Raw genomic sequence first — 225,190 nt, 5'->3', positions numbered from 1 at the left:
ACTTGGGTAACGGCGCCTCGGCGACCGCCATCCGCGGGGGCGAATCCGTCGACACGTCCATGGGCCTCACGCCGCTCGAGGGCCTCGTGATGGGGACCCGTTCGGGCGACATCGACCCCTCCGTCCTCGGCGTCCTCGCCCGACGCGAGGACATGGCCCCGGGCGAGCTCGACTCGTTCCTGAACAAGAGGAGCGGGCTCCTCGGTCTCGCCGGTGCCTCGGACATGCGCGACATCGACGCGCGTCGGCAGGCGGGGGATGCCGACGCCACGCTCGCGTTCGACGTCTACATCCACCGGCTCCGCGCGTACATCGGCGCGTATCTGGCTCAGCTCGGCGGCGCCGACGTCATCTCGTTCACCGCGGGCGTGGGCGAGAACTCCGCCGTGGTGCGGGCGGCCGCTCTCGAGACGTTCGGCTTCGCCGGGGTGCGAGTGGATGCCGAGCGCAATGCCTCCCGCGAGCGCGGCATCCGTGTCATCTCGACCGACGACTCGCCCGTCACCGTCCTCGTCGTCCCGACGGACGAGGAACTCGAGATCGCCCGCCAGGCCCACACGGTCGCGACGGCGTGACGGATACGCTGGAGGCGTGACGATGGCCGAGCTCCCCGACCTCACCCGTTTCGACGGCGTCCTCTTCGACCTCGACGGCGTGCTCACGCCGACCGCCGAGGTCCACATGCACGCCTGGGAGAGCATGTTCACCGAGCTGTTCTCGGCCTGGGGCATCGAACCGGCCTACGCCGAGGGCGACTACTTCGAGCACCTCGACGGCAAGAAGCGCTACGACGGCGTCGCGAGCCTGCTGCGCTCCCGCGACGTCGAGGTCCCCTGGGGCGATCCTTCCGACGACCCGTCCGCCGACACCGTGTGCGGCATCGGCAACCGCAAGAACGTCGTCTTCGAGCGGGTCCTCCGCGCCGACGGTATCGCCGCCTACCCGGGCTCGCTCGCCCTTGTCGAGAAGCTGCAGGCAGCCGGCGTCCCGATCGCGGTGGTCTCCAGCTCGAAGAACGCCCGCGAGGTCCTCACCGCCGCCGGCATCATCGATCGCTTCCCGGTCATCATGGACGGCGTCGTCGCCGAGGCCGAGCACCTGGACTCCAAGCCCGCCCCCGACGTCTTCGCCCGCGCGGCCGAGATGCTCGGCGTCGACCCTCGGCACAGCGCCGCCGTCGAGGATGCGCACTCCGGCGTGCGCTCGGCCGCCGCGGCCGGGTACGGTCTCGTGGTGGGTGTCGACCGCGGCGCAGGGGAAGCCGCCCTGCGCGAGGCCGGCGCTCACGTCGTCGTCGACGACCTCGCCGTCTTCGTCTGATCCGCCCCGGCGCGCCCGCGCCACCGGCATCCCCCCGCTTCTCGTCCTGCCACCCGAAGAAGGACCCTCATGATCGATCGTCAGCGCTTTCCCGTGGACCCGTGGCGTCTCGTCGAGACGTCGTTCTCGCTGGACGACCCCGGCGTCACCGAGACCCTCTTCGCCGAGGGGAACGGCTACCTGGGTCTGCGCGGCAACCACCCCGAAGGCCGCCACGCCCACGAGCACGGCACCTTCCTCAACGGCTTCCACGAGGTCTTCCCGATCCGCCACGCCGAGCGCGCGTTCGGGTTCGCCGAGGTCGGTCAGACGATCATCAACGCGCCCGACAGCAAGGTCATGCGCGTCTACGTCGACGACGAGCCCCTCTCGCTCGACATCGCCGACCTCCGAGAGTACGAGCGCGCCCTCGACATGCGCCGGGGCGTCCTCACCCGCCACATCCGATGGATGACACCGAGCGGCAAGGACGTCGTGATCGACTACGAGCGGCTGGTCTCCTTCGAGGAGCGGCACGTCGCCGTCATGCGGATCTCGGTCACCGTCCTCAACGCCGACGCCCCCGTCACCGTCAGCTGTCAGCTGATCAACCGGCAGGACGGTCAGGACGTCTACGGCGGCGGAGGCCTGGGAAAGCAGGCCTCGGCCGGCTTCGACCCGCGCAAGGCCGACGGCTTCCAGGACCGCGTGCTGCAGCCCGAGGACTACTGGCAGGACGGCGACCGCGCCGCGCTGTCCTACAAGGTGAGCGAATCGGGCATGACGGTGGCCGTCGTCGCCGACCACCTCGTCGAGACCGACAACGAGTACTCGTCCCGCTCCCTCGTCGAGCCCGACATCGCCAAGAACGTCTTCCGGGTGCAGGCGCGCCAGGGGGTGCCCGTCACGATCACGAAGGCCGTGGCGTACCACACGTCCCGCGGCGTCCCCGCGCGGGAACTGGTCGAGCGAGCCCGTCGCACCCTCGACCGGGTCGAGCACGAGGGCATCCAGAACCTCTTCGATCGCCAGGAGGCCTGGATCTCGGCGTTCTGGGAGCGCTCGGACGTGGTCATCGAGGGCCACGACGACCTCCAGCAGGCGACGCGCTGGTGCCTGTACCAGCTCGCACAGGCGGCCGCCCGGGCGGACTCGCTCGGCGTGCCCGCCAAGGGCGTCACGGGATCGGGCTACAGCGGCCACTACTTCTGGGACACCGAGGTCTACGTCCTGCCCTTCCTCGCCTACACGACTCCGCTCTGGGCGCGGAACGCGCTGCGGATGCGGTACCTCATGCTCCCCGCTGCGCGGAAGCGCGCCGGCCAGCTGAACGAGGCGGGAGCGCTGTTCCCCTGGCGCACCATCAACGGCGAAGAGGCGTCCGCCTACTACGCCGCCGGGACCGCGCAGTACCACATCAACGCCGACATCGCCTTCGCCCTCGGCAAGTACGTCCGCGCCACCGGCGACACCGACTTCCTCTACCGGGAGGGCGTCGACATCCTCGTCGAGACCGCGCGCCTGTGGGCGACGCTCGGCTTCTGGCGGTTCACCGAGACCGGTGACCCCGAGAGCTTCCACATCCACGGCGTGACGGGTCCCGACGAGTACACGACCGTCGTCAACGACAACCTGTTCACGAACGTCATGGCCCGCTACAACCTCCGGTATGCGGCCAGGGTCGTCCGCGAGATGGCGATCGACCAGCCCGAGTCCTATCGGGCGATGGCGGAGCGGCTCGACCTCGACGAGGCGGAGCCGGCCGCCTGGCAGAGCGCCGGCGAGGCCATGCACATCCCGTACAGCGAAGCCCTCGGCATCCACCCGCAGGACGCGGTCTTCCTCGAGCGCGAGGTGTGGGACCTCGAGAACACCCCCGAGGAGCAGCGCCCGCTGCTGCTGCACTTCCACCCGCTCGTGATCTACCGCTACCAGGTGCTCAAGCAGGCCGACGTCGTGCTCGCGCTGTACCTGCAGGGCAACCAGTTCACCCCCGCCGAGAAGCTCGCCGACTTCGAGTACTACGACGCGCTGACGACGGGGGATTCGACGCTGTCCGCGGTCGTCCAGGCGATCCTCGCCGCCGAGGTGGGGTACCAGGACCTCGCGCTGGAGTACTTCCGCGAATCCGCCTTCGTCGACCTCGGCGACCTGCACAGCAACGCGTCCGACGGCGTGCACGTGGCCTCGGCCGGCGGCGTGTGGACGGCCCTCGTCGCCGGGTTCGGCGGGATGCGCGACCACCGCGGCGCGCTGAGCTTCGACCCGCGTCTGCCGGCGGATTGGCCGTCGCTGTCATACACGCTGCACTGGCACGGCACTCGCCTGCAGATCACCGTCCGCCGCGACGAGATGGTCGTCACGGCGGGCGACGGACCGGGGGTCTCGTTCACGGTCCGCGGCGCCGGCTACACGGTCGCGGGCGGCGAGACGGTCACGGTGCCGCTGCAGGGCCAGGGCCCCGTCATCCCGGGTCGCCCGACGCTGAAGCAGATCGGCGAGCAGCTCCGCGAGGACGGCACGCTGCTGTCGGCATCGGTGCCCGATGCGACCGCCGCCACCTCCGTCCCCGTGCACACCGGAACGATCCCCATCGTGACGGCCGACTCCGAGAACACGGATGCCGCGGGCGAACCCGACACCCGGACGCAGCAGATCCCCGCGATCGACGCGGGCGACGTGACCGCGAGGGTCTGACCTCAGACCCCCGCGGCCACCCGCTCGCGGAAGATGGCGCGGACGGCCTCGCGTCCGGCCCGATTGGCGCCGACCGTCGACTGCGACGGGCCGTAGCCGATGAGGAAGAGGCGCGGCTCGTCGATCGCGCGGGTGTCGCGCACCCGGATGCCTCCGGCGGCGGTGCGCAGCCCCAGCGGGGCGAGGTGGGCGATGTCGGCCCGGAACCCGGTGGCCCACAGGATGACCTCCGCGGGCTCGAGGGTGCCGTCCGGCATCCGCACCCCGTCCGGTTCGACAGCGGTGAACATCGGATGCCACACCAGAGCCCCGCGGTCCTTCGCCGCCTGCGCCCACGGCGACCAGTGGGCGCCGGTGACCGACACGACGCTCCCCGGCGGGAGGCCCTGCCGCACGCGCTCCTCGACACCCGCGATGGCCTGGATGCGGGCGGCCGTGTCGAAGCCCGTCGCGTCCCACTGCGGCTCGGTGCGCGAGACCCAGAAGGTGTCGGTCACCCGCGAGATCTCGTCGAGCAACTGGATCGCCGAGACCCCGGCGCCCACGACGACGACCCGTCGGCCCCGGAACTCCTCGGCGGAACGGTAGTCGTGGACGTGCAGCTGACGTCCCGCGAACGACCCCTGTCCGGGGTAGGTCGGCCAGAAGGGCTTCCGCCACGTGCCGGTCGCGTTGATGACGTACCGCGCCGACCACGAGACGGGCGCCCCGGCATCCTCCGCCTCGATCGTCAGCGGTCCGTGCGGGTCGTCGTCCGGGCGTCGGACGGCGCGGACGCGGACGGGCCGCCGCACCCGCAGGTCGTACCGGTCCTCGTAGGTGGCGAAGTAGGCGGGCAGCACCTCGCGGCTGGGGGCCTCCGGATCGGCGGGCGGCACAGCGTAGCCCGGCAGTTCGTGGATGCCGTTGACCGTCCCCATGAGGAGGGTGGGCCACCGGTGCTGCCAGGCGCCACCGGGATCGGCGTCGGCGTCGACGACGAGGAAGGTGGGGGAGCCGTCGGCGTCGGCGTCGCCGAGCGGGACGAACCCGCGGCGGCGCAGGTGGTACGCGGCGCTCAGCCCCGCCTGGCCCGCGCCGATGACGAGGACGTCGACGGGGGTGGGGGGCATGTCCGCTGCAACGCGCGCGGTGCCCGCGCTGTTCCCCCTCGCGGTCGCCCGGGCCGCCCCGACCGCGCGCCCGTTAGGCTGACCGGATGGCATGCGTGACGAGGCGGACCGGGGGAGCTCGATGAGCTCGGCGTCGGTCGGTGCCCGCGCCGCCGACGGGGTCTTCGACGGGCTCCGCGAGGACATCGTCGCCGGTCGGCTCGCGGTCGGCGACCGGCTGCCCTCCGAGGCCGCGCTCGCCGAGCGGTACGGCGTCAGCCGCCCGAGCGTGCGCGAAGCCCTCCGCTCGCTGCAGGCGCTCGGACTCACCCGCACGCGCACCGGGAGCGGAACCTACGTCGCCTCCGACCGCCCTGCATTCTCGCTCGGCTACGGCGACTTCTCGCCGCGCGATCTCAGCGAAGCACGTCCTCACATCGAGGTGCCGGCGGCGGGTCTCGCGGCGGAACGCCGGACCGACCAGCAGCGCGCCGACCTCGTCGCGCTCTGCGACCGCATGGACGCGACCACCGACCCGGGGGAGTGGGTCGAGCTGGACTCGCGCTTCCACGTGCTCGTGGCCGAGGCATCCGGCAATGCGGTCTTCGCCCGCGCCGTCGGCGACATCCGTGACGCCCTCAGCCACCAGTCGGGCGTCGTGAACCTCATCGCCCACCGCCGCGAGCCGTCCTCGCGCGAGCACCGCGCCATCGCCGAAGCCATCGGCATCGGCTCGGCGATCGAGGCGCGCGAGGCCATGCGCGCGCACCTCGGTGCCGTCGAGCGCGTCGTCAGCCCGCTGTCGGAACCAGCTTCTCGGGACTGAGCGCCGCCGCGAGCGCGGCCGGGTCGAGGAGTCCCCGTTCGAGGACGACCTCGGGAACCGAACGTCCCGAGCGCAGCGCCTCGCCGGCGACCTCGGTCGCCGCGCGGTAACCGATGAGCGGGTTCAGCGCGGTCGCGAGTCCGATCGAGTCGGTCACGCGCGCGGCCATGACGTCGGGACGGGCCTGGATGCCGCTGACGCACCGCTCGGCGAGCAGACGGCACGCGGCGGTCAGGTGCGCGATGCTCTGCGAGAGGGCCCGGACGATCACGGGCTCGAAGGCGTTGAGCTGCAGCTGGCCCGCCTCTGCGGCGAGGGTGACGGCGAGGTCGTCGGCGATCACCGTGTACGCGACCTGCGTCACCATCTCGGGGATGACGGGGTTCACCTTGCCCGGCATGATGCTCGAGCCCGCCTGGAGGGCGGGGAGGGTGATCTCGCCGAGGCCGGCGCGCGGCCCCGACGACAGCAGCCGCAGGTCGTTGCACGTCTTGGAGAGCTTGACCGCGATGCGCTTGAGCATGCCCGACAGGTGCACGAAGGCGCCGGGATCCTGGGTGGCCTCGATCAGGTCGGTCGCGGGGGTGAACGGGCGCCCGGTGAGCGCGGCGAGGTGCGAGACGGCGAGCGGTCCGTAGCCGGCCGGCGCGTTGAGTCCCGTGCCGATGGCCGTCGCGCCGAGGTTGACCTCGAGCAGCAGCCCGGCCGATTCGCGAAGGCGCAGGCGGTCCTCGTCGAGCATGACCGCGAACGCACCGAACTCCTGCCCGAGCGTCATCGGCACGGCATCCTGCAGCTGCGTGCGGCCGATCTTCACGTAGCCGCCGAACTCGGCGGCCTTGGCCGCGAACGCGTCGTGGAGGACGCCCATCGCGGCATCCAGCCCGTCGACGCCTTCGACGAGGGCGACGTCGATCGCCGTGGGGTAGGCGTCGTTGGTCGACTGGCTCAGGTTCACGTGGTCGTTCGGGTGCAGATGCGCGTACTCGCCCTTCGCGTGACCCAGGAGCTCGAGGGCGCGGTTGGCGATGACCTCGTTCGCGTTCATGTTCGTCGAGGTCCCGGCCCCGCCCTGGATCACGTCGACGACGAACTGGTCCGCGAGGGCGCCGCCCCGGATCTCGCGGCAGGCTGCCGCGATGGCGTCGGCGCGAGCGGTGTCGAGCAGGCCCAGGTCGCGGTTGGCGAGCGCGGCCGCCTCCTTGACGAAGGCGAGCCCTCGCAGCAGAAACGGGTAGGTGCCGATGGGAACGCCCGTCACGGGGAAGTTGTCGCGGGCCCGCGAAGTGTGAACCCCCCAGTACGCGTCTGCAGGGATCTCCGCAGGGCCCAGAAGGTCGTGCTCGGTGCGCGTCGTCGTCATGTCGCTCTCTTCCTCGAGGTGGCCGAACGCCGCAAACCTATCAGACAGATTAGACATTCTTCACGAGCAAAACTTGACGAATCCGCCGTCTCGGGTGTTCAGTGTTCCCAAACCTGTAAGGCAGATATCACATCCCGGACGGCAACGGTGCCGCGCGGCAACGAAAGCGAGAACCCATGACGACGGAGTCGACCTCCCCGAAGACGGATGCCGCGATGCTCCGCACGGCCTCGATCGCGCAGGCCGAGGGCGCGGGCTTCCACAAGGGCCTCCGGCCGCGTCAGATCCAGATGATCGCCATCGGCGGCGCGATCGGCACGGGCCTGTTCATGGGGGCCGGCGGCCGGCTCGCGACGGCGGGCCCCGCACTCGTCCTCGTCTACGCGGTCTGCGCCGTCTTCGCGTTCCTCGTGATGCGCGCGCTCGGCGAGCTGATCCTCCACCGCCCGTCGACGGGGTCGTTCGTCTCGTACGCCCGCGAGTTCTACGGCGAGAAGATGGCGTTCGCCGCCGGCTGGATGTACTGGCTCAACTGGGCCATGACCTCGGTAGCCGACGTCACCGCCGTCGCGCTCTACATGAACTTCTTCAAGCAGTACGTGCCAGCGTTCGCCGGCATCCCGCAGTGGGTCTTCGCCCTCGTCGCGCTGGTCCTCGTCCTCGCCATGAACCTCCTGTCGGTGAAGGTGTTCGGCGAGCTGGAGTTCTGGTTCGCGATCATCAAGGTCGCCGCGCTCGTGACTTTCCTCGTCGTCGGCATCTTCTTCGTCGTCACCGGTACGCCCGTCGCGGGGACGACCCCCGGTTTCCACCTGATCGCGGACAACGGCGGAGTCTTCCCCAACGGCATCCTGCCCGCCCTCATCGTGGTGCAGGGCGTCGTCTTCGCCTACGCGTCGATCGAACTCGTCGGCACGGCCGCCGGCGAGACCGAGAATGCGCGCACCATCATGCCGAAGGCGATCCGCGCCGTCGTGTTCCGTCTCGCGGTCTTCTACGTCGGCTCGGTGCTGCTGTTCACGCTCCTCATGCCGTTCACGAGCTACAAGTCGGGTGAGAGCCCCTTCGTGACTTTCTTCGGCTCGATCGGAGTGGAGGGCGCCGACGTCATCATGAACCTCGTCGTCCTCACCGCCGTCGTCTCGTCGCTGAACGCCGGTCTGTACTCCACCGGCCGGATCCTCCACTCGATGGCCGTGACGGGCTCGGCTCCCGCGCCCCTCATGCGCATGAACCGCGCCGGCGTCCCCTACATGGGCATCGCGGTCACCGCGGCCGTGACCCTGCTCGGGGTCGTCCTGAACGCGGTCGTGCCCTCCCAGGCGTTCGAGATCGCCCTGAACGTGTCGGCGCTCGGCATCATCAGCGCCTGGGGCGTCATCATCCTCTGCCAGATCAAGCTCCAGCGATTGGCGCGGGCCGGAGTGATGGAACGCCCCTCGTTCCGGATGCCGGGGGCGCCCTACACGGGATGGATCACGCTCGTGTTCCTCGTCTCGGTCATCGTCCTCATGGCGCTGGACTTCCCGATCGGGACGTTCACCGTGGGCTCGCTCATCGTCATCGTGCCGGCGCTCATCGGGGGATGGTTCCTGCTGCGCGACCGCATCCGGATGCTGGCGGCCGAGCAGACCGGCACCCTCGCCGCGCTGCAGCGCACCGACGAGAGCGGCGCGTGAGCGCACAGCACCTGGTCGTCATCGCGACCGGCGGCACCATCGCGAGCCGCCGGTCGCCGGACGGATCGAGCGCTCCCGTCCTCGGCGGGGGCGCTCTCCTCCACGGGTTCGCCCCCGATGACGACGTCCGGTTCGTCGACGCGCTCGCCGCGGACTCGGCGACGTTCACCCTCGCGGACATGCAGCTGATCGTCGACGCGGTGACCGACGCCGTCGCCGACGACGCGGTGCGTGGCGTCCTGGTCCTGCACGGGACGGACTCCCTGGAGGAGACCTCGCTCCTGGCGGCGATCCAGGTCGGCGCCCCGCGCATCCCCGTCGTCTTCACCGGCGCCCAGTTCACCGCCGACGACCCCGCGTCCGACGGCCCCGACAACATCCGGGTCGCGTTGGCGGCGACCCGGGCCGCGGTCCCCGGCGTGTGGGTGGCTTTCGGCGGCCGCATCCTCTCGACGTGGGGGCTGTCGAAGCTGACCACCGACCGCGCCGACGCCTTCGGCTACGCACGGCGGGATGCCGGGGCGCCGCCGCACGCGACGGGCGACGTCTCCGGGCTCCGGGTCGACGTCGTCGCGCTCCCGCCAGGCGCCGACGATGTGCACCTGCGGGCGAGCCTCGCCGCCGGCGCCGACGGGATCATCCTCGAGGCGCTCGGGTCGGGGAACACGACCCCCACGGTCGTGGCGGCGGTCCGCGATGCCGTGGCGGACGGCATCCCGGTCATCGTGTCGAGCCGCGTGCCGCGGGGGGTGCTCGTCCCGTCCTACGGCGGGGGAGGAGGCGGAGCCGACCTCGCCGCAGCGGGCACCGTGCACTCGCCGACCCTCCGGCCGGGTCAGGCGCGCATCCTCCTGGCCGCGATGCTGGCCGCGGGTGCCGACCGCGACGCGATCGCCGCCGCGGTCGACGGGCGGGCACCGGATCGGATGTCGGTGCCACGCCGTAGTCTGTTGTGGTGACCACCGCTCTGTACCGCCGCTATCGCCCGGAGACCTTCGGCGAGATGATCGGGCAGAGCCAGGTGACCGAGCCCCTCATGACGGCGCTCCGCAGCGACCGCGTCGGTCACGCCTACCTCTTCTCGGGTCCGCGCGGCTGCGGCAAGACGACGTCGGCGCGCATCCTCGCGCGCTGCCTCAACTGCGCGCAGGGCCCCACCGACACCCCGTGCGGCACGTGCGACTCATGCGTCGAGCTCAGCCGCGGCGGGGGCGGCTCCCTCGACGTCGTCGAGATCGACGCGGCATCCCACAACGGCGTCGACGACGCCCGCGACCTGCGCGAGCGCGCGGTGTTCGCGCCCGCCCGCGACCGCTTCAAGATCTTCATCCTCGACGAGGCCCACATGGTCACGGCGCAGGGCTTCAACGCGCTGCTCAAGCTCGTCGAGGAGCCGCCCGCCCACGTCAAGTTCATCTTCGCGACGACCGAGCCCGAGAAGGTCATCGGGACGATCCGCTCGCGCACCCACCACTACCCGTTCCGCCTCGTCGCGCCGGCCGCGATGCTCGAGTACGTCGAGCAGCTCTGCCAGACCGAGGGCGTCTCGGTCGAGCCGGGCGTCCTGCCCCTCGTCGTCCGTGCGGGCGGCGGGTCGCCGCGTGACACGCTGTCGCTGCTCGATCAGCTCATCGCCGGGTCCGAGGACGGTGCCGTCGGCTACGAGCGTGCCGTCGCGCTGCTCGGATACACGCACGCCGAGCTTCTCGACGAGGTCGTCGACGCCTTCTCGTCCCATGACGCCGCGGCCGCGTTCGGCGCCGTCGACCGTGTCGTGCAGACGGGGCAGGATCCGCGACGCTTCGTCGACGACCTGCTCGAGCGCCTGCGCGACCTCATCATCGTGGCCGCGACCGGCGAGGGCGCCCGCGCCGTGCTGCGCGGCGTGCCGGTCGACGAGCTTGAGCGCATGGCCCGCCAGGCGGCGGCCTTCGGCACCGATCGGCTCTCGCGGATCGCCGATCTCGTGGTGACGGCCCTCGACGACATGACGGGTACGACCTCGCCCCGCCTGCAATTGGAGCTCCTCGTCGCGCGCGTCCTCGCGGCGACGGATGCCGGGGCTCACGCAGCGCCCGTTCCCGCTGCACCGGTGCAGGCGGCGGCTCCGGCGCAGTCACCCCCTCCCGCCACGGCACCTCCCGTCGCGGCACCTCCCGTTGCGCAGGCACCAGCCGTCGCCCACGCGCCGGCCACGGCACCCGCTCCGGCCGTCGCGCAGGCTCCCGCGTCCTCCGCTGTCGCCGAACCCGCGTCGCCCGCGCCCGCCGCCGCTCCCGAGCCGGCGGTGCCCACCGGGCCCGTCACGTTCGAGCAGATCCGCGACTCCTGGCCCGAGATCCTCCGCCGGCTCGAGGACATCAGTCGCACCTCGTGGATGATCGCGACGGCCTCGCGCCCGGTCGCGTACGCCGAGGGCGATATCCTGACCCTCTCGTTCCAGAGCCACTCCGACGTGCAATCGTTCAAAAAGCTCTCCGCGGGCAAGGGGCCGAGCGAAGATCTTCGCACCGCGATCCTGTCGGTGCTCGGCGTGCGGGTGAAGTACCTTACCCGTCACGACACCGATCCGACCCCGCCCCCGCCCGGGGGCGTCGGTCCCGACGTGCCCCCCGAGCCCGACGCACCCGAGGGCGGGTACGGGGTCACCCCTGCCGCGGCATCCCGTCCCGCCTCGGCGCCCCGGTCCGCGCCGGCTGCGGCAGCGCCCGTCACCGAGTGGGCGGTCGCCCCGATCCCCACCGACGACGGCGCTCCGTCCGCCCAGTTCCCCGTGGACGACGAGCCCGAGGATGCCGCACCGTCGCCCGTCCGTACGCTCACCGTGGAGCGCGAGGGCGATGTCCTTCCCGCCGAGGCGCCGACCGACGACGACGAGGACGACGTGCCGCCTCCCGTGGACGCCGACGCGCCGGTCCCCGTGCGGACGCCGCCTCCCCGGCTCGCCCCGGAACCGCCCCGCGGACCCCGTCCCGGGGGGATCGAGCGGGTCGGCGAGGCCGCCGTCCGCCAGCTCCTCGGTGCGCGCTTCGTCCGTGAAGAGCCGTACACCCCTCCGACGAGGTTCAACTGACCCATGTACGACGGCATCGTCCAAGACCTGATCGACGAGTTCGGACGCCTTCCCGGCATCGGACCGAAGTCGGCGCAGCGCATCGCGTTCCACATCCTGCAGACCCCGTCCTTCGACGTGTCGCGACTGGCGCAGCTGCTGTCCGAGCTCCGCGAACGGGTGCGGTTCTGCGAGATCTGCGGCAACGTCTCCGAGCAGACCCAGTGCTCGATCTGCCGCGACCCGCGCCGCGACCGCACCTTCATCTGCGTCGTCGAGGACGCCAAGGACGTCTCGGCGATCGAGCGCACCCGTGAGTTCCACGGGCTGTATCACGTGCTCGGCGGCTCGATCAGTCCGATGGCGGGCATCGGCCCCGACGATCTGCGGATCGCGCAGCTCATGCAGCGACTCGCCGACGGCACGGTGACCGAGGTCATCCTCGCGACCAACCCCAACCTCGAAGGCGAAGCGACGGCGACGTACCTCAGTCGCCTGCTTCGGACGCTCGAGATCAGCGTCACCCGGCTTGCATCGGGTCTTCCGGTCGGCGGTGACCTCGAGTACGCCGACGAGGTCACCCTCGGTCGTGCGTTCGAGGGTCGCCGCGCGGTCTGAGCTCAGTCGGTCGGGGCGAACAGCTCCGGCTCCTGCGCGAGCGTACGCTCGACGGCGGCTGCGATGTCCTCGTCCTCGATGCGGTACTCCTCGGTGACGCGCTCCTCGGCTTCGCGCCACGCATCGTCGTCGCCGATGCCCGCGGTTTCGTCGTACTCGGCTGCGGCGCGGTCGACGGCTTCGGCGGTCGGCTCGAGACCCAGCGTGCGGTAGCCCTCGGCTACGGCGTCGAGCGGGAACTCCTCATCTGCGGAGTGCGCTTCGATCGCGTTCCAGAAGCCGCTGCCCTGGACCGCAGCGTGGAAGGTGAGGACCCGTCGGACGGCGAGGTCGCCGGGCAGGGAGATGGGCTCGTCGAGGTCGACGGCACGGTTCCAGATCTCGTCACTCGCAGAGCTCATGCGGCGAGCCTAGGGGAGGTCAGGAGCGCTCACGTGCCCGGGCACGGATCACGGTGCCGAGCGAGGCGCGCAGCGGCTGACCGACGTAGATGCCGAGCGATGCGCCGACCGCGAGGGCGATCCCCACCGTCGCTGCCGACGCGAGGGTCGTGAACCCCGACAGGAGCAGGGCGGTGCTGCTGCCCGATTCGACGACGCCGAGGAGACCGCGGAAGACGGCGGCTCCGGGGACCATGGGGAGGATCGCCGCCGTCGTGATCGCGACCGACGGCACGTGCAGCCGGTAGGCCGCGAGAATGCCGACGAGGCTCCCCGCGAAGGCGCCGACGCCGCTGGCGGCCGCCGTCTCGAAGCCGAGAGCGGATGCCGCCGTGTACCCCGCCCAGGCGACGACACTCAGACCCACGCTGACGGCCACGACCCGCAGGCCCGCGCCGTTGTAGATCGTGACCGAGACGGCGATGAGCGCCGCGCCGACGAACTGCAGCGGGAGGGGGCCGAACGGCAGCGGGTCGTTGGGGACATCCATTCCGGCGCCGACCACCCGGGCGGTCTCGAGGCCGGCGAGGATGCCGAGGACGACGCCCAGGGTCTGCGTCATGAGCTCGAGGATGCGGCCTGTCGCCGTCAGGGCGAACCCGTCGATCGCGTCCTGCGCGGCGCCCACCACGGTGAGCCCCGCGAGCATCAGCACGATTCCCGACGCGACGATCACGGTCGGTTTGATGTCCTGCGCGACCGGCCACCCCGTCGCTTCGAGGCTGGGGGCGATGGCGGCGATGAGCGTCAGGGCGAACGCGCCCGCGACCTGGCTGAAGAAGAAGGGAACGTGGACCCGGCCGAGGAGGAATTGCGTGATCGCTGCTCCTCCCGCGGCGATGAAGGAGAGGAGGATGACGAGCCAGTTTGCCCCGAACATCACCGCGACCCCGACCGCGAGGAGCGCCTGCGCGGTGACGATGACGGGCGGGTGGTAGGCGAACGGCGTGCGGCGCACGACGCGGAACTCGGCGCGGGCGGCGTCGACCGGCATCCCGCCCCTGATCTGGGTGACGAGGGCCTGCAGTCGCTGCAGGCGGGCGTGATCGGGGGCCTGGCTGCGGACGACGCGCATGAGCGTGATCGGCTTGTCGGCGCCGCTCCGGTGGTGCGCGACGGTGATCGAGTTGTAGCTGACATCGACGTGGACCGGGTCGAGTCCGTAGACGCCGGCGACCCGCACGATCGTGAGCGTGACCTCGCTCGCCGGGGCACCCGAGGAGAGCATCGACTCCCCGATGCGGATGCTGAGATCGAGGACCCCGACGGCGAAGGCGTCGTCGATCACCGGCAGCATCTCGGTGTGCGGAGCCGAGTTCTCGGGGGACCGGACGAGCGCCTGCAGCGACGTGAAGAACTGGCGTCGTCCCATGCCGTCCAGCCTAAATGAGGTGCTCGGGCGGACGTCACATGGCCGAGCGCGTACGTCGTCCTCCCTAGGATGGGAGCGGGCGTGCGTCACCGCCCGCCGGCTGCGCCCGGCATCCACCCGGGAGTATCCGACATGGCCCTGATCGTCCAGAAGTACGGCGGTTCGTCCGTCGCCGACGCCGAGAGCATCCGCCGCGTCGCGAAGCGGATCGTCGACGCCCGACGTGCCGGTCACGACGTCGTCGTCGCCGTCAGCGCGATGGGCGACACGACCGACGAGCTGCTCGACCTGGCCTCCCAGGTCTCGCCCCTGCCGGCGCCGCGCGAGCTCGACATGCTGCTCTCCAGCGGCGAGCGGATCTCGATGGCGCTGCTGGCGATGGCGATCAACTCGATGGGCTTCGAGGCGCGCTCGTTCACCGGCAGCCAGGCCGGGATGATCACCGACAGCTCCCACGGTGCCGCGCGCATCGTCGATGTCACTCCGGTTCGCGTCCGCGAGGCCCTCGACGAGGGAGCCATCGTCATCGTCGCGGGCTTCCAGGGGTTCAGTCGCGACACCCGCGACATCACGACACTCGGCCGCGGCGGGTCCGACACGACCGCCGTCGCCCTCGCCGCCGCGCTGAACGCCGACGTCTGCGAGATCTACAGCGACGTCGACGGCATCTTCACGGCTGACCCCCGCGTCGTGCCGAAGGCACGCAAGCTCGCGACCGTCACGTCCGAGGAGATGCTCGAGCTGGCCGCGAACGGGGCGAAGGTGCTCTACATCCGCGCCGTCGAATTCGCCCGCCGCCACGGCGTCATGATTCACGCCCGCTCGACCTTCAGTTCGGGCATCGGCACCTATGTTCTCGGTGCGGGGATGACCGCCCCCGACCACGAAGAGGGAGAAGAGATGGAAGAGCCCATCGTCACCGGTGTCGCCACCGACCTCAGTCAGGCCAAGATCACCGTCGTCGGCGTCCCGGACGTCCCCGGCAAGGCCGCCGACATCTTCAAGATCGTCGCCAAGTCCGGCGCGAACGTCGACATGATCGTGCAGAACGTGTCGGCTGCCGCGACCGGCCGCACCGACATCTCCTTCACGCTCCCCAAGGCCGAGGCGTCGACGGCGCTGCGCGCCCTGTCGGTCGAGCAGAGCGCGGTCGGCTTCGACAAGCTCGTCCACGACGACCAGATCGGCAAGCTCTCGGTCGTGGGCGCCGGCATGCGTACGCACTCGGGCGTCTCGGCGACGCTGTTCGAGGCCTTGTCGACGACGGGCGTCAACATCGAGATGATCTCGACCTCGGAGATCCGCATCTCGGTCGTCGTCCGAGGCGATGACCTCGCCGAGGCGGCGCGCGTCGTGCACACCGCCTACGGACTCGACGGCGACACCGAAGCCGTCGTCCACGCCGGCACCGGTCGCTGACGCGTCAGCGCTGAGAGTCGAGCCACTCGTCGAAGCTCGGCCCGGCGATGGTGGCGCCCGGTCCCGGCAGGGCGAGGCCCTCGCGCATGCCGCGCATCTGAGCGCCCGGGATGCTCACCGGGACGACGAGCCGCCGAGATCCGTCCCGGCGAATCCAGGCCCGGATCATCCGGTCCAGGCGTTCCTCGCGGGGACCGGCGAGGTCCGGTACCCGCCCCTGCGGGCCCGCGACCGCGAGGTCGACGAGCCGCGCGGCGACCGCCGCCGCGGCCACCGGTTGCGCTCGCGCCCGCGGTGCCAGCTGCACGGGCCCGAGACGGGCCTGCGAGGCGACCTGCCCTGCGAACTCGTGGAACTGCGTCGCCCGCAGGATGCTCCACGGCACCGCGCTCTGCTTGAACAAGCGCTCCTGCAGGACCTTGCCGGCGTAATACCCGTTCGGATTCCGGTCGATGCCGACGATCGACAGCAGTACCGCGTGTTCGACCCCGGTGCGCGCCGCCGCGTGGAGAAGGGCGCGGGATGCCGCGGAGAAGAACTCCGTCGCCGTTGCCGCGCTGGTCGTGCCGACGCTCGCCACGTCGATGAGCGCATCCGCCCCCGCCAGTGTGCGCTCGACGGCTGCGCGGTCCCGCAGGTCCACCCCCGCGGCACGCGAGAGGACGGCGACGTCGTGCCCCACCTCCCGTGCCCGCTCCACCACGAGTCGTCCCACTGTGCCGGTCCCGCCTGCCACTGCGATCTTCATGTCGTCCCTTCCGAAGGTGTGTCACTGTGGTGACGACGCAGCCTCCGCGAATGTGAGGCCCGGGACGGAGATCGTCATGACGGATGCCGCGACCCGCCGGATCGGCGACGTGGACGCCTACCGCCGTACGCTCGTCGCCGCCGCCTACCGCATGCTCGGGACGTTGGCCGACGCCGAGGACGCGGCGCAGGAGGCCTACGTCCGGTGGCTCCGGTTGGACGCGGGCGAGCGCGAGGCCATCGAGAACCCCGGCGGCTGGCTCATGCGCGTGACGGGGCGGATCTGTCTCGATGTCCTCGGCTCCGCGCGAGTCCGGCATGAGACGTACGTGGGGGAGTGGCTGCCCGAGACGATTCCGGTCGGCACGGCGAGCGGCGACCCCGCCGCCGTCGTCGTCGGGGCGGAGGAAGTGTCCACGGCGCTGCTGTTGGTGCTGGAGACGCTCACCCCCGCCGAGCGCGTGGCGTTCGTGCTGCACGAGGTGTTCGCGGTGCCGTTCGCCGAGATCGCCGGGGTGCTGGGGAGGTCCGCGGCCGCGTGCCGCCAGCTGGCGGCATCCGCTCGTCGTCACGTCGGACGCCGCGCGGGGGCCGGCGTCCCGCGGAGTCGTCACGACGAACTGATCGCAGCCTTCGCGGCGGCGAGTGCGAGCGGGAGTCTCGACGCCCTCGTCCGTGTGCTCGCGCCCGACGTCGTCCTGGTTTCCGACGGTGGCGGGATCGTGTCCGCCGCGCGGCGGCCGGTCCGCGGGGCAGACCACGTCGCGCGCTTCCTTCTCGGGCTCGCGGCGAAGCAGCCGACCGCGACCTACGAACCGGCCATCACCGGAGACGGGCTCGGTTATGCGATCCGGGTCGACGGCGTCATCGTCGCCGCCGTCACCTTCGCCACCGACGGTGAGCGGATCACCGATGTCTGGATGATGCGGAACCCCGAGAAGCTCAGCGCGTGGGTGTGACGTCCCGCGGCGACACATGCGGATCGCGGTACCCGGTGCGCCGGTAGAATCGCCGGAACCCGCTCTCCTGCGCCCTGCCGCGACGTCCCGTCGCGCGGCGCCGCACCCTCGAGGAACCGCACCATGACCGTCTTCTCCGAATCGGGATTCTCCGTCGCCGTCGTCGGCGCCACCGGCCAGGTCGGGACGGTGATGCGCGACATCCTCGTCGACCGCGCCTTCCCGATCCGCGAGCTGCGTCTGTTCGCGACGGCACGTTCGGCGGGCTCCACGATCGTGGTCGACGGCCGGGAGATCCTCGTCGAGGACGTCGCCACGGCGGACCCCAGCGGCATCCAGATCGCCCTCTTCTCGGCGGGGGCGACCGGATCGCGCGCCCACGCTCCCCGCTTCGCGGAGGCCGGCGCGGTCGTCATCGACAACTCGAGCGCCTGGCGCATGGACCCCGAGGTGCCGCTCGTCGTCAGCGAGGTCAACCCGCACGCGATCCACGACCTGCCCAAGGGCATCATCGCCAACCCGAACTGCACGACGATGGCGGCGATGCCCGTCCTGAAGCCGCTGCACGTCGAGGCGGGCCTCGTCCGGCTCACCGTCAGCACGTACCAGGCGGTCTCGGGCTCCGGCCTCGCCGGCGCCGAGGAGCTCCTCGGCCAGGTCGAGTCGGTCGTCGCTCAGGGCGGGGCGATCGGCCTGGTCCACGACGGTTCCGCCGTGGACTTCCCGGCACCGGAGAAGTACGTCGCCCCCATCGCGTTCAACGTCATCCCGTTCGCCGGCAACCTCGTCGAGGACGGCGACAACGAGACCGACGAGGAGAAGAAGCTCCGCAACGAGAGCCGCAAGATCCTCGAGCTCCCCGACCTCCGTGTCGCCGGCACGTGCGTGCGCGTCCCCGTGTTCACGGGCCACTCGCTCTCGATCCACGCCGAGTTCGCCGAGGACATCACGCCCGACCGTGCCCGTGAGGTCCTCGCGGATGCCGCGGGTGTCGCCCTCGCGGACGTCCCCACGCCGCTCGCGGCGGCCGGAGCCGACCCGAGCCTCGTCGGACGCATCCGCGCCGACCAGTCCGCGCCCGAGGGCAAGGGTCTCGTGCTCTTCATCAGCAACGACAACCTCCGCAAGGGCGCCGCGCTCAACGCGGTCCAGATCGCCGAGCTCGTCGCCGCCGACCTGGCCGCCCGCGTCTGAGACGGATGCCGGGTCCCGCCGCGCGCGGTCGGGCACCCGGCATCCGCCTTTCATCAGGGGAAAGAACACGCTTTCCTGCCGCCTCGACCGGCGGCGGGCGGCGACCCGGACCGTAGCGGCGACGTAGACTGGATGACCGTGACTGACAATCCCGGAGCAGACGATCACGCCGCAGAGAACGCCGCGGCGACCAGCCCCGCCGCAGTGAGTCCGACGGAGACGTACGACGCGCTGCTCATCGGCGGCGGCATCATGAGCGCCACCCTCGGCACCCTCCTGCAGCAGCTCGAGCCGGACTGGAAGATCGGCGTCTTCGAGCGCCTCTCCGAGGTCGCGCAGGAGTCCTCCAACGCGTGGAACAACGCGGGGACGGGCCACGCCGCCCTCTGCGAGCTGAACTACACCCCCGAGTCCTCCGACGGCACGATCGACCCCTCGAAGGCGATCGGCATCAACGAGCAGTTCCAGCAGTCGCGTCAGCTGTGGAGCGCGCTCATCGAGCGCGGCGTCCTCGACGAGCCGTCCACCTTCATCAACGCGACGCCGCACATGACCTTCGTCCGCGGCGGGAAGGATGTCGCGTTCCTCAAGAAGCGCTACGAGGTGCTCAAGGAGCAGCCTCTGTTCGCCGGCATCGAGTACTCCGAGGACTCCCGCGTCATCAACGAGTGGGCGCCGCTGCTCATGCAGAAGCGTCGCAAGGGCGAGCCGTTCGCGGCCACCCGCGTCCCCGCGGGCACCGACGTCGACTTCGGCTCGCTCACCCGCCAGCTCTTCGAGCACCTCGCCGCCTCCGGCGTGGATGTCGAGACCAACCGAGAGGTACGGAACCTCAAGCGCCAGAAGGACGGCACGTGGGAGGTCACCTACCGCCAGACGGTCGGCCGGACCCCCGGGAAGGTGCGGGCGCGGTTCGTCTTCGTGGGTGCGGGCGGCTGGGCCATCAAGCTCCTGCAGCGCTCCGGCATCCCCGAGATCTCGGGCTACGGCGTGTTCCCGATCGGCGGCCAGTGGCTCAAGACCTCGAAGCCCGAGCTCGTCGCGCAGCACAAGGCGAAGGTCTACTCGCAGGCCTCCGTCGGCGCGCCACCCATGTCTGTCCCGCACCTCGACACCCGCGTCGTCGACGGTGAGGCATCCCTCCTGTTCGGTCCGTTCGCCACGTTCAGCCCGAAGTTCCTGAAGAACGGCCGGATGACGGACATCGTCGCCCAGGTGCGCCCCGGCAACATCCTCCCGATGCTCAAGGTCGCCATCGACAACCCGGGCCTCATCAAGTACCTCGTCAGCGAGCTGCTGAAGGGTCACGGCAAGAAGGTCGACTCCCTCCGCGACTTCATGCCGAGCGCGCGTGACGAGGACTGGGAGCTGCTGCAGGCCGGCCAGCGCGCGCAGGTCATGAAGAAGGACCCGAAGAAAGGCGGCGTGCTGCAGTTCGGCACCGAGGTCGTCAGCTCCGCCGACGGGTCGATCGCAGGCCTCCTGGGTGCGTCCCCGGGTGCCTCCACCGGTGCGTCGATCATGCTCGGTCTTCTGAAGACCTGCTTCCCTGACCGCCTCGCCGCGTGGGAGCCGACGTTGAAGGAGCTGATTCCGACGTACGGTCAGACGCTCAACAGTGCTCCTGACACCGCTCACGAGGTGCTGCAGAAGACGGCAGCCGCGCTGCAGATCAACGTCTGAGTCGCGCCCGTGGCGAAGCTGTACTTCCGCTACGGCGCGATGAACTCGGGCAAATCGACGGCCCTGTTGCAGGCGGCGTTCAACTACGAGGAGCGCGGCCAGCACGTCCTTCTCGCCAAGCCCGAGATCGACACCAAGGGTGCCGACCAGATCTCGAGCCGTCTCGGCGTCGAGCGCACGGTCGACTTCCTCATCGGTCCGGACGACGACGCCCGCGAGCTGTTCGCCGAGCACCGCCGTCGCGTGCAGCGCGAGGCCGAGGCGGCTCTCGTGCCCGACGTCCGCACCGACGTGGCCTGCCTGCTCGTGGACGAGGCGCAGTTCCTTCAGCCCGAGCAGATCGACGACCTCCTGCGGGTCGCGGTGAGCGACGGAATCCCGGTGCTCGCCTACGGCATCCGCACGGACTTCCAGACCCGGGCCTTCCCGGGGTCGGCGCGACTCATGGAACTCGCGCACAGCCTCGAAGAGCTCAAGACGATCTGCCGCTGCGGCAGCAAGGCACTCTTCAACGCGCGCCTGGTCAGCGGGCGCTTCGTCTTCGACGGCGACCAGGTCGCGATCGACGAGCTGTCGCCCGACCGGGTCACGTACGAGTCGATGTGCGCGCGCTGCTACCTGCGCGAATCGGGCGGACGCCTGCGCTGAGGCCTAGAGGGTCGGGATCAGCTCGTCGAGGAACGCGGCGGTGTCCTCCCAGCCCTCCACGGCGTGACAGGTCACGCCCATGGCCAGGACGGGGTAGTCGTTGCCGTGCTCGTCGAGGCGGTCTCCCACGAAGAGCATGTCCTCGAGGGGGATGCCGGTCTGCTCCGCGAGCTTGCGCATGCCGTAGGCCTTGTCGATACCGCGGTGCGTGATGTCGACCGACGTCGAGCCGCCGGAACGGACTTCGAGGTCCGGGATGCGGGCGGCCACGGCGTCGCGCAGGGTGTTCTTCTTCTCGCCGGTGGGGTCCCACGCCGTCTTGGCGTCCAGGGGAGCGGACTGACCGAGCGCCGAGAAGGTGATCTGCGAGCCCCGGTCCTCGAGGATCGGACCCCAGGTCTCGCTCTCCCAGAGTCCGAGACGCGTCGCCTCCTCCTCGACCGCGGCGAGGGCGCGGGACTTCTCGTCGTCGGTCAGGGAGAGCGCGTAGACCGTCTCGATGCCGTCGGTCGTGAGGCGGTAGTACTGCGTGCCGCACGTGGGCATGAGGTGCAGACGGTCGAGGGTCGCGGCATCCGTCTCGGGGAGCCGGTCGACCACCTGAGTCTGGAACTGCTGCAGCTGACCGCCCGAGATGATCGCCACCTCGACGCGCTCTGCGAGACGCAGGAGCAGGTCGCCCATGCGCGGATCGATGGCCGTCTTCGACGGAGCGAGCGTGTCGTCGAGGTCGAACGCGACGAGGCGGGGAGAGGTCATGATGCTCCGTTTCGAGGGAGGTGAGATGGCCCCTCCGGGGAGGGATGCGAAAGGCCCCGCCGGTATCCGGCGGAGCCTCTCTGCGGTCGGGGTGACAGGATTTGAACCTGCGGCCTCGTCGTCCCGAACGACGCGCGCTACCAAGCTGCGCCACACCCCGTGGCAACCCCCCAAGCTTACCCTGCCGACCGCCCCTCGGGCGAATCGTCGGCGCGTCGGGCGCGGAGGACCAGGACGGATGCCTCTGGCCGGCACCCGAAGCGCACCGGGGCGTAGATCGAATGGCCCAGACCCGCGCTCACGTTGAGCGGCACCGTCCGTCCATCGTGCGACCACCGCGTCAGGCCGCGGGCCTGATCGAGGGGGATGTCGCAGTTCGAGACGAGGGCCTTCTTCGCGAACGGGATGCGGACCTGACCGCCGTGCGTGTGCCCGGCGAGGATCAGGTCGGCACCGGCATCCGTGAACGCGTTGAGCACCCGCTGGTAGGGCGCGTGCGTGACCCCGAGGCGGACGCTCGCGTCGTCACCGAGCGCGCGGAAGGCGGCCGATGCCGCGTCGAGGTCATCGAGCTCGCGGTGGGCGTCGTCGACACCCAGCGCATCGATCCGGACTCCGCCGACACGGATGCTGGCGGCCGTGTTGTCGATCAGTGTCTCGCCGAGTCCGGTGAGGAAGTCGTCGAGCGCGTCGGTGTCGAGCGAGGGCGTGAATTCGACGTGCGTCGATGGTCCCTCGAAGTACTTGAAGGGGTTGCGGGCGCTCGGGGCGATCTTGTCGTTCGACCCGTGGACGAAGAAGCCCGGCACGCCGCGCAGGGGAGCGAAGGCCGCACGGATGCCGCCGAGCCCGTCCTGATGACCGAGGTTGTCGCCCGTGTTGATCACCAGGTCGGGCTGCACCGTGTCGGCGATCTCTGCGATCCAGCGTTGCTTGCGGTGCTGCCACGGCGCCATATGCGCGTCGGACAGGTGGAGGACGGTCACCGACGGGCTGCCCGGCGGCAGGACGTGGAGGTCATGGCGGCGGAGCGTGAAGAGGTAGCGCTCGATGCCGACGCCCCAGACGCCGGCGGCGACGCCGATCGCCCCCACCGCGCCGAGCGCAGTGAGGGCGGTCTGTGCGGCGGGCCTCACGGACCGTTGCCGTTGCCGGGGCCGCCGTTGCCGTTGCCGTTGCCCGGGCCGTCGTTCCCGCCCCCGCCGTCGCAGGCCTTGGCCTGGTAGTTGAGGGTGATGGCGGCGTCTCGAGCGACGGTCTCGCCGGCGGCGGGATCCGTTCCGGTCACGACGCCCTGCGTCGGCGCGCCCGGGTCGTCGGTACAACTCAGCGTGACGTTCGAGAACCCGGCTGCGTTCAGCGCCGCGGTGGCGTCCTTCGGGTTGCCGCTGACGCCGGGGACGACGACGCCCTTGCCATCACTCGGGCTGATCGTGACGGTCGTTCCCGACACGACACGGCCCGCGCCGGGCGACTGCTCGACGATCGTGCCCTCCGCCTCGGGGGACGGCACCGGGTCGCCGACGCTGACGCTGAAGCCGGCGTCCTCGATCCGCTGGCGAGCGGCGTCGGTATCGAGACCGATGACGCTCGGCAAACTCGCATACGACCGCTTGGTCAGTTCGCTCGCCGGCTTCGGGAACTCGCCGCCGCCGAACTCCGAGTTGGCGGCGCGTTGCATGGCGGGCCAGATGGAGTTACGGATGCGGGACAGGCGGTAGCCGCTTTCATAGTGGTTCTCGAGACGCTCGTCTCCCGCCACGTTGCCGACCCAGACCGCTGTCGTCACCTTCGTGCTGGAGCCGATCATCCACGTGTGCAGGAACTGGTGGATGCCCGTCTTTCCGAAGATCGGTACTCCGTCGAACGTCCGCGCACCACTTCCGGTGCCGCTGGCGCTCATCACGCTTTGCAGCACGTATGCGGCCGTGGCAGCCACGTCTTCGCTGATCTTGCGCTCGCACTTCGTGTCAGGGATCGGACGCTCATCGCCGTTGGCGTCGACCACGCGATCGATGGCCTTCGCGGCGCACAGGGTGCCGTTCGAGGCGATCGCCGCATAGGCGTTCGCCATGTCGATCGGGGCGACGGCCTGCGACCCGAGGACGTCGTAGGGGTTGTTGAACTGATCCAGCGGCTTTCCGTCGCCGAGGGTGACTCCGAGGTCTCCGGCGACGCGGTTGGTGCTGCAGACGGAGATCTTCTCAGCCATCGTGAGGAAGCCGGAGTTCAGCGAGTCCTTTGTGAATCGGGCGACCGTCCCGGTGTAACCACGGTTCCCCTCGAAGTTTCCGATCGCGCCCTTGCCCTCACCGGTCTTGACTTCCTGCGTACCCCCCTCACAGCCGGTCAGCACTGTCTTCTCGCCGACGCGTCCATTGAGTACCTCGTTGACAGAGTGGCCCTGCTGCATCCAGTTGATGAGACTGAACACCTTGTAGGTCGAACCCGCCGAGTGGCTGCCGCCACCGTTCTTGACGGGGACGTTGTAGTTGACCTGGGTCGTTGTCTTGTCGTCCGCCTGGTCGCTCCACGGACGGTTCTGCACCATCGACAGGACGCGGCCGGTTCCGACCTCCACCTGCACACCTGATGCGCCGAGGTTCATGTACGAGACGCTTCCGGGAACGACGGAGATGGCCTTGTTCGCGGCCGACTGGAGAGAGGTGTCGAGCGTCGTGTAGACGCTGAGACCACCACGACGAAGCGCCGCGAGCCGGTCCTCCTTCGTCTCACCGAAGGCCGGGTCGGTCCGGATGATCGAGGTGACGTAGGCGCAGAAGAACTCCTCGCCCTTCGCCTCCGAGCAGCCCTGGGGACGTGACGTCAGCTTCGGGGTGATCGGGGCCTTGATGGCCTCGTCGTGCTCAGCCTTCGTGATCTTGTTGTCTTTCAGCAGGCGGTTGAGGACGTAGTCCTGTCGGATCTTCGTCAGGCGGTAGCCGTCGGCCTCGCCGTTGACAGGCGAGCCGTCCTTCGCAGTGAGCGTGCCGCCCGGCTTGTCGATGCGGAGCGTGTTCGGCTCCTGCACCATGCCGGCGATGACGGCCGCCTGAGCGACCGTGAGCTTGTCGGGCGTCGTGTCGAAGTAGTGGCGAGCCGCGGCGCCGATGCCGTAGACGGTGCCACCGAAGTGCGCGATGTTGAGGTACCCGATCAGGATCTCGTCCTTCGAGTACTCCTTCTCCAGCTGGATCGCGTAACGCATCTCCTGGATTTTGCGCTGGTAGCCCTGCGTGCCCTTGTTCGCCGTCGACTCCTCGTAGCACGCGCGAACCTGCTCAGCGCCCACGGCTTCCGCCTCGCACGACTGCTGGAGGACGTTCTTGACGTACTGCTGCGTGATCGAGGAGCCACCGCGGTTCGATCCCGAGCTCGCGTTGCGCGCCAGCGCGCTGAGCGTGCCCAGCAGGTCGATGCCGCCGTGCGTGTAGAAGTTCTTGTCCTCACTCGAGAGGATCGCGTCGTACATGACCGGGGCGACCTGATCGAACGTCACCGGGATGCGGTTCTGGTCGTAGAACTCGGTGAGCTTGACGTCCTTGCCGTCGTCGTTCTTGGCGTAGATCGTCGTCGGAAGCATGAGCTTCTCGATCTTGAGGTAGCTCGGCATCTTGTCGAACATCTCGATCGCGCTCGACGCCGCGTACCCGGACACCGCGATCGCCGGGGTGATCGTTGCCGTGACGAGGAGACCCGCAACGGTGCTCAAGCCGACGAGGCCCATCAGGCCTCCGAGCACACCGGTGGCCGTACGTTTCGAGTGGGGCATAGGCTGATCGTAAGGGAGATTGCTGGGCGATGCCTTGGTGACCGTCCCTGTGTCGAGCCCGTCCGGGCGCGCGAGTCACGACCTCCGGGAGACCCGAATGACCACGTGGGAGTACATGACCACGCCGCTGCTCATCCACAACACCGCGGCGATTCTCAACAACTGGGGCAAGCAGGGGTGGGAGCTCGTTCAGGTGGTGACCGGCCCCGAAGGCGGCCTCGTCGGTTACTTCAAGCGTCCCTCGGGCGGCGACGGCTCCGCCAACGCGGGACTGGATGCCGCGGCTGTGGCCGCTCGTCAGTTCGGTCAGGGCTGATGTCGGTCACCGCACGCCTCGCCGAGCTGGGCATCGAGCTGGGCTCCGTCGTCCCGCCGCTCGCCGCGTACATCCCGGCCAAGGTCCACGGCGACCTCGTCTACACGTCCGGTCAGCTTCCCATGGTCGATGGCGCGATGCCCGCAACGGGCAAGGTGGGCGACGGCGAGGGGTACGTGTCCGCGGACGAGGCCGCTTCGCTCGCGCGGCAGTGCGCGCTGAACGCGATCGCCGCCGCGGCCGCTGCGGTCGGTGGCGTCGACCGGCTGACCGGCATCGTGAAGGTGACGGGGTTCGTGGCATCCGCACCGGAGTTCACCGGTCACCCCGCCGTCATCAACGGAGCGAGCACCGTGCTCGGTGAGATCTTCGGCGACGCGGGTCGACACGCCCGCTCCGCCGTCGGTGTGGCGGCTCTGCCCATCGACAGCCCCGTCGAGGTCGAGGTCGTCTTCTCGCTTTCTTGAACCGAGTGCATCTTCCCAGCGAGCTGATACCTCGTCGGGGACCTGCACTCAGACGTCCGCGTCACGCTGTCGCCATGACCAGCTCACGTGTCTCGTCGTCCCTTCTCCTCCGCACGGCCGCCGTCTTCGCCGGCGCCGCTCTGCTGACCGGGTGCGCCGCAGGAGGACCTGCGGCCGCTGCGGGCACACCCCACGCCGGACCCTCCGCTCAGGCGGCATCCGCGACCGCAGGCGGTGCGCGGGCGGACCGCGATGACCCCGCGACCGAAGGGACCAACCTGGCCACGGTCACGCGGCTCTTCTCCGCGGCTTTCGCCGACCCCGACTCGGCGGAGGCTCAGGCCGCCGCTGCCGTGAGCGTCGCGAAGGATGCCGTGACCCACGGCGGGAACGCCGAAGCGGGGCCCGCGGGCCTGCTCGCCCAGTTCGCCGCGGCGCACAAGAGCGTCCCCGGCGCACAGGTCGTCATCAAGCACACGGCCGCGGACGGCGATCTGGTCGCGGTCCACTATCAGATCACCGCGGACCCTGACGATGAGCGCACCGGGCTCGCGGCCGCCGACGTCTTCCGTCTGGCCGGCGGCAAGATCGTCGAGCGCTGGGCCTTCGAGCAACCCGTCGCGCAGGGCAAGGCCGCCAGCGGCAACACGAACTCGATGTTCAGTGATCTCTACAAGCCCGCCACGCCGTCGCCGGCACCCACCGAGACGCAGGAGGAGAAGAATCGGGTGTCCGCTATCGACGAGTACGACACGCTGTTCAAGGACCGCGACGTCAGCATCCTCGACCGTGCGTTCGATCCGAACTACCTGCAGCACAATCCCGTCGCCCCGAACGGGACGGCCGCCCTCAAGCAGTTCTTCGGCGGGGGTGCGTCCTTCCCGCCCACGGAGTCGACCGTGTCGCTGGCGGACGGCGACCTCGTGTGGACGCTGTCGCAGGCCGTCGGAGCCACGTCCGGTGATCCCTACACCGCGCTCGACATCTTCCGCGTCGACGGAGGACTGATCCGCGAGCACTGGGATGTCGTCCCCGCCGCCACGGCGGGGTGAGCGCGGTCAGTCCTTCTTCGTCACCTGCCCCTTGATCGTGGACATCACCATGGTGTCGGCGAGGGTCGTCGTGTCGCCGACCTCGCGTCCTTCCGCGACGTCGCGCAGCAGTCGGCGCATGATCTTGCCGCTGCGGGTCTTGGGGAGCTCGGTCACGATGTAGACGTCGCGCGGACGCGCGATCGGACCGATCTGGTCGCCCACCCACGCGCGGAGCGTGTCGACGAGCCCGTCGAGGGAGTTCGCCTTCATGTACGACTCCTTGATGACGCAGAACGCGACGACCGCCTGCCCGGTCGTCTCGTCAGAGGCTCCGACGACGGCTGCCTCGGCGACGGCCTCGTTGCCGACGAGGGCGGATTCGATCTCGGTCGTCGAGAGGCGGTGGCCCGACACGTTCATGACGTCGTCCACGCGACCGAGGAACCAGACGTCGCCGTCCTCGTCGAGGCGCGCCCCGTCACCGGCGAAGTAGTAGCCCTTGTCGGCGAACTTGTCCCAGTAGGTCTCCTTGAAGCGGTCCGGGTCGCCCCAGATGCCGCGCAGCATGCTCGGCCAGGGTTCGGTCAGCACGAGCAGCCCGCCGTTGCCGTTGCCGACCTCCTGGCCCTGATCGTCGACGACGTCGAGGCCGATGCCGGGAAGCGGCACCTGCGCGCTGCCCGGCTTGGTCTCGGTCACCCCGGGCAGCGCCGACACCATGATCGCGCCCGTCTCGGTCTGCCACCAGGTGTCGACGATGGGCGTCCGATCCCCGCCGATGACGTGGCGGTACCACATCCACGCCTCGGGGTTGATGGGTTCGCCGACGCTGCCGAGCAGGCGCAACGACGACAGATCGTGTTGCCCGGGGATGCTCCTGCCGAGTTTCATGAAGGAGCGGATGGCGGTGGGCGCCGTGTAGAGGATCGTCACCCCGTACTTCGCCACGATCTCCCACCAGCGACCCGGATGCGGGGTGTCGGGGGTGCCCTCGTAGATCACCTGCGTCGCGCCGTTGGCGAGCGGACCGTACGTGACGTACGTGTGTCCCGTGATCCACCCGATGTCGGCGGTGCACCAGTAGACGTCGGTCTCGGGGTGCAGGTCGTGGACGACCTTGTTCGTGAACGCCGCCTGCGTGAGGTAGCCGCCGCTCGTGTGCAGGATGCCCTTCGGCTTCCCCGTCGTCCCCGAGGTGTAGAGGATGAAGAGGGGGTTCTCCGCCGGGAACGGCTGCGCGACATGATCAGCGGATGCCGTCGGCACCAGATCGTGCCACCACAGGTCGCGTCCGTCCTCCCAGTTCACCTCGGTGCCGGTGCGCTTGACGACGAGGACGTGCTCGACGGTCTCCTGCGGTCCGTGTCCGCGGTCGCCGAGTGCCTGGTCGACGGCCGGCTTGAGTGGGGATGCCTTGCCCTTGCGGTACCCGCCGTCGCTCGTGATGACGAGCTTCGCGCCGGCGTCGTCGATCCGGGAGCGCAGGCTGTCAGCCGAGAACCCGCCGAAGACGACGGAGTGGATGGCGCCGATGCGCGCGACGGCGAGCATGGCGGCGACGGCTTCGGGGATCATCGGCAGGTAGATGGCGACCCGGTCGCCGGCGTCGATGCCGAGGTCGGTCAGCACGTTGGCCAGACGCTTCACCTCGTCGGTGAGCTCGGCGTAGGTGACGCGACGCTCGTCGCCGGGCTCACCCTCCCACAGCAGGGCGACACGGTCGCCGAGGCCCGCCTCGACGTGGCGGTCCAGGCAGTTGTACGCCACGTTGAGTTCGCCGTCCTCGAACCAGGTCGCGAAGGGCGGGTTCGACCAGTCGAGCGTGCGCGTGAAGGGAGTGTGCCAGTGAAGGTTGCGGGCCTGCTCCGCCCAGAACGCCTCGCGGTCCGCGGCGGCGTCGTAGAGGTCCGCGTGCGCATTCGCTGCGGCAACGAAGTCCGCGGAGGGCGCGAACCGTCGGGTCTCGTTCAGGAGGTGGTCGATCTGGCTGCTCATGCGGCGCTCCTTTGCGTGCAGGCCATCGTGGCCTCGTGCGGCGATGCGGCAACTCTAGGTTCGGCTCAAGGAGCGCGACTACCGCCGATAGTGGGTGCGGCGCGCTGGGCATGTGTGCGGCACAATCCCAGCCAGGATGAGCGTAAGATCGTTATCGCCCGAACATCGATTCGGTTTCGCGATCGCGCTGATCCCCCCTGAAGCGCGGTTGCGTGGGCGGCACCCTTTCCCCCAATGGGTGCCGCCCTTCTCTTTTCCTTCACGGTCGCGGTCGTCGCTTTCTGCACACGCGTTCACACCGTCGTTCCGTCCACGCCCGGCGACGTCGAAGGTCCGGGGCCGGAGGCGTCCGCCTAGCGTTCCGGGCATGCCGCATCCGTTCATCGCCGCCCCTCGAGGCACCGGAGTCGCCGCGATACCGCGACCGGTGCCGCGGCATCCGGTGGTCGCACCGTTGCGCCGGTACCTCGCCGACCCCGGCGTCACGGACGTCTTCGTCAACGGCACCGACGGCCTCTACGTCGACCGGGGCGGCGGACCGGAGCGCATCCCGGACTGGGCGCTCGACGAAGAAGCCGTGCGTGAGCTCGCCGTCGGGCTCATCGCGCTCGGGGGCCGCCACCTCGACGACGCGACTCCCTGTGCGGACGTGCGTTGGGAGCACGGCGTGCGGGTCCACGCGGTCCTGCCGCCCATCTCGTGCACGGGGGCGACGATCTCGATCCGCCTCCCGGGTACCGGAATGCCCGATCTCGACGACCTCGGTCGCCGCGGCGCGTTCGACGCGGCGATGGGCGCCCGACTCGAACGGCTCGTCGACCAGCGTGCCAACGTCCTCGTCACGGGAGCCACCGGCGCCGGCAAGACGACGCTGCTCGCCGCACTGCTCGGACGCGTTCCCGTGTCGGAGCGGATCGTCACGATCGAGGATGTCGCGGAGCTCCGGATCGCCCACCCGCACCACGTGCGTCTCGAAGCCCGGCAGGCCAACCTCGAAGGCGTCGGGGCGATCGCGCTCGGGCGTCTGTTGCGCGAAGCCCTGCGGATGCGCCCCGACCGACTCGTGGTGGGCGAGTGTCGGGGCGAGGAGGTCCGCGAGCTCCTCACCGCCTTGAACACCGGTCACGACGGCGGCGCGGGGACGGTCCATGCGAGCGGGCTCGCCGAGGTCCCGGCCCGCCTGGAGGCGTTGGGTGCGCTCGCCGGGATGGATGATCGAGCGCTCGCGCGCCAGACGGCCAGCGCGATCGGGGCCGTCGTCCACATCGAACGCGGACGCGACGGAGTGCGCCGCGTGACGGGGATCGCGCGCCCCGTCGTGCGCGACGACCGCCTCGGCATCGAGGCCGTCGCATGAACGCGCGGAAAGCCGCCCAGGCCAGCGCTGCGTCCGACGCAGCGGGGGTCGCCGGCGTCGTCCAGCGCCTCGCCGTCCTCCTGCAGGCCGGCATCGCGCCGGCCGCCGCCTGGCGCCACCTCGCCCACGCCGGTGACGAGACGGCCGCGGCGGTGTGCGAACGACTGGATGCCGGGGGATCAGCCGCATCCGCCCTCGCCGAGCGCGGCGGCATGTGGCAGCAGATCGGCGTCGCCTGGCAGGTGGCGACGGTCGTCGGAGCCCCCCTGGCGATGAGTCTCCGAGGTCTCGCCGAGGCGCTCCGCGACGCTCATCAGGCGCGCGACGACGTCCGCACCGCTCTCGCCGAACCGCAGACGACGGCGCGGCTCATCTCGTGGCTCCCTCTCGTGGCCCTCGGCCTCGGCGCCGCCCTGGGGTTCGACCCGTTCTCAGTCCTGGCCACCCCGCCGGGCGCCGTGTGCCTCGTCGCGGGGGGACTGCTCATGTTCCTCACCCATCGGTGGACGCGTGCACTGGTCGCACGGGCGCAGCCCGGCGACGAGATCCCCGGACTCGATGCCGAGGTGATCGCGATCGCCCTGTCGGGCGGCGTCTCGATCCCGCGGGCGCTCGAGGTCGTCGCGGCGGCCTCGGGTCTCGAACCCACCGCCGGGACCGCCTCTGTCCTCGCCCTCTCCCGATCCGCGGGCGCGCCCGCCGTCGAACTGCTGCGAGCGGATGCCGCGTCCCGCCGCCAGGCGGCGCGCACCGACGGGCGGCTGCGGGCGGCATCCCTCTCTGGACGGCTCCTGCTCCCGCTCGGAGTGTGCACCCTGCCGGCGTTCCTGCTGCTCGGCGTCGGTCCGATGCTGCTCTCGGTCCTCACCTCGACCCCGCTCACGCTGTGAGCCCAGACGTGCCCATCACCCAAAACACCGGAGGAGATCATGACATCCCACGACCTGCCCACCCTGACCCGCCGCCGCGCGGCCGACCTGTTCGCCGACGAGTCCGGCGCCGCGACAGCGGAGTACGCCATCGCGACGATGGCGGCCGTCGCCTTCGCCGGGCTGCTGGTGATCATCATGCGCTCGGACGAGGTGCGCGGCATCCTCACCGACCTGGTCCGGCGCGCCCTCACCGTCTCATGAGGCGGGACGAGCGGGGATCGGTTGCGGCGGAGTTCGCCGTGACGGTCCCCGCCGTCGTCCTCGTCATCGTTCTGGCGGTCTCCGCGTTGTCGGTGGGGGCTCGGCAGGTGCGGCTGGAGCACGCCGCGGCCCAGGCTGCGCGGTACGCCGCCCGCGAGGAACCCGCCGAGCGGGTGCGGGCTGCGGCATCCGCCCTCGCCGCGGGCGCGGCCGTCACGACTCGCCGCGAGGGTGATCTCGTGTGCGCGGACCTCTCCGCCGCGCCGGGAGTGCCGCTGCCACTGCCTGACCTCCGCGCATCCTCGTGCGCGCTCGCCGCCCCGGAGATCGACTGATGGCGGGCGCTGCGACGACCGTCGGGGTCCTGGCGGTCTCGGCCACCCTGGCCGTCGGCTTCGTCGCCGCCGGAGCGGCCGCGGCATCCTCGGCGCGGGCGGCGGGAGCGGCCGACGCCGCGGCCCTCGCCGCCGCAGACACGGCGTCGGGACTCGTGCCGGGAGAACCGTGCGCGAGTGCCGCTGACGTAGCGGCGAGGAACGGCGCGTCGCTCACCGCGTGTCGGATCGACGGACTCATCGCGACCGTGGAGGTCTCGATCGACGTCGGCCCCCTGGACGCGCGGGCGCGCGCCCGCGCGGGGCCACCACCCGGGTCGCCCTGAGTGCTCGGGACGGCGGGGCTCTCAGCGCGCTCTTGACAACTCGGTGTGTATGGTGTGCAACGAAGAAAGGACGCCACGTGGCACAGGGCAAGAAGCTCGTCATCGTCGAGTCTCCGACGAAGATGCGCTCGATCCAGGGATACCTGGGTGACGGTTACGAAGTCATGAGTTCGGTCGGACACATCCGCGACCTCGCCGACAAGAAGGACATCCCCGCGGATCTGAAGAAGACCTCCGTCGGCAAGTACTCCATCGACATCGAGAACGACTTCACTCCTCTTTATGTGGAGAGCGACCGCGGCAAGAAGACGGTCACCGAGCTCAAGCGAGCCCTGAAGAACGCCGACGAACTCCTCCTCGCCACTGATGAGGACCGCGAGGGCGAAGCCATCGCGTGGCACCTCCTCGAGACCCTGAAGCCCAAGGTCCCTGTCAAGCGGATGGTCTTCCACGAGATCACGAAGGACGCCATCCAGGCCGCGGTGAAGAACACCCGCGAACTCGACCACGCCCTCGTGGACGCCCAGGAGACCCGACGCATCCTCGACCGCCTCTACGGCTGGGACGTCTCCGACGTCACCCGCCGCAAGGTCGGCCAGGGCACGAGCGCCGGCCGCGTCCAGTCCGCCGCCACCCGCATGGTCGTCGAGCGGGAACGCGAGCGCATGGCGTTCGTCTCCGCCTCGTACTGGGACGTCGACTCCACCGCCGTCAAGGGATCGGATGCCTTCGCCATCCGGCTCGCCCGTCTCGACGGCGCGCCGCTGGCCCGCGGCACCGACTTCGACGACACCGGCTCGCTGAAGAAGGCCGTCGTCGTCCTCACCGAGGACCAGGCGCGCGAGCTGGCGGCAGCGCTCGAGGCGTCGGGCGCGGCATCCGTCGTCAGCGTCGAGGCCAAGCCCGGCACGCGCAGCCCGAAGCCGCCGTTCACGACCTCGACCCTCCAGCAGGAGGCCGGTCGCAAGCTCTCGATGAGCGCCAAGCACGCCATGGGCGTCGCGCAGCGGCTCTACGAGAAGGGCTACATCACCTACATGCGCACCGACTCGACCGCTCTGTCGGCGCAGGCGGTCACCGCCGCGCGCACCCAGGCGGTCGCGCTCTACGGCGACAAGGCCGTGCCCGCGAACCCGCGCAGCTACCGCAACAACGCCAAGAACGCGCAGGAGGCACACGAGGCGATCCGTCCCTCGGGTGACACCTTCCGGACGCCCAAGGAGGTCACCTCCGGCCTCGACCGCGACGAACTCCGCCTGTACGAGCTCATCTGGAAGCGCACCGTCGCCAGCCAGATGGCCGACGCGAAGTACGAGACCACGACCGTGACGATCGACGCGGATGCCGCCGGCAAGACGGCGACGTTCACGGCATCCGGCACCGTTTACACCTTCAAGGGGTTCCTCGAGGCCTACGAAGAGGGCCGCGACGAGAAGCGCAGCGACAACGACCGCGCCGACGACCAGTCGCTGCCGTCGCTCGCCGTCGGCGATGCTCTGACGCTGACCGACGTCGAGCCGAAGGGGCACGCGACGAGCCCCAAGCCGCGCTACACCGAGGCTTCGCTCGTGAAGGCGCTCGAGGAGCACGGCATCGGTCGTCCGTCGACCTTCGCGAGCATCATCGACGTGATCCTCGACCGCGGGTACGTGTCCAAGCGCGGCCAGGCACTCGTGCCCAGCTGGCTCGCCTTCAGCATCGTGCGCCTGCTCGAAGAGCACTTCGCCGACCTCGTCGACTACGACTTCACGGCGGCGCTCGAGGACGACCTCGACTCCATCGCCCGCGGAGAACAGAACCGCGCCGCGTGGCTGCGCGAGTTCTACTTCGGTTCGAAGGACCACGTGGGCCTGCGCAACATCGTCGACAACCTCGGCGACATCGACGCACGCGAGATCAACTCGACGAAGATCGGCGACGTCGCGGTCCTGCGGTTCGGTCGTTACGGGCCGTACCTCGAGGTGCCGGGCGATGACCCCGAGACCCCGCGCCGCATCAACGTGCCCGAGGATCTCGCGCCCGATGAGCTCACCCCGGAGAAGGCGCGAGAGCTGATCGACGCGCCGGTCGGCGGCGACCGCGTCCTCGGACAGAATCCCGAGAACGGGCGCGACGTCGTCATCAAGGACGGCCGCTTCGGCCCCTACCTCGAAGAGGTCCTCCCCGAAGAGGAGGCGCCGGCCGAGGAGGTCAAGCCCAAGCGCGGTGCGAAGAAGGTCGTCGCACCCAAGCCCAAGCGCGCGTCGCTGTTCAAGAGCATGTCGCCCGAGACGATCGATCTCGAGACGGCGCTGAAGCTCCTGTCGCTTCCGCGCGAAGTCGGCACCGACCCCGAGTCGGGCACCGTCATCACGGCGCAGAACGGCCCGTACGGTCCCTACATCAAGAAGGGCACCGACTCGCGGAGCATCGCCAGCGAGGACATGATCTTCGACATCACGCTCGAGCAGGCCCTCGAGATCTACTCGCAGCCCAAATACGCGAACCGCGCCGCGACCTCCATCAAGGAGTTCGAGGCCGATCCGGTCAGCGGCAAGCCGATCCGCATCAAGGACGGCCGCTTCGGCGCCTATGTCACCGACGGGACCACCAACGTCACGATCCCGCGCGGGCAGACGGCGGACGACATCACCTTCGAGATCGCCGTGCAGATGCTGGCCGAGAAGCGCGCGAAGGGGCCGGCGCCCAAGCGCACGACCCGCAAGCCCGCCGCACGCAAGCCGGCGGCGAAGAAGAAGTGACCTCCGGGCTCTGGATCACCCTCGAGGGTGGCGACGGCTCGGGTAAGACGACGCAGGCGACCCTGCTGGAGCAGTGGCTCCGTGAGCAGGGTCGCAGCGTCGTCCGCACGCGCGAACCCGGCGGCACCGAGGTCGGCGTGCTCATCCGCGACATCGTGCTGCACCACCGCGGCGACATCGCCCCGCGCGCCGAAGCACTCCTCTACGCGGCCGACCGGGCGCACCACGTCGCGACGCTCGTGCGGCCCGCGCTCGAGCGCGGCGAGGTCGTCATCCAGGACCGCTACCTCGACAGCTCCGTCGCCTACCAGGGTGCCGGAAGGGTGCTGGACGGCGGCGAGATCCGCGACCTGTCGCTGTGGGCCGCCGAAGGTGCGCTGCCCGACGTCACCGTCCTCCTCGACGTCGACCCGGCGACCGCGCGGGAACGATTGGATGCCGCCGACAAGCCCTTCGACCGACTCGAAGCCGAGAAGAGCGCGTTCCACGAGCGGGTCCGCGCCGCCTTCCTCTCGTTGGCGGATGCCGAGCCGGAGCGCTTCCTCGTCGTCGACGCCACGCAGCCGATCGACGAGATCGCCGACGCCATCCGGACGCGGGTGTCCGAGCGGCTGTCCGCACTCTCGTCCTGAGCGTCGCCGGCACCTCGTAGGCTGAACCGCATGACCTCCACCACCGTCGACACGCTCCCGTGGGGCGAGGTCTGGGGCCAGGACGAGGCCGTCGCTCAGCTGCGGGCAGCGGCATCCGATCCGTCGCAGCTGGCCCACGCGTGGCTCATCACCGGGCCGCCCGGATCGGGCCGCTCGACCCTCGCCTATGCCTTCGCCGCGGCGCTCATCGCCGAGCCCGGCGACGAGAACGCGATGCGCCAGGTCATGGCGCGCACGCACCCCGACCTGGCGGCGCTCCGCACCGAAGGCGTCATCATCTCGATCAAGGACGCCCGCTCGCTCGTCGAGCGCTCGTACTTCTCGCCCTCCCTCGGCCGGTACCGCGTCATGGTCATGGAAGACGCCGACCGCATGGTCGAGCGCACGAGCAACGTCCTCCTCAAGGCCCTCGAAGAGCCGCCCGAGCAGACTGTCTGGATCCTCTGCGCGCCGAGCGACGCCGACCTCCTCCCCACGATCCGCTCGCGGGTGCGCATCCTGCGGCTGCGTGAGCCCGACGTGGCCGACGTCGCGCGGCTGATCGTCCAGCGCACGGGCGTCGACGAGGCGATCGCGGAGCAGTCCGCGCGGCTCGCCCAGCGACACATCGGCATGGCGCAGCGGTTGGCGACGGATGCCGCGTCCCGCGAGCGTCGCGATCGAACCCTCCGGGGGGTCCTCCGCGTGCGCGGGGTCGGCGACGCCGTCGAGGTCGCCGCGTCGATCGTGCAGTCTGCGACCGATGACGCCAAGGCGCTGACGGCGACCCGTGACGAGGGGGAGCGCGAGGCCCTCCTGCGGACGTTGGGGGTCGCGCCCGGAGGCGCCGTTCCCCCCGCCGTTCGGAGCCAGGTGAGCGCACTGGAGGACGAGCAGAAGCGGCGCGCCACGCGCAGCCTGCGCGACGGGATCGATCGGGTGCTCACCGATCTCGAATCCCTCTATCGCGACACCCTCATGCGCCAGTTCGGTCGGGACACCGACCTCATCAACCGCGAACTGACACCGGAGATCGACGCCATGGCCGCCGCCTGGACACCGCAGCACACACTGACGGTGCTCGACGCCATCGCGCTGACACGCACGAACCTGCAGGGCAACGCCGCCCCTGCACTCGCCCTCGAGAGCATGCTCATCACGGTCGCGACGGGGCGCCCGCAGTGACCCGCGGGTTCTGGCGCCGTGCGGCATCCGTTCTCCTCGCCACCGGGGCGGTCGCGGCACTGCTCGCGGCGTGCACGCCCACCGCTCCCGCTCGCCCCGGTCCCGACCGGACCCCGATCACGCAGGGGGCTCCGGCCGGCTTCGAGGAGTACTACGGGCAGAAGGTCGACTGGGAGAAGTGCCGGGGGATCGGCGAGGGTGACTATTACTGCGCCTCCGTGACGGCTCCCCGGGACTGGACGGACGCGGACGGCGGCGACATCCAGCTGTCCATCATCGTGCGCCTCGCCTCGGGCGGGACGTCGAAGGGATCGCTGTTCGTGAACCCCGGCGGCCCCGGAGCGAGCGGTGTCGACCTGGTCCAGCAGGCGGCAGAGTTCGCCGTCGGCAGCGATCTGCTGGACAGCTACGACGTCGTGGGGTTCGACCCGCGAGGCGTCGGACGGTCGACGCCCGTGCGCTGCTTCGACGCCACGGCCATGGACCACTACCTCTTCGACATCCCGGCGGCCCCCCGGGGTACGCCGGAGCGATCCGCCGAGCAGCGCGCGTCGGCCGGGTCCTTCGCCCGCGCCTGCGACGTCAACAGCGACGGCCTGCTGCCCTACGTCACGACCCAGAACGCCGCCCGGGACCTCGACCTGCTGCGCGGGGTCCTCGGCGATGAGAAGCTCGCCTACCTCGGGTACTCGTACGGGTCGTTCCTCGGCGCGACCTACGCTGAGCTGTTCCCCCGGAACGTCGGTCGCGTCGTCCTCGACGGCGGTCTGGACCCCTCCATCCCCGGCGCGGTCGTCGGGGCGCGGCAGGCCGTCGGCTTCCAGTCCGCCCTCGACGCCTTCTTGAAGAATTGCATCGAGGGATCCGACTGCCCGTTCGACGGACCGGTCGCGAACGCCCAGCAGCAGCTCTCCGACGCACTGGCCGCCGTCGACGCCGCGCCGCTGACGGCGACCGATGGACGGAAGCTCGGTTCGGACGCCCTCGTGATGGGCATCGTGTCGGCGCTCTACAGCGAGGGGAACTGGAGCACGCTCTCATCGGCACTCGCCGCGGTCCTGCAGGGTGACGCCGACGAGATGTTCGAGCTCGTCGACCGGTACTACAACCGCTACGACGGGCGGTACCTCGACAACTCCACCGAGGCCTTCTCGGCCTACAACTGCATGGACTACCCGCCGGACTCCGACGACGTCGTCGCGGCGGCGAACGCGGAGGTGGCGAAGGACGCGCCGACCTTCGCGCCGTACTGGACGTCGGACGTCGACCTCTGCGACGCCTGGCCGTACCCGCCGACCGGGACCCGGAACGAGATCCACGCCGACGGTGCCGCGCCGATCCTCGTGATCGGGACGACGAACGACCCCGCGACGCCGTACGAGTGGTCGGCTGCGCTCGCGAAGCAGCTGAGCTCCGGCATCCTGCTCACCCGTGTGGGGGAGGGGCACACCGGTTTCAACAAGGGCAACGCCTGCATCGACGACACGGTCGTCGCGTACTTCGACGAGGGCACGGTGCCCGACGGTGACGTGCGCTGCGAGGCCGGTTGATCCCTGCGTTCGCAGCATCGCTTCAGACCCTGTAGGATCGATGATCGTGCAACGCGCGAGCGAAGCGCGCCACCTTAGCTCAGACGGCAGAGCGATTCACTCGTAATGAATAGGTCAAGGGTTCGATTCCCTTAGGTGGCTCCAGAACAGAGGACACACGGGTGACACAAGCCCTCGATGCGATTCTCGAGATCTTCACCTGGGTGGGATTCGGCGCTGCCGTCGTCCTCGGAGTCGTCGCCGTGGTCGTGTGGGCCTCCGACGGGAGTTGGCTGGCGGCCGAGGCCTATCTCGACGAGGACGGACGGACGCTCCGCTGGATCGACAGCGAGGGAGACGTCAACTCGGCTCCTCTCGACGAGTCCGATCGCAGCCGCATCGGGGCCGACCACACCGCGAAGATCTGGTATCGCCACGGGTGGCACGACCGGATGCGGTTCACCCGCCGCCCGCCAGCACTGAACATGCTCACGGGTCTCGTCCTCGGCGGCGCGACCCTCGGGATCGCCGCCACCGTGGCATCCATCATCGTGTTCTTTGTTCGGTCCTGATTGCTGAAAAAGCGTATATCTAGCTAATCTAGGTATATGTCTCCTGCATCGACGCCCTCGCGATGGCTGCGCATCGCGCTTCCGCTCGTCCTCGTCGTCATCTGGCTGGCCGGAGGGTCGCTCGGCGGACCGTACTTCGGCAAGGTCGACGAGGTCTCGACGAACGACCAATCGAGCTTCCTGCCGCAGAGCGCGGAGTCGACGCAGGTGCAGCAGCGTCTGGGCGATTTCCTCGGCGGGGACGCCATCCCGGCGCTCGTCGTGTTCGATGCCGGCCGCGCTCTCGACGGGCCTCAGCTCGACGCCGTCCAGACGATCGCCGACCGGATCGCGGATCTGACGGGCGTCCAGGAGGTCTCACCGGCGATCCCGTCCGAAGACGGCGAGGCGGCGCAGGTGGTGGTCTCGATCGACTCCGGCGGCGAGGTGACCGACATCGTGGGCGAGGTCCGCGAGCTGGTCGCCGCCGATGCGCCCGACGGCGTCAGAGCGTGGGTCACCGGGCCTGCGGGCTTCACCGCCGACCTCGCCACGGGCTTCACCGGGATCGACGGGCTCCTGCTGCTGGTCGCCCTCGGTGCGGTGTTCGTCATCCTCGTCATCGTCTACCGATCGCCGCTCCTTCCGCTCCTCGTGCTGCTGACCTCGGTGTTCGCCCTCTGCGTGGCGTTGCTGAGCGTGTGGTGGCTCGCCAAGGCAGGCATCGTCGTCCTCAACGGGCAGGTGCAGGGCATCCTGTTCATCCTCGTGATCGGCGCCGCCACCGACTATGCGCTGCTCTACGTCGCCCGCTTCCGCGAGGCCATCGGGGAGGGCCGGAGGAGATGGGATGCCGCGACCGCAGCCTGGCGGGGATCGGTCGAGCCCATCCTCGCCTCGGGCGGTACCGTCATCGCGGGCCTCCTGTGCCTGCTGCTCAGCGACCTCGCGAGCAACCGCGCACTCGGGCCCATCGCTTCGATCGGCATCGCGTTCGCGATGCTCTCGGCGCTCACCTTCCTCCCCGCTCTCCTCGCCCTCGTCGGACGCGCGGCCTTCTGGCCGTTCATCCCCAAGGCGGGCATGACCGAGCTCCCGATCGACCTGACACAGCCTGCGCGCGGTCTGTGGGCACGTCTCGCGCGGTTCGTCGCGCGCCGCGCGCGGATCGTCTGGATCGTGTCGACCGTGGTGCTGCTGGCGGCATCCGTCGGCGTCACACAGTTGAAGGCGGACGGCGTTCCGGCGAGCGAGCTGGTCCTCGGGGCGTCGCAGGCGCGAGACGGTCAGGCGGTGCTCGCCGAACACTTCCCGGCGGGATCGGGCAGTCCGCTGTACGTGATCGTCCCCGAGGCGGAGGCTCCGGATGCCGCCGAACTCATCGCCGATCAGGACGGGGTCGAGTCGGTCGGTGTCGTGTCGGCCGACGCTCCCGCCGGGCAGGCGGACGCCACCATCGAGGACGGCGAGCTCGTGCTCACGGCGCAGGGCCCGCCAGGGACTCCGGCGCCGACGGCCACCGTCGACGGCGGCGACGTGATGATCGTCGCGACGCTCTCGGACGCGGCGGACTCGCTCGCGGCGGAGCAGACCGTGCGGGACCTCCGCGACGCGATCGCCGGGAGCACGCTCGACGCGGTCGTGGGAGGCACCACCGCCGTCGACCTCGACACCAACGACACGTCGATCCGCGACCGGACGGTGATCATCCCCGTGATCCTCGTGGTGGTCCTGCTGATCCTCATGCTCCTGCTGCGGTCGATCCTCGCGCCGGTCCTGCTGATCCTCAGCGTCATCGTGTCGTTCGCCGCAGCCCTCGGTGTCAGCGCGCTCGTCTTCACCGAGGTCTTCGGCTTCCCCGGCGGCGACCCGGCCGTGCCCCTCTACGGCTTCGTCTTCCTCGTGGCGCTCGGCATCGACTACAACATCTTCCTGATGTCGCGGGTGCGGGAGGAGTCGGTCCGACACGGGACGCGCCGCGGCATCCTCCGCGGTCTGGTCGCCACGGGCGGGGTCATCACCTCGGCGGGGCTCGTGCTGGCCGCGACGTTCGCCGCCCTCGGCGTCATCCAGATCCTGTTCCTCGTGCAGCTCGCCTTCATCGTCGCCTTCGGGGTGCTGCTCGACACGTTCATCGTGCGCTCCCTCCTCGTCCCCGCCCTCGCGTACGACATCGGCAGGACCATCTGGTGGCCCTCGAAGCTCGCGCGCTCGGGCGTCGACGAGACGCCGGAGCCACCCGTCACCGAGGAGATGTCGCGCGCCGAGTACCGGCGGACGCTCGAGCCCTGACGCGCGGGGTCAGCGGGCGCGTCGCCGCACGATGAGTGCGGCGACGGCGCGCCAGCCCACGAGCATCAGGAGCAGGACGGATGCCGCGACGATGACGAAGGCCACCTGCACCCCCTGACCGGTCAACACCCGCAGGAGCATGCCGCCGGCGACGGTGACGATCCACAGCGGGATGCCGGTGCGCCGCACCGCCAGCGGCGCGCGCCACGCCAGCACGCCCAGCCACCCGACGATCAGCGCGAGCAGGAAGGGCCCCGCCGTCGTCGCCAGCCCTGCGAACGCCGCCTCATCATGGCTGGCGCGACCGATCGCGGCGAAGACCGTCACGAGGACGGCGTCGATCCCGAATGCGGCGAGGATCCCGCCGGTCGTGGTGGTCTGGCGGGCGGGGGAGTCCATGCCGCCAGGGTAGTCGCGGCATCCGCCGTCCTCGTCGCGCTCAACTGGTCGTACCCTCGAGTCATGACCCGAGCGCTGTTCATCGTCGATGTGCAGAACGACTTCACCGAGGGCGGGGCCCTGGGAGTCGACGGCGGTGACGCGGTGGCCGCCGCGATCACGGCCCACCTGGCGCGACACGCCGAGGAGTACGACGTGGTCGTCGCCTCGCGCGACTGGCACGACCGTGACGGAGACAACGGCGGGCATTTCTCGACGAGTCCCGACTACATCGACTCGTGGCCGGTCCACTGCGTCGCCGGGACGCCCGGCGCGGACTACGACCCCGGCCTCGACACCTCCGCCGTCACCCACCACGTGAAGAAGGGGCAGGGGATCCCCGCCTATTCGCTCTTCGAGGGCGTGACGGATGCCGGTGAGACGGTCGCCGACATCCTGACCGCCCACGGCGTCGTCGAGGTCGATGTCGCCGGCATCGCGACCGACCATTGCGTGCGCGCGTCGGCCCTCGATGCGATCGCGCACGGCCGGCGCGTGCGGATCCTCACGGACCTGATCGCCGGCGTCGCGCCCGCGCCGAGCCAGGCGGCCCTGGCGGAGCTCGCCCACGCCGGCGCGGAGCTCGTGGCAACCGGCGACGGCGACCGCCCCGCCGCCGACGTCGGTGAGGGCGAGCGGTGAGCCGTCAGGCGCCCGCGGGCTGGTACGCCGATCCGGGGGAGCCCGGACAGCTGCGGTGGTGGGACGGCTCCGACTGGGCTGCCGACACGGTCGCGCCGACCCCCGCGCCCGATGCCGCCCCGGCCATCACGACGCCGCCGGCACCGTCGGCACAGCCGGCAGAATCAGCCGCGCCCGCCGCCCCCGCCGCGAAGCCCCGGTCAGCTCCCGCCGGTGCCGCCCGGAGCGGAACCCCGTCGAGCAGCACCGTCTGGATCTGGCTCGCCATCGCGGCATCCGCTCTGCCCCAGTACACCGGGGTGTTCCTCGACGCCCGGACGATCGTGCGGCTCGGGGGTCCGTCTGGCGGGCTCACCCCCGCGGGCTGGATCGCCGCCGCTCTCGCCCTCCTCGTCGTGATCGACGTCGTCCTCGTCGCGGCCGCCGTCCTCTTCGCGTGCCTCGACCACCGCGCTCTGCGCGGCCGCGGCATCGATGCGCCCTTCGCGTGGGGGTGGGCGGCGCTCGCGTTCGTCCTCACCCTCGGGGTCTACGTCGTCGGGCGCACCGTCGTCGTGCACCGCCGCACGGGCGGCGGTCTCGCACCGCTGTGGACGTGGGCCGCCGTCACGGTCGTCGGCCTCGTCGTGTTCGCCGTGTGGATCGCAGGGTTCTCTGAGGCGGCGTGGGTCGCGGTCACCACGTCGCGCTGAACTTCACGTGATGGACATCTGGGGTTCATCGGCTCCGCACGGCATCCCCTGAGCATGGGGGGATGAGCCGTCCTCGCGTCCTGTCGCTGTACGAAGGCCTGTTCGCCGGTGGTGCGCGGGTGCTGCACACGAACGTCATCACCGGGCTCCACCTCGACGGATCGCACGAGCACGCGGTGCTCTCGATCGCGTCGCAGGCCCGCCGCGAGGGTGCGCTGCAGCCGATGAGCGACGACCCGAGGTACCGGTGGCTGCGCGAGGCGGGCATCGAGGTGTCCGACCTCGGGCGCGAAGCGGGCGCCCTGCCGCCCGACCCCGAGAGCTTCTCGGACGCCGAGCTCGACGTCGCCGCCGCCGCTGTCGCCCGCGCCGACGTGATCCTCACGCTCAAGGAGCAGCCGCTCGGGCTCCTCCTCGCCCTCGACGCCCGCGGTCTCCTTCCCGACGTCCCGGTCGCCGCGTGCCTGCACAGGTCCGACCCGACCCACTCGGGCCCCGCCATGCGCTGGCTGGGGGAGCTGGCGGCATCCGGTCGACTCACCTCGACCATCTCGTGCGCCGAGTCGACGAGCGACGCCTACGCCCGCTTCACGCCGCCGTCCGTGGAGAGGTTCGTGATCCCGAACGGCATCGACCTGGCCCGCTACCGTCCGAAGCCCCATGAGCGGATGCCGCTGCGCACCCGTCTCGGCATCGCGCCGAACGTCCCCGTGATCCTCCTCGCCGCACGCTTCGACGCGATGAAGGATCCCGGGCTCTTCCTCCGCGCGGTCGGTGTGCACGCGGCGCGAGACAGCCGCGCTCAGTACGTCATGTGCGGCGCGGGGATGACCGCCGACAACGCCGCCCTGACGGCGGCGATCGCGGAGGCGGGGGCTCCTGCCGAGCGCGTCCACCTGCTGGGGATCCGCGACGACATGCCCCGCGTCTACCGCGCGGCCGACATCGTCGCACTGACGAGTGCGTTCGGCGAAGCGTCGCCGCTCTGCCTGATCGAAGGCGCCGCGAGCGGAGCGACCCCGGTCACGACGGCAGTGGGGGACTCCGCCCAGGTGGTGGCGGGCATCGGACTCGTCACGCCGCACGACGCGCAGGCGATCGCGTCCGCGTGGACGAGGGTCATCGCGCGCCGGCCGGACTATCGCGCGGCCGCGCTGGCGGCGCGTCCGCGCATGGGGGCGGACCGCATGCTCGACGAGTACCGCGGTGCGATCGACGGTCTCGCCGAGCGCGCCGAAGCGGCGGCCTGACGTCCCCAGCTCCCGTCACACATCGTCGACGGGGTGTCAACCGGCATCCCATCTTTCGCGGCCCCAGCGAGACTCGAGCAGTGGCATCCCTCGACGACATCGGCCCCGGCCAGGACCTGCGCAGCTACGCACCGATCGGCGACGGTCGGACGATCGCGCTGATCGGGCTCCGCGGACAGATCGACTGGATGCCGATCCCCGGCATCGACGACCTGCCCATCTTCGGGCGGCTGCTGGACGATGACGCCGGCGGCTGCATCGAGCTCGAACCCGTCGAGGAGTACGAGGTACGGCGGCGGTACCTGCCGCGCACCAATGTGCTCGTCACGACGTTCACGACCGCGTCGGGCACCGCCACCGTGACCGACGCTCTCGTGACGGGTGTCGCAGGCCGGCTGCCGTGGGCGGAGCTCGCCCGCCGCGTCGACGGCGTCACGGGCGAGATCGCTTTCCGGTGGCGCGTGCAGCCGGGGACATCGCTGAAGACCGCAGCGCCCTGGCACGACCGCGCGAACGACCGCAGCATCCTGCGCTCGGGACTCACGACGATCGGCGTGACCGGACGCGACTACGGTCCGGAGCCCGCGGCGTCGGCGGACGGCATCGCGACGGGGTTGGCGGGCGGCTTCACGACCGCCGAGGGCAGCCGCCACCTGCTGATCATCGTCGGCACGCACGACGAGCCCATCCACTTCCCCGACCCCGACAACGTCGACCGCGGGATCGACCGGACGATCGAGGCGTGGCGCGCCTGGTCGCGCGAGTTCTCGTACGAGGGGCCCTGGGCGCGCGACGTGCAGCGGAGCGCCCTCATGCTCAAGATGCTCATCCACAGTCCCACCGGCGCGATCGCGGCGGCCGCGACGACCTCCCTCCCGGAGGACCTCACCGGTGGGAAGAACTGGGACTACCGGCTCGCCTGGGTGCGCGACCTGGCGTACACCGTCGATGCCCTCATCGGCTTCGGGCTGCGGGAGGAGACCCACGCGGCGATCTCGTGGCTGCTGCGCACGATCCGCCGGCACGGGCCGGAGCTCCACGTCATGTACACCCTCGACGGCGAGCTCGACGGGCACGTCACCGAATACGACGTGCCCGGGTGGCGCGGCATCGGTCCGGTCGTGACGGGCAACCCCGCCCGCGAGCAGGTCCAGCTCGGCGTGTACGGTGACCTGTTCGCCATCTGCCGGGCGTACGTCGAGGCGGGGAACGCGCTCGACGTCGAGACCGGACGCATGCTGTCGATGTACGCCGACAAGGTGTGCGACGCGTGGCGGAACCCCGATTCCGGCATGTGGGAGCTTCCCGAGGAACGCCACTACACCTCGTCGAAGATGGGATGCTGGCAGGCTCTCAACGACGCCGTCGCCCTCGCGGAGCTCGGCCAGATCCCCGGGAGCAGCGAGCGGTGGGCGGCCGAGGCATCTCTCGTGCGCGCCTGGGTCGAGGAGCACGGGTGGTCGGAGTCCCGCGGCGCCTACGTCATGGCGCAGGGCAGCCGCGACCTCGACGCGTCCGTCCTGCTCCACTCGCTCAGCGGGTTCGACCGGGGCGAGCGGATGTCGCGCACGATCGACGCGCTGACGGGAGAACTCGGCGAAGGACCGCACCTGTTCCGCTACACCGGGATGCGCGACGAGGAGGCGACGTTCGTCGCGTGCTCGTTCTGGCGGGCGGCCGCGCTCGTCTGCGTCGGCCGGCACGACGAGGGCATCGCGGCGATGAACGAGCTCGTCGCTGCGGGGAACGACGTCGGCATGTTCGCCGAGATGATCGACCCCGACGACGGCGCGTTCCTCGGCAACCTGCCGCAGGCACTCAGCCACCTCGCGCTCATCCGCGCGGCACTCACGATCCGCGAGCTGGTCGGCGACGACGCCGACGCCCGCTGACGACCATCACGACCACTATGACCACCACGAAGAAGGAGAGCACGATGGCACGCGACCAGTACACGTTCACGAATCCGGTGGAGCTCTACTCGGAGATCGAACCTCGCAAGGGCCACCAGGAGGAGCCCGGCCTCGACGCGGATCTCGCGCCGAAGGCGGACCTCGGCGAGGAGAGCTACCGCGGCACCGGCCGCCTCACGGGTCGGAAGGCGCTCATCACGGGCGGCGACTCGGGCATCGGCGCGGCTACGGCGATCGCCTTCGCCCGCGAGGGCGCCGACGTCGCGCTGTCGTACCTGCCGGAAGAGGAGGAGGACGCGCAGCGCATCGCCGGCATCCTCCGTGAGGCCGGCGCCACCGTCCTCACCTTCCCCGGCGACCTGAAGCAGAAGGACTATTGCGTCGAGCTCGTCTCGAAGACCGTCGAGGCGCTCGGCGGACTCGACATCGTCGTCAACAATGGCGGGAAGCAGATCTACAACAAGGATCTGACCACGCTCGACGACCAGCAGTTCGACGACACGTTCTCGACGAACGTCGACGCGATGTTCTGGATCACGAAGGCGGCACTGCCGCACCTGCCTGCGGGGTCGACGATCATCAACACGACGTCGATCCAGGCGTACTCCCCGTCGGAGACGCTCGTCGACTACGCCTCGACCAAGGCGACGATCAACGCGTTCACGAAGGCCCTGGCCCAGCAGCTCGCGCCGAAGGGCATCCGCGTCAACGCCGTGGCTCCCGGTCCGATCTGGACGCCGCTGCAGGTGACCGACGGGCAGCCGCCCGAAAAGCTCGAGCAGTTCGGCGAGGACACTCCGCTCGGACGCATGGGCCAGCCCGCCGAGCTCGCCCCGGCGTATGTGTTCCTCGCGTCGGCGGAGTCGAGCTACGTGCTCGGTGAGACGCTCAACGTCAACGGCGGGATGCCGACGCCCTGACGATCGCATGACGAAGGCCCCGGCGCACACGCACCGGGGCCTTCGTCATGTTCGGATCAGGCGTCGACGAGCTCCTTCGCCGCGGCCTTGGCGCGCTTACGCGCGACGACCCTGCCGCGGATCGAGAACACCAGGACCGCGGCGAGCAGCGCGTAGAGCGTGATCGAGATGGGTCCTTGCACGAGCACCGAGAAGTCGCCGTTGGCGCTCATCGCGGCGTCCCGAAGGCTCGTCTCGGCCAGCGGCCCCAGCACCATGCCGATGATGAGCGGCGCGAGCGGGAAGTCGAGCGCCCGCATCAGGAAGCCGAGCAGCCCGATACCGAGCAGCATCACGAGGTCGAACGTCGAGCCCGACGTGGCGTAGATGCCGAGCCCGCAGAACAGCGTGATGCCGGCGTAGAGGTAGGGGCGGGGGATCAGCAGGAGCTTCGCCCAGAGCATCGCGAACGGCAGGTTCAGGATGAGAAGGACCACCATCGCGATGAAGAAACTCGCCAGCAGGGCCCAGACGAGCTCGGGAGCGCGGTCGAACAGGAGCGGACCGGGCTGCAGGCCGTACTGGCGGAAGGCCGCGAGCATGATCGCCGCGGTCGCCGAGATCGGCAGGCCGAGAGCCAGCAGGGCGCCCATCGCCATGCCGGTCGTCGAGTTGCCGGCGGCCTCGGGCGCGGCGAGCCCTCGGATCGCACCCTTGCCGAACATGGGGTTCTTGCGGCGCTTGTCGAGTCGCTTCTCGAGGCCGTAGGCCAGGAAGGTCGGGATCTCCGACCCACCGGCCGGGATGACGCCGAACGGCAGGCCGATCGCGGTGCCGCGCAGCCACGCGGGGGTCGCTTCTTTGAGCTCGCGGCGGCTCAGCCACGGGCGACCCGTCGGCCGGATGAGCGCCTTGTTCGTCATGTGGCGCTCGAGGCAGGCGACGTAGATGACCTCGCCGAGCGCGAGGATCGCAACCGTGACGGTGACGAGCGAGATGCCGTCGAACAGGTTCGGCGAGTCCATCGTGAACCGGGGCGCGCCCGAGACGCCGTCGATGCCGATCACGGCGATGCCGAGGCCGATGAACAGCGACGTCAGCCCCTTGATGGCGCTGTCGGCCACCACCGACGAGGTCGCGGCGAACGCGAAGACGGCGAGGGCGAAGAACTCCGCCGGCCCGAACCTGCTCGAGAAGTCGGCGAGGGCGGGAGCGACGAAGACGACCACGATCGAGGCGACCATGCCGCCGATGAACGCGCCGATGGCGGCGGTGGCGAGCGCCTGCGCGGCCCGACCGTTCAGCGCCATCTTGTGCCCCTCGAACGTCGAGGCGATGGCGGATGCCTGACCTGGTGTGTTCATCAGGATGCCCATCGTCGAATCGCCGAAGAGCCCACCGAAGTAGACGCCGGCGAACATGATGAACGCCGCGGTCGGGTCGAGCGAGAAGGTGATGGGGAGCAGGAGTGCGACGGCCATCGACGATCCGAGCCCCGGAAGCACGCCCACGGCGGTACCGAGGAGGCATCCGATCAGGACCCACATCAGGTTCGCGGGGGTGAGTGCGCCGGCGAAGCCTTCGCCGAGAAGTGTCAGGACGTCCATGTCAGAACCCTCCGAGGATGCCGGACGGGAGGGGCATCCCGAGGGCCATATCGAAACCGATGTAGGCGACTGAACTGAGCGTGAAGCCCACGATCAGACTGTGGATCGGCCGGGTCGCTCCGAACGCCTTCGCGACGCACCAGAAGAGCAGGCCCGCCGCGATGATCCACCCGAGGAATTCGAGCAGGAAGGCGAAGGCGAGGAACGGGAGGACCACCCAGGCGAACGAGCGGATGTCGACGCGCACCGGTGTCGCCGCGGGCTCTTCACCCGCCGCTTCGGCCCGCGCCGCTTCGATCTCGGCCGTCAGGGCGTCGGGCGTCGCTCGGATCTCGCGGACCGCTCCGACCGCGAGCACGGCGGCGAAGGCGTAGAGGCCCCCCGCGATGATGCCGGGGAAGAACTGCGGACCCGGGAAGTCGGTGCCTTCCGGCACCCGCATCGTCAGGATGCCGACGACGAGGTACGTCGCGAATGCGGCGAGGATGAGGGGCATCGTGAGCCCCTTCAGCAGGGCGGCGGCTCCGGGGCCCGAGACCAGACGCAGGCGCTGGCCGACGACGGCGGATGCCGAGGTGGGGTTGGCGGGGAAGGTCACAGGCCCATCTCCTCGTAGAGACCGCGGATGCGCGTCTCCTCGTCTTTCAGGAACGCGTCGAGCTCGTCGCCCGTGATGATGCGTTCGTTCCAGTGGTAGCGCTCCATCGCGTCGGCCCATTCGGGGGTCGCGACGCTCTCGAGGACGAGTTCGGTCAGGGCTTCGCGCTCGCTGTCCTCGAGGCCGGACGGTGCCGAGAGGGACCGCCAGTTCGTGAGCGAGACGTCGTACCCCTGCTCGATGGCCGTGGGGATGTCGATCCCCTCGACGGGCTCGTTCGCGACGAGGGCGAGGGCGCGCAGGCGCCCGGCCTCGATCTGATCGATGTTGTCGGGGTAGCCGCCGGCGGCCGCCTTCGCGGTGCCGTTCAGGAGGGCCTGGATCGCCTCGCCGCCGCCGTCGGACGAGATGTACGTGGTGTCGACGGGGTCGATACCGGCCGAGAGCGCGAGATCGGTCACGACCAGCTGGTCGAACGATCCGCCGCCGGTCCAGGGGAGGGCCTTCGGGTCCTCCTTCCAGCCCTGCACCAGGTCGTCGAGGGTCTCGTACGGGGAGTCGGCGGGGACGACGATGACGTCGTACTCCTCGACGACCACGGCGAGAGGCGTGACGTCGTCGAGCGTCGCGGATGAGTTGAACTGGATCGTCGCGGCCAGCAGGCCCGTGCCGCCCACGAGCATGTTGTTCGGCTGACCCTCGAGGACCGAGACGTTGCCGAGGGCGATCGTGCCGCCGGCGCCCGGCATGTTGACGACCTGCACGTTGTTGACCAGGCCGTTCGCCTTCTGCGCCTGCTGCAGTTCGCGGGCGACGCCGTCCCAGCCGCCGCCGGCGGCGGCGGGGGCGACGATCGTCATCGACGCGTTGATGTCGTTGCCGGTGCTCGCCGAGGCGATCGAACCGGCTGCCGCCGTGCCGATGGCCGCGGCCGCGATCACACCGCCCACGACGCGGCCGATCACGGTCCTGCGCCGGTTCGGCGGAGGCTGCGGGCTGTCTGTCTGGGTCATCATCGCTCCCTTTCGCGCGGACGTCGTCGTCTCCGCGAGATCGAAATAGGATGACAGCGCGCGGTGCGGCGGCGGCATCCTCCGGCACTTGTTCTCTTAAACGCTCACGCATCGCGCACGGACGGGAATGGTGAACGATGGTGTCTCCGCGGCGGCCCCGCGCGCTCCGGCTCGTGCTGCTCGTCCTGCCCTCGGTCGTCACCCTCGCGGCACTGTCGGCGACGCTCGCGGTCGCGATGACCGTGCAGGAACGCACGATCCGGGACGCGACCGCCGAGCGGGTCATGGGCGTCGCCGAGAGTCTCGCCGATCTCGCCGACGTCCGGACGACGCTCGCGACGGTGACGGATGCCGGGACCCCGGCCGACCTCGCCGACGCCGCCGACCTCGCCGCGGCGACGACGGCGCTGCAACCGATCGCCGAGCTCGTGGGGGAGTCCGCGGGCGTCTACTACGTCGTCATCACCGACGACGAGGGCGTCCGGATCACGCATCCGCTGGCGTCGGAGCGCGGGGTGCAGGTCGAGACGACGAACTCCTCGGTCCTCGGGGGCGAGACCTTCCTCGGCACCGAGCGCGGCGCCTCGGGACCGTCGCTGCGCGCGAAGGTACCGGTGCGCGCGAGCGACGGGACGGTCGTGGGCATGGTCGCCGTCGGTGTGCTCGAGTCGAGCATCGCCGCCGACCGTGACGCTGCCCTCGCCGCGCTGCTGCCGTGGGGGATCGGCGCGCTCATCGTGGCCTCCCTCGCCAGCTCTGCGCTGACGGCGATGGTCGAGCGCCGCTTCCGGCGAGCGGATGCCGTCGCCGCCGAGAACGCGCAGATGCGTCGCACGACGGTGGCCCTGCGCGAACAGGCGCACGAGTTCGACACGCGGCTCCACGTGATCCACGGGCTCGTCTCGCGCGGAGACGCGGCGGAGGCCCTCGGGTACATCGAGGAGGTGACGCCGGTCCGGACGTCCGGCTCGCCTGACGGCGGCGAGCCGGTCGCGGCGGCGACGATGCATGCGGTGCGCGCGGAGCTGCTCGATCTCGGGGCGCAGGCCGAGTTCGACGTCACCCTCGATCGTGACCTGGACGACGGCGCGGTCTCGGTCGTCACGAACCTGTGTCGCAACGCCGGCGAGGCGGGGGCGCGGCGGGTGCGTTGCGTGCTCCGCGATGCAGACGGGCGCCTGTTCGGCGCCGTCGAGGACGATGGCCCCGGCATCGACCCGAACGCGGCGGCGCGGATCTTCGCTCAGGGTTTCACCACGAAGGACGACGCGTCGGGCTTCGGTCGCGGCTACGGACTCGACACGGTCCGACGGACCGTGTCGTCGCGGGGCGGCACGATCGAGGTGGGTGCCTCCGCACTCGGCGGCGCGCGATTCGCCTTCGAGATGGAGCGCGTGTGAGCGAGCGACCGATCCGGGTGCTGGTCGTCGACGACGACCAGGGTGCGCGCGCCCTTCATTGCCGGTTCGTCGATGGGGTGCCGGGGTTCACCGTCGCGGGCGCCGCCGGAACCGGGCGCGACGCGCTCGCGCAGAGCACGGCCGGAATCGACCTCGTCCTGCTCGACATGCGCCTTCCCGACATCAGCGGCATCGAGGTGCTGCACCGGTTGCGCACCTTCGGTGACGCCGGTCCCGACGTGCTCGTCATCAGCTCGTCGCAGGATCAGACCACGGTGCGCCAAGCGCTCGCCGCCCGGGTGGCCGGCTACCTCGTGAAGCCGTTCACGGAGGCCGCGCTCCGCGAACGGTTGGAGCGGTATCGCGAGGAGCGGCAGGCACGCACGGATGCCGGGCGTGAGCGCCCCCTTGCGCAGAGCGACATCGATCGGTTGCTGGCGACCGGCGGCATCCGCACCGTGTCGTCGTCGTCGAGCGGGCCGCGTGCGCTCCCGAAGGGCCTGGCGGTGCCGACGTTGGAACGGGTCCTGACGGCGCTGGACCCCGGGACGGGACGTTCGGTCGTCGAGGTCGCAGCGGCGTGCGAGATGTCGCGCGCGACCGCTCACCGCTACTTGACGCACCTCGCCGAGACGGGCGCGATCGTCGTGTCGCACCGGTACGGCAAACGCGGTCGGCCCGAGGTGCTGTACCGGCTCGCGCCGGGGTGAATCGGAACGTCAGCCGGGGAAGGACGCTGCGCGGCGCTCGGCGCAGCCCCCTTTCTCAAGCGCCGTCGTCGTCGCGTGCGGGGATCTCGAGAAGCCGCAAGAAGTCCTCGAACAGGCCCGGCATGTCGACTGCCTCGGGGTCGAGCAGCCATTGCAGCTGCAGGCCGTCCATCATCGCCGTGACGAGCTGACCGATCCGTTTCGCATCAAGGTCGGCGCGAAGGTGTCCCTCGTTCTGCAGTCGCGTGAAGGATTCGTCGTCCTGGTGGCGGATCGCGCGGTACCGGTCGCGGAACGACTCGTGAGCGGGATGCTGGGGGTCGGTGGCTTCGGCCGACAACACGACGTGGAGGGCGACGAGTCCGGGGGAGCGGGTGTTGCGGGCGACCTGATCGCGCATCGTGTCGACGAAGCTGACGCCCGCGGACTCCGCCTCTTCGCGCCGCGCTCGGTCGATGTCGTCGCGCGCGGCGATCGTGGCGGCGAGCAGCCCGACCTTCGACCCGAAGTGGTGGAGGAGGCCTGCATCCGATATCCCGACGCGACGCGCGATCTCGCGGAGTGAGGTGCCTCGATAGCCCTGCTCCCCGAACACCTCGACGGCGGTCTCGAGGATCGTGGTACGACGTTTGTCGCCTCGTACACGGCGCAGATCGGGGCGCGGGGGAAGGTCGGGCGAGGTCTCTTCGGATGCGTTGCTCATGGCCTGCTCTCTTGCGAGGTGGAGTGGCGCCAGTCTAGGCTCAACAAACTAAGCGAGCAGTTGCTAAGTTACATTTCTTTCACCTGCCGCGGCGTCAAGACTCGATGAGGAGGATCCCGTGAAGATGCGGAACAGGGCACTCGCGTTCGGTGCCATCGGTGTGGTCGGAATACTCGCCCTCGCCGGGTGCGGTCGGACGGACGACGCCGGTCAACGCGGCGGCAGCGAGGCCGCGACCGTCGACGAATCACCGGCGAAGGGTGCCATCGAGGTGTGGGCGATGGGTGAAGAGGGCGAGAACCTCGCCGACTTCGCCGAGGGATTCGTGAAGGACAACCCCGACGCGAAGGTCTCCGTGACCTCGATTCCGTGGACCGACGTCATGACCAAGTACCAGACGGCTGTCGCCGCCGGTACGGTGCCCGACGCGATCATGATCGGATCATCGCTGCTGCCGGCGATGGTCGCTGCCGGAGGTCTCGCCGAGGTGCCGGCCGACCTGGTCGATGAGGACGCCTTCAACGAGACCGCTCTCGAGTCGACCGAGGTCGAAGGCACGTCCTACGCCGTGCCGTGGTACGTCGAGACGCGCGTGATGTATTACCGAGAGGACCTGGCCGAGAAGGCCGGCGCCGAGGCGCCGAAGACGTGGGATGACCTGACGGCGTTCGCGGCCTCGATGAAGGCGAACGGGGCGGATTACGGCATCCAACTCCCCATGGGCGACGCCGAGGACTCGACCCAGGTGATTCTCCCGTTCTACGCGCAGGCCGGTGGCGAGGTGTTGAACGACGCAGGCGACGCGTACGCGTGGGATGAGGCGGCGCTGACCGACGCGCTCGAGTACTACGGGTCGTTCTTCACCGACGGGCTCGCGCCGATGTCGGGGTACGGCGACGCGCAGACCGCCGCGTTCGCCGACGGCTCGAACCCGACGTTCATCTCGGGTCCGTGGATGGTGGGCGTGCTCGGCGACCAGGAGTCGGCCGAGTGGGTCGATGAGAACGTGGGCACCGCACCGGTCCCGGCGGGCACCGACAACAACGACTCGTACCTCGGTGGAGGGCACCTCGGCGTCTTCGAGGACGCGAAGAACGCCGACGGTGCCTGGAAGCTGGTCCGCTGGCTGTCCGAGCCCGAGACCCAGCAGAAGTGGTTCGAGACGGTGAACGCCCTGCCGGCGGTGAGCTCTGCGCTCGACTCCGAGCCCTTCACGTCGGACCCGCGGCTGTCCGTCCTCAACGAGCAGCTCGAGAACACCGTCGCACCGCCGTCGGTACCCAGCTGGAACGAGATGTCGGCGTTCATCGAGACCGAGGCGGAAAAGGTCGCCAACGGCAGCAGCGCGGCGGAATCGGCATCCGCCATCGTCGCCAAAGCCGAATCCCTCGGCACGGGCTGGTAAGCGTCGTGGCGCTCGTCTCCACGAGTGCGGCTGGGCGGCGCGGAGGCTTTGCCGCCCAGCGGCGCCGAACCGCGCTGGTGGCGTGGCTGTTCGCGCTTCCGTTCCTCGTCATCTTCGCGGTCTTCATGCTGGGCCCGCTGCTGGGCTCGTTCGCGATGTCGTTCACCGATCTCGGCGTGCGGGACCTCCGTTCGCCGTTCTCGGTCAACGTGATCGGGTTCGACAACTTCGTCGCGCTGTTCCAGGACGAGCTCTTCGTGAAGTCGATCGTCAACACGTTCTACTTCGTCGGCGTCGGCATCCCGCTCACGATGGCCCTCGGCCTGCTGCTCGCCGTCGCGTTGAACTCGGGAATCGAGAAGTTCCGCAGCGTCTTCCGCGTCGGCTTCTACACGCCCGTCGTGACGTCGATCGTCGCGGTCGCCGTCGTGTGGAAGTTCATCCTGCAGGACTCGGGACTGCTGAACACGGTTCTCTCGTGGGTCGGCATCAACGGACCGGATTGGCTGAACGATTCGTTCTGGGCGATGCCCTCGATCATCCTCATGGGCGCCTGGCGCAACATGGGCACCCTCATGATCATCTTCCTCGCGGGTCTCCAGGCGATCCCGCGGGACGTCTACGAAGCGGCCGAGGTCGATGGTGCGAGCGCGTGGCGCCGGTTCACGAGCATGACCCTCCCGCTGATGCGCCCGACGCTGTTGCTCGGTGCCGTGCTGCTGTCGGTGGGGTTCCTGCAGGTGTTCGAGGAACCGTTCGTCATGACGCAGGGCGGGCCGCTCAACTCGACCCTCACCATCAGCTACTACGTCTACAACCAGTTCGGATACGGCGACTATTCGCTTGCGTCGGCGGCGGCCTATGTGTTGTTCGCATTCATCGCGGCCCTGTCGGCGGTGCAGTTCCGGCTGCTGCGATCGAAGGACAACTGACATGGCACTCACGACGGTGACCGAGCCCGAGAAGGCTGCGGTGTTGACGGATGCTGCGCCTCGCCGGCGCCGGCGCTCGCCCGGGTGGTCGCGGAGTCTCACCTACCTCGCGCTCACGATCGGGTTGATCATCACGCTGGCCCCCTTCATGTGGATGCTCCTGGGGAGCTTCAAGACCCAGGGCGAGCTGCTGCAGCGTCCCATCACGTGGTGGCCCGAGCAGGCGACGCTCGACAACTACTCCCGCTGGCTGACGCAGCTGGATTACGGGCAGTTCTTCCTGAACTCGGTGGTCGTCGCGCTCGTCGTGGTCGTCGGCAACATCGTGTTCTGCTCGATGGTGGCGTACGCGCTCGCGAAGCTGGAGTTCCCGGGTAAGAAGGTGCTGTTCGCGCTCGTGCTCCTGACCTTGATGGTGCCGGGTGTCGTCACGCTCGTGCCGATGTTCGTCCTCGTGGCGAACATGGGACTCGTCAACACGTATCCGGCGCTGATCCTGCCGTTCCTGGCGGGACCTCTCGGGGTGTTCCTCATGCGGCAGTTCATCATGGGCGTCCCCGATGCCCTCATCGAGGCGGCGCGGATCGACGGTGCGGGGGAGTGGCGCATCTTCCTGCGGGTTGTGCTGCCGCAGTGCGGGCCGCCCATCGCAACGCTCGCGATCCTCACCTTCCTCGGCTCGTGGAACAACTTCCTCTGGCCGCTCGTGATCGCTCAGACCGAGCAGATGTACACGCTGCCCGTCGCCCTGTCGCTCTACTCGGTCGGTTCGAACGGCACGTACTACGGCCTCCTGATGGCGGGCTCGGTGCTCGTGGTCACGCCGATCCTGGTGCTGTTCCTGTTCCTGCAGCGCTACTTCGTGCAGGGCATCACGATGACCGGCCTCAAGTAGGTCGCTGACGCGAAGCGAGGGGCGGGTGACACCACGACACCCGCCCCTCGCTGTTCCGTCGCGTCAGCGGATCTCGAACGAGACCGCCCGCAGCACCTCGTCGCGGGACGACGGCCCGATGAGGAGTTCGAACTCCCCGGGTTCCACGATGCGGCGGCCAGCCGCATCCACGATCGTGCAGTCCGACGCCGGCAGGTCGATCTCGACCGTGGCGCTCGCACCCGCGGCGAGGTCGACGTGCCGGTAGGTCTTCAGTTCCTTGTCGGCCCAGCTCACCGAGGTCACCGTGTCGCGGACGTACACCTGGACGATCTCGTGCGCGGGGCGCTCGCCGGTGTTGCGCAGCGTGACCCGCGCCCGGACGGTGTCGCCGGCCGAGACGACGGGCGTCAGGACCTCCGCGTCGCCGTACTCGACGGTCGTGTACGACAGGCCGTCGCCGAACGCGAACGCCGGCTGCTGCGTCAGGTCGGCGTAGCGGTCGCCGTGCTGGCCGCGGATCTGGTTGTAGTACGTCGGCTGCTGGCCGGCGTGCCGTGCGAACGAGATCGGCAGGCGTCCGGCAGGTTCGATCTCGCCGAGCAGGAGCTCCGCGATCGCGCGTCCGCCCTGCATGCCGGGGTTCGCGACCCAGACGACGGATGCCTCGCGCACCGACTCCGGCAGGATCAGCGGCTTCGACGCCATCAGCACGACGACGAGCGGCGTGCCCGTCGTGGCCAGGGCGTCGAGCAGGGCGCGTTGCCCGCCGATGAGGTCGAGCGTCGCGGTGGACCGGCCCTCGCCGACGAGCTCGATGCGGTCGCCGACGACCGCGACGACGACATCGGAGCGCTCCGCGAGCGCAACGGCCTCGGCGATCTGGGCGGCATCGGGCTCCTGCGGTGCGACGATCGGCGGCCGGGGCTGCCCGTCGGGGAAGACACCTGCAGGATCGTCGGTGAGGTCCAGGATGCCGGCGCCCCGGGCGTGCTCGACGGTGCCGCCGCTGAGCTCGCGGAGCCCGTCGAGGACCGTCGTGATCTGGGCGCGCGGGTGGCCGTCCGGCATCCAATCGACCTGCCCGGATGAGCCCGCCCAGTCGCCGAGCTGCGTCTGCGCGTCGTCGGCGAGCGGGCCGACGACGGCGATCCGGCGTGTGGTGGGTGCCAGCGGGAGAGTGCCGTCGTTGCGGAGTAGGACGAGCGAGCGTCGCGCGACCTCGAGATTGAGGTCGGCGTGGGCGCCCTGCGCGATGACCGTGGCGATGCGCTCCCGGTCGGGCAGGCGCGGGTTCTCGAACAGCCCGAAGCGGAATTTGAGCGACAGGATGCGCGAGACCGCCTGGTCGATGTCGGCCTCGGCCAGCATCCCGCGCTCGACGGCCTCGAGGGCGCCGGCGAAGAACCCGGGCGTCGTCATGACCATGTCGTTGCCGGCCTTCACGGCGGCGGCCGCGGCGCTGGCGTAGTCGGGCTGCACCTTCTGCTCCCACACCATGCGGCCGACGTTGTCCCAGTCGGTGATCAGCGTGCCGGTGTATCCCCACTCGCCCCGCAGCACGTCGCTGAGGAGCCAGTCGTTGACCGTGATCGGCACCCCGTCGGTGGTCTGGTAGCCGAGCATGAAGGTGCGGCATCCCTCCCGCGCGACGCGCTCGAACGGCGGCAGGAACCAGGAGCGGAGCTTGCGCCGCGAGATGTCGGCCTCGCTCGCATCGCGGCCGCCCTGCGTCTCGGAGTATCCGGCGAAGTGCTTCGCGGTCGCGAGGATCGCGTCGGGGTCGTCGAGGCCGTCGCCCTGGTAGCCGCGCACCATCGCCGAGGCGAGCTCGCCGATGAGGAACGGGTCCTCACCGAACGTCTCGCCGATGCGCCCCCAGCGGAGGTCGCGCGCGATGCAGAGGACGGGGGAGAACGTCCAGTGGATGCCGGTGGCCGCCACTTCGGCGGCCGTCGCCTTCGCGACGCCCTCGATGAGGTCCGCATCCCACGACGCGGCCATCCCGAGCTGCGTCGGGAAGATCGTCGCGCCCTCCCAGAACGAATGGCCGTGGATGCAGTCCTCGGCGACGAGCAGCGGGATTTGCAGGCGCGTCTGCGAGGTCAGCTCCGCGGCGCGGAGCACCTTCTCGGGGGACGTGTGCAGGATCGAGCCGGCGTGACGCGCGAGCACGATGTGCTCGAGCTCCTCGCGGGCGTCGAACTGCATCATCTGCCCGACCTTCTCGGGCAGCGTCATGCGCTCGAGAAGGTCGGCGACGCGCTCCTCGACCGGCAGGGAGGCATCCAGGTACGCGGCGGAAGCAGTGTCGACGGTCGTCATTCGCGGGCCTCCCGGCGGCTTGTGGGGACCTCGACGGCGCGGACGGCGGTGACGGCGTCGTTGACGTTCAGGCCCTTCTTCTTCATCGCGCGGGCCCGCTCGCCGGCCGAGCGCAGGCGCGGGTTCACGTACTCGTCGATGCCGAAGTTGATGAGCGACAGCGCCACGCCGATGGCGGCGATGCAGAGGCCCGGGGGCAGATACCACCACCACTGGTTCTGGCGGAACGCGCCCTGCGCGCTCGCCCAGTTGAGGATGGTGCCCCAGTTGTAGGTGTTCACCGGGATGACGCCGATGTACGACAGGGTTGTGAGGCCGAGGATCGCGGCCGTCACGGTGCCGACGAAGCTCGCGGCGATGAGCGCCATGAGGTTCGGCAGCATCTCGACGGTGATGATGCGCCGCAGCGGCTCGCCGTTGGCGCGCGCGGCCTGGACGAAGTCGCGGTTGCGGAGCGACATCGTCTGCGCGCGCAGGACGCGCGCGCCCCAGGCCCAGCCGGTGATGCCGAGGACGGCGGCGATGAGGACGAGCGGCGGCTCCTCGAACATCGACGCGACGATGATGATGAGCGGCAGCCCCGGGATGACGAGGAAGACGTTCGTCAGCGCCGAGAGGCCCTCGCTCTTCCACCCCCGGACGTACCCCGAGACGACGCCCACGACGATCGCGATGACCGTCGCGAGGATGGCGGCGAGGAAGCCGACGACGATGACTCCGCGGGTGCCGTGGATGACCTGGCTGAGGACGTCCTCGCCGATGTGGGTGGTCCCGAGCCAGTGCTCGGGGGAGGGCGGCTGGAAGCGCGCGGTGTTGTCGACCTGCGTGGGCGAGAACGGTGCGAGCACGTCCGCGAAGATCGCGACGAGGACGAAGAAGCCGAGGATCACGAGTCCCGTGATGGACTTGGCGTTGCGGAACATCGCGAACGCCGATCCGAGGCGGGCCCAGAACGTGTTAGGCGTTGGGTCCTCGGTGCGGGCCATGCGGATGGTGGCGGTGGTGGTCATGGTCAGGCCTCCGTCTGGCGGGTGCGCGGGTCGAGGAACGCGTAGGCCATGTCGGCGAGGATGTTCGCCACCAGCACCGACAGCGTGATGACCAGGAAGACGCCCTGCATGAGTGCGTAGTCCTTGCCGTTGGTGGCATCCAGCAGCAGCTTCCCGACGCCGGGGTAGCTGAAGACCATCTCCATGACGATCGTTCCGCCGACGATGAAGCCGATCGACAGGGCGAAGCTCTGGATCTGGGGGAGGACCGCGTTGCGGGCGGCGTAGCGCCACAGCACGCGGGAGTTCGGCATGCCCTTGGCCTGCGCGACCGTGATGTAGTCCTCGTCGAGGACGGTGAGCATCATGTTGCGCATGCCGAGCATCCAGCCACCGAGGGAGGCGATGATGATGGTCACCGCGGGAAGTGTCCCGTGGTGGATCACCTGCCCGATGAACTCCGGAGTGAACTCGGGCGAGTAGCCGACGCCGTACGCCTTGCCGATCGGGAACCACTTGAGGTTGACCGAGAAGAGGGCGATGGCGAGCAGCCCCAGCCAGAAGTACGGGATGGTGCTGAGGAAGGTCGTGATCGGGATCATGATCTCGGAGCGGCTGCCGCGGCGCCACCCGATGACGGCGCCGCCGATCGTGCCGATGAGGAACGAGATGATCGTGGCGAAGCCGACGAGTCCCACCGTCCACGGCAGGGCCTGGCTGATGACCTCGCCGACGGGACGGAGACCGTGCAGGAGCGAGACGCCGAGGTCGCCGCGGAGCATGAGGCCCCAGTAGTCGATGTACTGCTGCCACATCGACTTGTCGGTGTCGATGCCGAGCAGGGCGCGGAGCGCGTCGGCCGCCTCGGGCGTCACGTTGCGGTTGCGGGCCAGGTACTGGTCGACCGCGTCGCCCTTCATGAGGCGGGGCAGGAAGAAGTTGATCGTGATCGCGGCCCACAACGTGAAGAGGTAGAACAGGGCGCGACTGCCGAGGAAGCGCCACGGGATGCGGGAGCGTCCCTTGACGGTCGTGGTCGCGGTCGTGCCGACCTCGAGCGCGTCGGGCGTCTCGACGGGGAGCTGGGGTTCGACGGCGGTCATCGGGTACCTCCGGAGAGTCCCGGAGCCGACGCGAAGTGGCTCTCGGGGTCGGGGGACGCAGCGCGGAGCTCCTGCGTGTACGGGTTCTGGGGACGCAGGATCACGTCGTCGGCGGTGCCGCTCTCGACGACCTTGCCCTGGTTGAGCACGAGGATCTCGTCGCTGAAGTGGCGCGCGGTCGCGAGGTCGTGGGTGATGTAGAGCACCCCGAGTCCCTCCTCGCGCTGCAGGTCGGCGAGGAGGTTGAGGACGCCCATGCGGATCGACACGTCGAGCATCGACACCGGTTCGTCGGCCACGAGCAGGCGAGGGCGGGATGCCAGGGCCCGGGCGATCGCGACGCGTTGCCGCTGCCCGCCCGAGAGCTCGTGAGGACGTCGATCGATGACGGAGTCGGGCTCGAGGCGTACACGGTCGAGGAGGCGGCGCACCTCGTCTTCGACCTCCCTCTTCGGGACGACGTCGTCCAGGCGCAGGGGTCGCTCGATGTGGTGGCGGATCGAGTGGTAAGGGTTCAGGGACGCGAACGGGTCCTGGAACACCATCCGCAGCTGCTGCCGGTAGTCGCGCAGACCCTTGCCGCGGCGGGGGATGGGCTTCCCGTCGAGGCGGATCTCGCCGCTCGTGGGCGTCTCGAGCTGGGTGAGGATCTTGGCGATCGTGGACTTGCCGCTGCCGGACTGGCCGACGAGGCCGATCGTCTGGCCGGACGAGAGGGTGAACGAGACGTCGTCGAGGGCCTTCATCTGGCCGGCTCCACGGACGTGGTACACCTTCGTGACGCTGTCGAACTCGAGTGTGGTCATCGGACGACGACCCCCCTTTCACCGGTCAGTCGCGGGAACGAGGACAACAGCGTGCGCGTGTACTCGTGCTGCGGGGCGGTCCAGATGCGCTCGGCGGTGTCGATCTCGACGATCTCGCCCTTGCGCATGATGGCGATGCGGTCGCTGATCTCCAGCAGCAGCGGCAGGTCGTGGGTGATGAAGATGACGGAGAAGCCGAACTCGTGTCGCAACTGCGAGATCTGCTTGAGGATCTCGCGCTGGACGAGGACGTCGAGCGCCGTGGTGGGCTCGTCCATGATCATCAGCTGCGGTCGCAGGGCGAGCGCCATGGCGATCATGACGCGCTGGCGCATGCCGCCGGAGAGTTCGTGCGGGTACGAACGGCTGCGGGCGGCGCCGACCTTGACGATCTCGAGCAGTTCGTTGACCGCGTCGCGTCGTGCGGCCCGGTTCATGTCGGGGCGGTGCACCTCGAAGACGTCGGCGAGCTGCGAGCCGATCGTGGCGACGGGGTTGAGGGCGTTCATCGCGCCCTGGAAGACCATCGAGATCTTGTCCCAGCGGAAGCGGCGCATCTCTTCCGGATCGAGTGAGTTGACGTCGATGTCTTCGCCGGAGACGTCGCGGAAGGTGACGGATCCGCTCGAGATGACGGCGGGCGCCTTGAGCAGGCGCTGCACACCGTAGGCGAGGGTGGTCTTTCCGCAGCCGCTCTCGCCGGCGAGGCCGAGGATCTCGCCGCGGCGCAGTTCGAGGCTGACGTGGGTGACGGCTTCGACCGGCGGGTCGACGTCGTAGACGACGGAGAAGTCGTCGACGGACAGTAACGAATCGCGCATCAGTGCGTGCTCGCTTTCGTGGAGGTGAGCAGGGGTGGGGGGGGACGGATGCCGCGGGCCATGCGGCATCCGTCCCACCGTCGGTCGGATTACTCTTTGGGCTTCAGCTTCGTCAGGATCTGAACGACGCCGACCTGGGTCGGGTCACCCGCGGCGTACTGGTCGTCCTCGGACGGCCAGCCGACGTAGTTGCGCGTGTTGAACTCGCCGAGCAGCGGGTGCGCACCCAGCGGGATGGCGGGGACGTTCTCGACGAACGCCTTCTGCAGGACCGCGCCGGCCTCGGTCCGCTCGTCGTCGGATGCCGCATTGGCGTACGTGTTCAGCGCCTCGGTGACCTTCGGGTCGTCGAAACGGCCGAAGTTGAAGGATGCCTTGCCGTCGACCACCCACTTCGGGTCCATCGTCGACGTGTACAGGCCGTACGCGTTGCCGGTGTCCTCGAGCCAGTGGATGATCGCGTCGAAGTTGCCTTCCTGCTTGCCCGCGTCCCAGCCGCCGAAGTCGGGCTGGTCGACGTTCACCTTGATGCCCAGGGCCTTGTCGAGCTCTTCGGAGATGAGCTGCTGCTCGGTGTTCCAGTCGCTCCAGCCGGCGGGGACCGACACCGAGAACTCGACGGCCTCACCGTCGGGGTCGGTCAGCTTTCCGCTGTTCCAGGTGTAACCGGCGTCGGTGAGGATCTCCTTGGCCTTGTCGACGTCGACGGAGTAGTTGTCGTCCTTGTACTCGTCGATGATCTCGTTCTCAAGCACGGAGCTGAGACCGGTCTTGTTCCAGATCGCCTCACTCGCGCCTTCGCGGGCGATGTCGACGTAGGCCTCGCGGTCGATCGTCCACGCGAGCGCTTCGCGCAGTGCGGGGTCGTTGAAGGGCTTCTTCTGCAGGTTCATGAACAGCGTGCCCGCGCCCGGGGTGGGCGAGACCAGGAACACGTTGTCGGGATCGGCGTCGAGGTAGCTCTGCTGAACCTGCGGGATGAAGGCCTGGGCCCAGTCCGCATCGCCTGTCGCGAGGGCCGTCGTGAGCGCGGCGTTGTCGCCGTAGGAGACGTAGTTCAGCTGCGGGACGGCGAGGTCGCCACCCCAGTAGTCGGGGTTCGCCTTGAGGGAGACGGACTCGGTCGACCAGTTCGACATGACGTACGGGCCGGTGCCGACGAGCTTGCCCTCGTCGGTGAGGGGGTCGGTGTTCGGGTCCTCGATGTCCTTCCAGATGTGCTCCGGGACGATCGGGGTGTGCAGGACGCGGCCCTGCGAGGTGAACTTCGAGCTCGAGAAGGTCAGGACGACCGTGTCGCCGTCGGCGGTGACGTCGGTGACGCCGAGGGCGCCGGTGTCGGTCAGCTTGCCGGTGAGGTACTGGTTGAAGGTGAAGACGACGTCGTCGGCGGTGAAGTCCTCACCGTCGCTCCACTTCACGCCGCTGCGAGGCGTGACGGTGAGCTGCGTGTAGTCGTCGTTCCATTCCACCTTCTCGGCGAGCCACGGGGTGGTGCCGAGGTCGCCCGTCGGGTTGACGAGCGCGAGGGGCTCGAAGATCACCTTCGAGTAGCCGTAGCGCGAGCCGGCCGAGTCGCCCAGGTACGGGTTGTGGGATTCGGTGGTGATCGCGCCGTCGGGCTTCGCGATCGTCAGGGCGGCCCCGGAGCCCTGGCTCCCGGAGTCGTTGTTTCCTCCGCCGGCGGCGCAGCCGGTGAGGATGAGTGCCGCGGTGAGACCGGCGGCGGCGAGGGAGGTCTTCAGCCTCATTGCTTCTCCTTCATCTGTGGTCCCGGCGCCGCGAAAAGACCTCCGAAGGAGTGCCACTCGGCGCTGAGTGTGATTGCATGGAAAACTTACAATCAAGTAAGTAAGTTCACAACCCTCCGATGATGCGGGCCGCGCGACCTGCGTAAGATCTGATCCGCATCCGGGGAAGAAGGCAGATCATGGTCGATAGTCGACACCAGACGAAGTCGCGCCCGGCGACTCTCGTCCGACGCCGGGAAATCCTCGACGCGGCGCAGGAGATCTTCGGCTCGAAGGGCTTCGCGAACGGCACCCTGCAGGACATCGCCGAGCAGGTCGGGATGACGCATGCCGGCATCCTCCATCACTTCGGGTCGAAGGATCAGCTGCTGCTGGACGTCCTCGAGCATCGTGATCAGACGGACGTCGTCGATCTGGACGGGGGGCGCATCCCGGGCGGGATGGAGCTGTTCCGCCACCTGGTGCGCACCGCGATCATGAACATGCAGCGGGCCGGGATCGTGCAGGCCTACGCCGTTCTGTCGGCGGAGTCGGTCACCGACGACCACCCCGGGCGGGCGTACTTCGAGCACCGGTACACCGTGCTCCGGAAGGACCTGCGCGAGGCTTTCGAGCGCGTCTGTCAGGAGCGCGGGATCACCGACCCCGGGTCGATCGCGCACGGCTCGGCGGCGATCCTCGCCGTGATGGACGGGCTGCAGGTGCAGTGGCTCCTCGATCCGACGGCCGTCGACCTCGGGAGGGCGTCGGAGTTCGCGATCGAGGCGATCGTGGCCGCCGTCATCGAGCCGCGTCCGTCGGTCCTGGCGGAACCCGCCTGAATTCTTCTGCATCGATGTCGATTCCCGTCGCGCCCGTTCGGCGCGATAGTGGGAGGGACGGGAAACGTCCCCCGGAACTCAGGAGATGACCATGAAGCACATGCTGATCATGCGGAGCACCCCGGCCTCGGCCGAGGCCTTCGTTGAGACCGATGTCGAGGCGGTGATCAACGCCATGGGCGCGTACAACGAGTCGATGATCACCGCCGGTGTGCTGGTGGGTGGCGACGGTCTCGCGCCCGAGCCCGGGTACGTCGTGGATTTCGACGGCGAGACGCCGGTGGTCAGCGACGGACCCTACGGCGAGGTTCACGAGCTGTTTAACGGGTTCTGGATCGTCCAGACGGCGACCGCCGAAGAGGCGCTCGAGTGGGCGAAGCGCGCACCGCTGACGCCGGGCAGCAAGCTGGAGGTGCGGCGGGTGACCGACGAGACCGACTTCGCGGACTTCGCCGACAACGAGTACATCGAAAAGGAGAAGGGCTGGCGCGCAGAGTAGAGCGCGTGAGCTGGTCACCGGTCCGCGCATGGGATCCGGGTGCGGCGGAGCGGCTCAGAAAGGGGCCGGGTCGCCGGGGTGTGTGGTGGCAGGGGTGAAGGCGACGGCCGGGGTGGGTGCGTCTTCTCTGTAGGTCCTGCCGAGGGGTGAGGTCCATTCGAGGACGCCACCCGACAGTTGTCGGACCCGCCATGCGGTGAACTGCTTCATCGAATGGTGCCTCTGACAGAGGTGGGCGAGGTTGGACAGTTCTGTCTTGCCGCCGAGGGCGTGGTCGTGCGTATGGTCGACCTCGCACCGGATCGCGGCGACCCGGCATCCCGGAAACCGGCAGTGCTGGTCGCGGGCTTGCAAGAACCGTCGCATCCCGGATGGGACACGGTACGAGTCGGTCGACACGGTGACTCCGGTGGTGGGGTCGTGGAACAGGCGCTCCCAGACCCCGGTGTCGCCGGCGAGGATCCGGGCGGTGGCCGGGTCGATGGGGGAGCGGCCGGTCAGGTCGCACGGTCCGTCGTCGGCGCCGGTGAGTGTCGCCGCGGGAACCAGCACCTGAACCCGCGCACGGATCGCGCCGAGCGGCCCGGCGGTGGTGTCGCGCGTGTCATCCAACGCCGGGGTTCCCGCTAGGAGCAGGTCGGCGAACACATCAGCCCGCACTTGATCGGTCGATCGCGCATCGGTCGCGACGGCGTCGGCGTTCTCGCCCGTGCTGCGTTCGGCCCGGGTGTCGATGATCGCCCGAGCCTGCTGGGTGAGCCGGTCCTGGATTCCCTCGGCGATCACTGTTGGGAGGGTCGCGATCAGGTCCGACATCCCGTCCCGCCCGGGCATCAACCGCACGCACCGCCCCGCGGCAGCTTCCTCGTGTCGTTCCGCGAAGGTCCGCGGGTGCATCCGGTGCGCGAGGATCTCGAGCTCGCCTCGAACCCGGTTCGGCGTCTCACCTTTGCAGCGTTCGATCGCGACCTTCTCGAACTCCGCCCACAACTCAGCCGGCAGGTTCACCCCAGCGTCGACGATCGCCCTCACGTGCCTCTGCACGATCCGCCCCGCCTCCCACGCAGCGACCGCCGCGGGGAATCCTTCGATCGTCAGCCGCGCTTCGCCGATCCGACGCTGCACCGTCCGATCGGTCGTGCGCATCGCCCCGGCGACCTCGGCCGAAATGGACCGGAGCACCATGTCGTGCAGGGTGACTTTCGCGTTCGGGGGCGCGCCCTGCGCCTCCGCCAGTCGGCCCGCGGCAGCGAGCACGCGCAACTCGCGGATCTGCGCCCGAGCGAGCTCAAGGGCAACGTCCTCGACGTCCGCAACAATCCCCGCGATGGCCGCGAGATACGCCTCGCCACCGGGGGTTTCCATCGCTTCCGTCATACCTGCACTATCGCACCAGCCTCCGACATCCAGACCCCGAAAACCACCGAGATCACACGTCGCGAACAGGCCTGCAGATGAGAAGCGTCTCACCCGCCGGGGGGGCCTAGATCCACCCGGCTCGCTCCAGCACCTCACGCGCGATCTCGGCCACCGCTCGCCCGTCCGTCGCGACCCGTACGGCATCCGGAGCTCCCTCGTCCAAGCGCCGAGCGGCCGCGACGCTTCGGGTCACGTGCTCCTCGAGCGCCGTCCCGACCTCGCGCTTCACAAGGCGCCCCGCGGCGACGGCATCCGTCGACGTCAGCAGCACCGCCATCGACCGCGCCTCGCGGCGAGGTTCCGCTCCGCGGGCGGGATGCCGCTGCGCCACGGCGGCGGATGCGCCTGGTCCAGGTTGTCGCCCTCGATCACGGCGTGCTGAACGTCAGCGAGCCCGAGCAGGTGAGAGGCCTCGGCCGCGACGGACGATTTCCCCACCCCGGAGCGCCTGCCGATGAAGATCACGTCGGTGTGCATCCCCTCATCCTCACGACCTAACCGCCTCGGCCGCATCCCGCAACCCCGAGCCATGTCGCGGCACCCCGACATACCGTGGCCGAAACGATGCGAACGGAGCGTGTGATGCGGACGTACGACTATCTGATCGTTGGTGGCGGAATGGTGGCGGATGCGGCGGCCCGCGGCATCCGGGAACTGGATCCCGACGGCACGATCGGCATCCTCAGCGCAGACGTCGACCCGCCGTACACGCGTCCGGCGCTGTCGAAGAAGCTGTGGACCGACCCGGACTTTACGTGGGATCAGGTTCCGCTGCATACCGAGGAGACGGGCGCGGAGATCCGGCTCGAGACCTTCGTGACGGGTATCGACCGCGAGGCGAAGACGGTTTCGATCGGCGAGGGCAACGACCTCGGCTACCGCCGGCTGCTGCTCGCGACCGGCTCCCGGCCGCGCGAGATCCCCGTGCCCGAGGACGACCGCATCCTGTTCTTCCGCTCGGCAGACGACTATCGGCGCCTCCGGGACCTCGCTGCCGACGGCGGTCGCGCGGTCGTCATCGGCGGGGGCTACATCGGCGCCGAGATCGCCGCGGCGCTCGTGCAGAACGGTGTCGAGACCGAGCTCGTGTTCCCGTCCGACGTCCTCGGCGACGGTACGTTCCCGCCCGAGCTCGCGACGCGCTACGAGCAGCTCTTCCGTGACGCCGGCGTCGAGTTGGTTCCGGGTGCCCGCGTGGAGGAGGTCCGGACCGCCGGCAACCGCCTGCACGTCGCCCTCGAGGGCGGCGAGGAGCGCCCCGCCGACATCGTCGTGCTCGGACTCGGCGTCGACCCTGTGACCGACCTCGCCGAACAGGCGGGGCTGGAGGTCGACGAGGGTGTCGTCGTCGACGAGCACCTCGTCACGAGCGACGACGCGATCTGGGCAGCGGGCGACATCGCGTCCTACCCCGACCCGATCCTCGGACGCACGCGCGTCGAGCACGTCGACAACGCGAACGAGCAGGGCGCGGCCGTCGGCCGGTCGATGGCGGGGGAGCGGCTGCCGTACACCCACACGCCGTACTTCTACTCGGCTGTCTTCGGCGTGCGATGGGAGGCGGTCGGTTCGCTCGATCCCGAGAAGAATCCGCTCGTCGTGGACCTCGACGAGGATCGCACCGTCGTCTACTACCGCGATGAGTCCGGCGCGACCGTCGGCGTGCTGCTGTGGAACGTCGAGGATGCCCGCGACCTCGCGCGCGCCGTCCTCGTCGACGGTGAGACGGATGCCGAGGTCCTCCGCACCCGCATCGGCTGACCCTGTGCCAGGGTGGGCGCATGACGCACCGTCGCCTCGTCGTTCCTGCGCTGCTCTTACTCGTCCTCGGTCTGTCGGCCTGCGCGGGTGGGCCGCCGCTTTCGCTGGGCGGGGGATACGAGTCCTGCGGCTCCGAAATCTATGAGCCGGTGACGTTCGGTGACGTGGCGCGGGCATCCGCAGCCGGCACGGTCGTCATGGAGTCCATCGAGCTGGAGGGCGCCGAGGGGCTCGCGTTGCGCGAGGTCTACCTCGTGCCGATTCAGAACCAGGTCAGCCTGGGTGCGGACGCCTTCCCGCCGGCGGCGGAATTCTGGGATCGGCGAGTCGCCGTCCCCGGGACCGCAATCTCGCCCGGAGAGGAGGTGACCGTGCTGTTCGTCGTCGAGGCCGTCGGTGGGGGCGACCCCCATGGCTCCGAGGGATACACCGCGCGGTATTCGATCGACGGACGGCCCTACGAGACGACGAGTTCAGCCCGGTTCCGGCTCGCCCCGGACTGTGGGGCGGAGGATAAGGACGGGCCCTAGCCTGCCAGCGGAAGCGTGATGGTGATGGTCGTCCCGACGCCTATGGCGCTGTCGATCTCGAGTGCGCCGTGGTGCTCGGCGACGGCGGCCGCGACGCTGGCGAGCCCGAGCCCGGTGCCGCCGTCCTCGGGCTCAGCGAGACGTCCGCGTTCGCCGGGCGCCGCGATGGTGTCGATGTCATCCGGGTGGATGCCGCGGCCCGCATCCCGCACCGTCACGGAGACCGTGTCGTCGCCGCGGACGACCTCGACGTGGATGTTCTCGTCGGAGTATCGGGCCGCGTTCTCGAGGACGTTCGCGAACGCGCGGCGCAGAGCGAGGACGTCGCCGCGCACTGTCGCCGTGTCCAGTCGGTCGAAGTGAATGCGCTCCTCCGCGCCGGCGCGGAGGACGACGGTCGCCGATCCACGCACCACGAGCGACACGTCGAACGTGCGCTCGTCGTCGCGCATGCCGCTTACGGCATCCGCCATCAAAGCGCCCGCCATCGCCGCAAGGTGCTCACTGGTCTCGAGGGCGAGTCGCAGGTAGCGGTTGTCCGTACCGATCTCGTCCTCGAGCAGGTCGAGGTAGCCGCGGAGCGCGGTGACAGGGGAGATGAGGTCGTGGGCGAAGGTGCGCTGCAGGGACACCTGCTCGTCCTGGGCCTGCTTCTCCGCTGTGATGTCGCGCACGATCTTCACGAACCCGCCGACGCCCGTGTCGTCGTGGATCGCGGTGATCGTCACGTGAGCCCAGAACTGCGAGCCGTCCTTGCGCACCCGCCACCCGTGATCCTCGACGCTCCCGTCCGAACGCGCCCTGTCGAGCAGCGTGTCGGGGAGCCGGTTCTCGCGGTCGACGGCGCGGTAGAACAGCGAGAAGTGCTGTCCGATGATCTCGTCGGCCGAGTAGCCCTTCAGGTCCTCGGCCCCGACGTTCCATTCCCGCACGAAGCCGCTCGAGTCCAGCTTCACGATCGCGAACAGGGCGACGTGCTGCTCCCACGCCTCGATCGCGTCTGTTCGCACCTTCATGGTCCCCCGCCGGTCGGTGTCAGTCGTATCCGTCAGCATAGAAGCATTCCCGAGGCCCGCCCGGAGCTCCGGGTCTGACGCCCGTCAGAAGGCGCGGACCTCGCCCGGGCTCGCCGGCGGCAGCGGTGCGTGGGTGTCGAGATCTTCCATGAGGTGGATCGACGCATACGGATGAGGGGTGATGCGACCCGCGTCGTCGAAGACGCGGAGCGCGCGCCGCAGGAGGCCACCGGGAACAAGCGGATGCCGGAACGTCACCTCGACACGGGTGTCGGGCCATTCCCCCACGATGTCGATGCGGGGCTCGCTCAGCCCCAGAGTCAGCGGTTGACGTTCCCCATCCGGTCCCCGCCAGTACTGGGCGAGGTCGCCGAACTCGTCGACGAGCGCGGTGATCGCGGCATCCCGTCGCTCCATCGGCAGATGGATGCGCCGCCAGGGCACGTCCGGCGTGGTGTCGACGACCTCGTCGGGCTGTCTCCAGTGGAGGATGTCCATGAACTCCTCTTCGGACAGCGGTACCGCATCGCTCATCGGTAAGAGTCGTTCCGGGAGCGGACCGGTGGGCAGCAGAGCGGTCGCGTACCGGTAGTGGTAGGAGGTCCCGCCGTGCTCCGCGCGCACATCGGGCGCGTCGGGCGAGAAGAACATGCGGGGCGCGTCGCCGGCGTCCTCGACGAGGAGCACGTGTCGATCGATCGTGTGCCCCGTGCGGGTCCCGTCAGCGATGACGACGAGCTCCGTTTCCGTCGACCACGCTGCTCGGTCGTGGGGATCCGGCTCGTGGCGCTCGCGCAGCCAGAGCCCGTGGCGCGTCGCCCCGACGGCGTACCTGCTGCCGTCCGCATATGCCTGGGTGACCGCGTCGACCCAGCGGACGTGGACGGCGGTCACCGGCCGATGCAGATCGCCCTCATCGTCCTCGCTGGGCGCGTACACGACCCACGCACCGTCCGGAGCGGCGTACACGGTCACACCGACCGCGACGTCGCCGACGTCCAGATCCGGCCAGGAGACGACCCGGTCATCCTCGCCGGCCGCCCGGATCACCGCGACCGGCTGCGTCATGCTGACGAGGATCTCAGCGTCCTGACCCACGGCGACGCGCCGGGCGCGGGAATCGGTGCTCACGTGGTGATTCTGCCCCACGGTGAATCAGTCCGCCTGAGCTCGGCGCGCCGCCCGATCCGATGCGCGGTCGGCGACGAACACCCTCCGTGACGATCACCTGGCAACCCGAATCCGCGCACGCTCGGACGCGACTGGAGACGGATGCCGCTGCCCTCGGCCTGCGTCGGGTCGAGATCCCGACGACCATCGGCACGGTCGTCGCACGCGTGGGGGTCGCCGCCAGCCCCGTGGCGACCGTCCTGCTGCACGGCGCCGCCGGATCGTGGACGAGCTGGACCCCGCTGCTGCGAGCCGCTGCTCGATGCGACGATCCGGTGCGCAACGTCGTCGCGCTCGACCTGCCCGGCTGGGGCGAGAGCCCCTTCCCGTCCGACGGGATCGACATCGGGCGTTTCAGCGAGGCGATCCGCGAGGTCGTCATGGCCCTGGGATACGAGCGATGGGATGTCGTCGGTCACTCGCTCGGCGGCGCGTTGGCCCTCGACCTGGCTGCCCGTTTTCCCGAGAGGACTGATTCCGTCTTCCTCGTCTCGCCGTCGGGACCGGCCGTGTTCGACGCCGTGCGGCGGCCGCTCCGAGGCGGGCTCGGGCTGCCCGCCTTGGCAGGGATGCTCCTGGCCATGCGTATCCTCCGCGGTCTCGGCGACGCGTCCGCTCCGCTGCTCCGCACCCTCGAGCGCGGCGGTCTCCTGCGACCCCTGAGCGCACCCCTCTTCGCGCTGTCCCGCCGGATCGACCCCTCCGTCGTGCACGCGCTCGCCGACGAGATCCGGCCGCGGGCTTTCGTCGCCGCATCCCGTGCCGCCGCAGCCTACGACGAGTCGTCGTGGCGCGGCATCCGCTGCTCGGTGAGGTCGGTCCGCGGTGCCCGCGACGTGTTCGTGGGCACGGATGACGGTGCCGGGCTCGCGGCACTGATCGAGGACTTCGACGAGGTGGTGCTGCCGGACGCCGGCCACTTTGCAGCGGTCGAGCATCCGGCCGAGGTCCTTCGGCTGATGCGCCGCGCGACGAACTAGGAGTCGATGCGGACGGCGTGGCCGGTGACGACGATGCCACCCGAGGCCGGGATGTCCACGATCAGCTCGCCGGCCCGTCCGACGTGCGCGCCCTGCTCGATGACGACCTGAGCGGGCGGTGCGACGGCAGCAAGTGACCGCAGGTAGGCGCCGAACGACGCCGCGGCCGATCCAGTGGCAGGGTCCTCGGTGATGCGTCCGACGGGGAAGAGGTTGCGTGCGGCGAAGCGGTCCGGCCCGAGACGGTGGGCGACCGTGATCGTCGCGGGCCATGCGCGGTCGTCCATGAGAGAGCGCACGCGCGCCGCATCGAACGTGAAGCCGTCGAACGCCGCACGGTCGGCGATGACGAGGACCGGATGCGGGTTGCCGGCGTGCGCGATCCGCGGTGGAAGATCCGCATCGAGGTCCGACGCTTCGAGCCCGATCTCGTCGAGGACCGCCCTGAGATCGTCTGCGGTGATCGGCGACACCGACGGTTCGACGCTCGTGAACGAGGCGCGTGTGCCCGCGGCATCCGTGCTCACCCGGATCTCGACGGCACCTACCGGCGTCGCGAACCGGATCGCGCCCGCCCCCACGCGGTCGGCATCGGCGAGAGCGACGGCGGTGGCGACGGTCGCGTGACCGCAGAACGGCACCTCGGCGATGGGGGAGAAGTAGCGGATCGTCAGGGCGCAGTCGCTGTCGGTCCCTGTGACGAACGCCGTCTCGGAGAAGTCGATGTCCGCAGCGATGCGCTGCATCGACGCCTCGTCGAGGGCGGACGCGTCGAGCACGACGCCGGCGGGGTTGCCGCCATCGGAGTGCGTGGTGAAGGCGGCGTAACGGAGGATCTCGAGGTCGGGCACCGTTCGAGGCTATGCCCGTCCGCAGGGTCAGCGGCGGACGAGGTCGGCGACGATGGGGCGGTGGTCCGTCGCGATGCCGGCGACATCGAGTGTGGCGACCCGCGCGGCATCCCACTCTGGCGTCGCGAGGACGTTGTCGATCGCGGCGCCGAACAACGGTGGAACCATCGAGGGCCATGACGGAGCGAAGGCGCCGACGGTGCGGCACGAGCCGAGTCGTCTTCCGGGCATGTTCGCGGGGACGGCGTTGAGGTCGCCCGCGACGATCGTGTCGGGGGAGCCGCAGTGCGACGAGATCCAGTCGAGGCCGAAGTCGCGTCCCGACGAATCGCCACGGAAGCTGAGGGCGACGAGGTGCGCGGCGACGATGCGCGGCGCAGCACCGTCGACCTCGGGAGCGAGGACGAAACCGGACGTGCGGCCAGATTCGTCCGCGTCCACGACCCGGTAGCGCGGCAGGTCGTCCGCGACGAGCACGGTCACCGCGATGCCGCGCACGCCATAGCTCACGTACCCCGCCGGTACATCACCGTCCCGGAGGAGGTTGCCCTGATAAAGCTCGCTGAGGACGACGATGTCGGGTTGGAGCGCGCCGATGACAGCGGCGCGGGATGCCGCATCCTCCGCGCCCTGCAGGACGTTCCAGCCCAGGACTCGCAGCTGACCGTCCTGACGAGCCGGGACGGCGTCGGGGGTGACGGTGGCGGGCATCGCGAACGCCGTCACGAGCAGGGCGACGAGCAGGCCGGTGCTCACGACACCGGTGCCGAGCAGCGCGATCTTCCTGTTTCGCCGGAGGATCAGTGCGAGGAAGGTCAGGATGAGGGATCCGGCGAGCATCCCGGCGAACACGAAGCCGGGGAAGGCGAGCGCTCCGCTGAACAACCACCATCGCGCGAGCAGGCCGAACTCCCGGCCTGCGAGATAGACGATGGCGACGACAGCGATCATCGCCGCCCCGACGAGGAGGAGCGGCGTGAACCGATCCTTACGGACACGCCGTGCGCCTGTGTTCATGTCCTACGCCCCCCGCGCGGTACCGGTCGGCGAGTTCGCCGCGGCCCACGCTACCCGTGCCGGTCAGCCGCTCGCTGTGCCATGGCCCAATCGCACCGATGGTCAAGAGGTGCTTGACCTCGCCCCTGGGGCCGGGTCGATGCTGAACTCGTGACTGCACAAGACGAAGAGTGGATGACCGCCGGCCGGTTCGGCGCGTCGACCCTGCTGTCGGCGAAGGCGCTCCGGATCTACGCGGATCGCGGACTGCTCGTACCGCGCCGGGTGGATGCCGAGACCGGGTACCGCTACTACTCGGGCGATCAGGTGCCGACGGGATGGCTCATCGCACTCCTGCGCTCGGCCGACCTCTCACTGGATCAGATCGCGTCGATCGTCGACCTGTCCGACACGGATCCGGATGCCGCTGTCGCCCTGATCGACGAGGCGACAGCAGCGATGGATCGTCGAACGCAGGCTCACCATGTCGTGCTCGCTCGAGCGCGGCTTCATCTCACGAAGGAGACGCTGATGTCCGCTGTCGAAACCGCGATCGAGGCCGATCGCCCCGTCCTGAGCGTCATGCGTCGCATGGCGCCGCAGGAGATGGACCAGATCATCCACGACGGGGTCCACCACCTGCGGCAGATCGCCGAGCGCGCGGGACTGCAGGTGACCGGGGACGCCTTCGGCGTCTTCCACGCGCCGGTCACCGATGACTCCGACGGTCCGCTCGAGATCGTCGTGCCCGTCGACGGCCTGATCGACGGTGACGACGACGTGCGCAGCTACCGGATGACCGGCGGCCAGGTCGCCCTCCGTCACGCGGAAGGGAACGAGACGGACTTCCCCGAGATCCTCGCGCTGTACGACGAGGTGCACGCCTGGATCACGGATGCCGGTCGCACCCCCATCGGCCCGCCGCGGGAGATCTGGCACAACTCGCCGCGAGACGACGAGCCGCTGCGGCTGACGGTGGCGTGGCCGTTCGCCGGGTGAGCTGACCGATCCGCCCCGGATCCGCAAGAGGGAGATTCCGCTCCCGTGATGCGTCAGAGTGGGACACGCAAGCCCGTCACGCATGACATCGCCGCAGCCTCGGTGCATCCGATTCGGTGTTCGCTACGAACAAGCTCGGAAGGGATGACATGAGCACTCACACCACAGGCAAGCGGTTCTTCTTCTGGGCGGCCGTCTCGGGCCTGGTCGGGGGCGCCGTCTTCCTCGCGATCGCCGAGCTGGCTGCCCTGCTGTTCTCGAGCACCTCGAGTCCGATCCTCGCGGTCGGGTCGTTCGTGATCGACATCGTCCCGCGTCCGCTGAAGGAATTCGCGATCAGCACGTTCGGCGAGTACGACAAGATCGCGCTCCTCGCCGGTCTCGGTCTCGCTGTCGTCATCGCGTCGGCGATCGCCGGCGTCCTCGAGTACATCCGGCCGCCCCTGGGCGTCATCGCGCTGGTGCTCGCCGGCATCCTGTCGGGTGCGGCCATCCTCACGCGCGCCGAAGCAACGGCGCTCGCGTTCCTGCCGCCGCTCCTCGGCACACTGGCCGGCGCGGCGATTCTCTTCTTCCTCGGTCGCCGGCTGCGGGCCTGGCGCGACGCGCACCTCTCAGACGCCGACGCGCGCGAGGACGGCCTCGACCGTCGACGCTTCCTGCTGATGACGGGCATCGCGGGCGTCTCCGCTCTCGTCGTGGGGGTCGCAGCGCGCACGGTCAGCGCGGCAACCGCCTCCGCCGACGCGATCCGCCGTGCACTCAAGCTGCCCGCCCCGAAGTCGAAGGTCACGATCCCGTCGGGCGCGGAGCTCGACGTGAAGGGCATCAGCCCGCTCATCACCCCGAATGCCGACTTCTACCGGGTCGACACCGCTCTCACCGTTCCGAACATCGACCCGTCGACCTGGCGCCTGGTCATCGACGGCATGGTCGACAAGCGCGTCGAACTGTCGTTCCAGGACCTCCTCGACATGGGCCTCGACGAGTACGCCATCACGCTCACCTGCGTCTCGAACGAGGTCGGCGGCAACCTCGTCGGCAATGCGATCTGGCAGGGCGTGCCGCTGCGCGAAGTCCTCAAGATGGCGGGGCCGAAGGCGGGCGCCGACATGATCCTCTCGACCAGCATCGACGGTTACACCGCGAGCACGCCCCTCTCGGCGGGCACCGACGAGAACATCGATGCGATCCTCGCTGTTGCGATGAACGGCGAGCCCCTCCCTCCCGAGCACGGCTTCCCCGTCCGCATGGTCATCCCGGGTCTCTACGGGTACGTCTCGGCGACCAAGTGGGTCACCGAGCTGAAGATCACGACGTTCGCCGACGACCAGGCCTACTGGACGCCGCGTGGCTACAGCGCCGAGGCGCCGATCAAGTTCTCGTCGCGCGTCGACACCCCCAAGAGCGGCTCACCCGTCAAGGCGGGCACCGTCCCCATCGCCGGAGTGGCGTGGGCGCAAACCGTGGGCATCGAGCGCGTCGAGGTCAGCATCGACAACGGCGAGTGGATGCCGGCGAAGCTGTCCAACCCCATCAACAAGGACACCTGGGTGCAGTGGGTCCTCGAATGGGATGCCACGCCCGGCACCCACTACGTAGCGGTCCGCGCGATCAACAAGAACGGCGACATGCAGGTCGAGGAGCGCGCCGCGATCGCCCCGAACGGCTCGTCGGGCTGGCAGCGTTCCCTCGTCACCGTTTCGTGACGCACGGCCTAGGGTGAGCACGTGACATCCCTTCGCGCCGTCGTGATCACGGTCTCCGACCGCTCCGCCTCGGGCGAGCGCGAGGACCGCGGCGGGCCGCTCGCGGTGCAGCTGCTCGAAGACGCGGGCATCGAGGTCATCGGACTCGAGGTCGTCCCCGACGGCGCGGATTCCGTTGAATCGGTGCTGCGCCGTGCCCTCGCCACCGGCGCCGGTCTCGTCGTCACGACAGGTGGCACCGGTGTCGGCCCGCGCGATCAGACGCCCGAGGGTACCGAGCGCGTCGTGACCCGGCCGCTGGCGGGCATCGCCGAGGAGCTTCGCCGCGTCGGCCTCGCCGACACCCCACTGTCGGTGATCTCCCGCGGCGTCGCAGGTGTCGCCGACCCCGCGGGAGCCCTGATCGTCAATCTGCCGGGGTCGCCGCGTGCGGTGAGCTCCGGCATCCCTGTGATCGTGTCGGTCGCCACACACGTGGTCGACCAGGTGAGAGGCGGAGACCACTCGTGAACGCTGTTCGGATCGCCCGGCTCGAAGAGACCGCCCTCGACCTCGACGCGCACCTGCGCGCGGTGGAGGACCCGAAATACGGTGCGGTGACCACCTTCGTCGGTCGGGTGCGCGACAACGATCCGGATGCCGCGACCACCGTCGTCGGCCTCGAGTACAGCGCGCACCCCGACGCCGAGTCGACCCTGCACCGGATCGCCGCCGAAGCGGGGGATGCGTCGGGCGCCGTCGTGGCCGTCAGTCACCGTGTCGGCAATCTCGCCGTCGGCGACGCCGCGGTCGTCATCGCCGTCGCGTCGGAGCACCGGGCCGAGGCGTTCGAGGTCTGCCGCGCCATCATCGAGACGATCAAGACCGACCTGCCGGTGTGGAAGCGTCAGCTCGAGGTCGACGGCACGACGGCGTGGAAGGGCATCGGCGGCTGAGGCTCAGCCTCTGATCAGCCGCCGGCGAAGGGCGGCAGCACGTCGATCATGCGTGCATCCGCGAGCGGGGCGTCGCCGTCGGTGCGCACACCGTCGACGAGCACCGCGCAGTCCGGCAGTACGAACCATAGCTGGGGGTGCTCGTCGAGGATCGCCGTACGGAGCTCGGCGAGGGTCGCCTCGGGGCGCTCCTCGCTCTCGGTCCCGGCAGCCTCGGCAGCGGCTGCGAAGTAGCGGACGAGCGTCATGAGCGGTCCTCTTCTCCGGGACGTACCCAGTCGCCCGAGCGTCCGCCCGACTTCGCGACGATGCGGACGTTCTCGATCACCACGGCCCGGTCGAGGCCCTTGATCATGTCGACGACGGCGAGTGCGGTGACCGACACCGCGGTGATCGCCTCCATCTCGACGCCGGTGCGGTCCGCGGTTCCCACGGTGGCCTCGATCTCGACGCCGTCATCGGTGATGTCGAGCTCGACGGATGCCCGGTGCACACCGATCACGTGGGCGAGCGGCAGGAGCGTCGCCGTCGACTTCGCCGCCTGGATGCCGGCGATGCGCGCGACAGCCAGCACGTCACCCTTCGGGGCGGTGCCGTCGCGGAGTGCGGCGACGACCTCGGCGCTGCACCGGACGAAGCCCCGTGCCGTGGCCGTGCGGACCGTCGGGGCCTTCGCCGTGACGTCGACCATGTGCGCCCGGCCGGCCGAGTCGAGGTGGGGGAAGCTCATCAGACCAGCATGACATCTACGACGTCGCCGACGGCCACGCTCGCGACCTCGCCCGGCACGATCGCGAACGCGGATGCCTGTGCGAGCCCGCCGGCCAGATGCGAGCCCGAGCCGCCCGCCGTCGCGGGGCGCACGGTCCCTCCGGCGAGGTCGACGACGGCCGGCAGGTACTGGCGGCGTCCGGGCGGAGTGGTCCACGCCTCCGCCGCGGTCATGGTCACGTGGGCGCGGTGGATGACCGACCGGCCCTGAAGGGCGAGAAGAGCGGGGCGCACGAACACCTCGAACGACACGGCGACGCTGACCGGGTTGCCGGGAAGGCCGAAGACGAGGCATCCGTCACCCACCGTGCCGAAGGCCTGCGGCTTGCCGGGCTGCATCGAGACCTTGGCGAACTCGACCTCGCCGTGGCCGTCGAAGGCGGCGCGCACGGGCTCGTAGGCTCCGGCGCTGACACCGCCGGTGAAGATGATGACGTCCGCCCCCGCGGCGCGCGCAGCGGCGGTGGCCTCTGCGACGCCGTCGCCGTCGTCCGCGACGCGAGCGACCATCACGACCTCGGCATCGGACGCGGGGACGAGATGCGCGAGGAGCGGTCCGTTCGAGTCTGGGATGAGTCCGCGGCGCACGGGCTCGCCCGGGCCGGTCAGCTCGCTGCCGGTCGAGACGATCGCGACGCGAGGCGCGCGGACGACCATCACCTCGTCGATGCCGGCGGCGACGGCGGCAGCGGCCTGGAACGGTCCCATGCGCTCGCCGGCGGTGATGACGACGTCACCGGCGCGCAGGTCCGCGCCGCGGCGACGGATGAACGCGCCGGCGGCGGGAGCCTCGAGCACCTCGACGATGTCGAGCGAGTCGGCGAGCCCGCCGGCGGTGTTCTCGAACGGCACGATCGCGTCCGCGTCGGTGGGCGTGGGCGATCCCGTCATGATCCGGGCCGCCTCGCCCTCCGAGAGCGCCGGGTCGTCCGCCACCCCGGCGGGAAGATCCGCGACGACCCGCAGCGAGACGGGATGCCCCGGCCCGGCCGACGCTACGTCCGCGGCGCGCACGGCGAAGCCGTCCATCGCGGAGTTGTCGAAGAGGGGGATGTCGTGCGCGGCGACGGCCGGTACCGCGAGCGTGCGGCCGGCAGATGTCCCGACGGGGACGACCTCGGCGGGAAGCGTCCGGACCGCGGCCAGGACGCGCGCGAGCTGTTCCTCGACGCTGCGGAGCCCGCTCATGCGCTCACCGTCGCAGCCGTTGCGGCCGACCGCAGCGGGATCTCGTGCTGACGGCTCGAGAGCGCGTCGAGGACGAGCATGCGACCGAGCAGCGGCGTGCCGACGCCGATCGCGAGCTTCACCACTTCGGTGGCGAGGATGCCGCCGACCTGCACGCACAGGGCACCGAGCACGCCGACCTGCGCGCAGGTGGGCGGGTCGCCCTCGGTGCCGATCGCGAAGAGATCGTTGAGAACGACCGGGTCCCCCTCGACGGGCCGCGACCAGAAGACCGTGATCTGCGCGTGCCACTCTCGGACGGCTCCCCATACGAGAGGGAGCCCCATCGCCTCGGTGGCGGCCGCGACGGCGCGACGCGTGGCGAACGAGTCGCTCGTGTCGATCACGATGTCGGCACCCGCGAAGAACTCCTGCGCGTTGTCGTCATCAAGGCGTGCCGTGACCGGGGTGACGACGGTGACGGGCGACAGCGCCGCGACGGCGCGCACGGTGCTCTCGGTCTTGTGGACGCCGATGTCCTCGATGCGGTGCGCGATCTGGCGCTGCAGGTTGTGGAGCTCGACGGTGTCGTCGTCGATCACGGTGATGGCACCGATGCCCGCGGCGGCCAGGGCGAGGATCGCGGGCGACCCGATGCCGCCGGCGCCGACGACGGCGACGCGCGTGTTTGCGAGACGCCGCTGCCCCTCGTCGCCGATGCCCTTCAGCACGGTGTGGCGCGCGGTCCGCCTGCGCTCGTCGGGGTCCAACTCGGACACGGGATCGACCAGGGGGCGCATGTCCCGAGTTTACGGGGGACCGGATGCCGCGGGACCGAATTCGCTGCAGGTCAGGAAACCGCAGATACGGCTCGTTACGCCACTGAAAACCGCGCATGCGGCATGATTGACGCATGACGACCTACCGCGTGGCGCGAGCCGCCCGCCTTCTGGGCGTGAGCGACGATTCGGTGCGGCGTTGGATCGACCAGGGGCTGCTCCCGGTGACCGACGCCGTGCCCGCCGAGATCCCGGGCGAGGCGCTCGCCGCCTTCGCCGTCTCAATGGCGAACGACCCGGGCGACGGCTACGAGCACCGCTCCAGCGCCCGCAATAGCTTCGTCGGGATCGTGACGCGCGTGCAGGTCGACGGCGTCATGGCGCAGGTCGACATCCAGTCCGGCCCGCACCGAGTCGTCTCGCTCCTGTCCGCCGAGGCGGTGCGCGAGCTGGAGCTCGAGGTCGGCACCCTCGCCCGGGCCTCGGTCAAGGCGACCAATGTCGTCGTCGAGTTGGCGGGGGAGTGACATGCGGCGTTCCCTGCTCCGGCCGCTCGCCCTCGGGGCACTCGCGCTCCTGCTGACGGGGTGCGCGGCACCGGCACCCCCCACGTCGGGCGACCAGCTCGGCGGATCGCTGACGGTCTACGCCGCGGCATCCCTCAAGGGTTCGTTCGACGAGATCGACGAGGCGTTCACGGCGGACCACCCCGGGTTGGCCATCAGTCCGGTCTACGACGGATCGTCGACGCTCGCGACCCAGATCGCCGAGGGGGCACCGGCGGACGTGTTCGCCTCGGCCGACGAGGCCACGATGGCGAAGGTGTCGGAGTTCGCGCTCGAGCCCGCGGTGTTCGCCTCGAACACGCTCGTGATCGTCGTCCCGGCGGGCAACCCGAAGAAGGTCTCGACGCTGGCCGACCTGACGGATGTCGTCACCGTGCTGTGCGCGCCCGAGGTGCCGTGCGGCGCGGCATCGGGAAAGCTGCTCACTGCGGCGGACGTGACCGTCAACGCCGCGAGCCTTGAGCAGAACGTCACGGCGGTGCTGACGAAGGTCGCGGCCGGTGAAGCCGATGCGGGTCTCGTGTACGCGACCGATGTGGTCGGGCGGAGCGACGTCGCGTCTGTGGTGCCCGACGGCGCAGACGAGGTCGTCAACAGATATCCGATCGCCGCGCTGAAGGATGCGGCGAATCCCGACGCGGCTGCGGCGTTCATCGCGTTCGTGCGGTCCGAGGCCGGGCGGAAGATCCTCGCCGGCCACGGCTTCGGGGCGCCGTGAGCTCTGCTCGCGGGTACGTTCCGCGGAGCCTCGCGTTCCCCGCGCTCGTCGGTCTCGCCTTCCTGATCCTGCCGCTGCTGGCTCTCATCGCACGGGTGGACTGGTCGACGTTCGTCGCCGATGTGACCTCGCCCGCGGCACTCGAAGCCCTGGGACTGTCGTTCGGCTCTGGGGCGGCGGCGACTGCGGCGTGCATCGTGATCGGTGTGCCGTTGGCGCTGCTGATCGCCCGCTCGGGCCCGCGCCTGGCGGCAGTGCTGCGTGCCGCGGTGACCGTTCCGCTCGTGCTTCCACCGATGGTCGGCGGGATCGCACTGCTGTACCTGTTCGGTCGTCAGGGGTGGCTGGGCGGGTGGGGGCTGTCGTTCACCACGCCGGCGGTCGTCGTCGCGCAGACATTCGTCGCGCTGCCTTTCCTCGTCCTCGCCGTCGAGGGCGCGGTGCGGTCGACCGGGGTGGACTTCGAGCGGACCGCCGCCGCGCTGGGAGCCGGTCGGTGGACGATCCTCCGGCGCATCACGCTGCCGCTCGCTGCCCCCGGCATCGTCGCGGGTGTCGTGCTGTGCTTCGCCCGGGCGATCGGCGAGTTCGGTGCGACCGCCCTGTTCGCCGGTAACCGCCCCGGTGTCACGCAGACGATGCCGCTCGCGATCTACACGGCGTTCAACGGAGCCGGCGTGACGCAGGGCACCGCGGTGGCCCTCGCACTCCTGTTGCTGGCGACCGCCGTCCTCGTCCTAATGCTGGTGCGCGGCTGGCGACCCGGGGCGGCCCGATGAGCGGGCTACAGGCACGTGTCGTCGTCGACCGGGCGCGCTTCCGGGTGGACGTCGCGCTCGACGCGGCCGCGGGGGAGACCGTCGCGATCATGGGTCCGAGCGGAGCCGGCAAGTCGACGCTGCTCGACGCGCTCGCCGGACTCGTGCCGCTGAACGGCGGCGAGGTCGTCGTGGCAGGACGGACCGTGGAGCGCGTGGCCGCACCCCGGGTGCACATGCCGCCGATGCAGCGCGGAGTCGTGCTGCTCGGTCAGGACCCGCGCCTCTTCCCGCACCTGAACGCGCGCGAGAACGTCGCCTTCGGGCCGCGTGCCGCCGGCACACCCGCCGCGCAGGCCCGTGCCGACGCCGACGCCTGGCTCGACCGGGTCGGCCTGGGCGGGCTGGGGTCACGCATGCCGCGCGAACTGTCGGGGGGAGAGCAGCAGCGCGTCGCGATCGCGCGGGCTCTGGCGGCGTCGCCGCGGGTGGTGTTGCTCGACGAGCCGCTGGTCGCGCTCGATCCCGTGACCGCCTCCGAGATCCGCGGGACGCTGCGGGAGCAGCTCGTCGGGGTGACGACGGTCGCGGTGACGCACGACGCCGGCGACGCGGTCGCCCTGGCCGAGAGGCTGTTCGTGATCGAGGCGGGCGCCCTGGTGCAGAGCGGTCCGGTGCGGCAGGTGCTGGCGGCTCCGGCATCCGCCTTCGTCGCATCGGTTGCCGACATGAATCGGATGCCAGGCGTCTCGGCGGGCGGTGGGTGGACGGATGCTGCGGGCCGCGTGCTGACGAGCGCGGATGCGGCGCCCGCCCTGGCCGACGGCGTCGCGCTGGCCGCGGTGTTCCGGCCGCGCGACGTGCGGATCGTGGACGCGCCCGGGGCCAACGCGTGGCCCGCGGAGGTGGTCCGCGTCGAGCCGACCCTCGCCGGGGTCCGGGTGTACACGACGGCCGGTGTGGTCGATGCCGCCGAGACGGGTGCGGCGTGGTCGCCGGGTGACACGGTGTGGCTGCACGTCGATCCGTCGCGGGTGCGGTTCGTACCGCTGGGCTGAGGTGCGCGGCGCGGGCGCGGGCCTGCCACGATGAGTCCATGCCCGTCATCGAATCCCGCTGCGTCGTGCCGGTCGAGGTGGAGGTCGCGTTTGCTGTCTCGCAGACCACGGGCGAGACGCGCAAGCGATGGGACCCGTTCATCCGGCGTCAGTACTTCCTCGGTGGCGCGGACGTTCCGGCGAAGGGCGTGCGAACCTACACCGTGCAGCGCTTCGGCTTCCGGATGGAAAGCGAGTACGTCTCGTTCAACCCGCCGTCCAACGTCGGCATGAAGATGACGAAGGGGTCGTGGTTCTTCGAGCGTCTCGCCGGCGGATGGAAGTTCACCCCCGTCGCGGGCGACCCCGGCAGCACCCTCGCCGTCTGGCGGTACAACTTCGCGTGTCGCCCCCGGTGGCTGGCTCCGCTCGCCGAGCGGATCGGTGCCATCGTGCTGAAGCGCGACATGGACCGGCGCATCCAGGGCTTCGCAAGAGGGTGCGAGGACCCGATCGTCCTCGCGGCAGTCAGCTGATCGGTCGTCGCGGCTCGTTCCGGCAGGATGGGGTCGTGCGCATCGTCGGGAGTGTCTCGCTCGTTCTCGCTGGCGTCGTCCTCGGCCTGTTCGGTGTTCTCATGCTCGGTGCGACGGGCATTCATTGGGAGGGTGGCCTCGTCGTCCCGCAGCTCTCGGATTCGGACGACACCGAACGGGCCATCGGCATCGGGATGGGGATTGCGGGCCTCGGGGGTTGGGCGGTGCTCGCGACAGCGGGAGGATTCGTCGGTCTGCGTGGTCCGCGACCATCTCGTGCACGATCGGTCAGCGTCTGGGTGGCGCTCGCCCTCAGCGTCGCGATCCTGGTCGGAGCGATGACGTTCGTTCTTCTTGTCAACGATCGGTAGTCATCAGGCCGGTTGCGGACGTCGGAAGGTCAGCGACGGCGACGCAACCCGCATATTGGCGCCGCTAACCAGCCCTGTCCCAGCCCCCGCCGATTAGGCTCGGAAGATGAGACGGCGATGGGGGACGCAGCGGTGACCGCCGTCCCGATTTCGCTGGGTCGAGCGCCGCAGATGCCGTCCGGATCCGCCGCCCTTCCCGATCCGGCCGTCGGCCTCGTCGACACCCACGGACGCGTCCACCGCGACCTCCGGATCTCGCTCACCGACCGTTGCTCGCTGCGCTGCACGTACTGCATGCCTGAGCAGGGCAACGAGTGGCTGGCGCGCACGAGCATCCTGACGACGGATGAGATCGTCGAGATCGCGGAGGTGGCGGCGAGCCTCGGCATCCGCACCTTCCGGCTCACCGGCGGCGAACCGCTGCTGCGCACCGACATCGTCGACGTGGTGCGACGCGTCGCCGCGATCTCTGGACCCGACGGACCGGTCGAGGTCGCGATGACGACGAACGGCATCCGGCTGGCCGAGGTGCTGCCCGACTTGATCGACGCGGGCCTCACCCGGCTGAACATCAGCATCGACACGATCGACCGCGAGCGGTTCGCTGCGCTCACCCGTCGTGACCGGCTCGACGACGTGCTCGAAGGGATCGCGGCAGCTGCGGCATCCGATCTGAAGCCCCTGAAGCTCAACGCCGTCGCGATGCGCGGCGTGAACGACGACCAGCTCGCCGACCTTGTCGCCTTCGCGATGGACGTCGGTGCGCAGCTGCGGTTCATCGAGCAGATGCCGCTGGATTCCGGACACACGTGGGACCGTAGTGCGATGGTCACCCGCGAGGAGATCCTCGAGGCGCTGTCGGAGCGGTGGACGCTCGAGCCGGTCCCCGGCCGCGGCGGCGCCCCCGCGGAGAAGTGGCGGATCGACGGCGGCCCGCACGAGGTCGGCGTCATCGCCTCGGTGACCGCACCCTTCTGCGGAGCGTGCGACCGACTGCGCCTGACCGCCGACGGTCAGTTCCGCAACTGCCTCTTTTCGCTGACCGAGTACGACGTCACGAGCGCTGTGCGCGGGATGCCGGTGGCCGCTACGCGTGAGGACCGTCAGCGCGTCATCGCCGAGACCCTGCACGCGTGCGTGCTGGGGAAGCTGCCCGGCCACGCGATCAACGACCCGTCGTTCCTGCAGCCCGCGCGCGGGATGAACGCCATCGGGGGCTGAGCTCTTACTTGACCTGCGGCAACTCGGCGCCCCACCGACCGAGCGTCGTGATCGCGTCGGCGAGCTGCAGTCCCCGGTCGGTGAGGACGTAGGCCCGGGTGTTGTGCTTGAGCGGCAGTCTCCGCAGCACTCCTGCCGCCTCCAGTTCTTTCAGCCGCGTCGCAAGCATGTTCGTCGGAACCCCGAGCTGGCGCTGCAGGTCGCCGTATCGCTGCGGCCCCTCGAGCAGCTGCTCCACGATGAGCAGAGCCCAGCGCGCCCCGACGACCTCCAGGGCTGCGGCGAGCTCGCTCACGAGGCCTGGTCGGCGTCCGGCTTCATCCAGAACGGCGAGTAGTGATAGCCATCGAGGTCGTCGAACTGCCGTTGGTACATGAAGGGGTAGTCGTCGGTGTCGCCGATCCGCGCCCCCGCGGCTTTCGCCCGCTCGAGAAGTGCGTCTACCTCCTCACGGCTGTTCATATCGAACGAGACCGTGACTTTCGAGGGGGTGTCGGGGCCGCCGATGAGTTCCTCCACGCCGCCGACGCTCGCGTACATCTCGCGACTTCCGAGCATGACGTACTGGTCGGGGGAGATGGCGAAGCACGAGACGTTGTCGTCGGACATCTCGGCGTTGAGGGTCCACCCGATGGCGGTGTAGAAGGCGGTGGCCCGGGTGACGTCCGCGACCGGGCAGGTGATGAAGAGGGTCATGTCGCGATACTTGCAAAATACAAGTGCGGCGTCAATGGGACGCGACGTTGCCGCGTGCGCCGCTCACACGGGTGCCGAGATCGGCAGGCCCACGTCAGCACCCGGGGGATCGGCGACCACAGCAGCAGCCTCCGCCCTGGTGAGGTTGTTGGGGTAGAGCTGTCGTGAGAATCTGCCGCGCGGGTCATCTTTGTCGTGGGGCAGGTCGATGGCCGAGGCGTCGATGATGCGCGCCAGCAGGTTCGTCTCGTCGTCGCTGAGCTCGAGACCGCCCTTCCGGCGGAGGACGACGCGTCCGCGATGGGGCGAGTCGCCCCCGATGCTGAGGATCAGCGTGCGCGGAGCTCCCTTCCACGGCGGGTCTGCGGACAACTCCGCTCGAGTCACCTCGGTCCATCGCAGAGTGCGCCCGCGGAAGCGGATCTGCTCTTGGGCCGGAAGGACCTCGAGCGGCCGACGCTGACGGCGGACGAACAGCAGCCAGCAGATGAGGCCGATCGCGACCACTGCTGCCCAGAAGACCCCACCCCAGGGGAACTCGTCTGCGATGCGCAGCAGCTGGAACGACGCGATCACCGCCATCACGGCGATCGGGACCGTGGCCGTGCTCGGAAACGTCCCCTTCAGTGGCCCGCCGACGACCTGCCACTCGTCGTCGCTGCGCTGCGGGCCGATCCGCGTCGGTCGTCGATCGGCGGTGCCCGACGAGCCTGCGTAGGCCGCGTCGAATCGAGAACGTCGGAGGACCCACACCCCCATCGCCGCGTAGCCGGCAGCAGGAAGGGCGAGCAGGAGCATCTCGTTCCACGTCGTCGATCCCTCGACGATCATCCACACGAGCAGGGCCACGATGATCGGGCTCGGCGTCAGAAGGATGATGCCGAGGATCCGGAAGGTTCGCCGGAGTCGGGCGTCCGACGGCAGGTCGCGGCCGGTCGGTGGCCACGTCTTGTCGTCCCAGTTCGGCCGCATCGTCCACAGCACACCGATGGCCATGGCGATCGTCGCGAGTGTGAGGAGGCCGGCCGCCAGGAGCGACCACGGCGCGCGCGCGATCAGCCAGCCCGCCCCGATTCCTCCGCCGACACCGACGACGATGAGTGCTGCACCGCTCACGCGAGGACCGGGGACGCGGAGGGATGAGGTCACGACGCCTGTCTACCGGGTCGATGTCGTGCGGCGCCAGAATCCGGACTGCGGTTACGGGGTGCTATCGAGAGATTAGGGAGATGGCAAGCCTCTGCCGGTTGGCGTGGGTCGACGGGACACTCCGGGGGTGACCGGCGTGCGGAGAGACTTATCGACAGTGTCCATCGGCGACGGGCGGTTTGATGGCGCGGCCGCCGCTTTGCTCGACGAGGCCGACCGGCTCGATGGATTCGGGGCGGACGTTGCTGCCACCCTCGCGTGGGCTGTTCGCGTCGGCGACACACGCGGCGACCAGCGATCGCTCACCGACGACTGGTCGTTCCTCGCCGCGGTCGCCTGCCGGGATGTGGGTGCCGCCCGCATCCTCGAACCCCACCTCGATGCGATCGACATCCTCGATCAGGCGGGTCGCGACGGCTACGCCCTCGACCTCGCCTCGATTCAGGCAGGCCCAGAATCCTCGTGGGGCGTGTTCGCCGCCGAAGGCGCGGGGGTGCGTCTCGAGGCCCGGGATGATGGAACGGGATGGCGGCTGACGGGAACGAAACCGTGGTGTTCGCTCGCACAGCACCTGAGTCACGCGCTCGTCACTGCGTGGGTCGGCGCCGAGCGTCGCCTGTTCGCGGTCGCTCTGCGGACCCCGGAGGTCACGCCGCACACCGGACCGTGGCACGCGCGCGGACTTCAGCAGGTCGTGAGCGCCCCGGTGGACTTCGCCGCAGCTCCAGCCGTGCCTGTTGGCGAGCCCGGCTGGTACTTGCGCCGCCCCGGGTTCGCGACGGGCGGCATCGGGGTGGCCGCGTGCTGGTGGGGTGGCGCCCGTCCGCTGAGGGATGCCCTGGTCGACGCCGCCCGACGCGACGGCGCTGACCAGCTTTCGCGCGTGCACCTCGGACGGGTGGATGCCGCGCTCTGGGCAGCCAGGCTCGCCCTCCGCTCCGCGGCACGAGAGATGAACGCGCTGCCCCAGGCATCCCACCCCGCCACCCTTGCCGCGCGCGTCCGGGCGATCGTCGCCGACGCGGTCGAGACGACGCTCGCCGAATCCGCTCGCGCTCTCGGACCGCTGCCCCTTGTAGCCGACGAGGCTCACGCCCGGCGCGTGGCCGACCTCGAGATCTATTTGCGTCAGCACCACGGGGAACGAGACCTGGCTCGGATCGGCGCCGACATCGCAGAGGGGAGAGGCGAATGGTGAGTTTCAGTCACCGCGACCCGGGAACGGACGAAGCGCTGTGGCACCGAGCGTTCGCTGACCGCGCGCTACGAACGCTGGATGAGACCTTCGGGCATCTCGTTGTCGTCGCGGCCCACCCCGATGACGAGACGCTCGGTGCTGCAGGGCTCATGGCTCGCACAGCTCGTCGCGGTGCGAGGATCACGGTTCTCATCGCGACCGACGGTGAAGGCTCGCATCCTGAGTCCCCGACGCATACCCCTGTCGAACTCGCCGCGATGCGACGGCAGGAGGTGGCCGAAGCGCTCCACCAACTCGGCCCGTCGATCGATCTTCACTTCCTCGGCCTTCCGGACGGCGGGACGGATGACCATCGCGAGGCGATCGCGACCGCGCTCGGCGCGGTTCTCGGCGGAAGCGGCACGCACCTCGTCGTCGTCCCGTGGGTGGGCGACGGGCACCGCGATCATCGTGTCGCGGCTGAGGTGACCGCCGAGGTGTGCGCTGACCTCGGCGTCTCTTGGCGCGAGTATCCGATCTGGCTGTGGCACTGGGGTTCACCGGACGAGGCGCCCTGGGGAGACCTCGAGGTCGTGCTCCTCGACGAGCCGACGGCGGATCTCAAGCGTGCCGCCATGCACCACCATCGCAGTCAGATCGCTGCGCTGTCGCCGGCGCCTGGCGACGAGGTGATGCTCCACGAAGGGATGCAGGCGCATTTCGACCGGCCGTTCGAGGTCTTCGTCCGACCGGCCGGCCCCAGCCTCGCGGAGGGGTTCTTCAACGACTTCTACCGCCGCAACGGCGATGATCCGTGGGGTTTCGAGTCGCGCTGGTACGAGCAGCGCAAGCGCAGCATCGCCCTGGCGAGCCTGCCGCGTGCCCGGTATGCGTCGGCGCTCGAACTGGGGTGCTCGACGGGCGTGTTTACCGAGCTTCTCGCCGACAGATGCGACGCGGTACGTGCGGTCGACATCGCGGACGCTCCGCTCGAGATCGCACGCCGTCGCCTCGGGGACCGAGAGGGTGTTCACCTCGACCGTCTCGAGCTGCCGGGGGAGTGGCCCGCCGGCGCGTTCGACCTCGTCGTCCTCTCCGAGGTCGGCTACTACTGGAGCCCCGCCGATTTAACCGTCGCCATCGACCGGATCCGACGTGCGATGGATGCCGGTGGCCACCTCATCGCGTGTCACTGGCGGCATCCGGTCACGGAGTACCCGCAGTCCGGAGACGACGTGCACGCGGCGCTTCGTGCAGCCGAAGGGTTCGTCCGCCTGGTTCAGCACGAGGAGGAGGACTTCGTGCTCGAGGTCTACGGGTTCGAGGGCGCCCGGTCGGTCGCCGCGGAGACGGGGCTCGTCGAATGAGGGCGGCCGGTGTTCTGGCAGTGGCGATCGTCGTTCCCGTGCACAATGAAGCCGAGCTCCTCGACGGCTGCCTCGCCGCGCTCACCGCGGCCATCGAGCACACCCGGCGGACGCACCCGGGAGTGCGGATCTCGACGGTCGTCGTCCTCGATGCCTGCACGGATGCCTCGGCCCGGATCGCGCGGTCATGGTCGGTGCGAACGATCAGCATCGACGCGCGGAACGTGGGGACGGCTCGCCGGCGTGGCGTGGCGGCAGCCGTCGCGGAGCTGGTTTCACCGTCTGCCGACGTCTGGATCAGCACGACGGATGGGGACTCTGTCGTCCCTGTCACGTGGCTCACTCACCAGCTGGCTCTGCGCACCGCGGGTGCGGATGTCGTTCTCGGCACCGTCCGCCCAGACTTCGCCGACCTCACCGCCGAGCACGCGGAGCACTGGCTCGAGACGCATCCGCGCGGCCGTCCGGTGGGCAACGTCCACGGCGCGAACCTCGGGTTGCGTGCCGACGTGTACCTCGCGGCGGGGCAGTTCGGTGACCTCGACCAGCACGAAGACGTCGAGCTCGTCCGCGCGGCGCGAGCGCTCGGGGCACGGGTGGTCGCGACGGACGAGAACGAGGTGGTCACCTCGGGCCGCTTCTGGGGGCGGACGCCAGGCGGGTACGCCGCATTCGTCCGCGCGACGCACGAGCGTATCGCCGGTGTCGGCTGACCCTATTCCCACAAGGCCGAAAGGTAGCTGGTGCCGTCCACGTCGGCAAGGGGCGCGGTGAGGCGAGGGGACAGGCGGATCGTCGGGCTCCCCAACCCCCGGAGGAACCATGTACTTCCACGTTCAAGAGTTCATCAATGAAATCGCACAGGACGAGCCGGATCCCGCAGCCGCCAACGCACTGCAGGAGGGTCTCGGCGGACAGTTCGGCGAGATGCGCACGATGATGCAGTACCTGTTCCAGAGCATCAACTTCCGCGGCCCGGCGGGCAAACCGTACAAAGACCTCATTCAGGGCATCGGCACCGAGGAGATCAGCCACGTCGAGCTCATCGGCACGACGATCTCGCGGCTGCTGGATGGGTCGCCCCGATACAACGGAAAGCCGACCGACCCGGTCGACGAACCCGGCGCGGGCGGTGCGACACCGCTCAGCATCGCCGTCGACCACGGCAACATCCATCACTATCTGGTCGGGGCGCAGGGTGCACTTCCCGTCGACGCAGCCGGCAATCCCTGGATGGGCAGCTACGTCTACAACTCCGGCAACCTCGTGCTCGACCTGCTGTACAACCTGATGCTGGAGTCGACGGGGCGGCTGCAGAAGTGCCGCCTCTACGAGATGACGGACAACAAGATGGCGCGCAGCACGATCTCGTACCTCATCGTGCGAGACCAGGCGCACGAGAACGCCTACGCGAAGGCCCTCGAGACCCTCGGAGTCAACTGGCGCACCTCGCTCCCGATCCCGAAGACGAACGCCGAACAGTTCCCCGAGGTCAAGCGTCTCGTCGACCTGGGGCTGCAGAGCAAGCAGTACTCGTTCGACCTGGGCAACCAGTCCGAAGCCGGCCGTATCTTCCAGGGGGCGTCGCCGTCGAACGACGGAACGCAGCTGGATGCCAGTGAGCAGGCGCCGGCAGGTTCACCCATGACCATCTCCCCGGAGCGTCCGGAAGAGTTCTCGCCGGGAGCCGACGAGGAGCTTCGGGCGCTGATCGAAGCGACGGCCGCCATGGAGATGGCCGACATCGACGCGACGTTCGGTCGCATGTAACGTTCCGCCGCGTGCGGTCGGTGCCTGGGCAGCGAGCCCTCTACCCGGGCCACCGATCGCACCTCAGTGCGGTGCGTGGTACTCGGCTTCGCCGGACTTCCAGTAGCCCTTCACGACGACCTGATCGGATGCCACGCCCCACCGATCGAGCAGCAGGCGCCGCCCCGTCTTGACGATCCCCTGCTCGGCCGCGACGAACCCGAGAAGGTCGCCGTCCGGCCGATCGGACGCCGAAAGGTCGTCGAGGGCGGCCGCCAGCACAGTCCCCGGGAACGCGTCGCCCCGGTGGACAAACGCGACGGTCACGCCGCCCGGAGCCGCGATCGTCAGCTCGTGTGCCGCATCGGCGACCTCGATCAGGATGCGACCGGTCGCCTCCTGATCCATGTGCGCCGTGAAGCGCCGGATCGCCGGGACGGCGGTCTCGTCGCCCGCCAGGAACCAGGAGTCGGGACGACCGGCGATCACCATCGACCCGCGAGGGCCGCCGACGCCGATGACCGAGCCCAGCGGCGCGGTCGCGGCCCACGGGGCGGCGATCCCGGCGTCGCCGTGGACGGCGAACTCGACCTCGAGCCAGCCCGCCTCGGCATCCCATGCGAGCGGGGTGTACTCCCGGCTCGGGGACTGACGCATGGCATCGAGCTCCTCGGTGGTCTCACCGGTGAAGAACAGGCGCATGTGGTCGTCGCTGCCGAGCGACGTGAAGCCCCGCAGGTCGTCACCCTCGAGCCGCACGCGCACGTACGTCGAGGTCTCCCAGGTCCGCGCGCTGAGCGTCGCTCGCCGGAATGTCAGGTCGAGCGGCTGCCGCTCGAGGCGGAAGGAGGAGGCGGATTTGACGAAGCTCACATAGGTAAGGCTAGCCTAAGTAGCACCGGCGATCGCCCGGCATCCCCTTCCGAACGGACGCGCCAGCGCGCTGATACGCGCCCGCGCCTCCGACGACAGGAGCAGTCACATGCGCAGCATCCGTCCCCTCACCGCCACCCCGCTCGTCGCGCTCGCGGCCGTCATCCTCGCCGGATGCGCGGGCACGACCGCCGACGCAGAGCCCGCCGCTGAGGGCGAGGCGACGTCCGTCACGGTGGAGGACAACCACGGTGAGCAGACCGTTACGACCCCGCCGAAGCGCGTCGTGGCGACCGACAACCGCACGATCGCGATGCTCGACGCCTGGGGCGTCGACGTCGTCGGCGCGCCGCTCGACATCTTCCCGGCCGGGCTGTCGTTCAAGGACGACCCCGACGTCGCCAACCTCGGCAACCACCGCGAGCCCGATCTCGAAGCCGTCGTCGCCGCCGACCCCGACCTCATCGTCAACGGTCAGCGCTTCTCGACGTACTACGGCGACTTCACGACACTCGTCCCGGACGCCGCGATCGTCGAGCTCGACCCGCGCGACGGCGAGCCGCTCGACGCGGAGCTGAAGCGCCAGGTCACCGCGCTCGGCGAGATCTTCGGAAAGCAGGACGAAGCGGCAGCCCTCGTCAACGACTTCGACGCCGCGATCGAGCGCGCGAAGGCCGCGTACGACAAGAGCGAGACGGTGATGGGCGTCATCACCTCGGGCGGCGAGATCAACTACGCCGCGCCGACGACCGGTCGCACCCTCGGGCCGGTGTACGACATCCTCGGGCTCACCCCGGCGCTCGACTCCGAGGGTTCGACCGACCACCAGGGCGATGACATCTCGGTCGAGGCGGTCGCATCGTCGAACCCGGACTGGATCCTCGTGATGGATCGGGATGCCGCGGTCAGCGTCAACACCGACGAGGCGTACACGCCCGCCAACGACCTGATCAGCGACTCCGAGGCGCTGCAGAACGTGACCGCCGTGAAGGAGGGCAACGTCGTCTACATGCCGCAGGGCACCTACCTGAATGAGGGTATCGAGACGTACACCCAGTTCTTCAGCGACCTGGCTGACGCCCTCGAAGGTCGATGACCGACACCCTCTCGGCGCCCGCGGTCAGCCGACGCTCCCGCGGGCGCCTGCTCACCTGGCCCCTCGTCGGCGGCATCGCCGTCGTCGGGGGGCTGGTGGTCCTGTCGCTCTTCGTCGGCGTCTACGACGTGATCGGCACGGACGACGGCGCGGAGATGTTCGCGATCACCCGGATCCCGCGGACGGTCGGACTCGTCCTCGCGGGAGCGGCGCTGGCCATGTGCGGCCTCGTCATGCAGCAGCTGACGCAGAACCGGTTCGTCGAGCCGACCACGACCGGCACTACCGAATGGGCGGGCCTGGGTCTTCTCCTCGTCATGCTCGTCTTCCCCGACGCGCCGCTGATGGTGCGGATGGTCGGCGCGGTCGGCATGGCCTTCGTCGGCACGATGCTCTTCTTCCTCTTCCTGCGTCGCGTCATGCTGACCTCATCGATCATCGTCCCGATCGTCGGCATGATGCTCGGCGCCGTCGTCGGCGCGGTGTCGACCTTCATCGCGCTGTCGACGAACCTCCTGCAGAGCATGGCGGCCTGGTTCACCGGGTCGTTCACCTCGGTGCTGCGGGGGCAGTACGAGCCGCTGTGGATCGTCCTGCTCGTCGTGGTCGCCGTGTTCATCACGGCGGACCGCTTCACGATCGCCGGGCTCGGGCGCGACGTCGCGACGAATGTCGGCGTCGACTATTCGCGGGTGGTCCTCATCGGCACGGTGCTGATCGCCCTGGCGGCCGGTGTCGTCACCGTCGTCGTGGGCAATCTGCCGTTCCTCGGGCTCATCGTCCCGAATGTCGTGTCGCTCATCCGGGGCGACGATCTGCGCTCGAACCTGCCGTGGGTGGCGCTCGGCGGCATCGCACTGGTCACCGTGTGCGACATCCTCGCCCGCATCGTGAACGCACCCTTCGAGGTGCCCGTCTCGCTCATCCTCGCCATGATCGGGGCTGTCGTCTTCATCACCCTTCTCCTCCGGCAGCGTCGTCGTGGCTGATTCCGTCGCGCTGTCGGGCGCCTTCCCGACCGCCCTGCGCGCCCGGCGGTACGCGCTCACCGTCGCGGTGCTCATCGTCCTCGCCGTCGTGGTGGCCGTCGGCATCCTCGCCTGGGACAACCCCGCACCCGCGGGCAGCGCCGGCTTCTGGCGGATTGCTCAGCTGCGGGTCACGAGCGTCGTCGTCATCGCGATCGTCGCCGTCTGCCAGGGGATCGCGACCATCACCTTCCAGACCGTGACCGGCAACCGGATCGTCACGCCCTCGATCATGGGCTTCGAGTCGCTCTACACGGCGATCTCGACCGCCGCGATCTTCTTCTTCGGTGCGGCCGGCGCGCTGCTCGTCCAGGGCGCGGGGCCATATCTCCTGCAGATCCTCGCGATGCTCGCGTTCTCGGGTGTTCTCTACGGCTGGCTGCTCTCCGGCCGCTACGCGAACGTGCAGATCATGCTGCTGGTCGGCATCATCCTGGGCGGAGCGCTGGCCGCGTTCTCGACGTTCCTTCAACGGATGCTGACGCCCACCGAGTTCGACCTGCTCACCGCGCGGCTCATCGGCAGCGTCGCAAACGCCGACGGCACGCACCTGCCGATCGCGATCCCGTTCGTCGTCGTCGCGGCGGGACTCATGGTGTGGGGAGGCGGCCGTCTCAATGTGCTCGGGCTGGGACGCGAGGTCGCCCTGAGTCTCGGGTCGTCACAGCGGCGCGACTCGATCCTGGCGCTGCTGCTCGTGTCGATCCTCATGGCGGTCTCGACGTCGCTGATCGGGCCGATGACCTTCTTCGGCTTCCTTGTCGCGATGCTCACGTACCAACTGGCCGACACGTTCGACCATCGCCGGATGTTTGCGCTCGCCGCGCTCGTCGGCTTCGTCGTGCTCGGCGGTGCCTACGTCGTGCTCAAGCACGTCTTCTACGCCGCCGGGTCGGTCGGTGTCATCGTCGAGATCGTCGGCGGCACGCTCTTCCTCATCCACCTGCTCCGAAAGGGACGCCTGTGATCTCTCTCACCGCCGTCGAGAAGCGCTACAGCACCCAGGTCGCGATCGGCCCCGTGACCCTCGACCTGCCCGCGGGCGGCATCACCGCGCTCATCGGGCCGAACGGCGCCGGCAAGTCCACGCTGTTGACGATGATCGGCCGTCTGCTGCCCGCCGACGCCGGGTCGATTTCGGTCGGGGGACACGACGTCGCGGCGGTGAAGTCGCGGGAGCTCGCGAAGGTCGTCGCGATCCTTCGGCAGGAGAACCATTTCGTCACTCGTCTGACGGTGCGGCAGCTGGTCGGTTTCGGTCGGTATCCGCATTCGCAGGGCCGCCTCACGGTCGACGACGAGCGGATCATCGACCGGTCCATCGACTTCCTCGGCCTGGACGGGCTCGAGGGTCGGTACCTCGACGAGCTGTCGGGCGGGCAGCGTCAGCGCGCCTACGTGGCGATGGTGCTCGCACAGGACACGGAGTACGTGTTGCTCGATGAGCCGCTCAACAACCTCGACATCCAGCACGCCGTGCAGATGATGAGCCACCTGCAGCGCGCCGCGCGCGAGCTGGGTCGCACGATCGTCGTCGTGCTGCACGACATCAACTTCGCCGGTCACTACGCGGATCGGGTGTGCGCCATGAAGGACGGGTGCGTTGCTGCGTTCGGGACGCCTGACGAGATCATCCGCGGGGATGTCTTGACGGGGATCTTCGATACGCCGGTCGATGTGGTCGACGGTCCGCGGGGGCGGCTGGCGGTGTACTACTGACGCGGTCGGTCTGACCGCGCGGGCGATGGGTGTGGGGGAGTTCGTTAGCCGATGTTTGTGGCGCGACGACGCACCTTGCGCTCGCCGCACGCGTCAGCGAGCCTGAGGCCATGTGGGATCGCGAGGCAGCGGCGGTAGCCGCCAACGACTGGATCGGCCGATACGTCCGTGCGTGGGGGACCAACGACCCGGACGACATCCGGTCTCTGTTCACGCCAGACGCGGAGTACCGCGACGGCCCCTCGACCGAGCCATGGATCGGCCACGACGCCATCCTCGCGGGTTGGCTCGGTCAGAAGGATGAGCCCGGCACGTGGTCATTCGAGCATGAGCTCACGGCGGTCGACGGCGACATCGCGATCATCCGCGGCCGGACCAGCTACCCGGGCGCAACGACGAAGAGTCGGCGCTACGACAACCTCATGGTCATTCGCTTGACGGATGACGGCCGCGCGAGGTCGTTCACCGATTGGTATGTGACATCGGCCGCAGCGGAGACGGAAGAGTAGGACCTCTTGTCGCCGAATTTTGGTGCGGCTAAGCCGAGGCTGCCGGCCGAGGCTCGTCCTCTTCGCGCAAGCGAGGCTCGACGCGTCGAGCAGGACGCAGCCCCGACTTGTCGGAGTAGAACGTGCGAATGGCATCCATGTCCGCGCCGACGTCGCCGGTGAGCGTGAGCGTCGGCCCCAGTCCGGTTGTCATGGTCGAGCGATCCACGTATCCGAGCGTGACGCCAAGGTCGGCCTCTCGGGCGATGCGGTAGAAGCCCGACTTCCAGTGTTCGACGCCGCCGCGCGTGCCTTCGGGCGTCACCACGAGGCCGAAGACCTCGCCGTCACGGATGCGGCGGACGAGAGCGTCGACCACCCCGGTGGGGTTCGCTCTGTCGACCGGGATGCCGCCGATCGAGCGCATCAGTGGGCCGCGCCAGCCGCGAAAGAGGCTCTCTTTGCCCAGCCAGCGGAAGCGCATCTTCAGGCGCCACGCGATCGCCAGCATGAGCACGAAGTCCCAGTTGGAGGTGTGCGGCGCCCCGAGGACGACGGTAGATCGGGTCGGCGCGGGCTCAGTTGTGAGCGTCCATCTGCTGAATGTCCAATAGACCCGGGCGACGAGGCGGAGCATTCCGCAACCGTAACGCTCCCGCGCTGTCGACGGCTCGAGGCGCCGGGTCGACTCTCAGGTTGCCGCGGTAGCGTTGGGATCGATAGGCGGACTTCTCATTCGTCTCGCCCCGGCTGTGTGGTAACAGTCGGGGCTTTTTCTTGCTCGGATGTCCCGCGGCTACGAGCGCGGGCAGCCACCCGTCATTCGCCCCAGCGCTCGTCGGACTCCTTGAGTCTCTTGAGCTTGGACTACGGTTTCCGCTTTCACTGCACCCTCGGCCGATCCTGCTTCGCAGGTAACGTGGCGCCCATGAGCCGACGCCCGATGTGGACTGCCGCTGTGATGCTCGCCGCGTCGATGGTGCTCGCGGGGTGTGTCTCCACGACCGATCTGGAAGACGACGCGACGACGCCTCCGCCGCCGGCGATGCCTTCTCCCACGGTGTCCGTCGCCAGCCCTCCCGCGACGGTCGACGGCGACTATGCCGTGCCCGGCGTCGCTGACGACGAGCTCTCGCGGATCACCTTCGTCGCCGAGGGGGCCGACGGCGTTTCCGAAGGCGAGGCGACCGTCTCGGGTGTGGTGAAGGCCGGGGAGCGGTACGTGATCGACTTCGACTGCAGTCCGTCGACTGCCCGGGTGACGCTCGAATGGACCCCGGCTCCCGCCGAAGGCGAGGAACCGGCCAATCCCGTCGGGCCGACGTCCGTCACCCAGGATTGTGGCGCGCCCGGCAGGATCGAGGGCATCGCCTACGACGCGGACACCCTCGTGCAGCTCAAGATGTTCGCGGATGAATTGAACGCGGGCTGGGCCGTCCTCCGCCCCGGCGGCTGACAACAGAGGTGGGCCCCGTGGGGCTCGAACCCACGACCCGCGGATTAAAAGTCCGATGCTCTACCGACTGAGCTAGAGGCCCTCAGTGATCCAGCCTAATAGGCGAGGGTGGAGGCATCCGTCACTTGATGCTCTTCTGCGAGCTGAAGATGATGCCGAACATGATCCCGAACGAGAGGCCGAAGGCGGCGCCGAGGCCGATGTTGTCGAGGAAGAGCATTCCGGCGATCGTGCCGCCGATCATTCCGAACGCGATCCACAGTCCGAACGACATCTCCTGCTTGTTGTTCTCCGCCATGCTTCGACGCTAGGCAGGATGCACGCCCGCGGCATCCCCCGGAAGAAGGAAACGCAAAAGGAGGCGGCGCCGCCGAAGCCCGCAGAGCTTCGACGACGCCGCCGGTCAGGAGACCGTGAATTACATCGGGGGCATCAGCACCGAGTCGATGAGGTACACGGTTGCGTTCGCGGTCTCGACGCCACCGCAGATGACCTTGGCGTCGTTGACCATGAGCTCGTCGCCCGAGCCGGTGACCTCGAGGTCCTGGCCCTCGACGGTCTTGTGGGTGCCGTCGATGTCGGCCGGAGCGATCTCGCCGGGGACCACGTGGTACGTAAGGATCTTGGTCAGCGTGGCCGAGTCGGTCTTGAGGCCGTCGATCGTGGCGGCCGGGATCTTGGCGAACGCGTCGTCAACGGGAGCGAAGACGGTGAACTTGTCGCCGTTGAGCGTGTCGACGAGGTTGACGTCGGGGTTCAGCTGGCCGCTGACAGCAGCGGTGAGCGTCTTGAGAAGCGGGTTGTTCGAGGCCGCGGTCGCAACCGGGTCCTTCGACATGCCCTCGACCGAACCGGCGCCGTCCGGAACAGCTGCGGCGTAGTCCGCGCAGCCGGGGCCGACGAGGGTCGACGCAGTGTCCATGCCGCCCTCGGTGGCCTCGGGCGATGCCGACTCCATCGGAGCCTGCGACTGCATGCCGTCATCGGTGTTTCCGGCCTCGGGCGTTGCGCTCGACGAACATCCGGCCAGGGCGAAGGCGCCGGCCAGCGTCAGAGAGAGTGCTGCGGTCATCTTCTTCTTCGTGCTGAGCATGATTTCCTCCATGTGTTGGGACCGCCCTCTGCGGCGGCGATAACAGGTCTTCGGAACCACTAGGCAAACGGATTGCACATCTGCCGAGATTTTTTCCGGAGCGGTCGACGCGGGGGTCCAGCGGGTCACGGATCCGTCTCGATCTGCACGTCTCACCAGGACTTCCCACTCGCGCCTGCGCGTCTGGGTGCGCGCGTAATGGCATGCTTGTCGGAATGGTTATCGACGGTGTTGAAGTCCCCGACGACGGGCAGACGGCAGATCATGCCGGTGAGCTCCTCGTCCGCATCGCCGGTGGCGACCAGGCGGCCTTCGCAGAGCTCTACGACATGCTGTCCTCCCGCGTCTTCGGTCTGATCCGACGGGTCCTCGTCGACCCCTCCCAGAGCGAGGAAGTCCTGCAGGAGGTGTTCCTCGAGATTTGGCAATCCGCTTCCGCCTTCGCTCCGAACAAGGGTCAAGGAAGAAGCTGGATCCTGACGATGGCACATCGTCGGGCCGTGGATCGAGTTCGCGCTTCGCAGTCCAGTTCGGACCGCGATGCGCGAGTCGGAGCTCGTGACGCGTACACACAAGAAGAGAGCATCGCCGAGCAAGTCGAGCTGAGGATCGAAGGACGCCGCGTCGTGCGCGCACTCCGGACTCTGCCTGATGCCCAGCGTGAAGCACTGACCCTCGCCTACTTCGGGGGGTACAGCCAAAGCGAGATCGCAACGCTCCTCGGAGCACCGCTCGGAACGATCAAGACGCGAATGCGCGATGGATTGAACCGCCTACGACAGGAGATGGGGGTGACACTGTGAACGAGAAGGAGTTCGCCGAACTCTCGGCAGGGCACGCGCTCGATGCTCTGTCGCTTGAGGACGAGCAGGCGTACCAGCAGGCCCTCGCCGCTCACCCCGAGTGGGAAGCCCTCGTCGACGCCGATGCACAGGTCGCGGGTTTCCTGGCCGAAGGCATGGGTGAAGAAGCCCCACCGCTCGAGGTGCGAGCACGTCTCCTCGACCAGATCAGCGCGATGCCGCAGCGGATGCCGGTGGCCGCCGCCGACGCATCCGTACCCGCTCCCGAACCGGAGCGCGAGACCGTTCCCGCCGGACCGCCCACCGAGGCCGTCCAGACCGTGGAACGACGCAACTGGACCCGTGGGCTGTTCGCCCTCGTCGCCTCTGCCGCTCTCCTCGTCGGGATCGGCTGGGGAGTGGGCTCGCTCGTCGAGCAGGCTCGTACGCCCCTCGAGGTCCAGGCTCTCGAGCAGATCGAGTCCGCTCCCGACGGGCAGACCGTCACCGGACAGTTCGCCGATGGCGGCGAGGCTGAGCTCCACTGGTCGGCTGAGCTCGGCAAGGTCGTGCTGACCACCGACGACGCCCCCAAGATCGCCGACGACCGCACGTTCGAGCTGTGGTTCGTCCGTGGTGAGGAACCGATCGCCGCCGGCACCTTCGACCCGTCCGACGACGTCACCGCACTTCTCGACGGCGACTTCAAGCCTGGCGACGTGATCGCCGTCACCGTCGAGCAGGCGGGCGGATCGCCCGATGGCAAGCCGACGACGAAGCCGATCATCGCCATCCCCACCGCCTGATCGCCCCCCGCTCACCACGAACCCCGCCTCGGCTCCGTCCGGGCGGGGTTCGTCGTTGCGGGGGTAGCCTGGAACGATGTCCGACGCGTCCCGCGACTTCCACAAGCCGGTCCGCCGCTCACCCGATTCGTTCGACCGGAACTTCGCTGCCGACGATCCCGCTGAAGCCAGCCGCGTGGCTCACGCCACGGCATCCGCTCTGCTGTCGCGGGTGCGGGAGCAGCCGCACGATGAGGTCATCGACCGGCTCGTCACCTTCACCGATGCGCACGGCATCGCGACGATCGCGGAGCTCTGGGCGCACTCGCCCGCACGGTCTCTGCCTGGCGCGCTGTGGCGGCTTTACCTGCTGCAGCTGATGATCCACGACGACCCGACGACCGCGGCACTGCTCTACGAGCGCGGGCGCACGCGGCTGTCGTCGGCGGATGTCGTCATCGCGGGGGCGCCCGCTCCGGCGAGCCCCGACGAGCTCGTCTCGCTCATCGACCTGATCCTGCGGGGAGTGTTCGCGGGCGACTTCGCGCTCGCGCTCGAGCGGGCGGCATCCTTCTCGCGCGTCGTGTCGGCGGGGGCGACCGATCTCGCCGACGACTACGACGAGAGCGAGCCCATGCGGGCGTCGACGTTCACAACGCGGGCCCTGCGCCTCGACACGTATGCGAGTGATCTGGCGGCGGCCGCGGCTCTCTGGCGCCGGGACGGCCTCACGTAGACATGAAAGTGCCGGGCCGCAGAACGCCTCTCGGCGCGTGGCCGCTCGCAGCGGCTGAAGATGGAGCCCGGGGTTACTGCGGCCCGGCTAGAAAAGTGTAACGGAGGGGCCCCCGAGGTATTCCGGTCAGCCGAGGATTTTCGTGCGGCCGGGCGTGTCGGGGTGCGGCTCAAGGCGTGCGCGGATGCAAGAGATCGGCGGCGACACGCGGCATCCCGGGTCGAGTGGGCGGCGTGTCGCGCGCGAACCATTGCATCCGCTGACACGGATGCCGCCGCGTAGGCTTCGTGGCATGGCTTGGCGCTTCGCTCTCATGATCGACCCCGCGGCATCCGACGATGCGCGCACCGATTTCGCCGACACGTTCAGCGAGATCGATCCCTCCGCTCCGGCGCTCACCGTGGGGGAGTTGAGCACGCAGCGCGGCGACGGGATCTTCGAGTCGATCGGCGTCGTCGACGGTCATGCGCAGGAGGTCGAGCCGCACCTCGCGCGGCTGGCTCATTCCGCGGAGATCTGCGAGCTGCCCGCGCCGAACCTCGGGCAGTGGCGCGAGGCGATCGTCCGCGCGCAGGCGGCGTCGGGGCAGGGCGAGGCGGTCATCAAGCTGATCCTGAGCCGCGGTGTGGAGCACGGCCCCACCCCGACTGCGTGGGTGACGGTCGCGCCGGCGGCGGACTTCACGAAGCCGCGCACCGAGGGGATCGCCGTGGCCGTCCTCGATCGCGGATACAGCATCGACCTGCCCGGGCGGGCGCCCTGGCTCCTACTCGGCGCGAAGACGCTGTCGTATGCCGTGAACATGGCGGCGATCCGCGAGGCGAAGCGTCGCGGTGCCGATGACGCGGTGTTCGTGAGTTCCGACGGCTTCGTGCTCGAGGCGCCGACCGCCTCCCTCATCATCCGGCGGGGCGACACGTTCGTCACGCCGGCGCCGAACGGCGGAATCCTTCACGGGACCACCCAGCTGAGCCTGTTCGACCACCTCGCCGAGCGCGGCTTCGAGACCGCGTACGAAACCCTGCCCGTGTCGGCGCTCCACGACGCGGATGCCGCCTGGCTCGTCTCGAGCGTCCGCCTCGCCGCGCCCATCACGGCCGTCGACGAGCGGTCCCTGCCCGTGGACGCCGAACTCACGGCATCCTTCAACCAGTACCTGCTCAGCCCGCGCGACTGACCCGTCGGCCCCGTCAGCGGGTTCGCGGATGCAATAGTCCCGCCCCGACACGCCGCGCGGCGGGCCGGGGATGCCGTGTCGCCGCCGATCCATTGCATCCGCGCACGCGGCGCAGTCGTTCACAACCCCGCGAGCGCCCCGAGGATCGCGCGCTCGACCATGTCCCAGTCGTGCACGATCAGCGCGTAGTCGAACCGCAGGGTCACGTACCCCCACATCGCCGCGTTGGCGTCGCGCACGAGGTCCTTTTGGCGCAGCGACGGCCCGTCGTGGTTGTCGCGACCGTCGACTTCGATGATCAGTCGGTCGCCGATCAGCGCGTCGACCACGCCGACGCCGGCGATGCGTACCTGGGTCTGCACGCGCAGCCCGAGCTCCCGCAGCCGCCAGCGCAGCATCGATTCGAGTCCGCTGTCGGCGTCGTCCCGGCTGAGCGCCAGCGCATCCCGCCCGTCCTGATTCACGTTCCGGCTCAGCCAGCGCATGTCGTCGCCGTCGAGCAGATCCTGCCGTCGCGCGGATTCCAGCGCGACGAAGAACGCCTCACCGCCGTGGCACGTCAGGATCTGTCGCAGGATCCTCGCCAACGACGGTTCCCGTCGGTCCTCCCCAGGGCCGGCGGCATCCCAATGCTCGGTGCAGTCGCAGGAGTCGTCGTACGTGCGCTGCCCGGGCCGCATCCAGACATGCGGCATCCGATCGTCGTCCAGCACCCAGAGCCCGCGGTGCCGCGCCGCCGTCACGCACGCCAGCGCCCCGCCGTGCTTCGCAGCCAGGCGGGCTTCCGCACACGTCTCGGGCCAGGCGTACACGCCGATCCGCACCCGCACGAGCTCGCCGGAACGCAGCGCTCGCTGCACCCGCCGTTGCGACCACCCGGCATCCAGCAGCTGCCGCAGACGGACGATCGGATGCCGGAGCTCGCACATACCCGCGAGCCTCGCCCGCGCCCGACCCACTCGTGCCTCACCCAGCGCTGGTCGGGGAGAACCGGCATCCCACCCCCGCGGGGGAGAAGTCCGCGGACGCAATAGTCCCGCCGCGACACCCCGCCGTTCAGGCTCGGGATGCCGCGTGTCGCCCGCCACATATTGCATCCGCGAACGCCACGCCGCCCACGCCACGCCACGCCCGAACGCTACGCCGCCCGCACCCCCACAAACCACAACGAGGGACACCACGCTCCCGCGCAGCATCCCTCGTCCCGAACTACGGGATCACCCGAAGCGACCCGAGACGTAGTCCTCGGTGGCCTGCACGGACGGCTTGGTGAAGATGGTGCCGGTCTCGTCGTATTCGATGAGCTTGCCGGGCTTGCCGGTGCCGGCGATGTTGAAGAACGCGGTCTTGTCCGAGACGCGCGACGCCTGCTGCATATTGTGCGTGACGATGACGATCGTGTACTCGCTCTTGAGCTCCTGAATGAGCTCCTCGATCGCGAAGGTCGAGATGGGGTCGAGGGCCGAGCAGGGCTCGTCCATCAGCAGCACGTCGGGTGACACGGCGATCGCACGTGCGATGCAGAGGCGCTGCTGCTGACCGCCCGACAGGCCCGAGCCGGGCTTCTCGAGTCGGTCCTTGACCTCGTTCCAGAGGTTCGCACCCCGCAGCGACTTTTCGACGAGGGCGTCGGCGTCGGACTTCGAGATGCGCGAGTTGTTGAGCTTCACACCGGCGAGCACGTTGTCGCGGATCGACATCGTGGGGAACGGGTTCGGACGCTGGAAGACCATGCCGATCTGACGGCGCACGAGCACGGGGTCGACGCCGGGACCGTACAGGTCCTCGCCGTCGAGCAGCACCTCGCCCTCGACGCGGGCGCCTGGGATGACCTCGTGCATGCGGTTGAGTGTCCGCAGGAACGTGGACTTGCCGCATCCGGACGGCCCGATGAAGGCGGTGACGCTACGGGGCTCGATGTCGAGGGACACGCCCTCCACGGCGAGGAACTCGCTGTAGTAGACGTTGAGGTCGTTGACTTCGATGCTCTTGGACACTTCGGGGTGCTTTCTGTCGGATGCCGCGGGTCAGCGGCCGAACTTGGGGGCGAACTTCTTCGCGACGAAGCGTGCGATGAGGTTGAGCGCCATGACGATGATGATGAGCGTGAGCGCTCCGGCCCAGGCCCGCTCGAGCGCGGCGGGAATGTTCGTGCCGGGGTTCTGGAACTGGTCGTAGACGAACACCGGGAGCGTCATCATAGGGCCGTCGAACGCGTCCATGTTCAGCGACTGGGTGAACCCGGCCGTCAGCAGCAGGGGCGCGGTCTCACCGATCACGCGCGAGATCGACAGCATGATGCCCGTCGTGATGCCGGCGATCGAGGTGGGGAGGACGACCTTCACGATCGTCAGCCACTTCGGCACACCGAGGGCGTAGCTCGCCTCGCGCAGCTCGTTCGGGACGAGGCGCAGCATCTCCTCGCTGGAGCGCACGACGACGGGGATCATCAACACCGACAGGGCGAGCGAGCCCATGAAGCCCGTGTTGAGGCCCGGCCCGAACAGCAGCGCGCAGACGGCGACGATGAACAGACCCGCGACGATCGACGGGATGCCGGTCATCACATCCACGAAGAAGGTGATGAGCTTCGCGACCCGGCCGCGCCCGTACTCGACGAGGTAGATCGAGGTCATGAGACCGATCGGCACCGAGATGACGGTGGCCCAGCCGGTCACGATGAGCGTGCCCCAGATCGCGTGCACGGCGCCGCCGCCTTCACCCACGATGTTGCGCATCGAGTTGGAGAAGAAGGTCGGGTCGAACCGGGCGATGCCGTTGACCACGACGGTGAACAGCAGTGAGATGAGCGGGAGCAGCGCGATCGTGAAGGCGATCGACACCAGCACGGTCGCGAGCCGGTCGGCTGCGCGGCGCCGCGTCTCGACGACGCTCGACAGGATGACGAGGACGATCGCGAACAGCACGACACCCACGAAGGTGGCACCCGCGATGTTGAACTCGGCCACGTCGCCGCTGCTGTTCATGATGGCGAACAGGATGCCGGAGAGCACGAGCGCGCCGGCGAGCAGCACCCACGGCATCCACTTCGGCAGCTGTCCCGCGGTGAGCGAGTTGCCCACGGGCGTGCGGGTCTCGGAGCGGGTGAGGGTGGTCATCAGTTCGCTCCAGAGAACTCGGCACGGCGGTTGACGACCCACCGGGCGATCGCGTTGACCGCGAAGGTCACGATGAAGAGGATGAGGCCCGTCGCGATGAGGACGTTGACGCCGTCGCCGTACGCCTCACCGAAGTTCAGGGCGATGTTCGCAGGGATGGGCGTCGGGTTGCTTGAGTTGAGCACCTGGAAAGTGACCGCGCCGGTGGCCGAGAGGACCATCGTGACGGCCATCGTCTCGCCGAGGGCACGGCCGAGGCCGAGCATCGCACCCGAGACCATGCCGCCGCGGGCGAAGGGGAACACGGCCATCCGGATCATCTCCCAGCGCGTCGCGCCGAGGGCGAGTGCCGCCTCTTCGTGGAGGACGGGAGTCTGCAGGAAGACCTCGCGCGTGATGGCGGTCATGATCGGGAGGATCATCACCGCGAGGACGAGGGATGCGGTCAGGATCGTGCGGCCGCCGGGAGAGACCGCGCCGGCGAAGAACGGGATCCAGCCGAAGTTCTCGTTCAGCCAGACGTAGAACGGCTGCAGGAGCTGCGAGAACACCAGCGCACCCCAGAGTCCGTACACGACGGAGGGGATGGCGGCGAGCAGGTCGATGACGTAGCCGAGCACCGAGGCGAGCCGCCGCGGTGCGTAGTGCGAGATGAAGAGGGCGATCCCGATCGCCAGCGGCGTCGCGACGACGAGCGCGATGACCGAGGCCCAGAGGGTGCCGAAGACGAACGGCCAGACGTACTGCCAGAACGGTTCCCCGTTCAGGAACTGCGTCTCATCGGGTTTCGCGGTGAAGGCCGGGATGCTCTCCACGATGAGGAAGAGCGTGACGGCGGCGAGGACGATGAGGATGATGATGCCCGCGCCCAGCGCGGTGCTCGAGAAGACGAGATCGCCGCGTCGGCGCACCGGTCGCCGGGCGGTGTCCTGGTCGGCGACCAGATCGGTGGTGGGGGGCATCGCAGTCCTCGGGTCGGAAGCGGGGCGGACGTGAGTGCTGCTGGTGGCTCCCGACGAGCGGGAGCCACCAGCAGCGAGGGTCTTACTTCTTGGCGCTGATCATGTCGATCGCGGTCTGGGCCTTCTCGGCGACCTCGGTCGACAGCGGAGCGGAACCGGCGGCCTCGTTGGCGACCTTCTGGCCCTCTTCGCTGACGATGTAGGAGAAGTACGCCTTGACGATGTCGGCGGTCTCGGGCTTCTCGTACTGCGCGCAGCCGATGAGGTAGCTCACCAGAGCGATCGGGTACGAGCCGGCGGGAGCCTTCGCGGGGTCGACCTGGAAGACGAGGTCACCGCCGTTACGGCCCTCCTCGAGGGGCGACGATGCGACGAGCTCGGCGGCGGCCTCCGAGGAGAACGGCACGAAGTCGTCGCCGACCTTGATGGCGGCGGAGCCCAGCTCGCCGACGCGCGAGGCGTCGATGTAGCCGATGGTGCCCTTGCCGCCGTTGACGGTCGCTTCGACGCCCGAGGTCTGCTGTGCGGCCTCGGAGCGCGTGGTCTTGACGGGCCAGGCGTCGTCGTCCTCGTACGGCCACTCCGTCGGGGCGACCGAGGCGAGGTACGAGGTGAAGGTGCCGGTGGTGCCCGACTCGTCACCGCGGAAGACGGGCGTGATGGCGAGGTCCGGGAGCGTGACGTCCTTGTTCAGGTCGGCGATCGCCGGGTCGTTCCACTTCTCGATCTTCTCGTTGAAGATGTCGGCGATGACCTCGGGGGTGAGGTTGAGCTTCTTCACGCCGTCCAGGTTGAAGACGACCGCGACGGGCGAGATGTACGCGGGGACCTCGATGATGTCGGGGGTCGCGCAGGCGCCGAACTTGCCGGCGGCGATCTCGTCGGCCGTGTACGCGCGGTCCGAGCCGATGAAGTTGCTGGAGCCGGCGATGAAGTTGTCGCGGCCCGTTCCCGATCCGGTCGGCTGGTAGTTGATCGTGACGTCCGGGTTCGCCTTCTGGAAGGCGGCGGTCCATGCCTGCTGGGCGGCGCCCTGCGAGGAGGCGCCGGTGGCCTTGACGGTGCCCGACAGAGCGGTTCCGCCGTCGGAGGGCTGGCTGCCGCCAGCGGGGGTGCCCTCGTTCGCCGCGCAAGCGGAGAGCGACAGAACGGCGACTGCTGCGACAGCGCCCACGCGGGCGATGCGGTTGAGCTTCACGTGTGATTTCCTTCGGGTGATCGGGACACCCCGGGTGCGGGGCTGGCTCGACGCTAAGAGCCGCCGGTGACCAGGTTCCGCTCCAGAGGTGAACGACAGGTGAACGAACCCGGTCCGAACGGATTCGTCTGGCCGATCACACCTGGGGGGCGTGCGTCTCGATCGCCACGATCCCCGATCCGGGGTTGGTGGCCGAGAGATGGACCACGGAGAACGCACCCGGCTCGAGGGCGGAGGACTCGCCCAGATAGGAGCCCTTCACCGTGCCCGTCGCGAGGGCGATCTCGTGCATCAGCTCGGGCAGGACGGGCCGGTGCGAGCACAGCACGGCGGACTTGCGCGCGCGCACCCGCTTGCCGACCAGCGTCCGCGGATCCGCATCGCCGGCATCCCAGGCGTCCTGCGAGATCGTCGAGGTGCGGTGGATGTCGCGGCGCAATGCTTCCGCCAGCGGTGCGACGGTGTCGACGCAGCGCACCGCGTCGCTCGAGTACACGCGCCGCACGCCGAAGGCGCGGAGCGGTCCGACGATCGACTTCGCCTGCTTCTTGCCGCGACCGGCGAGGGGACGCTCGGCATCCGCTCCCGACCATTCCTCCCGCGGCGTCGCCTTCGCGTGACGGAGGACGACGAGGGGGAAGGTCTCGAGCACGCCGTCGTCGACGAGGCGCAGGAAGTTCTCCAGGATCTCCACGTCGACCGGGTAGCTCATCTTCGCGAGGGCTTTTCGCGCCGGCATCCATTCGACTGCGGCGATCTCGCGATTCGGGACGAACGCCGATTCGCGGATGGCCTTCCCGGTGGCCTGCGCGCTCCAGTAGTGCACGATCTTCGTCCGCTTGCTGGGCATGCGGTACGTCGAGACGCCGACGGGGACCCCGAGGTTGACGCGGATGCCGGTCTCCTCGTGGATCTCGCGCACGGCAGTCTCGGCGAGCGTCTCGCCGGGATCGACCTTGCCCTTCGGCAACGTCACATCGCGGTACTTCGTGCGGTGGATGGCGAGGACGAGGAGCTTGCCGTCGAGCATCCGCCACACCACGCCGCCTGCGGCGTAGACCGCGGTCTCCGTCATCGCACCGCCCGCTGGCGTCGCCGACGGAGCACCGCCGCCATGGTCTTCTCCTGCAGGTCCACCAGCGGCGTGCCGTCGGCGGCCAGGTGATGACGCGTCCACTCGCCCTCGGAGCCGAGGTGCCACGAGCTGGTCGAGTCGTCCATCGCGAGGTCGAACAGCTCGATGAGCTCGTTCACGTGGGCGGGCGCGGTCACTCGTACGAGCGCCTCGACGCGGCGGTCGAGGTTGCGGTGCATCATGTCGGCGCTGCCGATGAAGACCTGCGGCTCGCCGCCGTGGCCGAACGCGAAGATCCGGGAGTGCTCGAGGTAGCGACCGAGGATCGAGCGGACCGTGATGTTATCGCTCACCCCGGGCAGATCGGTGCGCAGCGAGCAGATGCCGCGCACCCACACGTCGACCTTCACCCCCGCCTGGCTGGCGCGGTACAGGGCGTCGATGATCTGCTCGTCGACCATCGAGTTGACCTTGATGCGCACGTACGCGGGCTTGCCGTCGAGCGCATTGCGACGCTCGGCGTCGATGAGACGCAGCAGCCCCTTGCGCAGGTGGAGGGGAGCGACGAGGAGCCGCTTGAACTTCTTCTCGATCGCGTACCCGCTGAGCTCGTTGAACAGACGGGTGAGGTCGCGACCGACCTGCTCGTTCGCGGTGAACAGGCCGTAGTCCTCGTAGATGCGACTCGTCTTCGGGTTGTAGTTGCCCGTGCCGATGTGGCTGTAGCTGCGGAGCGCGCCGTCTTCTTCTCGGATGACGTGCAGCAGCTTGCAGTGGGTCTTCAGGCCCACGAGGCCGTAGACCACGTGAACGCCGGCCTTCTCGAGCGTGCGCGCCCAGCCGATGTTCGCCGCCTCGTCGAAGCGCGCCTTCACCTCGACCAGGGCCAGCACCTGCTTGCCGTTCTCGGCCGCGTTGATGAGCGCCTCGACGATGGGGCTGTCGCCCGAGGTCCGGTAGAGGGTCTGCTTGATCGCCAGCACGTGCGGATCGCGCGCGGCCTGCTGCAGGAACGAGACGACGCTCGTCGTGAACGACTCGTACGGGTGGTGGACGAGGATGTCCTCCTTGCGGATGGCCGCGAACAGATCCGCCCGGCCGTTCTGCTCCGCGGGCTGGAACGGTGTCGCCGTCTTCGGCACGTGCGCCGGGTAGCGCAGGTCGGGCCGTTCGATCTGCGACAGCGAGAACAGGCCGCGGAGGTCGAGCGGGGCGGGCAGACGGTAGACGTCGTTGTCGGTGATGTCGAGCTCGTCGAGCAGCAGCGACAGCGTCACGTCGTCCATGTCCTCGGTGATCTCGAGGCGGATCGGCGGGCCGAACCGGCGACGCAGCAGCTCGGCCTCGAGCGCCTGGATGAGGTTCTCGGTCTCATCCTCCTCGATGACGACGTCCTCGTTGCGGGTGAGGCGGAACGTGTGGTGCTCGAGGATCTCCATGCCGGGGAAGAGGTCGCCGAGGTTCTCGGAGATCAGCTCTTCGAGGGGGAGGTACCGGACGGTGTTGCCGTCCTTCCGGACCTCGACGAGTCGCGGCATCATCGGGGGCACCTTCAGACGCGCGAACTCCTGGCGGCCGGTGCGCGCGTTGCGGATGCGGATCGCGAGGTTGAGCGAGAGTCCCGAGATGTACGGGAACGGGTGCGCCGGGTCGACCGCAAGCGGCATGAGGACCGGGAACACCTGCGAGGAGAAGTAGTCGTAGAGGATCTCGCGCTCCTCGTCCGAGAGGTCGGCCCACGAGACGACCTCGATGCCGGACTCGGCGAGCGCGGGACGCACCTGCTCCGACCAGACCGCGGCGTGTCGCTCCTGGAGGGCGTGTGCGGCGGTCGCGAGGTCGGTGAGCACGTCGAGCGGTGCGCGCCCCACGTTGGTGGGGATCGCGAGTCCGGTGAGGATGCGGCGCTTCAGTCCGGCGACCCGCACCATGAAGAACTCGTCGAGGTTGCTGGCGAAGATCGCCAGGAAGTTCGCGCGCTCGAGGGTCGGCAGGTTCGGATCCTCCGCCAACTCCAGAACCCGCTGGTTGAAGGCGAGCCAGCTGAGCTCGCGGTCGAGATAGCGGTTGTCGGGGAGCTGCGAGTCGTACGCTTCGACGACGTCATCGAAGTCGTCGTCGTCCGCGTCGCCCAGTCCGGAGTCGTGAACCTGGGTGTCGATCATCCCCACATCATTGCAGGGGGACGTGTCCCGTGCGTGAACACGACGAGCGGATGCCGCTGTGTCGCGCTCAGGCGGGGGAGCCTGGCAGCTGCTCGTCCTCGTACACGTTGAAGCGGTAGCCGACGTTGCGGACCGTCCCGATGAGCTGTTCGAGGTCGCCGAGCTTGGCGCGCAGCCGCCGCACGTGGACGTCCACGGTCCGGGTGCCGCCGAAGTAGTCGTAGCCCCAGACTTCGCTCAGGAGCTGTTCGCGGGTGAAGACGCGGGACGGATGCGTCGCGAAGAAGTGCAGGAGCTGGAATTCCTTGTACGTGAGGTCGAGCGGTCGGCCGTGGACCTTCGCGGAATAGGAGGACTCGTCGATCGTGATGCCGGAGGTCTGGATGCGGGTCGAGACCTGCTCCTTGGACACGCGCCCCACGGCGAGGCGGATCCGGGCATCGACCTCAGCGGGGCCGGCGGCCACGAGGATGACGTCGTCGATGCCCCAGTCGGGCGAGACGGCGGTCAATCCGCCCTCGGTCACGACGAGGATGAGCGGTGCATCGTGCCCGGTGGTCGTGAGGATCTTGCAGAGCGACTTCGCTCCGACGAGGTCTTTCCGCGCGTCGACGAAGACGACGTCTGCGTGGGGGGCGTTGACGAGCTGCGCCGCCTCTGCAGGGATCTGCCGGACGCGGTGGCTCAGCAGTTCGAGAGCGGGCAGGACGGAGTCGCCGCCGGCGGCGGAGCTCAGAACGAGCAACTGTGCCAAGGGGGACCCTCCGGTGCGGACTCGGAACCGCGTCTCATCTTAGGGGTAGCCCCGGTGCCGCCTGCGCCGCGTCCCTGCGCACCGCCGGGACGTGCGCAACAATGGGGGGATGACCTCGCCCGAGATCCTTCCCCGCTCGCGGGCCGCCGGTGTCATCGCCGTCTGGGTGGCGGCGGCTCTCATCGCCCTGGCCATCGGGATCTTCGTCGAACCGGACTGGCGCGGGGCATGGCTGCTCGTGGGCCTCGGGCTCTCCTTCTTCCTGGCTTTCGCCGTCCAATTGGCGACGGGGCGCTCGCAGGGCTTCATCCTCCGGATCTCGGCCAGTGTGCTCGGCGCGCTGGTGGTCATGGGGCTGCTGGGCGCGGGCTTCGCGCTGGCCGAACTCCTCGCCTCGGTGTGACCGCGTCGTCCGCCGACCGTGAGGCCGCATCCGGCCGCTAAAGTGGACGGCATGGATCTCGTCGCACTCGAACTCTTCTTCGTCGGGCTGCTCGGCCTCGCATCGCTCGCGATCGCGTTCGTGTCCGGCGTCGTCGTCTGGAACCTCTACCGCGGTCAGCGCTGAGCTCGTGATCGATCTGCCGACGGACCTTCCGGCTGATCTGGTCCCGCTCTCCTGGTTGCTGGGTGTCTGGGAAGGCACCGGCGTTCTCGAGTACGACGCGCAGGGCCGGACGATGTCGGGTGAGTTCTCGCACCGCGTGAGCTTCAGCCACGACGGCGACGACGCCCTGAACTACTCGGCGACTGCCTGGTTCGAGGATGCCGACGGTAACCGCACCGACCTCGTCGCCGAGACCGGCTACTGGCGCCTCTCGCGTCCTGCGACCGAGGCGGACGCCGGTCCCGCGCTCCTTCCGGCCCTCGCCCCTCGCTCCGAGCCGCGCTCCGTCCATGACGTCGAGGAGCTTCGCACCGAGGCGGGCGGCTTCGAGATCACGGTGGCCCTCGTCCACTCCGACGGGATCAGCGAGCTCTACCTCGGTCAGGTCCGCGGACCTCGGATCGACATCGCGACGGACGCCATCGTGCGCCCCGCCGGCGCCAAGGAGTACGCGTCGGCGACCCGGATGTACGGGCTCGTCGACGGGCACCTGCTCTGGGCGTGGGACGTCGCCGCCCTCGGGTCCGCACTCTCGTCGCACGCCTCCGCTCGGCTCGCGAAGGTCCAGTGATGAGCGACGCCTTCGCGGCCGTCCCCGGCGCCGTCGTCGATGACCGGGGCCTCGCCCACCTCGGGAACCCGGTCCGCGAGCAGCGCGAGCTCGCCGCCGGTGCGGCGATCGTGCCCCTTGAGGACCGGGTCGTCCTGACCGTCGCCGGTGAGGATCGGCTCACGTGGCTGGATTCGATCACCTCGCAGGCGCTGACCTCGCTGGCCCCCGCCGTCGGCACCGAGCTGCTCGTGCTCGACCCGCAGGGGCACGTGGAGCACGCGGCATCCGTCGTCGATGACGGGGAGCGGACGTGGCTCATCGTCGACCGGGACCGCGCCCAGGGGCTGCTGACCTGGCTGACGCGCATGCGGTTCCGGCTGCGCGTGGATCCGCAGGATGCGTCGGCCGACTTCGGCGTCGTGGCGGGTACCGGTGCAGCGGTCGGCGTGCTCGGTGCCGCGGTCGTCTGGCGTGACCCATGGCCGAACGTCGGCGTCGGCGGGTGGGGGTACGCGGCGACGCAGCCGCATCCCGGGGCGGACCGAGACTGGGCCGAAGCCGTCGTCCCGCGCGCCGCCTGGGACGATCTCGCCGCGGCGGCCGTCCGCGGCGACGTCCGACTGGCCGGCTACCTTGCGGCCGACGCGCTGCGCGTCGCGGCCTGGCGCCCGAGCGCGAGCGCCGAAGCCGACGGACGCACCCTTCCGCACGAGGTCGACTGGCTGCGCACGGCCGTCCACCTCGACAAGGGCTGCTATCGCGGGCAGGAGACGGTGGCGAAGGTCCACAACCTCGGGCATCCGCCGCGTCGCATGGTCTTCCTCCAGCTCGACGGGTCGGATGCCGAGCTCCCGACCGTCGGCAGCGCCGTCCGCCTCGACGGTGCCGACGTCGGCGCGGTCACCTCGGTCGCCCGTCACCACGAAGAAGGTCCCATCGCGCTGGCGATCGTGAAGCGCTCGGTGCCCGTCGACGCCGCACTGACCGTCGAGGTCGGCGACGGCGAGGTCGCTGCCGCGCAGGAGGTCGTCGTGCCACCGGATGCGGGGCGCGCGGCATCCGTCCCTCGTCTGCCCCGACTCTCCCAGCGCCGCTGACGATGACGGGGGAACCGACCGCCACGGCTCCGGTGCCCACCGTCCGGAAGTATCCGCGGGAGGGCTGGGCGCGCCTGCGCGGGTCGGCCGTCGCGATCGTGCAGTTGGTCGTCGCCGCGAGCGCTGCGTTCTCGATCGCGCATTACGGGCTGGGGCATCCTGCCCCGCTGATCGCGGCGACCGTCACGATCTCGAGCCTCGGCCTGGTCCGCGACGCCCGGCCGTGGCGGGTGCTCGAGACCGTCATCGGGATGGTGCTCGGCGTGTTCGTCGCGGAGCTCGTCGTCGTCACCGCCGGGAGCGGCTGGTGGCAGCTGGCACTGACGCTCGCGGTGAGTCTGTCGATCGCCCGGTTCGTGTCTCCGCAGGCGGGGTTCGCGATCGCGGCGGCGATCCAGTCGATCATCGTCGTCGTCGTACCGGCGCAGGTGCCGTTCCTCCGTCTTCTCGACGCCCTCATCGGCGGGGCGATGGCCCTTCTGGTGACCGCCCTCATCCCGCGGAGCCCTGTCCGCACCGCGCTGACCGACGCGGCCCGGCTGTTCGACGCGTTCCAGGGCGCGGCGGGCACCGTCGCGCAGGGGCTGCGTCGCGGCAGTCGTGTGCGCGCGGAGCGCGGGCTCGAGAAGGCGCGGAGTCTGCAGACGCTCGTCGACGACTGGCGGACGTCCGTCGAATCCGGCATCGCCATCGCGCGCATCTCGCCGTTCCTCCGGCGGCAGCGGTTCGAACTCGCACGCTACGAGCGGATGCGGATCAGCATGGACCTCGCGGTGCGAAACCTCCGCGTCGTCGCCCGTCGTTCGGTGTACCTCGTCGACGACGGTCGCACGCGCGACGTCGCAGCGGATCTGCTCCTCGACCTCACGCGTGGCGCCGATCTCCTGCAGTCCTCCCTGACCGACATCACCTTCGAGCCCGCCGCGCGCGAGCTGCTCACCGCCGTCGCCGCCCGCCTCGACCCGGTGGCGCTCGTGCCCGACGGTTCGCTGGGCGATCAGACTCTCGTCACCGCGCTTCGCCCTCTCGCGACCGATCTCCTGTGCGCGGCCGGGCTGAGCCCGGCCGACGCGAGGGCGCTGCTCCCGCGAGTGTGACACGCACACCGCGTCACCGCGGTGCGACGGCCTCCCGCACCCCGTCACCGCGGTGCGACGGCCTCCCAGGGCACGGTGAACTCACCCAGCCGCCAGCGCGAGCGCGAGCCGATCGGCCAGCCGGCGCCGGCCAACGCCTCGAGAGTCGAGCGCCATCGCTGGACGGGACCGAACGACGAGGCCGCGACGGCGCGCGTCCACTCCCGCTCGAGCGCATCGATCACCTCGTGCACGCGCTCGCCGGGGACGTTCCGATGGATCAGCGCCTTCGGCAGACGCTCGGCGGCGATCGCGGGGGAGTCGAGCTCCGCGAGTCGCAACGAGATCGTGAGGCTGCGGGGTGCGGCATCCGGTCCCACTTCGATCCACGTCGAGATGCGCCCCAGCTCGTCGCACGTCCCCTCGACGAGCATGCCGTCGGGACGCAGTCGCGCCGCCATTCGTGCCCACGCCCCGGGGACGTCCTGCTCGTCGTACTGCCGCAGCACGTTGAACGCTCGGATGACGGCGGGCCGACGGTCTCCCGGCACCGGCACCTCGAAGCCACCGCGCGCGAACGACACCCGCGCGTCCGGGGCGAAAACCCCGTCGCCGGCTCGCACGCGCGCGAGCTGCTCCCGCGCCCGAGCGACGCGCGCCGGTTCGATCTCGAGCCCCAGCACCTCGACGTCGGGCCGAGCGTGGCGGAGCCTCGCCTCGAGCTCGAACGCGGTCACGCCGCTCGCCCCGTAGCCGAGGTCGACCACGAGCGGATCCGCCGTCCGTCGCAGGATCGGATGCCGCGCGATCCAGCGGTCCACACGGCGAAGCCGGTTGGTGTTCGTCGTCCCTCGGGTCACCTGCCCCACGACCGGCTCGGAACGCGTCATGACCCCATGATCCCATCGCCTGCGCCGGTAGGATTGCGAGCATGACAGCCCCCTACACGTTGATCCTTCTTCGGCACGGTCAGAGCGAGTGGAACAAGTCCAACCAGTTCACCGGCTGGGTGGACGTCCGCCTCACCGACCAGGGCAAAGCGGAGGCCCAGCGCGGCGGCGAGCTGCTGAAGGAGTCGGGCCTGCTCCCCGACATCCTCCACACGTCGGTGCTGTCGCGAGCCATTCAGACCGCCAACATCGCGCTCGACGCGGCCGACCGTCTCTGGGTCCCGGTCAAGCGCTCGTGGCGTCTCAACGAGCGTCACTACGGCGCGCTGCAGGGCAAGGACAAGGCCCAGACCCTCGACGAATTCGGCGAGGAGCAGTTCATGCTGTGGCGCCGGTCGTTCGACGTGCCGCCGCCGGACATCTCCGACGACGACCCCTACACGCAGGTGGGCGACGTCCGGTACGCCGGCATCGACGGCGAGGTTCCGCGCACCGAGTCGCTCAAGATCGTCATCGACCGTCTGCTTCCCTACTGGCAGAGCGAGATCGTCCCCGACCTGAAGTCCGGAAAGACCGTCATGGTCACCGCCCACGGCAACTCGCTGCGCGCACTGGTAAAGCACCTCGACGGCATCAGCGACGACGACATCGCCGAGCTGAACATCCCCACCGGCATCCCGCTGGTGTACCGCCTCGACGAGAACCTCGAGCCCCTCGGGCCGGGCGAATACCTCGACCCCGAGGCCGCCGCCGCCGGCGCCGCCGCGGTCGCCTCGCAGGGCAAGAAGTAAGCCGCACACCTCGGAAGACACGAAGAGCGGATGCCTCGCGGCATCCGCTCTTCGTCGTCCGGGCGGACCCGGAGCGAGATCAGACCTCGGCGTCGACACCTTCAGGGTCGGCCGCCCACGTGCCGGTCGCCAGGTATGAGACCTTCTTGGCGACGGAGAGGGCGTGGTCGCCGAAGCGCTCGTGGTAGCGCGAGGCCAGGGTGGCGTCGACCGTCGCGGAGGCCTCGCCCTGCCAGTTGTCGCTCAGCACCTTCTCGAAGACGGCGAGGTGCAGGGCGTCGAGCTGGTCGTCGAGTTCGTGGAGGCGGTTCACGAGCGAGAGGTCCTCGGTGCGGAGGAGATCGGCCAGTGTGCGGGCCACCTCGGTGTCGATCTCGCCCATCTTCGTGAACGTGTTCTTGAGCCCCTTGGGGACGGCGCGCTCTGGGAAGCGCATGCGCGTCAGCTGGGCGATGTGCTCCGCGATGTCGCCCATCCGCTCGAGCGACGCGCTGACGCGGAGCGCGGCGACGACGATGCGCAGGTCGCGCGCGACCGGCTGCTGGCGGGCGAGGATCTCGATGGCGAGCTCATCGAGCTCGATGGCCCGGTCGTCGATCACCTTGTCGTTGTCGATGACCTCTTCGGCCAGGGCGACGTCGCTCGTCGCGAAGGCGCGGGTCGCCTGCTCGATCGCGACGGTGACGAGGTCGGAGATCTCGACGAGACGGGTCTGCACGTCCTCGAGGGACTGGTGGAAAACTTCGCGCATGGAGCACCTTCTCTTCGTGCGGGCGGGTGAGGGGCGCGACCTGTCGCGCGGAGACCTCGGCGATCCTCCCGCGCTCAGGTTAACGGTCGGTGCCGACACGGTGAACAGTCGGCGGTGCGGGGCGCACGGCCCGATATCCGTCCGATTGCGGGGGTGCGACCACCTTACGCTGGGGGCATGGATTCGACGCAGCTCGAGCTGCTGGCGCTCGTCGTGGGGCTCCTGGTCGGCGCCGGCGCCGTGGGCCTCGTCGTCTACGCCGTACGGGCGCGAGAGCGCACCCGACTGGTGACGTCGACGGATCTGCCGGAGGGCACGGCCTCGGTCCTGCAGGGGATGGATGACGCGGCCGTCGTCGTCGATCCGTCGATGCTCGTCCTCGCCGCGTCGGCGACCGCCGAGGTCTTCTCTCTGCGCGTGAACGACAGCCTGGACTCGGATCGACTGCGCCTGCTGGTCCGGAACGCCCGTCAGACGGGTCTTCCGGCCTTCGAGAACATGACGCTCAAGCGTGGCGTCGAGCCGCGTGTCGTGGCTGCCCGCGCCAGTGTCATCACCCCGCGGCTCACCCTCATCGTCATCCGCGACATCACCGAGCGCGAACGTGTGGAGCAGATGCGGCGCGACTTCGTCTCGAACACGTCCCACGAGCTGAAGACGCCGGTCGGCGCGGTGACGCTGCTGGCCGAGGCGATCGAGTCGGCCTCGGACGACCCGGAGCAGGTGCGTCACTTCGCGCGCCGTCTCAGCGCCGAGGCGAATCGCCTCGGACAGCTCACCTCCCGCATCATGAACCTGTCCCGCCTGCAGTCCGCCGACGAGATCGCCGAGATGCGCGACGTCTCGGTCGACGAGGTGGTGCGGTCGGCCATCGAGTCGCAGGCGGTCACCGCCGAATCCGCCGGCATCACTGTCGCGCGCGGCGGCGACAAGGGCTTGTTCGTCCGCGGCGATCCGCAGATCCTCACCGAGGCCGTCAGCAATCTCCTCGCCAACGCGATCGCCTACTCGCCGGCGGGAGCGCAGGTGGGCGTCGGGGTCCGCACGGCGGACGGAGCGGTCGAGATCGCCGTGGCGGACCACGGCATCGGCATCCCCGAAAGCGATCAGCAGCGCATCTTCGAGCGGTTCTACCGCGCCGACCAGGCACGATCCCGCCGCACGGGCGGGACGGGCCTCGGTCTCTCGATCGTGAAGCACGCCGTGCAGCGACACGGCGGCTCCGTCGAACTGTGGTCCCGCCCCGGACGGGGGTCGACTTTCACCATCCGCCTGCCTCTCGTCGCCACCTCCGAGCTCACCATCCCCCGCAAGCACAAGAAACCGAAGAAGACCGGCGCGAAGGCGCCCGCCAGAAGGAACGCACCATGACCCGAGTCCTGATCGTCGAAGACGAACCCGACCTCGCCGACCCGTTGGCCTACCTCCTCCGTCGGGAGGGTTTCGAGGTGGAGATCGCCGAGGACGGCGGCCTGGCCCTCGACGCCTTCACGTCCCGGGGCGCCGACATCGTCCTCCTCGATCTGATGCTCCCCGGGATGCCGGGAACCGAGGTGTGCCGCGTCATCCGATCCACCTCGAAGGTGCCGATCATCATGCTGACGGCCAAGGACAGCGAGGTCGACATCGTCGTCGGTCTCGAGCTGGGGGCGGACGACTACATCACGAAGCCCTACTCCTCGAGGGAGCTGCTGGCGCGCATGCGGGCGGTCCTCCGCCGCAGCGAGAGCGACGACCTCGACGTCGACGACCGCGTCATCGAGGGGGGTCGGGTGACCCTCGACATCGACCGTCACACGGTCTCCGTCGCCGGCAAGGAGATCTCCATGCCGCTGAAGGAGTTCGAGCTGCTCGAGCTCCTCATGCGCAACGCCGGCCGTGTCCTCACCCGCGGGCAGCTCATCGACCGAGTGTGGGGGAGCGACTACTTCGGCGACACGAAGACGCTCGACGTGCACATCAAACGCATCCGATCGCGGATCGAGGAGAACCCGAGCGAGCCGGTCATGCTTCTGACGGTACGCGGCCTCGGATACCGATTCGAGTCCTGACCGCGCTCGACATGAAGAAGGCCCCCACCGCAGCGGTGGGGGCCTTCTTCATGTGCTCGCGCGGGTCAGCTCGCGGGCGTCGCCGTCGCGGCCGGGGTCGGCACGAACTGCGTGTAGTAGGGGAGCGTGCCGTCCAGGATCGGCACGCTGATGCGAACGCCTTCACCCTCGCCGGACTGGAAGGACACGTCGACGTTCGCGCCGGGCTTGCCCACGTCGTCGAAGAGCATGGCGGCCGAGTCGACGCCGAGCGAGACGGACGAGTTCGCACCGACCTCGAGCTTCTGCGCCTGGCCGTCGATCGAGACGTTCAGCGTCAGGTCGTCCTCGGTGCTGTTGACGACGGCGGCGACCAGGTTGCCGAGCGTGCCGTCCTCGTTCGCGATGATCAGAGCGTTGCGCACCTTGAGCGGGCCGGAGTCGGGGACGTTGACGCCGTCGGACGCGGAGTACTGGATGGTCGTCGCCTGCGGTGCCAGCATGTTGCAGCCGGTGGTGCCCAGAACGACAGCAGCGCCCAGGGCGAGGGACGCGATGAGACGCGATTTCACGGATCCTCCAGATGACACGAACGGCGACCCTCTCATCCTATGGGGTCGCGGCGAGGGCGTCGGGCAGGAGGGCGGCGAACTCTAGCGTATGTCGCCTGTGGTATTCTGGAGGTTGCCGAAAGGACACAACTGCATGCTTTTTGAGGTTGGCGAAACCGTCGTCTATCCGCACCATGGCGCTGCGACCATCATCGAGGTCAAGGATCGCGTCATCAAGGGCGAGACGAAGAAATACCTGAAGCTCAACGTCACCCAGGGAGACCTCATCATCGAGGTCCCCGCGGACAACGTGGATCTCGTGGGCGTCCGTGACGTGATCGGGAAGGACGGGCTCGAGAAGGTCTTCGACGTCCTTCGCGCTCCCTTCACCGAGGAGCCGACCAACTGGTCGCGTCGCTACAAGGCGAACCTCGAGAAGCTCGCGTCGGGTGATGTCATCAAGGTGAGCGAGGTCGTGCGCGACCTCTGGCGCCGTGATCAGGACCGCGGTCTCTCCGCGGGTGAGAAGCGGATGCTCGCGAAGGCGCGGCAGATCCTCATCTCCGAGATCGCCCTGGCTCTGAAGGCCGACGAGGAGAAGGCATCCGCCGTCCTCGACGAGGTCCTCGCCTCCTGAGACGTCGACAGAACGGCCGGCCCACCAGCCGGCCGTTCTTCGTTGTCCGGGCGCATTCCGATGCGGAGTGAGCAGGGGACCGGCATGATGAGGCGGTGACCACCCGCGCCGCGCCCGCCGCCGTCGACCTCTCACGCCGCGATCTCACGCTCGATCTCGCGCGGGTCGTGTGCGTCCTGTTCGTCATCGTCGTCCACCTCGTGCAGGTGGGGATCGGCCCCGGACCGGACGGCGGCCTCGTGGCATCCCGTCCCGCCGAGGAACAGCCCTGGTTCAACGCCGCGACCTGGGTCGGGCAGATCATGCCGCTGTTCTTCGTCGTCGGGGGTTTCGCCGCCGCGACCGGATGGCGGTCGTGGACGACGAAGGGCGGGGATGCCGCGGGCTTCATCCGCACCCGCACGCTCCGACTCGCTCAGCCGGCCCTGCCGCTGTTCCTCTTCTTCGCGATCGTCCTCGGCGTCGCGACCGCTGCCGGTCTGCCGCCGCAGTTGGTGGCCGACGCCGCGATCGGCGCGGGATCGCCCCTCTGGTTCCTCGCGGCGTATCTGCTGTGCCAGGCCGCGGTTCCGTTCCTCGCCGCGTGCCACGCGCATCGTCCCGTCCTCACCCTCGCGGTCCTCGCCGCCGGGGTCGTCCTCGTCGATGCGGCCCGTTTCTCGATCGGCATCCCCGAGATCGGTCTCCTCAACCTGCTCTTCGTGTGGCCGCTCGTCCAGCAACTCGGGTTCTGGTACGCGGACGGATGGTTCGACCGTCGGCATCCGCTCGTCCTGGTCGGCGTCGCGGCCGCGTGCTACGCGGCGCTCTGGCCGCTCACCGCGATCGGGCCGTACTCGGCGAGCATGCTCGGCAACCTGAACCCTCCCACCGTGCCGCTGGTCGTGTTGGGCGTCGCGCAGGCGTGCATCCTCCGGCTGCTGAAACCGCTCCTCACCCGCCTCATGTCGCTCCGGCCGATGCAGGGTGTCGTCTTCGTGCTGGGGTCGCGCCTCATGACGATCTACCTGTGGCACCTGCCCGTCATGCTCGCTCTGACCGGCCTCAGTCTGCTGATCCCGGGAGCGGCTCCGACTCCGGCCTCCGCGGAGTGGTGGTGGTCGCGACCGGTCCTGTTCGTCGCGGTGCTCGGGGTGCTCCTGGCGTTGTCGCTCGCGATCGCGAAGTGGGAGGCTCTCGGCACGCTCGGTCCCACCCCGCATCCGATCGTCGTCGGCCTCGCGTGGGTGTGCGCCTTCCTTCCGCCGTTCGCGGTCATGGAGTGGTTCCTCGATCTGCCGATCGCCGCGGTCGGCGCACTCCTCCTGGGCGTCGCCGTCCTGCTCCTGCGCCGCCGTCCGTCGCCCGATCGCTCGGTACGCTCGAAGGCATGAGCATCATCCCCGTTCCGCGTGTGGCCGTGATCGTCGTCGCGGCGGGATCGGGGACGCGTCTCGGAGCAGGGTCGCCGAAGGCCTTCGTCGGCATCGACGCGCACACGATCCTCCGTCACGCCCTGCGCGGCGTCTTCGACGCTCCCGAGGCGCAGGTGATCGTCGTCGCCCCGGACGACCGCGTCGGCGACGCCACGACGGAGGCCCTGGGCGCGGCCGGTGGGCGCCGTGATCTGGTGTCGGTGGTGGCAGGCGGGGCGACGCGTCAGGAATCGGTCGCGGCGGGCCTCGCCGCGGTCTGGGCGGATGTCGAGATCGTGCTGGTCCACGATGCGGCGCGGGCGCTCACCCCGCCGGACGTCTTCGCGCGCGTGATCGACGCCGTCGCGGAGGGTTCGGACGCGGTCATCCCGGTCCTCCCGGTCGTGGACACGCTCAAGCGCGTCGCGGACGATGTCGTCGTGGAGCCGGTCGACCGCTCCGTCCTCGCCGCGGCGCAGACGCCCCAAGGGTTCCGACGCGCGGTCCTCGACGGCGCGTATCGGGATGCCGCAGCCGACCACACCGACGATGCGGCCCTCCTGCAGTCCGCCGGCACGCAGGTGCGTACGGTGCCGGGAGACGAGCGAGCGTTCAAGATCACGACGACCGCCGACCTGGACCGCGCCCGCGCGCTCGTCGAGCCGGTCCCTCGCGCCGCGTCGCCGGCCTCGCCCTTGATCCCGCGCGTCGGGATGGGGACGGACGTGCACGCGTTCGGCGGTGACGACACGCTCTGGCTGGCCGGTCTGGAGTGGCCGGGCGAGCCCGGGCTCAAGGGGCACTCCGACGGGGATGCCGTGGCCCACGCCATCGTGGACGCGGTTCTCGCCGCGGCCGGGCTCGGCGACATCGGCACGCATTTCGGGACGGCTCAGCCCGAGTACGCCGGGGCGCACGCGGCGGCGTTCCTCGCGCGGACGCGCGCCCTCGCAGCCGAGGCGGGGTGGGTGGTCGGCAACGTCAGTGTCCAGGTGCAGGCCAACCGTCCGCGCTTCGCCGCCCGCCGGGTCGAAGCCGAGCGAGTGCTCTCCGAAGCCCTCGGGGCACCGGTCTCGGTGTCGGCGACCACGACTGACGGGCTCGGTTTCACCGGCACCGGCGACGGTGTCGCGGCCTTCGCGGTGGCTGTCGTCTTCCCCGCCTGAGCGGACGGATCAGAGCGCCCGCGTCATGAACGTCGACGCCGGATCGGGCAGGTAGTCGCCGAACGCAGGGCACTCGATGAACCCCTCGCTGGCGTACAGCGTGCGCGCGGCCAGGAAACCGGCATCCGATCCCGTTTCGAGCCACACCCGGGTGAGCCCGCGCGCCCGAGCATCGGTGAGGATGTGGCGGAGGATCGCGCGACCCACACCGGTGCCGAGGTGGGCGGCGGCGACGCGCATCGACTTCAGTTCGCCGTCGGTCTCGCCGAGGAGTGCGAGGGCACCGATCCCGGCGAGTTCTCCGCCGCGCCAGGCGGACCACACCGTGACGGACGGCTCCTGCAGCTGCGCGACACCGAGCGCGTGGACGCTCTCGGCGGGGCTGAGTTCGTGCATGCCCGCCAGGTGCTGCCGGACGAGTGCGACGGATGCCTCCCCGGTGAGGTCGTCCACGCGGATGTCGAGATCCTCGGGCGCGGCCACCTCAGGCCTCCACGGCGTACGGTCGAGGGTCGCGAGGGCGGCGGGACCCCCACGCGAGCGTCGCGAGTCCGACGGCGAGGACCGCGAGGCCTGCGACGGCGAGCGGTGACAGGGTCTCGCCGAGCGCGGTGACGCCCAGCACGGTCGCCGTGAGCGGTTCGGCGAGGGTCAGTGTTGCCGCGGTCGCCGCCGTCAGACCCTGCAGTCCCCAGGTGAAGAGCGCGTAGGCGACGGCGATCGTCGCGAGGCCGAGCCACAGCGCCATCGCGATGCCGGGGGGCGTGAGGGCCCACGACAGATCCACGAACGGGATGACGGCCGCGCACACGAGCGCAGAGCCGACGCCCATGGCTCCGACGACGGTGAAGGCTTCCCAGCCGGCGTCGAGCAGACGACGCTGGGCGTTCGCGATCACCGCGAAGCACGCGCCCGCGCCGACGGCGGCGGCGAGGCCGAGCGCGTCGACACCTCCCGTGCCGCCTCCGCCTCCGAGGCCGAGCAGGACCACCCCGATCGCGGCGAGGGCGGTCGCGGCCATCCACAGGGGCGACGGCACACGGCGCGAGAGGATCCATTCGAGGATGCCGGCCAGCACGGGCGCGGAGCCGAGCGCGATGACCGTGCTCACGGCGACACCGTTCGTCTGCGTCCCGAGGAAGAAGAGGGGCTGGTAGAGGCTGAGAGCCACTCCGGTGACGGCCATCAGAGTGAGCGGTCGCCAGGACGGGGCGGGCCGCGGCCCGTGTGGCGCCCGGCGGCGATGGGCGGCGGCGAGCCCGAAGGCCAGGACGGCCAGGGCCGTCCCGCCGACCACCGAGCGCGCGACGCCGACGGAGAGCGCGGACGCCCCGTCGGGGCCGAGTGCTCGGGCGGTTCCAGTCGTCCCGAACAGGAGGGCGGCGGCCAAGACGGCGAACACGTGCAGCACCCGTCCTTTCTATCGCCTCGGAGCGGGCTCGGATGCCACCCCCCGGTAGCATGGACCGGTGACGGTTCGGCTCTACGACTCCCAGGCTCAGGCGCTGCGCGACTTCGCGCCCGCCGACCCCGAGAACGTCACGATGTACGTCTGCGGGCCGACGGTGCAATCCGGCCCGCACATCGGCCACGTCCGCGCGGCGCTGAGCTTCGACATCCTCCGCCGGTGGCTCGCGCACCGGTTCGGCCGGGTCACCTTCGTGCGGAACGTGACCGACATCGATGACAAGGTCCTCGCGAACGCGAGCGACGCCGAGCCGTGGTGGGCACTGGCCTACCGGATGGAGCTCGAGTTCTCGCGCGCGTATGCCGCGGTCGGCATCCTGCCCCCGACGTACGAGCCGCGGGCGACGGCATCCATCCCGCAGATGCAGGAGCTCATCGAGCGCCTCATCCAGGCGGGGCACGCGTACGCCGCCGCCGGCGACGTGTACTTCGACGTGCGCTCCTGGCCGCAGTACGGAGCCCTCACGCACCAGTCGGTCGACGCCATGGAGTCGGCCGCCGACGCCGATCCGCGCGGCAAGCGGGACCCGCGCGACTTCGCGCTCTGGAAGGGGACGAAGGCCGACGAGCCCGCGGATGCCGCATGGGACTCTCCCTGGGGCTCAGGACGACCGGGCTGGCACATCGAGTGCTCGGCGATGAGCCGCCGTTACCTCGGCCCGGAGTTCGACATCCACGGCGGTGGCCTGGACCTCCGCTTCCCGCACCACGAGAACGAGCTCGCACAGTCGACCGCGGCCGGTGACGCTTTCGCCCGTTACTGGGTGCACAACGGTCTCGTCACCGTCGGCGACCAGAAGATGTCGAAGTCGCTCGGCAACTTCCTCCTCGCCGACGACGTCCTCCGCGACACCGACCCGCTCGTGGTCCGTTACGCGCTCATCTCGGCGCACTACCGCTCGAACCTCGACATCACCGAGTCGACGTTCGCCGAAGCGGATGCTGCGCTCGGCCGCATCCGCTCGTTCCTGCAGCGCGCCATCCGCGCCGGTGACGGATCCGTCGGGTGGTTCGCGGGAGCGGACCTTCCGGCCGAATTCGCGGCCGCGTTGGACGACGACCTCGGCGTGCCGCAGGCTCTCGCGGTCCTCCATGAGACGGTGCGCCGCGGCAACGCGGCCCTCGACGCGGGGGATTCCGTCGCCGCGGACGACGCGCTCCGTCAGGCGACGGCGATGACCCGCCTCCTCGACATCGACCCCATGGATGCGAAGTGGTCGGGGGTAACGGCGCAGTCCATGGCCACCGCCCTGCACCGCCTCGTCAGCACCATGATCCACCAGCGCGCGGACGCCCGCGCGACGAAAGACTGGGCGGCAGCCGACCGCATCCGCGACGCGATCGCGGCGGCCGGTGTCGTCCTCGAAGACGGTCCCTCGGGGACCCATTGGAGTCTGAACAATGGCTAAGCCTGGAAACCCCTCCGCGGGACGTGGCAAGAAGGGCCCCACGAAGGGGACCGGCGGCAAGAACAAGCGCTCGCTCGAGGGGCGCGGCCCGACCCCCAAGGCCGAGGACCGCGCCTGGCACCCCGCCGGCAAGCGCAAGGCCGCCAAGGAGCGCTTCGTCGCGGCGGGCGGCAAGCCGCAGATCCGCCAGACCACGGGCGGCCGCGCGCCCAAGGCGAAGTCCGGGGACGACACCGAGACCGTGACCGGGCGCAACAGCGTCCTCGAGGCCCTCCGCGCCAAGATCCCGGCGACCGCGTTCTACATCGCGCAGCGCGTCGAGATGGATGACCGCGTCAAGGAGATGCTCTCCATCGCGACGAACCGCGAGATCCCCGTCCTCGAGGTCACCCGACAGGAGCTCGACCGCATGGCCGGCTTCGACGGCGTCCACCAGGGCGTCGCGCTCAAGGTCCCGCCCTACGAGTACGCGCACCCGCAGGACCTGCTCGAGCAGGTCATCGAGCGCGGCCAGCTTCCGCTGTTCGTCGCCCTCGACGGCATCACCGACCCCCGCAACCTCGGCGCGATCATCCGCTCGACGGCCGCGTTCGGCGGACAGGCGATCATCCTGCCGCAGCGGCGTTCGGCGGGCGTCAACTCCGCCGCGTGGAAGACCAGCGCCGGTGCTGCCGCCCGCATCCCGGTGTCGATCGCCCCGAACCTGACGACGACGCTCAAGGAGTTCAAGAAGCAGGGTGTCTTCATCCTCGGTCTCGACGGCGGCGGCGACGTGTCGCTCCCCGCGCTCGAGCTGGCCGACCGTCCGGTCGTCATCGTCGTCGGCTCCGAGGGCAAGGGGCTTTCGCGCCTGGTCACCGAGACGTGCGACCAGATCGTGTCGATCCCCATCAACGCGGCGACCGAATCGCTGAACGCCGGGATCGCGGCATCCGTCGCGCTCTACCAGGTGTCCACCCTCCGGGCCGCGAGCGAGTGACGCATCTCCGCCGCCGCTGGGCGGACGGATAGCGCGACCACAGGGAGACGGGTAAGACTGGCACTCGACTGTCCGACCGCAGGAGAGGAACCATCATGACCCGTATCGCCGTCATCGGAGGCACCGGCTACGCCGGCAGCAACATCGTCGCCGAGGGTGTCCGTCGAGGGCACACCGTCGTCTCCGTCGCGCGCAAGGTCCCCGCCGATCGGATCGAGGGGGCGACCTACATCGAGGGCACGATGCTCGACGCCCCGGCCCTCGCGGCCGAGCTCGACGGAGTCGACGTCGTCGTCTTCGCGACCTCGCCCCGTGGTGACATGGTCGGCAAGATGCGCGAGGCCGTCGACGGCGTCATCGCGACCCTGCCGCTGTCCGTGCGCGTCGGTGTCATCGGCGGAGCCGGCGGCAGCCTTGTCGCCCCGGGCGGGCCGCGCGTCATCGACAGCGGCTTCCCCGAAGAGATCAAGCCCGAGGCCATGGAAGCCATCGGCATCCTCGAGGACCTCCAGGCCGACACGAGCGGCCGCGACTGGTTCTACATCCACCCGGCCGGCGGCTTCGGCGCCTGGGCACCGGGGGAGCGCACCGGCTCGTACCGCACCGGGGGCGACGTGATCGTCACCGACGACAAGGGAGAGTCCTTCATCTCCGGCGCCGACTTCGCCGTCGCCGTCCTCGACGAGATCGAGTCGCCCGCGCACGTACGGGAGCGGTTCACCGTCGGGTACTGACGCCGGTCAGACGAGATCGCGCCAGTCGACCTCGTCCTCGTCGTCGTCGCTGACGGGCACGTCGGACGTGATGACCGGGAGTGCCGTCGTCTCGGTCGGCGGGCCCATCACAGTCGCCTCGTCACGGCGGTGCCGCAGCACGCCGTCGATGTAGGAGGACAGGACCTCCGCGATCGGGATCGAGCGCCCTCGCGCCTGCGACATGTACCACCGGTGCTCGAGCACCTGATGGAACACCTCGGCAGGCTCGAGCTTGCTGCGCAGCTCCCAGGGGATCGCCTTGACGACGGGCTCGAAGACGCGGGTGAGCCATTCGTGGGCGACCATCTCCTCGTCGCTGCCGAGACGTGAGACGCGCGCCGCGAACTCGTCGAGGTCGTTCAGCAGCCGCCGGGCCTGGTTCTCTTCGACATCGAGTCCGGTGAGTCGCAGCAGCCGACGCTGGTGGTGGCCGGCATCCACGACCTTCGGCTGGATGAGGACCTTCGTGCCGTCGGCAGTCTCGTCGATCGACATCTCGCCGATGTCGAAGCCGAGGCCGTTCAGGCGCTGCACGCGTTCGGTGATGCGCCAGGTCTCGTTCGCCGCGAACGTCTCGGTCTCGGTCAGGGCACTCCACAGCGACCGATAGGACGACATGATGCCGTCGGCGATCGCGACGGCATCGACGCCGCCCTCGAGTCGGCCGCCGGCCTCGAGATCCATGATCTCGCCGGCGATGTTCGTGCGCGCGACGTCGAGGTCGTGCTCGCGCTGACCGCGAGTCAGCCCGCCCTCGTGCAGCTCACCCGTCTCGGCGTCGACGAGGTACGCCGCGAAAGCCCCGGCATCCCGTCGGAACAACGTGTTCGACAGCGACACGTCGCCCCAGAAGAAGCCGACGTTGTGAAGACGGACGAGGAGCGCTGCGAGCGCGTCGACGAGACGCGTCGCGGTGTCGGGGCGCAGCGTCTGGGTGAAGAGGGCTCGGTAGGGGAGGGAGAAGCGCAGGTGCGCTGTCACGAGGGCAGCCGGGAGCGGCTCGCCCTTGGAGGTCCGCCGACCGTCGATCACGGCGACGCGACTCACGCAGGGGACATCGAGACGCCCGAGCGACCCGAGCATCTCGTACTCGCGTCGAGCCATCTCGGCGGTGGTCTCCTTCACCGCGACGACGCGGCCCGACAGGCTCGCGAAGCGCACGAGGTGACGGGAGAGTCCCTTGGGGAGTGAGACGATCGCGTCGCTCGGCCACTCGCCGAGGGGCGTCGACCATGGCAGGGCGAGAAGCCCGGCGTCGACGCTGCTGGCGGTGATGCTCAGGGAATGGACCACGCGGGAACCTCCGACTCACGCACCGCGGCGCGGGAGGTCCGGAGACCCACCCGCGCCGCGGTCCTGCTGATGATGACGATCAGGCCGAGACGACCGGCTTGTCGTTGAGGCGTTCGCCCGACTCGATGTCGAACGCGTGCACGTGGCCCGGCTTGGCGGCCAGGGTGACCGTCTCGCCCGCGTTCGGGTGGTTGCGGCCGTCGACGCGAGCGACGATGTCGGTGCGCTTGCCGTTGATGTCGACGTGGCCGTAGAGGTAGCCGTCGGCGCCGAGCTCCTCGACGAGGTCGACCTGGACCGCGAGGCCCTTGCCGTCGGCGGGACCGACCTCGATGTCCTCGGGGCGCACACCGACCGTGACCTGGCTGCCGTTGGCGCGGCCGACCGTGTCGCGGTCGAGGGGAACGACCTCGGAACCGAAGCGGATGCCGCCCTCGGCGAGGTCCGCCGGGAACAGGTTCATGGCGGGCGAGCCGATGAAGCCGGCGACGAACACGTTGTTCGGCTTCTCGTACAGGTCACGCGGGGTGCCGACCTGCTGCAGGAGGCCGTCCTTCAGGACCGCGATGCGGTCACCCATCGTGAGGGCCTCGGTCTGGTCGTGGGTGACGTAGACCGTGGTGACGCCGAGGCGACGCTGGAGCGACGCGATCTGCGTACGGGTCTGGACTCGGAGCTTCGCGTCGAGGTTCGACAGCGGCTCGTCCATGAGGAACACCTGGGGCTGACGCACGATCGCGCGACCCATGGCGACACGCTGACGCTGACCACCCGAGAGAGCCTTCGGCTTGCGGGTCAGGTACTCCTCGAGGTCGAGGAGCTTGGCGGCCTCGAGGACACGCGATGCACGCTCCTCCTTGCCGACACCGGCGATCTTGAGCGCGAAGCCCATGTTCTCGGCGACGGTCATGTGCGGGTAGAGCGCGTAGTTCTGGAACACCATCGCGATGTCGCGGTCCTTCGGCGGGACGTCGGTGACGTCGCGGTCGCCGATCCGGATCGAGCCGGAGTTGACCTCTTCGAGGCCCGCGAGCATGCGGAGCGAGGTGGACTTACCGCAACCGGAAGGGCCGACCAGGACGAGGAACTCGCCATCGGCGACCTCGAGGTTGAGCTTGTCGACCGCCGGGCGGGTGCCACCGGGGTACAGACGGGTTGCGTTGTCGAATGTGACGGACGCCATCGTTTCTTCTCCTTCACCGGCAGGTACGTGCCGGACGATCCGTAGTGAAGCGAGCGGGGGGACTCCCCGCACACCCATCATCGGGTGCGTGTTCAGTATGCCACGGTCGCGCCCGGGGGAGGGATGCGGTCTCGTCAGCCTTTTTCCAGCGCGTCTGACTAACATCGGAGCGTGCGCCACCCCCGGGCGCCGGGCCCGTTGGCCGCACCACAGAATTTTCCCGAGGTTTCATGTCCACCGATTCCGGCGACACTCCGTCATCCGCGACCGACCGTCGCGAAGCCGTGCGCGAGAAGGCGAAGCGCGTTCACGTCCGACAGTCGCGCGCACGCCTGGCCCGCCGCATCTCGCTCGGCGTCCTCGCCACGGGTGCTGTCGCCGCCGTCGCCGCCGTGGTCGTGTGGTCGGTCACGTCGACGATGGGCGGGCGCGACCTGACGCCCGAGACGGCCAGCTCGGACGGGTTCGCCGTGAGCGACGTCACCGGAGTGGCATCCGAGCAGGGCGCCATCGACGACAGCGCCGTCGAAGCCACGCCGGGTTCGGATAAAGCGGCCACACCGGCACCGACGGCATCCGCTACGGCGCCCGTCGACATCCGGGTCTACGTCGACTACCTCTCTCCGGGCGCCCGTGAATGGCAGCTCGCGAACGTCGACCAGCTGACGACGTGGGTCGACGAGGGAGCGGCGACGCTGAGCTACCACCCCGTCTCGATGCTGACGGCCAAGTCGAACGGCACGAAGTACTCGCTGCGCGCCGCGGCCGCCGCCGCCTGCGTCGCGACCCACGACGAGAACGTGTTCTTCGCCTACAACACCGAGTTGCTCACGCGGCAGCCCGCCATGGACACCGACGGCTTCTCGGACGTCGAGCTCGCCGATCTCGCGCAGGCCGTGGGCGCGGGCGACCCCGACACTCTCCGCTCGTGCATCGAGGACGGCGACTACGTCCAGTGGGCCAAGGACGCCACCGAGCGCGCCATCGCCGGAATCCCCGACACCGACGGACTGCAGCTCACCGGGACCCCGATGATCCTCGTCAACGGCCAGCCGTACATGGGCGCGTTGAAGGATGCCGCGGAGTTCTCGCAGTTCGTGCTGACGAGCGCCAGCGACGCGTTCTACACGGACCAGACCCCGACCCCGACGCCCGCCGCTCCGGCGACCCCCGCCGCACCCGCCACGCCCGAAGGCTGACCCCGCGGCCCGGTTAGACTGGGCCCTCTGCCGGCTTGGCGCAATTGGTAGCGCACCGTACTTGTAATACGGGGGTTGCAGGTTCAAGTCCTGTAGCCGGCACCGACGACACGTCACGCGAGAGAGCCCCCGCTCCTGTTCAGGATGCGGGGGCTCTCTTCGTGCGACGGCTCAGTAGATCTGCGCGTCCGGGACATGCTCACCTCGTCGCGGGTGGCACAGCCGCTCGGTCAGTCCTGGTCGGGGTCGGCGCTTTCGCGCGTCGTGACCCGGACCTCGGCGATCCGTCGACGATCGAGCGCCGTGACCTCGATGGTCGCGCCGTCGACCTCGATCGCGTCGCCGACGACGGCGAGGCGGCCGAGCCGCTCCATGACGAATCCGGCGACCGTGTCGGACGCTCCGCGGGGAAGCACGATGCCCGTCGCCTCCGAGAAGTCCTGCAGGTTCAGACGTCCGTCGATGATCTCGCGGTCCGCGTCGGGCGCGACCGCGGTGTCGTATTCGTCGAAGATCTCGCCCACGACCTCCTCTACGAGGTCCTCGAGGGTGACGATTCCGTCCGTCCCGCCGTACTCGTCGACCACCACCGCGATCTGGTGCCCTTCGGCGCGCATCTTGGTGAGTGTCGGCAGGACGCGCGCCGTCGACGGGAAGTAGGGGATCGGTCGCACGATGCCCGACAAGGGGGCATCCCGACCCTCGGCGACCGCCTCGAAGAGGTCACGGACGTGCACGAACCCGACGATGTCGTCGATCGAGGTGTCCGCGACGGGGTAGCGCGAGAACGGCAGCTCTCGGGCGTGCGCGACCGCCTCGCCGATGGTCGCGGTGTCGTCGAGCGCGGTGACCTCGGGGCGGGGGCGCATGACCTCGCTGAGTTGACGGCCACGCAACGACAGGACGTCCTCGAGGATGCGGCGCTCGTCGTCGGGCAGCCCTTCGTGACTGGCGACGATGTCTCGGACTTCCTCGTCGGTCATCTCCTCACCCGTCTTGTGCGGGTCGCCGCCCAGCAGACGGACGAGCGCGTTCGTCGAGACGGAGAGCAGCCAGATCACCGGCCGCATGACCTTCGCGAACCCGTCGAGGACGGGCGCGACGGCGTAGGCGAACTGGGCGTTGCGCTGGATCGCGAGCCGCTTCGGCACGAGTTCGCCGAGCACGAGCGAGAGGTAGGCGATCAGCAGCGTGAGGAGAAGCGTCGCCAACGTCAGGGCGAGTCCCGGATCGGCCCCCAGCGACTCGATGAGGGGGGCGACCGATGGGGCGATCGAGGTGGCGCCGTACGCGGCGGACGCGAAGCCCGCCACGGTCACGCCGATCTGTACGGCGGAGAGGAAGGTGTTCGGGTTGCGGGCCAGACCCGCCACCTTCGCTCCTCGCTTGCCCCGTGCGGCGATCGCGTTGATCTGGCTCTCGCGGAGCGTCACGAGCGCCATCTCGGTGGCTGCGAAGACGCCCCCCACCAGGACGAACACCACGACGAGGGCGATGTTCAGGGCGAGGTCGTTCATCGGGTCTCCTCGATGTCTGCGGCCTCAGTGAGGGGCGTCCGCGTATGGTCGCTGTCCATCGGTCAGCTGTGCTCCTTCTTCTGCTCCGGGGTCGACGTGGGCGTTCCGCTCGCGAGAGCCTTCGCGTCGTCGCGACGCGTCTTGGCGAGGCTCGCGACGGTCGCCACGACGATCGTGGCCGCGATGAACAGCAGCGAGAGCCAGATCGGGATCTCGGGTACCCACAGCAGCGGCTCGCCGCCGTTGATGAAGGGAAGCTCGTTGACGTGCAGAGCGTGGAAGAGCAGCTTGACGCCGATGAAGGCGAGGATGACCGCCAGGCCCTGAGCCAGGTAAACGAGACGCTCCAGCAGACCGCCGATGAGGAAGTAGAGCTGACGCAGACCCATGAGGGCGAAGGCGTTGGCGGTGAAGACGATGTACGCCTCGTTCGTGAGGCCGTAGATGGCGGGGATCGAGTCGACCGCGAAGATCAGGTCGACGAATCCGATGGCGACGATGACGAGCAGCATCGGGGTGACGAAGCGCTTGCCGCCCTTCTTCACCGTGAGCTTGTCGCCGTTGTACTCGTCGCTGACGGGCAGGATGCGGCGGACGAACTGCATGAACTTGCCGTTGGCCGGGTCGGAGTCGCCGTGGGCGAACGCCTGACGGTAGGCCAGGAACAGCAGCAACGCCCCGAAGATGTAGAAGATCCACGAGAAGTTCTCGATGAGGGCGGCGCCCACCGCGATGAATCCACCGCGCATGATCAGGGCGATCACGATGCCGATCATCAGCACCTTCTGCTGATAGATCTTCGGCACGGCGAACCCGGCCATCACGATGAGGAAGACGAAGAGGTTGTCGATCGACAGCGCCTTCTCCGTCAGGTACCCGGCGAAGTACTCGCCGGAGTACACCCATCCCCAGCCGGGCACGAAACCGATGACGACGCCGAACAACAGAGCGAGCCCGATGTAGAAGGCCGACCAGCGGGCGGACTCACCGACCGACGGCTCGTGCGGCTTGCGCACGTGCGCGAAGAATTCATAGACGAAGAATGCGATCGTGACAGCGATCGTGATGCCCCAGACAAGGGGGGTGATTTCCACAGGAGTCTCCTCGATGGCGTGAACGAATGACGCCAGAGTCTTCTCCATCCCGAACATTCGAGACCGGTGGTCCGGGATGCGCCTTCACATCCGTAATGACGAACCGACCGTAGCGGAGTACTCCCCCTGGGGATTCCGATTTTATGGGATGCCGGACGCGGAAACTGACAATTGCCTCGACGCGGTCCATCGTGCTAGCGGCCGGCGGGCTCTTTGAGGTCGTCGCTGGCGTAGGGAGCCGGAGCGGGGGCGTGCGCGTAGGGGATGAACCAGCTCGCGAAATCCAGGGGAGGCGTGGCGGCCGCGGCATCCCGCTTCGTGGTCTCGTCTTGGTCGGCGAAGAGCGACTCCACGTCGAGGTCCTGGAAGAGGACCGTGTCGAGGTGCTCACGCCAGCCCGAGGGCAGGTCGCCGCCGAGGCGGTCGGCGTTGCGCTGTGCTTCGTCGAGCACGAGCTTGAGCGCGAGTTCGTGGGCGACGGTCGGCGGGTAGACGGGCGAGGCGCTCAAGCGGGACGTCACCTCGATCGTCGCGGCGAGGAACTTCTGAGCGAACATCCGGTCGTAGTGGGTCGCGTACTGGGGCGGCAGCTGCGAGATCACATGGGTCTCGCGCCACGCGGAGCGGTCGTCCGCGGCATCCGCCAACTGCATCACGTCGTCGAACAGGCAGTCCACCACCATGACGGACGCGTTCCAGACGAGACCCTTGATGATCGTACGCTGACGCAGCTCGGACGCCGAGGCGTCGCCGGTCGCACCACCGAAGAGCTCGTTCAGGGCCCAGTCGATGCCCTCCAGTCGCGCGCCGGCCTGCGCGACCTTCGCCGTGTCGGAGGACCCGGCCGGCACGCTGCCCGACGTCCCCTGCCACTGCGAGTCGACGATCGCGACGCTCGACGATTCGATCCGGACGAGGTCTTCGGCTCCCGGTGCGACGGAAACCCCGATCATCGACAGCAATGCGTCCTCGGCTGTCAGGGCCGACGCCGACATCCGGGATGCGTCGTCCGGGCCGTTCACCAGGTCGTCGGGATGAGCGCAGACGAGGTCGAGATCGATTCTCACCGACGCACGGTATTGAGGATCAATGGGCATGGCGGCATCGTACCCAGCGGGCCGCCGGAATCGCGACGATCAGCCGTTCTCCGCGAGTCCCATCACGTCCAGGAGCCAGGCGAGCTCGAAGGCGCGCTCGCGCCACGAGTTGTACCGGCCGCTCACTCCGCCGTGTCCGGCGACCATCTCGCACTTGAGGAGCGCGTCCGCACCGACCTCGCGCAGACGTGCCACCCACTTCGCCGGTTCGACGTATAGAACACGGGTGTCGTTGAGGGATGTCACCGCGAGGATGCGGGGATAGCGGACCCCCTCCTGCACGTTCTCGTACGGCGTGTACGACTTCATGTAGGCGTACACGTCCGCGTTGTGCAGCGGGTCGCCCCACTCGTCCCATTCGATGACGGTGAGGGGGAGGGATGGGTCGAGGATCGTCGTGAGCGCATCGACGAAGGGCACCCCGGCCAGGATGCCGGCGAAGAGGTCCGGGGCGAGGTTCGCGACGGCGCCCATGAGAAGCCCGCCGGCGGAGCCGCCCTCGGCGACCAGCCGGTCCGGCGACGTGTAGCCCTCGGCGACGAGATGGCGCCCGACGGCGACGAAGTCGGTGAAGGTGTTGCGCTTGCGGAGGAGCTTGCCCTCCTCGTACCACTGCCGGCCCATCTCCCCGCCGCCGCGGACGTGGGCGATGGCGAAGATCACGCCGCGGTCGAGCATCGACAGGCGCGCCACCGAGAATCCGGGCTCGATGGAGTGCTCGTACGACCCGTAGCCGTACAGGTGCAGTGGTCGGGGCGAGACGCCGGGCTCTCCGAACGAGCGCTTCCAGACGAGGGACACGGGGATGCGGGTGCCGTCGTCGGCGACGGCCCACACGCGTTCCTGGCCGTAATCCGCGGGGTCGTAGCCGCCCAGGACGGGCTGGGTCTTGCGCAGCAGCAGTTCGCCCGTGGCGACCTCGAGGTCGTAGACGGTGCCGGGGGTGGTGAACGAGGCGTAGCCCAGCCGGATGACCGGCGGTGCCCACTCCGACGACCCGCTCGCGCCGACCGCGTACAGCGGCTCGTCGAAGCCGATCTCACGCACCTCGTCGGTGGCGTAATCCAGAATGCCGACCCGCGCCAGGCCATCACGCCGGTACTCGACGACCGCCCAGTCCCGGTAGGCCGAGGCGTCGAGCAGGCGCCGGCCCGGCAGGTGGGGCAGGACGACGTGACGGTCGCCGGTGGGGTCGGATGCCGCGACGCGGACGAGTTCGAAGTCGAGCGCGCCGTCGTTGTGGAGGATGTAGAGGACGTCCTCGCCGTCGACGACCGCGTGGGTAAGCGAGTACTCGACGCCCTCGCGCCGCGGCCACACCGAGCGCGGCTCGGAGGTGAGGTCGTCGGCGGGAACCAGGAACTCCTCGGACGTGATCGACGAGCCGACCCCGATCACCAGGTAGCGGTCGCTTCGCGTGAAGCCCGCTCCGACCCAGTAGCGCTCATCGGGCTCGGTGAAGATCGCCTGATCGGATGCGGCATCCGTCCCCACTTCGTGCAGCCAGACCGTGTCGGGACGCCACGCGTCGTCGACCGTCGTGTAGACGACGTGACGACCGTCGGGGGAGAACACGGCGCCGGAGGAGGTGTTCTCCACGACGTCGGGGAGGTCGTCGCCGGTCGCGAGGTCGCGGATGCGGAGGGTGTAGCGCTCGTCGCCCGCGACGTCGACGCCGTAGAGCAGGCGCGTGCCGTCGTTGGAGACGTCGAGGCTGCCGAGGGAGAAGAAGTCGTGCCCGTCCGCTTCGACGTTGCCGTCGAGGAGGACCTGCTCGCCGGGGACCTCGGTCTCGGGGGAGAGGACGGGCGGGGTCCAGTCGTCCGGGTCGCTGATCGGCGCTCGGCAGTTGATCCCGTACTGCTTGCCCTCGACCGTCCGGCCGTAGTACCACCAGTGGCCGCGCCGCGAGGGCACCGAGAGATCCGTCTCGAGGGTGCGTCCCTTGATCTCGTCGAAGAGGCGGCCCCGGAGTTCCTCGAGGTGAGCGGTGCGTTCGTCGGTGTACGCGTTCTCGGCCTCGAGGTGGCCGATGACGTCCTGGTCGTCCTTCGCGCGCAGCCATTCGTAGGGATCTGAGACGGCGTCGCCGTGGTGGGTCCGGGTGAGGGGGCGGCGGTCGGCGACGGGCGGCGTCACGGCTTCGGAAGTCACCCGACCACGCTAACCGACCCTCGCGGGCGCGCGCGGGTTATGCCGTGGCGGAACCTGTGCGAGGATTTTCCAGGCCCGACTGAACTGCTGATGACGTCTGGGTGAACTTTTCGTTCGCAACGCCGATCGCCGCGGCACCCGTTCCCCCGATTCCCGACGGAAAGCGAACTGTGGAAACCGCAGCACTCATCGTCGTCCTGGTCATCGCACTGGCACTGTTCTTCGACTTCACCAACGGCTTCCACGACACCGCGAACGCGATGGCCACGCCCATCGCGACGGGTGCCCTGAAGCCCAAGGTCGCCGTCCTCCTCGCGGCTTGTCTGAACCTCGTGGGCGCCTTCTTGTCCACCGAGGTCGCCAAGACGATCTCGGGCGGCATGATCCGCGAAGATCAGCTCTCGCAGTCGATCTTCCCGGCCATCATCTTCGCCGGCCTCATCGGCGCCATCACCTGGAACATGCTGACGTGGCTCCTGGGTCTCCCCTCCAGCTCGTCGCACGCCCTGTTCGGCGGCCTCATCGGGGCGACGATCGTCGGTGCCTCGATCAGTGCGATCGACACGGGGGTCGTGCTCTCGAAGGTCGTCCTGCCGGCGCTCATCGCCCCCCTCACCGCCGGGATCATCGCCTTCGTGGCGACCAAGATCGCCTACGTCGTGACCCGCCGCTACGACAACAAGCCTGACGGACGCGACGGCTTCCGCTGGGGGCAGATCTTCACGTCCTCGCTGGTCGCGCTGGCCCACGGCACGAACGACGCGCAGAAGACGATGGGTGTCATCACCCTCGCCCTCATCACGGTCGGCTGGCAGACCCAGTCGGACCCCCAGCTCTGGGTCATCTTCGCCTGCGCGCTCACGATCGCCCTCGGCACCTACATGGGCGGCTGGCGCATCATCCGCACCCTCGGCAAGGGCCTCACCGACGTGAAGCCGGCGCAGGGCTTCTCGGCGGAGGCATCCACCGCCTCGACGATCCTCGCCTCGAGCGCCCTGGGCTTCGCACTGTCCACGACCCAGGTCGCCTCGGGCTCCGTCATCGGCTCGGGTCTCGGACGCCGCGGCGCGATCGTCCGCTGGGGGACGGTCGGGCGCATCACCGTGGGCTGGGTGCTGACCCTCCCCGCTGCCGGCATCGTCGGGGCGCTCGCCGCGTTCCTCATCGTCGGGTTCGAGAACCTGTTCGGCCAGGGCGTCGGCGAACTCATCGGCGTCATCATCGGCGCGGTCATCGCCGTCGCGATCGTCCTCGCGATCTTCCTGCGCTCGCGGCGTAACGAGATCACCGCGGCGAACGCGATGAGCGAGGTCGCCGACTCCGGTGCCGCCGTGGACCTCACCGAGGAACCGCCGCCCACCCGCCGCCAGCAGCGCGTCGCTCAGGCGGCCGCCGCATCCGATGAGGAGAACGCCCGATGAACCTCACCATCGACTGGCTCGCCTTCGTCCAGGTCTTCGTCGCCGCGCTCCTCGCGGCGTCGGTCGTCGTGTCGTTCTACGCCGTCGGGCTGCGCCTGCTCGTGCGCGCCGGACGGGTTCCGGTGGTCATCCCGGCGACCTTCACGGACGCGCTGACGGTGATGACGCCGAAGGAGCAGAAGCGCGCCGCGAAGGCCGCGAAGAAGGCGGCCAAGAAGAACCCGCTCAGCGTCGCGCAGAAGCGTGTCGCCCTGATCGGCGCCTACGCGTCCTTCGCCGTGTGCGGCCTCGTCGTGCTGGGCGGCCTCCTGCTCATCCTCTTCAACCACTGATCGCGCGCCGTCCGCGGCGGTCAATAGGCTGACGGCATGCAGTCCGTCTCCTTCGGCCGGCACGCGCCCGCCCTCCGCTCGATCGTCCATCTGAGCGACACGCACCTGTTGGCCGGCGACCGTCGGCTCGGCGGCGCGTACGACTCGACCGGAGGAGCGGCGGCCGCCCTCGCGGCGATCGAGCGCACCGGCATCCGTCCCGATGCCCTCGTCGTGACGGGTGACCTCACGGACCTCGGCGAGCCCGACGCCTACCGACGGCTGCGCGAGCTCGTGGAGCCCGTGGCGGAACGGCTCGGCACGCCCGTCGTCTGGGTCGCAGGCAACCACGACGAACGGCCGGCGATGCGAGAGGGACTCTTCGACGAACCCGGATCGCTCGAGCCGATCACCGCCGTGCACGACCTCGACGGGCTGCGGCTCATCGTCTTGGACTCGACGGTGCCCGGATGGCACCACGGCGAGATCGATGCGGCGCAGCGCGAGTGGCTCCGCGGCGTCCTCGCCGAGCCCGCCCCGCTCGGCACGCTCCTCGCGCTGCACCACCCGCCACTGCCGAGCCATATCCCGTTCTTCGACATCCTCGAGCTCCGCGATCAGGACGCCCTCGCCGAGGTCATAGAGGGAACGGACGTGCGCGGCATCCTCGCCGGCCACCTCCACTACTCGACGAACGGCACCTTCGCCGGCATCCCCGTCAGCGTGGCATCGGCGACCTGCTACACGATGAATCTGCAGCGTCCCGCGACGGAGGTCAACGGAATGGATGCCGCGCAGTCCTTCCACCTCGTTCACGTGTACGACGACACGATCACCCACACGGTCGTGCCCGTCGTCGACGCCCCGACCGGCGACTACTTCTCCGCCGAGTGGGTCGAGAGGATGGCCGCGCTCAGCCCCCAGGAGCGGCTCGAGGCGTTCTCGCGCAAACCTTCCTGAGCGCCCGCTTGACTTAGAGCGCGCTCGAAGTTCTACCGTGAAGGCATGACCCTCCTCTCCGGCTCCGCCGGCGCCTCGATCGCCGAAGCGGCCGATGCCACCGGCGTGAGCGCACACACCCTGCGCTATTACGAACGCGCCGGGTTGATGCTCCAGCCCGTCGACCGGGCCTCGTCATCCCACCGGCGCTACTCCGACGCGGATCTCGCCTGGATCCGCTTCCTGGCACGGCTGCGGTGGACCGGGATGCCGATCGCCACCATGCGCCGCTACACCGAGCTCGTGCGTGATGGGGAATCGACCGTCGCCGAGCGGCGACGACTGCTGGTGGAGCATCGCGAGGTCGTTCGCCGCCAGCTCGACGAGGTGACCCTGAGCCTCGCCGCCATCGACCACAAGATCGACATCTACGACAAGGAGATCAGCCCCTCATGAAGACCACCATTCTCGGAGCCCACGGACCGCAGGTCGGCCGCATCGGCCTCGGCCTCATGGGCATCAGCGCGTTCTACACCGGTGCCGGCCAGGATGACGCCGGGGGCGAGCGGACCATCCTCGGCGCCCTCGACCGCGGTGTGACCCTGCTCGACACCGCGGAGATGTACGGACCTCACACGAACGAGGAGCTCCTCGGGAAGACGCTCGCCCAGTCGGGCCGCCGGGATGAGGTCGTGCTCGCCACGAAGTTCGGGATCGTGCGTCACCCGGACGGCCGCTCCGGGGTCGACGGCAGCGTCGAGAACGTCCGGCGCTCGGTCGAGGGATCGCTGCAGCGTCTGCAGACCGACCGCATCGACCTGTACTACCAGCACCGCATGGACCCCGCCGTCCCCATCGAGGAGACCGTGGGCGCGCTCGCCGAGCTCGTGCAGGAGGGCAAGATCCGCGGGTACGGGCTGTCGGAGGCATCCGTCGCCACGATCCGTCGCGCGCACGCGGTCCACCCCGTGACAGCGGTGCAGACCGAGTACTCCCTGTGGACCCGCGATCCCGAGGCCGAGCTGCTGCCGGCACTGCGCGAACTCGGCATCGGCTTCGTCCCGTACTCGCCGCTCGGACGCGGCTTCCTCACCGGCGCCATCCGGTCGGCCGATCAGCTCGACGACGACGACTTCCGTCGCAGCAACCCGCGGTTCGAGGACGAGGCGCTCGCCGCCAACCTGCGCATCGTCGACGTGATCGAGGGCGTCGCCGCCGAGGTCGAGGCGACACCCGCACAGGTCGCCCTCGCGTGGCTGCTCGCCCAGGGGGAGGACATCGTCCCCATCCCCGGTACGCGCAAGCTCGAGCGGCTCGAGGAGAACATCGCCGCCGCCGATCTGACGCTGAGCGATGACCAGCTCCGTCGTCTCGGCGACGTCGCGCCCGCGGTCGGGGATCGTTATGCCGACATGTCCAGCGTGAACCGCTGAGGTCCAGGGGTGCGGGGATAGGCTCGATCCATCCCTGCACCCCTGTGACCCACGAGGACACCGCACATGGCATCTGACGCGACGACGCGCACCGAATCCGACTCCCTGGGATCGATGGAGATCCCCGCCGACGCCTACTGGGGCATCCACACGGCGAGAGCGCTGGAGAACTTCCCCATCTCGATGCGACCGATCTCGGTCTACCGCGACCTCGTCGTCGCCCTCGCGATGGTCAAGCAGGCCTCCGCGCGCGCCAACAAGGAGATCGGGGCGCTCGACGCATCCCGCGCCGATCTCATCGACCAGGCGGCCCAGCGCGTCATCGACGGCGAGTTCCACGACCAGTTCGTCGTGGGCGTCATCCAGGGCGGCGCCGGAACCTCGACCAACATGAACGCGAACGAGGTCATCACCAACATCGCGCTCGAGATGGCGGGCCGCGAGAAGGGCGATTACGCGTTCCTCTCGCCCATCGACCACACCAACCGCAGCCAATCCACCAACGACGTCTATCCGACGGCGATCAAGGTGGGGCTCGGGCTCGACCTGCAGTCGCTGCTCGAGGAGCTGGACCTGCTGCGGCAGTCCTTCCTGAAGAAGGCCGACGAGTTCCACGACGTCCTCAAGGTGGGACGCACGCAGTTGCAGGATGCCGTCCCCATGACCCTCGGGCAGGAGTTCCACGGCTTCGCCACGACGCTGGGGGAGGACCACCACCGTCTCCGCGAGAACGCGCACCTCCTCTACGAGATCAACATGGGTGCGACGGCCATCGGCACCGGGATCACGACCCACCCGGATTACTCACGTGCCGTGCTGCGGCACCTGCGCGAGATCAGCGAGCTCGACCTCGAGACGGCCGAAGACCTCGTCGAGTCCACCAGTGACACGGGCGCCTTCATGTCGTTCTCGTCGTCGCTCAAGCGCAACGCGATCAAGCTGTCGAAGATCAGCAACGACCTGCGCCTGCTCTCGAGCGGGCCGCAGGCGGGCTTCGGCGAGATCAACCTGCCGCCTCGACAGGCGGGGTCGAGCATCATGCCCGGCAAGGTGAACCCCGTCATCCCCGAGGTCGTCAACCAGGTCGCGTTCGCCGTCGCCGGTGCGGACCTCACGGTGACGATGGCCGTCGAGGGCGGACAGCTGCAGCTCAACGCGTTCGAACCGGTCATCGCGCATTCGATCTTCCAGTCGATCACATGGATGCGGCGCGGCATGCGCACCCTTCGCGTCAACTGCGTCGACGGCATCACCGCCAACCGCGAACGCCTCGGCACGATGGTCGGGTCGTCCGTGGGCGTCATCACGGCGCTGACGCCGTTCATCGGCTACACCGCCGCGGCCGCGCTCGCCAAGACCGCGCTCTTGACAAAGCGGAACGTGGGCGACCTGGTCGTGGAGGCCGGGCTCATGTCGCGTGACGAGGTCGACAAGCAGCTCTCGCCGGCACGGTTGTCGGGGCTTCAGGCGGTCACCCGAGCGATTCCGATTATCACAAAACCGGGTGCCGTGGAGGGTCCGTGATTGCGGGTTGTCTGAGAGAACGCCGGACGCTAGCGTCGGGGTCGTATCCCGGCCCATCAGCGACCTGAAGGACTTCACATGACCGACCCCAACCAGCCGAACTCGCAGAACATCCCGCCCGCGCCGCCGGCATATGAGGCGCCGGCCTACGGCAACGCACCGCAGTACAACGCCGGCGCTCCGGCTGCCGGCCCCGTCCCGGGGCGCACGATGGCGATCGTCGCCCTGATCCTCGCGATCATCCCCGGAACCCAGCTCATCGGTCTGATCCTCGGCATCGTGGCGCTGGTGCAGAGCCGCAAGGCCGGCACGAAGAACGGTCTCGCGATCGCCGCGATCATCGTGAGCATCGTCCTCATGATCATCGCGATCATCATCATCGTGGTCGTCGTCGCGAGTTTCGCGAACTCCACCGCGGATCTGTACCAGCAGTACCAGACCAACTGTGTCGCTGGTGGATCTGGTGTCGTCGAGTACCTCGGCCAGACCATCCCCTGCGACCAGCTCGACCAGTCGCAGCTCAACAACTGACCTGCGCGACAAGAAGCGGCGGCCACCCTCGGGTGACCGCCGCTTCTTGCTGACTCGCGTTGTCTCAGTCGGTGATGCGACAGAAGGTCGTCAGTTCGCCGATCCCGTCCACTCCGACGGTCACGGTGGAACGGTCGCGGAGGAAGATCTGCGGGTCGCGCGAATAGCCCGCGCCACCTGGGGAGCCGGTCGAGATCAGGGTTCCCGGCAGAAGGGTCGCGGACTGCGACAGGAACGCAACGAGCTTCGCCACGGGGTGGATCATCTGGTCGGTCGAGGCGTCCTGCACCATCTTCCCGTCGACGATCGCCCAGATGTGCAGATCCTGCGGGTCGGGGATCTCGTCCGCGGTGACGACGAACGGTCCCGTCGGGGTGAAGCCGTCGAACGACTTGCAGCGCGACCACTGCGCCTCGGAGAACTGGATGTCGCGGGCCGTGATGTCGTTGACCACGGTGTAGCCCCAGACGTGGTCGAGGGCATCCTCGAGGGCGACGTCGCGGGCAGGCGCCCCGATGATGACGCCGAGCTCCGCCTCGTAGTCGACGGACTGGCTGAGCGAGCGCGGCCAGGTCGTCGTCTGACGGTGACCCGAGAGCGAGCCCGGCCACAGGATGAAGACCGTGGGCGCCGCGTCGGCCTTGAGGCCGAGTTCGCTCGAGTGGGCCGAGTAGTTCAGCCCGATCGCGATGGTGATGGGGGTGTCGAGTACCGCCGAGGCGAAGACGGGGTCGCCGAGCGGCATCCACTCGGCGGTCGCAGCGCTCTCCCGAACGCGGTCGAGGAGGGCGTCGCCTCCTTCGATGAGCGGCTGAAGACGCGACGGTGCTCCGTCGAAGAGCTGCGACACCAGGGCGGCACGGTCCTTTTCGACCAGGACCAGCTGCGGCTCGTCTACTCCGTCAGGGACAACGTGGGCGAAGCGCATTGGTCCAGGGTATCGCCCTCGACTGCGGCGGGGCACGATCGGGGGCCGCCCCTAGGCTGAGCGCATGTCGTTCCCGTCGCCCCTCGCACAACCCGCGCGTGCGACGCCCGCCGCTCCGCCGCCGGCCCCACCGCGGCCCGACCTCCCCGTCCCCGCACCGACGGGCGGCCGCGTGATCCTCTGGATCGTGGCTGCCGTCCTCGCCGTCGCGTCGCTCGGCCTGGCGGCTTACTTCCTGGCGTTCCTCGGTGCGGCGGCCTCCATCGTCTCGGGGCTCCTCGCCCTCATCCCCTTGGTCCTCGTCCTCGTCGCCATCAGGATGATCGACCAGTGGGAGCCGGAACCCCGCGGCCTCGTCGTCCTCGCGCTCGCATGGGGAGCAGTGGCATCCGTCGTCATCGCGCTCGGGGTCGACCTCGTCATCACGCTGGTCGCGCCGGGCCTTCCCGACACCGTCTCCGCCGTCCTCCAGGCGCCGATCGTCGAAGAGGTGGCCAAGGGCGCGGGAGTCCTGCTCATCTTCGTCGCCGCGAGGCGTGCCTTCGACGGCCCTGTCGACGGTGTCGTCTACGGGGCGCTCGTCGGTGCGGGCTTCGCGTTCACGGAGAACATCCTCTACTTCGCCGACAGCCTCGTCACGGGTGGGGCCGAGAGCGCGGCCTACACGTTCTTCCTCCGTGGCATCCTCTCGCCGTTCGCGCACGTGATGTTCACGGCCGTCACGGGGTACGCGCTGGGGCGTGCCGCACGCCGGGGCGTATGGGGCGCAGCGGCGGTCGGACCATGGGCGGTGGGTCTCGGGGGAGCCATCGGACTGCACGCGCTCTGGAACGGATCGGCGGTGTTCGCCGACTTCTTCGTGCTCTACGCGACCTTCCAGATGCCTCTGTTCATCCTCTTCATCGTCGGCGTCGTGCTGCTCCGGCGCGAAGAGGCGCGGCTCACCCGCACGTGCCTCGGCGACTACGCGGTCGCGGGATGGTTCTCACCGGCGGAGGTCGACATGCTCGCGACCGGACGTGGACGCTCGCGAGCCGTCACGTGGGCGCGCTCCCTGCCCGGCGACCGGTCAGCAGCGATGCGGCGTTTCATCGTCGAGGCGACCGCGCTCGCGGCCGCCCGCCACCGGGTGATCGGCGGACGCGATCCGCGCGCCGCGGCGGACGAGAGGGTCTACCTCGAACGCGCTACCCGGGCACGGCGGGATTTGCTCGTCGGCTGAAACGGCCGCAGGGAACCAGCGGCCGGAGAAAGACTCAGCGCCCGGTGCCGCGGCGATGCCTGCGAGTCTTCCGGGCGCTGAGTTGGTGTACAGAAATGATCCCGCCGCCTCCTCGCGGTGTCAAGAGGGTCCGCGCACCGGCGAATCTTCATTCACGGGAATAGGATCGGACGCGGCGACGTTTCGCCCTCTTGACCGCCGGCGCGTGCCGGAACCCCTCCACGAAGGACGATCATGACCGACTCCACCGCCACCCTCGACATCCCCGGCTACAAGGCCGGTACCTGGATCCTCGACGCGTCGCACAGCGAGGTGGGCTTCAGCGTCCGCCACATGATGATCTCCAAGGTCCGCGGCCACTTCAACGTCAAGGAGGCGACCCTGATCGCCCCCGAGAACCCGCTCGAGGCCAAGCTCGACGCCAAGGTCGACGCGGCGTCGCTGGACACCAAGGACGAGGGCCGTGACGGTCACCTCCGCAGCGCCGACTTCTTCGATGTCGAGACCTACCCCGAGATCACCTTCGCCTCGACCGGTGTGCGCATCGAGAACGGCGACTTCCTCGTCGACGGCAACCTGACCATCAAGGACGTCACGAAGCCCGTGACGTTCGAGGTCGATTTCGGCGGCTTCGGCACCGACCCGTGGGGCAACTACAAGGCGGGCGCGACGGCCAAGACCGTCATCAACCGCGAGGACTTCGGTCTCACCTGGAACGCCGCGCTCGAGACCGGCGGCGTGCTCGTCGGCAAGGACGTCACGATCGAGCTCGACCTCCAGGGCTCGATCCAGGCCTGAGTGCGTTTGACCACCGGATGCCGCTCGGTTTGGATGGACTCATGACTGCAGACCGCACCAAGCCCGAGATCGACGCTCCTCAGGGAGCCGCACCCTCCGACCTCGTCGTCCGCGACCTGATCGAGGGCGACGGCACCGAGGCGAAGCCCGGTGACACCGTCACCGTCCACTACGTCGGCGTCGAATACGTCTCCGGCGAGGAGTTCGACTCGTCCTGGAACCGCGGCGAGAGCATCCAGTTCCCGCTCCGCGGCCTCATCCAGGGCTGGCAGGACGGCATCCCGGGCATGAAGGTCGGTGGACGTCGTGAGCTCGTCATCCCGCCGCACCTGGCCTACGGTCCCGCCGGCGGCCACTTCCTCGGCGGCAAGACGCTGATCTTCATCATCGATCTGCTCGCCGTCGGCTGAGACGCATCGCACACGAGGGCCCGGTCGCTTCGGCGGCCGGGCCCTCGGTCGTCTGCGGGGCGCCTCGTCCTGTAGACTCCTGTGGTTGCCGTTCGATCGGCCGCGGATAAAGAGAGCCCTCGCATCAGGCGTCGGGCGCCGCGCAACGAAGAGGAAGGGGATCACCTATGGCACTGGAAGCAGACGTCAAGAAGGCGATCATCGAAGAGTACGCGACGCACCCCGGTGACACCGGATCCCCCGAGGTGCAGGTCGCGATGCTGACGCAGCGCATCAAGGACCTCACCGAGCACCTCAAGGAGCACAAGCACGACCACCACTCGCGTCGTGGGCTGTTCCTGCTCGTCGGTCAGCGCCGCCGTCTCCTGGGCTACCTCCAGGACGTCGACATCAACCGTTACCGCTCGCTCATCGAGCGCCTCGGCCTCCGTCGATAAGGCATCGCTGCCAGCGTTCAATCGCGCAGAACATTCTTGAGAAGGCCGCCCCACGGTGTGGGGCGGCCTTCATCGTTCCCGGACGGTCTCTGCCGGTCAGACGCGCGCGCTGACGAGGTGGGGGTGCCAGATCTCTGCGACGTCCGGGTGCGCCCGCAGCCGCGACTTCAGGGCGTTCTCGCCGTGAAGACCGTGGATCGGGTTGCGGGGGTCGTTGGAGATCCCGCGGGCCTGCGCCGCGAGCTCGGCGGGCAGCTCGATCGCGGGGAGCTCCGCGTCGAGCGACGGGTTGAAGAAGAACGGCACCGAGATGCGATCCTCGGGGGCGCGCGGCGAGACGACCCGGTGGTTCGTCGCCGTGAGGTAGCCGCCGGTCGCATGCTCGAGGAGTTCGCCGATGTTCACGACGAACGATCCGGGCACCGCGGGAGCGTCGATCCAGTCGCCGTCCTTCTCGACCTGCAGGCCGCCCTTCCCCGGCTCGACCCACAGCAGGGTGAGGACGCCGGCATCCTTGTGCGCTCCCACGCCCTGCTGAGGCTCCGGGGCGCTGGAGCCCGGGTAGCGGACGATCTTCAGCAGGGTCTGCGCCTCGCCGAAGTGGTCGTCGAAGTACGTCTCCGGTGCGCCGAGGGCCTCTGCCCAGGCGCGGAGCAGCTTCCGCCCCACCGCCGACAGGATCGCGGTCCACTCCTCGGCGATCTCACGGAGCTCGGGCTGGGCGCTCGGCCACAGGTTGGGTCCGACGAGGGCGGTGTAGGGGGGAGCGTCGGGGTCCTCGACCGCCGGGCGCTCGGGTCCGATGTCGATCTGCTCGCGCCAGTCCACGAGCCCCTGCGTCCGCTCGCCGCCGATGCGCGTGTAGCCGCGGAAGTGCGGGCTCTTGATGTTCTCGATCTCGAGCTTCGCCTCGTCGGGGAGTTCGAAGAAGGTGCGCGCGGCGCGGTGGAGGCGATCCTCCAGCTCGGGCGAGACCCCGGTGCCGGTCAGATAGAAGAAGCCGACCTCGTGGGTCGCGCGGCGCAGATCGGCTCGGAATTCTTCCGCAGCATCCGGCCCCTCATCGAGGCGGGACAGGTCGAGGACGGGGAGGCTCTGGACAGGCATGGTCCGAGGATAAGCAGAGGTTTCAGGGGGTCGGCGCATTGTTTCAAGCGGTTACCGACTCAGTGGAACGGAGCCGCGACCCGGTTGCGGTGGTAGTCGAAGATGATGCTCGTGCGCGTGTTCGCGACGCTGCGCTGCGCGGAGAGGTGCTCGACGACGAAGGCGCGCACATCGCTGGAATCGGCGACGGCGATGTGGATGAGGAAGTCGTCGGACCCGCCGAGGAAGAACATCTGGATCACCTGGGGGAGACCGCGCACCTCGTGTGCGAACTCGGTGATGCTCTCGTGACGGGAGCCCGGGCGCAGCGTCACGTGCACCATCGCCTGCAGGCCAGCGCCCGCGACCCGCTGGTCCACGCTCGCGTGGAAGCCGGTAATCACGCCGCGCTCCACGAGCGCGCGGGTGCGCGCATGGGCGGTGGATGCCGCGACTCCGACTCGCGCGGCGACCTCGGCGTTCGTGAGCCGGGCGTCGGCCGCGAGCTCGTCGACGATGGCGAGGTCCACATCGTCCAGGTCGGCGGGAGGCCGATGATTCTTCGTCGGATCAGACGTGCTCACGGGGATTCATCCTCATTTCGGGGGTGCTGAATCATTTTCGCCGAAGGATCTTCGACTGTCACCTGCTCGTAACGAATCTTCTGCAGGATGTTTCGCACATCACTCGCTGACGAGGAGCGTGACGCCATGCGCATCGGCATCCCTACGGAAATCAAGAACAACGAGAACCGCGTGGCCATCACCCCCGCGGGGGTGGACGCGCTCGTCGCGGGAGGTCACGAGGTGCTCGTGCAGTCGGGCGCCGGCGCCGGCTCGCGGATCGCGGACGAGGCGTTCGCCGCCGCCGGTGCGGTCATCACCCCGGATGCGGCCTCGACGTGGGGGCGGGCGGAGCTCGTCGTCAAGGTGAAGGAGCCCATCGCGGCGGAGTACCCGCACCTGCGCGACGACCTCACCCTGTTCGCCTACCTCCACCTGGCCGCGGATCGGCCCCTGACCGACGCCCTCATCGCCGCGGGGACCACCGCCGTCGCCTACGAGACCGTCCAGACGGCGGACCGGGCACTCCCACTGCTCTCCCCGATGAGCGAGGTCGCGGGTCGCATCTCGATCACGGTCGGTGCGCACACCCTCATGAGCGCGGCCGGTGGCCGCGGCACCCTCCTCGGCGGTGTGGCCGGCACGCCGAAGGCGAAGGTCGTCGTGATCGGCGGCGGAGTGGCGGGCGAGCACGCGGCGGCCAACGCTCTCGGCATGGGAGCCGACGTCACCGTCCTGGACGTGTCGCTGCCGCGTCTGCGTGAACTGGAGAAGCGCTACGCGGGCCTCCACACCCGCGCCTCCACCCGCTTCGAGGTCGCCGAGCAGGTGGCATCCGCCGATCTCGTCATCGGATCGGTCCTCATCCCGGGGGCGGCGGCGCCCAAGCTCGTGACGCTCGACATGGTCGCCGGTATGAAGGCGGGCGCGGTGCTCGTCGACATCGCCATCGACCAGGGCGGGTGCTTCGAGGGCTCGCGGCCCACGACGCACGACGACCCAACGTTCGCGGTGCACGACGCGGTTTACTACTGCGTCGCCAACATGCCCGGGGCGGTGCCGGAGACGTCGACGCGCGCACTCACGAACGCGACCCTGCCCTACCTGACGGCGCTCGCGGACCGCGGCTGGGATGCCGCTGCTGCAGCCGACCCCGCTCTGGCCAAGGGCCTCAACGTCCGAGGCGGTCGCGTGACCAACGAGGGCGTCGCGGCGGCGTTCGGGCTCGACTACGAGCCGGCGGTCGTCGCGGTCTGAGGGCGGCGCGATCCTGTCGGCTCGCGCCGGCTGCCCTCGGACCCCACGAGGCCGGGATCGGCGAAGAGCCATCCCGGCCGCGGTTCGACGAGCGGCCGGAAGATGCGGCGCACCGGCGTCGAGGCGAGGGCTGCCGTGATCGCCACCGACAGGACGGCGACGAGGGGCAGCCACAGCCACGTGGGGTCGAGGCCGCGGAGGATCCCCGATTCGCGCAGCGGATACAGCGCGAAGGAGTGCAGCAGGTACACGTACATCGTGGCGTGCCCGACGGCCGTCCAGCGGTACTCCCGACGCGGCATGAGGACGAAGAACGCCACGCTCAGCACGAGTGCGGCCGCCATCAGCAGCAGGCGGATGCCGCCCGCCCACCACTGCGTGCCGCCGAGGTCGGCGTAGTCCTCCTCATAGAAGAGCCATCGGCCGAGTCCCATGGTCCGCAAATCGTCGACGAAGAGCCACGCGCAGACGCCGGCCGCCACCAGGATGGCGCCGGCGGCGAGGCGGAGCGACGTGCGCCGCCGCTCGAGGAGTCGATGCCGCTCGAGGAATCCGCGCTGGTGCAGCCACCAGCCGAGGGTGAAGAAGGGCAGCAGGCCGAGGGTCCGCGAGAGGGACAGCGTGGAATCGACGTTCGGGAGGTACCCCACCGAGATCGAGACGACGAGGGTCCAGAGCAGCGGCATCCGGAGGAGTGCGAGGTAGGGGAGCACGAGGCGGAAGATCGCGAGGGCGAGCAGGAACCAGAGCGTCCACGACGGCTGCGTGAGGTTCGGGTCGGTGCGTCCCTCGACGACGAGCTTCGTGAGGGTCCAGAGCCCGTCGAAGATGACGTAGGGGAGGACGATGTCGGTGAGGATGCGGACCATCCGACGCCGGCTCGGCGGATCGGACCGGGAGAAGTACCCAGAGATCAGCGCGAAGGCCGGCATGTGGAACGCGTAGATCAGGTAGTAGATGCTCTGTGCGATGTCGGAGTCGTAGGTCAGGCGTTGGATCGCGTGACCGAGGACGACGAGGAGGATGCAGGCGGCCCGGGCGTTGTCCCAGATGGGCACGCGGCGGGTGCGGCCGGGGGTGCTCATTCGGGCCACCGTACCGGCGGGAATAACGTGGACACTGAGACGTTGACTCCGGTACATTCACTTGCATGAATCGGGCGCGAACCGTCCGGGAATCGAGAGAGACATCGTGAGCGACACCAGCAGCGCCGCCAGCTGGCCCGGGGTGCAGTTCGGCATCTTCACCGTCACCGACATCACGCAGGACCCGACCACGGGTCACACGCCCAGCGAGCGTGAGCGCATCTCGGCGACCGTCGAGATCGCCAAGCACGCTGAAGAGGTCGGCCTCGACGTGTTCGCGATCGGCGAGCACCACAATCCGCCGTTCTGGTCGTCCTCGCCGACCACGACGCTCGCGTACATCGCCGCGCAGACCGAGCGCCTGATCCTCTCGACCTCCACGACGCTCATCACCACGAACGACCCGGTGAAGATCGCCGAGGACTACGCGATGCTGCAGCACCTCTCGGGCGGCCGCATGGACCTCATGCTGGGCCGCGGCAACACCGGCCCGGTCTACCCCTGGTTCGGCAAGGACATCCGTCAGGGCGTCCCCCTCGCGATCGAGAACTACGCTCTGCTGCACAAGCTGTGGCGCGAGGACGTCGTCGATTTCGAAGGCAAGTTCCGCACCCCCCTCCAGGGCTTCACCTCCACACCCCGTCCCCTCGACGGAGTGGCGCCGTTCGTCTGGCACGGCTCGATCCGCACGCCCGAGATCGCAGAGCAGGCGGCCTACTACGGCGACGGATTCTTCGCGAACAACATCTTCTGGCCCGCCGAGCACTATCAGCGCCTCATCGGTCTGTACCGCCAGCGCTGGGAGCACTACGGTCACGGCGCCCCCGAGACGGCGATCGTCGGCATCGGCGGACAGGCGTTCATGGCGAAGAACTCGCAGGACGCCAAGGCGCAGTTCCGCCCGTACTTCGACAACGCCCCCGTCTACGGCCACGGTCCGTCGATGGAGGACTTCTCCGAGATGACGCCGCTGACCGTCGGCTCGCCGCAGCAGGTCATCGACCGCTATGCGGGGATGCGCGACCTGTTCGGCGACTTCCAGCGGCAGCTGTTCCTCGTCGACCACGCCGGACTCCCGCTCAAGATGGTCCTCGAGCAGCTCGACTTCCTCGGCGGCGAGGTCGTCCCCGTCCTCCGGAAGGAGCTCGCGAAGGATCGCCCGGCGATCGTGCCCGACGCGCCGACGCACGCCGCGCGCGTCGCGGCCACGTACGGCGACGGTCCCGCACGCGATGCACGTCCCCGCGCCAACCGCGGCGACAACCTGTCGGGTCCGAGCCCCTACCAGGACACCCCGACGCCCGTCGGTGCCGCGTTCGGTCTGGGTGGTGCGCGATGACCGCCCGTCGCATCGCCGTCGTGTCGGCGGGGCTCTCGAACCCCTCGTCGACGCGCATGCTGGCCGACAAGCTCTCGGCCGCCGTGCTGGCGGACCTGCGCGAGCGGGGGGTGGAGGCATCCGTCGACACCTTCGAGCTGCGCGAGTACGCGCACGACATCACGAACAACCTGCTGACCGGCTTCGCGCCGCCCGCGCTCGAGACCATGATCAACACGGTGGTCTCGGCGGACGCGCTGATCGTCGTGACGCCGATCTTCTCGACGAGCTACTCGGGGCTGTTCAAGTCGTTCATCGACGTGCTCGATCCCGACGCCCTGCAGGGCAAGCCCGTGCTGATCGGCGCGAACGCCGGCACGGCCCGTCACTCGCTCGCCATCGACTATGCGATCCGGCCGCTGTTCGCCTATCTGCACGCCGAGGCCGTCTCCACCGGTGTCTTCGCCGCGTCGTCGGACTGGGGCGCGCGCGCGGACGACGTGTCGCCGCTGTCGGCGCGCATCGAGCGCGGCGCCCGGGAACTGGCGGATGCCGTGACCCGGCGCCCAGCGGAGGACGCTCTCGACCCCTTCGACCCCGAGTCCTACCTCGGCAAGGGCGGATCGTTCGGACACCTGCTGGGCGGTCTGTCCGGCGAGTGACTTCAGCGACGCGCGCGGCGGCCCGACAGGCGGGCCGCCGCGGCGTCGATGACCAGCCCGAGGGCGATCGCGACGGCGATCGAGACGATGACGGCGATCACCGGGTCTCCGGGCAGGAGCGCGCCGATCGCGGCGCCCACGACGGCCTGGTAGAGCGCCCATGCGGTGGCCGCCACCGCGACCGCCGCGAAGTAACGGCCTACCGGCACCCGGGTGGCGCCGGCCGTGAGGTTGACGGCCAGGCGCGCGAACGGGATGAACCGGGCCGTGAACACCACGGTCGCCGTGCTGCGCGCGAGACGCGACCCCGCCCAGGCGAACGCCGATCGGATGCGGGGGTGCCGCATCCACCGCCACCGTTCCACTCCCGCGACACGGCCCACGGCGTAGCACAGCGCATCCCCGCAGAAGGCGGCGAGGGCGGCGACAGCCACGACGGCGGCGAGCGGGGGAGTGCCGGTCGCCGCGGCGAGCGCTCCGGTCGCCGTGACGGCCACCTCACCGGGTATCACGACGAGAACCGCGTCTGCCAGGACGAGGGCGAACAGCGCCGGGAGGGCCCACGGGCTCGAGGCCAGACTCGTCAGGAGATCGCCGATCACAGGCTTCTGCGTACCAGCGTCCGGTGAACGCCGCGCGAACGGGGGGACGGATGGCGACGCGGCGGTGACCGTACCGGGAGGGGCGGATGAACACTCCGCGATCGGGCCCTTCGAAGCCCCGGCGGAGTCCTCCGCACCGGCACCCTGGTCGTGTGAGAGTCGCGGTCATCACCGAGTCCTTCCTCCCGCACATGAACGGGGTCACCGGATCCGTCCTGCAGATCCGGGAGCACCTCCAGCGTCGCGGGCACGACGTGTTCGTCGTCGCTCCCGGGGTCCGGCGCCACGAGCTCGGGATGCCGGGCCGCGCCGTCGCCTCCTTCCCGCTGCCCCGCTACCCGGCGGTCCGCGTCGCCGTGCCGCCCGCGGCGTCGATCGCCCGCGACCTGGCGCGGTTCGGCGCCGACGTGGTCCACCTCGCCTCGCCGTTCCTCCTCGGGTGGCAGGGCGTGCTCGCCGCAGAGTCCCGGCGGCTGCCGAGCGTCGCCGTGTACCAGACCGACGTGATCGCCTACGCCGCGAGATACGGTCTGCCCCAGGCGACCGCGCTCGCCGAGGCGCAGGTGCGACGGCTCCACCGGCGGGCGACGCTGACCCTCGCGCCCTCTGCGGCGGCGCACTCCCAGCTCCACGCGCTCGGGATCGACCGCGTCGCGCTGTGGGGCCGCGGGGTCGACGGGCAGCGCTTCACCCCGGAGCGCCGTGACGACGCATGGCGTGCGCGCATCGCCCCCGGCGAGGTGATCGTGGGGTACGTCGGCCGACTCGCTCCCGAGAAGCAGGTCGAGGATCTCGTCGCCTTGCGGGGGACTCCCGGCATCCGCCTCGTCATCGTCGGCGACGGCCCCGCTCGACCGGCGCTGGAACAGCTCCTGCCGGATGCGGTGTTCCTCGGGCATCTCGACGGGGAAGCGCTGGCGACAGCCCTCGCGTCGTTCGACGTGTTCGTCCACCCCGGTGAGAGCGAGACGTTCGGGCAGACCATCCAGGAGGCCCAGGCCAGCGGAGTCCCCGTGGTCGCGACCGGGATCGGCGGGCCGGTCGACCTGGTCCGCAGCAGCGTGGACGGCTGGCTCTACCGCCCGGGTGACGCCGACGACCTCCGTGCCCGCGTCGTGGACCTCGTCGGCGACGATGCGAAGCGGCGCGCGTTCGCGCAGGCGGCGCGGTCGGCGGTCTCGGGACGCACCTGGGACGCACTGGCCGATCGCCTGCTCGAGCACTACGACCGGGCCGCCGTCCTCAACCGACGGGATGCCGGGCGTCGAGTCGTGGCGTGGCCCCGCCCGGACGCGGCGGTTCCCGTCCCGCGACGCAGGTGGTCCCGGTACGTCGCGCTGGGCGACTCCATCACCGAGGGCCTCTGCGACACGTCGCGGATGCCGGTGGGTGCGTTCCGGGGATGGGCGGACCGGCTGGCGCACCTGCTGGCCCTCAGCGGCGGCGATGCCCGCCCGTTCCGCTACGCCAACCTCGCCGTCCGGAGCCGCTGTGTGGCGCACCTCGTCGACGAGCAGCTGCCGCGGTGCCTCGGGATGCGCCCCGACCTGGTGTCCGTCCTGATCGGCGCGAACGACCTCGTGCGGATCACCTGCGACCCGGTCGCGCTCGCCGCCCGGGTGGAGGATGCCGTGACCCGGCTGCGCGACGCCGGGTCCGACGTCCTGCTGGCCACCGTCTTCCTGCCCGACCGGGTCGCCGCACGCGTGTTCACGCGCCGCTTCGCGATGTACAACGCCCGCCTCCGTCAGGTCGCCGCGCGCACCGGCGCGATCCTCCTCGACCTCGCCGACGAGACCGAGCTCGCGCGCGTCGACCTGTGGGCCGACGACAAGGTGCACCTGCGCTCCCGTGGGCACCGCTACGTCGCGTACCGCGCGGCGGAAGCGCTCGGCGTGCCGCACGCGGACGCGCTCGCCGACCTCGACGAGGCCTTCCACGTCGACGAGGACCCGACGTCGCCGGGCTCGTGGCTGCGTCGCGACGCACTCCCGTGGATGTGGCGGCGGTTGCGGGGGCGCACGGCCGGGGACGGTCTCACCGCGAAGGTGCCGGACTACGTGCTGGTCGGTCGAGCGTCGGGGCGGGCCGGTCTGCCGAGGTCGTGACCGCTCATCGGGCCCAGCGGTACTCGGTCTCGGGACGCCCCGGCGTCCCGTAGCGCTGCGCCCGCTCGGCGCGTCCGGCGTCGGCCAGGTGCTCGAGGTAACGCCGCGCGGCGACCCGCGACATCCCGAGCCGATCAGCTGCCTCCCGTGCGGAGACGGGTCCGGTCCGCAGCATGGCGCTCACGCGGTCGAACGTGTCAGCCGAGAGCCCCTTGGGCAGGGTGGGGGCGGGCGAGGTGCGCAGAGCCCCCAGCATCGCGTCGATCTCGGCCTGCGTCGCCGCGCCGGCGGACTGCATCACCTGCTCGCGGAAGCGGAGGTACTGCCGCATCCGCTCCTGGAAGTCGCCGAAGGTGAAGGGCTTCACGAGGTACTGCGCGGCGCCGAGAGCGATCACCTGCCGTACGACGTCCGCCTCCCGCACCGAGGTGATGGCGATCACGTCGACGGTCCCCGTATGCGCGCGCAGGTGGCGGAGGACGTCGAGGCCAGACCCGTCCGGCATCGTCATGTCCAGGAGCACGAGGTCGATCTCCGGCGCCCTCGGGCTGTCGAGCAGGGCAGCGACCGCCGCGCGCGCCCCGGTGGCTTCGGCGACGACCTCGAAGCCGTCCAGCCGCTCGACGTACCGGCGGTGGAGCTCGAGGGTGAGGGCGTCGTCGTCGACGATCAGGACACCGATCATGCGTCCCGCCGAGGAAGGATCACGCGGAAGGTGGTGGGGTCGGACCGCAGGGAGATCGTCCCCTCGGCCTCGTCGACGATGGCACGGACCAGGGCGAGCCCGACGCCGCGCCCCGCGGCGCCCGCGGGTTTCGTCGAGAACCCGTGCTCGAAGATGCGGTCGACGATCTCGGCCGGGATCCCGGCTCCGCTGTCGGCGACCTCCAGGGCCAGTTCGTCCTCGGTCGTCCGCGTCATCTTCACGTCGACCCACCGAGGAGCGGGACCGGATGCCGCGGCATCCAGTGCGTTGTCGATCAGGTTGCCGACGACCGAGACGGCGTCGACGGGGGAAAGGACCGAGCGTGGGGCATCGGCGTCGATGCGGGCCCGCCATTCGACGCCGCGCTCGCCCGCCTGCGACGCCTTGCCGAGCAGGAGCGCGCCGACGGTGGGATCGCCCTCGCGGCGGGCGGCGACCTGGTCGACGAGGAGCTGACTCTGCCGTGCGTCCTCCGAGAGGATGCCGATCGCCTCGCGCGTGCGCCCGAGCTCGAGCAGCGCGATCGCGGTGTGCAGCCGGTTGCCGTGCTCGTGCGTCTGCGACCGGAGCGCCTCGCCGAGGGTCCTCATCGATTCGTACGACGAGACAGCATCGCGGACGGCCCCCGCCGGCAGGTCGCCGGCGACCCGCCGCGTCGCGCGTCGGGCGAGGAGAGCCCCCGCGAGTCCCGCCGCTGCCAGGACGACGGCGATCGCGACGGCGACGAGGACGCGGGGCCCGAGGGCCTCGGTGATCGAGCCGATCGTGACGCCGACCGATACCCGTCCGACGACCCCGCCCTCGGACAGGACGGGCACGATCGTTCGGACCGAGGGTCCGAGCGTGCCGGTGAACTCCTCGGTGAGCGATGCGGTGCCGGTCGGGATCGTCCCGATGTAGGCCTCACCGATGCGCGCCGGGTCCGGGTGGGTGATGCGGATGCCGGCCGGGTCCATGATCGTGACGAAATCGACGTCGGCATCCGCCGTGACCGCCTGGATCTCGGGCTGCAGGAGGCGCGTCGCGGCGGCGCGGTCGCCGCGCGCGAGGGCATCGGCGACCCCGGTGCTGTCGGCGATCGTCTCGGCGACGGCACGAGTGACGCGCTCCGCCTCGGCCCGGGCGGCACGCTGCCCCTCCCAGAGGAGGATGCCCGCGATCGCCAGAGACAGGACGACGACGGCCGCCGCGACGGCCAGGAACACGCGGGATGCCGCGCTCGCGGCGCCGGAACGGGCCACATCGCCTCCTCTCGCCGCTCTGCGACCAATACGACCACAACTGCCGGGGCGCGTGCACACCCGGCACGCTGATCCTCGTCGACACCGCCGTCGACTCCGACAACGACTGTCACCCAGGAGAGATCATGGCCCTCACATCCTCGTTCCGGCTTCCCGGATACAACCCGCGCAGGGGCAAGCAGGCGTGGGACAAGCACACGTGGCTCTACATCTCGGTCATCATCGCCGTGATCCTCGGCTGCGTCGTCGGCCTCATCTGGCCCGCTTTCGGGGAGTCCCTCGAGCCGGTCGGCAAGGCGTTCGTGAACCTGATCAAGATGATGATCGCGCCGATCATCTTCTGCACGATCGTCGTGGGCGTCGGATCGATCGCGAAGGCGGCGACGGTCGGTCGCATCGGCGGCCTCGCCCTGCTGTACTTCATGGCGATGTCGACGTTCGCACTCGCCATCGGTCTCATCGTGGGCAACATCATCCACCCGGGTGAGGGCCTGAACATGCAGAACGCCCAGTACGACGCGGGCGACGCGACCGAGGCGAAGACCACGACCGAGTTCATCCTCGGGATCATCCCGACGACGTTCTTCTCCGCCTTCACCGGCGAGAGCGTGCTGCAGGTGCTCTTCATCGCGCTGCTGGTCGGCTTCGCCCTGCAGAAGATGGGCGCGAAGGCCGAGCCCATCATGACCGCGGTCAAGCACCTCCAGGCCCTCGTGTTCCGCATCCTCGGCATGATCCTCTGGCTCGCCCCGATCGGCGCCTTCGGGGCCATCGCCGCCGTCGTCGGCAAGACCGGGTTCGCGGCGATCGTGAGCCTCGGCATCCTGATGATCGCGTTCTACATCACGTGCATCGTGTTCATCGTGGGCGTGCTCGGCACGATCCTGTACGCCGTCGCCCGGGTCAACATCTTCCAGGTCATGAAGTACCTCGGGCGCGAGTACCTCCTCATCGTCGGCACGTCCTCGAGCGAGTCGGCCCTGCCGCGCCTCATCGCCAAGATGGAGCACCTCGGCGTCTCCAAGCCCGTCGTCGGCATCACGGTGCCCACCGGCTACTCGTTCAACCTCGACGGCACCGCGATCTACCTGACGATGGCCTCGCTGTTCATCGCGACCGGTCTCGGCGCCCCCATGTCCATCCCCGAGCAGATCGGCCTCCTCGTCTTCATGATCATCGCCTCGAAGGGTGCGGCGGGCGTCACCGGAGCGGGTCTCGCGACCCTCGCCGGCGGCCTGCAGGCCTACCGTCCCGACCTGGTCGACGGCGTCGGCGTCATCGTCGGGATCGACCGGTTCATGTCCGAGGGTCGTGCGCTGACCAACTTCACCGGGAACGCCGTCGCCACGCTCCTCATCGGCACGTGGACGAAGCAGATCGACCGCGAGCAGGTGGCGGCGGTCCTCGCCGGTCGTCGCCCGTTCGACGAGGCGACGCTGACGGCCCACGGGGTCTCCGACGACACCGGTGCCGTCGACACCTCGGGTCTGAACGACGCGGCGCTCGCCGAGGCGGAGGCCAAGGAGGACCGGGCGCGCGCACGTCGCGCCGAGCTCGGCAGCTGATACGCGACCGTACGACGAAGGCCCGGACGCCACTCGGCATCCGGGCCTTCGTCCGTTCGGGGTCAGCCGCTCTTGCGTCGGAACTCGCGCTTGGTGACGGCGCCGTGCGTCCCGTGCACCGAGGAGTCTCCGTCGAGGTGGGCTTCACCCTGACGGCTCCGCGAGTTCTTCTTCTCGAGCGCCTCGCGGAACTTCCGCTTCATGTCATCGGATGCCGCGTCCGCGGTCTTCTCGTCGTCGCTCATCCCGCCACGATACGCACAGAAGGGGGTCCGCTGTTAGGCTGGGTCGGGTTGCCCGCGGTTCTCATCGCGGCATCCGCTCAACTTCACAGTGAGCTCATGGAGCAGGCCCGGCAGGAAGCTGGTCCCCTGTGGTGGATTCCCATCCCGTTTCCGGCGGATGGTGGTCTTCGACTGGTGGCCAGCGCAGGCGGACTTCGCGGATGTCTCCGCGCGCCCATATCTGCCTGTTCCTGTTCCTTCGCATGATCTCGTGCGCGAAACGCGCGTGCGAGTCTAAACAAAGAAGGAGAGACCTCTTGGAAGGTCCAGAAATCACCGCCGCCGAAGCCGTTCTCGACAACGGCCGTTTCGGCACCCGCACGGTCCGGTTCGAGACCGGACGACTGGCACAGCAGGCGCAGGGCGCCGTTGCCGCTTACCTCGACGAAGAAACCATGCTCCTGTCGGCCACCAGCGCCGGCAAGCACCCCCGTGAGGGCTTCGACTTCTTCCCGCTGACCGTCGACGTCGAAGAGCGTTCGTACGCAGCAGGCAAGATCCCCGGTTCGTTCTTCCGTCGCGAGGGCCGTCCCTCCACCGAGGCGATCCTCGTCTGCCGCCTCATCGACCGGCCGCTGCGCCCGTCGTTCGTCGACGGCCTCCGCAACGAGGTCCAGATCGTCGTCACGGTCCTCTCGATCGCACCCGGCGAGTACTACGACGCCCTCGCGATCAACGCAGCGTCCGCGTCGACGCAGATCTCCGGTCTGCCGTTCTCGGGCCCGATCGCCGGCGTGCGCCTCGCGCTCATCCCCGGCCACGGCGAGCACGCCGACCAGTGGGTCGCGTTCCCGAACCAGGCCCAGGTCGAGGAAGCCGTCTTCGACCTCATGGTCGCCGGTCGCGTCCTCCCCGACGGCGACGTCGCGATCATGATGGTCGAGGCCGAAGCCACCGAGAACAGCTGGAACCTCATCAAGGGCGGCGCCGTCAAGCCGAGCGAAGAGATCGTCGCCGGTGGCCTCGAGGCCGCCAAGCCGTTCCTCAAGCAGCTCGTCGAGGCGCAGGCTCAGATGGCCGCGTCCTCGTCGCGCGAGCCCGGCGTCTACCCGGTCTTCGCGCCGTACAGCTCCGAGGTCTACGACTTCGTCGCCGGCCGCGCGTACGACGACCTGGTGAACGTGTACCAGATCGCTGACAAGCAGGAGCGTCAGGCTGCCGACGACAAGGTCAAGGACCGCGTCAAGGCCGAGCTGATCGCCGCCGTCGAGGCGGAGGAGCTCCCCGCCGGTGCGCCGCTCGAGTTCTCGGCCGCATACAAGTCGGTCACCAAGATCGTCGTCCGCGGTCGCATCCTCGCCGAGGGCGTCCGCATGGACGGTCGTGGCCTCGCTGACATCCGTCCGCTCGACGCCGAGGTGCAGGTCATCCCGCGCGTCCACGGCTCGGCGGTCTTCCAGCGCGGCGAGACCCAGATCATGGGTGTCACCACGCTGAACATGCTCAAGATGGAGCAGCAGATCGACTCGCTGTCGCCCACGACGAGCAAGCGCTACATGCACCACTACAACTTCCCGCCCTACTCGACCGGTGAGACCGGCCGTGTCGGCAGCCCTAAGCGTCGCGAGATCGGGCACGGCTTCCTCGCCGAGCGCGCCCTCGTGCCGGTGCTGCCCAGCCGCGAGGAGTTCCCGTACGCGATCCGTCAGGTCTCCGAGGCGCTGAGCTCGAACGGCTCGACCTCGATGGGCTCGGTCTGCGCCTCGACCCTCTCGCTGCTGAACGCGGGTGTGCCGCTGCGCGCCCCCGTCGCCGGTATCGCGATGGGTCTCGTCTCCGACGAGGTCGACGGACAGACGCGCTACGCCGCGCTGACCGACATCCTCGGTGCCGAAGACGCGCTCGGCGACATGGACTTCAAGGTCGCCGGAACGAGCGAGTTCATCACGGCGATCCAGCTCGACACGAAGCTCGACGGCATCCCGTCGTCGGTGCTCGCCGCCGCGCTGACCCAGGCCAAGGAGGCTCGCCTCACGATCCTGAACGTCCTGAACTCGGCGATCGACGCGCCCGACGAGATGGCGCCCACCGCGCCCCGCGTCATCAGCGTCCAGATCCCCGTCGACAAGATCGGTGAGCTGATCGGCCCCAAGGGCAAGACGATCAACGCGATCCAGGACGAGACCGGCGCTCAGATCTCGATCGAGGACGACGGCACCGTGTATATCGGCGCTGTCGACGGACCCTCGGCCGAGGCCGCCCGCGCACAGGTCAACGCGATCGCCAACCCGACCAACCCCGAGGTGGGCGAGCAGTTCCTGGGCACGGTCGTCAAGATCGCGACCTTCGGTGCGTTCGTCTCGCTCCTTCCCGGCAAGGACGGCCTGCTGCACGTCAGCGAGGTCCGCAAGCTCGCCGGTGGCAAGCGCGTCGAGAACGTCGAAGACGTCCTCGGTGTCGGCCAGAAGATCCTCGTGCGCATCACGAAAATCGATGACCGCGGAAAGCTCTCGCTCGAGCCCGTCGTCGAGGAGTCGGCTCCGGCCGGCGACGCGCCGGCAGAGGCACCCGCCGAGGCCTGAGCCACGCTCTGACGAACGCCCGTCCTCTTCGGAGGGCGGGCGTTCGCCGTTCCCTGGGCATTCGTCGGCCGCACGTGCGCGAACCGTTATGGAAACGTCACCCGCCGTCGTGCCTGCAGACGCGCCGTGTCGGAGGGCTGTTCTACCCTCGGAGTGAGCGCATCCGAGGGTGCGTGGGCACGTGAAACCCCCGAGCGCTCCGCGAGGAGACGGGTATGGCAGCGTACGAGACGGCGGATCAGACGTCGCCGACGGTGACGCCCGGTACCCACCCCTCCGGTCCGCTCCCGGTCCACGGGGCACCCGTGGGGCGCGCGATCCGCGTGCCGTTGGGGGAGACGGCCTTCTCCGTGTTCCCGCTCATCCTCGGCGGAGCCGAGTTCGGCTGGCACGTCGACATCGCCGCCGCCCACGCGATCCTCGATCGCTACGTCGAGCGCGGCGGCAACGCGGTCCACACCTCCGACAGCTACGCCGCCGGTCGCAGCGAGCACGTCATCGGGCGATGGATGGCCGGGCGGCGCAACCGCGACGACGTCGTCCTCTCGGTCCGCGTCGGACGCGGCGCCGACAACCCCGGGCTCGGACCCGTCAACCTCGTGCGCGCCGTCGAGTCGTCCCTCATCCGGCTCGGGACGGATCGGATCGACGTCCTGTCGCTCGACGGCACCGCCGATCGCAAGACGCTGCTCGAGGACACCTTGGCGACGGCCGAGTGGCTCGTCGAGTCCGGCAAGGTGCGGGCCATCGGAGCGGCCGGGTACCGCGCGACCCAGCTCGTGGAGGCTCGGATCCTCTCGGCTGCGGGCTACCCCCGGTTCACCGTGCTCGACGTTCCCTACAACGTGCTACGGCGCGACGAGTTCGACGGTGACCTCCGCCTCGTCGCCGGAGCCCAGGGCATCGCGGTGACGCCCTCGCAGGCACTCGAGCACGGGTACCTCTCGGGCGTGCACCGCGAGCGCGACCGCGTCGGAGGGTCGGTGCGCGGGCGCCAACTCGCCGCCAGCATGAACCGGCGCGGCGCGCGCACGCTCCGCGCGCTGGATCGGATCGCGGGGGAGCTTACCGTCCCCCCGGCCGCCGTCGCGATCGCCTGGCTTCTCGCGCAGCGCATCGTCGCCGCCCCGATCGTGAACGCCTACGCCGTCTCGCACGTCGACGAACTCGTCCAAGGCGTCGGAGTGCACCTCAGTCGCGCACACCTCGCCGAGATCGCACGGGCGACGGATTGAGGCTGGTTTAGGGTGGAAGTGAGCCCGGGGAGCCCGCGGTGCACCCCGACGAAGCGAGCAATCACGTGACGCACTATCTGTACCTGGTGCGGCACGGCGAACACCTCGACGCCGAACACGGCCTCGCTGACGGACCGCTGTCCCCGCGAGGACGTCGTCAAGCGGAGCTCCTCGCCGACCGCCTCTCGGGGGTCCCCCTCACGGCCGTCTGGCACTCGCCGTTGCTGCGCGCCGCCGAGACCGCGCGAGCCGTCGCCGAGCGGCTACCGGCCGTCGACCCCGAGCCCACGGCCCTCCTCTTCGACTGCGTGCCGAGCGGCATGACGCCCGACACCCCGCACGTCTACGAGCCGTTCTTCGGCGGCGTCACCGAGGCCGAGGCCGACGCGGGATCCGCGCAGATGGCGGATGCCGGGGCGGAGTTCCTCGCGCACCGTCCCCACGCGCACGAGTTGCTCATCACCCACAACTTCGTGATCGCCTGGTTCGTCCGCGAGGTCCTGCAGGCGCCCGAGTGGCGCTGGCTGACGATCAACCAGGCCCACTGCGGCTTGACCGTTCTCGCGCAGCGGCCGGGGCGCCCCTGGTCGCTCGTGTCCCACAACGACCTGGCACACCTCCCCGTGGAGCTGCGGACGGGCCTTCCCGACATCCTCTCGGTGTGAGGTGCTGACCGGTCCTCTGCTCGCCGACTGGCTCCCCGTCTCCGCGAGCGCGCTGCTGTTCCTCGTGGTCGCTGCCGGAGTCGCCGGCTGGGTCGACGCCGTCGTGGGCGGCGGCGGCCTCATCCAGTTGCCGGCGCTGGTCATCGGCGTACCGAAGGACGTCGCGACCCCCTTCATCCTCGGAACGAACAAGCTGAGCTCGTTCTTCGGGACGCTGTCGGCCAGCTGGGTCTATCTGCGGCGGGTGAAGGTCCACCTCGTCCTCCTGATCCCGCTCGTCGTCGGCGCCTTCGCGGGGTCTGCCGTCGGCGCTGCGCTGTCGAGGTACGTCCCGCGCGAGGTCCTGACCCCGCTCGTCCTCGTCGCCGTCGTGGCGGTCGGCGTCTACACGCTCCTGCGTCCCCGGATGGGCCTGCATCACGAGCCTCGGCATGCCGAGCGTCGTGCAATCGTCTGGCGCTCGGGAGTCATCGGACTCGGCGTGGGGTTCTACGACGGCATCCTGGGACCCGGAACCGGCTCGTTCTTCGTGATCCTCCTCGTCGGGGTGCTCGGCTTCGGCTTCCTGCAGGCGAGTGTCAACGCGAAGATCGCGAACCTCACGACGAACCTCGCCGCGCTGATCGTCTACGGAGTCCACGGCGAGATCATCCTGGTGCTCGGTCTCGTCATGGCGTGCGCGAACATCACGGGCGGGTTCATCGGTGCGAGGATGGCGACCCGCGGCGGCAACGGATTCGTGAGGATCGTCTTCCTCGTCGTCCTGGGTCTGCTGGTCGTGAAGCTCGCGTGGGACACGGTCGCCGCCGTCCTCCCCGCCTAGGCTGGACGCATGACGACGCGCGTGGCCCTGGTGGGCGGGACCGGCAAGCTCGGCAGCATCATCGCCGGGGTCATCGCCGCGACGGAGGGTTTCGAGACGGTCGCCGTGCTCGGCTCCGCCAGTGACCTGGCCGAGTTGGACGCCGCCGACCTCGTCGTCGACGCGTCGACCCCCGCCGTGTCGATCGACGTCGTCCGCGCCGCGATCGAGCGGGGCAAGAACGTCCTCGTCGGGACCTCCGGCTGGTCGGCCGAGCGCATCGCCCTCGTCCGTCCCCTGGTGGATGCCGCGGGCACCGGCGCGGTCTTCATCCCCAACTTCTCGCTCGGTTCCGTCATCGGGTCGGCTCTCGCCGCGGCATCCGCCCCGTTCTTCCCCTCGATCGAGATCGTCGAGACCCACCGCGAGACGAAGGTGGACTCCCCGAGCGGCACCGCCGTCCGCACCGCGGAGCTGATCGCCGCCGCCCGCTCCGAGGCCGGCCCCGTCGAGGCACCGCACGTCGACCAGCGCGCCCGCGGCCAGCAGATCGCGAGCATCCCCGTGCACTCCCTGCGCCGTCCGGGGGTCGTCGCTCGGCAGGAGACGATTCTGTCGGGACCGGGGGAGTCCCTCATGATCGTCCACGACACGATCGACCCCGCCGCGGCCTATGCCCCCGGCATCCGTGTCGCCCTCGCGGCGGCGCGGGACGCGTCCGGCGTCGTCGTGGGGCTCGACTCGATGATCGACATCGGCATCCGGATGCCGCAGCCCGCCCGCACCGCGCCCGTCGCCGACGGCGACGCCTCTGACCAGGCCGCAGCGGCGACCGCCCGATGAGGACCCGGATCGGCGTCGCGATCGTCGCCGTCACCCTCGCCCTCTACATCTACCTGGTCGGTCAGCGCGCGGTGCTGCTCGTGGCCAGCGGTGATCCGGTCGGCATCGCCATGGGTGTCGCTCTCGTGCTGCTGCCCGTCGTCGCCATCTGGGCCCTGTGGCGAGAGCTGAGTTTCGGTGCCGGAGCGGAGCGCCTGGGGCGGCGACTCGAAGCCGAGGGCGCCCTGCCCGCGGAGGAGCTCACGCTCCGCCCCAGCGGCAGGCCCGTCCAGGCCGAGGTCGACGCCCTCTTCCCCGCCTACCGCGACGCCGTCGAGGCCGACCCGGCTGACTGGCGTGCCTGGTACCGGCTCGGGCTCCTCTACGACGGAGCCGGCGACCGTCGGCGCGCCCGCGGCGCGATCCGTACCGCGATCTCGCACGAGCGCGCCGAGCGCCGCCGCTGACGAAGCGCCGTGCGGCCTCAGACGGCCGCGGCCACGGCGTCCTCGACGGTCGGGTGGTGGAACTCGAACCCTGATTCGAGGAGGACCGCAGGCACGACGTGCGAGTCCGTCGCGAGCAGCGCGTCGACGGCGTCCTTGCCCAGGACGAGCCGGATCGCCCACAGGGGTGCGCGCAGCAGGTAGGGCCGGTTCAGGCGACGGGCGAGCGCGAACCCGAGGTCGTTCGCCGTGGCACGCTCGGGCCCGGTCAGGTTCACGGGTCCCGTGATGCCGTGGTCCATGACGTGACGGATGCCGCGGATCTCGTCATCGAGCGAGATCCACGGCCACACCTGGGTCCCGCGGCCGAGCGGCCCCGACAAACCGAGCTTGGTGAGCATCATGAGCGGCTTCAGCACACCCTCGCGGTGCACGACCGGAGCGGTGCGCAGGAGCGCGGTGCGCGCACCCGACGCGACGGCGGCAGCTTCCCACTCGCCGCAGAGTTCGGACAGGAACGCGTCGCCCCGCGGACCGGACTCGTCGAACGTGCGCCCATGGCCGTCGGGCGGGTAGTACCCCGACGCCGATGAGCTGACGAACAGCGGCGCGTCGTCTCCGAGCTCCCGCAGTGCGCGGGCGAGCGTCTGCGTCGGGCGCAGACGCGACCAGACCAGCTGCTTCTTGTACGAGGCCGTCCACGGGAAGCGTCCGATGGTCGCCCCGTTGAAGTTGACGACGGCCTCCGCACAGGCGAGCACGGCGGGATCGAGCGGCTTCTCGCCGGGCGCCCAGGTCACCTCATCCGGTCCCTGCGCGGGGTGCCGGACGAGCCGCGTGACGGTGTAGCCGTCGGCGACGAGGGAGTCGATGAGGGCGCGTCCGATCAGGCCGGACGCGCCCGAGACGACGACGCGGCGCTCAGGCAAGCGTCGCCTCGAGCGTGATCTCGATGCCCGACAGAGCGGCCGAGACGGGGCATCCCGTCTTCGCCTCGTTCGCGATGCGGTCGAAGTCCTCCGCCGACAGGCCGGGGACGGTGGCGCTGACGTTCAGGTGCGAGCCGGTGATGCCGGTCCCGGGGATGAAGGTCACGGATGCCGTCGTCTCGACGCTCTCGGGAGGGGTGCCGTTCTCGGCCAGGGCATTCGAGAGGGCCATGCTGAAGCACGACGAGTGGGCCGCGGCGATCAGTTCCTCGGGGGTCGTCACCGAGGTCGATCCCTCGCTGCGCGCCTTCCAGTTCACGGGAAGCGGTCCCTGGTTGGAGCTCTCCAGGGCGACTTCGCCCGACCCTTCGAACAGGGTGCCCTTCCAGCTGGTGGTGGCTTCGCTCGTGACGCTCATGGTGTCTCCTCTGTCGTGGTCGTGACCGATCGCTGCCGAGCATATGCCTCGCGGTTCAGAGCGGGATATGACTTGACGCGGAGCGAGCCGACCGTCAGGCGGTGCGGCCGACGAGACCGACGCGCTGCAGGAGGAGCCACAACTGGCATCCGAGGCACAGGCCGAACGCCGCGTTCAGGAACGCAGCCATGAAGGCGAGCGCCGCCGCGATGGGGAGGGCGAGCGGGACGCCGAGCACGTGCAGGGCGAGGCCCACGGTCGTCACGAACAGACCGACGCCCTGCGCGAAGCGGGGCGGGCGGGGATCCTCGAGGTCGGTCGGGGGAGCGAGGCGCGGCTGGATCGCCCGCCGGTAGAGCACGCCCCACGGTGCGGTGCGCGGCGAGACGACGCCCCAGAGGAACAGGAGCGCGATGACGAGGACGGCGAGGAAGCCGGGGTCTGCGACGCGGGCTCCGACCGGAGCCATCTCGATCGCCCAGGCCCTCCCCGCGACGAAGGCGAAGTCCCCGACGGGCTGGTAGGCGAACCAACCGAACGACGCGGAGCCCTGGGTAGAGATGCCCACGAGAGCCAGCAGCGTCGCGACCAGGAGCAACACTGCGGTGACGGATGCCGCGAAGCGCGGGCCTCGGGGGTCGATCCCTCGCACCTCAGCCACGATCGGCTCCCGCCGTCACGCGGTCGAGCTCCATCTCGACGACATGGCGGCCCGGGACACCGCCGAAGCGGGAGCGCACCATGCCGTCCTTGTCGAGGATCAGTGTCGTGGGCGTCTGCAGGACGCGGAAGTGCTGGGCGATGTCGACGCGGAGCGTGAGGTCGACGTTCAGGTGCAGGACGCCGTCGCGGTCGTCGGCGATCTCGCGGAGCGTGCGGTGGACGCCGGGGCACCGGCTGCACATCTCGGTGCTGAACTGCAGCAGCGTCGCCGTCTCGCCGAGTCGTTCGGCCCCGAGACGGGTCGGTTCGACGATCTCGCGCGGGTCGAAGGGACGGGGCCGGTTCTGCCGCCACCGCAGGGTCAGACCGATGCCGATGGTGACCACGAGGAGCGCGGTCAGCACGAGGATGGCGGGGAGGAGTTCCATGACCGCTCCACAGTAGTCCTGCGCGCTGTGGTGCGGTTCGCCCCGCGTCGTTCGTGACGGCCCCGGCGGGTAGTGTGTGAGCCGTGAGTGAGCGCCCCGAGAGCCCCGAGATCGAGTTCCGCAGCGATGTCACGGTCGAGCTGGTGCGCTCGTCGGCAGCGGACAGTGACGTGCTGTTCGCGGCGCGCGTGTCGACGCAGGGCGAGCAGACCCTCGCTTCGGCCGCCGACGGCTCCGAGGCGACCGCCCGCGACCGCGGCCTCATCAACTACCTGATGCGCGATCGGCACGGCTCGCCGTTCGAGCACAACTCGATGACCTTCTACGTGCAGGCGCCGATCTTCGTCTTCCGCGAGTTCATGCGGCACCGGATGGCGTCCTACAACGAGGAGTCGGGCCGCTACCGCGAGCTCCGTCCCGTGTTCTACGTCCCCGCGCCCGAGCGGAACCTCGTCCAGGTCGGCAAGCCCGGCGCGTACCAGTTCCTCCCCGGTTCCGAGGAGCAGGTCGAGCTCGTTGCCCGCGAGACGCGCGAGGCATCCATCGCCGCCTTCGACAGCTACCAGCGGATGCTGGATGCCGGCGTCGCGCGTGAAGTCGCCCGCATCGTCCTGCCGCTCAACATCATGTCGTCGATGTACGTCACGGTGAACGCCCGGTCGCTCATGAACTTCCTGTCGCTGCGCACGATGCGCGAGGGTACGCACTTCCCGTCGTTCCCGCAGCGCGAGATCGAGATGTGCGCCGAGAAGATGGAGAACGTGTGGCGCGAACTCATGCCGCTCACGTACGCCGCCTTCAACGCGAACGGTCGCGTCGCCCCCTGACCTCCGGCGCGTCCTAGGCTGACGCGCATGACCCGCACTGCACTCGTCACGGGAGCGAGCTCCGGTATCGGAGCGGAGTACGCCCGCCAGCTGGCGGCGCGCGGCGCCGACGTCGTCCTCGTCGCCCGGGACCGCGGCGCCCTGCAGGTCCTGGCCGACGAGATCGAAGGCCGCGGTGGACGTGCCGAGATCCTCGTCGCGGACCTGCTGGACCCCGCTCAGCGACGGCTCGTCGAGGAGCGACTCGAGCAGGGCGTCGACCTTCTCGTCAACAGCGCTGGGTACGGGCTCTCGCTCGGGTTCGCCTCGGGCGACATCGAAGACGAGGCCCGGCACCTCGAACTGCACGTCGAGGTCACGATGAGGCTGACGCGGGCCGCCCTGCCGGGCATGCTCGCGCGAGGACGCGGCCGCATCCTGAACATCGCCTCGGTCGCCGCCCTCGTCCCGCGTGGCACCTACGGCGCGGCGAAGGCCTGGGTCGTCAGCTTCAGCCGGTGGGCGAACGCGGTCTACGCCCCGAGGGGAGTGACCGTCACGGCGGTCTGTCCCGGCTACGTCCACACCAACTTCCACGAGCGACTCGGCCTGCCGCCGGGGGAGGAGGGGGTCGCCGGCTGGATGTGGCTGACCGCCCCGCAGGTGGTGCGCGCGTCGCTGAAGGAGGCCGCGCGCGGCCGGGCCGTCAGCATCCCGTCACTCCGGTACAAGATGCTCGTCGCCGTGTCGCGGCTGCTGCCCGATCGCCTCGTGGTCGCCGCCGCCTCCCGCGGCCGCTGACGCGGAAGACCGCTCCGCCGCGCGACTCGCCTCTGCGATACCGGTCGCCCCGCGACCGCCCCGCCACCCACCCCCAACGAACCCACGACGCGGCCGACGGACCCCGACCGGTACCCTGGGAACCATGACGCACTCCGCCAATCCGTTCGGTCAGGTGCTCGTCGCGCTCGTCACTCCGATGACGGCCGACGGCGAGGTCGATTGGCCGGCCGTAGAGAAGCACATCGACGACGTCATCACCGGCGGTGCCGACGGCATCGTCGTGACCGGCACGACCGGTGAGACCAGCACGCTGACGGATGCCGAGAAGCTCAAGCTCGTCGAGGTCGGCAAATCCGTCTCCTCCGGCCGCGCGAAGATCATCACGGGCGGCGGTTCCAACGAGACCGCGCACGCGATCGAGCTCTACAAGGCGAGCGAGAAGGCCGGCGCGGACGGCATCATGATCGTCACGCCGTACTACAACAAGCCGACCCAGGCCGGCATCCTGACCCACTTCCGACTCGTCGCGGACGCCACCGACCTGCCGGTGATCCTCTACGACATCCCCGGTCGCACCGGCGTGCCCATCAAGTACGAGACGATCCTCCGCCTCGCCAAGCACCCGAACATCCTCGCGGTGAAGGACGCCAAGGGCGACTTCAGCGAGGTCAGCCGGGTCCTCAACCAGACGGACCTGCTCTACTTCTCCGGCGACGACGCGAACGTCCTCCCGCACCTGTCGATCGGGGCCGCCGGTCTCATCGGTGTCACGGCGAACATCACGTCGGCTCCGTACCGGGCCATCGTGGATGCCGTCAACCGGGGAGACCTCACGACGGCGACCGCCGCCCACCAGAAGCTCGAACCGCTCGTCCGTGCCGTCATGACGCACGTCCCGGGGACGGTCAGCGCCAAGTACATCCTTCACGGCCTCGGCCGCATCTCGAGTCCGCGCGTGCGCTTGCCGCTCGTAGGACCCGAAGAGTGGGAGGCCGCCCTCATCGAGGACGAGCTCGACCTCGTGAAGGACATCGAGGGCGCCGACTTCTCCAACTTCCGACCTGATCGCAATGCCGCTGCCGGCGGCGCCCTTCCGAAGGTGCATGGAACCACTCGATGACAAATACCGTCTCCGCCCCCGCCAAGCTCGCTCCCGGAACGCTCCGGGTGACCCCCGTCGGCGGACTCGGTGAGATCGGTCGCAACATGACCGTCTTCGAGTTCGACGGCAAGCTGCTGATCGTCGACTGCGGCGTGCTCTTCCCCGAGGAGCACCAGCCCGGCGTCGACCTGATCCTCCCGGACTTCGAGGCGATCCGCGGACGCCTCGACGACATCGTCGGCGTCGTCCTCACGCACGGCCACGAGGACCACATCGGTGCGGTCCCGTACCTGCTCAAGCGCAAGGGCGACATCCCCCTCATCGGTTCGCAGCTGACCCTCGCGCTCGTCGAGGCGAAGCTCAAGGAACACCGGATCAAGCCCTACACGCTGACGGTGAAGGAGGGGCAGCGCGAGCAGGTCGGACCGTTCGACCTCGAGTTCGTCGCGGTGAACCACTCCATCCCCGATGCGCTCGCCGTCGGCATCCGCACCCCTGCCGGACTCGTGCTGGCAACCGGTGACTTCAAGATGGATCAGCTGCCGCTCGACGGCCGCCTCACGGACCTCCGCGCCTTCGCGCGTCTCGGCGAAGAGGGCGTCGACATGTTCCTCGTCGACTCGACGAACGCGGACGTGCCCGGGTTCACCCCGCTCGAGCGGGCGATCGGCCCGGTGCTCGACCAGGTCATCGGCAAGGCGCCGCGTCGCGTCATCGTCGCGAGCTTCTCGAGCCACATCCACCGCGTCCAGCAGGTCATCGACGCGGCCGCCGCGCACGGTCGCCGCGTCGCGTTCCTCGGCCGCTCGATGGTCCGGAACATGACGATCGCCGAGCAGCTGGGGTACCTGCACGTGCCCGACGGTGTGCTGATCGACTACAAGAAGGCCAAGGACCTGCCCGACGACCGCATCGTCTACATGTCCACCGGGTCGCAGGGAGAGCCCATGGCGGTCCTGTCCCGCATGGCCAACCTCGACCACGCGATCGAGCCGGGGGAGGGCGACACCGTCATCCTCGCGTCGAGCCTCATCCCGGGCAACGAGAACGCGGTGTACCGCGTGATCGACGGCCTGACGAAGCTCGGCGCCAACGTCGTCCATAAGGCGAATGCGAAGGTCCACGTCTCGGGCCACGCCGCCGCGGGCGAGCTGCTCTACTGCTACAACATCCTGAAGCCGAAGAACGTGCTCCCCGTCCACGGCGAGTACCGGCACCTGATGGCGAACGCGAAGCTCGCCCAGGACAGCGGCGTCCCCGCGGCCAACACGATCATCGCCGAGAACGGTACGGTCATCGACCTCAAGGACGGCGTCGCGACGGTCGTCGGTCAGCTCGACCTGGGCTTCGTCTACGTCGACGGATCATCGGTCGGCGAGATCACGGATGCCGACCTCAAGGACCGCCGCATCCTCGGTGAGGAGGGCTTCATCTCCGTCATCGTGGTGGTGGATGCCGCGACCGGCCGCATCGTCACGGGGCCTGAGATCCACGCGCGCGGAGTCGCGGAGGACGACGCCGTGTTCGATTCGGTGAAGCCGAAGATCGCCCAGGCGCTGACCGAAGCCGCCCAGTCGGGCGTCCGCGACCCGCACGCCCTGCAGCAGGTCGTCCGTCGTACGATCGGCCGCTGGGTGAACCAGTCGCTGCGTCGCCGTCCGATGATCGTCCCGATGGTGATCGAGGCCTGACCCGGGCGCTAGCATTCGGGCATGCCCGAGTCGTGGTCGCTTCGTCCTGCCACGCAGGCGGACGGCGTGTTCCTCGGCGACATGGTCGTCGAGGCCGCCAACTGGCGAGCCGGCGCCCCGCGACCGCGGCATGAGATCCTGGCCGATCCCGATCACGGTCGGTACCTCGCCGGATGGATGCGCCCGGGGGACGTCGGTTTCGTCGCCGTCGCCGGGTCGGAACTGATCGGCGCGGCCTGGTACCGCACCCTCCCTCGGACCGATCCCGGATTCGGCTACGTGGGGACCGGGGTGCCCGAGCTCATCATCGGGGTGAAGGCGCTCTGGCGCTCGCACGGCGTCGGTCGCACTCTGCTGCGCCGGCTGTGCGAGGCCGCTCGAGCCGAGGGCCGCGCGCGCATCTGCCTCTCCGTCGAGCGAGGTAATTTCGCGCAGGTCCTCTATCGCTCGGAGGGGTTCGCGGTGACCCGCAGCGGATTCGGGCGCGACACCATGATCAAGCGCCTCTCTTGAGTCCCGACGGTCGCGGGGTCGCGTCAATCCTGGGACATGTCGGTCCCGCGGCTTACCGTGGAGAGTATGCCCAGGAGTAGCAGTCCGACCAGCAAACCCCGCGCGTCCGCGTCGGGCTCCTCGGCGCGCGCGAAGAAGGCCGATCCGGCCCCCCGCCGCAAGGCCGAACCCGCACCGCGCCACTACGTCGATGACGCCGATCGGCCGCCGATCGTCGTCCGCGCGTGGCTGGGCCTCGCGCACATCGCGGGCGGCATGTTCCGGGCGTTCGGATCCGAGTCCCTCGAGAAGGATCAGCGCCGCGACGGGTTCCCGTTCCTCCTGGTGCTCATGGCCGTCGCCGGTGCCGTCGTGGAGTGGTTCCTCATCGGTACCGAGGTCGGGACGAACATCAGCGCCTACTCGGTCGGCGCGCTCATCGGCCGCGAGGCCTTCATCTTCCCCGTCATCCTGCTGATCCTGGCCGGGTGGCTGTTCCGGCATCCGCCGTCCGTCCACGACAACGGGCGCATCGGCATCGGTGCCGGGCTGTTCATCCTGGCGGTGGCCGGTTTCTGCCACGTCGTGGCCGACCGGCCGAAGCCCAGCGAGGGTCTGATGGCGTTGAGCGCCGCGGGTGGACTGTTCGGCTGGGCGATCGGTGAGCCCCTGACGGTGCTGACCGAGGTGGGCGCCGGAATCGTCATGGGCCTGCTCGCCCTGCTGAGCGTGCTCATCCTGACCAAGACGCCGCCCAACCGCATCGGGCGTCGCCTGGGCGACCTCTACGCCTGGATGTTCGACGCCGAGCGGCCCGATCCCGACGCCGCCCCGGCGAAGGGACAGACCGGCCCGACGGTCGCGTTCGACGCTCCCGAGGACGAGAGCGATTCCCTGCCGTGGTGGCGCCGCAACAAGTCCGGCCGTGAGGAGGACGCCGACGGCGGCCTCGGAGCGGACGACCTCACGGCCCTCCTCGAGGCGAGCGGTGACGGCAGCTTCGACAACCCCGTCACGACGCCGACCCCCGAGGTCATGCCCGACGCGGTCACCGAGATCATCGCGCCCGCCGCTCCCCGCACGCCCGGCCGCAAGCGCGACGCCGTGCCCGAGGCGCCGCCGGTTCCGCCGCTGCCCGATTTCGTGGCCGCGAACCTCGACTCCGTCGATCCGGATGCCGCCGACTACCGCCTGCCCTCCGCTGACGCGCTCGCGGCGGGGACGCCCCACAAGGCGCGCTCCGAGGCCAACGACGCCATGGTCCGCGCGATCATGGGTGTCTTCGAGCAGTTCTCCATCGACGCCAAGGTGACCGGGTTCTCCCGCGGCCCGACCGTGACGCAGTACGAGATCTCGCTCGGCTCGGGGGTCAAGGTCGAGCGCATCACGGCGCTCACGAACAACATCGCCTACGCCGTCGCCTCGAACGAGGTCCGCATCCTCGCGCCGATCCCCGGCAAGAGCGCCATCGGCGTCGAGATCCCGAACACCGACCGCGAGATCGTCACCCTCGGCGACGTCCTCCGCTCGCCGAACGCGCAGCAGGCGACGCATCCCATGACGATCGGCATCGGCAAGGACGTCGGCGGCGGGTACGTCGTCGCCAACCTCGCGAAGATGCCCCACCTGCTCGTCGCCGGCTCCACCGGCTCGGGTAAGTCGAGCTTCGTGAACTCCATGATCACGAGCCTTCTGATGCGGGCGAAGCCGTCGGACGTCCGCATGGTCCTCATCGACCCGAAGCGCGTCGAGCTCACGTCGTACGCCGGGGTGCCACACCTCATCACGCCGATCATCACGAACCCCAAGAAGGCGGCCGAGGCGCTGCAGTGGGTCGTGAAGGAGATGGACATGCGGTACGACGACCTCGCGTCGTTCGGCTTCCGCCACATCGACGACTTCAACAGGGCGGTCGTCGCCAACGAGATCCAGCTCCCCGCGGGCAGTGAGCGCGTCCTGAAGCCCTACCCGTACCTCCTCGTGGTCGTCGACGAGCTCGCCGACCTCATGATGGTCGCGCCCCGCGACGTCGAGGACTCGATCGTCCGCATCACGCAGCTCGCCCGTGCCTCCGGCATCCACCTCGTCCTGGCGACGCAGCGTCCCTCGGTCGACGTCGTCACCGGTCTCATCAAGGCGAACGTGCCCTCGCGTCTGGCCTTCGCGGTGACGAGTGTCACCGACTCGCGCGTCATCCTCGATCAGCCCGGAGCCGATCGCCTGATCGGTCAGGGCGACGGGCTCTTCCTGCCGATGGGTGCCTCGAAGGCGGTCCGCGTGCAGGGTGCCTGGGTGGCCGAGAAGGAGATCGAGAAGGTCGTCAACCACGTCAAGAACCAGGCGCGTCCCGAGTACCGCAAGGATGTCGAAGCGGTCATCGAGAAGAAGGAGATCGACGCCGACATCGGTGACGACCTCGAGCTCCTCCTGGCGGCTGCCGAGCAGATCATCACGACTCAGTTCGGCTCGACCTCGATGCTGCAGCGCAAGCTCCGGGTCGGCTTCGCCAAGGCCGGACGCCTCATGGACCTCCTCGAGGCGCGCGAGATCGTCGGCCCTTCCGAGGGCTCGAAGGCCCGTGACGTCCTTGTGACGCCCGACGAGCTCCCCGCCGTCCTCGCGCGCCTGCGCGGAGAGGAGCCGCCGGAGGATGCCGCGCCCGCCGCCGCCCCTGCGGCTGCGGCCGTCGCGACCGACCCTTACGGGCCGGACGCGGTGACGGAGCAGTTCGAGGGTTACGAGGTCGTCGAGTCCGAGGGCGATGAGGATGCCTGGGGTCTCACCGGCCGCGACTGACGTCGGCTGCGGGGCTCGGTAGGCTCAAGACGTGACGATTCCGAGGCAGCTGCCCAACGCCATCACGATCGTGCGCATCCTCTGCGCACCCGTGTTCGTCTGGCTTCTGCTCGCCGACGGCGGATCGGACGGCGCGCTCCGTTGGTGGGCAGGCGTCCTGTTCATCGTCGCGATCGCGACCGACGGGATCGACGGCTACCTCGCGCGTCGCTATGAGATCGTCACGGATCTGGGCAAGCTGCTCGACCCCATCGCCGACAAGGTGCTCACCGGCGCCGCGTTCGTGGTCCTCTCGATCCTCGGTGAACTCCCGCCGTGGGTGGTCGTGCTGGTGCTGGTGCGCGAACTGGGCATCACCGTCCATCGCCTCGTGGTCGCGACGGACCACGTCGTGGCGGCTGCGTGGATGGGCAAGCTCAAGACCGTCGCCCAGGCCGTCGCCCTCTCCCTCGCCCTCCTGCCCTTGTGGACGGTCGTGGGGGAGTGGATCCACGTCGTCAATACGGTGACGATGACGATCGCCGTCCTGCTGACCGTTGCGAGTGGTCTCGACTACGTCGTCACGGCCATCCGTTCCCGCACGTCGCGCCGAGCATGATGCGCCGCACCGTCAGCGAGCTGCCGGAGGAGCTCGAGGAGACCGCGGTGTCCCGCGGTCCTCGTTCGGACTCGGAGCGACTGGTCGAACGGCTCGGGGAACTGGGCTGGACGCTGGGCGTCGCCGAGTCGCTGACCGGGGGTCTGGTCGCGGCATCCGTCGTGTCCGTCCCGGGGGCGTCCTCGGTGTTCCGCGGGGCGATCGTCGCGTACGCCACGGATCTGAAGGAGCGGCTGCTCGGCGTGGACGGCACCCTCCTCGAGGCGCACGGGCCGGTCCACCCCCGTGTCGCACGTCAGATGGCGGACGGCATCCGTCGTGTCGTCGGCGAGGGCGAGCCTGCCGACGTGGGGATCGCCACGACCGGGATCGCCGGACCGGTCTCCTCGGACGGCCAGCCCGTCGGCACGGTCCACATCGCCGTGTCGACCCCGCTCGGTTCACGGGTCGAGTCCCTCGCGCTCGAGGGCGATCGGGACGAGATCCGGACGGCCGCAGCGGCCCGTGCGATCGCCCTCGCGGTGGAAGCGCTCTGAGCCGGGAATAGGCCTTGTTCCGAGCGCGTTACGACTCGGTGATTCCCACTCATTCCCCAGCACGCGGGGTCTAGGGTGACATCCAACGTGTTGTACCGTGGTTCCCCCGCAAGGGATTCGGTGGATCGCAGCTGAGGGAGGGCCCACGCATGATCCTGGTTCGTCAAGAGATCGGTGACGTCCTCCGCGACTTCCGGCTGCAGAAGGGTCACACCCTCCGACAGGTCTCCGGCAAGGCGAGCGTCGCCCTCGGGTACCTCAGCGAGGTCGAGCGCGGTCAGAAGGAAGCCTCGAGCGAGATCCTCGCCGCCGTGGCCGAGGCCCTCGACGTCCCGATCTCCGCGATCATGCGCGAGGTCGGCGAGCGGATCTCGGTGCTCGAGGGACTGCATTCCCTCTCCGACGTCGTTCCCGACGACCTCGCCTCCCTGGGCGACGAGGTCCCGGCCCCCGAGCTGTCGCTGCGCTGACCGCTCGATGCGTCACAGCGAATTCGATCGCGCCGTCGCCGACGAGTTCGGATCGGGAGGCGCGTCCCTCGTCTCGGACCTGGTGCTGACCGGTGTCGACAATCGGACTGCCCGCGAGGCCTTGGCCGCAGGTGTCGCTCCGCGTGATGTCTGGTATGCCCTGTGCGCCGAGACGGACGTGCCCGTGGACCGCCGTTACGGGGCCGGAAGGCTCGATCCACGCCGGTGAGTCGGCGTGTCGTATCGAAGATGCGTTCGATGCGGGCGTAGTCTCCTGCACAACGGGTGTCGTAGAGACGTCGTTCACGTAAGGGCCGGATCCGGCAGCGATGTCGGAGCCCCCTCCTAACGTGAATGTCGTCAGATGACACCCACGCCCTGTCGCAGCATCCGATCCGTCGGTGAGGAGCGCGACAGCCTACGGGCGACGGAATCGCGAGTATCAAGGAGTACGACATGCCCTCACCCGCAGACCGCGAGAAGGCCCTCGAATCGGCCCTCGCCCAGATCGACCGCCAGTTCGGCAAGGGGTCGATCATGCGACTCGGAAGCGACGAGCGCGCGCCGGTCGAGGTCATCCCGACCGGATCGATCGCCCTCGACGTCGCCCTCGGTATCGGCGGCATCCCTCGCGGCCGCGTCGTCGAGATCTACGGTCCCGAGTCCTCCGGTAAGACGACCCTCACGCTCCACGCCATCGCAAACACGCAGCGGGCCGGCGGTATCGCCGCCTTCATCGACGCCGAGCACGCGCTGGATCCCGGCTACGCCGAGAAGCTGGGCGTCGACATCGATGCCCTCCTCGTCTCGCAGCCCGACACCGGTGAGCAGGCGCTCGAGATCGCCGACATGCTGATCCGCTCCGGTGCCATCGACCTGGTCGTCATCGACTCCGTCGCCGCTCTCGTCCCCGAGGCCGAGATCAAGGGTGAGATGGGTGACTCCCATGTCGGTCTCCAGGCCCGCCTGATGTCGCAGGCGCTCCGCAAGATCACCGGTGGTCTGAACCAGACGAAGACCACGGCGATCTTCATCAACCAGCTCCGCGAGAAGATCGGCGTGTTCTTCGGGTCGCCCGAGACCACCGCCGGTGGTAAGGCGCTCAAGTTCTACGCCTCGGTGCGACTGGACATCCGCCGTATCGAGACCCTGAAGGACGGGTCCGAGGCGGTCGGTAACCGCACCCGCGTGAAGGTCGTCAAGAACAAGATGGCGCCGCCCTTCAAGCAGGCCGAGTTCGACATCCTCTACGGCGTCGGGATCTCGCGAGAGGGAAGCCTCATCGACTTCGGTGTCGAGCACGGCATCGTGAAGAAGTCGGGTGCCTGGTACACGTACGAGGGTGAGCAGCTCGGCCAGGGCAAAGAGAACTCGCGCAACTTCCTGCTGAAGAACACCGACGTGGCTGCCGAGATCGAGAACAAGATCAAGCAGAAGCTCGGCATCGGTCAGCCGAAGGCCGTCGCCGAGGATGCCGCGGTGTCGGACGAGCTGACGGCTCGCCGCCCGGCCTGATCATGACGGATTCGAACGGGGGCGAGCGGGACTCGCTCGCCCCCGTCATCCCGCTCTTCGGACGCCGGACGGAGGCCCCGACCGACGCGGGCGAGGTCACCGGAAACGGCGATGATCCGCAGCCGTGGCATGCGACGTGGATCGCCGAGCGTGCGGCATCCGAGAGGTCCGCGGCCCGTGCCGCTCACCCGGCGACGGGCACCGTGCCCGTCGTGGCTCCGGCGGGTCAGGATGCGCCCGCAGCCGTGGCTGAGCGGATCCTCCTGCGCAAGCTCCGGACGCGATCCCTCTCACTTCGCGAGGCGCGGTCGGTGCTCCGCGAGCACGATCTCGACGAGGCCGAGCTCGAGGGCATCATCGATCGGTTCGTCTCGCTCGGGTACCTCGACGACGCCGCCCTCGCCGAGCAGCTGATCGACAAAGCGACGTCCCGCAAGGCGCAGGGTCGCATGGCGATCGCGCAGGGCCTGGCGCAGCGCGGCATCCCTCGCGACGTGATCGACGAGGCGCTCGATCAACTTCCCGACGATGAGGCCGAGAGGGCTCTCGAGTTCGCACGGTCCAAGGCGCGGGGGCTCGAAGGGCTCGATCGCGATACGGCCCTCCGGCGCCTCGCCGGTCAGTTGGCCCGGCGCGGGTACGGCTCCGTCGCCCTGTCGGTGGCGCGTCGTGCGCTCGACGAGGCGAGCGCACCCCCGCGGCATGGGGTTCGCTTCGAACCGTGACCACGGTTGCGTCCATCTGACAGACTCGCCCTACGCGCGCCCGGCGCGGCCGGAGGAGTGTGCGCATGGCGATCGAGGTCGACGGTCTCGTGAAGTCGTACAAGACCGTCACCGCAGTCGACGGGGTCTCCTTCGCGGTGCCGGACGGCCAGCTGTTCGCCTTCCTGGGAGCGAACGGTGCCGGGAAGTCCACGACGATCGGATGCCTCACGACGCTGCTCCGAGCGGACGCCGGGACGGTCCGCGTCGCGGGGTACGACGTGTCGGCCGAGAGCGAACGGGTGCGGTCGCGGATCGGCGTCGTGTTCCAGCGGTCACTGCTCGATGACGGTCTGACCGTCCGCGAGAACCTCGCCCTGCGAGCCACGCTCTCCCACATCGACCGTCGGCGCTTCGCTGCCAGGCTCGACGAACTCTCGCTCCTCGTCGAACTCGACGAGTTCCTCGACCGTCCCTACGGCCGGCTGTCGGGCGGACAGCGTCGCCGCGCGGACATCGCCCGTGCGCTCATGCACGAGCCGTCGATCCTCTTCCTCGACGAGCCGACCGCGGGCTTGGACCCGGCGAGTCGTGTGGCGGTGTGGGCGGCGATCGATCGGCTCCGCTCCGAGCGGGGTCTCACCGTCTTCCTGACGACCCACTACATGGCCGAGACCGAGGAGGCGGATCAGGTCACCATCATCGACGCGGGCCGCGTCGTCGCGAGCGGGACGCCCACAGAACTGCGCGCACGCCACAGTCGCAGCGTCCTCACCGTCACCACACGAGATCCGGACACGCTGTCCGCTCTCGCCACCCGCGGTGGACTGAGCGCGACTCGCGACGGCGACATCCTGACGATCGAGGTGTCCGACTCGCGGGCGGCACGGACGTTGCTGGCGCAGCACGACGAGGACGTTCTGGACTTCGAGTTCCGGCACGGTCGGATGGACGACGTCTTCCTCGCCCTCACCGGCCGCGGTGAGCTCGTCGGGGACGCCGCATGAGCATCATCGCGGCCATCGTGCGCCGCAATCTGACCCTTTTCTTCCGCGATCGGATGAACGTCTTCTTCTCGTTGCTGAGCGGGCTCATCCTCTTCTTCCTCTACACGCTCTTCCTCTCCCGGCTGCAGGTCGATGGTCTCGAGCGCACCCTCCCGCGCGCATCCCGCGGCGACATCGAGGCCTTCGTCGACAGTTGGATGCTGTCGGGCATCGTCCTGCTCACGACCGTGACCTCGGGGATCGGCGCGATCTCCGTGTTCGTGGACGATCGCGCCTCGGGCCGGTTCGCCGACTTCCTCGTCGCCCCCATCCGTCGATCGCAGCTGGTGCTCGGCTACCTGCTGTCCTCGGTGTCCGTCGCGATCGTCATGTCGGGCATCATCCTCATCCTCACCGTGCTCGAACTCGGACTCGTCCGCGGCACGTGGCTCGGTCCTCTCGAGATCCTGCGGGCGATCGGTGCGATGGTGCTCTGCTGCGTCGCCTTCACCTCCCTCGGAGCCTTCGGGGCCTCCTTCCTGAAGACGACCGGTGCCTACTCCGCGTTCTCGACGGTCGTGGGTACCGTCCTCGGATTCGTCGCGGGTTCCTACATCCCGGTCGGGTCTCTCCCCGATGGCGTCGCGTCGACCATCAACGCCCTCCCGTTCGCCCAAGGAGCCATGCTCCTGCGCCTGCCGTTCACCGACGAGACGATCGCCGCTCTCGCCGGCGGGGACGCCGGCGCCATCAATGACCTCAAGGAGATCTACGGGATCGATCTCTTCGTCGGCTCGAGCGTCGTCCCCGTGTGGCTCGCCGTCACCGTTCTCGTCGCCGTCGCCGTCACCTTCAGCGCCATCTCTGCGGCCCGCATCCGCTCGCTCCTGCGCTGACACCGCCCGGGGCGTCCCGAGGCGACGCGGCTCGTAGAATGGCCTGATCATGACCAGCCCTTCCGCTGCCCCCACTCTCATCGCCCCGTCAGACGCCGCCGTCACCGCCGATGGTCGCTCCCGCACCTACGAGGTGCGGACCTTCGGGTGTCAGATGAACGTCCACGACTCCGAGCGTCTGTCCGGTTCCCTCGAGTCGGCCGGCTACGTCCGTGCTGACGCGGGAGTCGAGGCCGACGTCGTCGTCATCAACACGTGCGCCGTCCGCGACAACGCCGCGGGCAAGCTCTACGGCACCCTCGGGCACCTGAAGAGCCGCAAGGACAAGCACGACGGCATGCAGATCGCCGTCGGCGGCTGCCTGGCCCAGATGGACAAGGACGCCGTCCAGCAGAAGGCACCCTGGGTCGACGTCGTCTTCGGCACCCACAACATGGGCTCGCTCCCGAGCCTCCTGGAGCGGGCGCGGCACAACGGCGAGGCGGAGCTCGAGATCCTCGAGTCTCTCGAGGTGTTTCCGTCGACGCTCCCCACCAAGCGCGACTCGGCGCACAGCGGCTGGGTCTCGATCTCCGTCGGGTGCAACAACACCTGCACGTTCTGCATCGTCCCGAGCCTGCGCGGCAAGGAGAAGGATCGCCGCCCGGGTGACATCCTGAACGAGATCCGTCTGCTCGTCGACGACGGCGCGATCGAGGTCACCCTCCTCGGCCAGAACGTCAACAGCTACGGCGTCGAGTTCGGCGACCGCCAGGCGTTCAGCAAGCTCCTGCGCGCGGCGGGCGAGATCCCGGGTCTCGAGCGGGTGCGCTTCACGAGCCCGCACCCCGCTGCGTTCACCGATGACGTCATCGACGCGATGGCCGAGACCCCTGCCGTCATGCCGCAGCTGCACATGCCGCTGCAGTCCGGGTCGGACCGCATCCTCAAGGCGATGCGGCGGTCGTACCGCAGCGAGCGGTTCCTCGGCATCCTCGACCGCGTGCGCGAGAAGATGCCCCACGCGGCGATCTCGACCGACATCATCGTGGGTTTCCCGGGCGAGACCGATGAGGACTTCGAGGACACCATGCGCGTCGTCGAGCAAGCGAGATTCGCGGGGGCCTTCACCTTCCAGTACTCGATCCGCGAGGGGACACCCGCTGCGACGATGCCCGATCAGGTCCCGAAGGAGGTCGTCCAGGAGCGGTACAACCGCCTCGTCGCCCTGCAGGAGCGCATTTCCCTCGAGGAGAACCAGGCTCAGCTCGGGCGCACCGTCGAGGCCCTCGTCTCGACGGGTGAGGGGAAGAAGGATGCCGCGACCCGCCGCCTGACCGGCCGCGCCGAGGACAACCGCCTGGTCCACTTCGAGGTGCCCGAGGGTTCCCCGACGCCGCGTCCCGGCGACGTGGTCACGACGGTCGTCACGCACGCCGCGCCGTTCCACCTCCTCGCCGACAGTCCGGACGGCGCGCCGCTGCGCATCCGCCGCACGCGCGCCGGCGACGCGTGGGATCGTGCGCAGGCCGACTCCTGCGGTGTCCCGGCCCCGACCGGTGACGCCGGTCCGCGCGCCGTGTCGCTCGGCCTGCCGATGATCCGCACCGCGACGCCCGGACTCTGATCTCGTGGGCGCGGAGCGCCTGTGGGCGATCGTCGGAGCGACCGGGACGGGTAAGACGTCGCTGTCGCTGGACCTCGCCGAGGAGTTGATCCGTCGCGGCCGCGCGGCGGAGATCGTGAACGCCGATGCCATGCAGCTCTACCGCGGCATGGACATCGGGACCGCGAAGATCCCCCTGACAGAGCGGCGCGGCATCCCGCATCATCTGTTCGACGAGTTCGATGTGACCGAGGACGTCGCTGTCGCCGTCTACCAGGAGAGGGCGCGCGCGACGATCCGCGGCATCCTCGACCGCGGGGCCGACGCGATCCTCGTCGGGGGCTCAGGGCTCTACGTGTCGAGCGTGGTCTTCGACTTCCGCTTCCCGCCCCGCGACCCGGCGCTGCGCGCCCGGCTCGAGGCGGATCTCGACGAGCTCGGAGCCGCGGCGCTGATCGAGCGGATCCGCGACGTCGATCCGGGAGCAGCAGATCGCCTCGATCCGCGCAACAGCCGGCGCGTCGTCCGGGCCCTCGAGGTGCTCCTCCAGGGGGCGGACACCCACGGCGCTGCGCTCCCTGAGGCGCCCGTGCTGTGGCATCCCGCCACCGAACTCGTCGGTGTCCACCTGGACCGTGCAGAGCTGGTCGAGCGCCTCGATGAGCGGGTCCGGGGGATGTGGCGGGACGGTCTGCTCGCCGAGGTCGAGGGCCTCCGGGCCCGGGGTCTCGAGTCCGGTCCGACCGCGCCTCGCGCCATCGGTTACGCGCAGGCACTCGCGCAGCTCGGTGGCCGGATGGACGAAGAAGAGGCCGTCGCCGAGACCCAGGCGCTCACGCGCCGGTACGCGCGGCGTCAGGTCTCGTGGTTCAAGAGGTACCCCGGCCTTCGGTGGGTGGATGCCGGGACCCCCGGCATCCACCTCCTCGAATCCTTGACAAGCTAAAGCTAATAGCCGTAGCCTTCTCGTATCGAACACGATGCGAAGGAGACGCCGATGGTCGAGAAGATCCAGGTGCAAGGCGGGGAGATCGCGTTCGACGTGGTCGGGGACGGTCCACTCGTGGTTCTGGCACACGGGATGGGCGACTCCCGGCGCTCCTATCGCTTCGTCGTGCCGGCCCTCGTCGAGGCTGGGTTCCGCGTGGCGAACGTCGACATCCGCGGATGCGGCGAGTCGAGTGCCACGTGGGCGAGCTACAGCCGCGGCGACATAGCCGGTGATCTGCTCGCCGTCATCCGTCATCTCGGCGGTCCCGCGGTCATCGTCGGCCAGTCGATCAGCGGAGGTGCTGCGACGGTCGCGGCAGCGCGCGCCCCGCACGACGTCGTCGGGGTCGTCGAGCTCGCCCCGTTCACCCGCGCGCAGCGATTCGACCCGGTCGGCCTGATCCGGCACGCCCGTCATCGGAAGGGCATGACCCGCCTGGCGACGATGATGCTCCGCGGGAGTGTGCCCGCGTGGCTCCGCTACCTCGACCTCGCCATTCCGCAGAAGCCCGCCGACTGGGCGCAGGAGCAGGCCGGCATCGCCCGTCATCTCGCCGATCCCGCGCGCATGGCCGCGCTCCGGGCCATGGGGCAGACGAGTCCCGCGGATGCGGGGGAGCAGCTCCCGCACGTGACCGTGCCGGTCCTCGTGGTGATGGGCACGGCCGACCCGGACTGGGCGGACCCTCGGGCTGAGGGAGAAGGGGTGATCGCCGCGCTTAGGCCCGGCATCGGCCGGCTGGCGGTCATCGAGGGTGCCGGACACTACCCGCACGTCGAACGGCCGGGGGAGGTCGTCGACCTCGCCGTCCCGTTCCTGCGATCGGCTTTCTCGATCGGGACGGGGGCGGCGGATGCCTAGGGCCGGCCTCGACGTCGACGCCGTGACGCGCGCCGCAGCCGACCTCATCGACGAGCAGGGGCTCGCCGCCCTGACGATGACGGCGCTGGCGGAGCGGGTCGGCGTCCGTCCGCCGTCGCTCTACAAGCATGTGCCGGGCGGGCTCGTCGAGCTCACCCATCGGGTGGCGACCCTGGCCGCGCAGGACCTCGCGGGGGTGTTCCGTGCGACGCTGTCGGAACACCGCGGCGCCGCCCTCACCGACGTCGCTGTCGCCTTCCGGCGCTATGCACAGGCGCACCCGGGTCGGTATGCCGCGACCGCCGCCGCCGAGCCGTCCGGTGATGACGACCCGCTCGCGATCGCGCTCCGCGACAGTCTCGACGCCCTCGGGGGAGTGTTCGACAGCTACGGACTGCCGAGACAGGAGCACGTCCACGCCATCCGCATGCTCCGGAGCGTGCTCCACGGGTTCGCTGTCCTGGATGCCGCGCACGGCTTCCGGATGGACATCGATGTCGAGGACAGCGTCGCGTGGTCCCTCGATCTCATGGACGCGGGACTCCGCGCGGCGGGGTCGACTCGGCCGCGCTGACCGGCGAAGCGGCATCCACCCGCACCTAGACTGGGCGGGTGTCGACGATCGCATTCACGAAGGGCCACGGGACGGGCAACGACTTCGTCGTCGTCGCCGACCCCGACGGGTCGCTGCACCTGACCGGCGAGCAGATCGCCGCGCTGACCGACCGACGCTTCGGGATCGGAGCCGACGGGCTGTTGCGGGTCGTCCGTTCAGCCGCCATCGCTGCGGGCTCTGAGACTCCCGACGCCGAGTGGTTCATGGACTACCGCAACGCCGACGGCTCGATCGCCGAGATGTGCGGCAACGGTGTCCGCGTCTTCGTGAAGTACCTCCTGAGTGCGGGTTACGCGACGCTCGGCGCCGGCGAGACCCTGCGCATCGGCACACGCGCTGGAACCAAGACCGTCACGCTCGCCGACAACGGATTCGAAGTCGACCTCGGCCTGTGGCGTCCGACCTCCGACGAGGTCCTCGTGCGGGCGCACGGTCTCAAGATCGCGCGCCCCGGTCTCGGCATCGACGTCGGGAACCCCCATGTCGTCGTCGCCCTCTCTAGCATCGCCGAGCTCGACGGGCTCGACCTGACGGTCCAGCCGATCCTGGACCCCGTCCCGGCAGCCGGCGCGAACGTCGAGTTCGTCGTCCCCGAAGAACCCCTCATCACCGACGGCGTCGGCGCGATCCGGATGCGCGTGTTCGAGCGGGGCGTCGGGGAGACGCTCTCGTGCGGGACCGGGGTAGCGGCATCCGCTCTGGCCGTGCGTCACTGGGCGGGCGCCGGTGCCCCGGACCGGTGGACGGTGGACGTCCCCGGCGGCCGTCTCGGGGTGCGCGTCGTGCGGACGGATGCCGGTGAGCGCGTCCTGCTCTCCGGTCCCGCGTCGCTCGTCTTCTCGGGCGAGATCACGCTCGCCTGACGTCGCTCAGGGGAGGGTGATCGTCCCCGTCGCGGGCGTGCCGTGCCGGCGGACCTTCAGCACCCGGAATCCTCGCCCGGTCGCGGCACGGGTGACCGAATAGCCTCTGTGGAGGGATGCCGCGAGCCACCGCTGCAGCGAATCGGAACCGAGATTGCGTTGCACGACGAGCCAGGCATCGCTGCGCTCGGCGAGCCGGGGAATCCACGTCTCGAGCAGTCCGTGCAGGACATCCTTGCCGACACGGATCGGCGGGTTGGACCGGATGGTGCGGAAGGCGACGTCGCTCGGAACATCTTCGGGCAGCACGGCGTTGACATTATCGAGGCCGAGTTCCGCAGCGTTGCGGCGGACGAGGTCCAAGGCTCGCTCGTTGACGTCGACGGCCCACACCGTCGCGTGAGGCGCGTCGATGGCGAGCGACAGTGCGATGGGACCCCAGCCGCATCCGAGATCGAGAAGATGACCGCCCGCCGGGGGCGGAGGCGTGTTCGCCAGGAGCACCGCCGTCCCGCCGTCCACATGGTCGGGACTGAAGACCCCGCCCGCTGTCGTCACCTCGACGTCGCGACCGGCGAGGGACACACGGATGCGGCGGAGGTTCTCGGAGCTGGACGGGGACGCGCTGAAGTAATGGTCGCTCCCCATGCGACGAGCGTAGCGGAGGCGGTGGAAGCCGCGGGAAGCTAGAGTTCACGGATGGCCGCGAGGCCGCGAAAGGATCACATGACAGACACCACCACCCCTGCCGCGACGGACGAGCCGGTGGACCCGGTAGACCGCGTGCTGGCGCGAGCGGAGTCGCGTTCGGGGGTGCGCGTGTTCGGCGCCGCACAGGCGCTGCAGGACGAGAGCACCGTCGCCTACGGCGACACGGACGGCGACCAGTGGGACCGCGAGGAGCGCGCCGCGCTCCGCCGCGTCCCGGGGCTGTCCACCGAACTCGAGGACGTCACCGAGGTCGAGTACCGCCAGCTGCGGCTGGAGAACGTCGTGCTCGTGGGCGTCTACCCCCAGGGGTCGACGGAGGATGCCGAGAACTCGTTGCGCGAGCTCGCCGCACTCGCCGAGACAGCCGGGGCCGTCGTCCTCGACGGCGTGCTGCAGCGTCGTCCGCATCCCGATCCCGCGACGTACATCGGCCGCGGTAAGGCGGCGGAACTCCGCGACCTGGTCGTCGCCGTCGGTGCCGACACGGTCATCGCCGACACCGAGCTCGCGCCCAGCCAGCGACGCGCCCTCGAGGACGTCGTCAAGGTCAAGGTCATCGACCGGACCACCGTCATCCTCGACATCTTCAGCCAGCACGCGAAGAGCCGAGAGGGCAAGGCGCAGGTCGAACTCGCCCAGCTCGAATACCTCCTTCCGCGCCTGCGCGGCTGGGGTGACTCGATGAGCCGACAGGCCGGTGGCCAGGTCGGCGCCGGCGGCGCCGGTATGGGCTCGCGCGGTCCGGGTGAGACGAAGATCGAGCTCGACCGCCGACGCATCCGCACGCGCATGGCGATGCTGGCCCGTCAGATCCGCGACTTCAAGCCGGCCCGTGAGGCCAAGCGTGCCGAGCGCAAGCGCAACACGATCCCGTCGGTCGCGATCGCCGGGTACACGAACGCCGGCAAGTCGAGTCTGCTCAACAAGCTGACGAGCGCGGGCGTCCTCGTCGAGAACGCGCTGTTCGCGACCCTGGACGCGACCGTCCGTCGCGCGCAGGCGGCCGACGGTCGGGTCTACACGCTCACCGACACCGTCGGGTTCGTCCGCAACCTCCCGCACCAGCTGGTCGAGGCGTTCCGCTCGACGCTCGAGGAGGTCGGCGACGCGGACGTCATCGTGCACGTCGTCGACGGGTCGCACCCCGACCCGGCCGCACAGCTCGCGACCGTCCGCGACGTCATGGGCGATGTGGGGGCGCGCTCGACGAACGAGATCGTCGTCTTCAACAAGGCCGACCTGATCGACCCCGACACGCGCCTCGTGCTGCGCGGCCTCGAGCCGAAGGCGCACTTCGTCTCGTCGCGCACCGGCGAAGGCATCGTCGAGCTGCGCGCGACGATCGAGGACGCTCTGCCGTTGCCGGCCGTCGAGGTCCACGCGCTCGTCCCGTACGACCGCGGCGATCTCGTCAGCGCCGTCCACGAGTCCGGTCATATCCTGTCGACCCGTCACGAGGAGGGCGGCACCGCCGTCCACGCCCACGTGTCGGAGCGGCTGGCGGCCGAGCTCGCGCCGTACGCGCGCTGACCGATCGGCTCGGACTCAGCTGAGCGCGATCGCGGGGACCCCGGGGGTCTCGAAGCCGAACACCTGACCGAGGAAGGCCAGCTCGGATTCGAGCGCGTGCACGACGGTCTCCGCTCGTCGGAACCCGTGCCCCTCGCCGTCGTACAGGACGTAGGCGTGCGGCACGCCGCGTTCGGCCAGGGCGTCGCGGATGGCCTCCGCCTGCGTCGGCGGCACGACCGCGTCGTCCGATCCCTGCAGGAGCAGGACCGGCACGCGGAAGCCCTCCGTGTGGCTGAGCGGTGAGCGCTCGAGGTACAACGCCTCCGCCGCGGGGAGCGGCCCGATGAGACCGTCGAGGTAGCGGGCCTCGAAGTCGTGGGTGTCGGTGGCGAGCAGGCGCGCGTCTCCGACGCCGTAGCGGGAGATCCCCGCGGCGAAGACGTCGGTGCCGACGAGGGCCGCGAGCACGGTCCAGCCGCCGGCCGAGCTCCCCGCGATCGCGAGGCGCGCGGCATCCGCTCGTCCCTCCGCGGCGAGACCGGATGCCGCGGCTGCGACATCGTCGCGATCGACGACGCCCCATTGCCCGCGGAGCCGATCGCGATAGGCCCGCCCGTAGCCGGTCGAGCCGCCGTAGTTCACCTCGACGACGCCGATGCCCCGGCTCGTGAAGAAGGTGATCCGGCTGTCGGCCACACCGCCGACGTGGGCCGTCGGGCCGCCGTGCACGAGGGCGATGTACGGCGGAAGTTCGCCCTCGGGCGCCGTGTGGTGCGGGTTGGTGGGCGGGTGATCGAACGCGTGGACGTCGCCGTGGCGGCTGTGCACCGTGAAGGGGCGCGCCGGGGGGATCCACTCGTCGCCGAGGTCGGAGCGCGAGCCCACGACGAGCGTCACGTCGCCGTGTTGGTCGAGCTGCCAGATGCCGGTGACCCCGGGCGCCATCCCCGACACCAGCACGCGGGATCCGAGGGTATCCTCGACGACCGCGCGCGATCGGACGGGGATGCCGGTCGCGCGGGCGGTCCCCTCCGCGTCGATGCGCACCACCTCGTCGGCGCCGTGCGTCCGGACCGCGACGATCCCGCCGTCCGGCAGGAGTGCGTACCACCGGACGCCGAGCACCCACAGTCCGCCTCCGGTGTCGGCGTCCGCGGGGGCGATCGGCTCCGCCGGAAGATCGGATGCCACGTCCCGCCGCCACAGGTTCCACCGACCGGCGGTCGGACCGGCCGAGGGGTCGTCGAGCCAGATGAGCCGGCCGGAGGCATCCCACTCCGGCTGAAGTGCCGCTGTCCCGCCGGACGTGATCGAGCGCCAGGTCGTCACGGTGCCGTGGGCGAGGTCTCCGACCCGGATCTGCGTGCGGTCCCAGGGCATGTCCGGGTGGTCCCACGCCACCCAGGCGAGGTGCCTGCCGTCGTGCGACAGCGCCGGTTGCGCGAGGAAGTCGCTTCCCCCGACGATCTCGCGCGCCTCGCCGCCGTCCTGGGGGATGGACACGATCGATCGCCGTGGCACGGGGCTGCCGTCGTGCACTTCCCGGATCGCGAGCAGCACCCCGTGCTGCCACCGCAGGCCGCCGTGACGGGCCTGCGGGTCGTCGGAGGTGAGCGGCGTCGGCTCCTCTCCTCTGCGGAGCGACCAGACGCGCTGATCGGACTTCTCGACGAAGAAGAGCCGACCGTCCTCATCGGTCGTCCACGACCCGCCGCCGTACTCGTGCACGCGGGAGCGCGCGCTCCACGGGGCGGGGAGGAGATCCTCGACCTCGCCGTCGACCGAGCGCCGGATCGACGAGCGACCGCCCTGATCGGGCAGCGACTCTCCCCACCAGACCTCGTTGGCCACGAAACGTGCACCGTCGTAACGCGGCGCCGCGGCGGAGGCGTCCGCAGCGGACAGGGGCGAGATCCACGAACCGTAAGGAGCGACCGTCGTCATGCCCTCACGCTACGCGGTGGCGCCCACCTGGATCACACGGCTCGAAGGACAGCGACGACCTTCCCGAGGACGACCGCGTCGTCGCCGAGGATCGGCTCGAACGCGGAGTTGCGGGGGAGGAGCCAGGTGTGTCCGTCGCGCTGGCGGAACGTCTTGACGGTGGCTTCGTCGTCGAGCATCGCCGCGACGATCTCACCATTTGACGCATCCGCCTGCGAGCGCACGACGACCCAGTCGCCATCGCAGATGGCGGCGTCGATCATCGAGTCCCCCGACACCCTCAGCATGAACAGGTCGCCCTTGCCGACGAGCTGACGGGGAAGGGGGAAGATCTCCTCGACCTGCTGCTCGGCGGTGATCGGCACCCCCGCGGCAATGCGTCCGACCAGGGGGACCATGGCGGCGTCGCCCACGGCGGGCGCGGCATCGGCCGGGTTCTCCCCCGCGGCGCCCGGGAGGTCGATGAGGACCTCCATAGCCCGGGTCTTGCCGGGATCGCGACGGAGGTACCCGCTCAGCTCGAGCTGATTGAGCTGATGGGTGACGCTCGAGAGCGACTTCAAGCCGACCGCATCCCCGATCTCACGCATGCTCGGCGGATACCCGTAGCGAGCGATCGACCGCTGGATCACCTCGAGGATCGCGAGCTGCTTGTCGCTCAGGCTCTTGCGCCGGCGGGTCTGCGGCTTGTCGCTCATGTCGTTCCTTTCACGGCCCTGCGTCCCCGCCGGTTTTCCGGGCGTCGGACGTCGAGCCGGGGGCACTCGCCTTCGAATGTCGGAGGTTGGTGATGGGCTCTGTTCATCGAAACCGTATCCGGTGTCGATGGGATCGTCCCGTAGCCGACCGCGTGTCGTCTTCGATCGATCTGCGGATAACCGCTCTCTTGACAGTGTACGAATATCGAAGATAGATTCGGAAGAGAACTTCGCACCCGCCCGTCCCGGCCGATGGGCGGGGGCGAAGATCTCATCTGACCGGGGTTGCCCCGAGGAGGACACCATGAACTCGATCACCACCATCACCCCCGCCCGTCCGGTCCCTGTCCGCACCCGTCTGCGTCTCACGACGCGTGGGCGCCGCGTCCTCATGACCGTTGCGACTCTGCCTGCCGTCGTCGCCCTGGGTGTCGGCATCCTTTCGGGTGGCGGCGCACTCGCCAGTGGCGATGCGGGCACGCCCGCGGGTTCCTTCAGCACCGTGACCGTTCTGCCCGGCGACTCGCTGTGGACCATCGCCCAGGACATCGCACCCGACAGCGACCCGCGTGACGTCATCGACGAGATCGTCCGCCTCAACGCCCTCCCGTCCACTGCCGTCGACGCCGGCGAGTCCCTCGCGATCCCCGCCTCCTACAGTGCTCAGGCGGCCGAATAAGGCGTCGTGACGTCCTACGATGGCGGGGTGAGTGCGAGTCTCGACGACCTACCCCTCCGTGACGACCTGCGCGGTCAGATCCCATATGGAGCCCCGCAGGCCTCCCTCCCGGTGACGTTGAACGTCAACGAGAACACCCACCCTGTTCCCGAAGACGTCGCGGACGACATCCTGGATGCTGTCGCTCAGGCGCTCCGCGACATCAACCGGTACCCCGACCGCGAGTTCACGGTGTTACGAGAGGGGTTCGCCGACTACCTCGGCCACGGTCTCGAACCGGAGCAGATCTGGGCGGCGAACGGGTCGAACGAAGTCCTCCACCACCTGCTGCAGGCGTTCGCCGGCCCGGGGCGGACGGCGTTCGGGTTCTCGCCGACGTACTCGATGTATCCGCTGCTGACGGGGGCGACGGGCGCCACGTACGTCAGCGGCTCCCGCGGCGAGGACTTCACGCTCACCGCGGCCGACGCCGCCGAGCAGGTCGAGCGTGCACAGCCCGATGTCGTGTTCCTCTGCTCGCCGAACAACCCGACGGGCACGCCCCTCTCCCTCGATGTCATCGAGGCGGTCTACGACGCGTCCCAGGGCATCGTGATCGTCGACGAGGCGTATCAGGAGTTCGCGCCGCACGACGAGCCCTCGGCGCTGACTCTTCTCCACGGGCGCGAGCGTCTCGTCGTCTCCCGGACGATGAGCAAGGCCTTCGCCTTCGCCGGTGCGCGGGTGGGGTACCTCGCCGCCGACCCTGCGGTGATCGACGCACTCCGGCTGGTGCGCCTGCCGTACCACCTGAGCGCGCTCACGCAGGCGGCTGCGACCGCTGCCCTGCGGCACGCGCCCACGATGCTCCGGATGGTCGATGACATCGTCGCCCAGCGCGACCGGATCTCCGCCACCCTCAGCGCCCTCGGGTACTCGCCATACGAGAGCTGGTCGAACTTCGTCCTCTTCGGCGGCGTCGATGACCCGCAGGCCACGTGGCAGGGCTTGTACGACCGCGGCATCCTCGTCCGGGACGTCGGGCTACCGCACACCCTTCGCGTCTCCGCGGGCAGCGAAGAGGAGTCGACGGCATTCCTCGAGGCGCTCGCCTCGCTCTGAGTCGCACCGCGACATCGGGCGGCGGGACGGATGCCGCGCGTCGATAGACTCGACGCATGAGCACCCCCGCGTCCCGCACCGCCTCCGTCCGGCGTGCGACCAGCGAGTCGACGATTGAGCTCGAGCTGGATCTCGACGGCACCGGCCAGAGCACGATCGACACGACGGTGCCGTTCTTCGACCACCTGCTCACGGCTTTCGCGAAACACTCGCTCACCGATCTGACCGTCCGCGCGACGGGCGACACGCACATTGACGCTCACCACACGGTGGAGGACACGGCGATCGTCCTCGGGCAGGCCATCCGTCAGGCGCTCGGCGACAAGGCGGGCATCTCCCGCTACGGCGACGCCCTCGTTCCCCTCGATGAGGCACTCGCCCAGGCGGTCGTGGACATCAGCGGGCGTCCGTACCTGGTTCACTCCGGAGAGCCCGAGGGGTACGAGTTCCACCTCATCGGCGGCCACTTCACCGGCTCGCTCGTCCGCCACGCGTTCGAGGCGATCGCGTTCCACGCGGGTCTGACCGTCCACGTCACGCTGTTCGGCGGACGCGACCCCCACCACATCGCCGAGGCCGAGTTCAAGGCGTTCGCGCGCGCCTTCCGTCAGGCGAAGGCGCTCGATCCGCTCGTCCAGGGCATCCCGAGCACGAAGGGCGCCCTGTGACCGCAGCACCGGTCGTCGCGGTTCTCGATTACGGCTCCGGCAACGTCCACTCGGCGGTCAAAGCGCTGATCGAGGCGGGCGCCGATGCGCGACTGACCAAGGATCGCGGCCTCATCGCGGACGCGGCCGGATTGCTCGTCCCGGGAGTCGGCGCGTTCTCCGCGGTCATGTCCGCACTCCGCGCGAGTCGCGGTGACGAGCTCATCGGTCGCCGCCTGGCGGGCGGGATGCCGGTGCTCGGCATCTGCGTCGGGATGCAGGTCATGTTCGAACTCGGCGTCGAGCGCGGGGTCGACACCGAGGGGATGGGGGAGTGGCCGGGGTCGGTCACCGAACTCCAGGCGCCGGTGCTTCCGCACATGGGGTGGAACACCGTCCGCACGGGCGAGGGCTCCACGCTGTTCGCCGGTCTCGAGGACGAGCGGTTCTACTTCGTCCACTCCTACGGTGCGCAGGACTGGACGCTCGACGTCATCAAGCCGTTCCGCGAGCCGGTGCTGACCTGGTGCGACTACGGCCGGCCGTTCCTCGCGGCCGTCGAGAACGGCCCGCTCTCGGCGACGCAGTTCCACCCTGAGAAGTCGGGGACCGCCGGCATCCGCTTGCTCTCCAACTGGATCTCTTCGCTCCCTGCGTCGGAGTAACCTGTCCCCTTGTGCGCGCGCCCGGCGTGCACCCCATCCCACCCGGAGCCATGAACGAATTCGCATCCACGCCCGAACTGACCCTGCTGCCCGCTGTGGACGTCGCCGACGGCAAGGCCGTCCGACTGACGCAGGGTGAGGCCGGCACCGAGACGAGCTACGGCGACCCGGTCGACGCAGCGCAGGAGTGGGCACGCCAGGGCGCGGAGTGGATCCACCTCGTCGACCTCGACGCGGCCTTCGGTCGCGGCTCGAACGCGTCACTGCTGCGCAAGGTGATCAAATCGCTCCGCGGCGTGAAGGTGGAGCTCTCGGGCGGCATCCGTGACGACGAATCCCTCGACGCGGCGCTCGACTCCGGTGCGACCCGCATCAACCTCGGCACCGCGGCTCTCGAGAACCCCGAATGGGCGGCCGACGTCATCCTCCGCTACGGCGAGGCGATCGCCGTCGGGCTCGACGTCCGCGGGACGACCCTGGCAGCCCGCGGGTGGACCCGTGACGGCGGCGACCTGTGGCAGGTCCTGGACCGTCTCGAGGATGCCGGTTGCAGCCGCTACGTGCTCACCGACGTGACGAAGGACGGCACGCTGCAGGGGCCGAACATCGAGCTGCTGCGCGAGGTCGCCGTCCGCACCGACAAGCCCGTCGTCGCATCCGGTGGGATCTCGAGCCTCGACGACATCGCGGCGCTCCGCGAACTCGTCCCGCTGGGCGTCGAGGGCGCGATCGTCGGGAAGGCCCTGTACGCCGGCGCGTTCACGCTGGCCGAGGCGCTGGATGTCGCCGGACACTGACCCCCACTCGGGCGGCGCGGCCGATTCCGCCGGCGTCCCCTGGGAGGGGCGGAGCTTCCAGCCGAACCCCCACAGCGGAGACGACGGCAGCGCTGATCCGGCGCTGCTCGCGGCGCTGACCGCCTTCCACGCGGGTGAGGGCTCGGCGGGAGCCGTGGTCGACGCCTACCGGACGGCTCGCCTCCTCATCCCCCTGGTCGCCGAGAAGGGCGAGGAGGGCGTCGGGCCGACCGGCTTGATCGTCGACAAGACGCAGGAACTCTCGATCGTCACGGTCGCCGCTCCCGACGGCCGTCGCGTGCTGCCGGTGTTCACGTCGGTCGCAGCGATGTCGCGATGGGATGCCGCGGCCCGCCCGGTCCCCGCTGACGGCATCCGGACCGCGCTCTCGGCCGCGGCGGACGACACGGATCTCATCGTCATCGACCCCGGCAGCGAAACGGAGTTCGTCCTGCGTCGTCCCGCGGTGTGGGCGATCGGGCAGGGACTGCCGTGGGAGGCTCCGCACGTGTCGCCGGAGGTCTTCGCCGGCCTGCAGGAGTCGATCGGCACCGAGCTCGGTGTCCTGGATCTGTCGGTCGCGACGGGAGACCCCCACTCGCGTCTGCGGGGGCCCGAGCTCGTCGTGAGCCTGCACCTCGTCGACGGTCTCGATCAGCCCGCGCTCGACGCCATCCTGCAGCGACTCGCATCCCGGTGGGCGGCGGACGATCGCGTCGCCGTCCTCGTGGACGCCCTGACGGTCAAACTCGTCCGCGCCTGATACGAACGAAGGGGGATGCCGCACGGCATCCCCCTTCGTATCGGTGTCAGTTGACGGGACCGGTCCACTTCTCGCCCGGGCCCTTGCCGATCGGGTCGGGGATCGAGGATGCTTCGCGGAACGCGAGTTGCAGCGTCCGCAGCCCGTCACGGAGCGAGCGCGCGTGCATGTCGCTCACCTCGGGGGCGGCGGCGGTGATCAGGCCGGCGAGTGCGTTGATCAGCTTGCGGGCCTCGTCGAGGTCCTTCTGCTGGTCGGGGTCGTCGGCGAGACCGAGTTTCACGGCGGCGGCGCTCATGAGGTGAACGGACGTGGTGGTGATCACCTCGACGGCCGGGACGTCCGCGATGTCGCGCGTGGCGGACTGTGCGACCCGCTCCTGTTCTTCCCAGCGCGAGAGGCGCTCGGGGTCGTGATCACTGTGGTCGGCCGGAATAGTACTCACGTGCTGCTCTCTGCTAGACTTCTGCGGGCACCGGAGTGTTCTGCTCCGTGTCGAAAGAGGATCACATCCCACCCGCGCTTGCCGCTCCAGGCTACCGGGTCTCGCACTCCGCCTCGCTCGTCGAGGTTGTCCAGGGTGCAGAACAGAACGCCGATGCATGCATCGTGCGGGGTGGACGTGACGATCTTCCGCCCGGCGACACATTTTCCGTGTCACCGGAGGCCGTCCACCGCACGAAGAGGAGTTCCGCATCAGCGATCCCCGCACCAATGACCGCATCCGCGTCCCCGAGGTCCGCCTCGTCGGACCCGCGGGTGAGCAGGTCGGCGTCGTCCGCATCGAGGTGGCCATGCGCCTGGCCCAGGAGGCCGACCTCGATCTCGTCGAGGTAGCCCCGAACTCGAAGCCCCCCGTGGTCAAGATCATGGATTACGGCAAGTTCAAGTACGAGGCTGCGCAGAAGGCCAAGGAAGCGCGGCGCAATCAGGCGAACACCGTCCTCAAGGAGGTCCGGTTCCGTCTGAAGATCGAGGCGCACGACTACATAACCAAGCTCAAGCGCGCCGAGGGCTTCCTCCAGGCGGGCGACAAGGTGAAGGCGATGATCCTCTTCCGCGGTCGCGAGCAGTCGCGCCCCGAGCAGGGTGTCCGTCTCCTCCGCAAGTTCGCCGAGGATGTGGCCGAGTTCGGCACCGTGGAATCCAACCCCACGATCGACGGACGCAACATGGTCATGGTCGTCGCGCCCCACAAGAACAAGTCCGAGGTCAAGACCGAGCAGAACGCCGTTCGCGCGGCGTCCAAGCAGGCAGCGCGCGATGCGCGCGGTGGTCAGGCCGACGACGAACAGACCCCCGCTTCCGCTCCGGCGGAGTAAGCGCACCACAGACTCCCGTCCGCGGGATCCCCAACGAAGGAAGAGATATGCCGAAGCAGAAGACCCACTCGGGTGCCAAGAAGCGTTTCAAGGTCACCGGCAGCGGCAAGCTGATGAAGCAGCAGGCCAACCTGCGCCACAACCTCGAGGGCAAGGCGACCCGTCGTACCCGTCGCCTCGACCAGGAGCAGGTCCTGGCCAAGGGTGACGCCAAGGTCGCCAAGAAGCTCCTCGGCATCTGATCGCCGACGCAGATTTAGGAAGTAGAAGAAATGGCTAGAGTCAAGCGGGCTGTCAACGCCCACAAGAAGCGTCGCGTCATCCTCGAGCGCGCCTCCGGTTACCGCGGACAGCGTTCGCGCCTGTACCGCAAGGCGAAGGAGCAGGTCACCCACTCGCTCGTCTACGCATACCGGGACCGTCGCAAGCGCAAGGGCGACTTCCGTCGCCTCTGGATCCAGCGCATCAACGCCGCTGCCCGCCAGAACGGTGTCACGTACAACCGCTTCATCCAGGGCCTCGGCCTCGCGGGTGTCCAGGTCGACCGTCGCATGCTCGCCGAGCTCGCGGTGAACGAGCCCGCCGTCTTCGCGTCGCTCGTCGCGACCGCCAAGGCTGCGCTGCCGGCTGACGTCAACGCCCCCAAGGCCTGACCGCGTCACCTTTCAGAAAGGGCGTCCTCTTCGGAGGGCGCCCTTTCGCGTGCCCGCCGTACCCGCGCCCTACACTGAGAACGTGCTCGAGAACCCCCGATCGCCGCGTGTCCGCGCTGTTGCGAAGCTGACCAAGCGTGCAGCCCGTCAAGAGACCGGGCTCTACCTGCTCGAAGGTCCGCAGGCGGCGAGGGAGGCCCTCGTCTGGCGGCCCGACACGCTCATCGAGTTGTATGCGACTCCGTCGGCATGGGAGAAGCACCAGGACATTCGCGATGCGGCATCCGACGCGGACGTCGATGTAGAGTTCGCGAGCGAGGCCGTGATCGAGGCGATGGCCGACACCGTGACCCCGCAGGGAATCATCGCGGTGGCCCGGCAGGTGCCGACGTCGGTGCGCGACATCTTCGCCGATGACCCGAAGCTCATCGTGATCTGCGAGGAGGTGCGCGATCCCGGCAACCTGGGCACGATCATCCGAGCAGCGGATGCCGTCGGTGCCGACGCGGTCATCCTCACCGGTCGCACCGTCGATCCCTTCAACCCCAAGGTCGTCCGCGCGACGACCGGTTCGCTTTTCCACCTTCCGGTGGCCGTCGGTATCGAACTGGCGGATGCCGCCGGTCGTGCCCGCTCGGCGGGGCTGCGGATCGTTGCCGCCGACGTCGGGGGAGCGGACTTCGTCGACCATCGCGCGACGCTCGCCGAACCGACCGCCTGGGTCTTCGGCAACGAAGCGCGCGGCCTGGACGACGAGGCGCTGTCGCTCGTCGACTTGTCGCTCCGACTCCCGATCTACGGTCGCGCGGAATCGCTGAACCTTGCCACTGCGGCGAGCGTCTGCCTCTACGAGTCTGCCTTCGCGCAACGCGCCAGTCGCGACCCCAAATGATTACGGAACTGTAAACCCCGCGCAACCAGGCGGGTCTCCGGGCGTCATCCCCCATAGGGTCGGAGCATGACCACTCCTGCTGCCGATCCTGCGCCGCGCACGTCGAACATCGACGTCCGCCGCGGCCAGCCGCTCGTCGTCCTGACGAACGTGCAGAAGCACTACGGCGACTTCCAGGCCCTCACCGACATAGACCTGTCGGTCAACCGCGGCGAGGTCGTCGTCGTGGTCGGCCCGTCCGGGTCGGGCAAGTCGACGCTCTGCCGCACGATCAACCGGCTCGAGACGATCACGAGCGGGTCGATCACGATCGACGGCGCCGATCTCCCCGCCGAAGGGAAGGCGCTCGCGGCGCTCCGTGCCGATGTCGGCATGGTCTTCCAGTCGTTCAACCTGTTCTCGCATCTGACGATCCTCGAGAACGTCACGCTCGGCCCGATCAAGGTCAAGGGCATGAAGAAGGCGGATGCCGAGAAGCTCGCCCGTGAGCTCCTCGACCGCGTGGGCGTCGGCCACCAGGCCGACAAGCTCCCCGCCCAGCTCTCGGGTGGTCAGCAGCAGCGCGTCGCGATCGCTCGCGCCCTGGCGATGAAGCCGAAGGTCATGCTCTTCGACGAGCCGACCTCGGCCCTCGACCCCGAGATGATCAACGAGGTCCTCGACGTCATGGTCGGCCTCGCCCAGGACGGGATGACGATGATCGTCGTCACCCACGAGATGGGCTTCGCCCGCAAGGCTGCTGACCGCGTGGTCTTCATGGCCGACGGGCTGATCGTCGAGGAAGCGACGCCGCAAGAGTTCTTCACGAACCCGAAGAGCGACCGCGCGAAGGACTTCCTCTCCAAGCTCATCACCCACTGAGACGTCCGCGCCCTGCACCGGCGCGACGAACGACGAACGACACGAAACCAGGAGGATCACATGCGTAAGACACGACTTGCCGGCGCCTTCGCCGGCATCGCGATCGCGGCACTCGCACTCGCAGGCTGCAACAGCGGCAGCCCGACCGCACCCGGCGGCGCTGCCGGCGGAGACGACGACACCAAGGCCCTCTGGGAGGTCGCGAGCGACGTGAAGCTCGACGGTAGCCCGACATTCGACGCGATGAGCGAGCGGGACAAGGTCGTCATCGGCGTCAAGAGCGACCAGCCGGGCCTCGGCTACGAGGATGCGGCATCCGGCGAGCGCACGGGCTTCGACGTGGACATCGCGCGTTGGATCGCCGCATCTCTCGGATTCGACGAGGACAAGATCGAGTACAAGTCGATTCCGTCGGCCAACCGTGAGCAGTCGCTCGTGAACGGCGACATCGACTACTACGTCGGCACGTACTCCATCACCGACTCTCGCAAGGAACAGATCGACTTCGCCGGTCCGTATTTCGTCACGGGGCAGGGTCTGCTGGTTGCGAAGGACAACACGGACATCACCGGGCCCGACGACTTGGCCGGTAAGGTCGTGTGCTCGGTGACGGGCTCGACGCCGCTCCAGCGGATCCGTGACGAGTACAGCCCGGGTGACACCCGTGAGTACGACACCTACTCCCAGTGCATCGACTCGCTCCTCCAGGGGCAGGTCGACGCCATCACGACGGACGAGGCGATCCTCGCCGGATACGTCGCGCAGCAGCCCGACAAGCTCAAGATCGCCGGCGAGCCGTTCAGCACGGAGAACTACGGAGTCGGTCTGCCCAAGGGCGACACGGTGCTGAAGGATCACATCAACACCCTGTTCACCGACGGTGGGGATGTCTGGACCGCGCTGTTCGACGAGCACCTCGCGCCCGCAGGCATCACTGCGACTCAGCCTGCAGTCGAGAACTGACGACGATCGGGGGCGGCACGAGCCGCCCCCGATCCCGATCCACCGGAAGGAACGCCTGTGGGCGTCATCACCGACAACCTCGACCTCTGGCGCGACGCCCTGGTCGGCACCCTGATCCTGTTCTTCGGAGGCGGCGCATTGGCGCTGGTCCTCGGCATCACCGTCGGGGCGATGCGCGTTTCCCCGGTACCGATCGCCCGTGCGGTCGGCACGCTCTACGTCAACACCATCCGGAACACTCCGCTCACCCTCGTCTTCTTCGGATTCGCGTTCGCGTTGCCCCCGCTCCTCGAGCTGCGGATCGACCCCGTCCAGCTCGGCATCGCTGCTCTGGGCATCTACACCGCGACGTACGTCGCCGAGACCATCCGGTCCGGCATCAACACGGTTCCGGTCGGTCAGGCCGAGGCCGCGCGTGCGCTGGGGCTGAGGTTCGGACAGGTCATGTCGCTCGTGGTCATGCCGCAGGCGTTCCGTTCCGTGATCCCCCCGATGATGAGCGTCTTCATCGCTCTCCTGAAAAACACGACGGTCGCCGCCGGCTTCTCCGTCGTGAACCTCGGTTCAATCCGCGCCTACCTGAGTGAGCGAGGCGAGAGCCAGATGGTCGTGATCCTCTGGGTGATGATCATCTTCATCGCTCTCGTGCTCCTGCTGTCGTGGTTGCAGCGACGACTCGAGCTCCGTTGGAAGGTGACGCGATGAGCAGCGTTCTCTATGACGTCCCCGGTCCGAAGGCCATCGCCCGCAACCGCATCATCGCGGGCGTCACGGTCTTGCTCGTCGCCGCGGTCATCGGCTTCTTCGTTTGGCGGCTCGTCGCGACGGGTCAGTTCACCGGGGAGAAGTGGTACGCGTTCACGTTCACCAACGTGTGGATCAACGTCGCCAAGGCCGCCGGCAACACGCTGCTCGCGTTCGGCGCGGCGGCTGTCGGCGCGCTCGTCCTCGGATTCGTCCTCGCGATCGGGCGCCTCTCCGATCACGCGTGGGTGAGGGCTCCGTTCACCGCCGTCATCGAGGTCCTTCGGGCGATCCCGGTCCTCGTCATGATGTTCCTCCTGTACTACGGCCTGCCTGCCGCCGGTGTGCGCCTCGAGCCCTACTGGGCGGTCGTGATCGCGCTCATCGCCTACAACGGGTCGGTTCTCGCCGAAGTCATCCGTGCCGGCGTCGAGTCGTTGCCTCGGGGGCAGAAGGAGGCGGGATACGCCATCGGACTGCGCAAGAGCGGAGTCATGCGGCTGGTACTCCTGCCGCAGGCCGTGCGTGCCATGATGCCGGTGATCATCGCCCAGCTCGTCGTCACGCTGAAGGACACCGCGCTCGGCTACATCATCACGTACGAGGAGCTCCTCTTCTACGCGCGCTTCATCGGGTCGCAGTCGACGTACGGATCGCCGATCGTCCCCGCCACCCTCATCGTCGCGGCGATCTACATCGTCCTGTGCCTCTTGCTGTCGCTCGTCGCGAATCGCGTCGAGAAGCGGCTTCGGCGATCGCCGAGCACCGCAGTGGCGGCGCCGGCCAGACCGATTGCAGAGACCACCGACACCGAGCTCATCGCAGCGCAGAAAGGCGCCGGCAAGTTCGACTCCCACGGGATCTGACGACTCACCGGCGGGCCGCACTCCCGCCCGCCGGTAGACTCGTCTCTCGTGTCCGACGCACCCGAGATCACCCCCGAGGCGGTGGATGCCGCCGTCGCTGACGCGCTGGCAGCCTTCGCCGCCGCACCCGACACGGCTGCCCTCAAAGCGGCCCGATCCGCGCACAGCGCTGAGGGTTCCCCGCTCGCGCGGCTCAACGCGCAGCTGCGGAACGTGCCGAACGACCAGAAGGCCGCGGCGGGCAAGCTCGTCGGTCAGGCTCGCGGTCGCGTCAACCAGGCGCTCGCGGCTCGAGAGGCCGAGCTCGCCGCCGCCGAGACCGCAGCGAAGCTCGAAGCCGAACGCGTCGACATCACGGCGATCGCCCCGCGCGGACGGGTCGGGGCGCGGCATCCCATCTCCCTCCTCCAGGAGGAGATCGCCGACCTCTTCGTCGGCATGGGGTGGGAGATCGCGGAGGGACCCGAACTCGAGCACGAGTGGTTCAACTTCGACGCCCTCAACTTCGCGCCCGATCACCCGGCGCGGCAGATGCAGGACACGTTCTTCGTCGACCCGGTCGCCCGCCACCTCGTCATGCGCACGCACACGAGCCCGGTGCAGGTCCGCTCGATGCTCGAGCGCGACGTGCCGATCTACATCCTCTGCCCGGGCCGGGTCTACCGCACCGACGAGTTCGATGCGACGCACCTCCCTGCCTTCACGCAGTTCGAGGGGCTCGTGATCGACAAGGGCATCACGATGGCGCACCTCAAGGGCACCCTCGACCACGCCGCGAAGGTCTTGTTCGGTGCCGAGGCGAAGACCCGGTTCCGCACCAACTACTTCCCCTTCACTGAGCCGTCCGCCGAGCTCGACCTCTGGCACCCCACCTTCCCCGGTGGCGCGCGCTGGATCGAGTGGGGTGGATGCGGGATGGTGAACCCCAACGTCCTCCGCGCCGCCGGCATCGACCCCGAGGTGTACTCGGGCTTCGCCTTCGGCATGGGCATCGAGCGGACGCTGATGTTCCGCAGCGATGTGCAGGACATGCGCGACATGGCCGAGGGCGATGTCCGCTTCAGCGAGCAGTTCGGAATGGTGGTCTGATGCGCGTCCCGCTCTCTTGGCTCGGCGAGTACGTCGATGTGGCCGAAGGCACGACCCCCGAGGATGTCCTCGCCTCCTTCGTCTCCGTCGGATTCGAGGAGGAGGACGTCCACGCGTTCGACCTCACCGGTCCGATCGTCGTCGGACGCGTCGTCTCGTTCGAGGCCGAGCCGCAGTCCAACGGCAAGACCATCCGGTGGTGCCAGGTCGACGTCGGCGAGGCGAACGGCGGCGTCCGCGGCATCGTCTGCGGCGCCGGCAACTTCTTCGAGGGCGACAAGGTCGTCGTGACACTGCCGGGGGCAGTCCTGCCCGGCCCGTTCCCGATCGCGGCGCGGAAGACGTACGGCCATGTCTCGGACGGCATGATCGCCTCCGCTAAGGAACTCGGCCTGGGGGAGGAGCACTCCGGCATCCTCCGCCTGACGGAACTAGGCCTCGACCCCGAGGTCGGGACCGACGCGATCGCCCTCCTCGGCCTCGACGACGTCGCCGTCGACATCAACGTCACGCCCGACCGCGGGTACGCGCTCTCGATCCGCGGTGCGGCACGCGAGTACGCACACGCGACCCGGGCCCGCTTCATCGACCCCGGCCTGCGCCCCTTCGAGGAGCTCGAGCAGCCCACCGGCGGGTTCGACATCACCGTCGACGATGCGGCTCCCATCCACGGCAAGCCCGGTGCGAGCGAATTCGTCGTGCGCATCGTCCGCGACGTCGACCGGTCCCGGCCGACGCCGCCCTGGATGACCGCGCGTCTGTCGCTCGCCGGCATCCGCTCGCTCGGCATCCTGATCGACATCACCAACTACGTGATGCTCGAACTGGGCAACCCGATCCACGGCTACGACCTCGACACGCTCACCGGCGGCATCACCGTCCGCCGCGCCTCGGCAGGGGAGAAGCTCACGACCCTCGACGGCAAGGAGCGCACCCTCGACGCCGAGGACCTGCTCATCACCGACGAGTCGGGCCCCATCGGCCTGGCGGGCGTCATGGGCGGCGGCAAGACCGAGATGGGGGATGCCACGCGCAACGTCCTCATCGAGGCGGCCATCTTCGACCCGGTGTCGATCGCCCGCACGGCGCGTCGGCACAAGCTGCCCAGCGAGGCGTCCCGGCGCTTCGAGCGCGGCGTCGACCCGCTCATCCCGTTCGTCGCGGCACGCCGCGTCGCCGACCTGATGGTCGAACTCGCCGGCGGCACGCTCGACACGACCACGGGCGGCGCACTCTTCGCCGAGGTTTTCGTCCCGTCCGTCGACCTCCCCGAGTCGTTCGTCAGCGGCCTCATCGGCGTCGACTACACGACCGACGAGATCGTCGGCGCGCTCGAGACCATCGGGTGCGAGGTCATCGACGCCGACGGCGGCTGGGAGGTCATCCCGCCCTCCTGGCGCCCCGACCTCACCGACCGATGGACGCTCGCCGAAGAAGTCGCGCGCCTGCACGGGCTCGATCGGATCCCGTCCATCCTCCCGACGCCTCCCTCCGGACGCGGTCTCACGGCTGCGCAGCGCGGACGTCGTCGCGTCGCCAATGCGTTGGCTGCCTCCGGCCACGTCGAGGTCGTCGCGTTCCCGTTCACGACCGAGGATCAGAACGATCTGCACGGTTCGGCGACGGGAGAGCACCTGCCCTCCATCAGGCTCGCCAACCCGCTCGATGGTCAGGCGCCCTTCCTGCGGCGTTCGCTTCTTCCCGGTCTTCTGCAGATCGCGCACCGGAACGTCTCCCGCGGCTTCACCGACGTCGCCCTGTTCGAGACCGGCACGGTGTTCGCACCGGTCGAGGGCGTCGAGTACGGCACCACCACCGTGCCGCCGCTCGCGCAGCTGCCCGATGAGGCCACGCTCGCCGCACTGCACGCATCGATCCCGCCGCAGCCCCGGCACGTCGCCGTCCTGCTGCACGGCAACGCCCTGGTGAAGCGCCCCGGCCAGTCGGCGGTCGCCTTCGACCTCGCCGATGCGCTCGGTGCGGTCCAGACGGTCGCCGCGGCGGCCGGGGTCGCGTTCGAGGTCCGCCAGTCCCAGCGTGCGGCGCTCCACCCCGGACGCGCCGGTTCGCTCTTCGTCGGGGACACCGAGGTCGGTTACGTCGGCGAGTTGCTCCCGTCCGTCGCGGAGGCCGCTGACCTGCACGGCCGTGCCTTCGTCGCCGAGCTCGACCTCGACGCGGTGCTCGCACTCACGCCAGCACCGGATGCCGCGCCCTCGCTCGCGACCTATCCGGCCGCGACGCAGGACGTCTCGCTCGTCGTGGCCGCCGACCTCGCCGCCGGCGCGGTGCGCGACGCGCTCGTCGACGGGGCCGGCCCCCTCCTCGAGGACATCCGCCTCGTCGACGACTACCGGGGTACCGGTCTGCCGGACGGCTCCAAGAGCCTCACGTTCGCCCTGCGCTTCCGTGCCGACGACCGCACGCTGACCGCCGCGGAGGCGACGGACGCGAAGCTCGCGGGCGTCGCGGTCGCGGCCGAGCGGCATGGAGCCGCGATCCGCGACTGATCCGATCACCCTGCGGGGTGTGCTGCGGTCAGCCGCGATCGAAGCGCATACCGCAGGCATCGGCATCCGCGTCGGGTGCGACGGTGCCGGTCCGCGCGAAGTCAGCCCAGACACTCCGCACCGCGCGCCCGCGCGCGTCGACTTCGGCCCAGGCGTCGGGCGGAACGAGGCTCGTCCGCGTCCAGGCATCGCGGGTTCCGAGCACCAGCGGGACGTCGACGGTGTGTCCGACTCCGATCGGACTGGACGCGGGTGCTGCCTCCAGCAGGTACCGCACGGCGCGACCGCCCGCCGCTCGGTGGCGGTCGACGAATGCCCGCACGGGCCGCGTGTAGACGACGCGGGTCAGCGGCCCCACCATCGCGCGCATGAGCAGCGCTCGGAAAGCGCGCCCCAGGACGGGAGCCCGCAGGAGCGGCGCGACCACGGGCAGCGCCGGCAGGTACATCGCGATCTCTTCGCGCGTCGTGCCGATGAGCAGGTCGACGTCCGATGCGACGGCTTGCCACGCGGCATCCCGCTGCGCTTCGGTCGGAAGGGGAGCGTGACCGTAGCGCGGACCCCACGGAAGCCCCGAACGGATGCCGAACGGCCAGGAGGCGCGCTCCGCCCCGGACTGCCGCCGCAGCACCGCATCGGTCGCGGCGTCGGGGGCGAGCGCCCGCGTCACGCGCGCCATCGCTCGGAACATGCGCTCCCGTCCGCCGGTGACGCCGAGGGGCGGGCTCTGCACGATGGCCCTGCGGATGAGTCCGCGCGCCCCCTCGCTGATCAGGAGATGCAGGATCGCGTCGGCGCCCGCGGACTGGCCCATCGCGGTGAGGGTTGTCGGATCCCCACCGAACGCGCCGATCGACGCGTGGATCCAGCGCAACGCTTCGATCTGATCCAGCAGGCCCAGGTTGGCGGGCGGTCCGTCGTGCGGATGCCTCGGGCCGGATCCGCCGCCGCCGAACCCCAGCAGCCCCAGCCGCGAGGTCACGGCGACGACGATGACGCGCTGCTCGACGACGAGCGCGCGGGGGTCGTAGATCTCGAGGTCGCCGGCACCCGTTGTGTATCCGCCGCCGTGGAACCAGACGATGACGGGAACGACCTCACCGGGATCGAGGTCCGCCGGCAGCGTGATCGACAGGCGTTGGCAGTCCTCGGACTGGCTCACACCGTCGAGGGCGCCCTCCAGGAGGGTGTCGAGGATCCGCGACGACGGCTGCGGACAGGCAGGTGCCGGAGTCACCGCGCTGAGCATTGTGCGTCCGGCCTGCGCCGCCACGGGCGCCTCGCCGCGGGCGGCGGTCGCGTAGGGGATTCCCCGGTAGCGGATGACGTCGCGGTCGCGGAGGCCCGTGACGGGCCCGGAGCGCGTCGGGATCGGACCGGGGACGGCGAGTGGCGGCATCCCGTAACGCTATCCGTCGAGGGGGCTGCTCAGCGCTTGCCCCAGTTCCACGGCGGGCCGTCCAATCGGCCCCGTCCCTCGACGGCCGTGCCGTTGCTGTACCGCTCGAGAGAGACCCGGTTGGCATCGGGTATCGCGTCGACGAGCCCGGACGCGTGCGACACCAGGATGACCTGCGTCTGCTCGGATGCCGCCCGCACGAGATGCGCCAACGGTTCGAGCAGGCTCTGGTGAAGGCTCGACTCCGGCTCGTTGAGGACCGTGAGGGGTGCGGGCCTGGCGGGCAGGAGCGCCGCGCACAGGAGCAGGTAACGGAGGGTCCCGTCCGAGAGTTCGGCCGCGTCCAGGGGCCGCAGGAGCCCCGACTGCCTGACGGTGAGTCGCAGCACGCCGTCGGTCGCCTCGACGCGCACGCGACTGCCGGGGAACGCGTCGTCGACGGCGCGATCGAGTTGATGCCCGAAGCCCATGTCGTGGACCGTGGCCCAGACCGCCGCGAGGTTCGACCCGTCGTGGGCGAGGAGCGGCGACCGCGTACCGACCTGGGGACGGCGGGCGGGGGCGTCCGCATCCACCCGGAAGTGGTCGTAGAAGCGCCAGCCGTTCATCATCCGTCGGAGCCCCAGCAGCTCCGGGGCGGTGTCGCCGTCGGCCAGGTCCGTGATGATGCTCTCGAACGGAGCGAGCTTCTGGTCGAGACTCACCCACGCGCCGTCCCGAACGCGCGTCTGCGTTCGGAGCCGGTCGATCAGAAGGGTCGCCGGCTTGGCCAGGGGGCCGGCGAAGACCTGCTCCCGCTTGATCTCGGGGTCACGGGCGAACACGCTCTCCTGGGAGATCTGGGGGATGCCGAGGTCGACGAGGTATCCGAGCTCGTCCGACGCGAACCCGAGCTGCACCGCGATCGGGCCCCGACGCACGGTGCCCTGATCGCCACCTTCCTCCGGCCCAGCCCACAGCAGGGACGGCAGACCTCCCTCGCGTGCGACGGCTCCGACGAGGTCGCCGCGCGCAGCGGATGCCAGTAAACGCAGCGCGCGGTAGAGGTTGGACTTGCCCGAGCCGTTCGGACCCGTCACGACCGTGAGCGCTTCGAGGGGCAGCACGATGTCGCGGAGGGATCGGTAACCGGAGACGGCGAGCGTGCGCAGCATCCCCTCACCCTGCCAGGTGGGGTGGACATCGCGACACGCCCGTTCGCTAGGCTCGCCGCGTGAGCGAGCAACAGAGCGTCCCCGCCCTCCATCTCTCCGGCCTGGTGAAGCAGTTCGGGTCGACTCCGGCGGTCGCCGGCATCGATCTGGTCGTACCGTCCGGCTCGTTCTACGGCCTCGTGGGCCCGAACGGGGCGGGCAAGACCACCACGTTGTCGATGGCGACGGGGCTTTTGCGTCCGGATGCGGGCGGCGCCTGGGTGCACGGGATCGACGTGTGGCGCGACCCGGTCGCTGCCAAGCGCGTGATCGGCAACCTCTCCGACGGCATTCGGCTCTTCGACCGTCTCACCGGGGAGCAGCTCATCACCTACACGGCGATGATGTTCGGGCTTCCGCGCCCGGAGATCGCGCCCCGTGTCTCCGACCTCCTCGACCTCATGGATCTGCGCCCCGCGGCCGGGACGATCGTCGCTGACTATTCGGCCGGTATGACCAAGAAGGTCGCCCTCGCGTGCGCACTGGTGCACGCACCACGACTGCTCGTCCTCGACGAACCATTCGAATCCGTCGACCCCGTCTCGGCCGCCAACATCGAAGACGTGCTGCGCGGGTACACGGCGTCGGGCGGATCGGTGATCGTCTCGAGTCACTCGATGGACCTCGTCCAGCGCATGTGCGACCACGTCGCGGTCATCGCGGCCGGACGGGTCCTCGCCGCGGGTACGGTCGACGAGGTCCGCGCGGGGCAGACCCTGCAGGACCGTTTCGTCGAGCTCGTCGGCGGCCGTCACACGAGTGAGGGGCCGCAGTGGTTGCGACAGTCCTGAAGCTCCGGTACCGGGCGCTCTTCAACACGCTCGCCCGACGGCCCTGGCAGCTCGTCGGGTTCATCTTCGGCGCCTTGTGGGGTCTCGGGATCCTGGCCTCCGTGACGGCGGGCATCATCTCGCTCAGCATCTTCGGCTCCCTCGACGCCGCGGCCGGCGTCAGCATCCTCGGGGGGAGCGCACTGATCCTCGGATGGGTCGTCGCCCCCATCGTCGCGACCGGCATGGACACTTCGATCGATGCGCGTCGCCTGGCCCCCTTCCCGTTCACGCGACGACAGACGATGCTCGCGCTCGCCGGTACGGGGATCACCGGCATCCCGGGCGTCGTCACGACGCTCGTCGCCCTGATCTCCGTCATCCTGTGGCTGCGCTGGCCGCTGGCGGCGCTCGCGGGCATCCCCGCCGCGCTCATCGGGGTCGCGATCTGCGTCGTCGCCTCGCGACTCGTGGGAGAGCTCTCCGGCGGCATGGGCGGGAATCGGCGCGGTCGGGAGCTCATCGGGACGATCGTGCTCGTGGTCATCATGCTCTCGGGCCCGCTCATCACCGGCATCCTCGCCCTTCTCGACGGGGGGACGGGGTCGTTGGGCGATCGCTTCGGCGCCGCCGCCGCCGTGCTGCCCTGGACGCCGCTCGGCGCCGCCTGGGGTGTGGCGCCGGCGCTCGCCGCGGGCGAGGGAGTGCTCGCGCTCGCTCGGGTGGCTATCGCACTCGCGACCCTCGCCGTCCTCGGGTGGGCCTGGTCCCGCGCCGTCGACCGGTCGACATCCGCCCCGCCGCGGCAGTCGAGCCGGCAGGTGGCCGCCGGCAAGCTCGGTCTGTTCGGCGTCATGCCCACCGGCGGTGTCGGTGCGACGTGGGCCCGTTCGCTCAACGCGTGGCTCCGCGACCCGCGGTACCTCCGGCAGTTGCTCGTGGTCCCGATCTTCCCGATCCTGTTCGCCTTCATCGGTGGCGTCGACGGATTCGGGTTCGCGGCGTCCCCGGTCCTCGTGGCCTTCATGCTCGCGATCGGTGGATACGCCGACATCTCCTACGACGGCACGGCGTACGCGACGGTCCTCGCGACGGGCATCCGCGGCCGAGACGACCGTCTTGGACGTCTCCTCGGCGCGGCGAGCCTCGGCATCCCTCTCGTCGTCATCGTCTCGATCGTGAGCTGCGTCCTCAGTGGGGATGCCGGGCGTCTTGCACTCGTGCTCGGCGCATCCCTGGGGGTCCTCCTGGTCGGATACGGGGTGTCGGCGGTGACGTCGGCGATGATCATCGCGCCCGTTGCGGCGCCGGGGGACAGTCCGTTCAAGAGCGTTCCCGGCCAGACCTTCGTCAGCGGACTCCTCGTCTTCGTCGTGTGGGCGGTGATCGGCGTGCTGTCGCTCCCCGTCCTCGTCATCGCGGTCACCGGCATGGTCCAAGGCCCGGCGGGTTGGGGTTTCGCGACCCTCGCGGTCGGCCTCATCGTCGGAGCCGGTGCCGCCGTCCTCGGTGTCTTCCTGGGTGGGCGGACCTTCGACCGCTCCGGACCCGAGCTCTTCGACCGCATCCGGTCCCTCCCGACGACATGAGCGACCGCGTCCTCGTCCTCGGCGGTACCGGATGGGTGGGCCGGCGGGTCGCCGCGGCCTGGCTCGACCGCGGCGCCCGCGTGACGGTCAGCGGTCGCGGCGGTCGGACGGCACCGGAGGGTGCCGAGCTCGTCGTGCTCGACCGCGCCGAACCGGACGCGTATCGCACGTTCGCCGGAACCGACTGGGATGAGATCGTCGATGTCTCCTCCGTCCCGGCGCACGTCGCCCACGCGGCATCCGCGCTCGGTGACCGTGCCGCGCACGCGACGTACATCTCCAGCGTGTCCGTCTATGCCGACGCGAGCACCCCGGGCGCCGACGAGGACGCGGGCCTGGTGGAGCCTCTCGGCGAGGACGACCCGGACGACTACGCCCGCGCCAAGGTCGCCGGCGAGCAGGCTGCCGTTGGGCTCGGCGCCCGCGTGGCGATCGTCCGTCCGGGGCTCATCGTGGGCCCCGGAGACCCGACGGATCGGTTCGGCTACTGGCCGGCGCGGTTCGCCGCCGCCGGGGCGGAGCCCGTCCTCGTCCCCGAGGCCGCCGAGCTGCGCGCGCAGGTGATCGACGTGGACGACCTGGTCTCGTTCGTCGTGGCATCGGGGGCGCGCGGGTTCGACGGTGTCGTCGATGCGGTCGGTCACTCGCACCCCCTCGCGGACGTCCTCACCGTCGCGCGGGAGACCGCCGGCCACACCGGCGAGATGCACGCCGCGCCGACCGACTGGCTCGAGCGTCACGGCGTCGCCTTCTGGTCCGGGCCCCGGTCGCTCCCGTTGTGGCTCCCGGCCGACGTACCCGGGTTCGCCGCGCGGAGCGGTGCCGCCTATCGGGCGGCGGGCGGCGGCATCCGTCCCCTCTCCGAGACGGTCGACCGCGTCCTCGCGGACGAGCGCGCACGCGGTGTCGCCCGTTCCCGCGCAGCGGGTCTCGAACGCGCCGAGGAGCTCGCTCTCATCGATGCGCTCCCGCCTGGGCGCTGAGCTCGATTTGCGACGACGGATGCCGCGGCGCTACCGTCGCGGTATGTCCTCGCCCGCGACCCTCACCGTCTCGACGGTGGTCCGCGCGCGTCGACGTCTGGGCGACCGCCGACGCTAGGCGACCCCTCCCGCTCTCCGCGCACGGCGGATCGAGCCGCAGGTGTCGCCGTCTTCGGCCCCGCTCACTCCAGACAATAAGGTTGAATCCATGACCTTCTCGGTCGCCGTCTCCGGCGCTTCCGGCTATGCGGGTGGAGAGATCCTCCGCCTCCTCGCGTCGCATCCCGACGTCGAGATCCGCACCGTCACGGCGCACTCCAACGCCGGACAGCCCCTCATCGACCACCAGCCGCACCTCCGGTCGCTCGCGCACCTGACGCTGCAGGACACGACCCCCGACATCCTCGCCGGTCACGACGTCGTCTTCCTCGCCCTGCCGCACGGTCAGTCCGCGCAGTACACCGACATGCTCGAGGGCGTTCCTCTCGTCATCGATGCCGGGGCGGACCACCGGCTCACCGACCCCGCCGCGTGGGACGCGTTCTACGGGGGTGCGTTCTCCGAGCCGTGGGCTTACGGGGTCCCCGAACTCCCCACCGGAACCGCGAAGCAGCGCGACGCCCTCGTCGGCGCGCGGCGCATCGCGGCGCCCGGGTGCAACGCCTCCACCGTCTCCCTGAGCCTCGCCCCCGGTGTCGCCGCCGGCGTCATCGACCCGGGCGACATCGTGACGGTGCTCGCCGTCGGACCCTCGGGGGCGGGCAAGAGCCTCAAGACGAACCTCCTCGCGTCCGAGATCCTCGGCACCGCCAACCCGTACGCGGTCGGCGGCACGCACCGGCACATCCCCGAGATCCGGCAGGCGCTCGCCGCCGCCGCTCCGGCCGAGACGGACATCCGCATCTCGTTCACGCCGGTCCTCGTCCCCATGGCCCGCGGCATCCTCGCCACCTCGACGGCCCCCATCGCGCCCGGTGTCACCGATGCGCAGATCCGGGGCGCGTGGGAATCGGCGTACGCCGACGAGTCGTTCGTGCACCTGCTGCCCGAGGGGTCGTTCCCGCGGACGGCCGACGTGCTGGGCGCCAACACGGCGCTCCTCGGACTCGCGATCGACCGGGCCGCCGGACGCGTCGTCGTCGTCGCCGCCGTGGACAACCTCGTGAAGGGCACCGCCGGTGCCGCGATCCAATCGATGAACATCGCCCTCGGTCTCACCGAGTCGACGGGCCTGAGCGTGAACGGGGTGGCACCGTGAGCGTCACGGCAGCACAGGGATTCGAGGCGGCCGGCGTCGCCGCAGGCCTCAAGTCGACGGGCGCGAACGACGTCGCCGTCGTCGTGAACCGCGGGCCCAAGAAGGTCGGTGCGGCCGTCTTCACGACCAACCGCGCCAAGGCCAACCCGATCCTGTGGTCGCAGCAGGTCATCGGGGACGGCGTGGTCGAGGCGATCGTCCTCAACTCCGGGGGAGCGAACTGCTTCACCGGGACCTTCGGGTTCCAGACGACGCACCAGACCGCCGAGAAGGCCGCCGAGCTCCTCGGGATCGGCGCTGGTGACGTGCTCGTCTGCTCGACCGGTCTCATCGGCACCGGTGACGAGGTCTTCCGCGGAAAGGTCCTCGACGGTGTCGCGAAGGGTGTCGCCGCCCTCTCCGCCGACGGGGGAGACGCGGCATCCCTCGCCATCATGACCACCGATTCCCGTCCCAAGCGCGCCGTCGTCTCGAAGGACGGCTGGACGATCGGCGGCATGGCCAAGGGCGCCGGCATGCTCGCCCCGGGCCTGGCGACGATGCTCGTGGTCATCACGACCGACGCCGATCTGGATGCCGCGGCCGCCGACGCCGCGCTCCGCGAGGCCACGCGGGTCAGCTTCGACCGGCTCGACTCCGACGGGTGCATGTCGACGAACGACCAGGTGACGCTCCTCGCGAGCGGAGCCAGCGGCATCCGTCCCGAGCCGGCCGCGTTCGCGCTGGCCCTCACCGAGCTCTGCCTCGACCTCGCCGCGCAGCTGCAGGGGGATGCCGAGGGTGCGAGCCACGACATCACGATCGAGGTCGTCGGCGCCGAGAACGAACAGGATGCCGTCACGGTCGGCCGCTCGATTGCGCGCAACAACCTCTTCAAGGCCGCCATCTTCGGCAACGACCCCAACTGGGGGCGCGTGCTGGCGGCGATCGGGACGACGGATGCCGCCTTCGACCCCTACGACGTCGACGTGTCGTTCAACGGGGTCCGGGTCTGCACGGCCGGCGGTCCCGACCGCCCCCGCGAGGAGGTCGACCTGACTCCGCGCGCGACGCACATCCTCGTCGATCTGCGGGTCGGCCGGGCCGCGGCGACGATCCTCACCAACGACCTCACGCACGACTACGTCCACGAGAACAGCGCCTACTCGTCATGACCGATATCCAGCAGACCACGCCCGAAGAGGCCGCCGGCAAGGCCGCGGTCCTCGTCGAATCCCTGCCCTGGCTCCAGCGCTTCCGCGATCAGATCGTCGTCATCAAGTACGGCGGCAACGCGATGGTCAGCGAGGAGTTGCAGGCCGCCTTCGCCGAGGACATCGCGTACCTCCACCACGTCGGGGTGAAGCCCGTGGTCGTGCACGGCGGTGGACCGCAGATCTCGACCATGCTCGACCGCCTCGCGATCCCCAGCGAGTTCAAGGGCGGCTACCGCGTCACGAGCACCGAGGCGATCGGGGTCGTCCGCATGGTCCTCGCGGGGCAGATCAACCCGCAGCTCGTGTCGCGCATCAACGCGCACGGATCGTTCGCGACCGGGATGTCGGGGGAGGACGCCGGACTCTTCCGGGGCCGCCGTCGCGGTGTCGTCGTCGACGGAGCCGAGCACGACCTCGGGCACGTGGGCGACGTCGTCGGCGTCGACCCGACGGCGATCCTCGACCACCTCGCCGCTGATCGGGTGCCGGTCGTCTCGTCGATCGCGCCGGACGTCGATCAGCCCGGCAGCTCCCTGAACGTCAACGCGGATGCCGCGGCTGCGGCGCTCGCCGTCGCTCTCGGCGCGGTCAAGCTCGTCATCCTCACCGACGTCGCCGGCCTCTACGCCGACTGGCCCAACCGCGACTCGCTGGTCTCGCACCTGACGGCGACGGAGCTGCGCGCCCTGGTGCCGAGCCTCGAGTCGGGGATGATCCCCAAGATGCAGGCCTGCCTCGACGCGGTCGACGGCGGCGTCGACCGTGCGGCGATCATCGACGGGCGCCAGCCGCATTCAGTGCTCGTCGAACTCTTCACACAACGCGGAATCGGAACAGAGGTGGTGGCGGGATGACCGTGCAGACGACGGTGAGCTGGAAGGACGACGCCGCACGCGACCTCGTCCTCAACTCGGGTGACCGGTTCGCTCTGCTCGTGCGCGGCGAAGGCGCGCACCTGTGGGACGACGAAGGCACGCGCTACCTCGACTTCCTCGGCGGCATCGCCGTGATCTCCCTCGGTCACGCCCACCCCGTGTTCGTGCACGCCGTCGCCGAGCAGGCCGCGACCCTGGGGCACGTCTCGAACTATTTCGCCACGCCGCCCCAGCTGGGGCTCGCGGCTCGGCTGAAGCGGCTCGCCGGCACGGGGGACTCCGGCCGGGTCTTCTTCGGCAACTCCGGCGCCGAGGCCAACGAGGCCGCCTTCAAGCTCGCGCGGCTGCACGGCGGCAGCGACCGCCCCCGCATCCTCGCGCTGAAGAACGCCTTCCACGGCCGCACCATGGGGACGCTCGCCCTGACCGGCAAGCCCGCCATGCAGCAGCCCTTCGAGCCCATGGTCCCGGGAGTCGAGTTCCTCGATTCGACGATCGAGGCTCTCGAGGAGGCCATCGACGACCGCGTCGCGGCGCTGTTCGTCGAGCCGATCAAGGGCGAGGCGGGGGTGCTCGAGCTGCCCGAGGGTTACCTCGTCGCCGCGCGGGAGATCACCCGTCGTCACGGCGCGCTGCTGATCATCGACGAGATCCAGACCGGCGCCGGGCGCACCGGAGCGTGGTTCGCTTTCCAGCACGCCAGCATCACCCCGGATGCCATCACCGTCGCCAAGGGCATCGGCAACGGCATCCCGATCGGCGCGCTCATCACCTTCGGTGCCGCGAGCGACCTCTACTACCCCGGCACCCATGGATCCACGTTCGGCGGCAATCCGCTCGCGACCGCCGTGGCGTCCGCGGTCCTCGACGAGATCGAGAACGCCGGCCTCGTCGATGCGGCGACCGAACGCGGCCGCCAGGTCCGCGACGCGGTCGGCGCGATCGGCTCCCCTCTGGTGGAGGGATGCCGCGGCCAGGGGCTGCTGATCGGTGTCGCGCTCCGGCATCCCGTCGCCGGAGCCGTCGTCGCCGCTGCCCAGCAGCACGGCCTGATCGTCAACGCCGCCAACGACTCGACGATCCGTCTCGCTCCGGCCCTCACGATCGGCGACGTCGAGATCGACGAGTTCCAGACCCTGTTCGCCCGGGCCCTCGCCACCGTCGAGGACGCCCTCATTCTCGATGACACGACCCACGACACCTCGGAGGCCTCCGCATGACCCGCCACCTGCTGCGCGACGACGACCTGACCCCCGCTGAGCAGGCCGAGATCCTCGACCTCGCGCTCGAGTTGAAGGCCGACCGCTGGAAGGAGAAGCCGCTCGCGGGTCCGCAGACCGTCGCCGTCATCTTCGACAAGTCCTCGACCCGGACGCGCGTGTCGTTCGCCGTCGGCATCGCAGACCTCGGCGGCTCCCCGCTCATCATCTCGACCGCGAACAGCCAGCTCGGCGGCAAGGAGACCCCCTCCGACACCGCCCGGGTGCTGGAGCGCCAGGTCGCCGCGATCGTCTGGCGCACCTACGCGCAGGCCGGGCTCGAGGAGATGGCGAGGGACACGCGCGTCCCCGTGGTCAACGCGCTGAGCGACGACTTCCACCCCTGCCAGCTGCTCGCCGACCTGCTCACGATCCGCGAGCACAAGGGCGAGCTGAAGGGTCTCACTCTCGCTTTCTTCGGGGACGGGCTCTCCAACATGGCCCACTCCTACGCGCTGGCGGGTGTCACCGCGGGGATGCACGTGCGCATCGCCTCGCCCGAGGACTATGCACCCCGCGAGGACGTCGTCGCCGACGCCGACCGCCGCGCCGCTGAGACGGGCGGGTCCCTCACCCTCTTCACCGATCCGAACGAGGCAGCCGCCGGTGCGGACGTCATCGTGACCGACACGTGGGTGTCGATGGGGAAGGAAGAGGAGAAGACCGCGCGCCTGCGGGACCTGGGCTCCTACAAGGTGACGCAGGAGACGATGGCGCTGGCCCAGGAGGACGCCGTCTTCATCCACTGCCTCCCCGCAGACCGCGGATACGAAGTGGACGCGGACGTGATCGACGGACCGCAGAGCGTCGTCTGGGACGAGGCCGAGAACCGCCTGCACGCGCAGAAGGCGCTGCTGGTGTGGCTGTTGCGACAGCAGTGAGGGATGCCTGGCGGAGCTGGAACGGCCCCGCCAGGCTCCACGGCATCGACCTCGCCCGGGCGCTCGCCGTGTTCGGCATGCTCGCGGCGCATCTCCTGACGATCGAGCAGGACGTCGTGCTGTCCGACCCGTCGACGTGGATCGATCTCGTCAACGGGCGATCCTCGATCCTCTTCGCCGTCCTCGCGGGTGTCTCGATCGCGCTGATGACGGGTGGACGGATGCCGCACCGCGGCGGACTGTTGAGGGTCGACCGACGTCGACTCGCCGTCCGTGCGGGCGCCGTGTGGGCGGTGGGTCTGCTGCTCACGCAGACGGGCGTCCCGATCTACGTCATCCTGCAGGCGTACGGGATCCTGTTCCTCCTCGCCGTTCCGCTGCTCGCCCTCTCCGCTCGCGCGCTCTGGGCGATCGCGGCATCCGTTGCCCTGGCCGTGCCGTGGGTGCTGCCGCTCATCGACGGTCTGCCGGTCTGGGGGTCCGACGCGGGCCGAACGCTCTTCTTCCTCACGGGGTGGGCCTACCCGTTCCCCCTCTGGATCGCCTTCGTGGTCGCCGGGATGGCGTTGGGGCGATCGGATCTCGGGAGCGCATCGATCCAGGTGACGATCCTGGCCTCGGGGGTGGCGGCGGTGGTCGTCGGGGGAGGCCCCTCGACCGTCGTCGGGGCCGGCGGCGTCGCGCCGGGCTCTTACGAGGAAGCGGTCTTCTCCGCCGAGGCCCACAGCGGCGGCCTCGTGGAGGTCATCGCGTCAGGCGGCTTTGCGGTCGCGGTGATCGGCGCGTGTCTGCTGCTCTGCCGGACGCCGGTGACCTGGCTCGTGGCGCCGCTGCGTGCCGTCGGATCGATGCCTTTGACGGCGTACGTCGGTCAGGTCCTCGCGTGGGCGCTCGTCGCTCTCGCCGTCTTCGGGGACACCACCGACCTCCGGGCGTTCCGTGACCTCGGTCTCTTCTGGTGGTTCTGCCTGGGCGCCGTGCTCCTCTGCTCCGCGTGGGCGGCGACCCTCGGCCAGGGCCCGCTCGAGCGGGCGCTCGCGTCGCTGTCGCGCCGGCTGGTGCCTCGGGAGGAGGCATCCGGCGCCGATAGGGTGGTCTCGTGAGCGAGAGCAAGAGCGAGGCGACGAATCAGGGTGCACTGTGGGGCGGGCGGTTCGCGACGGGCCCCTCTCCGGAGCTCGTCGCGCTGAGCCGTTCCACGCACTTCGACTGGTCGCTCGCCGAATACGATCTCGCCGGTTCGCACGCGCACGCGCGTGCACTCGCGTCCGCCGGATACCTCACGCCGGACGAGGAGGCTCGGATGCACGCGGGCCTCGACGCCCTGCGCGATGCCGTGCGCTCGGGCGACCTCGTCGCCGCCGAATCGGATGAGGACGTGCACGGCGCCCTCGAGGCGGCTCTGATCCGGGAGGTGGGCCCCGAACTCGGGGGCAAGCTCCGCGCAGGTCGCAGCCGCAACGACCAGATCGCCACGCTCGTGCGTCTGTATCTCCTCGATCACTCGCGGGTCATCGCGCGGGACCTGCTGAGGGTCATCGACGCGATCGTCGCGCAGGCCGAGGCGAACCCCACCGCGATCATGCCCGGACGCACGCATCTCCAGCACGCTCAGCCCGTCCTCCTCGCCCATCACCTGCAGGCGCACGCCTGGCCTCTCGTCCGCGACCTCGAGCGTCTTCGCGACTGGACCGCGCGGGCATCCGTCTCGCCGTACGGCGGGGGAGCGCTCGCGGGCGCGACGTTCGGTCTCGATGCGCAGGCGGTGGCGCAGGATCTGGGACTGGCTCGTCCGGCCGAGAACTCGATGGACGGCACGTCCGCACGCGACGTGGTCGCCGAGTTCGCCTTTGTGACCGCGATGATCGGGGTCGACATCTCGCGTTTCGCCGAGGACATCATCATCTGGAACACGCGGGAGTTCTCCTTCGTGCGTCTGGACGACGGCTTCTCGACGGGCTCGAGCATCATGCCGCAGAAGAAGAACCCCGACATCGCCGAACTCGCGCGAGGCAAGTCGGGTCGTCTCATCGGCAACCTCACGGGACTCCTCGCGACCCTGAAGGCTCTTCCGCTCGCTTACAACCGCGATCTGCAGGAGGACAAGGAGCCCGTCTTCGACTCGGTGACGACTCTCGAGGTCCTGCTCCCGGCGTTCGCGGGCATGATCGCGACGCTGCGGTTCCACACCGACCGCATGGTGGCCTCCGCGCCGGAGGGGTTCTCCCTCGCCACCGACGTGGCGGACTGGCTCGTCAAGCGGGGCGTTCCGTTCCGCGACGCCCACGAGATCTCGGGGGCACTGGTCCAGGCGTGCGAGCAGCGGGGGATCGGACTCGAGGAGGCGGATGACGCGCTCCTGACAGAGGTGTCGCCGCATCTCGATCCCGCAGTCCGTGACGTCCTGACCGTCGAGGGCTCGGTCGCGAGTCGCGACGGCGCGGGGGGAACCGCGCCCGTCCGGGTCGCCGAGCAGCGGGCGGATCTCGTCGCGCGGGCTCAGGAGCTCGCTCGGAATCTGCAACTCTGACCCGATTGTTCTTATGCCCCGTCTCAAATAAGCAAAAAGCTTATTGATACCGAGTCATAACCGACGTAGTCTGCGGGGCATGACTTCTCGCGTCGCGGTGATCGCCGACATCGTCGGATCCCGTACCCTCGCCGACCGTGCCGGCGCGCAGCGAGCGATCATCGATACGTCGCGCCAGGTGCACGACGATCATCCCGTGGCCGAGTCCCCTCTCGCGCCGACGGTCGGCGACGAGTTCCAGGCGGTGTTCCCCGGACTCGCCGCCGCGTTGACGTCGCTGTTGCTGATCCAGCTGCATCTGCCGGAGGGCATCGGACTGCGATTCGGGCTGGGTGTCGGCGCCGTCGATCCCGTCGGCGGCGACATCACGGACGGGCCCGGCTGGTGGGCGGCCCGGGCGGCCATCGACGAGGCGCATCGGCTGCAAGACCGCGCCGTGCCGCACGCGCGCACGCGTGTTGCGGCAGCACAGGGGGAGGATGCCGCCATGGTCGAACGCATGGCACTCGCCAACGCCTACCTCCTCGCGAGGGACGAACTCGTCGCGTCGATGAGCGAGCGCGCTCGCCGCCTCACCTACGGCCGGTGCCTCGGTCGCACCCAGCGCGAGTTGGCGGATGCCGAGGGCATCACGCAGCCTGCCGTGTCTCAGGCTCTGGCGAGTGCGGGTTCGGCCGCTCTCGTCGCGGGCTTCGCCGACCTGCGCGAGGACCTCGCATGATCGGTGCCGGGATCGTCCTCCTGGGCGTGGGTCTGGCGGATCTCATCCGACTCCACGCGCCGGCTCGCGGACGGGCAGCGTTCTTCGTCGTCGCCGTGCTCGCTGTGCTGATCGTGGCGTCGGGAGCGGATGCCGGTGTATGGGCTTTCGTCGCTGCCGGGACCGCCGCGATGTGGATCCTCGCCACTCCGGGCTCCGCCGGCGGCCGTGCGGGGCTGTGGCCGCTCGTCGCGGTGGGACTCGTGACACTCGGCGCGGTCGCGTTCCAAGGGGTGCGCGAAGATCAGGGGCCTCTCGGCGAACTGTGGCCTGTCACGTCACCGCTCGGCGCCGTGAGCCTCGACGTCGGCGTGTTCGTGCTCGGCTCGCTCGTCTTCCTGACCGAGTCCGGCAACGTCGTCGTCCGGGCCGCCCTCCGGGGCGGGGAGGTCGCCCCCGATGCGCCCACCGCGCTCAAGGGCGGGCGTCTGATCGGTCCGCTCGAGCGCGTCCTCGTGTTCGCGCTGACGGTCACCGGCGCGTTCACGCTCCTGGCCGCCGTGCTCGCGGCGAAGGGGATCGTGCGCTTCCCCGAGATCTCACGAGACACCGACCTCGGCACGCGAGCGGAGTACTTCCTCATCGGCAGTCTCGTCAGCTGGGTCACTGCCCTCGGCGCGGCGTTCCTCCTGTGGTGGGGCACCGCCGCCTGAGCCCTTGCCGCGGATGCCGGGGTCTGCTTGCCTCTGGTCATGGCGAAAATGGAACACTTCGAGATCCCGGTCGACGACATGCCGAGGGCGCAGGCCTTCTACAAGGACGTGCTCGGTTTCGACTACACCCCCTGGGGTGACGACATGGGGACGATCACGCAGCCCGACGGCGAGGGGACGAACGGCGACCTGCACGTGCGGGGCGTGCTGCCGCATCCCACCGTCGTCTTCACGGTCGACCGCATCGAAGACACCGTCGCGCTCGCGGTCGCCGCGGGCGGGGAGCAGATGGGCGAGATCCAGCCCCTCGATGAGCGTTCGCGATGGGTGTACCTGCGGGACTCCGAGGGCAACATCATCGGCCTGTACGACGAGGTGTCCCCGGACTGATCGGCCGGAGCCCCGCTGATAGCCTGGAGGGCGTGTCTGAATCCGTATCGAGTGCCGAACTGACGGCTCTCGCGCCCGCCAACGACCCGTCCTTCGCGAATGTGTGGGACGAGATCCTCTGGCGTGGTCTCGTGCACGTGTCGACCGACGAAGCGTCGCTTCGCGAACTCCTCTCCGGAGCGCCGATCACGTACTACTGCGGCTTCGACCCGACCGCGCCCAGCCTGCACCTCGGCAACCTCGTGCAGCTGCTCCTCCTGCGGCGTCTGCAGCTCGCCGGACACAAGCCGCTCGGGCTCGTGGGCGGGTCCACCGGTCTCATCGGCGATCCGCGGCCCACGGCGGAGCGGACGCTCAACACGCGCGAGACCGTCACCGAGTGGGTCGAGCGTCTGCGCGGCCAGGTCGAACGGTTCCTGAGCTTCGAGGGCGACAACGCCGCGCGACTGGTCAACAACCTCGACTGGACCGCTCCGATGAGCGCGATCGACTTCCTCCGCGAGGTCGGCAAGCACTACCGGGTCGGCACGATGCTGAAGAAGGATGCCGTCGCCGCACGACTCAACTCGGATGCGGGCATCAGCTACACCGAGTTCAGCTACCAGATCCTGCAGGGGATGGACTACCTCGAGTTGTACCGGCAGTACGGCTGCGTCCTGCAGACCGGCGGCAGCGACCAGTGGGGCAACCTGACGAGCGGTACGGATCTCATCCACCGCGTCGAGGGGACGTCCGTGCACGCCATCGGCACGCCGCTGATCACCAACAGCGACGGGACGAAGTTCGGCAAGAGCGAGGGCAACGCGGTATGGCTGGATGCCGACATGTGCAGCCCGTACCGGATGTACCAGTTCTGGCTCAACACGGATGATGCCGACGTCATCGCTCGCCTGAAGGTGTTCACGTTCCTGACGCGCGCCGACATCGAGGAGTACGAGCGCCTTGTCGCCGACGAACCCTTCCGGCGCGCGGCCCAGCGTCGTCTCGCGATGGAGGTGACTACGACGGTGCACGGGGTGGATGCCGCGACTGCGGTCGCCGCCGCTTCCGATGCGCTGTTCGGGCAGGGGGATCTCACCTCGCTCGACGCGCCCACGCTCCGCTCCGCGCTCGAGGAGTTGCCGCACGTGGCGACGGCCGGCGAGATCCCGGTCGTGCAAGCGCTTCTGGACACCGGTCTGGTCTCCAGTGCGAGCGAGGCGCGACGCGCGATCTCGCAGGGCGGTGTCTCCGTCGACGGTGTGAAAGTCGTCGACGAGGCACACGTCATCACGGGATCGCTGCCCGGCGGTGTCTCCGTCCTCCGACGCGGCAAGAAGACGATGGCCGGCGTGTTCGTCTCCTGACGACCGACGTCTCCCGAGGCCGCCCACCCCGACGAGGGAGGGCGGCCTCTCGCGTTCGCCCGGAAACACAGGCGACACGCCCGGGATGCGGGCCAGATTTGCCCGACTCCGGAGCGCCGCGTAACTTATTACTTGTTCGCCCCACAGGGAAGAGCGAGAGACCGGAAGGCCTCCCAGCCCCCTCAAGCGGAGAACCAAATCCATCCCAAACCTCTCCTAGAGAGAACAGGACCTCATGGTCTAGGATGGGTACTCCACCTCGAAGCCCCGTGGTGATGAGCCCGACATGATCTTCTGATCGTTTCGTGCCGTCTCGTTCGGGAGTCGAGCGAAGAGTGTGACGTTGCCTCACTACGAAGCCCTGCGGGGTGGTGTGGGAGCATCCGATCCTTGAGAACTCAACAGCGTGCACTTGTCAAATGCCAAATAACCTCGACTTCAGCTTCGGCTGAGGTGAGATTCCTTTGGATCAAAGTCCGGCTTCTTTCGGGAGGTCGGCAAACGGATAGTCAGCAATGATTTATCTCTTTGGTCAGTTCAAGCTCGCTGCTTCGGCCTATTCCGGTCGTTGTCAGTATTTTTCTTTTACGGAGAGTTTGATCCTGGCTCAGGATGAACGCTGGCGGCGTGCTTAACACATGCAAGTCGAACGGTGAAGCAGAGCTTGCTCTGTGGATCAGTGGCGAACGGGTGAGTAACACGTGAGCAACCTG

228 protein-coding genes, 4 tRNA genes and 1 rRNA gene (1 of these 233 cut by a window edge) are annotated in these 225,190 nt (G+C 69.6%); 156 read left to right on the top strand and 77 right to left on the bottom strand.

What is annotated here, in order from left to right; genetic code table 11:
* The 3 genes from BLR68_RS09660 to BLR68_RS09650 form a co-directional block, all read left to right on the top strand.
* Positions 1-575: the final stretch of an acetate/propionate family kinase gene (locus BLR68_RS09660; protein ID WP_018187025.1), read on the top strand. It extends 649 nt beyond the left edge of the window; only the last 575 of its 1,224 coding nucleotides appear in the window; the start codon falls outside the window, past its left edge; it ends in the stop codon at positions 573-575.
* Between the two features lie 22 nt (positions 576-597).
* Positions 598-1,320, top strand: coding sequence for an HAD family hydrolase (locus BLR68_RS09655; RefSeq protein ID WP_018187026.1), 723 nt, complete (start codon positions 598-600; stop codon positions 1,318-1,320).
* A 69-nt stretch (positions 1,321-1,389) separates the two neighbouring features.
* Positions 1,390-3,996 carry a glycoside hydrolase family 65 protein gene (locus BLR68_RS09650; RefSeq protein ID WP_018187027.1) on the top strand — a complete coding sequence of 869 codons (2,607 nt, stop codon included), beginning with the start codon at positions 1,390-1,392 and terminating at the stop codon, positions 3,994-3,996.
* 2 nt (positions 3,997-3,998) lie between these two features.
* Here the strand turns inward: BLR68_RS09650 and BLR68_RS09645 are convergent, their stop codons facing one another.
* Entirely contained in the window at positions 3,999-5,108 is a 1,110-nt protein-coding gene (locus BLR68_RS09645) for an NAD(P)-binding domain-containing protein (RefSeq protein WP_018187028.1), read from the bottom strand.
* A 121-nt stretch (positions 5,109-5,229) separates the two neighbouring features.
* On the opposite strand from BLR68_RS09645, the gene BLR68_RS09640 reads away from it, so the two are divergent.
* The gene (locus BLR68_RS09640; protein WP_026302877.1) at positions 5,230-5,913 is read left to right on the top strand and encodes a FadR/GntR family transcriptional regulator; all 684 of its coding nucleotides are present in this window, start codon (positions 5,230-5,232) and stop codon (positions 5,911-5,913) included.
* On the opposite strand, the gene BLR68_RS09635 is transcribed toward BLR68_RS09640, so the two are convergent.
* The gene (locus tag BLR68_RS09635; RefSeq protein WP_018187030.1) at positions 5,879-7,276 is read right to left on the bottom strand and encodes an aspartate ammonia-lyase; all 1,398 of its coding nucleotides are present in this window, start codon (positions 7,274-7,276) and stop codon (positions 5,879-5,881) included. The two genes, BLR68_RS09640 and BLR68_RS09635, sit on opposite strands and share 35 nt — an antisense overlap.
* A 176-nt stretch (positions 7,277-7,452) precedes the next feature.
* Between BLR68_RS09635 and BLR68_RS09630 the strand changes: the two genes are divergently transcribed.
* Genes BLR68_RS09630 through recR form a run of 4 tightly spaced genes read left to right on the top strand, consistent with a single transcriptional unit; the run spans position 7,453 to position 12,625 of the window.
* On the top strand, positions 7,453-8,955 hold the full coding sequence (locus BLR68_RS09630) for an amino acid permease (protein WP_018187031.1): 1,503 nt from the start codon (positions 7,453-7,455) through the stop codon (positions 8,953-8,955).
* Positions 8,952-9,914: an asparaginase gene (locus tag BLR68_RS09625; RefSeq protein ID WP_018187032.1), complete on the top strand. Its 963-nt coding sequence runs from the start codon at positions 8,952-8,954 to the stop codon at positions 9,912-9,914. Before BLR68_RS09630 ends, BLR68_RS09625 begins: the two co-directional genes overlap by 4 nt.
* On the top strand, positions 9,908-12,028 hold the full coding sequence (locus BLR68_RS09620; protein WP_018187033.1) for a DNA polymerase III subunit gamma and tau: 2,121 nt from the start codon (positions 9,908-9,910) through the stop codon (positions 12,026-12,028). Before BLR68_RS09625 ends, BLR68_RS09620 begins: the two co-directional genes overlap by 7 nt.
* Before the next feature lie 3 nt (positions 12,029-12,031).
* Positions 12,032-12,625, top strand: coding sequence for a recombination mediator RecR (recR, locus tag BLR68_RS09615; protein ID WP_018187034.1), 594 nt, complete (start codon positions 12,032-12,034; stop codon positions 12,623-12,625).
* Between the two features lie 2 nt (positions 12,626-12,627).
* Here recR and BLR68_RS09610 read toward each other — a convergent pair whose 3' ends face one another.
* Together BLR68_RS09610 and BLR68_RS09605 are read right to left on the bottom strand one after the other, a co-directional pair.
* The gene (locus BLR68_RS09610) at positions 12,628-13,026 is read right to left on the bottom strand and encodes a DMP19 family protein (protein WP_018187035.1); all 399 of its coding nucleotides are present in this window, start codon (positions 13,024-13,026) and stop codon (positions 12,628-12,630) included.
* Between the two features lie 19 nt (positions 13,027-13,045).
* Positions 13,046-14,437 (bottom strand): threonine/serine exporter family protein, encoded by a 1,392-nt coding sequence (locus BLR68_RS09605; RefSeq protein WP_018187036.1) that lies wholly within the window; start codon positions 14,435-14,437, stop codon positions 13,046-13,048.
* A 132-nt stretch (positions 14,438-14,569) separates the two neighbouring features.
* Between BLR68_RS09605 and BLR68_RS09600 the strand changes: the two genes are divergently transcribed.
* Positions 14,570-15,856: an aspartate kinase gene (locus tag BLR68_RS09600; RefSeq protein WP_018187037.1), complete on the top strand. Its 1,287-nt coding sequence runs from the start codon at positions 14,570-14,572 to the stop codon at positions 15,854-15,856.
* 4 nt (positions 15,857-15,860) lie between these two features.
* Here the strand turns inward: BLR68_RS09600 and BLR68_RS09595 are convergent, their stop codons facing one another.
* Positions 15,861-16,604 (bottom strand): SDR family oxidoreductase, encoded by a 744-nt coding sequence (locus BLR68_RS09595; protein WP_018187038.1) that lies wholly within the window; start codon positions 16,602-16,604, stop codon positions 15,861-15,863.
* A gap of 52 nt (positions 16,605-16,656) precedes the next feature.
* Here BLR68_RS09595 and sigJ point away from each other — a divergent pair, with 52 nt between their 5' ends.
* The 4 genes from sigJ to BLR68_RS09575 all read left to right on the top strand — a co-directional run bounded on the left by sigJ (position 16,657) and on the right by BLR68_RS09575 (position 21,087).
* Positions 16,657-17,562, top strand: a complete 906-nt coding sequence (gene sigJ, locus BLR68_RS09590; RefSeq protein WP_256335362.1) for an RNA polymerase sigma factor SigJ — start codon at positions 16,657-16,659, stop codon at positions 17,560-17,562.
* Between the two features lie 123 nt (positions 17,563-17,685).
* Positions 17,686-18,756, top strand: a complete 1,071-nt coding sequence (locus BLR68_RS09585; protein ID WP_018187040.1) for an aspartate-semialdehyde dehydrogenase — start codon at positions 17,686-17,688, stop codon at positions 18,754-18,756.
* A 132-nt stretch (positions 18,757-18,888) separates the two neighbouring features.
* Positions 18,889-20,439, top strand: a complete 1,551-nt coding sequence (locus BLR68_RS09580) for a malate:quinone oxidoreductase (protein WP_018187041.1) — start codon at positions 18,889-18,891, stop codon at positions 20,437-20,439.
* A 9-nt stretch (positions 20,440-20,448) separates the two neighbouring features.
* Entirely contained in the window at positions 20,449-21,087 is a 639-nt protein-coding gene (locus tag BLR68_RS09575; protein ID WP_018187042.1) for a thymidine kinase, read from the top strand.
* A gap of 3 nt (positions 21,088-21,090) precedes the next feature.
* Here BLR68_RS09575 and BLR68_RS09570 read toward each other — a convergent pair whose 3' ends face one another.
* The 4 genes from BLR68_RS09570 to BLR68_RS09555 all read right to left on the bottom strand — a co-directional run bounded on the left by BLR68_RS09570 (position 21,091) and on the right by BLR68_RS09555 (position 25,618).
* Positions 21,091-21,846 carry an HAD-IIB family hydrolase gene (locus BLR68_RS09570; protein ID WP_018187043.1) on the bottom strand — a complete coding sequence of 252 codons (756 nt, stop codon included), beginning with the start codon at positions 21,844-21,846 and terminating at the stop codon, positions 21,091-21,093.
* 86 nt (positions 21,847-21,932) lie between these two features.
* Positions 21,933-22,006, bottom strand: a tRNA-Pro gene (locus tag BLR68_RS09565).
* 16 nt (positions 22,007-22,022) lie between these two features.
* Positions 22,023-22,982 carry a metallophosphoesterase gene (locus BLR68_RS09560; protein ID WP_018187044.1) on the bottom strand — a complete coding sequence of 320 codons (960 nt, stop codon included), beginning with the start codon at positions 22,980-22,982 and terminating at the stop codon, positions 22,023-22,025.
* Positions 22,979-25,618 (bottom strand): transglycosylase domain-containing protein, encoded by a 2,640-nt coding sequence (locus tag BLR68_RS09555; RefSeq protein WP_018187045.1) that lies wholly within the window; start codon positions 25,616-25,618, stop codon positions 22,979-22,981. The genes BLR68_RS09560 and BLR68_RS09555 overlap by 4 nt, the downstream gene beginning before the upstream one ends.
* Before the next feature lie 97 nt (positions 25,619-25,715).
* Between BLR68_RS09555 and BLR68_RS09550 the strand changes: the two genes are divergently transcribed.
* The 3 genes from BLR68_RS09550 (at position 25,716) to BLR68_RS09540 (ending at position 27,453) form a co-directional block, all read left to right on the top strand.
* Positions 25,716-25,934, top strand: a complete 219-nt coding sequence (locus BLR68_RS09550; RefSeq protein ID WP_018187046.1) for a Sp36 family protein — start codon at positions 25,716-25,718, stop codon at positions 25,932-25,934.
* Positions 25,934-26,401 (top strand): RidA family protein, encoded by a 468-nt coding sequence (locus BLR68_RS09545; protein WP_018187047.1) that lies wholly within the window; start codon positions 25,934-25,936, stop codon positions 26,399-26,401. The genes BLR68_RS09550 and BLR68_RS09545 overlap by 1 nt, the downstream gene beginning before the upstream one ends.
* 74 nt (positions 26,402-26,475) lie before the next feature.
* Complete coding sequence (locus BLR68_RS09540) at positions 26,476-27,453, top strand: nuclear transport factor 2 family protein (RefSeq protein WP_018187048.1); 978 nt, start codon at positions 26,476-26,478, stop codon at positions 27,451-27,453.
* Between the two features lie 6 nt (positions 27,454-27,459).
* Here BLR68_RS09540 and acs read toward each other — a convergent pair whose 3' ends face one another.
* The gene (gene acs / locus BLR68_RS09535) at positions 27,460-29,430 is read right to left on the bottom strand and encodes an acetate--CoA ligase (protein WP_018187049.1); all 1,971 of its coding nucleotides are present in this window, start codon (positions 29,428-29,430) and stop codon (positions 27,460-27,462) included.
* A gap of 367 nt (positions 29,431-29,797) precedes the next feature.
* On the opposite strand from acs, the gene BLR68_RS09530 reads away from it, so the two are divergent.
* From BLR68_RS09530 to BLR68_RS09475, 12 genes are all read left to right on the top strand, one after another.
* Positions 29,798-30,787 (top strand): TadA family conjugal transfer-associated ATPase, encoded by a 990-nt coding sequence (locus BLR68_RS09530; protein ID WP_026302880.1) that lies wholly within the window; start codon positions 29,798-29,800, stop codon positions 30,785-30,787.
* Complete coding sequence (locus BLR68_RS09525) at positions 30,784-31,677, top strand: type II secretion system F family protein (RefSeq protein ID WP_018187052.1); 894 nt, start codon at positions 30,784-30,786, stop codon at positions 31,675-31,677. The genes BLR68_RS09530 and BLR68_RS09525 overlap by 4 nt, the downstream gene beginning before the upstream one ends.
* A gap of 39 nt (positions 31,678-31,716) precedes the next feature.
* Positions 31,717-31,920: a DUF4244 domain-containing protein gene (locus tag BLR68_RS09520; RefSeq protein WP_018187053.1), complete on the top strand. Its 204-nt coding sequence runs from the start codon at positions 31,717-31,719 to the stop codon at positions 31,918-31,920.
* 38 nt (positions 31,921-31,958) lie between these two features.
* Positions 31,959-32,255 (top strand): TadE family type IV pilus minor pilin, encoded by a 297-nt coding sequence (locus tag BLR68_RS09515; protein ID WP_018187054.1) that lies wholly within the window; start codon positions 31,959-31,961, stop codon positions 32,253-32,255.
* Complete coding sequence (locus tag BLR68_RS09510; protein ID WP_018187055.1) at positions 32,255-32,581, top strand: Rv3654c family TadE-like protein; 327 nt, start codon at positions 32,255-32,257, stop codon at positions 32,579-32,581. The genes BLR68_RS09515 and BLR68_RS09510 overlap by 1 nt, the downstream gene beginning before the upstream one ends.
* Positions 32,582-32,658: 77 nt before the next feature.
* Positions 32,659-35,322 carry a type I DNA topoisomerase gene (topA, locus tag BLR68_RS09505; protein ID WP_018187056.1) on the top strand — a complete coding sequence of 888 codons (2,664 nt, stop codon included), beginning with the start codon at positions 32,659-32,661 and terminating at the stop codon, positions 35,320-35,322.
* Positions 35,319-35,954, top strand: a complete 636-nt coding sequence (gene tmk, locus BLR68_RS09500; RefSeq protein ID WP_018187057.1) for a dTMP kinase — start codon at positions 35,319-35,321, stop codon at positions 35,952-35,954. The genes topA and tmk overlap by 4 nt, the downstream gene beginning before the upstream one ends.
* Positions 35,955-35,984: 30 nt before the next feature.
* The gene (locus BLR68_RS09495; protein ID WP_018187058.1) at positions 35,985-37,139 is read left to right on the top strand and encodes a DNA polymerase III subunit delta'; all 1,155 of its coding nucleotides are present in this window, start codon (positions 35,985-35,987) and stop codon (positions 37,137-37,139) included.
* Complete coding sequence (locus BLR68_RS09490; protein ID WP_018187059.1) at positions 37,136-38,689, top strand: alpha/beta hydrolase; 1,554 nt, start codon at positions 37,136-37,138, stop codon at positions 38,687-38,689. The genes BLR68_RS09495 and BLR68_RS09490 overlap by 4 nt, the downstream gene beginning before the upstream one ends.
* A gap of 68 nt (positions 38,690-38,757) precedes the next feature.
* Positions 38,758-38,833: transfer RNA gene (locus BLR68_RS09485), tRNA-Thr, on the top strand.
* Positions 38,834-38,850: 17 nt separating this feature from the next.
* Positions 38,851-39,240, top strand: coding sequence for a hypothetical protein (locus BLR68_RS09480; RefSeq protein WP_018187060.1), 390 nt, complete (start codon positions 38,851-38,853; stop codon positions 39,238-39,240).
* Between the two features lie 36 nt (positions 39,241-39,276).
* Positions 39,277-41,511, top strand: a complete 2,235-nt coding sequence (locus BLR68_RS09475) for an MMPL family transporter (protein ID WP_018187061.1) — start codon at positions 39,277-39,279, stop codon at positions 41,509-41,511.
* A 9-nt stretch (positions 41,512-41,520) separates the two neighbouring features.
* Here BLR68_RS09475 and BLR68_RS09470 read toward each other — a convergent pair whose 3' ends face one another.
* A complete protein-coding gene (locus tag BLR68_RS09470; RefSeq protein WP_018187062.1) occupies positions 41,521-41,910 on the bottom strand; it encodes a DUF3054 domain-containing protein in 390 nt (129 codons plus the stop codon).
* 63 nt (positions 41,911-41,973) lie between these two features.
* Between BLR68_RS09470 and BLR68_RS09465 the strand changes: the two genes are divergently transcribed.
* The 5 genes from BLR68_RS09465 to BLR68_RS09445 all read left to right on the top strand — a co-directional run bounded on the left by BLR68_RS09465 (position 41,974) and on the right by BLR68_RS09445 (position 47,366).
* A complete protein-coding gene (locus BLR68_RS09465; protein WP_018187063.1) occupies positions 41,974-42,591 on the top strand; it encodes an isochorismatase family protein in 618 nt (205 codons plus the stop codon).
* Positions 42,588-43,283 carry a DUF2510 domain-containing protein gene (locus BLR68_RS18255; protein WP_051082799.1) on the top strand — a complete coding sequence of 232 codons (696 nt, stop codon included), beginning with the start codon at positions 42,588-42,590 and terminating at the stop codon, positions 43,281-43,283. The genes BLR68_RS09465 and BLR68_RS18255 overlap by 4 nt, the downstream gene beginning before the upstream one ends.
* Before the next feature lie 62 nt (positions 43,284-43,345).
* Entirely contained in the window at positions 43,346-44,533 is a 1,188-nt protein-coding gene (locus BLR68_RS09455) for a glycosyltransferase (RefSeq protein WP_018187064.1), read from the top strand.
* A gap of 80 nt (positions 44,534-44,613) precedes the next feature.
* On the top strand, positions 44,614-46,425 hold the full coding sequence (locus BLR68_RS09450) for a glycoside hydrolase family 15 protein (protein WP_018187065.1): 1,812 nt from the start codon (positions 44,614-44,616) through the stop codon (positions 46,423-46,425).
* A 17-nt stretch (positions 46,426-46,442) separates the two neighbouring features.
* A complete protein-coding gene (locus tag BLR68_RS09445; protein ID WP_018187066.1) occupies positions 46,443-47,366 on the top strand; it encodes an SDR family oxidoreductase in 924 nt (307 codons plus the stop codon).
* Positions 47,367-47,422: 56 nt separating this feature from the next.
* On the opposite strand, the gene BLR68_RS09440 is transcribed toward BLR68_RS09445, so the two are convergent.
* The 3 genes from BLR68_RS09440 to BLR68_RS09430 are packed head-to-tail and all read right to left on the bottom strand — an operon-like array spanning position 47,423 to position 50,641.
* Positions 47,423-48,952: a tripartite tricarboxylate transporter permease gene (locus BLR68_RS09440; RefSeq protein WP_018187067.1), complete on the bottom strand. Its 1,530-nt coding sequence runs from the start codon at positions 48,950-48,952 to the stop codon at positions 47,423-47,425.
* A gap of 1 nt (position 48,953) precedes the next feature.
* A complete protein-coding gene (locus BLR68_RS09435) occupies positions 48,954-49,550 on the bottom strand; it encodes a tripartite tricarboxylate transporter TctB family protein (RefSeq protein WP_018187068.1) in 597 nt (198 codons plus the stop codon).
* Positions 49,547-50,641 carry a tripartite tricarboxylate transporter substrate binding protein gene (locus BLR68_RS09430; RefSeq protein ID WP_018187069.1) on the bottom strand — a complete coding sequence of 365 codons (1,095 nt, stop codon included), beginning with the start codon at positions 50,639-50,641 and terminating at the stop codon, positions 49,547-49,549. The genes BLR68_RS09435 and BLR68_RS09430 overlap by 4 nt, the downstream gene beginning before the upstream one ends.
* A gap of 59 nt (positions 50,642-50,700) precedes the next feature.
* Here BLR68_RS09430 and BLR68_RS09425 point away from each other — a divergent pair, with 59 nt between their 5' ends.
* Positions 50,701-51,963: a sensor histidine kinase gene (locus BLR68_RS09425; protein ID WP_256335361.1), complete on the top strand. Its 1,263-nt coding sequence runs from the start codon at positions 50,701-50,703 to the stop codon at positions 51,961-51,963.
* Positions 51,960-52,673 carry a response regulator gene (locus tag BLR68_RS09420; RefSeq protein WP_018187071.1) on the top strand — a complete coding sequence of 238 codons (714 nt, stop codon included), beginning with the start codon at positions 51,960-51,962 and terminating at the stop codon, positions 52,671-52,673. The genes BLR68_RS09425 and BLR68_RS09420 overlap by 4 nt, the downstream gene beginning before the upstream one ends.
* A 55-nt stretch (positions 52,674-52,728) precedes the next feature.
* Here the strand turns inward: BLR68_RS09420 and BLR68_RS09415 are convergent, their stop codons facing one another.
* Positions 52,729-53,376, bottom strand: coding sequence for a TetR/AcrR family transcriptional regulator (locus BLR68_RS09415; protein ID WP_018187072.1), 648 nt, complete (start codon positions 53,374-53,376; stop codon positions 52,729-52,731).
* 124 nt (positions 53,377-53,500) lie between these two features.
* Here BLR68_RS09415 and BLR68_RS09410 point away from each other — a divergent pair, with 124 nt between their 5' ends.
* From BLR68_RS09410 to BLR68_RS09400, 3 genes are read left to right on the top strand one after another with little or no spacing between them, the layout of a single operon-like run.
* Complete coding sequence (locus BLR68_RS09410) at positions 53,501-54,781, top strand: extracellular solute-binding protein (protein WP_026302883.1); 1,281 nt, start codon at positions 53,501-53,503, stop codon at positions 54,779-54,781.
* Positions 54,782-54,786: 5 nt separating this feature from the next.
* Positions 54,787-55,713, top strand: coding sequence for a carbohydrate ABC transporter permease (locus BLR68_RS09405; RefSeq protein ID WP_026302884.1), 927 nt, complete (start codon positions 54,787-54,789; stop codon positions 55,711-55,713).
* A gap of 1 nt (position 55,714) precedes the next feature.
* Positions 55,715-56,608, top strand: coding sequence for a carbohydrate ABC transporter permease (locus BLR68_RS09400; protein WP_018187075.1), 894 nt, complete (start codon positions 55,715-55,717; stop codon positions 56,606-56,608).
* Between the two features lie 63 nt (positions 56,609-56,671).
* On the opposite strand, the gene BLR68_RS09395 is transcribed toward BLR68_RS09400, so the two are convergent.
* The 6 genes from BLR68_RS09395 to BLR68_RS09370 form a co-directional block, all read right to left on the bottom strand.
* The gene (locus tag BLR68_RS09395) at positions 56,672-58,912 is read right to left on the bottom strand and encodes an exo-beta-d-1,3/1,6-glucosidase (RefSeq protein ID WP_018187076.1); all 2,241 of its coding nucleotides are present in this window, start codon (positions 58,910-58,912) and stop codon (positions 56,672-56,674) included.
* Positions 58,909-59,922: an ABC transporter permease gene (locus BLR68_RS09390; RefSeq protein ID WP_018187077.1), complete on the bottom strand. Its 1,014-nt coding sequence runs from the start codon at positions 59,920-59,922 to the stop codon at positions 58,909-58,911. The genes BLR68_RS09395 and BLR68_RS09390 overlap by 4 nt, the downstream gene beginning before the upstream one ends.
* 2 nt (positions 59,923-59,924) lie before the next feature.
* Entirely contained in the window at positions 59,925-61,004 is a 1,080-nt protein-coding gene (locus BLR68_RS09385; RefSeq protein WP_018187078.1) for an ABC transporter permease, read from the bottom strand.
* A complete protein-coding gene (locus BLR68_RS09380) occupies positions 61,001-61,810 on the bottom strand; it encodes an ABC transporter ATP-binding protein (protein WP_018187079.1) in 810 nt (269 codons plus the stop codon). The genes BLR68_RS09385 and BLR68_RS09380 overlap by 4 nt, the downstream gene beginning before the upstream one ends.
* Positions 61,807-62,631, bottom strand: a complete 825-nt coding sequence (locus BLR68_RS09375) for an ABC transporter ATP-binding protein (protein WP_018187080.1) — start codon at positions 62,629-62,631, stop codon at positions 61,807-61,809. Before BLR68_RS09375 ends, BLR68_RS09380 begins: the two co-directional genes overlap by 4 nt.
* Before the next feature lie 89 nt (positions 62,632-62,720).
* Entirely contained in the window at positions 62,721-64,382 is a 1,662-nt protein-coding gene (locus BLR68_RS09370) for an ABC transporter substrate-binding protein (protein WP_018187081.1), read from the bottom strand.
* Between the two features lie 179 nt (positions 64,383-64,561).
* Here BLR68_RS09370 and BLR68_RS09365 point away from each other — a divergent pair, with 179 nt between their 5' ends.
* Both BLR68_RS09365 and BLR68_RS09360 read left to right on the top strand, forming a co-directional pair.
* The gene (locus BLR68_RS09365) at positions 64,562-65,203 is read left to right on the top strand and encodes a TetR/AcrR family transcriptional regulator (protein WP_018187082.1); all 642 of its coding nucleotides are present in this window, start codon (positions 64,562-64,564) and stop codon (positions 65,201-65,203) included.
* 91 nt (positions 65,204-65,294) lie between these two features.
* Entirely contained in the window at positions 65,295-65,702 is a 408-nt protein-coding gene (locus BLR68_RS09360) for a YciI family protein (protein ID WP_018187083.1), read from the top strand.
* Positions 65,703-65,756: 54 nt separating this feature from the next.
* Here the strand turns inward: BLR68_RS09360 and BLR68_RS09355 are convergent, their stop codons facing one another.
* From BLR68_RS09355 to BLR68_RS18180, 3 genes are all read right to left on the bottom strand, one after another.
* On the bottom strand, positions 65,757-67,079 hold the full coding sequence (locus BLR68_RS09355) for an HNH endonuclease signature motif containing protein (RefSeq protein WP_018187084.1): 1,323 nt from the start codon (positions 67,077-67,079) through the stop codon (positions 65,757-65,759).
* A gap of 106 nt (positions 67,080-67,185) precedes the next feature.
* Complete coding sequence (locus tag BLR68_RS18185) at positions 67,186-67,398, bottom strand: hypothetical protein (protein ID WP_256335360.1); 213 nt, start codon at positions 67,396-67,398, stop codon at positions 67,186-67,188.
* Positions 67,383-67,598: a hypothetical protein gene (locus BLR68_RS18180; RefSeq protein WP_256335359.1), complete on the bottom strand. Its 216-nt coding sequence runs from the start codon at positions 67,596-67,598 to the stop codon at positions 67,383-67,385. Before BLR68_RS18180 ends, BLR68_RS18185 begins: the two co-directional genes overlap by 16 nt.
* Positions 67,599-67,703: 105 nt before the next feature.
* Here BLR68_RS18180 and BLR68_RS09345 point away from each other — a divergent pair, with 105 nt between their 5' ends.
* Both BLR68_RS09345 and BLR68_RS09340 read left to right on the top strand, forming a co-directional pair.
* Positions 67,704-68,882, top strand: a complete 1,179-nt coding sequence (locus BLR68_RS09345) for an NAD(P)/FAD-dependent oxidoreductase (RefSeq protein WP_018187085.1) — start codon at positions 67,704-67,706, stop codon at positions 68,880-68,882.
* A 20-nt stretch (positions 68,883-68,902) separates the two neighbouring features.
* Complete coding sequence (locus tag BLR68_RS09340) at positions 68,903-69,412, top strand: hypothetical protein (RefSeq protein ID WP_018187086.1); 510 nt, start codon at positions 68,903-68,905, stop codon at positions 69,410-69,412.
* Here the strand turns inward: BLR68_RS09340 and BLR68_RS09335 are convergent.
* Entirely contained in the window at positions 69,409-70,428 is a 1,020-nt protein-coding gene (locus BLR68_RS09335; protein ID WP_018187087.1) for an ATP-binding protein, read from the bottom strand. The genes BLR68_RS09340 and BLR68_RS09335 overlap by 4 nt on opposite strands.
* Positions 70,429-70,512: 84 nt before the next feature.
* The gene (locus BLR68_RS09330) at positions 70,513-71,559 is read right to left on the bottom strand and encodes a hypothetical protein (protein WP_143015747.1); all 1,047 of its coding nucleotides are present in this window, start codon (positions 71,557-71,559) and stop codon (positions 70,513-70,515) included.
* 86 nt (positions 71,560-71,645) lie between these two features.
* On the opposite strand from BLR68_RS09330, the gene BLR68_RS09325 reads away from it, so the two are divergent.
* Positions 71,646-72,578: an alpha/beta fold hydrolase gene (locus BLR68_RS09325; protein WP_018187089.1), complete on the top strand. Its 933-nt coding sequence runs from the start codon at positions 71,646-71,648 to the stop codon at positions 72,576-72,578.
* Here BLR68_RS09325 and BLR68_RS09320 read toward each other — a convergent pair.
* Complete coding sequence (locus BLR68_RS09320; RefSeq protein WP_018187090.1) at positions 72,575-73,429, bottom strand: PhzF family phenazine biosynthesis protein; 855 nt, start codon at positions 73,427-73,429, stop codon at positions 72,575-72,577. The genes BLR68_RS09325 and BLR68_RS09320 overlap by 4 nt on opposite strands.
* Before the next feature lie 27 nt (positions 73,430-73,456).
* Positions 73,457-74,446: an endonuclease/exonuclease/phosphatase family protein gene (locus BLR68_RS09315; protein WP_018187091.1), complete on the bottom strand. Its 990-nt coding sequence runs from the start codon at positions 74,444-74,446 to the stop codon at positions 73,457-73,459.
* Positions 74,447-74,596: 150 nt separating this feature from the next.
* On the opposite strand from BLR68_RS09315, the gene BLR68_RS09310 reads away from it, so the two are divergent.
* From BLR68_RS09310 to BLR68_RS09295, 4 genes are all read left to right on the top strand, one after another.
* A complete protein-coding gene (locus BLR68_RS09310) occupies positions 74,597-75,424 on the top strand; it encodes a MerR family transcriptional regulator (RefSeq protein ID WP_256335358.1) in 828 nt (275 codons plus the stop codon).
* Positions 75,425-75,573: 149 nt separating this feature from the next.
* Positions 75,574-77,133 carry a molybdopterin-dependent oxidoreductase gene (locus tag BLR68_RS09305; protein WP_018187093.1) on the top strand — a complete coding sequence of 520 codons (1,560 nt, stop codon included), beginning with the start codon at positions 75,574-75,576 and terminating at the stop codon, positions 77,131-77,133.
* 21 nt (positions 77,134-77,154) lie between these two features.
* On the top strand, positions 77,155-77,643 hold the full coding sequence (locus BLR68_RS09300; RefSeq protein ID WP_018187094.1) for a MogA/MoaB family molybdenum cofactor biosynthesis protein: 489 nt from the start codon (positions 77,155-77,157) through the stop codon (positions 77,641-77,643).
* Positions 77,640-78,068, top strand: coding sequence for a molybdenum cofactor biosynthesis protein MoaE (locus BLR68_RS09295; RefSeq protein ID WP_018187095.1), 429 nt, complete (start codon positions 77,640-77,642; stop codon positions 78,066-78,068). Before BLR68_RS09300 ends, BLR68_RS09295 begins: the two co-directional genes overlap by 4 nt.
* A 14-nt stretch (positions 78,069-78,082) precedes the next feature.
* Here the strand turns inward: BLR68_RS09295 and BLR68_RS09290 are convergent, their stop codons facing one another.
* Genes BLR68_RS09290 through BLR68_RS09275 form a run of 4 tightly spaced genes read right to left on the bottom strand, consistent with a single transcriptional unit; the run spans position 78,083 to position 80,806 of the window.
* Positions 78,083-78,316, bottom strand: a complete 234-nt coding sequence (locus tag BLR68_RS09290) for a MoaD/ThiS family protein (protein WP_018187096.1) — start codon at positions 78,314-78,316, stop codon at positions 78,083-78,085.
* The gene (gene moaC, locus BLR68_RS09285; protein WP_018187097.1) at positions 78,313-78,798 is read right to left on the bottom strand and encodes a cyclic pyranopterin monophosphate synthase MoaC; all 486 of its coding nucleotides are present in this window, start codon (positions 78,796-78,798) and stop codon (positions 78,313-78,315) included. The genes BLR68_RS09290 and moaC overlap by 4 nt, the downstream gene beginning before the upstream one ends.
* Positions 78,798-80,027, bottom strand: a complete 1,230-nt coding sequence (glp, locus tag BLR68_RS09280) for a molybdopterin molybdotransferase MoeA (RefSeq protein WP_018187098.1) — start codon at positions 80,025-80,027, stop codon at positions 78,798-78,800. The genes moaC and glp overlap by 1 nt, the downstream gene beginning before the upstream one ends.
* On the bottom strand, positions 80,024-80,806 hold the full coding sequence (locus BLR68_RS09275; protein WP_018187099.1) for a HesA/MoeB/ThiF family protein: 783 nt from the start codon (positions 80,804-80,806) through the stop codon (positions 80,024-80,026). The genes glp and BLR68_RS09275 overlap by 4 nt, the downstream gene beginning before the upstream one ends.
* A gap of 113 nt (positions 80,807-80,919) precedes the next feature.
* Here BLR68_RS09275 and BLR68_RS09270 point away from each other — a divergent pair, with 113 nt between their 5' ends.
* From BLR68_RS09270 to moaA, 7 genes are all read left to right on the top strand, one after another.
* On the top strand, positions 80,920-81,312 hold the full coding sequence (locus BLR68_RS09270) for a TOBE domain-containing protein (RefSeq protein WP_018187100.1): 393 nt from the start codon (positions 80,920-80,922) through the stop codon (positions 81,310-81,312).
* A gap of 1 nt (position 81,313) precedes the next feature.
* Entirely contained in the window at positions 81,314-82,069 is a 756-nt protein-coding gene (gene modA, locus BLR68_RS09265) for a molybdate ABC transporter substrate-binding protein (protein WP_018187101.1), read from the top strand.
* Positions 82,066-82,848 carry a molybdate ABC transporter permease subunit gene (locus tag BLR68_RS09260; protein ID WP_018187102.1) on the top strand — a complete coding sequence of 261 codons (783 nt, stop codon included), beginning with the start codon at positions 82,066-82,068 and terminating at the stop codon, positions 82,846-82,848. Before modA ends, BLR68_RS09260 begins: the two co-directional genes overlap by 4 nt.
* Positions 82,845-83,885, top strand: coding sequence for an ABC transporter ATP-binding protein (locus BLR68_RS09255; RefSeq protein WP_051082805.1), 1,041 nt, complete (start codon positions 82,845-82,847; stop codon positions 83,883-83,885). The genes BLR68_RS09260 and BLR68_RS09255 overlap by 4 nt, the downstream gene beginning before the upstream one ends.
* A 38-nt stretch (positions 83,886-83,923) precedes the next feature.
* Complete coding sequence (locus BLR68_RS09250; protein WP_018187104.1) at positions 83,924-84,400, top strand: SRPBCC family protein; 477 nt, start codon at positions 83,924-83,926, stop codon at positions 84,398-84,400.
* Between the two features lie 35 nt (positions 84,401-84,435).
* Positions 84,436-84,771, top strand: a complete 336-nt coding sequence (locus BLR68_RS09245; RefSeq protein ID WP_018187105.1) for a hypothetical protein — start codon at positions 84,436-84,438, stop codon at positions 84,769-84,771.
* A gap of 117 nt (positions 84,772-84,888) precedes the next feature.
* Positions 84,889-85,992 carry a GTP 3',8-cyclase MoaA gene (moaA, locus tag BLR68_RS09240; RefSeq protein WP_018187106.1) on the top strand — a complete coding sequence of 368 codons (1,104 nt, stop codon included), beginning with the start codon at positions 84,889-84,891 and terminating at the stop codon, positions 85,990-85,992.
* Positions 85,993-85,996: 4 nt separating this feature from the next.
* Here moaA and BLR68_RS09235 read toward each other — a convergent pair whose 3' ends face one another.
* The 3 genes from BLR68_RS09235 to BLR68_RS09225 form a co-directional block, all read right to left on the bottom strand.
* Positions 85,997-86,287, bottom strand: coding sequence for a winged helix-turn-helix transcriptional regulator (locus BLR68_RS09235; RefSeq protein ID WP_018187107.1), 291 nt, complete (start codon positions 86,285-86,287; stop codon positions 85,997-85,999).
* Complete coding sequence (locus tag BLR68_RS09230) at positions 86,284-86,688, bottom strand: VOC family protein (RefSeq protein WP_018187108.1); 405 nt, start codon at positions 86,686-86,688, stop codon at positions 86,284-86,286. Before BLR68_RS09230 ends, BLR68_RS09235 begins: the two co-directional genes overlap by 4 nt.
* A gap of 63 nt (positions 86,689-86,751) precedes the next feature.
* Positions 86,752-87,837 carry a hypothetical protein gene (locus BLR68_RS09225; protein WP_018187109.1) on the bottom strand — a complete coding sequence of 362 codons (1,086 nt, stop codon included), beginning with the start codon at positions 87,835-87,837 and terminating at the stop codon, positions 86,752-86,754.
* 157 nt (positions 87,838-87,994) lie between these two features.
* Between BLR68_RS09225 and BLR68_RS09220 the strand changes: the two genes are divergently transcribed.
* From BLR68_RS09220 to BLR68_RS09205, 4 genes are all read left to right on the top strand, one after another.
* Positions 87,995-89,035, top strand: coding sequence for an acyl-CoA dehydrogenase family protein (locus BLR68_RS09220; protein WP_026302887.1), 1,041 nt, complete (start codon positions 87,995-87,997; stop codon positions 89,033-89,035).
* The gene (locus BLR68_RS09215; RefSeq protein ID WP_026302888.1) at positions 89,029-90,381 is read left to right on the top strand and encodes a PIG-L family deacetylase; all 1,353 of its coding nucleotides are present in this window, start codon (positions 89,029-89,031) and stop codon (positions 90,379-90,381) included. The genes BLR68_RS09220 and BLR68_RS09215 overlap by 7 nt, the downstream gene beginning before the upstream one ends.
* A gap of 38 nt (positions 90,382-90,419) precedes the next feature.
* Entirely contained in the window at positions 90,420-91,094 is a 675-nt protein-coding gene (locus tag BLR68_RS09210) for a glycosyltransferase family 2 protein (RefSeq protein WP_256335357.1), read from the top strand.
* 109 nt (positions 91,095-91,203) lie between these two features.
* Positions 91,204-92,151, top strand: a complete 948-nt coding sequence (locus BLR68_RS09205; protein WP_018187114.1) for a manganese catalase family protein — start codon at positions 91,204-91,206, stop codon at positions 92,149-92,151.
* A 63-nt stretch (positions 92,152-92,214) separates the two neighbouring features.
* On the opposite strand, the gene BLR68_RS09200 is transcribed toward BLR68_RS09205, so the two are convergent.
* Positions 92,215-93,003, bottom strand: coding sequence for a siderophore-interacting protein (locus BLR68_RS09200; RefSeq protein WP_018187115.1), 789 nt, complete (start codon positions 93,001-93,003; stop codon positions 92,215-92,217).
* 109 nt (positions 93,004-93,112) lie between these two features.
* Here BLR68_RS09200 and BLR68_RS09195 point away from each other — a divergent pair, with 109 nt between their 5' ends.
* The 5 genes from BLR68_RS09195 to BLR68_RS09175 all read left to right on the top strand — a co-directional run bounded on the left by BLR68_RS09195 (position 93,113) and on the right by BLR68_RS09175 (position 97,355).
* Positions 93,113-94,099 (top strand): siderophore ABC transporter substrate-binding protein, encoded by a 987-nt coding sequence (locus BLR68_RS09195; RefSeq protein ID WP_018187116.1) that lies wholly within the window; start codon positions 93,113-93,115, stop codon positions 94,097-94,099.
* Positions 94,096-95,088, top strand: coding sequence for an ABC transporter permease (locus BLR68_RS09190; protein ID WP_018187117.1), 993 nt, complete (start codon positions 94,096-94,098; stop codon positions 95,086-95,088). The genes BLR68_RS09195 and BLR68_RS09190 overlap by 4 nt, the downstream gene beginning before the upstream one ends.
* Positions 95,081-96,094 (top strand): iron chelate uptake ABC transporter family permease subunit, encoded by a 1,014-nt coding sequence (locus tag BLR68_RS09185; protein WP_018187118.1) that lies wholly within the window; start codon positions 95,081-95,083, stop codon positions 96,092-96,094. The genes BLR68_RS09190 and BLR68_RS09185 overlap by 8 nt, the downstream gene beginning before the upstream one ends.
* Positions 96,091-96,846, top strand: coding sequence for an iron ABC transporter ATP-binding protein (locus BLR68_RS09180; RefSeq protein WP_018187119.1), 756 nt, complete (start codon positions 96,091-96,093; stop codon positions 96,844-96,846). The genes BLR68_RS09185 and BLR68_RS09180 overlap by 4 nt, the downstream gene beginning before the upstream one ends.
* Before the next feature lie 110 nt (positions 96,847-96,956).
* Positions 96,957-97,355 carry a nuclear transport factor 2 family protein gene (locus BLR68_RS09175; protein WP_018187120.1) on the top strand — a complete coding sequence of 133 codons (399 nt, stop codon included), beginning with the start codon at positions 96,957-96,959 and terminating at the stop codon, positions 97,353-97,355.
* A 28-nt stretch (positions 97,356-97,383) separates the two neighbouring features.
* Here the strand turns inward: BLR68_RS09175 and BLR68_RS09170 are convergent, their stop codons facing one another.
* On the bottom strand, positions 97,384-97,971 hold the full coding sequence (locus tag BLR68_RS09170; RefSeq protein WP_018187121.1) for a 1-acyl-sn-glycerol-3-phosphate acyltransferase: 588 nt from the start codon (positions 97,969-97,971) through the stop codon (positions 97,384-97,386).
* Between the two features lie 291 nt (positions 97,972-98,262).
* On the opposite strand from BLR68_RS09170, the gene BLR68_RS09165 reads away from it, so the two are divergent.
* Positions 98,263-98,790 carry a hypothetical protein gene (locus tag BLR68_RS09165; RefSeq protein WP_256335356.1) on the top strand — a complete coding sequence of 176 codons (528 nt, stop codon included), beginning with the start codon at positions 98,263-98,265 and terminating at the stop codon, positions 98,788-98,790.
* A 9-nt stretch (positions 98,791-98,799) separates the two neighbouring features.
* Here the strand turns inward: BLR68_RS09165 and BLR68_RS09160 are convergent.
* The 3 genes from BLR68_RS09160 to BLR68_RS09155 form a co-directional block, all read right to left on the bottom strand.
* Positions 98,800-98,872: transfer RNA gene (locus tag BLR68_RS09160), tRNA-Lys, on the bottom strand.
* 39 nt (positions 98,873-98,911) lie between these two features.
* A complete protein-coding gene (locus BLR68_RS17975) occupies positions 98,912-99,088 on the bottom strand; it encodes a glycine zipper domain-containing protein (RefSeq protein ID WP_018187123.1) in 177 nt (58 codons plus the stop codon).
* Between the two features lie 120 nt (positions 99,089-99,208).
* Positions 99,209-99,883 (bottom strand): fasciclin domain-containing protein, encoded by a 675-nt coding sequence (locus tag BLR68_RS09155; protein WP_018187124.1) that lies wholly within the window; start codon positions 99,881-99,883, stop codon positions 99,209-99,211.
* Between the two features lie 215 nt (positions 99,884-100,098).
* On the opposite strand from BLR68_RS09155, the gene sigK reads away from it, so the two are divergent.
* From sigK to BLR68_RS09135, 4 genes are all read left to right on the top strand, one after another.
* The gene (gene sigK / locus BLR68_RS09150) at positions 100,099-100,686 is read left to right on the top strand and encodes an ECF RNA polymerase sigma factor SigK (protein WP_018187125.1); all 588 of its coding nucleotides are present in this window, start codon (positions 100,099-100,101) and stop codon (positions 100,684-100,686) included.
* Positions 100,683-101,471, top strand: coding sequence for an anti-sigma factor (locus BLR68_RS09145; RefSeq protein WP_018187126.1), 789 nt, complete (start codon positions 100,683-100,685; stop codon positions 101,469-101,471). Before sigK ends, BLR68_RS09145 begins: the two co-directional genes overlap by 4 nt.
* Positions 101,472-101,547: 76 nt before the next feature.
* Entirely contained in the window at positions 101,548-102,186 is a 639-nt protein-coding gene (locus BLR68_RS09140; RefSeq protein ID WP_018187127.1) for a hypothetical protein, read from the top strand.
* A gap of 292 nt (positions 102,187-102,478) precedes the next feature.
* Complete coding sequence (locus BLR68_RS09135; protein ID WP_018187128.1) at positions 102,479-103,363, top strand: aminodeoxychorismate lyase; 885 nt, start codon at positions 102,479-102,481, stop codon at positions 103,361-103,363.
* A 119-nt stretch (positions 103,364-103,482) separates the two neighbouring features.
* Here the strand turns inward: BLR68_RS09135 and BLR68_RS09130 are convergent, their stop codons facing one another.
* The 8 genes from BLR68_RS09130 to BLR68_RS09095 form a co-directional block, all read right to left on the bottom strand.
* Positions 103,483-104,292: a type IV toxin-antitoxin system AbiEi family antitoxin domain-containing protein gene (locus BLR68_RS09130; protein WP_018187129.1), complete on the bottom strand. Its 810-nt coding sequence runs from the start codon at positions 104,290-104,292 to the stop codon at positions 103,483-103,485.
* A gap of 288 nt (positions 104,293-104,580) precedes the next feature.
* Positions 104,581-105,360, bottom strand: a complete 780-nt coding sequence (pstB, locus tag BLR68_RS09125) for a phosphate ABC transporter ATP-binding protein PstB (protein ID WP_018187130.1) — start codon at positions 105,358-105,360, stop codon at positions 104,581-104,583.
* A 30-nt stretch (positions 105,361-105,390) separates the two neighbouring features.
* Positions 105,391-106,482 (bottom strand): phosphate ABC transporter permease PstA, encoded by a 1,092-nt coding sequence (gene pstA, locus BLR68_RS09120; protein ID WP_018187131.1) that lies wholly within the window; start codon positions 106,480-106,482, stop codon positions 105,391-105,393.
* Positions 106,482-107,444 carry a phosphate ABC transporter permease subunit PstC gene (pstC, locus tag BLR68_RS09115; RefSeq protein ID WP_018187132.1) on the bottom strand — a complete coding sequence of 321 codons (963 nt, stop codon included), beginning with the start codon at positions 107,442-107,444 and terminating at the stop codon, positions 106,482-106,484. Before pstC ends, pstA begins: the two co-directional genes overlap by 1 nt.
* 82 nt (positions 107,445-107,526) lie before the next feature.
* Complete coding sequence (locus tag BLR68_RS09110; RefSeq protein ID WP_018187133.1) at positions 107,527-108,642, bottom strand: phosphate ABC transporter substrate-binding protein PstS; 1,116 nt, start codon at positions 108,640-108,642, stop codon at positions 107,527-107,529.
* A gap of 136 nt (positions 108,643-108,778) precedes the next feature.
* On the bottom strand, positions 108,779-109,717 hold the full coding sequence (locus BLR68_RS09105) for an NUDIX hydrolase (protein WP_018187134.1): 939 nt from the start codon (positions 109,715-109,717) through the stop codon (positions 108,779-108,781).
* Positions 109,714-111,882 (bottom strand): RNA degradosome polyphosphate kinase, encoded by a 2,169-nt coding sequence (locus BLR68_RS09100; protein WP_018187135.1) that lies wholly within the window; start codon positions 111,880-111,882, stop codon positions 109,714-109,716. The genes BLR68_RS09105 and BLR68_RS09100 overlap by 4 nt, the downstream gene beginning before the upstream one ends.
* A 67-nt stretch (positions 111,883-111,949) precedes the next feature.
* Positions 111,950-112,636 (bottom strand): response regulator transcription factor, encoded by a 687-nt coding sequence (locus tag BLR68_RS09095; RefSeq protein ID WP_018187136.1) that lies wholly within the window; start codon positions 112,634-112,636, stop codon positions 111,950-111,952.
* Positions 112,637-112,745: 109 nt separating this feature from the next.
* Between BLR68_RS09095 and BLR68_RS09090 the strand changes: the two genes are divergently transcribed.
* The 4 genes from BLR68_RS09090 to BLR68_RS09075 all read left to right on the top strand — a co-directional run bounded on the left by BLR68_RS09090 (position 112,746) and on the right by BLR68_RS09075 (position 115,990).
* On the top strand, positions 112,746-113,039 hold the full coding sequence (locus tag BLR68_RS09090) for a hypothetical protein (protein ID WP_018187137.1): 294 nt from the start codon (positions 112,746-112,748) through the stop codon (positions 113,037-113,039).
* A gap of 169 nt (positions 113,040-113,208) precedes the next feature.
* A complete protein-coding gene (locus tag BLR68_RS09085; RefSeq protein WP_018187139.1) occupies positions 113,209-113,814 on the top strand; it encodes a nitrobindin family protein in 606 nt (201 codons plus the stop codon).
* A complete protein-coding gene (locus BLR68_RS09080; RefSeq protein ID WP_018187140.1) occupies positions 113,814-114,893 on the top strand; it encodes a CAF17-like 4Fe-4S cluster assembly/insertion protein YgfZ in 1,080 nt (359 codons plus the stop codon). Before BLR68_RS09085 ends, BLR68_RS09080 begins: the two co-directional genes overlap by 1 nt.
* A 2-nt stretch (positions 114,894-114,895) precedes the next feature.
* Complete coding sequence (locus BLR68_RS09075; RefSeq protein WP_026302891.1) at positions 114,896-115,990, top strand: FUSC family protein; 1,095 nt, start codon at positions 114,896-114,898, stop codon at positions 115,988-115,990.
* Between the two features lie 44 nt (positions 115,991-116,034).
* Here BLR68_RS09075 and BLR68_RS09070 read toward each other — a convergent pair whose 3' ends face one another.
* The gene (locus BLR68_RS09070; RefSeq protein ID WP_018187142.1) at positions 116,035-116,859 is read right to left on the bottom strand and encodes a class I SAM-dependent methyltransferase; all 825 of its coding nucleotides are present in this window, start codon (positions 116,857-116,859) and stop codon (positions 116,035-116,037) included.
* Positions 116,860-116,900: 41 nt separating this feature from the next.
* Between BLR68_RS09070 and BLR68_RS09065 the strand changes: the two genes are divergently transcribed.
* Positions 116,901-117,650, top strand: a complete 750-nt coding sequence (locus BLR68_RS09065) for a phosphoglyceromutase (RefSeq protein ID WP_018187143.1) — start codon at positions 116,901-116,903, stop codon at positions 117,648-117,650.
* Positions 117,651-117,729: 79 nt separating this feature from the next.
* Here the strand turns inward: BLR68_RS09065 and phoU are convergent, their stop codons facing one another.
* On the bottom strand, positions 117,730-118,401 hold the full coding sequence (gene phoU, locus BLR68_RS09060) for a phosphate signaling complex protein PhoU (protein ID WP_018187144.1): 672 nt from the start codon (positions 118,399-118,401) through the stop codon (positions 117,730-117,732).
* 177 nt (positions 118,402-118,578) lie between these two features.
* Between phoU and BLR68_RS09055 the strand changes: the two genes are divergently transcribed.
* Together BLR68_RS09055 and BLR68_RS09050 are read left to right on the top strand one after the other, a co-directional pair.
* Complete coding sequence (locus BLR68_RS09055) at positions 118,579-119,772, top strand: sensor histidine kinase (protein ID WP_018187145.1); 1,194 nt, start codon at positions 118,579-118,581, stop codon at positions 119,770-119,772.
* Positions 119,769-120,452, top strand: a complete 684-nt coding sequence (locus tag BLR68_RS09050; RefSeq protein ID WP_018187146.1) for a response regulator transcription factor — start codon at positions 119,769-119,771, stop codon at positions 120,450-120,452. The genes BLR68_RS09055 and BLR68_RS09050 overlap by 4 nt, the downstream gene beginning before the upstream one ends.
* A 65-nt stretch (positions 120,453-120,517) precedes the next feature.
* On the opposite strand, the gene BLR68_RS09045 is transcribed toward BLR68_RS09050, so the two are convergent.
* Entirely contained in the window at positions 120,518-121,003 is a 486-nt protein-coding gene (locus tag BLR68_RS09045; RefSeq protein WP_018187147.1) for a hypothetical protein, read from the bottom strand.
* A 133-nt stretch (positions 121,004-121,136) separates the two neighbouring features.
* Between BLR68_RS09045 and BLR68_RS09040 the strand changes: the two genes are divergently transcribed.
* From BLR68_RS09040 to ispD, 3 genes are all read left to right on the top strand, one after another.
* Positions 121,137-121,619 (top strand): CarD family transcriptional regulator, encoded by a 483-nt coding sequence (locus BLR68_RS09040; protein WP_018187148.1) that lies wholly within the window; start codon positions 121,137-121,139, stop codon positions 121,617-121,619.
* 95 nt (positions 121,620-121,714) lie between these two features.
* Positions 121,715-122,992: an acyltransferase family protein gene (locus tag BLR68_RS09035; protein ID WP_018187149.1), complete on the top strand. Its 1,278-nt coding sequence runs from the start codon at positions 121,715-121,717 to the stop codon at positions 122,990-122,992.
* The gene (gene ispD, locus BLR68_RS09030; protein ID WP_018187150.1) at positions 122,989-124,179 is read left to right on the top strand and encodes a 2-C-methyl-D-erythritol 4-phosphate cytidylyltransferase; all 1,191 of its coding nucleotides are present in this window, start codon (positions 122,989-122,991) and stop codon (positions 124,177-124,179) included. The genes BLR68_RS09035 and ispD overlap by 4 nt, the downstream gene beginning before the upstream one ends.
* 9 nt (positions 124,180-124,188) lie before the next feature.
* Here the strand turns inward: ispD and BLR68_RS09025 are convergent, their stop codons facing one another.
* The gene (locus BLR68_RS09025) at positions 124,189-124,662 is read right to left on the bottom strand and encodes a GNAT family N-acetyltransferase (protein ID WP_018187151.1); all 474 of its coding nucleotides are present in this window, start codon (positions 124,660-124,662) and stop codon (positions 124,189-124,191) included.
* 1 nt (position 124,663) lies between these two features.
* The gene (locus BLR68_RS09020; protein ID WP_018187152.1) at positions 124,664-125,590 is read right to left on the bottom strand and encodes a DMT family transporter; all 927 of its coding nucleotides are present in this window, start codon (positions 125,588-125,590) and stop codon (positions 124,664-124,666) included.
* Between the two features lie 58 nt (positions 125,591-125,648).
* Here BLR68_RS09020 and cysS point away from each other — a divergent pair, with 58 nt between their 5' ends.
* The 3 genes from cysS to BLR68_RS09005 all read left to right on the top strand — a co-directional run bounded on the left by cysS (position 125,649) and on the right by BLR68_RS09005 (position 128,768).
* Entirely contained in the window at positions 125,649-127,055 is a 1,407-nt protein-coding gene (cysS, locus tag BLR68_RS09015; protein WP_018187153.1) for a cysteine--tRNA ligase, read from the top strand.
* Positions 127,048-128,034: a 23S rRNA (guanosine(2251)-2'-O)-methyltransferase RlmB gene (gene rlmB, locus BLR68_RS09010; RefSeq protein ID WP_018187154.1), complete on the top strand. Its 987-nt coding sequence runs from the start codon at positions 127,048-127,050 to the stop codon at positions 128,032-128,034. The genes cysS and rlmB overlap by 8 nt, the downstream gene beginning before the upstream one ends.
* 95 nt (positions 128,035-128,129) lie before the next feature.
* Positions 128,130-128,768, top strand: a complete 639-nt coding sequence (locus BLR68_RS09005; protein WP_018187155.1) for an NAD(P)-dependent oxidoreductase — start codon at positions 128,130-128,132, stop codon at positions 128,766-128,768.
* Positions 128,769-128,774: 6 nt separating this feature from the next.
* Here the strand turns inward: BLR68_RS09005 and BLR68_RS09000 are convergent, their stop codons facing one another.
* Together BLR68_RS09000 and BLR68_RS08995 are read right to left on the bottom strand one after the other, a co-directional pair.
* Positions 128,775-130,082: a DUF4032 domain-containing protein gene (locus tag BLR68_RS09000; RefSeq protein WP_018187156.1), complete on the bottom strand. Its 1,308-nt coding sequence runs from the start codon at positions 130,080-130,082 to the stop codon at positions 128,775-128,777.
* Between the two features lie 79 nt (positions 130,083-130,161).
* Positions 130,162-131,265 carry an ABC transporter ATP-binding protein gene (locus tag BLR68_RS08995; protein ID WP_018187157.1) on the bottom strand — a complete coding sequence of 368 codons (1,104 nt, stop codon included), beginning with the start codon at positions 131,263-131,265 and terminating at the stop codon, positions 130,162-130,164.
* A 230-nt stretch (positions 131,266-131,495) separates the two neighbouring features.
* On the opposite strand from BLR68_RS08995, the gene BLR68_RS08990 reads away from it, so the two are divergent.
* Positions 131,496-132,464, top strand: coding sequence for a DsbA family protein (locus BLR68_RS08990; protein ID WP_018187158.1), 969 nt, complete (start codon positions 131,496-131,498; stop codon positions 132,462-132,464).
* A 29-nt stretch (positions 132,465-132,493) separates the two neighbouring features.
* Positions 132,494-132,566, top strand: a tRNA-Thr gene (locus BLR68_RS08985).
* 128 nt (positions 132,567-132,694) lie between these two features.
* On the opposite strand, the gene BLR68_RS08980 is transcribed toward BLR68_RS08985, so the two are convergent.
* From BLR68_RS08980 to BLR68_RS08965, 4 genes are all read right to left on the bottom strand, one after another.
* Complete coding sequence (locus BLR68_RS08980; RefSeq protein WP_018187159.1) at positions 132,695-133,981, bottom strand: hemolysin family protein; 1,287 nt, start codon at positions 133,979-133,981, stop codon at positions 132,695-132,697.
* Positions 133,982-134,043: 62 nt separating this feature from the next.
* Complete coding sequence (locus BLR68_RS08975; protein ID WP_026302892.1) at positions 134,044-135,075, bottom strand: TerC family protein; 1,032 nt, start codon at positions 135,073-135,075, stop codon at positions 134,044-134,046.
* A 194-nt stretch (positions 135,076-135,269) separates the two neighbouring features.
* Positions 135,270-136,142 carry a hypothetical protein gene (locus BLR68_RS08970; protein WP_231370947.1) on the bottom strand — a complete coding sequence of 291 codons (873 nt, stop codon included), beginning with the start codon at positions 136,140-136,142 and terminating at the stop codon, positions 135,270-135,272.
* 69 nt (positions 136,143-136,211) lie between these two features.
* Positions 136,212-138,311, bottom strand: coding sequence for a S9 family peptidase (locus BLR68_RS08965; protein WP_018187162.1), 2,100 nt, complete (start codon positions 138,309-138,311; stop codon positions 136,212-136,214).
* A gap of 185 nt (positions 138,312-138,496) precedes the next feature.
* Here BLR68_RS08965 and BLR68_RS08960 point away from each other — a divergent pair, with 185 nt between their 5' ends.
* From BLR68_RS08960 to BLR68_RS08930, 7 genes are all read left to right on the top strand, one after another.
* Positions 138,497-139,747, top strand: a complete 1,251-nt coding sequence (locus BLR68_RS08960; RefSeq protein ID WP_018187163.1) for an inorganic phosphate transporter — start codon at positions 138,497-138,499, stop codon at positions 139,745-139,747.
* Positions 139,744-140,079, top strand: a complete 336-nt coding sequence (locus tag BLR68_RS08955) for a hypothetical protein (RefSeq protein WP_018187164.1) — start codon at positions 139,744-139,746, stop codon at positions 140,077-140,079. Before BLR68_RS08960 ends, BLR68_RS08955 begins: the two co-directional genes overlap by 4 nt.
* A gap of 36 nt (positions 140,080-140,115) precedes the next feature.
* Positions 140,116-141,018, top strand: a complete 903-nt coding sequence (locus tag BLR68_RS08950) for a phosphodiesterase (protein WP_018187165.1) — start codon at positions 140,116-140,118, stop codon at positions 141,016-141,018.
* A 45-nt stretch (positions 141,019-141,063) separates the two neighbouring features.
* Entirely contained in the window at positions 141,064-141,453 is a 390-nt protein-coding gene (locus BLR68_RS08945; RefSeq protein ID WP_018187166.1) for a MerR family transcriptional regulator, read from the top strand.
* A complete protein-coding gene (locus BLR68_RS08940; RefSeq protein WP_018187167.1) occupies positions 141,450-142,430 on the top strand; it encodes an aldo/keto reductase in 981 nt (326 codons plus the stop codon). The genes BLR68_RS08945 and BLR68_RS08940 overlap by 4 nt, the downstream gene beginning before the upstream one ends.
* Positions 142,431-142,496: 66 nt before the next feature.
* A complete protein-coding gene (locus tag BLR68_RS08935) occupies positions 142,497-143,954 on the top strand; it encodes an aspartate ammonia-lyase (RefSeq protein ID WP_018187168.1) in 1,458 nt (485 codons plus the stop codon).
* Between the two features lie 78 nt (positions 143,955-144,032).
* Positions 144,033-144,485 carry a DUF4190 domain-containing protein gene (locus BLR68_RS08930; RefSeq protein WP_018187169.1) on the top strand — a complete coding sequence of 151 codons (453 nt, stop codon included), beginning with the start codon at positions 144,033-144,035 and terminating at the stop codon, positions 144,483-144,485.
* 64 nt (positions 144,486-144,549) lie between these two features.
* Here the strand turns inward: BLR68_RS08930 and BLR68_RS08925 are convergent, their stop codons facing one another.
* Positions 144,550-145,413 carry a fumarylacetoacetate hydrolase family protein gene (locus tag BLR68_RS08925; protein WP_018187170.1) on the bottom strand — a complete coding sequence of 288 codons (864 nt, stop codon included), beginning with the start codon at positions 145,411-145,413 and terminating at the stop codon, positions 144,550-144,552.
* A gap of 64 nt (positions 145,414-145,477) precedes the next feature.
* Here BLR68_RS08925 and BLR68_RS08920 point away from each other — a divergent pair, with 64 nt between their 5' ends.
* From BLR68_RS08920 to rpsO, 4 genes are all read left to right on the top strand, one after another.
* Positions 145,478-146,635 (top strand): PrsW family intramembrane metalloprotease, encoded by a 1,158-nt coding sequence (locus tag BLR68_RS08920; RefSeq protein ID WP_018187171.1) that lies wholly within the window; start codon positions 145,478-145,480, stop codon positions 146,633-146,635.
* A gap of 234 nt (positions 146,636-146,869) precedes the next feature.
* Positions 146,870-147,433, top strand: a complete 564-nt coding sequence (locus BLR68_RS08915) for a YceI family protein (protein ID WP_018187172.1) — start codon at positions 146,870-146,872, stop codon at positions 147,431-147,433.
* Between the two features lie 41 nt (positions 147,434-147,474).
* Complete coding sequence (locus tag BLR68_RS08910; protein WP_018187173.1) at positions 147,475-147,843, top strand: FKBP-type peptidyl-prolyl cis-trans isomerase; 369 nt, start codon at positions 147,475-147,477, stop codon at positions 147,841-147,843.
* A gap of 167 nt (positions 147,844-148,010) precedes the next feature.
* The gene (gene rpsO / locus BLR68_RS08905; protein ID WP_018187174.1) at positions 148,011-148,280 is read left to right on the top strand and encodes a 30S ribosomal protein S15; all 270 of its coding nucleotides are present in this window, start codon (positions 148,011-148,013) and stop codon (positions 148,278-148,280) included.
* A 96-nt stretch (positions 148,281-148,376) separates the two neighbouring features.
* Here rpsO and BLR68_RS08900 read toward each other — a convergent pair whose 3' ends face one another.
* Together BLR68_RS08900 and BLR68_RS08895 are read right to left on the bottom strand one after the other, a co-directional pair.
* Positions 148,377-149,387 carry an isopenicillin N synthase family dioxygenase gene (locus BLR68_RS08900; RefSeq protein WP_018187175.1) on the bottom strand — a complete coding sequence of 337 codons (1,011 nt, stop codon included), beginning with the start codon at positions 149,385-149,387 and terminating at the stop codon, positions 148,377-148,379.
* A gap of 59 nt (positions 149,388-149,446) precedes the next feature.
* Positions 149,447-149,950: an Lrp/AsnC family transcriptional regulator gene (locus BLR68_RS08895; protein ID WP_018187176.1), complete on the bottom strand. Its 504-nt coding sequence runs from the start codon at positions 149,948-149,950 to the stop codon at positions 149,447-149,449.
* A gap of 126 nt (positions 149,951-150,076) precedes the next feature.
* Between BLR68_RS08895 and ald the strand changes: the two genes are divergently transcribed.
* Positions 150,077-151,186, top strand: coding sequence for an alanine dehydrogenase (ald, locus tag BLR68_RS08890; protein ID WP_018187177.1), 1,110 nt, complete (start codon positions 150,077-150,079; stop codon positions 151,184-151,186).
* Here ald and BLR68_RS08885 read toward each other — a convergent pair.
* Positions 151,159-152,271 (bottom strand): acyltransferase family protein, encoded by a 1,113-nt coding sequence (locus tag BLR68_RS08885; protein WP_018187178.1) that lies wholly within the window; start codon positions 152,269-152,271, stop codon positions 151,159-151,161. The genes ald and BLR68_RS08885 overlap by 28 nt on opposite strands.
* Positions 152,272-152,413: 142 nt before the next feature.
* Between BLR68_RS08885 and BLR68_RS08880 the strand changes: the two genes are divergently transcribed.
* Entirely contained in the window at positions 152,414-153,610 is a 1,197-nt protein-coding gene (locus BLR68_RS08880) for an LLM class flavin-dependent oxidoreductase (protein ID WP_028497501.1), read from the top strand.
* Positions 153,607-154,251, top strand: coding sequence for an FMN reductase (locus tag BLR68_RS08875; protein ID WP_018187180.1), 645 nt, complete (start codon positions 153,607-153,609; stop codon positions 154,249-154,251). The genes BLR68_RS08880 and BLR68_RS08875 overlap by 4 nt, the downstream gene beginning before the upstream one ends.
* Before the next feature lie 2 nt (positions 154,252-154,253).
* Here BLR68_RS08875 and BLR68_RS08870 read toward each other — a convergent pair whose 3' ends face one another.
* Entirely contained in the window at positions 154,254-154,853 is a 600-nt protein-coding gene (locus BLR68_RS08870) for a DedA family protein (protein ID WP_018187181.1), read from the bottom strand.
* 152 nt (positions 154,854-155,005) lie between these two features.
* Between BLR68_RS08870 and BLR68_RS08865 the strand changes: the two genes are divergently transcribed.
* Complete coding sequence (locus BLR68_RS08865; RefSeq protein WP_018187182.1) at positions 155,006-156,961, top strand: GDSL-type esterase/lipase family protein; 1,956 nt, start codon at positions 155,006-155,008, stop codon at positions 156,959-156,961.
* Between the two features lie 4 nt (positions 156,962-156,965).
* Here the strand turns inward: BLR68_RS08865 and BLR68_RS08860 are convergent, their stop codons facing one another.
* Positions 156,966-157,646 carry a response regulator gene (locus tag BLR68_RS08860; protein ID WP_018187183.1) on the bottom strand — a complete coding sequence of 227 codons (681 nt, stop codon included), beginning with the start codon at positions 157,644-157,646 and terminating at the stop codon, positions 156,966-156,968.
* On the bottom strand, positions 157,643-158,908 hold the full coding sequence (locus BLR68_RS08855) for a sensor histidine kinase (RefSeq protein ID WP_018187184.1): 1,266 nt from the start codon (positions 158,906-158,908) through the stop codon (positions 157,643-157,645). The genes BLR68_RS08860 and BLR68_RS08855 overlap by 4 nt, the downstream gene beginning before the upstream one ends.
* A 125-nt stretch (positions 158,909-159,033) precedes the next feature.
* Between BLR68_RS08855 and BLR68_RS08850 the strand changes: the two genes are divergently transcribed.
* Positions 159,034-160,473, top strand: coding sequence for a C4-dicarboxylate transporter DctA (locus BLR68_RS08850; protein ID WP_018187185.1), 1,440 nt, complete (start codon positions 159,034-159,036; stop codon positions 160,471-160,473).
* Between the two features lie 62 nt (positions 160,474-160,535).
* On the opposite strand, the gene BLR68_RS08845 is transcribed toward BLR68_RS08850, so the two are convergent.
* On the bottom strand, positions 160,536-160,718 hold the full coding sequence (locus BLR68_RS08845) for a DUF5302 domain-containing protein (protein WP_018187186.1): 183 nt from the start codon (positions 160,716-160,718) through the stop codon (positions 160,536-160,538).
* A 296-nt stretch (positions 160,719-161,014) separates the two neighbouring features.
* Between BLR68_RS08845 and BLR68_RS08840 the strand changes: the two genes are divergently transcribed.
* The 6 genes from BLR68_RS08840 to BLR68_RS08815 all read left to right on the top strand — a co-directional run bounded on the left by BLR68_RS08840 (position 161,015) and on the right by BLR68_RS08815 (position 167,270).
* Positions 161,015-163,279, top strand: a complete 2,265-nt coding sequence (locus BLR68_RS08840) for a polyribonucleotide nucleotidyltransferase (RefSeq protein ID WP_018187187.1) — start codon at positions 161,015-161,017, stop codon at positions 163,277-163,279.
* Between the two features lie 215 nt (positions 163,280-163,494).
* The gene (locus BLR68_RS08835) at positions 163,495-164,514 is read left to right on the top strand and encodes an aldo/keto reductase (RefSeq protein WP_018187188.1); all 1,020 of its coding nucleotides are present in this window, start codon (positions 163,495-163,497) and stop codon (positions 164,512-164,514) included.
* Positions 164,515-164,579: 65 nt separating this feature from the next.
* Complete coding sequence (locus BLR68_RS08830; RefSeq protein ID WP_026302894.1) at positions 164,580-165,179, top strand: histidine phosphatase family protein; 600 nt, start codon at positions 164,580-164,582, stop codon at positions 165,177-165,179.
* A 1-nt stretch (position 165,180) separates the two neighbouring features.
* Complete coding sequence (locus tag BLR68_RS08825) at positions 165,181-166,002, top strand: sulfite exporter TauE/SafE family protein (protein WP_018187190.1); 822 nt, start codon at positions 165,181-165,183, stop codon at positions 166,000-166,002.
* A gap of 9 nt (positions 166,003-166,011) precedes the next feature.
* Positions 166,012-166,824, top strand: coding sequence for a 4-hydroxy-tetrahydrodipicolinate reductase (gene dapB, locus BLR68_RS08820; protein WP_018187191.1), 813 nt, complete (start codon positions 166,012-166,014; stop codon positions 166,822-166,824).
* Positions 166,821-167,270: a tetratricopeptide repeat protein gene (locus BLR68_RS08815; RefSeq protein WP_018187192.1), complete on the top strand. Its 450-nt coding sequence runs from the start codon at positions 166,821-166,823 to the stop codon at positions 167,268-167,270. The genes dapB and BLR68_RS08815 overlap by 4 nt, the downstream gene beginning before the upstream one ends.
* A 17-nt stretch (positions 167,271-167,287) precedes the next feature.
* Here the strand turns inward: BLR68_RS08815 and BLR68_RS08810 are convergent, their stop codons facing one another.
* From BLR68_RS08810 to BLR68_RS08795, 4 genes are all read right to left on the bottom strand, one after another.
* Positions 167,288-168,178, bottom strand: a complete 891-nt coding sequence (locus BLR68_RS08810) for a TIGR01777 family oxidoreductase (protein ID WP_018187193.1) — start codon at positions 168,176-168,178, stop codon at positions 167,288-167,290.
* Complete coding sequence (locus BLR68_RS08805) at positions 168,171-168,596, bottom strand: OsmC family peroxiredoxin (RefSeq protein WP_018187194.1); 426 nt, start codon at positions 168,594-168,596, stop codon at positions 168,171-168,173. Before BLR68_RS08805 ends, BLR68_RS08810 begins: the two co-directional genes overlap by 8 nt.
* A 94-nt stretch (positions 168,597-168,690) precedes the next feature.
* Positions 168,691-169,257: a DUF4395 domain-containing protein gene (locus BLR68_RS08800; protein ID WP_018187195.1), complete on the bottom strand. Its 567-nt coding sequence runs from the start codon at positions 169,255-169,257 to the stop codon at positions 168,691-168,693.
* The gene (locus BLR68_RS08795; protein ID WP_018187196.1) at positions 169,250-169,687 is read right to left on the bottom strand and encodes a TlpA family protein disulfide reductase; all 438 of its coding nucleotides are present in this window, start codon (positions 169,685-169,687) and stop codon (positions 169,250-169,252) included. Before BLR68_RS08795 ends, BLR68_RS08800 begins: the two co-directional genes overlap by 8 nt.
* Before the next feature lie 83 nt (positions 169,688-169,770).
* Between BLR68_RS08795 and thyX the strand changes: the two genes are divergently transcribed.
* From thyX to dapF, 19 genes are all read left to right on the top strand, one after another.
* Positions 169,771-170,514 (top strand): FAD-dependent thymidylate synthase, encoded by a 744-nt coding sequence (gene thyX / locus BLR68_RS08790; protein ID WP_018187197.1) that lies wholly within the window; start codon positions 169,771-169,773, stop codon positions 170,512-170,514.
* Positions 170,515-170,541: 27 nt separating this feature from the next.
* Positions 170,542-171,294 carry an SDR family NAD(P)-dependent oxidoreductase gene (locus tag BLR68_RS08785; protein WP_018187198.1) on the top strand — a complete coding sequence of 251 codons (753 nt, stop codon included), beginning with the start codon at positions 170,542-170,544 and terminating at the stop codon, positions 171,292-171,294.
* A 124-nt stretch (positions 171,295-171,418) separates the two neighbouring features.
* Entirely contained in the window at positions 171,419-172,396 is a 978-nt protein-coding gene (gene dapA, locus BLR68_RS08780) for a 4-hydroxy-tetrahydrodipicolinate synthase (protein ID WP_018187199.1), read from the top strand.
* Positions 172,393-174,069, top strand: a complete 1,677-nt coding sequence (locus BLR68_RS08775; protein WP_026302895.1) for a ribonuclease J — start codon at positions 172,393-172,395, stop codon at positions 174,067-174,069. The genes dapA and BLR68_RS08775 overlap by 4 nt, the downstream gene beginning before the upstream one ends.
* Positions 174,070-174,090: 21 nt before the next feature.
* The gene (locus BLR68_RS08770; protein ID WP_018187201.1) at positions 174,091-174,582 is read left to right on the top strand and encodes a GNAT family N-acetyltransferase; all 492 of its coding nucleotides are present in this window, start codon (positions 174,091-174,093) and stop codon (positions 174,580-174,582) included.
* A 66-nt stretch (positions 174,583-174,648) separates the two neighbouring features.
* Positions 174,649-177,357 (top strand): DNA translocase FtsK, encoded by a 2,709-nt coding sequence (locus tag BLR68_RS08765; protein WP_018187202.1) that lies wholly within the window; start codon positions 174,649-174,651, stop codon positions 177,355-177,357.
* Positions 177,358-177,388: 31 nt separating this feature from the next.
* The gene (gene pgsA, locus BLR68_RS08760; protein WP_018187203.1) at positions 177,389-177,955 is read left to right on the top strand and encodes a CDP-diacylglycerol--glycerol-3-phosphate 3-phosphatidyltransferase; all 567 of its coding nucleotides are present in this window, start codon (positions 177,389-177,391) and stop codon (positions 177,953-177,955) included.
* Complete coding sequence (locus BLR68_RS08755; protein WP_018187204.1) at positions 177,955-178,491, top strand: CinA family protein; 537 nt, start codon at positions 177,955-177,957, stop codon at positions 178,489-178,491. Before pgsA ends, BLR68_RS08755 begins: the two co-directional genes overlap by 1 nt.
* A gap of 149 nt (positions 178,492-178,640) precedes the next feature.
* The gene (locus BLR68_RS08750) at positions 178,641-178,961 is read left to right on the top strand and encodes a helix-turn-helix domain-containing protein (protein WP_018187205.1); all 321 of its coding nucleotides are present in this window, start codon (positions 178,641-178,643) and stop codon (positions 178,959-178,961) included.
* A gap of 7 nt (positions 178,962-178,968) precedes the next feature.
* Entirely contained in the window at positions 178,969-179,190 is a 222-nt protein-coding gene (locus BLR68_RS08745; RefSeq protein ID WP_018187206.1) for a DUF3046 domain-containing protein, read from the top strand.
* A 227-nt stretch (positions 179,191-179,417) separates the two neighbouring features.
* A complete protein-coding gene (gene recA, locus BLR68_RS08740; protein WP_018187207.1) occupies positions 179,418-180,476 on the top strand; it encodes a recombinase RecA in 1,059 nt (352 codons plus the stop codon).
* Between the two features lie 2 nt (positions 180,477-180,478).
* Positions 180,479-181,201: a regulatory protein RecX gene (locus tag BLR68_RS08735; RefSeq protein WP_018187208.1), complete on the top strand. Its 723-nt coding sequence runs from the start codon at positions 180,479-180,481 to the stop codon at positions 181,199-181,201.
* Positions 181,202-181,266: 65 nt separating this feature from the next.
* The gene (locus tag BLR68_RS08730) at positions 181,267-182,187 is read left to right on the top strand and encodes an ABC transporter ATP-binding protein (RefSeq protein ID WP_018187209.1); all 921 of its coding nucleotides are present in this window, start codon (positions 181,267-181,269) and stop codon (positions 182,185-182,187) included.
* Complete coding sequence (locus tag BLR68_RS08725; protein WP_018187210.1) at positions 182,184-183,062, top strand: ABC transporter permease; 879 nt, start codon at positions 182,184-182,186, stop codon at positions 183,060-183,062. The genes BLR68_RS08730 and BLR68_RS08725 overlap by 4 nt, the downstream gene beginning before the upstream one ends.
* Before the next feature lie 49 nt (positions 183,063-183,111).
* Positions 183,112-184,668 (top strand): tRNA (N6-isopentenyl adenosine(37)-C2)-methylthiotransferase MiaB, encoded by a 1,557-nt coding sequence (gene miaB / locus BLR68_RS08720; RefSeq protein WP_018187211.1) that lies wholly within the window; start codon positions 183,112-183,114, stop codon positions 184,666-184,668.
* 4 nt (positions 184,669-184,672) lie between these two features.
* Positions 184,673-185,593, top strand: coding sequence for a tRNA (adenosine(37)-N6)-dimethylallyltransferase MiaA (gene miaA, locus BLR68_RS08715; RefSeq protein ID WP_018187212.1), 921 nt, complete (start codon positions 184,673-184,675; stop codon positions 185,591-185,593).
* Positions 185,594-185,644: 51 nt separating this feature from the next.
* On the top strand, positions 185,645-186,499 hold the full coding sequence (locus BLR68_RS08710; RefSeq protein WP_018187213.1) for an alpha/beta fold hydrolase: 855 nt from the start codon (positions 185,645-185,647) through the stop codon (positions 186,497-186,499).
* Positions 186,492-187,073: a TetR/AcrR family transcriptional regulator gene (locus tag BLR68_RS08705; RefSeq protein ID WP_018187214.1), complete on the top strand. Its 582-nt coding sequence runs from the start codon at positions 186,492-186,494 to the stop codon at positions 187,071-187,073. The genes BLR68_RS08710 and BLR68_RS08705 overlap by 8 nt, the downstream gene beginning before the upstream one ends.
* A gap of 38 nt (positions 187,074-187,111) precedes the next feature.
* Positions 187,112-187,978, top strand: a complete 867-nt coding sequence (gene dapF / locus BLR68_RS08700) for a diaminopimelate epimerase (protein ID WP_018187215.1) — start codon at positions 187,112-187,114, stop codon at positions 187,976-187,978.
* A 6-nt stretch (positions 187,979-187,984) separates the two neighbouring features.
* Here dapF and BLR68_RS08695 read toward each other — a convergent pair whose 3' ends face one another.
* The gene (locus BLR68_RS08695) at positions 187,985-188,626 is read right to left on the bottom strand and encodes a class I SAM-dependent methyltransferase (protein WP_018187216.1); all 642 of its coding nucleotides are present in this window, start codon (positions 188,624-188,626) and stop codon (positions 187,985-187,987) included.
* A gap of 78 nt (positions 188,627-188,704) precedes the next feature.
* On the opposite strand from BLR68_RS08695, the gene hflX reads away from it, so the two are divergent.
* Positions 188,705-190,219 carry a GTPase HflX gene (gene hflX, locus BLR68_RS08690; RefSeq protein ID WP_018187217.1) on the top strand — a complete coding sequence of 505 codons (1,515 nt, stop codon included), beginning with the start codon at positions 188,705-188,707 and terminating at the stop codon, positions 190,217-190,219.
* 15 nt (positions 190,220-190,234) lie between these two features.
* Here hflX and BLR68_RS08685 read toward each other — a convergent pair whose 3' ends face one another.
* Positions 190,235-192,145: a prolyl oligopeptidase family serine peptidase gene (locus BLR68_RS08685; protein ID WP_018187218.1), complete on the bottom strand. Its 1,911-nt coding sequence runs from the start codon at positions 192,143-192,145 to the stop codon at positions 190,235-190,237.
* 32 nt (positions 192,146-192,177) lie between these two features.
* Positions 192,178-192,843 (bottom strand): transcriptional repressor LexA, encoded by a 666-nt coding sequence (gene lexA, locus BLR68_RS08680; protein ID WP_018187219.1) that lies wholly within the window; start codon positions 192,841-192,843, stop codon positions 192,178-192,180.
* 304 nt (positions 192,844-193,147) lie between these two features.
* On the opposite strand from lexA, the gene BLR68_RS08675 reads away from it, so the two are divergent.
* The 6 genes from BLR68_RS08675 to BLR68_RS08650 are packed head-to-tail and all read left to right on the top strand — an operon-like array spanning position 193,148 to position 197,495.
* Positions 193,148-193,522 carry a LysM peptidoglycan-binding domain-containing protein gene (locus BLR68_RS08675; protein ID WP_018187220.1) on the top strand — a complete coding sequence of 125 codons (375 nt, stop codon included), beginning with the start codon at positions 193,148-193,150 and terminating at the stop codon, positions 193,520-193,522.
* Positions 193,523-193,549: 27 nt separating this feature from the next.
* Positions 193,550-194,623 (top strand): histidinol-phosphate transaminase, encoded by a 1,074-nt coding sequence (locus tag BLR68_RS08670; RefSeq protein WP_018187221.1) that lies wholly within the window; start codon positions 193,550-193,552, stop codon positions 194,621-194,623.
* A gap of 56 nt (positions 194,624-194,679) precedes the next feature.
* Positions 194,680-195,291, top strand: a complete 612-nt coding sequence (hisB, locus tag BLR68_RS08665; RefSeq protein WP_018187222.1) for an imidazoleglycerol-phosphate dehydratase HisB — start codon at positions 194,680-194,682, stop codon at positions 195,289-195,291.
* Complete coding sequence (hisH, locus tag BLR68_RS08660) at positions 195,288-195,935, top strand: imidazole glycerol phosphate synthase subunit HisH (RefSeq protein ID WP_018187223.1); 648 nt, start codon at positions 195,288-195,290, stop codon at positions 195,933-195,935. The genes hisB and hisH overlap by 4 nt, the downstream gene beginning before the upstream one ends.
* Before the next feature lie 50 nt (positions 195,936-195,985).
* Positions 195,986-196,732 carry a bifunctional 1-(5-phosphoribosyl)-5-((5-phosphoribosylamino)methylideneamino)imidazole-4-carboxamide isomerase/phosphoribosylanthranilate isomerase PriA gene (priA, locus tag BLR68_RS08655; RefSeq protein ID WP_018187224.1) on the top strand — a complete coding sequence of 249 codons (747 nt, stop codon included), beginning with the start codon at positions 195,986-195,988 and terminating at the stop codon, positions 196,730-196,732.
* On the top strand, positions 196,716-197,495 hold the full coding sequence (locus tag BLR68_RS08650; RefSeq protein WP_018187225.1) for an SseB family protein: 780 nt from the start codon (positions 196,716-196,718) through the stop codon (positions 197,493-197,495). The genes priA and BLR68_RS08650 overlap by 17 nt, the downstream gene beginning before the upstream one ends.
* A 46-nt stretch (positions 197,496-197,541) precedes the next feature.
* Here the strand turns inward: BLR68_RS08650 and BLR68_RS08645 are convergent, their stop codons facing one another.
* Positions 197,542-197,940 (bottom strand): DUF1844 domain-containing protein, encoded by a 399-nt coding sequence (locus BLR68_RS08645; protein WP_018187226.1) that lies wholly within the window; start codon positions 197,938-197,940, stop codon positions 197,542-197,544.
* 202 nt (positions 197,941-198,142) lie between these two features.
* On the opposite strand from BLR68_RS08645, the gene infC reads away from it, so the two are divergent.
* From infC to pheT, 10 genes are all read left to right on the top strand, one after another.
* The gene (infC, locus tag BLR68_RS08640) at positions 198,143-198,817 is read left to right on the top strand and encodes a translation initiation factor IF-3 (RefSeq protein ID WP_081626449.1); all 675 of its coding nucleotides are present in this window, start codon (positions 198,143-198,145) and stop codon (positions 198,815-198,817) included.
* Between the two features lie 47 nt (positions 198,818-198,864).
* Positions 198,865-199,059 carry a 50S ribosomal protein L35 gene (rpmI, locus tag BLR68_RS08635; protein ID WP_018187228.1) on the top strand — a complete coding sequence of 65 codons (195 nt, stop codon included), beginning with the start codon at positions 198,865-198,867 and terminating at the stop codon, positions 199,057-199,059.
* Between the two features lie 30 nt (positions 199,060-199,089).
* Positions 199,090-199,470, top strand: coding sequence for a 50S ribosomal protein L20 (gene rplT, locus BLR68_RS08630; protein ID WP_018187229.1), 381 nt, complete (start codon positions 199,090-199,092; stop codon positions 199,468-199,470).
* Between the two features lie 82 nt (positions 199,471-199,552).
* Complete coding sequence (locus tag BLR68_RS08625) at positions 199,553-200,362, top strand: TrmH family RNA methyltransferase (protein ID WP_026302896.1); 810 nt, start codon at positions 199,553-199,555, stop codon at positions 200,360-200,362.
* A 66-nt stretch (positions 200,363-200,428) separates the two neighbouring features.
* Complete coding sequence (locus tag BLR68_RS08620) at positions 200,429-201,223, top strand: amino acid ABC transporter ATP-binding protein (protein ID WP_018187231.1); 795 nt, start codon at positions 200,429-200,431, stop codon at positions 201,221-201,223.
* Positions 201,224-201,283: 60 nt separating this feature from the next.
* Positions 201,284-202,186 (top strand): glutamate ABC transporter substrate-binding protein, encoded by a 903-nt coding sequence (locus BLR68_RS08615; RefSeq protein WP_018187232.1) that lies wholly within the window; start codon positions 201,284-201,286, stop codon positions 202,184-202,186.
* A gap of 57 nt (positions 202,187-202,243) precedes the next feature.
* Entirely contained in the window at positions 202,244-202,891 is a 648-nt protein-coding gene (locus tag BLR68_RS08610; RefSeq protein WP_018187233.1) for an amino acid ABC transporter permease, read from the top strand.
* Entirely contained in the window at positions 202,888-203,796 is a 909-nt protein-coding gene (locus BLR68_RS08605; protein WP_018187234.1) for an amino acid ABC transporter permease, read from the top strand. Before BLR68_RS08610 ends, BLR68_RS08605 begins: the two co-directional genes overlap by 4 nt.
* Positions 203,797-203,844: 48 nt before the next feature.
* Positions 203,845-204,885 (top strand): phenylalanine--tRNA ligase subunit alpha, encoded by a 1,041-nt coding sequence (gene pheS / locus BLR68_RS08600; RefSeq protein WP_018187235.1) that lies wholly within the window; start codon positions 203,845-203,847, stop codon positions 204,883-204,885.
* The gene (pheT, locus tag BLR68_RS08595; RefSeq protein ID WP_018187236.1) at positions 204,885-207,395 is read left to right on the top strand and encodes a phenylalanine--tRNA ligase subunit beta; all 2,511 of its coding nucleotides are present in this window, start codon (positions 204,885-204,887) and stop codon (positions 207,393-207,395) included. The genes pheS and pheT overlap by 1 nt, the downstream gene beginning before the upstream one ends.
* A 28-nt stretch (positions 207,396-207,423) precedes the next feature.
* On the opposite strand, the gene BLR68_RS08590 is transcribed toward pheT, so the two are convergent.
* Positions 207,424-208,794, bottom strand: a complete 1,371-nt coding sequence (locus BLR68_RS08590) for a carboxylesterase family protein (RefSeq protein WP_018187237.1) — start codon at positions 208,792-208,794, stop codon at positions 207,424-207,426.
* Positions 208,795-208,823: 29 nt separating this feature from the next.
* Positions 208,824-209,948, bottom strand: a complete 1,125-nt coding sequence (locus BLR68_RS08585; RefSeq protein ID WP_018187238.1) for an AAA family ATPase — start codon at positions 209,946-209,948, stop codon at positions 208,824-208,826.
* Between the two features lie 59 nt (positions 209,949-210,007).
* Here BLR68_RS08585 and BLR68_RS08580 point away from each other — a divergent pair, with 59 nt between their 5' ends.
* The 15 genes from BLR68_RS08580 to BLR68_RS08510 form a co-directional block, all read left to right on the top strand.
* Complete coding sequence (locus BLR68_RS08580; protein ID WP_018187239.1) at positions 210,008-210,778, top strand: ABC transporter ATP-binding protein; 771 nt, start codon at positions 210,008-210,010, stop codon at positions 210,776-210,778.
* Positions 210,760-212,346, top strand: a complete 1,587-nt coding sequence (locus BLR68_RS08575) for a hypothetical protein (protein WP_018187240.1) — start codon at positions 210,760-210,762, stop codon at positions 212,344-212,346. The genes BLR68_RS08580 and BLR68_RS08575 overlap by 19 nt, the downstream gene beginning before the upstream one ends.
* Positions 212,343-213,329, top strand: coding sequence for an NAD-dependent epimerase/dehydratase family protein (locus BLR68_RS08570; protein WP_018187241.1), 987 nt, complete (start codon positions 212,343-212,345; stop codon positions 213,327-213,329). Before BLR68_RS08575 ends, BLR68_RS08570 begins: the two co-directional genes overlap by 4 nt.
* 208 nt (positions 213,330-213,537) lie before the next feature.
* Positions 213,538-214,587 (top strand): N-acetyl-gamma-glutamyl-phosphate reductase, encoded by a 1,050-nt coding sequence (gene argC / locus BLR68_RS08565; RefSeq protein ID WP_018187242.1) that lies wholly within the window; start codon positions 213,538-213,540, stop codon positions 214,585-214,587.
* On the top strand, positions 214,584-215,741 hold the full coding sequence (gene argJ, locus BLR68_RS08560) for a bifunctional glutamate N-acetyltransferase/amino-acid acetyltransferase ArgJ (RefSeq protein WP_018187243.1): 1,158 nt from the start codon (positions 214,584-214,586) through the stop codon (positions 215,739-215,741). Before argC ends, argJ begins: the two co-directional genes overlap by 4 nt.
* Positions 215,738-216,637 carry an acetylglutamate kinase gene (gene argB, locus BLR68_RS08555; RefSeq protein ID WP_018187244.1) on the top strand — a complete coding sequence of 300 codons (900 nt, stop codon included), beginning with the start codon at positions 215,738-215,740 and terminating at the stop codon, positions 216,635-216,637. The genes argJ and argB overlap by 4 nt, the downstream gene beginning before the upstream one ends.
* Positions 216,634-217,878, top strand: coding sequence for an acetylornithine transaminase (locus BLR68_RS08550; protein ID WP_018187245.1), 1,245 nt, complete (start codon positions 216,634-216,636; stop codon positions 217,876-217,878). The genes argB and BLR68_RS08550 overlap by 4 nt, the downstream gene beginning before the upstream one ends.
* Entirely contained in the window at positions 217,875-218,798 is a 924-nt protein-coding gene (argF, locus tag BLR68_RS08545) for an ornithine carbamoyltransferase (RefSeq protein ID WP_018187246.1), read from the top strand. Before BLR68_RS08550 ends, argF begins: the two co-directional genes overlap by 4 nt.
* Positions 218,777-219,901: a DUF418 domain-containing protein gene (locus tag BLR68_RS08540; RefSeq protein ID WP_256335355.1), complete on the top strand. Its 1,125-nt coding sequence runs from the start codon at positions 218,777-218,779 to the stop codon at positions 219,899-219,901. The genes argF and BLR68_RS08540 overlap by 22 nt, the downstream gene beginning before the upstream one ends.
* Positions 219,898-221,328, top strand: a complete 1,431-nt coding sequence (argH, locus tag BLR68_RS08535) for an argininosuccinate lyase (RefSeq protein WP_018187248.1) — start codon at positions 219,898-219,900, stop codon at positions 221,326-221,328. Before BLR68_RS08540 ends, argH begins: the two co-directional genes overlap by 4 nt.
* A gap of 79 nt (positions 221,329-221,407) precedes the next feature.
* On the top strand, positions 221,408-222,049 hold the full coding sequence (locus tag BLR68_RS08530; protein WP_018187249.1) for a SatD family protein: 642 nt from the start codon (positions 221,408-221,410) through the stop codon (positions 222,047-222,049).
* Positions 222,046-222,741, top strand: a complete 696-nt coding sequence (locus BLR68_RS08525) for a hypothetical protein (protein WP_018187250.1) — start codon at positions 222,046-222,048, stop codon at positions 222,739-222,741. The genes BLR68_RS08530 and BLR68_RS08525 overlap by 4 nt, the downstream gene beginning before the upstream one ends.
* A 39-nt stretch (positions 222,742-222,780) precedes the next feature.
* Positions 222,781-223,131, top strand: a complete 351-nt coding sequence (locus tag BLR68_RS08520) for a VOC family protein (RefSeq protein WP_231370949.1) — start codon at positions 222,781-222,783, stop codon at positions 223,129-223,131.
* 32 nt (positions 223,132-223,163) lie between these two features.
* Positions 223,164-224,477, top strand: coding sequence for a tyrosine--tRNA ligase (tyrS, locus tag BLR68_RS08515; protein WP_018187252.1), 1,314 nt, complete (start codon positions 223,164-223,166; stop codon positions 224,475-224,477).
* 584 nt (positions 224,478-225,061) lie between these two features.
* A 16S ribosomal RNA gene (locus BLR68_RS08510) occupies positions 225,062-225,190 on the top strand; the annotation flags it as partial.

It is taken from the genome of Microbacterium sp. 77mftsu3.1, assembly GCF_900100525.1.
Lineage (GTDB): Bacteria > Actinomycetota > Actinomycetes > Actinomycetales > Microbacteriaceae > Microbacterium > Microbacterium aquilitoris.
Note: the sequence above shows the minus strand (reverse complement) of the source record. Positions and strands in the feature narration are given on the sequence as shown.

Coding starts and splice junctions, on each gene's coding strand:
- BLR68_RS09655 (WP_018187026.1), top strand. CDS start 598: ATGGCCGAGCTCCCCGACCTCACCCGTTTCGACGGCGTCCTCTTCGAC.
- BLR68_RS09650 (WP_018187027.1), top strand. CDS start 1,390: ATGATCGATCGTCAGCGCTTTCCCGTGGACCCGTGGCGTCTCGTCGAG.
- BLR68_RS09645 (WP_018187028.1), bottom strand. CDS start 5,108: ATGCCCCCCACCCCCGTCGACGTCCTCGTCATCGGCGCGGGCCAGGCG.
- BLR68_RS09640 (WP_026302877.1), top strand. CDS start 5,230: ATGAGCTCGGCGTCGGTCGGTGCCCGCGCCGCCGACGGGGTCTTCGAC.
- BLR68_RS09635 (WP_018187030.1), bottom strand. CDS start 7,276: ATGACGACGACGCGCACCGAGCACGACCTTCTGGGCCCTGCGGAGATC.
- BLR68_RS09630 (WP_018187031.1), top strand. CDS start 7,453: ATGACGACGGAGTCGACCTCCCCGAAGACGGATGCCGCGATGCTCCGC.
- recR (WP_018187034.1), top strand. CDS start 12,032: ATGTACGACGGCATCGTCCAAGACCTGATCGACGAGTTCGGACGCCTT.
- BLR68_RS09610 (WP_018187035.1), bottom strand. CDS start 13,026: ATGAGCTCTGCGAGTGACGAGATCTGGAACCGTGCCGTCGACCTCGAC.
- BLR68_RS09605 (WP_018187036.1), bottom strand. CDS start 14,437: ATGGGACGACGCCAGTTCTTCACGTCGCTGCAGGCGCTCGTCCGGTCC.
- BLR68_RS09600 (WP_018187037.1), top strand. CDS start 14,570: ATGGCCCTGATCGTCCAGAAGTACGGCGGTTCGTCCGTCGCCGACGCC.
- BLR68_RS09595 (WP_018187038.1), bottom strand. CDS start 16,604: ATGAAGATCGCAGTGGCAGGCGGGACCGGCACAGTGGGACGACTCGTG.
- BLR68_RS09585 (WP_018187040.1), top strand. CDS start 17,686: ATGACCGTCTTCTCCGAATCGGGATTCTCCGTCGCCGTCGTCGGCGCC.
- BLR68_RS09580 (WP_018187041.1), top strand. CDS start 18,889: ATGACCGTGACTGACAATCCCGGAGCAGACGATCACGCCGCAGAGAAC.
- BLR68_RS09570 (WP_018187043.1), bottom strand. CDS start 21,846: ATGACCTCTCCCCGCCTCGTCGCGTTCGACCTCGACGACACGCTCGCT.
- BLR68_RS09555 (WP_018187045.1), bottom strand. CDS start 25,618: ATGCCCCACTCGAAACGTACGGCCACCGGTGTGCTCGGAGGCCTGATG.
- BLR68_RS09550 (WP_018187046.1), top strand. CDS start 25,716: ATGACCACGTGGGAGTACATGACCACGCCGCTGCTCATCCACAACACC.
- BLR68_RS09545 (WP_018187047.1), top strand. CDS start 25,934: ATGTCGGTCACCGCACGCCTCGCCGAGCTGGGCATCGAGCTGGGCTCC.
- BLR68_RS09540 (WP_018187048.1), top strand. CDS start 26,476: ATGACCAGCTCACGTGTCTCGTCGTCCCTTCTCCTCCGCACGGCCGCC.
- acs (WP_018187049.1), bottom strand. CDS start 29,430: ATGAGCAGCCAGATCGACCACCTCCTGAACGAGACCCGACGGTTCGCG.
- BLR68_RS09530 (WP_026302880.1), top strand. CDS start 29,798: ATGCCGCATCCGTTCATCGCCGCCCCTCGAGGCACCGGAGTCGCCGCG.
- BLR68_RS09525 (WP_018187052.1), top strand. CDS start 30,784: ATGAACGCGCGGAAAGCCGCCCAGGCCAGCGCTGCGTCCGACGCAGCG.
- BLR68_RS09520 (WP_018187053.1), top strand. CDS start 31,717: ATGACATCCCACGACCTGCCCACCCTGACCCGCCGCCGCGCGGCCGAC.
- BLR68_RS09510 (WP_018187055.1), top strand. CDS start 32,255: ATGGCGGGCGCTGCGACGACCGTCGGGGTCCTGGCGGTCTCGGCCACC.
- BLR68_RS09495 (WP_018187058.1), top strand. CDS start 35,985: ATGACCTCCACCACCGTCGACACGCTCCCGTGGGGCGAGGTCTGGGGC.
- BLR68_RS09475 (WP_018187061.1), top strand. CDS start 39,277: ATGTCTCCTGCATCGACGCCCTCGCGATGGCTGCGCATCGCGCTTCCG.
- BLR68_RS09470 (WP_018187062.1), bottom strand. CDS start 41,910: ATGGACTCCCCCGCCCGCCAGACCACCACGACCGGCGGGATCCTCGCC.
- BLR68_RS09465 (WP_018187063.1), top strand. CDS start 41,974: ATGACCCGAGCGCTGTTCATCGTCGATGTGCAGAACGACTTCACCGAG.
- BLR68_RS09455 (WP_018187064.1), top strand. CDS start 43,346: ATGAGCCGTCCTCGCGTCCTGTCGCTGTACGAAGGCCTGTTCGCCGGT.
- BLR68_RS09445 (WP_018187066.1), top strand. CDS start 46,443: ATGACCACCACGAAGAAGGAGAGCACGATGGCACGCGACCAGTACACG.
- BLR68_RS09440 (WP_018187067.1), bottom strand. CDS start 48,952: ATGGACGTCCTGACACTTCTCGGCGAAGGCTTCGCCGGCGCACTCACC.
- BLR68_RS09430 (WP_018187069.1), bottom strand. CDS start 50,641: ATGCCGCCGCCGCACCGCGCGCTGTCATCCTATTTCGATCTCGCGGAG.
- BLR68_RS09425 (WP_256335361.1), top strand. CDS start 50,701: ATGGTGTCTCCGCGGCGGCCCCGCGCGCTCCGGCTCGTGCTGCTCGTC.
- BLR68_RS09415 (WP_018187072.1), bottom strand. CDS start 53,376: ATGAGCAACGCATCCGAAGAGACCTCGCCCGACCTTCCCCCGCGCCCC.
- BLR68_RS09410 (WP_026302883.1), top strand. CDS start 53,501: ATGCGGAACAGGGCACTCGCGTTCGGTGCCATCGGTGTGGTCGGAATA.
- BLR68_RS09400 (WP_018187075.1), top strand. CDS start 55,715: ATGGCACTCACGACGGTGACCGAGCCCGAGAAGGCTGCGGTGTTGACG.
- BLR68_RS09395 (WP_018187076.1), bottom strand. CDS start 58,912: ATGACGACCGTCGACACTGCTTCCGCCGCGTACCTGGATGCCTCCCTG.
- BLR68_RS09390 (WP_018187077.1), bottom strand. CDS start 59,922: ATGACCACCACCGCCACCATCCGCATGGCCCGCACCGAGGACCCAACG.
- BLR68_RS09385 (WP_018187078.1), bottom strand. CDS start 61,004: ATGACCGCCGTCGAACCCCAGCTCCCCGTCGAGACGCCCGACGCGCTC.
- BLR68_RS09380 (WP_018187079.1), bottom strand. CDS start 61,810: ATGACCACACTCGAGTTCGACAGCGTCACGAAGGTGTACCACGTCCGT.
- BLR68_RS09375 (WP_018187080.1), bottom strand. CDS start 62,631: ATGCGCGATTCGTTACTGTCCGTCGACGACTTCTCCGTCGTCTACGAC.
- BLR68_RS09370 (WP_018187081.1), bottom strand. CDS start 64,382: ATGAGGCTGAAGACCTCCCTCGCCGCCGCCGGTCTCACCGCGGCACTC.
- BLR68_RS09365 (WP_018187082.1), top strand. CDS start 64,562: ATGGTCGATAGTCGACACCAGACGAAGTCGCGCCCGGCGACTCTCGTC.
- BLR68_RS09360 (WP_018187083.1), top strand. CDS start 65,295: ATGAAGCACATGCTGATCATGCGGAGCACCCCGGCCTCGGCCGAGGCC.
- BLR68_RS09355 (WP_018187084.1), bottom strand. CDS start 67,079: ATGACGGAAGCGATGGAAACCCCCGGTGGCGAGGCGTATCTCGCGGCC.
- BLR68_RS18185 (WP_256335360.1), bottom strand. CDS start 67,398: ATGGCGGTGCTGCTGACGTCGACGGATGCCGTCGCCGCGGGGCGCCTT.
- BLR68_RS18180 (WP_256335359.1), bottom strand. CDS start 67,598: ATGCACACCGACGTGATCTTCATCGGCAGGCGCTCCGGGGTGGGGAAA.
- BLR68_RS09345 (WP_018187085.1), top strand. CDS start 67,704: ATGCGGACGTACGACTATCTGATCGTTGGTGGCGGAATGGTGGCGGAT.
- BLR68_RS09340 (WP_018187086.1), top strand. CDS start 68,903: ATGACGCACCGTCGCCTCGTCGTTCCTGCGCTGCTCTTACTCGTCCTC.
- BLR68_RS09335 (WP_018187087.1), bottom strand. CDS start 70,428: ATGAAGGTGCGAACAGACGCGATCGAGGCGTGGGAGCAGCACGTCGCC.
- BLR68_RS09315 (WP_018187091.1), bottom strand. CDS start 74,446: ATGAACACAGGCGCACGGCGTGTCCGTAAGGATCGGTTCACGCCGCTC.
- BLR68_RS09305 (WP_018187093.1), top strand. CDS start 75,574: ATGAGCACTCACACCACAGGCAAGCGGTTCTTCTTCTGGGCGGCCGTC.
- BLR68_RS09290 (WP_018187096.1), bottom strand. CDS start 78,316: ATGACGCTCGTCCGCTACTTCGCAGCCGCTGCCGAGGCTGCCGGGACC.
- moaC (WP_018187097.1), bottom strand. CDS start 78,798: ATGAGCTTCCCCCACCTCGACTCGGCCGGCCGGGCGCACATGGTCGAC.
- glp (WP_018187098.1), bottom strand. CDS start 80,027: ATGAGCGGGCTCCGCAGCGTCGAGGAACAGCTCGCGCGCGTCCTGGCC.
- BLR68_RS09275 (WP_018187099.1), bottom strand. CDS start 80,806: ATGCGCCCCCTGGTCGATCCCGTGTCCGAGTTGGACCCCGACGAGCGC.
- BLR68_RS09270 (WP_018187100.1), top strand. CDS start 80,920: ATGACGACCTACCGCGTGGCGCGAGCCGCCCGCCTTCTGGGCGTGAGC.
- modA (WP_018187101.1), top strand. CDS start 81,314: ATGCGGCGTTCCCTGCTCCGGCCGCTCGCCCTCGGGGCACTCGCGCTC.
- BLR68_RS09255 (WP_051082805.1), top strand. CDS start 82,845: ATGAGCGGGCTACAGGCACGTGTCGTCGTCGACCGGGCGCGCTTCCGG.
- BLR68_RS09250 (WP_018187104.1), top strand. CDS start 83,924: ATGCCCGTCATCGAATCCCGCTGCGTCGTGCCGGTCGAGGTGGAGGTC.
- moaA (WP_018187106.1), top strand. CDS start 84,889: ATGGGGGACGCAGCGGTGACCGCCGTCCCGATTTCGCTGGGTCGAGCG.
- BLR68_RS09230 (WP_018187108.1), bottom strand. CDS start 86,688: ATGACCCTCTTCATCACCTGCCCGGTCGCGGACGTCACCCGGGCCACC.
- BLR68_RS09215 (WP_026302888.1), top strand. CDS start 89,029: ATGGTGAGTTTCAGTCACCGCGACCCGGGAACGGACGAAGCGCTGTGG.
- BLR68_RS09205 (WP_018187114.1), top strand. CDS start 91,204: ATGTACTTCCACGTTCAAGAGTTCATCAATGAAATCGCACAGGACGAG.
- BLR68_RS09195 (WP_018187116.1), top strand. CDS start 93,113: ATGCGCAGCATCCGTCCCCTCACCGCCACCCCGCTCGTCGCGCTCGCG.
- BLR68_RS09190 (WP_018187117.1), top strand. CDS start 94,096: ATGACCGACACCCTCTCGGCGCCCGCGGTCAGCCGACGCTCCCGCGGG.
- BLR68_RS09175 (WP_018187120.1), top strand. CDS start 96,957: ATGTGGGATCGCGAGGCAGCGGCGGTAGCCGCCAACGACTGGATCGGC.
- BLR68_RS09170 (WP_018187121.1), bottom strand. CDS start 97,971: ATGCTCCGCCTCGTCGCCCGGGTCTATTGGACATTCAGCAGATGGACG.
- BLR68_RS09165 (WP_256335356.1), top strand. CDS start 98,263: ATGAGCCGACGCCCGATGTGGACTGCCGCTGTGATGCTCGCCGCGTCG.
- BLR68_RS17975 (WP_018187123.1), bottom strand. CDS start 99,088: ATGGCGGAGAACAACAAGCAGGAGATGTCGTTCGGACTGTGGATCGCG.
- BLR68_RS09155 (WP_018187124.1), bottom strand. CDS start 99,883: ATGCTCAGCACGAAGAAGAAGATGACCGCAGCACTCTCTCTGACGCTG.
- sigK (WP_018187125.1), top strand. CDS start 100,099: ATGGTTATCGACGGTGTTGAAGTCCCCGACGACGGGCAGACGGCAGAT.
- BLR68_RS09140 (WP_018187127.1), top strand. CDS start 101,548: ATGTCCGACGCGTCCCGCGACTTCCACAAGCCGGTCCGCCGCTCACCC.
- BLR68_RS09135 (WP_018187128.1), top strand. CDS start 102,479: ATGGCTTGGCGCTTCGCTCTCATGATCGACCCCGCGGCATCCGACGAT.
- BLR68_RS09130 (WP_018187129.1), bottom strand. CDS start 104,292: ATGTGCGAGCTCCGGCATCCGATCGTCCGTCTGCGGCAGCTGCTGGAT.
- pstA (WP_018187131.1), bottom strand. CDS start 106,482: ATGACCACCCTCACCCGCTCCGAGACCCGCACGCCCGTGGGCAACTCG.
- pstC (WP_018187132.1), bottom strand. CDS start 107,444: ATGCCCCCCACCACCGATCTGGTCGCCGACCAGGACACCGCCCGGCGA.
- BLR68_RS09105 (WP_018187134.1), bottom strand. CDS start 109,717: ATGACGGAGACCGCGGTCTACGCCGCAGGCGGCGTGGTGTGGCGGATG.
- BLR68_RS09100 (WP_018187135.1), bottom strand. CDS start 111,882: ATGATCGACACCCAGGTTCACGACTCCGGACTGGGCGACGCGGACGAC.
- BLR68_RS09090 (WP_018187137.1), top strand. CDS start 112,746: ATGACCTCGCCCGAGATCCTTCCCCGCTCGCGGGCCGCCGGTGTCATC.
- BLR68_RS09080 (WP_018187140.1), top strand. CDS start 113,814: ATGAGCGACGCCTTCGCGGCCGTCCCCGGCGCCGTCGTCGATGACCGG.
- BLR68_RS09075 (WP_026302891.1), top strand. CDS start 114,896: ATGACGGGGGAACCGACCGCCACGGCTCCGGTGCCCACCGTCCGGAAG.
- BLR68_RS09070 (WP_018187142.1), bottom strand. CDS start 116,859: ATGACGCGTTCCGAGCCGGTCGTGGGGCAGGTGACCCGAGGGACGACG.
- BLR68_RS09065 (WP_018187143.1), top strand. CDS start 116,901: ATGACAGCCCCCTACACGTTGATCCTTCTTCGGCACGGTCAGAGCGAG.
- phoU (WP_018187144.1), bottom strand. CDS start 118,401: ATGCGCGAAGTTTTCCACCAGTCCCTCGAGGACGTGCAGACCCGTCTC.
- BLR68_RS09055 (WP_018187145.1), top strand. CDS start 118,579: ATGGATTCGACGCAGCTCGAGCTGCTGGCGCTCGTCGTGGGGCTCCTG.
- BLR68_RS09050 (WP_018187146.1), top strand. CDS start 119,769: ATGACCCGAGTCCTGATCGTCGAAGACGAACCCGACCTCGCCGACCCG.
- BLR68_RS09040 (WP_018187148.1), top strand. CDS start 121,137: ATGCTTTTTGAGGTTGGCGAAACCGTCGTCTATCCGCACCATGGCGCT.
- ispD (WP_018187150.1), top strand. CDS start 122,989: ATGAGCATCATCCCCGTTCCGCGTGTGGCCGTGATCGTCGTCGCGGCG.
- rlmB (WP_018187154.1), top strand. CDS start 127,048: ATGGCTAAGCCTGGAAACCCCTCCGCGGGACGTGGCAAGAAGGGCCCC.
- BLR68_RS09005 (WP_018187155.1), top strand. CDS start 128,130: ATGACCCGTATCGCCGTCATCGGAGGCACCGGCTACGCCGGCAGCAAC.
- BLR68_RS08995 (WP_018187157.1), bottom strand. CDS start 131,265: ATGGCGTCCGTCACATTCGACAACGCAACCCGTCTGTACCCCGGTGGC.
- BLR68_RS08990 (WP_018187158.1), top strand. CDS start 131,496: ATGTCCACCGATTCCGGCGACACTCCGTCATCCGCGACCGACCGTCGC.
- BLR68_RS08980 (WP_018187159.1), bottom strand. CDS start 133,981: ATGAACGACCTCGCCCTGAACATCGCCCTCGTCGTGGTGTTCGTCCTG.
- BLR68_RS08955 (WP_018187164.1), top strand. CDS start 139,744: ATGAACCTCACCATCGACTGGCTCGCCTTCGTCCAGGTCTTCGTCGCC.
- BLR68_RS08950 (WP_018187165.1), top strand. CDS start 140,116: ATGCAGTCCGTCTCCTTCGGCCGGCACGCGCCCGCCCTCCGCTCGATC.
- BLR68_RS08945 (WP_018187166.1), top strand. CDS start 141,064: ATGACCCTCCTCTCCGGCTCCGCCGGCGCCTCGATCGCCGAAGCGGCC.
- BLR68_RS08940 (WP_018187167.1), top strand. CDS start 141,450: ATGAAGACCACCATTCTCGGAGCCCACGGACCGCAGGTCGGCCGCATC.
- BLR68_RS08935 (WP_018187168.1), top strand. CDS start 142,497: ATGGCATCTGACGCGACGACGCGCACCGAATCCGACTCCCTGGGATCG.
- BLR68_RS08930 (WP_018187169.1), top strand. CDS start 144,033: ATGACCGACCCCAACCAGCCGAACTCGCAGAACATCCCGCCCGCGCCG.
- BLR68_RS08925 (WP_018187170.1), bottom strand. CDS start 145,413: ATGCGCTTCGCCCACGTTGTCCCTGACGGAGTAGACGAGCCGCAGCTG.
- BLR68_RS08920 (WP_018187171.1), top strand. CDS start 145,478: ATGTCGTTCCCGTCGCCCCTCGCACAACCCGCGCGTGCGACGCCCGCC.
- BLR68_RS08915 (WP_018187172.1), top strand. CDS start 146,870: ATGACCGACTCCACCGCCACCCTCGACATCCCCGGCTACAAGGCCGGT.
- BLR68_RS08910 (WP_018187173.1), top strand. CDS start 147,475: ATGACTGCAGACCGCACCAAGCCCGAGATCGACGCTCCTCAGGGAGCC.
- rpsO (WP_018187174.1), top strand. CDS start 148,011: ATGGCACTGGAAGCAGACGTCAAGAAGGCGATCATCGAAGAGTACGCG.
- BLR68_RS08900 (WP_018187175.1), bottom strand. CDS start 149,387: ATGCCTGTCCAGAGCCTCCCCGTCCTCGACCTGTCCCGCCTCGATGAG.
- ald (WP_018187177.1), top strand. CDS start 150,077: ATGCGCATCGGCATCCCTACGGAAATCAAGAACAACGAGAACCGCGTG.
- BLR68_RS08885 (WP_018187178.1), bottom strand. CDS start 152,271: ATGAGCACCCCCGGCCGCACCCGCCGCGTGCCCATCTGGGACAACGCC.
- BLR68_RS08875 (WP_018187180.1), top strand. CDS start 153,607: ATGACCGCCCGTCGCATCGCCGTCGTGTCGGCGGGGCTCTCGAACCCC.
- BLR68_RS08860 (WP_018187183.1), bottom strand. CDS start 157,646: ATGATCGGTGTCCTGATCGTCGACGACGACGCCCTCACCCTCGAGCTC.
- BLR68_RS08850 (WP_018187185.1), top strand. CDS start 159,034: ATGGCCCTCACATCCTCGTTCCGGCTTCCCGGATACAACCCGCGCAGG.
- BLR68_RS08845 (WP_018187186.1), bottom strand. CDS start 160,718: ATGAGCGACGACGAGAAGACCGCGGACGCGGCATCCGATGACATGAAG.
- BLR68_RS08835 (WP_018187188.1), top strand. CDS start 163,495: ATGGCAGCGTACGAGACGGCGGATCAGACGTCGCCGACGGTGACGCCC.
- dapB (WP_018187191.1), top strand. CDS start 166,012: ATGACGACGCGCGTGGCCCTGGTGGGCGGGACCGGCAAGCTCGGCAGC.
- BLR68_RS08815 (WP_018187192.1), top strand. CDS start 166,821: ATGAGGACCCGGATCGGCGTCGCGATCGTCGCCGTCACCCTCGCCCTC.
- BLR68_RS08805 (WP_018187194.1), bottom strand. CDS start 168,596: ATGAGCGTCACGAGCGAAGCCACCACCAGCTGGAAGGGCACCCTGTTC.
- BLR68_RS08795 (WP_018187196.1), bottom strand. CDS start 169,687: ATGGAACTCCTCCCCGCCATCCTCGTGCTGACCGCGCTCCTCGTGGTC.
- BLR68_RS08785 (WP_018187198.1), top strand. CDS start 170,542: ATGACCCGCACTGCACTCGTCACGGGAGCGAGCTCCGGTATCGGAGCG.
- dapA (WP_018187199.1), top strand. CDS start 171,419: ATGACGCACTCCGCCAATCCGTTCGGTCAGGTGCTCGTCGCGCTCGTC.
- BLR68_RS08775 (WP_026302895.1), top strand. CDS start 172,393: ATGACAAATACCGTCTCCGCCCCCGCCAAGCTCGCTCCCGGAACGCTC.
- BLR68_RS08770 (WP_018187201.1), top strand. CDS start 174,091: ATGCCCGAGTCGTGGTCGCTTCGTCCTGCCACGCAGGCGGACGGCGTG.
- BLR68_RS08765 (WP_018187202.1), top strand. CDS start 174,649: ATGCCCAGGAGTAGCAGTCCGACCAGCAAACCCCGCGCGTCCGCGTCG.
- BLR68_RS08755 (WP_018187204.1), top strand. CDS start 177,955: ATGCGCCGCACCGTCAGCGAGCTGCCGGAGGAGCTCGAGGAGACCGCG.
- BLR68_RS08750 (WP_018187205.1), top strand. CDS start 178,641: ATGATCCTGGTTCGTCAAGAGATCGGTGACGTCCTCCGCGACTTCCGG.
- BLR68_RS08745 (WP_018187206.1), top strand. CDS start 178,969: ATGCGTCACAGCGAATTCGATCGCGCCGTCGCCGACGAGTTCGGATCG.
- recA (WP_018187207.1), top strand. CDS start 179,418: ATGCCCTCACCCGCAGACCGCGAGAAGGCCCTCGAATCGGCCCTCGCC.
- BLR68_RS08735 (WP_018187208.1), top strand. CDS start 180,479: ATGACGGATTCGAACGGGGGCGAGCGGGACTCGCTCGCCCCCGTCATC.
- BLR68_RS08730 (WP_018187209.1), top strand. CDS start 181,267: ATGGCGATCGAGGTCGACGGTCTCGTGAAGTCGTACAAGACCGTCACC.
- BLR68_RS08725 (WP_018187210.1), top strand. CDS start 182,184: ATGAGCATCATCGCGGCCATCGTGCGCCGCAATCTGACCCTTTTCTTC.
- miaB (WP_018187211.1), top strand. CDS start 183,112: ATGACCAGCCCTTCCGCTGCCCCCACTCTCATCGCCCCGTCAGACGCC.
- BLR68_RS08710 (WP_018187213.1), top strand. CDS start 185,645: ATGGTCGAGAAGATCCAGGTGCAAGGCGGGGAGATCGCGTTCGACGTG.
- BLR68_RS08705 (WP_018187214.1), top strand. CDS start 186,492: ATGCCTAGGGCCGGCCTCGACGTCGACGCCGTGACGCGCGCCGCAGCC.
- BLR68_RS08695 (WP_018187216.1), bottom strand. CDS start 188,626: ATGGGGAGCGACCATTACTTCAGCGCGTCCCCGTCCAGCTCCGAGAAC.
- hflX (WP_018187217.1), top strand. CDS start 188,705: ATGACAGACACCACCACCCCTGCCGCGACGGACGAGCCGGTGGACCCG.
- BLR68_RS08685 (WP_018187218.1), bottom strand. CDS start 192,145: ATGACGACGGTCGCTCCTTACGGTTCGTGGATCTCGCCCCTGTCCGCT.
- lexA (WP_018187219.1), bottom strand. CDS start 192,843: ATGAGCGACAAGCCGCAGACCCGCCGGCGCAAGAGCCTGAGCGACAAG.
- BLR68_RS08675 (WP_018187220.1), top strand. CDS start 193,148: ATGAACTCGATCACCACCATCACCCCCGCCCGTCCGGTCCCTGTCCGC.
- hisB (WP_018187222.1), top strand. CDS start 194,680: ATGAGCACCCCCGCGTCCCGCACCGCCTCCGTCCGGCGTGCGACCAGC.
- priA (WP_018187224.1), top strand. CDS start 195,986: ATGAACGAATTCGCATCCACGCCCGAACTGACCCTGCTGCCCGCTGTG.
- BLR68_RS08650 (WP_018187225.1), top strand. CDS start 196,716: ATGTCGCCGGACACTGACCCCCACTCGGGCGGCGCGGCCGATTCCGCC.
- rpmI (WP_018187228.1), top strand. CDS start 198,865: ATGCCGAAGCAGAAGACCCACTCGGGTGCCAAGAAGCGTTTCAAGGTC.
- rplT (WP_018187229.1), top strand. CDS start 199,090: ATGGCTAGAGTCAAGCGGGCTGTCAACGCCCACAAGAAGCGTCGCGTC.
- BLR68_RS08620 (WP_018187231.1), top strand. CDS start 200,429: ATGACCACTCCTGCTGCCGATCCTGCGCCGCGCACGTCGAACATCGAC.
- BLR68_RS08615 (WP_018187232.1), top strand. CDS start 201,284: ATGCGTAAGACACGACTTGCCGGCGCCTTCGCCGGCATCGCGATCGCG.
- BLR68_RS08605 (WP_018187234.1), top strand. CDS start 202,888: ATGAGCAGCGTTCTCTATGACGTCCCCGGTCCGAAGGCCATCGCCCGC.
- pheT (WP_018187236.1), top strand. CDS start 204,885: ATGCGCGTCCCGCTCTCTTGGCTCGGCGAGTACGTCGATGTGGCCGAA.
- BLR68_RS08590 (WP_018187237.1), bottom strand. CDS start 208,794: ATGCCGCCACTCGCCGTCCCCGGTCCGATCCCGACGCGCTCCGGGCCC.
- BLR68_RS08585 (WP_018187238.1), bottom strand. CDS start 209,948: ATGCTGCGCACGCTCGCCGTCTCCGGTTACCGATCCCTCCGCGACATC.
- BLR68_RS08570 (WP_018187241.1), top strand. CDS start 212,343: ATGAGCGACCGCGTCCTCGTCCTCGGCGGTACCGGATGGGTGGGCCGG.
- argC (WP_018187242.1), top strand. CDS start 213,538: ATGACCTTCTCGGTCGCCGTCTCCGGCGCTTCCGGCTATGCGGGTGGA.
- argB (WP_018187244.1), top strand. CDS start 215,738: ATGACCGATATCCAGCAGACCACGCCCGAAGAGGCCGCCGGCAAGGCC.
- BLR68_RS08550 (WP_018187245.1), top strand. CDS start 216,634: ATGACCGTGCAGACGACGGTGAGCTGGAAGGACGACGCCGCACGCGAC.
- argF (WP_018187246.1), top strand. CDS start 217,875: ATGACCCGCCACCTGCTGCGCGACGACGACCTGACCCCCGCTGAGCAG.
- BLR68_RS08530 (WP_018187249.1), top strand. CDS start 221,408: ATGACTTCTCGCGTCGCGGTGATCGCCGACATCGTCGGATCCCGTACC.
- BLR68_RS08525 (WP_018187250.1), top strand. CDS start 222,046: ATGATCGGTGCCGGGATCGTCCTCCTGGGCGTGGGTCTGGCGGATCTC.
- BLR68_RS08520 (WP_231370949.1), top strand. CDS start 222,781: ATGGCGAAAATGGAACACTTCGAGATCCCGGTCGACGACATGCCGAGG.